General features: G+C 73.9%; 217 protein-coding genes, 4 tRNA genes and 1 pseudogene (2 of these 222 only partly in view). 64 read left to right on the top strand and 158 right to left on the bottom strand.

From position 1 onward, the window contains the following. The 3 genes in view from fusA to rpsL are tightly spaced (at most 47 nt apart) and all read right to left on the bottom strand, a layout consistent with a single transcriptional unit that may run on beyond the window. Positions 1-736 carry the beginning of an elongation factor G gene (gene fusA / locus WIS52_RS08710; RefSeq protein ID WP_349297625.1) on the bottom strand. 1,367 nt of this gene lie to the left of the window's left edge, so only the first 736 of its 2,103 coding nucleotides appear in the window; the start codon lies at positions 734-736; its stop codon lies beyond the left edge, outside the window. A gap of 47 nt (positions 737-783) precedes the next feature. Next, on the bottom strand, positions 784-1,254 hold the full coding sequence (rpsG, locus tag WIS52_RS08705; RefSeq protein ID WP_349297624.1) for a 30S ribosomal protein S7: 471 nt from the start codon (positions 1,252-1,254) through the stop codon (positions 784-786). Then, on the bottom strand, positions 1,254-1,628 hold the full coding sequence (rpsL, locus tag WIS52_RS08700; protein ID WP_010232377.1) for a 30S ribosomal protein S12: 375 nt from the start codon (positions 1,626-1,628) through the stop codon (positions 1,254-1,256). The genes rpsG and rpsL overlap by 1 nt, the downstream gene beginning before the upstream one ends. Positions 1,629-2,401: 773 nt before the next feature. Here rpsL and WIS52_RS08695 point away from each other — a divergent pair. Together WIS52_RS08695 and WIS52_RS08690 are read left to right on the top strand one after the other, a co-directional pair. Beyond that, positions 2,402-3,295: an alpha/beta hydrolase gene (locus WIS52_RS08695; RefSeq protein ID WP_349297623.1), complete on the top strand. Its 894-nt coding sequence runs from the start codon at positions 2,402-2,404 to the stop codon at positions 3,293-3,295. Positions 3,296-3,812: 517 nt separating this feature from the next. Then, positions 3,813-4,337, top strand: coding sequence for an anthrone oxygenase family protein (locus WIS52_RS08690; RefSeq protein ID WP_349297622.1), 525 nt, complete (start codon positions 3,813-3,815; stop codon positions 4,335-4,337). A 178-nt stretch (positions 4,338-4,515) separates the two neighbouring features. Here WIS52_RS08690 and WIS52_RS08685 read toward each other — a convergent pair whose 3' ends face one another. Next, a complete protein-coding gene (locus tag WIS52_RS08685; RefSeq protein WP_349297621.1) occupies positions 4,516-8,427 on the bottom strand; it encodes a DNA-directed RNA polymerase subunit beta' in 3,912 nt (1,303 codons plus the stop codon). A 49-nt stretch (positions 8,428-8,476) separates the two neighbouring features. Continuing rightward, on the bottom strand, positions 8,477-11,986 hold the full coding sequence (rpoB, locus tag WIS52_RS08680) for a DNA-directed RNA polymerase subunit beta (RefSeq protein WP_349297620.1): 3,510 nt from the start codon (positions 11,984-11,986) through the stop codon (positions 8,477-8,479). A 513-nt stretch (positions 11,987-12,499) separates the two neighbouring features. Here rpoB and WIS52_RS08675 point away from each other — a divergent pair. After that, the gene (locus tag WIS52_RS08675) at positions 12,500-14,185 is read left to right on the top strand and encodes an AMP-binding protein (RefSeq protein WP_349297619.1); all 1,686 of its coding nucleotides are present in this window, start codon (positions 12,500-12,502) and stop codon (positions 14,183-14,185) included. Positions 14,186-14,257: 72 nt separating this feature from the next. Here WIS52_RS08675 and rplL read toward each other — a convergent pair whose 3' ends face one another. The 17 genes from rplL to WIS52_RS08590 form a co-directional block, all read right to left on the bottom strand. After that, the gene (gene rplL, locus WIS52_RS08670; protein WP_349297618.1) at positions 14,258-14,644 is read right to left on the bottom strand and encodes a 50S ribosomal protein L7/L12; all 387 of its coding nucleotides are present in this window, start codon (positions 14,642-14,644) and stop codon (positions 14,258-14,260) included. 46 nt (positions 14,645-14,690) lie between these two features. After that, positions 14,691-15,245, bottom strand: coding sequence for a 50S ribosomal protein L10 (gene rplJ, locus WIS52_RS08665; protein ID WP_349297617.1), 555 nt, complete (start codon positions 15,243-15,245; stop codon positions 14,691-14,693). A 365-nt stretch (positions 15,246-15,610) separates the two neighbouring features. Beyond that, positions 15,611-16,495 carry a hypothetical protein gene (locus WIS52_RS08660; RefSeq protein ID WP_349297616.1) on the bottom strand — a complete coding sequence of 295 codons (885 nt, stop codon included), beginning with the start codon at positions 16,493-16,495 and terminating at the stop codon, positions 15,611-15,613. A gap of 54 nt (positions 16,496-16,549) precedes the next feature. Next, complete coding sequence (locus WIS52_RS08655) at positions 16,550-17,113, bottom strand: hypothetical protein (protein ID WP_349297615.1); 564 nt, start codon at positions 17,111-17,113, stop codon at positions 16,550-16,552. 68 nt (positions 17,114-17,181) lie between these two features. Further along, positions 17,182-18,429, bottom strand: a complete 1,248-nt coding sequence (locus WIS52_RS08650; protein ID WP_349297614.1) for an MCE family protein — start codon at positions 18,427-18,429, stop codon at positions 17,182-17,184. Further along, the gene (locus WIS52_RS08645; RefSeq protein ID WP_349297613.1) at positions 18,426-19,706 is read right to left on the bottom strand and encodes an MCE family protein; all 1,281 of its coding nucleotides are present in this window, start codon (positions 19,704-19,706) and stop codon (positions 18,426-18,428) included. Before WIS52_RS08645 ends, WIS52_RS08650 begins: the two co-directional genes overlap by 4 nt. Beyond that, positions 19,703-21,061, bottom strand: a complete 1,359-nt coding sequence (locus tag WIS52_RS08640; RefSeq protein WP_349297612.1) for an MCE family protein — start codon at positions 21,059-21,061, stop codon at positions 19,703-19,705. The genes WIS52_RS08645 and WIS52_RS08640 overlap by 4 nt, the downstream gene beginning before the upstream one ends. Beyond that, entirely contained in the window at positions 21,061-22,029 is a 969-nt protein-coding gene (locus tag WIS52_RS08635; protein WP_349297611.1) for an MCE family protein, read from the bottom strand. The genes WIS52_RS08640 and WIS52_RS08635 overlap by 1 nt, the downstream gene beginning before the upstream one ends. Next, positions 22,029-23,273: an MCE family protein gene (locus tag WIS52_RS08630; protein WP_349297610.1), complete on the bottom strand. Its 1,245-nt coding sequence runs from the start codon at positions 23,271-23,273 to the stop codon at positions 22,029-22,031. Before WIS52_RS08630 ends, WIS52_RS08635 begins: the two co-directional genes overlap by 1 nt. Next, the gene (locus WIS52_RS08625) at positions 23,270-24,703 is read right to left on the bottom strand and encodes an MCE family protein (protein ID WP_349297609.1); all 1,434 of its coding nucleotides are present in this window, start codon (positions 24,701-24,703) and stop codon (positions 23,270-23,272) included. The genes WIS52_RS08630 and WIS52_RS08625 overlap by 4 nt, the downstream gene beginning before the upstream one ends. Continuing rightward, positions 24,700-25,542, bottom strand: coding sequence for an MlaE family ABC transporter permease (locus tag WIS52_RS08620; protein WP_349297608.1), 843 nt, complete (start codon positions 25,540-25,542; stop codon positions 24,700-24,702). Before WIS52_RS08620 ends, WIS52_RS08625 begins: the two co-directional genes overlap by 4 nt. Position 25,543: 1 nt before the next feature. After that, positions 25,544-26,323, bottom strand: a complete 780-nt coding sequence (locus WIS52_RS08615) for an MlaE family ABC transporter permease (RefSeq protein WP_349297607.1) — start codon at positions 26,321-26,323, stop codon at positions 25,544-25,546. After that, a complete protein-coding gene (locus WIS52_RS08610) occupies positions 26,320-27,402 on the bottom strand; it encodes an ABC transporter ATP-binding protein (protein ID WP_349297606.1) in 1,083 nt (360 codons plus the stop codon). Before WIS52_RS08610 ends, WIS52_RS08615 begins: the two co-directional genes overlap by 4 nt. 347 nt (positions 27,403-27,749) lie before the next feature. After that, positions 27,750-28,664: an oxygenase MpaB family protein gene (locus WIS52_RS08605; protein WP_349297605.1), complete on the bottom strand. Its 915-nt coding sequence runs from the start codon at positions 28,662-28,664 to the stop codon at positions 27,750-27,752. After that, on the bottom strand, positions 28,661-29,641 hold the full coding sequence (locus tag WIS52_RS08600) for a R2-like ligand-binding oxidase (RefSeq protein WP_349297604.1): 981 nt from the start codon (positions 29,639-29,641) through the stop codon (positions 28,661-28,663). Before WIS52_RS08600 ends, WIS52_RS08605 begins: the two co-directional genes overlap by 4 nt. Before the next feature lie 39 nt (positions 29,642-29,680). Further along, a complete protein-coding gene (locus WIS52_RS08595) occupies positions 29,681-30,790 on the bottom strand; it encodes an NDMA-dependent alcohol dehydrogenase (RefSeq protein WP_349297603.1) in 1,110 nt (369 codons plus the stop codon). 82 nt (positions 30,791-30,872) lie between these two features. Beyond that, positions 30,873-32,165 carry a sensor histidine kinase gene (locus tag WIS52_RS08590; protein ID WP_349297602.1) on the bottom strand — a complete coding sequence of 431 codons (1,293 nt, stop codon included), beginning with the start codon at positions 32,163-32,165 and terminating at the stop codon, positions 30,873-30,875. 53 nt (positions 32,166-32,218) lie between these two features. On the opposite strand from WIS52_RS08590, the gene WIS52_RS08585 reads away from it, so the two are divergent. From WIS52_RS08585 to WIS52_RS08575, 3 genes are all read left to right on the top strand, one after another. Then, a complete protein-coding gene (locus WIS52_RS08585) occupies positions 32,219-32,926 on the top strand; it encodes a response regulator transcription factor (protein WP_349297601.1) in 708 nt (235 codons plus the stop codon). A gap of 68 nt (positions 32,927-32,994) precedes the next feature. Continuing rightward, complete coding sequence (locus tag WIS52_RS08580) at positions 32,995-33,405, top strand: sterol carrier protein (RefSeq protein WP_349297600.1); 411 nt, start codon at positions 32,995-32,997, stop codon at positions 33,403-33,405. A gap of 2 nt (positions 33,406-33,407) precedes the next feature. Continuing rightward, complete coding sequence (locus tag WIS52_RS08575; RefSeq protein ID WP_349297599.1) at positions 33,408-34,508, top strand: CaiB/BaiF CoA transferase family protein; 1,101 nt, start codon at positions 33,408-33,410, stop codon at positions 34,506-34,508. Positions 34,509-34,580: 72 nt separating this feature from the next. Here WIS52_RS08575 and rplA read toward each other — a convergent pair whose 3' ends face one another. The 14 genes from rplA to rpmG (WIS52_RS08505) all read right to left on the bottom strand — a co-directional run bounded on the left by rplA (position 34,581) and on the right by rpmG (WIS52_RS08505) (position 40,108). Next, a complete protein-coding gene (gene rplA / locus WIS52_RS08570) occupies positions 34,581-35,306 on the bottom strand; it encodes a 50S ribosomal protein L1 (RefSeq protein WP_349297598.1) in 726 nt (241 codons plus the stop codon). Positions 35,307-35,403: 97 nt separating this feature from the next. Next, complete coding sequence (gene rplK / locus WIS52_RS08565) at positions 35,404-35,838, bottom strand: 50S ribosomal protein L11 (protein ID WP_349297597.1); 435 nt, start codon at positions 35,836-35,838, stop codon at positions 35,404-35,406. Positions 35,839-35,909: 71 nt separating this feature from the next. Next, the gene (nusG, locus tag WIS52_RS08560; RefSeq protein WP_379611139.1) at positions 35,910-36,764 is read right to left on the bottom strand and encodes a transcription termination/antitermination protein NusG; all 855 of its coding nucleotides are present in this window, start codon (positions 36,762-36,764) and stop codon (positions 35,910-35,912) included. 200 nt (positions 36,765-36,964) lie between these two features. Then, positions 36,965-37,321 (bottom strand): preprotein translocase subunit SecE, encoded by a 357-nt coding sequence (gene secE, locus WIS52_RS08555; RefSeq protein WP_349297596.1) that lies wholly within the window; start codon positions 37,319-37,321, stop codon positions 36,965-36,967. A gap of 151 nt (positions 37,322-37,472) precedes the next feature. Beyond that, positions 37,473-37,548, bottom strand: a tRNA-Trp gene (locus WIS52_RS08550). A gap of 108 nt (positions 37,549-37,656) precedes the next feature. After that, positions 37,657-38,091 carry a MaoC family dehydratase gene (locus WIS52_RS08545; protein ID WP_349297595.1) on the bottom strand — a complete coding sequence of 145 codons (435 nt, stop codon included), beginning with the start codon at positions 38,089-38,091 and terminating at the stop codon, positions 37,657-37,659. Beyond that, positions 38,088-38,537: a MaoC family dehydratase N-terminal domain-containing protein gene (locus WIS52_RS08540; protein ID WP_349297594.1), complete on the bottom strand. Its 450-nt coding sequence runs from the start codon at positions 38,535-38,537 to the stop codon at positions 38,088-38,090. The genes WIS52_RS08545 and WIS52_RS08540 overlap by 4 nt, the downstream gene beginning before the upstream one ends. A 32-nt stretch (positions 38,538-38,569) precedes the next feature. After that, positions 38,570-38,737: a 50S ribosomal protein L33 gene (rpmG, locus tag WIS52_RS08535; RefSeq protein WP_029240095.1), complete on the bottom strand. Its 168-nt coding sequence runs from the start codon at positions 38,735-38,737 to the stop codon at positions 38,570-38,572. 58 nt (positions 38,738-38,795) lie between these two features. Further along, positions 38,796-38,868 (bottom strand) — tRNA-Met (locus WIS52_RS08530). 40 nt (positions 38,869-38,908) lie between these two features. Further along, positions 38,909-38,981: transfer RNA gene (locus WIS52_RS08525), tRNA-Thr, on the bottom strand. 139 nt (positions 38,982-39,120) lie between these two features. Then, positions 39,121-39,426 carry a 30S ribosomal protein S14 gene (rpsN, locus tag WIS52_RS08520; RefSeq protein ID WP_349297593.1) on the bottom strand — a complete coding sequence of 102 codons (306 nt, stop codon included), beginning with the start codon at positions 39,424-39,426 and terminating at the stop codon, positions 39,121-39,123. Beyond that, a complete protein-coding gene (rpmB, locus tag WIS52_RS08515) occupies positions 39,426-39,662 on the bottom strand; it encodes a 50S ribosomal protein L28 (RefSeq protein ID WP_349297592.1) in 237 nt (78 codons plus the stop codon). Before rpmB ends, rpsN begins: the two co-directional genes overlap by 1 nt. A 5-nt stretch (positions 39,663-39,667) precedes the next feature. Beyond that, positions 39,668-39,910 (bottom strand): 30S ribosomal protein S18, encoded by a 243-nt coding sequence (gene rpsR / locus WIS52_RS08510; RefSeq protein ID WP_349297591.1) that lies wholly within the window; start codon positions 39,908-39,910, stop codon positions 39,668-39,670. 30 nt (positions 39,911-39,940) lie between these two features. After that, a complete protein-coding gene (rpmG, locus tag WIS52_RS08505) occupies positions 39,941-40,108 on the bottom strand; it encodes a 50S ribosomal protein L33 (protein ID WP_349297590.1) in 168 nt (55 codons plus the stop codon). A gap of 69 nt (positions 40,109-40,177) precedes the next feature. Here rpmG (WIS52_RS08505) and mrf point away from each other — a divergent pair, with 69 nt between their 5' ends. The 3 genes from mrf to WIS52_RS08490 all read left to right on the top strand — a co-directional run bounded on the left by mrf (position 40,178) and on the right by WIS52_RS08490 (position 42,505). Continuing rightward, a complete protein-coding gene (mrf, locus tag WIS52_RS08500; protein WP_349297589.1) occupies positions 40,178-41,467 on the top strand; it encodes a ribosome hibernation factor-recruiting GTPase MRF in 1,290 nt (429 codons plus the stop codon). Further along, entirely contained in the window at positions 41,467-41,637 is a 171-nt protein-coding gene (gene rpmF, locus WIS52_RS08495) for a 50S ribosomal protein L32 (RefSeq protein WP_349297588.1), read from the top strand. The genes mrf and rpmF overlap by 1 nt, the downstream gene beginning before the upstream one ends. A gap of 691 nt (positions 41,638-42,328) precedes the next feature. Beyond that, entirely contained in the window at positions 42,329-42,505 is a 177-nt protein-coding gene (locus tag WIS52_RS08490) for a hypothetical protein (protein WP_349297587.1), read from the top strand. Between the two features lie 6 nt (positions 42,506-42,511). On the opposite strand, the gene WIS52_RS08485 is transcribed toward WIS52_RS08490, so the two are convergent. Next, entirely contained in the window at positions 42,512-42,739 is a 228-nt protein-coding gene (locus WIS52_RS08485) for a hypothetical protein (protein ID WP_349297586.1), read from the bottom strand. A 211-nt stretch (positions 42,740-42,950) separates the two neighbouring features. Between WIS52_RS08485 and tenA the strand changes: the two genes are divergently transcribed. Next, a complete protein-coding gene (tenA, locus tag WIS52_RS08480) occupies positions 42,951-43,619 on the top strand; it encodes a thiaminase II (RefSeq protein ID WP_349297585.1) in 669 nt (222 codons plus the stop codon). Positions 43,620-43,671: 52 nt separating this feature from the next. On the opposite strand, the gene WIS52_RS08475 is transcribed toward tenA, so the two are convergent. The 3 genes from WIS52_RS08475 to WIS52_RS08465 are packed head-to-tail and all read right to left on the bottom strand — an operon-like array spanning position 43,672 to position 46,148. Next, positions 43,672-44,076: a phage holin family protein gene (locus WIS52_RS08475; RefSeq protein ID WP_349297584.1), complete on the bottom strand. Its 405-nt coding sequence runs from the start codon at positions 44,074-44,076 to the stop codon at positions 43,672-43,674. Next, the gene (locus WIS52_RS08470; protein WP_349297583.1) at positions 44,076-45,314 is read right to left on the bottom strand and encodes a serine hydrolase domain-containing protein; all 1,239 of its coding nucleotides are present in this window, start codon (positions 45,312-45,314) and stop codon (positions 44,076-44,078) included. The genes WIS52_RS08475 and WIS52_RS08470 overlap by 1 nt, the downstream gene beginning before the upstream one ends. A 27-nt stretch (positions 45,315-45,341) precedes the next feature. Beyond that, positions 45,342-46,148, bottom strand: coding sequence for a class I SAM-dependent methyltransferase (locus WIS52_RS08465; protein WP_349297582.1), 807 nt, complete (start codon positions 46,146-46,148; stop codon positions 45,342-45,344). A gap of 167 nt (positions 46,149-46,315) precedes the next feature. Here WIS52_RS08465 and WIS52_RS08460 point away from each other — a divergent pair, with 167 nt between their 5' ends. Further along, entirely contained in the window at positions 46,316-47,296 is a 981-nt protein-coding gene (locus WIS52_RS08460; protein WP_349297581.1) for a patatin-like phospholipase family protein, read from the top strand. Positions 47,297-47,412: 116 nt separating this feature from the next. Beyond that, positions 47,413-47,676 (top strand): hypothetical protein, encoded by a 264-nt coding sequence (locus tag WIS52_RS08455; RefSeq protein ID WP_349297580.1) that lies wholly within the window; start codon positions 47,413-47,415, stop codon positions 47,674-47,676. 7 nt (positions 47,677-47,683) lie between these two features. On the opposite strand, the gene WIS52_RS08450 is transcribed toward WIS52_RS08455, so the two are convergent. Both WIS52_RS08450 and WIS52_RS08445 read right to left on the bottom strand, forming a co-directional pair. Further along, on the bottom strand, positions 47,684-47,899 hold the full coding sequence (locus WIS52_RS08450) for an FDXHR family putative zinc-binding protein (RefSeq protein WP_349297579.1): 216 nt from the start codon (positions 47,897-47,899) through the stop codon (positions 47,684-47,686). 55 nt (positions 47,900-47,954) lie between these two features. Next, a complete protein-coding gene (locus tag WIS52_RS08445; RefSeq protein WP_349297578.1) occupies positions 47,955-49,121 on the bottom strand; it encodes a GNAT family N-acetyltransferase in 1,167 nt (388 codons plus the stop codon). Between the two features lie 97 nt (positions 49,122-49,218). Here WIS52_RS08445 and WIS52_RS08440 point away from each other — a divergent pair, with 97 nt between their 5' ends. Then, positions 49,219-50,859, top strand: a complete 1,641-nt coding sequence (locus WIS52_RS08440) for a CocE/NonD family hydrolase (RefSeq protein ID WP_349297577.1) — start codon at positions 49,219-49,221, stop codon at positions 50,857-50,859. Between the two features lie 140 nt (positions 50,860-50,999). Here WIS52_RS08440 and WIS52_RS08435 read toward each other — a convergent pair whose 3' ends face one another. Then, positions 51,000-51,368: a hypothetical protein gene (locus tag WIS52_RS08435; RefSeq protein WP_349297576.1), complete on the bottom strand. Its 369-nt coding sequence runs from the start codon at positions 51,366-51,368 to the stop codon at positions 51,000-51,002. Between the two features lie 423 nt (positions 51,369-51,791). On the opposite strand from WIS52_RS08435, the gene WIS52_RS08430 reads away from it, so the two are divergent. After that, positions 51,792-53,168 carry an ethanolamine ammonia-lyase subunit EutB gene (locus WIS52_RS08430; RefSeq protein ID WP_349297575.1) on the top strand — a complete coding sequence of 459 codons (1,377 nt, stop codon included), beginning with the start codon at positions 51,792-51,794 and terminating at the stop codon, positions 53,166-53,168. Then, positions 53,165-53,887 (top strand): ethanolamine ammonia-lyase subunit EutC, encoded by a 723-nt coding sequence (gene eutC / locus WIS52_RS08425; protein ID WP_349297574.1) that lies wholly within the window; start codon positions 53,165-53,167, stop codon positions 53,885-53,887. Before WIS52_RS08430 ends, eutC begins: the two co-directional genes overlap by 4 nt. Here eutC and WIS52_RS08420 read toward each other — a convergent pair. Next, entirely contained in the window at positions 53,856-54,146 is a 291-nt protein-coding gene (locus tag WIS52_RS08420; RefSeq protein ID WP_349297573.1) for a hypothetical protein, read from the bottom strand. The genes eutC and WIS52_RS08420 overlap by 32 nt on opposite strands. 43 nt (positions 54,147-54,189) lie before the next feature. Here WIS52_RS08420 and WIS52_RS08415 point away from each other — a divergent pair, with 43 nt between their 5' ends. Further along, positions 54,190-55,119: an alpha/beta fold hydrolase gene (locus WIS52_RS08415; RefSeq protein WP_349297572.1), complete on the top strand. Its 930-nt coding sequence runs from the start codon at positions 54,190-54,192 to the stop codon at positions 55,117-55,119. On the opposite strand, the gene WIS52_RS08410 is transcribed toward WIS52_RS08415, so the two are convergent. Then, on the bottom strand, positions 55,101-55,595 hold the full coding sequence (locus WIS52_RS08410; protein WP_349297571.1) for a GNAT family N-acetyltransferase: 495 nt from the start codon (positions 55,593-55,595) through the stop codon (positions 55,101-55,103). The two genes, WIS52_RS08415 and WIS52_RS08410, sit on opposite strands and share 19 nt — an antisense overlap. 77 nt (positions 55,596-55,672) lie before the next feature. Between WIS52_RS08410 and WIS52_RS08405 the strand changes: the two genes are divergently transcribed. The 5 genes from WIS52_RS08405 to WIS52_RS08385 all read left to right on the top strand — a co-directional run bounded on the left by WIS52_RS08405 (position 55,673) and on the right by WIS52_RS08385 (position 58,432). Beyond that, positions 55,673-56,065 (top strand): nuclear transport factor 2 family protein, encoded by a 393-nt coding sequence (locus WIS52_RS08405; RefSeq protein WP_349297570.1) that lies wholly within the window; start codon positions 55,673-55,675, stop codon positions 56,063-56,065. After that, a complete protein-coding gene (locus WIS52_RS08400) occupies positions 56,062-56,586 on the top strand; it encodes a nitroreductase family protein (protein WP_349297569.1) in 525 nt (174 codons plus the stop codon). Before WIS52_RS08405 ends, WIS52_RS08400 begins: the two co-directional genes overlap by 4 nt. Positions 56,587-56,623: 37 nt before the next feature. Then, the gene (locus WIS52_RS08395) at positions 56,624-57,202 is read left to right on the top strand and encodes a DinB family protein (protein WP_349297568.1); all 579 of its coding nucleotides are present in this window, start codon (positions 56,624-56,626) and stop codon (positions 57,200-57,202) included. 216 nt (positions 57,203-57,418) lie between these two features. Further along, positions 57,419-58,009 (top strand): class I SAM-dependent methyltransferase, encoded by a 591-nt coding sequence (locus WIS52_RS08390; protein ID WP_349297567.1) that lies wholly within the window; start codon positions 57,419-57,421, stop codon positions 58,007-58,009. A 27-nt stretch (positions 58,010-58,036) separates the two neighbouring features. Beyond that, positions 58,037-58,432: an ester cyclase gene (locus WIS52_RS08385; RefSeq protein ID WP_349297566.1), complete on the top strand. Its 396-nt coding sequence runs from the start codon at positions 58,037-58,039 to the stop codon at positions 58,430-58,432. A gap of 22 nt (positions 58,433-58,454) precedes the next feature. Here the strand turns inward: WIS52_RS08385 and WIS52_RS08380 are convergent, their stop codons facing one another. The 3 genes from WIS52_RS08380 to WIS52_RS08370 all read right to left on the bottom strand — a co-directional run bounded on the left by WIS52_RS08380 (position 58,455) and on the right by WIS52_RS08370 (position 60,385). After that, positions 58,455-58,991 (bottom strand): glyoxalase superfamily protein, encoded by a 537-nt coding sequence (locus WIS52_RS08380; RefSeq protein WP_349297565.1) that lies wholly within the window; start codon positions 58,989-58,991, stop codon positions 58,455-58,457. Between the two features lie 159 nt (positions 58,992-59,150). Next, the gene (locus WIS52_RS08375; protein WP_349297564.1) at positions 59,151-60,023 is read right to left on the bottom strand and encodes an oxidoreductase; all 873 of its coding nucleotides are present in this window, start codon (positions 60,021-60,023) and stop codon (positions 59,151-59,153) included. 146 nt (positions 60,024-60,169) lie between these two features. Next, positions 60,170-60,385: a hypothetical protein gene (locus tag WIS52_RS08370; RefSeq protein ID WP_349297563.1), complete on the bottom strand. Its 216-nt coding sequence runs from the start codon at positions 60,383-60,385 to the stop codon at positions 60,170-60,172. Positions 60,386-60,548: 163 nt separating this feature from the next. Here WIS52_RS08370 and WIS52_RS08365 point away from each other — a divergent pair, with 163 nt between their 5' ends. After that, positions 60,549-61,271: an ASCH domain-containing protein gene (locus WIS52_RS08365; RefSeq protein ID WP_349297562.1), complete on the top strand. Its 723-nt coding sequence runs from the start codon at positions 60,549-60,551 to the stop codon at positions 61,269-61,271. Between the two features lie 428 nt (positions 61,272-61,699). On the opposite strand, the gene WIS52_RS08360 is transcribed toward WIS52_RS08365, so the two are convergent. Further along, positions 61,700-62,242, bottom strand: a complete 543-nt coding sequence (locus WIS52_RS08360) for an AAA family ATPase (RefSeq protein WP_349297561.1) — start codon at positions 62,240-62,242, stop codon at positions 61,700-61,702. 147 nt (positions 62,243-62,389) lie between these two features. Next, positions 62,390-62,471 (bottom strand) — tRNA-Tyr (locus tag WIS52_RS08355). A 97-nt stretch (positions 62,472-62,568) separates the two neighbouring features. Here WIS52_RS08355 and WIS52_RS08350 point away from each other — a divergent pair. Further along, a complete protein-coding gene (locus WIS52_RS08350) occupies positions 62,569-63,060 on the top strand; it encodes a YajQ family cyclic di-GMP-binding protein (protein ID WP_349297560.1) in 492 nt (163 codons plus the stop codon). A 415-nt stretch (positions 63,061-63,475) separates the two neighbouring features. Here the strand turns inward: WIS52_RS08350 and WIS52_RS08345 are convergent, their stop codons facing one another. From WIS52_RS08345 to htpX, 5 genes are all read right to left on the bottom strand, one after another. Further along, on the bottom strand, positions 63,476-65,278 hold the full coding sequence (locus WIS52_RS08345) for an acyltransferase family protein (RefSeq protein WP_349297559.1): 1,803 nt from the start codon (positions 65,276-65,278) through the stop codon (positions 63,476-63,478). A 135-nt stretch (positions 65,279-65,413) separates the two neighbouring features. After that, a complete protein-coding gene (locus WIS52_RS08340) occupies positions 65,414-65,986 on the bottom strand; it encodes a dienelactone hydrolase family protein (RefSeq protein WP_349297558.1) in 573 nt (190 codons plus the stop codon). A 163-nt stretch (positions 65,987-66,149) separates the two neighbouring features. Continuing rightward, complete coding sequence (locus tag WIS52_RS08335; RefSeq protein WP_349297557.1) at positions 66,150-67,640, bottom strand: amidase; 1,491 nt, start codon at positions 67,638-67,640, stop codon at positions 66,150-66,152. Between the two features lie 22 nt (positions 67,641-67,662). After that, the gene (locus WIS52_RS08330; protein ID WP_349297556.1) at positions 67,663-68,151 is read right to left on the bottom strand and encodes a hypothetical protein; all 489 of its coding nucleotides are present in this window, start codon (positions 68,149-68,151) and stop codon (positions 67,663-67,665) included. Positions 68,152-68,233: 82 nt separating this feature from the next. Continuing rightward, positions 68,234-69,091 (bottom strand): zinc metalloprotease HtpX, encoded by an 858-nt coding sequence (gene htpX / locus WIS52_RS08325; protein WP_349297555.1) that lies wholly within the window; start codon positions 69,089-69,091, stop codon positions 68,234-68,236. A 126-nt stretch (positions 69,092-69,217) separates the two neighbouring features. Here htpX and WIS52_RS08320 point away from each other — a divergent pair, with 126 nt between their 5' ends. From WIS52_RS08320 to WIS52_RS08310, 3 genes are all read left to right on the top strand, one after another. Next, complete coding sequence (locus tag WIS52_RS08320) at positions 69,218-69,979, top strand: enoyl-CoA hydratase (RefSeq protein ID WP_349297554.1); 762 nt, start codon at positions 69,218-69,220, stop codon at positions 69,977-69,979. A gap of 125 nt (positions 69,980-70,104) precedes the next feature. Continuing rightward, complete coding sequence (locus WIS52_RS08315; protein ID WP_349297553.1) at positions 70,105-72,036, top strand: 2-oxoacid:acceptor oxidoreductase subunit alpha; 1,932 nt, start codon at positions 70,105-70,107, stop codon at positions 72,034-72,036. Continuing rightward, complete coding sequence (locus tag WIS52_RS08310; protein ID WP_349297552.1) at positions 72,033-73,103, top strand: 2-oxoacid:ferredoxin oxidoreductase subunit beta; 1,071 nt, start codon at positions 72,033-72,035, stop codon at positions 73,101-73,103. Before WIS52_RS08315 ends, WIS52_RS08310 begins: the two co-directional genes overlap by 4 nt. A gap of 340 nt (positions 73,104-73,443) precedes the next feature. Here the strand turns inward: WIS52_RS08310 and WIS52_RS08305 are convergent, their stop codons facing one another. Beyond that, positions 73,444-74,760, bottom strand: coding sequence for a sunset domain-containing protein (locus tag WIS52_RS08305; RefSeq protein WP_349297551.1), 1,317 nt, complete (start codon positions 74,758-74,760; stop codon positions 73,444-73,446). A gap of 140 nt (positions 74,761-74,900) precedes the next feature. On the opposite strand from WIS52_RS08305, the gene rarD reads away from it, so the two are divergent. Continuing rightward, positions 74,901-75,830 (top strand): EamA family transporter RarD, encoded by a 930-nt coding sequence (gene rarD / locus WIS52_RS08300; protein WP_349297550.1) that lies wholly within the window; start codon positions 74,901-74,903, stop codon positions 75,828-75,830. 184 nt (positions 75,831-76,014) lie between these two features. Here rarD and WIS52_RS08295 read toward each other — a convergent pair whose 3' ends face one another. From WIS52_RS08295 to WIS52_RS08210, 18 genes are all read right to left on the bottom strand, one after another. After that, positions 76,015-76,992: a polyprenyl synthetase family protein gene (locus WIS52_RS08295; RefSeq protein ID WP_349297941.1), complete on the bottom strand. Its 978-nt coding sequence runs from the start codon at positions 76,990-76,992 to the stop codon at positions 76,015-76,017. 48 nt (positions 76,993-77,040) lie between these two features. Further along, a complete protein-coding gene (gene nuoN, locus WIS52_RS08290) occupies positions 77,041-78,663 on the bottom strand; it encodes an NADH-quinone oxidoreductase subunit NuoN (RefSeq protein ID WP_349297549.1) in 1,623 nt (540 codons plus the stop codon). Beyond that, a complete protein-coding gene (locus WIS52_RS08285) occupies positions 78,660-80,264 on the bottom strand; it encodes an NADH-quinone oxidoreductase subunit M (protein ID WP_349297940.1) in 1,605 nt (534 codons plus the stop codon). The genes nuoN and WIS52_RS08285 overlap by 4 nt, the downstream gene beginning before the upstream one ends. 68 nt (positions 80,265-80,332) lie before the next feature. Continuing rightward, the gene (nuoL, locus tag WIS52_RS08280; protein ID WP_349297548.1) at positions 80,333-82,306 is read right to left on the bottom strand and encodes an NADH-quinone oxidoreductase subunit L; all 1,974 of its coding nucleotides are present in this window, start codon (positions 82,304-82,306) and stop codon (positions 80,333-80,335) included. A 17-nt stretch (positions 82,307-82,323) separates the two neighbouring features. Further along, positions 82,324-82,623 carry an NADH-quinone oxidoreductase subunit NuoK gene (gene nuoK / locus WIS52_RS08275; RefSeq protein ID WP_349297547.1) on the bottom strand — a complete coding sequence of 100 codons (300 nt, stop codon included), beginning with the start codon at positions 82,621-82,623 and terminating at the stop codon, positions 82,324-82,326. Further along, the gene (locus tag WIS52_RS08270) at positions 82,620-83,483 is read right to left on the bottom strand and encodes an NADH-quinone oxidoreductase subunit J (RefSeq protein WP_349297546.1); all 864 of its coding nucleotides are present in this window, start codon (positions 83,481-83,483) and stop codon (positions 82,620-82,622) included. The genes nuoK and WIS52_RS08270 overlap by 4 nt, the downstream gene beginning before the upstream one ends. Beyond that, complete coding sequence (gene nuoI, locus WIS52_RS08265) at positions 83,480-84,019, bottom strand: NADH-quinone oxidoreductase subunit NuoI (protein WP_349297545.1); 540 nt, start codon at positions 84,017-84,019, stop codon at positions 83,480-83,482. Before nuoI ends, WIS52_RS08270 begins: the two co-directional genes overlap by 4 nt. Next, complete coding sequence (nuoH, locus tag WIS52_RS08260; RefSeq protein ID WP_349297939.1) at positions 84,020-85,267, bottom strand: NADH-quinone oxidoreductase subunit NuoH; 1,248 nt, start codon at positions 85,265-85,267, stop codon at positions 84,020-84,022. Between the two features lie 50 nt (positions 85,268-85,317). Then, positions 85,318-87,795 (bottom strand): NADH-quinone oxidoreductase subunit G, encoded by a 2,478-nt coding sequence (locus tag WIS52_RS08255; protein ID WP_349297544.1) that lies wholly within the window; start codon positions 87,793-87,795, stop codon positions 85,318-85,320. Continuing rightward, positions 87,792-89,147, bottom strand: coding sequence for an NADH-quinone oxidoreductase subunit NuoF (nuoF, locus tag WIS52_RS08250; RefSeq protein ID WP_349297543.1), 1,356 nt, complete (start codon positions 89,145-89,147; stop codon positions 87,792-87,794). Before nuoF ends, WIS52_RS08255 begins: the two co-directional genes overlap by 4 nt. Positions 89,148-89,151: 4 nt before the next feature. Further along, positions 89,152-89,982 carry an NADH-quinone oxidoreductase subunit NuoE gene (gene nuoE, locus WIS52_RS08245; RefSeq protein ID WP_349297542.1) on the bottom strand — a complete coding sequence of 277 codons (831 nt, stop codon included), beginning with the start codon at positions 89,980-89,982 and terminating at the stop codon, positions 89,152-89,154. Beyond that, positions 89,979-91,337, bottom strand: a complete 1,359-nt coding sequence (locus tag WIS52_RS08240; RefSeq protein ID WP_349297541.1) for an NADH-quinone oxidoreductase subunit D — start codon at positions 91,335-91,337, stop codon at positions 89,979-89,981. Before WIS52_RS08240 ends, nuoE begins: the two co-directional genes overlap by 4 nt. Continuing rightward, entirely contained in the window at positions 91,334-92,167 is an 834-nt protein-coding gene (locus WIS52_RS08235; RefSeq protein WP_349297540.1) for an NADH-quinone oxidoreductase subunit C, read from the bottom strand. The genes WIS52_RS08240 and WIS52_RS08235 overlap by 4 nt, the downstream gene beginning before the upstream one ends. Next, a complete protein-coding gene (locus tag WIS52_RS08230; protein ID WP_349297539.1) occupies positions 92,164-92,853 on the bottom strand; it encodes a NuoB/complex I 20 kDa subunit family protein in 690 nt (229 codons plus the stop codon). The genes WIS52_RS08235 and WIS52_RS08230 overlap by 4 nt, the downstream gene beginning before the upstream one ends. Positions 92,854-92,857: 4 nt before the next feature. Then, entirely contained in the window at positions 92,858-93,223 is a 366-nt protein-coding gene (locus tag WIS52_RS08225; protein ID WP_349297538.1) for an NADH-quinone oxidoreductase subunit A, read from the bottom strand. A gap of 363 nt (positions 93,224-93,586) precedes the next feature. Beyond that, positions 93,587-94,279: a demethylmenaquinone methyltransferase gene (locus WIS52_RS08220; RefSeq protein ID WP_349297537.1), complete on the bottom strand. Its 693-nt coding sequence runs from the start codon at positions 94,277-94,279 to the stop codon at positions 93,587-93,589. Positions 94,280-94,288: 9 nt separating this feature from the next. Continuing rightward, positions 94,289-94,876 carry a hypothetical protein gene (locus tag WIS52_RS08215; protein ID WP_349297536.1) on the bottom strand — a complete coding sequence of 196 codons (588 nt, stop codon included), beginning with the start codon at positions 94,874-94,876 and terminating at the stop codon, positions 94,289-94,291. A 276-nt stretch (positions 94,877-95,152) separates the two neighbouring features. Continuing rightward, the gene (locus WIS52_RS08210; RefSeq protein WP_349297535.1) at positions 95,153-96,331 is read right to left on the bottom strand and encodes a glycosyltransferase family 4 protein; all 1,179 of its coding nucleotides are present in this window, start codon (positions 96,329-96,331) and stop codon (positions 95,153-95,155) included. 169 nt (positions 96,332-96,500) lie between these two features. On the opposite strand from WIS52_RS08210, the gene WIS52_RS08205 reads away from it, so the two are divergent. Then, on the top strand, positions 96,501-97,334 hold the full coding sequence (locus tag WIS52_RS08205) for an inositol monophosphatase family protein (RefSeq protein ID WP_349297534.1): 834 nt from the start codon (positions 96,501-96,503) through the stop codon (positions 97,332-97,334). Here the strand turns inward: WIS52_RS08205 and WIS52_RS08200 are convergent. Continuing rightward, on the bottom strand, positions 97,331-97,813 hold the full coding sequence (locus WIS52_RS08200) for a DUF3592 domain-containing protein (RefSeq protein ID WP_349297533.1): 483 nt from the start codon (positions 97,811-97,813) through the stop codon (positions 97,331-97,333). The two genes, WIS52_RS08205 and WIS52_RS08200, sit on opposite strands and share 4 nt — an antisense overlap. 96 nt (positions 97,814-97,909) lie before the next feature. On the opposite strand from WIS52_RS08200, the gene WIS52_RS08195 reads away from it, so the two are divergent. Beyond that, a complete protein-coding gene (locus tag WIS52_RS08195; RefSeq protein WP_349297532.1) occupies positions 97,910-99,163 on the top strand; it encodes an isochorismate synthase in 1,254 nt (417 codons plus the stop codon). 18 nt (positions 99,164-99,181) lie between these two features. Here the strand turns inward: WIS52_RS08195 and menD are convergent, their stop codons facing one another. Together menD and WIS52_RS08185 are read right to left on the bottom strand one after the other, a co-directional pair. Beyond that, a complete protein-coding gene (gene menD / locus WIS52_RS08190) occupies positions 99,182-100,846 on the bottom strand; it encodes a 2-succinyl-5-enolpyruvyl-6-hydroxy-3-cyclohexene-1-carboxylic-acid synthase (RefSeq protein WP_349297531.1) in 1,665 nt (554 codons plus the stop codon). 31 nt (positions 100,847-100,877) lie between these two features. Continuing rightward, entirely contained in the window at positions 100,878-101,606 is a 729-nt protein-coding gene (locus WIS52_RS08185) for a PIG-L deacetylase family protein (protein ID WP_349297530.1), read from the bottom strand. A 253-nt stretch (positions 101,607-101,859) separates the two neighbouring features. Here WIS52_RS08185 and WIS52_RS08180 point away from each other — a divergent pair, with 253 nt between their 5' ends. The 3 genes from WIS52_RS08180 (at position 101,860) to WIS52_RS08170 (ending at position 105,626) form a co-directional block, all read left to right on the top strand. Then, positions 101,860-103,137: an MFS transporter gene (locus WIS52_RS08180; protein ID WP_349297938.1), complete on the top strand. Its 1,278-nt coding sequence runs from the start codon at positions 101,860-101,862 to the stop codon at positions 103,135-103,137. A gap of 74 nt (positions 103,138-103,211) precedes the next feature. Then, positions 103,212-103,946 (top strand): dienelactone hydrolase family protein, encoded by a 735-nt coding sequence (locus WIS52_RS08175; protein ID WP_349297529.1) that lies wholly within the window; start codon positions 103,212-103,214, stop codon positions 103,944-103,946. Positions 103,947-103,976: 30 nt separating this feature from the next. Beyond that, a complete protein-coding gene (locus tag WIS52_RS08170) occupies positions 103,977-105,626 on the top strand; it encodes an ABC-F family ATP-binding cassette domain-containing protein (RefSeq protein ID WP_349297528.1) in 1,650 nt (549 codons plus the stop codon). A gap of 77 nt (positions 105,627-105,703) precedes the next feature. On the opposite strand, the gene WIS52_RS08165 is transcribed toward WIS52_RS08170, so the two are convergent. Both WIS52_RS08165 and WIS52_RS08160 read right to left on the bottom strand, forming a co-directional pair. Then, the gene (locus WIS52_RS08165; RefSeq protein ID WP_349297527.1) at positions 105,704-106,021 is read right to left on the bottom strand and encodes an adhesin; all 318 of its coding nucleotides are present in this window, start codon (positions 106,019-106,021) and stop codon (positions 105,704-105,706) included. 107 nt (positions 106,022-106,128) lie between these two features. Next, positions 106,129-107,061, bottom strand: a complete 933-nt coding sequence (locus WIS52_RS08160) for an alpha/beta fold hydrolase (protein ID WP_349297526.1) — start codon at positions 107,059-107,061, stop codon at positions 106,129-106,131. Positions 107,062-107,147: 86 nt separating this feature from the next. Here WIS52_RS08160 and WIS52_RS08155 point away from each other — a divergent pair, with 86 nt between their 5' ends. Continuing rightward, the gene (locus tag WIS52_RS08155) at positions 107,148-107,678 is read left to right on the top strand and encodes a CGNR zinc finger domain-containing protein (RefSeq protein WP_349297525.1); all 531 of its coding nucleotides are present in this window, start codon (positions 107,148-107,150) and stop codon (positions 107,676-107,678) included. 64 nt (positions 107,679-107,742) lie between these two features. Here WIS52_RS08155 and WIS52_RS08150 read toward each other — a convergent pair whose 3' ends face one another. The 5 genes from WIS52_RS08150 to WIS52_RS08130 all read right to left on the bottom strand — a co-directional run bounded on the left by WIS52_RS08150 (position 107,743) and on the right by WIS52_RS08130 (position 114,549). Next, the gene (locus WIS52_RS08150) at positions 107,743-108,567 is read right to left on the bottom strand and encodes an aldo/keto reductase (protein ID WP_349297524.1); all 825 of its coding nucleotides are present in this window, start codon (positions 108,565-108,567) and stop codon (positions 107,743-107,745) included. A gap of 80 nt (positions 108,568-108,647) precedes the next feature. Beyond that, positions 108,648-109,493 (bottom strand): patatin-like phospholipase family protein, encoded by an 846-nt coding sequence (locus tag WIS52_RS08145; protein WP_349297523.1) that lies wholly within the window; start codon positions 109,491-109,493, stop codon positions 108,648-108,650. Positions 109,494-109,590: 97 nt separating this feature from the next. Continuing rightward, positions 109,591-110,316: a DUF998 domain-containing protein gene (locus tag WIS52_RS08140; protein ID WP_349297522.1), complete on the bottom strand. Its 726-nt coding sequence runs from the start codon at positions 110,314-110,316 to the stop codon at positions 109,591-109,593. Beyond that, positions 110,313-113,225 carry an FAD-binding and (Fe-S)-binding domain-containing protein gene (locus tag WIS52_RS08135; RefSeq protein ID WP_349297521.1) on the bottom strand — a complete coding sequence of 971 codons (2,913 nt, stop codon included), beginning with the start codon at positions 113,223-113,225 and terminating at the stop codon, positions 110,313-110,315. The genes WIS52_RS08140 and WIS52_RS08135 overlap by 4 nt, the downstream gene beginning before the upstream one ends. 28 nt (positions 113,226-113,253) lie before the next feature. Further along, positions 113,254-114,549, bottom strand: coding sequence for a hydroxyacid-oxoacid transhydrogenase (locus WIS52_RS08130; protein ID WP_349297520.1), 1,296 nt, complete (start codon positions 114,547-114,549; stop codon positions 113,254-113,256). A gap of 138 nt (positions 114,550-114,687) precedes the next feature. Between WIS52_RS08130 and WIS52_RS08125 the strand changes: the two genes are divergently transcribed. Beyond that, a complete protein-coding gene (locus WIS52_RS08125; protein ID WP_349297519.1) occupies positions 114,688-115,590 on the top strand; it encodes a 1,4-dihydroxy-2-naphthoyl-CoA synthase in 903 nt (300 codons plus the stop codon). A 12-nt stretch (positions 115,591-115,602) separates the two neighbouring features. Here the strand turns inward: WIS52_RS08125 and WIS52_RS08120 are convergent, their stop codons facing one another. Further along, on the bottom strand, positions 115,603-115,794 hold the full coding sequence (locus tag WIS52_RS08120) for a hypothetical protein (RefSeq protein ID WP_349297518.1): 192 nt from the start codon (positions 115,792-115,794) through the stop codon (positions 115,603-115,605). A gap of 201 nt (positions 115,795-115,995) precedes the next feature. Here WIS52_RS08120 and menE point away from each other — a divergent pair, with 201 nt between their 5' ends. The 3 genes from menE to WIS52_RS08105 all read left to right on the top strand — a co-directional run bounded on the left by menE (position 115,996) and on the right by WIS52_RS08105 (position 119,707). Then, a complete protein-coding gene (gene menE / locus WIS52_RS08115; protein ID WP_349297937.1) occupies positions 115,996-117,162 on the top strand; it encodes an o-succinylbenzoate--CoA ligase in 1,167 nt (388 codons plus the stop codon). A gap of 262 nt (positions 117,163-117,424) precedes the next feature. After that, positions 117,425-118,762 (top strand): hypothetical protein, encoded by a 1,338-nt coding sequence (locus tag WIS52_RS08110; RefSeq protein ID WP_349297517.1) that lies wholly within the window; start codon positions 117,425-117,427, stop codon positions 118,760-118,762. A gap of 72 nt (positions 118,763-118,834) precedes the next feature. Then, positions 118,835-119,707, top strand: coding sequence for a 1,4-dihydroxy-2-naphthoate polyprenyltransferase (locus tag WIS52_RS08105; RefSeq protein ID WP_349297516.1), 873 nt, complete (start codon positions 118,835-118,837; stop codon positions 119,705-119,707). A 115-nt stretch (positions 119,708-119,822) separates the two neighbouring features. Here WIS52_RS08105 and WIS52_RS08100 read toward each other — a convergent pair whose 3' ends face one another. Then, positions 119,823-120,284, bottom strand: coding sequence for a DUF4229 domain-containing protein (locus WIS52_RS08100; protein ID WP_349297515.1), 462 nt, complete (start codon positions 120,282-120,284; stop codon positions 119,823-119,825). A gap of 240 nt (positions 120,285-120,524) precedes the next feature. Between WIS52_RS08100 and WIS52_RS08095 the strand changes: the two genes are divergently transcribed. Next, positions 120,525-120,737 (top strand): BldC family transcriptional regulator, encoded by a 213-nt coding sequence (locus WIS52_RS08095; protein WP_224389225.1) that lies wholly within the window; start codon positions 120,525-120,527, stop codon positions 120,735-120,737. Positions 120,738-120,836: 99 nt separating this feature from the next. Then, positions 120,837-121,070, top strand: a complete 234-nt coding sequence (locus WIS52_RS08090; protein WP_349297514.1) for a hypothetical protein — start codon at positions 120,837-120,839, stop codon at positions 121,068-121,070. A 63-nt stretch (positions 121,071-121,133) separates the two neighbouring features. On the opposite strand, the gene WIS52_RS31670 is transcribed toward WIS52_RS08090, so the two are convergent. The 16 genes from WIS52_RS31670 to WIS52_RS08010 form a co-directional block, all read right to left on the bottom strand. Next, positions 121,134-123,152: a nucleotide-binding protein gene (locus WIS52_RS31670; RefSeq protein WP_379611115.1), complete on the bottom strand. Its 2,019-nt coding sequence runs from the start codon at positions 123,150-123,152 to the stop codon at positions 121,134-121,136. A 43-nt stretch (positions 123,153-123,195) separates the two neighbouring features. Next, positions 123,196-124,152, bottom strand: coding sequence for a c-type cytochrome biogenesis protein CcsB (gene ccsB / locus WIS52_RS08080; protein WP_349297513.1), 957 nt, complete (start codon positions 124,150-124,152; stop codon positions 123,196-123,198). A 1-nt stretch (position 124,153) separates the two neighbouring features. Further along, positions 124,154-125,803, bottom strand: coding sequence for a cytochrome c biogenesis protein ResB (gene resB / locus WIS52_RS08075; protein ID WP_349297512.1), 1,650 nt, complete (start codon positions 125,801-125,803; stop codon positions 124,154-124,156). Between the two features lie 52 nt (positions 125,804-125,855). Continuing rightward, entirely contained in the window at positions 125,856-126,722 is an 867-nt protein-coding gene (locus tag WIS52_RS08070) for a cytochrome c biogenesis CcdA family protein (protein ID WP_349297511.1), read from the bottom strand. A gap of 72 nt (positions 126,723-126,794) precedes the next feature. Continuing rightward, entirely contained in the window at positions 126,795-127,397 is a 603-nt protein-coding gene (locus WIS52_RS08065) for a TlpA family protein disulfide reductase (protein ID WP_349297510.1), read from the bottom strand. Further along, positions 127,394-128,053, bottom strand: coding sequence for a histidine phosphatase family protein (locus WIS52_RS08060; RefSeq protein WP_349297509.1), 660 nt, complete (start codon positions 128,051-128,053; stop codon positions 127,394-127,396). The genes WIS52_RS08065 and WIS52_RS08060 overlap by 4 nt, the downstream gene beginning before the upstream one ends. 2 nt (positions 128,054-128,055) lie before the next feature. After that, entirely contained in the window at positions 128,056-129,369 is a 1,314-nt protein-coding gene (hemL, locus tag WIS52_RS08055; protein WP_379611142.1) for a glutamate-1-semialdehyde 2,1-aminomutase, read from the bottom strand. A 78-nt stretch (positions 129,370-129,447) separates the two neighbouring features. Then, the gene (locus WIS52_RS08050; RefSeq protein WP_349297507.1) at positions 129,448-130,146 is read right to left on the bottom strand and encodes a hypothetical protein; all 699 of its coding nucleotides are present in this window, start codon (positions 130,144-130,146) and stop codon (positions 129,448-129,450) included. Positions 130,147-130,359: 213 nt separating this feature from the next. Then, positions 130,360-131,334, bottom strand: a complete 975-nt coding sequence (gene hemB / locus WIS52_RS08045; RefSeq protein WP_349297506.1) for a porphobilinogen synthase — start codon at positions 131,332-131,334, stop codon at positions 130,360-130,362. 300 nt (positions 131,335-131,634) lie between these two features. Next, on the bottom strand, positions 131,635-133,176 hold the full coding sequence (locus tag WIS52_RS08040) for a bifunctional uroporphyrinogen-III C-methyltransferase/uroporphyrinogen-III synthase (protein WP_349297505.1): 1,542 nt from the start codon (positions 133,174-133,176) through the stop codon (positions 131,635-131,637). After that, a complete protein-coding gene (gene hemC, locus WIS52_RS08035) occupies positions 133,173-134,180 on the bottom strand; it encodes a hydroxymethylbilane synthase (RefSeq protein ID WP_349297504.1) in 1,008 nt (335 codons plus the stop codon). The genes WIS52_RS08040 and hemC overlap by 4 nt, the downstream gene beginning before the upstream one ends. Further along, on the bottom strand, positions 134,177-135,601 hold the full coding sequence (locus tag WIS52_RS08030) for a glutamyl-tRNA reductase (protein ID WP_349297503.1): 1,425 nt from the start codon (positions 135,599-135,601) through the stop codon (positions 134,177-134,179). The genes hemC and WIS52_RS08030 overlap by 4 nt, the downstream gene beginning before the upstream one ends. Before the next feature lie 3 nt (positions 135,602-135,604). Further along, complete coding sequence (locus WIS52_RS08025) at positions 135,605-136,363, bottom strand: redox-sensing transcriptional repressor Rex (RefSeq protein WP_349297502.1); 759 nt, start codon at positions 136,361-136,363, stop codon at positions 135,605-135,607. 432 nt (positions 136,364-136,795) lie between these two features. Continuing rightward, positions 136,796-138,385, bottom strand: coding sequence for a molybdopterin-dependent oxidoreductase (locus tag WIS52_RS08020; protein WP_349297501.1), 1,590 nt, complete (start codon positions 138,383-138,385; stop codon positions 136,796-136,798). Continuing rightward, positions 138,382-138,624 (bottom strand): glutaredoxin family protein, encoded by a 243-nt coding sequence (locus tag WIS52_RS08015; protein ID WP_349297500.1) that lies wholly within the window; start codon positions 138,622-138,624, stop codon positions 138,382-138,384. Before WIS52_RS08015 ends, WIS52_RS08020 begins: the two co-directional genes overlap by 4 nt. Beyond that, complete coding sequence (locus WIS52_RS08010; protein ID WP_349297499.1) at positions 138,621-140,231, bottom strand: class I adenylate-forming enzyme family protein; 1,611 nt, start codon at positions 140,229-140,231, stop codon at positions 138,621-138,623. Before WIS52_RS08010 ends, WIS52_RS08015 begins: the two co-directional genes overlap by 4 nt. Positions 140,232-140,946: 715 nt before the next feature. On the opposite strand from WIS52_RS08010, the gene WIS52_RS08005 reads away from it, so the two are divergent. The 3 genes from WIS52_RS08005 to WIS52_RS07995 all read left to right on the top strand — a co-directional run bounded on the left by WIS52_RS08005 (position 140,947) and on the right by WIS52_RS07995 (position 144,330). Then, positions 140,947-141,588, top strand: a complete 642-nt coding sequence (locus tag WIS52_RS08005) for a sigma-70 family RNA polymerase sigma factor (RefSeq protein ID WP_379611121.1) — start codon at positions 140,947-140,949, stop codon at positions 141,586-141,588. A 181-nt stretch (positions 141,589-141,769) separates the two neighbouring features. Continuing rightward, entirely contained in the window at positions 141,770-143,215 is a 1,446-nt protein-coding gene (locus WIS52_RS08000; protein ID WP_349297497.1) for a DUF5667 domain-containing protein, read from the top strand. Positions 143,216-143,451: 236 nt separating this feature from the next. Continuing rightward, positions 143,452-144,330: an HAD family hydrolase gene (locus WIS52_RS07995; RefSeq protein ID WP_349297936.1), complete on the top strand. Its 879-nt coding sequence runs from the start codon at positions 143,452-143,454 to the stop codon at positions 144,328-144,330. A 1-nt stretch (position 144,331) separates the two neighbouring features. Here the strand turns inward: WIS52_RS07995 and WIS52_RS07990 are convergent, their stop codons facing one another. Continuing rightward, positions 144,332-145,090, bottom strand: a complete 759-nt coding sequence (locus WIS52_RS07990; protein ID WP_349297496.1) for an ArsR/SmtB family transcription factor — start codon at positions 145,088-145,090, stop codon at positions 144,332-144,334. Between the two features lie 103 nt (positions 145,091-145,193). On the opposite strand from WIS52_RS07990, the gene WIS52_RS07985 reads away from it, so the two are divergent. Further along, complete coding sequence (locus tag WIS52_RS07985) at positions 145,194-146,561, top strand: MFS transporter (RefSeq protein ID WP_349297495.1); 1,368 nt, start codon at positions 145,194-145,196, stop codon at positions 146,559-146,561. Here the strand turns inward: WIS52_RS07985 and WIS52_RS07980 are convergent. The 14 genes from WIS52_RS07980 to ddaH form a co-directional block, all read right to left on the bottom strand. Next, complete coding sequence (locus WIS52_RS07980) at positions 146,519-147,496, bottom strand: lysophospholipid acyltransferase family protein (protein WP_349297935.1); 978 nt, start codon at positions 147,494-147,496, stop codon at positions 146,519-146,521. The genes WIS52_RS07985 and WIS52_RS07980 overlap by 43 nt on opposite strands. 67 nt (positions 147,497-147,563) lie before the next feature. Continuing rightward, complete coding sequence (locus tag WIS52_RS07975; RefSeq protein WP_349297494.1) at positions 147,564-148,610, bottom strand: NAD-dependent epimerase/dehydratase family protein; 1,047 nt, start codon at positions 148,608-148,610, stop codon at positions 147,564-147,566. Positions 148,611-148,847: 237 nt separating this feature from the next. Further along, on the bottom strand, positions 148,848-148,949 hold the full coding sequence (locus WIS52_RS07970) for a 30S ribosomal protein bS22 (protein ID WP_010241351.1): 102 nt from the start codon (positions 148,947-148,949) through the stop codon (positions 148,848-148,850). Positions 148,950-149,114: 165 nt separating this feature from the next. Continuing rightward, positions 149,115-149,327, bottom strand: a complete 213-nt coding sequence (locus WIS52_RS07965) for a helix-turn-helix domain-containing protein (RefSeq protein ID WP_349297493.1) — start codon at positions 149,325-149,327, stop codon at positions 149,115-149,117. A 181-nt stretch (positions 149,328-149,508) separates the two neighbouring features. Continuing rightward, positions 149,509-150,315: a pyrroline-5-carboxylate reductase gene (proC, locus tag WIS52_RS07960; protein ID WP_349297492.1), complete on the bottom strand. Its 807-nt coding sequence runs from the start codon at positions 150,313-150,315 to the stop codon at positions 149,509-149,511. A 24-nt stretch (positions 150,316-150,339) separates the two neighbouring features. Continuing rightward, complete coding sequence (locus WIS52_RS07955) at positions 150,340-151,179, bottom strand: thioesterase family protein (protein ID WP_349297491.1); 840 nt, start codon at positions 151,177-151,179, stop codon at positions 150,340-150,342. 53 nt (positions 151,180-151,232) lie between these two features. Further along, the gene (locus tag WIS52_RS07950; protein WP_379611143.1) at positions 151,233-152,093 is read right to left on the bottom strand and encodes a sugar phosphate isomerase/epimerase family protein; all 861 of its coding nucleotides are present in this window, start codon (positions 152,091-152,093) and stop codon (positions 151,233-151,235) included. A 35-nt stretch (positions 152,094-152,128) separates the two neighbouring features. Beyond that, positions 152,129-153,475: a hypothetical protein gene (locus WIS52_RS07945; protein WP_349297489.1), complete on the bottom strand. Its 1,347-nt coding sequence runs from the start codon at positions 153,473-153,475 to the stop codon at positions 152,129-152,131. Next, a complete protein-coding gene (locus tag WIS52_RS07940) occupies positions 153,472-154,482 on the bottom strand; it encodes a Ppx/GppA phosphatase family protein (RefSeq protein ID WP_349297488.1) in 1,011 nt (336 codons plus the stop codon). The genes WIS52_RS07945 and WIS52_RS07940 overlap by 4 nt, the downstream gene beginning before the upstream one ends. Before the next feature lie 198 nt (positions 154,483-154,680). Continuing rightward, the gene (locus WIS52_RS07935; protein ID WP_349297487.1) at positions 154,681-155,370 is read right to left on the bottom strand and encodes a response regulator transcription factor; all 690 of its coding nucleotides are present in this window, start codon (positions 155,368-155,370) and stop codon (positions 154,681-154,683) included. Positions 155,371-155,372: 2 nt separating this feature from the next. After that, positions 155,373-156,629 (bottom strand): sensor histidine kinase, encoded by a 1,257-nt coding sequence (locus WIS52_RS07930; protein WP_349297486.1) that lies wholly within the window; start codon positions 156,627-156,629, stop codon positions 155,373-155,375. Between the two features lie 142 nt (positions 156,630-156,771). Next, the gene (locus tag WIS52_RS07925) at positions 156,772-157,506 is read right to left on the bottom strand and encodes a phosphoglyceromutase (protein ID WP_379611129.1); all 735 of its coding nucleotides are present in this window, start codon (positions 157,504-157,506) and stop codon (positions 156,772-156,774) included. Positions 157,507-157,523: 17 nt separating this feature from the next. Continuing rightward, the gene (rocD, locus tag WIS52_RS07920; protein ID WP_349297485.1) at positions 157,524-158,747 is read right to left on the bottom strand and encodes an ornithine--oxo-acid transaminase; all 1,224 of its coding nucleotides are present in this window, start codon (positions 158,745-158,747) and stop codon (positions 157,524-157,526) included. Further along, on the bottom strand, positions 158,744-159,556 hold the full coding sequence (ddaH, locus tag WIS52_RS07915) for a dimethylargininase (protein WP_349297933.1): 813 nt from the start codon (positions 159,554-159,556) through the stop codon (positions 158,744-158,746). Before ddaH ends, rocD begins: the two co-directional genes overlap by 4 nt. A gap of 193 nt (positions 159,557-159,749) precedes the next feature. Here ddaH and WIS52_RS07910 point away from each other — a divergent pair, with 193 nt between their 5' ends. Together WIS52_RS07910 and WIS52_RS07905 are read left to right on the top strand one after the other, a co-directional pair. After that, complete coding sequence (locus WIS52_RS07910) at positions 159,750-160,181, top strand: Lrp/AsnC family transcriptional regulator (RefSeq protein ID WP_349297932.1); 432 nt, start codon at positions 159,750-159,752, stop codon at positions 160,179-160,181. Positions 160,182-160,246: 65 nt separating this feature from the next. Continuing rightward, positions 160,247-160,753 (top strand): VOC family protein, encoded by a 507-nt coding sequence (locus WIS52_RS07905; RefSeq protein WP_349297484.1) that lies wholly within the window; start codon positions 160,247-160,249, stop codon positions 160,751-160,753. A 3-nt stretch (positions 160,754-160,756) separates the two neighbouring features. Here the strand turns inward: WIS52_RS07905 and WIS52_RS07900 are convergent, their stop codons facing one another. From WIS52_RS07900 to WIS52_RS07860, 9 genes are all read right to left on the bottom strand, one after another. Next, positions 160,757-161,236, bottom strand: coding sequence for a heme-degrading domain-containing protein (locus WIS52_RS07900; RefSeq protein WP_349297483.1), 480 nt, complete (start codon positions 161,234-161,236; stop codon positions 160,757-160,759). Between the two features lie 5 nt (positions 161,237-161,241). Further along, complete coding sequence (gene mgrA / locus WIS52_RS07895; protein ID WP_349297482.1) at positions 161,242-162,294, bottom strand: L-glyceraldehyde 3-phosphate reductase; 1,053 nt, start codon at positions 162,292-162,294, stop codon at positions 161,242-161,244. Positions 162,295-162,324: 30 nt separating this feature from the next. After that, entirely contained in the window at positions 162,325-162,927 is a 603-nt protein-coding gene (locus WIS52_RS07890; RefSeq protein ID WP_349297481.1) for a bifunctional 4-hydroxy-2-oxoglutarate aldolase/2-dehydro-3-deoxy-phosphogluconate aldolase, read from the bottom strand. Further along, the gene (locus WIS52_RS07885) at positions 162,915-163,658 is read right to left on the bottom strand and encodes an IclR family transcriptional regulator (RefSeq protein WP_349297480.1); all 744 of its coding nucleotides are present in this window, start codon (positions 163,656-163,658) and stop codon (positions 162,915-162,917) included. Before WIS52_RS07885 ends, WIS52_RS07890 begins: the two co-directional genes overlap by 13 nt. Before the next feature lie 11 nt (positions 163,659-163,669). Beyond that, complete coding sequence (locus WIS52_RS07880) at positions 163,670-164,671, bottom strand: sugar kinase (protein WP_349297479.1); 1,002 nt, start codon at positions 164,669-164,671, stop codon at positions 163,670-163,672. Continuing rightward, complete coding sequence (locus WIS52_RS07875; RefSeq protein ID WP_349297478.1) at positions 164,649-166,163, bottom strand: tripartite tricarboxylate transporter permease; 1,515 nt, start codon at positions 166,161-166,163, stop codon at positions 164,649-164,651. Before WIS52_RS07875 ends, WIS52_RS07880 begins: the two co-directional genes overlap by 23 nt. Beyond that, positions 166,160-166,708, bottom strand: a complete 549-nt coding sequence (locus WIS52_RS07870) for a tripartite tricarboxylate transporter TctB family protein (RefSeq protein ID WP_349297477.1) — start codon at positions 166,706-166,708, stop codon at positions 166,160-166,162. The genes WIS52_RS07875 and WIS52_RS07870 overlap by 4 nt, the downstream gene beginning before the upstream one ends. Continuing rightward, positions 166,705-167,688 carry a tripartite tricarboxylate transporter substrate binding protein gene (locus WIS52_RS07865; protein ID WP_349297476.1) on the bottom strand — a complete coding sequence of 328 codons (984 nt, stop codon included), beginning with the start codon at positions 167,686-167,688 and terminating at the stop codon, positions 166,705-166,707. Before WIS52_RS07865 ends, WIS52_RS07870 begins: the two co-directional genes overlap by 4 nt. 143 nt (positions 167,689-167,831) lie before the next feature. After that, positions 167,832-168,596, bottom strand: coding sequence for a GntR family transcriptional regulator (locus WIS52_RS07860; protein WP_349297475.1), 765 nt, complete (start codon positions 168,594-168,596; stop codon positions 167,832-167,834). Between the two features lie 73 nt (positions 168,597-168,669). On the opposite strand from WIS52_RS07860, the gene WIS52_RS07855 reads away from it, so the two are divergent. Beyond that, positions 168,670-169,302: a TenA family protein gene (locus tag WIS52_RS07855; RefSeq protein WP_349297474.1), complete on the top strand. Its 633-nt coding sequence runs from the start codon at positions 168,670-168,672 to the stop codon at positions 169,300-169,302. 52 nt (positions 169,303-169,354) lie between these two features. Here WIS52_RS07855 and WIS52_RS07850 read toward each other — a convergent pair whose 3' ends face one another. Continuing rightward, entirely contained in the window at positions 169,355-170,230 is an 876-nt protein-coding gene (locus WIS52_RS07850; protein WP_349297473.1) for an SDR family NAD(P)-dependent oxidoreductase, read from the bottom strand. A gap of 89 nt (positions 170,231-170,319) precedes the next feature. Between WIS52_RS07850 and WIS52_RS07845 the strand changes: the two genes are divergently transcribed. The 5 genes from WIS52_RS07845 to WIS52_RS07825 all read left to right on the top strand — a co-directional run bounded on the left by WIS52_RS07845 (position 170,320) and on the right by WIS52_RS07825 (position 173,662). Next, positions 170,320-170,919, top strand: coding sequence for a TetR/AcrR family transcriptional regulator (locus WIS52_RS07845; RefSeq protein ID WP_349297472.1), 600 nt, complete (start codon positions 170,320-170,322; stop codon positions 170,917-170,919). A 179-nt stretch (positions 170,920-171,098) separates the two neighbouring features. Further along, positions 171,099-172,034 carry a cold-shock protein gene (locus WIS52_RS07840; RefSeq protein ID WP_349297471.1) on the top strand — a complete coding sequence of 312 codons (936 nt, stop codon included), beginning with the start codon at positions 171,099-171,101 and terminating at the stop codon, positions 172,032-172,034. Positions 172,035-172,048: 14 nt separating this feature from the next. After that, positions 172,049-172,375, top strand: a complete 327-nt coding sequence (gene cutA / locus WIS52_RS07835) for a divalent-cation tolerance protein CutA (protein WP_349297470.1) — start codon at positions 172,049-172,051, stop codon at positions 172,373-172,375. A gap of 67 nt (positions 172,376-172,442) precedes the next feature. Further along, positions 172,443-173,210, top strand: coding sequence for a DUF899 domain-containing protein (locus tag WIS52_RS07830; protein ID WP_349297469.1), 768 nt, complete (start codon positions 172,443-172,445; stop codon positions 173,208-173,210). Next, entirely contained in the window at positions 173,207-173,662 is a 456-nt protein-coding gene (locus WIS52_RS07825; protein WP_349297468.1) for a VOC family protein, read from the top strand. Before WIS52_RS07830 ends, WIS52_RS07825 begins: the two co-directional genes overlap by 4 nt. A 132-nt stretch (positions 173,663-173,794) precedes the next feature. On the opposite strand, the gene WIS52_RS07820 is transcribed toward WIS52_RS07825, so the two are convergent. The 6 genes from WIS52_RS07820 to WIS52_RS07795 form a co-directional block, all read right to left on the bottom strand. Next, positions 173,795-175,360, bottom strand: coding sequence for an AMP-binding protein (locus WIS52_RS07820; RefSeq protein WP_349297931.1), 1,566 nt, complete (start codon positions 175,358-175,360; stop codon positions 173,795-173,797). A 129-nt stretch (positions 175,361-175,489) separates the two neighbouring features. After that, positions 175,490-177,559, bottom strand: coding sequence for an HNH endonuclease signature motif containing protein (locus WIS52_RS07815; protein ID WP_349297467.1), 2,070 nt, complete (start codon positions 177,557-177,559; stop codon positions 175,490-175,492). Between the two features lie 335 nt (positions 177,560-177,894). After that, positions 177,895-178,329, bottom strand: coding sequence for a type III secretion system chaperone family protein (locus WIS52_RS07810; protein ID WP_379612345.1), 435 nt, complete (start codon positions 178,327-178,329; stop codon positions 177,895-177,897). A gap of 38 nt (positions 178,330-178,367) precedes the next feature. Further along, a complete protein-coding gene (mshA, locus tag WIS52_RS07805) occupies positions 178,368-179,648 on the bottom strand; it encodes a D-inositol-3-phosphate glycosyltransferase (protein WP_349297465.1) in 1,281 nt (426 codons plus the stop codon). Then, the gene (locus WIS52_RS07800) at positions 179,645-182,770 is read right to left on the bottom strand and encodes a sacsin N-terminal ATP-binding-like domain-containing protein (RefSeq protein WP_349297464.1); all 3,126 of its coding nucleotides are present in this window, start codon (positions 182,768-182,770) and stop codon (positions 179,645-179,647) included. The genes mshA and WIS52_RS07800 overlap by 4 nt, the downstream gene beginning before the upstream one ends. Beyond that, entirely contained in the window at positions 182,662-183,459 is a 798-nt protein-coding gene (locus tag WIS52_RS07795) for a DUF3027 domain-containing protein (RefSeq protein ID WP_349297463.1), read from the bottom strand. Before WIS52_RS07795 ends, WIS52_RS07800 begins: the two co-directional genes overlap by 109 nt. Before the next feature lie 39 nt (positions 183,460-183,498). Here WIS52_RS07795 and WIS52_RS07790 point away from each other — a divergent pair, with 39 nt between their 5' ends. From WIS52_RS07790 to WIS52_RS07780, 3 genes are read left to right on the top strand one after another with little or no spacing between them, the layout of a single operon-like run. Then, complete coding sequence (locus WIS52_RS07790; RefSeq protein WP_349297462.1) at positions 183,499-184,308, top strand: glutaminyl-peptide cyclotransferase; 810 nt, start codon at positions 183,499-183,501, stop codon at positions 184,306-184,308. Positions 184,309-184,322: 14 nt separating this feature from the next. Beyond that, positions 184,323-185,753, top strand: a complete 1,431-nt coding sequence (locus WIS52_RS07785) for an MFS transporter (protein WP_349297461.1) — start codon at positions 184,323-184,325, stop codon at positions 185,751-185,753. Further along, positions 185,750-186,256: a DUF2771 family protein gene (locus tag WIS52_RS07780; protein ID WP_349297460.1), complete on the top strand. Its 507-nt coding sequence runs from the start codon at positions 185,750-185,752 to the stop codon at positions 186,254-186,256. The genes WIS52_RS07785 and WIS52_RS07780 overlap by 4 nt, the downstream gene beginning before the upstream one ends. Before the next feature lie 9 nt (positions 186,257-186,265). On the opposite strand, the gene WIS52_RS07775 is transcribed toward WIS52_RS07780, so the two are convergent. From WIS52_RS07775 to WIS52_RS07740, 8 genes are all read right to left on the bottom strand, one after another. Then, positions 186,266-187,222 carry an MsnO8 family LLM class oxidoreductase gene (locus WIS52_RS07775; RefSeq protein WP_349297459.1) on the bottom strand — a complete coding sequence of 319 codons (957 nt, stop codon included), beginning with the start codon at positions 187,220-187,222 and terminating at the stop codon, positions 186,266-186,268. A gap of 46 nt (positions 187,223-187,268) precedes the next feature. Continuing rightward, on the bottom strand, positions 187,269-187,655 hold the full coding sequence (locus tag WIS52_RS07770; protein ID WP_349297458.1) for a cold-shock protein: 387 nt from the start codon (positions 187,653-187,655) through the stop codon (positions 187,269-187,271). A gap of 117 nt (positions 187,656-187,772) precedes the next feature. Beyond that, positions 187,773-189,434 (bottom strand): AMP-binding protein, encoded by a 1,662-nt coding sequence (locus WIS52_RS07765; RefSeq protein WP_349297457.1) that lies wholly within the window; start codon positions 189,432-189,434, stop codon positions 187,773-187,775. A 78-nt stretch (positions 189,435-189,512) separates the two neighbouring features. Further along, positions 189,513-190,745, bottom strand: a complete 1,233-nt coding sequence (locus WIS52_RS07760) for a S8 family peptidase (protein ID WP_349297456.1) — start codon at positions 190,743-190,745, stop codon at positions 189,513-189,515. Between the two features lie 143 nt (positions 190,746-190,888). Then, positions 190,889-192,001, bottom strand: a complete 1,113-nt coding sequence (locus tag WIS52_RS07755) for a sulfate/molybdate ABC transporter ATP-binding protein (protein ID WP_379612336.1) — start codon at positions 191,999-192,001, stop codon at positions 190,889-190,891. Beyond that, positions 191,998-192,882 (bottom strand): ABC transporter permease, encoded by an 885-nt coding sequence (locus WIS52_RS07750; RefSeq protein ID WP_379612337.1) that lies wholly within the window; start codon positions 192,880-192,882, stop codon positions 191,998-192,000. The genes WIS52_RS07755 and WIS52_RS07750 overlap by 4 nt, the downstream gene beginning before the upstream one ends. 25 nt (positions 192,883-192,907) lie before the next feature. Beyond that, entirely contained in the window at positions 192,908-193,714 is an 807-nt protein-coding gene (gene modA / locus WIS52_RS07745) for a molybdate ABC transporter substrate-binding protein (protein ID WP_349297455.1), read from the bottom strand. After that, positions 193,711-194,115: a TOBE domain-containing protein gene (locus tag WIS52_RS07740; protein ID WP_349297454.1), complete on the bottom strand. Its 405-nt coding sequence runs from the start codon at positions 194,113-194,115 to the stop codon at positions 193,711-193,713. The genes modA and WIS52_RS07740 overlap by 4 nt, the downstream gene beginning before the upstream one ends. Positions 194,116-194,222: 107 nt before the next feature. On the opposite strand from WIS52_RS07740, the gene WIS52_RS07735 reads away from it, so the two are divergent. The 3 genes from WIS52_RS07735 to WIS52_RS07725 all read left to right on the top strand — a co-directional run bounded on the left by WIS52_RS07735 (position 194,223) and on the right by WIS52_RS07725 (position 196,933). Continuing rightward, positions 194,223-195,434 (top strand): acyl-CoA dehydrogenase family protein, encoded by a 1,212-nt coding sequence (locus WIS52_RS07735; RefSeq protein ID WP_349297453.1) that lies wholly within the window; start codon positions 194,223-194,225, stop codon positions 195,432-195,434. A 126-nt stretch (positions 195,435-195,560) separates the two neighbouring features. Continuing rightward, on the top strand, positions 195,561-196,652 hold the full coding sequence (gene moaA / locus WIS52_RS07730) for a GTP 3',8-cyclase MoaA (RefSeq protein ID WP_349297452.1): 1,092 nt from the start codon (positions 195,561-195,563) through the stop codon (positions 196,650-196,652). An 8-nt stretch (positions 196,653-196,660) separates the two neighbouring features. Next, positions 196,661-196,933 carry a MoaD/ThiS family protein gene (locus WIS52_RS07725; RefSeq protein WP_349297451.1) on the top strand — a complete coding sequence of 91 codons (273 nt, stop codon included), beginning with the start codon at positions 196,661-196,663 and terminating at the stop codon, positions 196,931-196,933. 135 nt (positions 196,934-197,068) lie between these two features. Here the strand turns inward: WIS52_RS07725 and WIS52_RS07720 are convergent, their stop codons facing one another. Further along, the gene (locus WIS52_RS07720) at positions 197,069-197,551 is read right to left on the bottom strand and encodes a hypothetical protein (protein WP_349297450.1); all 483 of its coding nucleotides are present in this window, start codon (positions 197,549-197,551) and stop codon (positions 197,069-197,071) included. A 105-nt stretch (positions 197,552-197,656) separates the two neighbouring features. Between WIS52_RS07720 and WIS52_RS07715 the strand changes: the two genes are divergently transcribed. The 4 genes from WIS52_RS07715 (at position 197,657) to WIS52_RS07700 (ending at position 201,495) form a co-directional block, all read left to right on the top strand. Next, on the top strand, positions 197,657-198,355 hold the full coding sequence (locus tag WIS52_RS07715; RefSeq protein WP_349297449.1) for a response regulator transcription factor: 699 nt from the start codon (positions 197,657-197,659) through the stop codon (positions 198,353-198,355). Further along, positions 198,355-199,632 carry a HAMP domain-containing sensor histidine kinase gene (locus WIS52_RS07710; RefSeq protein WP_349297448.1) on the top strand — a complete coding sequence of 426 codons (1,278 nt, stop codon included), beginning with the start codon at positions 198,355-198,357 and terminating at the stop codon, positions 199,630-199,632. Before WIS52_RS07715 ends, WIS52_RS07710 begins: the two co-directional genes overlap by 1 nt. Before the next feature lie 96 nt (positions 199,633-199,728). Further along, positions 199,729-201,015: a cytochrome P450 gene (locus WIS52_RS07705; RefSeq protein ID WP_349297447.1), complete on the top strand. Its 1,287-nt coding sequence runs from the start codon at positions 199,729-199,731 to the stop codon at positions 201,013-201,015. Positions 201,016-201,114: 99 nt separating this feature from the next. Next, positions 201,115-201,495 (top strand): PepSY domain-containing protein, encoded by a 381-nt coding sequence (locus WIS52_RS07700; protein WP_349297446.1) that lies wholly within the window; start codon positions 201,115-201,117, stop codon positions 201,493-201,495. 97 nt (positions 201,496-201,592) lie between these two features. On the opposite strand, the gene WIS52_RS07695 is transcribed toward WIS52_RS07700, so the two are convergent. From WIS52_RS07695 to WIS52_RS07680, 4 genes and pseudogenes are all read right to left on the bottom strand, one after another. Further along, positions 201,593-202,582 carry a hypothetical protein gene (locus tag WIS52_RS07695; RefSeq protein ID WP_349297445.1) on the bottom strand — a complete coding sequence of 330 codons (990 nt, stop codon included), beginning with the start codon at positions 202,580-202,582 and terminating at the stop codon, positions 201,593-201,595. Next, complete coding sequence (locus WIS52_RS07690) at positions 202,579-207,243, bottom strand: hypothetical protein (protein WP_349297444.1); 4,665 nt, start codon at positions 207,241-207,243, stop codon at positions 202,579-202,581. The genes WIS52_RS07695 and WIS52_RS07690 overlap by 4 nt, the downstream gene beginning before the upstream one ends. A gap of 306 nt (positions 207,244-207,549) precedes the next feature. Then, positions 207,550-208,245 (bottom strand): annotated as a pseudogene (locus WIS52_RS07685) (hypothetical protein); the annotation flags it as partial. A gap of 38 nt (positions 208,246-208,283) precedes the next feature. Continuing rightward, the gene (locus WIS52_RS07680; protein ID WP_349297443.1) at positions 208,284-209,849 is read right to left on the bottom strand and encodes a hypothetical protein; all 1,566 of its coding nucleotides are present in this window, start codon (positions 209,847-209,849) and stop codon (positions 208,284-208,286) included. A 136-nt stretch (positions 209,850-209,985) separates the two neighbouring features. On the opposite strand from WIS52_RS07680, the gene WIS52_RS07675 reads away from it, so the two are divergent. Then, positions 209,986-210,474 carry a PepSY domain-containing protein gene (locus tag WIS52_RS07675; protein WP_349297442.1) on the top strand — a complete coding sequence of 163 codons (489 nt, stop codon included), beginning with the start codon at positions 209,986-209,988 and terminating at the stop codon, positions 210,472-210,474. A 60-nt stretch (positions 210,475-210,534) separates the two neighbouring features. Here the strand turns inward: WIS52_RS07675 and WIS52_RS07670 are convergent, their stop codons facing one another. The 7 genes from WIS52_RS07670 to WIS52_RS07640 all read right to left on the bottom strand — a co-directional run bounded on the left by WIS52_RS07670 (position 210,535) and on the right by WIS52_RS07640 (position 218,774). Beyond that, positions 210,535-210,843, bottom strand: a complete 309-nt coding sequence (locus WIS52_RS07670) for a hypothetical protein (protein WP_349297441.1) — start codon at positions 210,841-210,843, stop codon at positions 210,535-210,537. Further along, positions 210,840-211,838, bottom strand: coding sequence for a P1 family peptidase (locus WIS52_RS07665; RefSeq protein ID WP_349297440.1), 999 nt, complete (start codon positions 211,836-211,838; stop codon positions 210,840-210,842). Before WIS52_RS07665 ends, WIS52_RS07670 begins: the two co-directional genes overlap by 4 nt. A gap of 94 nt (positions 211,839-211,932) precedes the next feature. Then, complete coding sequence (locus tag WIS52_RS07660; protein WP_349297439.1) at positions 211,933-212,676, bottom strand: SRPBCC family protein; 744 nt, start codon at positions 212,674-212,676, stop codon at positions 211,933-211,935. 101 nt (positions 212,677-212,777) lie between these two features. Then, the gene (locus WIS52_RS07655; RefSeq protein WP_349297438.1) at positions 212,778-213,629 is read right to left on the bottom strand and encodes an FAD binding domain-containing protein; all 852 of its coding nucleotides are present in this window, start codon (positions 213,627-213,629) and stop codon (positions 212,778-212,780) included. Continuing rightward, on the bottom strand, positions 213,626-216,109 hold the full coding sequence (locus tag WIS52_RS07650; protein ID WP_349297437.1) for a xanthine dehydrogenase family protein molybdopterin-binding subunit: 2,484 nt from the start codon (positions 216,107-216,109) through the stop codon (positions 213,626-213,628). Before WIS52_RS07650 ends, WIS52_RS07655 begins: the two co-directional genes overlap by 4 nt. A 1-nt stretch (position 216,110) precedes the next feature. Beyond that, entirely contained in the window at positions 216,111-216,635 is a 525-nt protein-coding gene (locus WIS52_RS07645) for a (2Fe-2S)-binding protein (RefSeq protein ID WP_349297436.1), read from the bottom strand. A gap of 396 nt (positions 216,636-217,031) precedes the next feature. Further along, entirely contained in the window at positions 217,032-218,774 is a 1,743-nt protein-coding gene (locus WIS52_RS07640) for a glycosyltransferase (RefSeq protein WP_349297435.1), read from the bottom strand. Between the two features lie 459 nt (positions 218,775-219,233). Here WIS52_RS07640 and WIS52_RS07635 point away from each other — a divergent pair, with 459 nt between their 5' ends. Next, on the top strand, positions 219,234-220,373 hold the full coding sequence (locus tag WIS52_RS07635) for an alkaline phosphatase family protein (protein WP_349297434.1): 1,140 nt from the start codon (positions 219,234-219,236) through the stop codon (positions 220,371-220,373). A 61-nt stretch (positions 220,374-220,434) separates the two neighbouring features. After that, entirely contained in the window at positions 220,435-221,709 is a 1,275-nt protein-coding gene (locus WIS52_RS07630) for an outer membrane protein assembly factor BamB family protein (protein WP_349297433.1), read from the top strand. An 8-nt stretch (positions 221,710-221,717) separates the two neighbouring features. On the opposite strand, the gene WIS52_RS07625 is transcribed toward WIS52_RS07630, so the two are convergent. The 5 genes in view from WIS52_RS07625 to WIS52_RS07605 are tightly spaced (each overlapping or abutting the next) and all read right to left on the bottom strand, a layout consistent with a single transcriptional unit that may run on beyond the window. After that, positions 221,718-223,445, bottom strand: a complete 1,728-nt coding sequence (locus WIS52_RS07625; protein WP_349297432.1) for an adenine deaminase C-terminal domain-containing protein — start codon at positions 223,443-223,445, stop codon at positions 221,718-221,720. Further along, positions 223,442-224,386 carry a nucleoside hydrolase gene (locus WIS52_RS07620; RefSeq protein WP_349297431.1) on the bottom strand — a complete coding sequence of 315 codons (945 nt, stop codon included), beginning with the start codon at positions 224,384-224,386 and terminating at the stop codon, positions 223,442-223,444. The genes WIS52_RS07625 and WIS52_RS07620 overlap by 4 nt, the downstream gene beginning before the upstream one ends. Further along, positions 224,386-225,435 carry an ABC transporter substrate-binding protein gene (locus WIS52_RS07615; protein ID WP_349297430.1) on the bottom strand — a complete coding sequence of 350 codons (1,050 nt, stop codon included), beginning with the start codon at positions 225,433-225,435 and terminating at the stop codon, positions 224,386-224,388. Before WIS52_RS07615 ends, WIS52_RS07620 begins: the two co-directional genes overlap by 1 nt. Further along, positions 225,432-226,466 carry an ABC transporter ATP-binding protein gene (locus WIS52_RS07610; protein ID WP_349297429.1) on the bottom strand — a complete coding sequence of 345 codons (1,035 nt, stop codon included), beginning with the start codon at positions 226,464-226,466 and terminating at the stop codon, positions 225,432-225,434. The genes WIS52_RS07615 and WIS52_RS07610 overlap by 4 nt, the downstream gene beginning before the upstream one ends. Continuing rightward, positions 226,463-227,101, bottom strand: partial view of an ABC transporter permease gene (locus WIS52_RS07605; RefSeq protein WP_349297428.1) — the 3' portion only. 156 nt of this gene lie beyond the right edge of the window; only the last 639 of its 795 coding nucleotides appear in the window; its start codon lies beyond the right edge, outside the window; the stop codon is at positions 226,463-226,465. The genes WIS52_RS07610 and WIS52_RS07605 overlap by 4 nt, the downstream gene beginning before the upstream one ends.

The raw sequence follows: 227,101 nt of genomic DNA, 5'->3' as shown, positions 1-227,101 counted from the left end.
TGATCTCAGCGACCGTCAGGTCCTCGCCGCCGAAGTACTTCTCCATCAGGGCGTCGTCGGTCTCGGCGACGGCCTCGATGAGGGCGGTCCGGTACTCCTGCGCCTTCTCCTGCAGGTCGGCCGGGATCTCCTCGACCGCGTAGTCCTCGCCCTTCTTGGGCTCACCACGCCAGGTCAGGGCCCGCATCTCGACCAGGTCGATGACACCGATGAAGTCGTTCTCGGCGCCGATCGGGATCTGCAGCGGCAGCGGGGTCGCGTTCAGCCGGTCCTGGATCGTCCGGACGGTGAAGTAGAAGTCCGCGCCCAGCTTGTCCATCTTGTTGACGAAGCAGATGCGGGGGACGTCGTACTTGGTGGCCTGCCGCCAGACCTGCTCGGACTGCGGCTCGACCCCCTCCTTGCCGTCGAACACCGCGACCGCGCCGTCGAGCACCCGCAGGGACCGCTCCACCTCGACGGTGAAGTCGACGTGCCCGGGGGTGTCGATGATGTTGATCTGGTGGTCGTTCCAGAAGCAGGTCGTCGCGGCCGACGTGATCGTGATGCCGCGCTTCTGCTCCTCCTCCATCCAGTCCATGGTGGCGGCGCCGTCGTGCACCTCACCGAGCTTGTAGTTGATCCCGGTGTAGTACAGGATCCGCTCGGTCGTGGTGGTCTTACCGGCGTCGATGTGGGCCATGATGCCGATGTTGCGGACCTTCGTGAGGTCCGTCAGCACGTCCTGTGCTGCCACTGCTCAGCTCTCCCTCGATCGCGAGTTGGCGCCCGACGGTCGGCCGGTCACCAGCGGTAGTGGGCGAAGGCGCGGTTCGACTCCGCCATCTTGTGCATGTCCTCGCGCCGCTTGACGCTGGCGCCGAGGCCGTTGCTCGCGTCGAGCAGCTCGTTCATGAGCCGCTCGACCATGGTCTTCTCGCGGCGCTGCGCCGAGTACGTGACGATCCAGCGCAGGCCCAGGGTGGTCTGCCGGACGGCACGGACCTCGACCGGGACCTGGTAGGTCGCGCCACCGACGCGGCGGCTGCGGACCTCGAGCGCCGGCTTCACGTTGTCGAGCGCACGCTTCAGCGTGACGACCGGGTCGGTACCGGTCTTGTCCCGGGTGCCCTCCAGCGCGGCGTAGACGATGCGCTCGGCGAGCGACCGCTTGCCGTCCTTGAGGACCTTGTTCACCAGCTGGGTGACCAGCGGGGAGCCGTAGACCGGGTCCGAGACCAGCGGCCGCTTCGGTGCGGGGCCCTTGCGGGGCATCAGCTCTTCTCCTTCTTCGCGCCGTAGCGGCTGCGGGACTGCTTACGGTTCTTGACGCCCTGGGTGTCCAGCGAACCGCGGATCACCTTGTAGCGGACGCCCGGCAGGTCCTTCACACGACCGCCGCGCACCAGCACGATCGAGTGCTCCTGCAGGTTGTGGCCCTCGCCGGGGATGTAGGCGGTGACCTCGATACCGCTGGAGAGCCGGACGCGGGCGACCTTGCGCAGCGCGGAGTTCGGCTTCTTGGGGGTCGTGGTGTACACGCGGGTGCACACCCCGCGGCGCTGGGGGCTCCCCTTGAGCGCGGCGGTCTTGGTCTTGGCGACCTTGTCCTCGCGGCCCTTACGGACCAGCTGCTGGATCGTGGGCATGAACCGTCTACTTCTTCCCTCGACGTGGCTCGACTGCGCTCGACCGGTGCTCTCGCCGCAGTCGCGGTAGTCGCTGTCTCGTGCTCTAGCTGTTCGTTCTCCGGGGGCCGCGGGCGCCGGCGGATCCGTGAACCGCACCGTCGCACCGGACCCCGGGGTCGGGCGTGTCGTCCCGCGCACGCTCGGGAGCCGGAAAGGCCCCGCGGAGGCGTTCGGGACGTCCGTCGCGCCCTTCACCGGAGCGCCGCCACGACCCGGGCGGCCGGACCGGATCCCACGACGGGGAGCCGGTGACGTCCTGCCACACGGGTCCGGGCACCACGAGGCACGCGGACCGGCCCGACCGAGGTCGAGCGCAGGACACGAGAATACTCGGCCCTCTCGGAGGCGGTCAAAGCGGGTCGGTTCTCCGACCTGCCTCGGGACCTCCGGGGGGCTTCCGGACGTCCGCGGATCCGCCGGACGACTGTCCGGAGGAGACCTGTGTGGCCCGACGATGCCGCACGAATCTGCGGCTGGCAAGCGGACTCACCCGCTCGTCGCAGATCGCCCGCCGCTCATCGCGGTACGGGCAGAGCCGGACGATGGTGATTCCGCGCCGGTCGGTGCGCGGGACGATGCGAACCGTCCCGGGCCACTGCGCGTGAACCCGTGCAGCATACGACCTTCCCCCGCCGCGCCGTCACACACCCCGGCCTGCGAGGAACCGTCGCCGGTTGCGAGAAGGCTCGCCCGATCGGACACGCGGCGGCACCGGATCGCTATCGTCCGGTATGCACCTGCCGAGCTCCGTGAACCGGTTCGTCACCAGGACGGTCATCGCACCGCTGCTGTCCCCGGCCCTGCCCGTCCGGTTGCGCCGGACCGGGCTCGACCGCGTCGGTGGCTCCGTGCCGCTCCCCCGCGGCACCCGGCGGGCCCGTGGCGACCTGGGCGGCGTCCCCACCGAGGTGGTCGCCCCGTCCGTCCCGTTCGGCCCGCTGCGGGTGCTGTACCTGCACGGCGGCGGCTACCTCGTCGGATCCGCCGCCTCGCACCGGCCGCTCACCGCCGGCCTGGCCCACGCCACGGGTTCCCCGGTCCTCGTTCCCGAGTACCGGCTCGCACCGGAACACCCGTTCCCGGCCGCCCTGGACGACGCGTCCGCCGCCTGGCGAGCCGTCCGCGAGGCACACCCCGCACAACACATCGCGGTCGTCGGTGATTCCGCCGGTGCCGGGCTGGCCATGTCCCTGCTGCACCGGCTGCGCGCGGACGGCGAAGATCTTCCCGGATCGGTCGGGCTGATCTCCCCGTGGCTGGACCTGACGCTGACCGCGGAGGCGCTCACCCGCAACGCCCCGCTCGACGCGATGCTCGACCCGGCCTGGCTCCCGGGCGCGGTGGCCGACTACGCCGGCCCGCACAGCGGCGCCGAGGAGCTCCGTCCGCTCGACGCCGACCTCTCCGACCTGCCGCCGCTGCACGTCGTCGCCGGCGCCGACGAGGTCCTCGTGGACGACGCCGACGCGCTCGTCCGCCGCGCCCGGGAGGCCGGCACCCCGGTCTCCTACGACCGGGTCGACGACATGTGGCACGACTTCCCGCTGATGGCCGGCCTGCTCGCCGAGGCCGACGAGGCCCTGGCGTCCCTCGGCAAAGCCCTGCGGTTCGACTGCGCGCCCTGACCGGACCGGCCACGTCGGGGGGGCGCCACACCCGGCCAGGCCAGGCCAGGCCCGGCCAGGTCAGGTCAGGTCAGGCCCGGGTCCGGGCCGGATCGAGGCCGGGCCGGATCGAGGCCGGGCCGGATCGAGGCCGGGCCGGATCGAGGCCGGGCCGGATCGAGGCCGGGCCGGATCGAGGCGGACGGGCAACGGTCCTGCCGCCATGATCATCGGTCCGGCACCGATCGGGGCCAGAACTGGCACTGATCGGCACCCGGGCGATGATCCGGGCCGCCGCACCCGATCCGCACGCACGGTGAGCCGCATCGGGGGCGGGGCCGGAGGGCCGATCCCCGCCGAGATACGGATGAGCGGGAGTTCTGGATCTCTGAGGCCCGCTGAGGCGTATCTCGGCGGTATTCCGGGCGGGGACGGACCCGGGGATGGACGATCGGGCACGCACACGAGCGTTCGGAGCGTGTCCCGGCACCGCCGTGTGCGCTGGACTGTCGGTGTGACGGACGCGCAGCGACACCCGATGCTCGAGCGATCCGGCCGGCTCGCCGGGCTCGTGCTCGGGGCCGGCACGGTCTGTCTCGCGATGATCGCGGGGATGTTCTTCGACTGGGCGGTCGCGATCATGCCGGCGCTCGCCGGGGTCGACGACCGGACCTACGTCGCCGTGCTGCAGCAGGCGAACGCGACGATCAACGGCAGTCCGCTGTTCCTGCTCGCGTTCCTGGGCGCGTTCGTGGTCACCGGCGTGGCGGCCGTGCTCCAGTACCGGCTCGGTGCGCGGGCGGCCGTCCGGTGGATCGTCGCCGCGCTCGTCCTCTACGTGGTCGCCGTGGGGATCACCGCCGGGGTGAGCATCCCGCTCAACGACACGCTGCAGGCCGCCGGCGCCCCGGACGCGATCGCCGACCCCGCCGGTCTCCGCACGGCCACCGAGGGCCCGTGGGTGACCGGCCACGACATCCGGACCGTCGCCACGGTCCTGGCGCTCGGCTGCCTGTGCCGGGCGATGCTGCTGGCCCCTCGCGGCGGCTCGGCCGTCCGCTGAGCCCCGGGGCACCGGCCGTGCGCCGTCGCACCGGTGATCGATCCCCGGGACGGTCGAACGCGAACGGCCCGGAACGTACGAACGGGGCCGGACACCGCCACGGGAGAGCGGTGTCCGGCCCCGTTCGAGGGACCAACTCCGGGCCGGGCCCCGCCGTCGCGGGGCCCGGCGACCACAGTTACCTGTAGTCGCGCCCGAAGTCGTAGTCGTCCAGCGGCACCGCGGCACCGGTGCCCGTGCCGAACACGTCGGGGCTGTAGTAGCCGTCGTCGTAGCTCGGCAGCGCGTAGGCGGCCGCGCGGGCCTCCTCGGTGGGCTGCACCGTGATGTTGCGGTACCGGTTGATGCCGGTGCCGGCCGGGATCAGCTTTCCGATGATCACGTTCTCCTTGAGCCCGACGAGCTTGTCGCGCTTTCCGTTGATCGCGGCATCGGTGAGGATCCGGGTGGTCTCCTGGAACGAGGCCGCGGACAGCCACGACTCCGTCGCCAGCGAGGCCTTGGTGATCCCCATCAGGACCGGCCGGCCGGACGCGGGCTCGAGGCCCTCGGCGACGACCCGGCGGTTCTCGGACTCGAACTCGCCCCGCTCGGCGAGCGCGCCGGGCAGGAACTCGGTCGCACCCGAGTCGATGATCGTCACCCGGCGCAGCATCTGCCGGACGATGACCTCGATGTGCTTGTCGTGGATGTCCACGCTCTGCGTGCGGTACACCTTCTGCACCTCACGCACCAGGTGCAGCTGCACCTCGCGCGGACCCAGGACCCGCAGCACCTCGTGCGGGTCGGCGGTGCCCTCCAGGAGCAGCTGACCGACCGTCACGTGGTCCCCGTCAGCCAGCGGCCGCTCGGTGCCGTCGACCGAGGTCATCCCGAGCCACTGCCGCTTGGACAGCTTCTCGTAGACGATCTCCTCGCCGCCGTCGTCCGGGATCAGCGTGATCTTCCAGAAGCGGTCGCCGTCCTCGATGCGGATGCGCCCGTCGACGTCGGCGATCGGCGCCTTACCGCGCGGGACCCGGGCCTCGAAGAGCTCGGTGACACGCGGCAGACCGGTCGTGATGTCGTCGCCGGCCACACCACCGATGTGGAAGGTACGCATCGTCAGCTGCGTACCCGGCTCACCGATGGACTGCGCGGCGACGATGCCGACGGCCTCGCCGACGTCCACCAGCTTGCCGGTGGCCATCGAGCGGCCGTAGCAGCGGCCGCAGATGCCGGTGGCGGACGCGCAGGTCAGCGCGGACCGCACGCGGATCGTCTTGACGCCGGCCTCGACCAGCGCGTCGAGCGCCGGGTCGCCAAGGTCGTCGCCCTTGCCGATGATCACCGTGCCGTCCGGCGCGGTGATCTCCTCGCCGGAGGTCCGGGCGTAGACCGAGGTACGCAGGTAACGGTGCGGGATGAGCCGCCCGTCGCTGGTCTCCTCGGTGACCGCCATCGGGACCGCCCGCTCGGTGCCGCAGTCGACCTCGCGGACGATCACGTCCTGCGACACGTCGACCAGACGACGGGTCAGGTAACCCGAGTCCGCGGTCCGCAGCGCGGTGTCCGCCAGACCCTTCCGGGTGCCGTGCGTGGAGATGAAGTACTCCAGCACCGACAGGCCCTCGCGGAAGTTCGACTTGATCGGCCGCGGGATGTACTCGCCCTTGGGGTTCGCCACCAGGCCCTTCATGCCCGCCAGCTGGCGGACCTGGGCCATGTTCCCGGCCGCGCCGGACTGCACGATCGTCGGGATCGGGTTGTCCTGGGGGAAGTTCTCCTCCATGGACCGCGCGACCTCTTCCGCGGCCTGCGACCAGATCTTGACCATCTCGTCGTTGCGCTCCTGGTGCGACAGGGCACCACGCTGGTAGCGCTTGTTGATCTGGTCGGCCTTCGCCTCGTACGAGTCGAGGATCTCCTGCTTGTTCGGCGGGACCACGACGTCGTCGATGGCGAGGGTGACGCCCGAGCGGGTCGCCCAGAAGAAGCCGGCGTCCTTGAGCCGGTCCAGGACCTGCGCGACCTCGGTCATCGAGTACCGCTCGGCCAGATCGTTGATGATCATGGCCTGACGCTTCTTCGGCAGCGGCTCGTTGACGAACGGGTAGTCCGCCGGGAGCAGCTCGTTGAACAGCACCCGGCCGAGCGTGGTGTCGGCGGTCCAGACACCCTCGTCGGTCACGGTCTCGGCCGCGGCCCCCGCGGTCGGCGTGACCTGCGGGAGCCGGATCTTGATCGGCGCCTGCAGGTGGAGCACCTTGCGGTCGTAGGCCATGATCGCCTCGGCCGAGGAGCCGTAGTGGTTCCCGGCGCCCTGGACCTCCTCGCGGAGCCGGGTCAGGTGGTACAGACCCGTCACCATGTCCAGACGCGGCATCGCCAGCGGGCGGCCGGACGCCGGGGACAGGATGTTGTTCGACGACAGCATCAGGACCCGGGCCTCGGACTGCGCCTCGGCCGACAGCGGCAGGTGCACCGCCATCTGGTCACCGTCGAAGTCCGCGTTGAACGCCTCGCAGACCAGCGGGTGCAGCTGGATGGCCTTGCCCTCGACCAGCTGCGGCTCGAAGGCCTGGATGCCGAGACGGTGCAGCGTCGGCGCCCGGTTGAGCAGCACCGGGTGCTCGGAGATGACCTCCTCCAGCACGTCCCACACCTGGGACCGGCCGCGCTCGACCATCCGCTTGGCCGACTTGATGTTCTGCGCGTGGTTGAGGTCCACCAGGCGCTTCATCACGAACGGCTTGAACAGCTCCAGCGCCATCTGCTTGGGCAGACCGCACTGGTGCAGCTGCAGCTGCGGGCCGACGACGATGACCGAACGGCCGGAGTAGTCGACGCGCTTGCCGAGCAGGTTCTGACGGAACCGGCCCTGCTTGCCCTTGAGGAGGTCGGACAGCGACTTGAGCGGGCGGTTGCCCGGCCCGGTCACCGGCCGGCCGCGGCGGCCGTTGTCGAACAGCGCGTCGACGGCCTCCTGCAGCATCCGCTTCTCGTTGTTGACGATGATCTCGGGCGCGCCGAGGTCGATCAGTCGCTTGAGGCGGTTGTTCCGGTTGATGACCCGGCGGTACAGGTCGTTCAGGTCCGAGGTGGCGAACCGGCCACCGTCGAGCTGCACCATCGGGCGCAGGTCCGGCGGGATGACCGGGACGCAGTCGAGCACCATGCCCATCGGCGAGTTGCCGGTGGACTGGAACGCCGCGACGACCTTCAGGCGCTTCAGCGCGCGGAGCTTCTTCTGGCCCTTGCCGGACCGGATGATCTCGCGCAGCTTCTCGGCCTCGGCCTCGATGTCGAAGTTCTTCAGAAGCGTCTGAATCGCCTCGGCACCCATGGCACCGGTGAAGTAGTCGCCGTAGCGGTCGTACAGCTCGCGGTAGATCGACTCGTCCGCGATGAGCTGCTGGACCTCGAGCTTGGTGAAGGTCGTCCAGATCTCGTCGAGCCGGTCCAGCTCGCGCTGGGCCCGGTCACGGAGCTGGCGCATCTCCCGCTCGCCGCCGTCCTTGACCTTGCGGCGGACGTCGCCCTTGGCACCCTCGGCCTCGAGCTCGGCGATGTCGGCCTCGAGCTTCTGGGCGCGGGCCTCGAGGTCGGCGTCGCGGGTCTGCTCGACCCGCCTGCGCTCCACGCTCATCTCGTTCTCGAGCGTGGACATGTCGTTGTGCCGCAGCTCGCCGTTCACCGAGGTGATCGTGTAGGCCGCGAAGTAGATGATCTTCTCGAGGTCCTTGGGAGCCAGGTCGAGCAGGTAGCCCAGCCGGCTCGGGACGCCCTTGAAGTACCAGATGTGCGTGACCGGCGCGGCCAGCTCGATGTGGCCCATCCGCTCACGACGCACCTTGGCGCGAGTGACCTCGACGCCGCAGCGCTCACAGATGATGCCCTTGAACCGGACGCGCTTGTACTTGCCGCAGTAGCACTCCCAGTCCCGGGTCGGACCGAAGATCTTCTCGCAGAAGAGCCCGTCCTTCTCCGGCTTCAGGGTGCGGTAGTTGATGGTCTCCGGCTTCTTGACCTCGCCGTGCGACCACTGGCGGATGCCCTCGGCGGTGGCCAGGCCGATGCGCAGTTCGTCGAAGAAGTTGACGTCGAGCACGTAAGTCCTCTGTTTCTTCGTTATCTCGGCTAGACGGTCTACGGGAAGGTCAGTTGACGACGTCGTCGACGGTCATCGACTCCGAGCCGGGGCGGCTGGACAGGTTGATGCCCAGGTTCGCCGCGGCGCGCTCGAGGTCCTCGTCGTCGGCGTCCCGCATCTCGATCGCCGCACCGTCGCTGGAGAGCACCTCGACGTTCAGGCAGAGCGACTGCAGCTCCTTGAGGAGCACCTTGAACGACTCGGGGATCCCCGGCTCCGGGATGTTCTCGCCCTTGACGATCGCCTCGTAGACCTTGACCCGGCCCACGACGTCGTCGGACTTGATCGTCAGCAGTTCCTGCAGGGTGTAGGCCGCGCCGTACGCCTGCATGGCCCAGCACTCCATCTCACCGAAGCGCTGGCCACCGAACTGCGCCTTACCGCCCAGCGGCTGCTGGGTGATCATCGAGTAGGGGCCGGTCGACCGGGCGTGGATCTTGTCGTCCACCAGGTGGGCCAGCTTCAGGATGTACATGTAGCCGACCGCGACCGGGAACGGGTACGGCTCACCGGAGCGGCCGTCGAGCAGCTGCGCCTTGCCGTCCGGCTGCACCATGCGCTCGCCGTCCCGGTTGGGGCGGGTCGAGCCGAGCAGACCGGTGATCTCGTTCTCGCGCGCACCGTCGAAGACCGGCGTGGCGGTCTTGGTGTCGGCTGGCACCGAGTACAGCTCCTCGGGCATCCGCGACGCCCACTCGGGCGTGCCCTCGATCTCCCAGCCGGACTTGGCGATCCACCCGAGGTGGGTCTCCAGGATCTGGCCGATGTTCATCCGTCGCGGCACACCGTGGGTGTTCAGGATGATGTCGACCGGCGTGCCGTCGGCGAGGAACGGCATGTCCTCCACCGGGAGGATCTTGCCGATGACGCCCTTGTTGCCGTGCCGGCCGGCGAGCTTGTCGCCGTCGGAGATCTTGCGCTTCTGGGCCACGTAGACGCGGACCAGCTCGTTGACGCCCGGCGCCAGCTCGTCGTCGTCGTCCCGGGAGAAGACCCGGATGCCGATGACCTTGCCGTTCTCGCCGTGCGGCACCTTCAGCGAGGTGTCGCGCACCTCGCGCGCCTTCTCACCGAAGATCGCGCGCAGCAGCCGCTCCTCCGGGGTCAGCTCGGTCTCGCCCTTCGGGGTGACCTTGCCGACCAGGATGTCGCCGGGCTGGACCTCGGCACCGATCCGGATGATGCCGCGCTCGTCGAGGTCGGCGAGCACGTCCTCGGAGACGTTCGGGATGTCCCGGGTGATCTCCTCGGCGCCCAGCTTGGTGTCCCGGGCGTCGACCTCGTGCTCCTCGATGTGGATCGAGGTGAGGACGTCGTCCTGGACGAGGCGCTGCGACAGGATGATCGCGTCCTCGTAGTTGTGGCCCTCCCACGGCATGATCGCCACGAGCAGGTTCTTGCCCAGCGCCATCTCGCCGTTCTCGGTGCACGGCCCGTCGGCGAGCACCTGGCCCACCTCGACCCGGACGCCCTCGTCGACGATCGGCTTCTGGTTGTTGCAGGTGCCCTGGTTCGAGCGGCGGAACTTGTTCAGACGGTAGGTCTGACGCTGCCCCTCGTCGTCCATGACGGTGATGTAGTCGGCGCACAGCTCCTCGACGACACCGGCGGCCTCGGCCACCACGACGTCGCCGGCGTCGACCGCGGCACGCAGCTCCATGCCGGTACCGACCAGCGGCGACTCCGAGCGCAGCAGCGGCACCGACTGGCGCTGCATGTTCGCGCCCATCAGCGCGCGGTTCGCGTCGTCGTGCTCGAGGAACGGGATCATCGCCGTCGCGACCGACACCATCTGGCGCGGCGAGACGTCGATGTACTCGACGCCCGAGGGCGAGATCAGGTCGACCTCGCCGCCCTTACGCCGGACCAGGACGCGGTCCTCGGCGAAGGAGCCGTCGTCGTTCAGCCGGGCGTTGGCCTGGGCGACGACGAAGCGGTCCTCCTCGTCGGCGGTCAGGTAGTCGATCTGGGAGGTGACGACACCTTCGGTGACCTTGCGGTACGGGGTCTCGATGAAGCCGAACGGGTTGACCCGCGCGTAGGACGCCAGCGAGCCGATCAGACCGATGTTCGGACCCTCGGGGGTCTCGATCGGGCACATCCGGCCGTAGTGCGACGGGTGGACGTCGCGGACCTCCATGCCCGCCCGCTCCCGGGACAGACCGCCCGGGCCGAGCGCCGACAGGCGGCGCTTGTGGGTCAGGCCCGCGAGCGGGTTGTGCTGGTCCATGAACTGGGACAGCTGCGAGGTGCCGAAGAACTCGCGGATCGCGGCCGTGATCGGCCGGGTGTTGATCAGCGTCTGCGGCGTGATGGCCTCGACGTCCTGCGTGGTCATCCGCTCGCGGACGACCCGCTCGGTCCGGGACAGCCCGACCCGCACCTGGTTCTGGATCAGCTCACCGACGGTACGCAGACGCCGGTTGCCGAAGTGGTCGATGTCGTCGGTCTCGACCGGGATCTCGGTCGCGGAGTCGCCCGAGCCGGACGTCATCGTGGTCTCGCCGGCGTGCAGCCGGACGAGGTACTCGATGGTGGTGGCGACGTCCTCCTCGGTCAGCGTGCCGACCGAGTTGTCGATGTCCAGACCGAGCTTCTTGTTGGCCTTGTAGCGCCCGACCTTGGCCATGTCGTAGCGCTTGTCCTTGAAGAACAGGTTCTCCAGGAGGGCCTGCGCGGACTCGCGCGTCGGCGGCTCGCCGGGGCGCAGCTTGCGGTAGATGTCGAGCAGCGCCTCGTCCTGACCCGCGGTGTTGTCCTTCTCCAGCGTGGTCATGATCGTCTCGGAGAAGCCGAAGCGCTCCCCGATCTGCTCGGCGGTCCAGCCCAGCGCCTTCAGCAGCACGGTGACCGGCTGGCGGCGCTTGCGGTCGATCCGGACACCGACGGTGTCGCGCTTGTCGACGTCGAACTCGAGCCAGGCACCCCGGCTCGGGATCAGCTTGACCGAGTAGACGTCCTTCTCGGTCGTCTTGTCGATCGCGTGGTCGAAGTACACACCGGGCGACCGCACGAGCTGCGACACGACGACGCGCTCGGTGCCGTTGATGATGAACGTGCCCTTGTCGGTCATCACGGGGAACTCGCCCATGAAGACCGTCTGGGACTTGATCTCACCGGTGGTGTTGTTGGTGAACTCCGCGGTGACGAACAGCGGGGCACCGTAGGTCATGTCCTTGTCCCGGCACTCCTCGACGGAGGCCTTGACCTCGTCGAAGCGAGGGTCGGAGAAGGACAGCGACATGGAGCCGGAGAAGTCCTCGATCGGCGAGATCTCGGTGAGGATCTCCTCCAGACCGCTGACCGGGAGGTCGTCGCCGGCCTCGATCCGGCGCTGGAACCAGGCCTCGCTGCCCACCAGCCACTCGTAGGACTGGATCTGCAGGTCGAGGAGGTCAGGGACCTCCAGCGGCTCGGCGATCTTCGCGAAGGTGACCCGGGTGGGTGCGCCGGGGTAGTTCGGGTTCGCCGAAGCGGAGAGGGTCGAGGTGGTCGCGGCGGCGCGGGAGACAGCCAAGATGCGTCCTTCCGAGAACTGCGCTTCTCGTCTGGCGTGCGCCGGTGGCGAGCGCTACCGTCGGTCCCGATCCGCGCGGGGTCCCCCCGGATCGACCTCGGCAGCACGCCTCGTTGCACGCCGTCTGTTGTCAGGCGCCCCTGCGCACCGGATCACGGCGCCCGCTCCGCCGGACCCTCTCCGGCGGCCGGTGAGCCGGCCCGGATACTTCCCGGTAGCTGGCGCTGAGAACCTGGACGCAGGCAGCGCAAAGAATGACTATAGACGCCGCGAGCGCAGCTGTCGAGACAGGTCGCCGATTCCAGCATCCAGGCAACCATCGTTGCCCAAGAGTGACCTGCCCGCCGCACCGAGTCAAGTCCCTCCGCGTCGATGAACGGTCAGATCCCCGGGACGACCGGTAGCAACCGTCCGCTCACGGCTCATCTCGGACGGTTGACACGATCTCGGCGGTCTGCGAACGATCGGCGGTGCGCCGAACGCACCAGAGCCGATGCCGCCGGGAGGCCGACGATGTCCGACACGACGCTGCCGTCCGCCGCCGATCGTCCCTGGTCGGCACGCTACGCCGCCGGGCAGCCGCGGCATCTCGATCCGGCCTACCCCGACGCACTGAGCATGTTCCGGTCCGCGGTCTCCCGGAACCCGGACGGCGACGCGCTGCGCTACTTCGACGGCCGTCTCACCTGGGCCGAGCTGGATGCGCTGTCCGACGCGCTGGCCGTCGGACTGCTCGACGTCGGGCTCACCGCGGGTGACCGCGTCGCGCTGTACCTGCAGAACGTGCCGCAGTTCGTGATCGGCCTGGTCGGGACCTGGAAGGCGGGCGGCATCGCGGTGCCGGTGAACCCGATGAACCGGGCGCGCGAGCTGGACCTGCTGCTGCGCGACTCGGGCGCCACGGTGCTGCTCTGTCTCGAGTCGCTGTACACGGGCGTCGCCCGCGAGGTGCTGCCCGGGACGGAGGTCCGGACGGTGCTCACCACCTCGGAACGCGAGTACCAGACCCGCGACGACCCGCGCGCCTTCCCGGGCGGCCGGCCCGCCGGTGTCGCGGGCACCACGGACCTGCGGGAGCTCCTCGGGACCCACCGCGGCTCCGTCCCGCCGCCGGTCTCCCTCGCCCCCGGGGACACCGCGTTCCTGACCTACACCTCGGGGACCACCGGTCCGCCGAAGGGCGCGATGAACACCCACGGGAACGTGGTGTTCACCAGCGGTGTCTACGCGACCTGGTGCGGGCTCGGGCCGGACGACGTGGTGCTCGGCGTCGCCCCGCTGTTCCACATCACCGGGCTGATCGCGCACGTCACGCTGGCCCAGTACCTGGCCGCGCCGCTGGTGCTGTTCCACCGGTTCGAGCCCGCGCTGGCGGTGGACGTGATCCGTGAGCACCGGCCGACCTTCACCGTCGGGGCGATCACCGTGTTCATCGCGCTGTCGAACGCACCGAACGCCGACCGCGCGGCGTTCGCCTCGCTGCGCACCATCTGTTCGGGCGGGGCGCCGATCCCGCCGTCGGCGGTGACCGCGTTCCACGACGTCTCCGGGCAGTGGATCCACAACGTCTACGGCCTGACCGAGACCACGTCGCCGTCGCACTGCACCCCGATCGGCGTGCGGGGGCCGGTCGATCCGGCGTCCGGAGCGCTGTCGGTCGGGGTGCCGGTCCCGGACACCGTGGTCCGGATCCTCGACGACGACGGCCGGGAGGTCCCGACCGGCGAGGTGGGCGAGATCTGCACGTCCGGCCCGCAGGTCGTGCCCGGGTACTGGAACAAGCCGGAGGAGTCGGCGGCGGCGCTGCGCTCCGATCCCGCCCACCCGGGCGAGCTGCACACCGGCGATGTCGGCTACACCGACGCCGAGGGCTGGTTCTACCTCGTCGACCGGAAGAAGGACCAGATCAACGCGGGCGGCTACAAGGTCTGGCCGCGCGAGGTGGAGGACGTGCTCCACGAGCACGAGGCGGTGCGGGAGGCGGCGGTCGTCGGGGTGCCGGACGACTACCGCGGGGAGACGGTGAAGGCGTTCGTCTCGCTGCGGCCCGGGTCGGCCGTGACGCCCGAGGAGCTGATCGCCTTCGCGAGGGAACGGATGGCGGCCTACAAGTACCCGCGGCAGGTGGAGATCCTCGACGAGGTGCCGAAGACCGCCACCGGGAAGGTGCTGCGCCGGGAGCTGCGGGACCGCTCCTGACCCGGTCCGCACACGCGAGAGGGGGCGGGACCCGGCCGGGTCCCGCCCCCTCTCGGTGCGGCTAGCGCGATCTCACTTGAGCGAGATCTTCGCGCCGGCCTCCTCGAGCTTCGTCTTGGCGGCCTCGGCGGCCTCCTTGGTGACACCCTCGAGCAGCGCCTTCGGGGCCGACTCGACGAGGTCCTTGGCCTCCTTCAGGCCCAGGCCCGAGACGACCTCGCGGACGACCTTGATGACCTGGATCTTCTTGTCGCCGGCGCCCTCGAGGACGACGTCGAACTCGTCCTTCTCCTCCTCGACCGGCGCGGCGGCACCGGCCGGGCCGGCGGCCGCGACGGCGACCGGAGCGGCGGCGGTGACCTCGAAGGTCTCCTCGAACTTCTTCACGAAGTCCGAGAGCTCGAGCAGGGTGAGCTCCTTGAACGCGTCGAGCAGCTCGTCGGTGGACAGCTTCGCCATGGTGGCGGTCCTTTCTCTACTGAAGACGGTGGGTGATGGAAGGTGATCAGCTGTCGGCGTCGGCCGGGGCCTCGGCGGCGGCGCCGCCCTCGGCCTGCTTGTCGGCCAGTGCCTGGGCGAGCCGGGCGACCTGGGAGGCCGGCTGGTTGAACAGCGACGCGGCCTGCGACAGGTTCGCCTTCATCGCGCCGGCCAGCTTGGACAGCAGGACGTCGCGGGACTCCAGGTCGGCCAGCTGGTCGACCTCGGTACCGGACAGGGCGCGCCCGTCCATGTACCCGCCCTTGATGACCAGGCCGGGGTTGTCCTTGGCGAACTTCTTGATCGCCTTGGCGGCGTCGACGACCTCGCCCTGGATGAACGTGATCGCGGTCGGACCGGCGAGCAGGTCGTCCAGACCCTGCACCCCGGCGTCCGCGGCCGCGAGCTTGACCAGGGTGTTCTTCGAGACGCGGAAGTTCGCGTCCGCACCCAGGTCCCGCCGCAGCTGGGTCAGCTTGGCGACGCTGAGCCCGCGGTACTCGGTGACCACCGACGCGGACGACTCGCGAAACCGGTTGGCGATCTCCTCGACCGCCGCGACCTTCTCGGGTTGTGCCATCGCTGCCCTCCTCTCGGGTGGTTGGTCCCAGTACTGGGGTGTGCCACCGTGGAGCGCAGATCGGCCCGGGGAACGACGAACGCCCCGTGCGCAGGGCACGGGGCGTGAGAGATCGGCGGGCGCGCGACGGCGCCCGGTCTCGCCTCGTCCTCCTGCGCGGGCCGCCCGGTGCTGCCGGGACCTTCGTACGTCCGGGACTAGCCCGGGCGCAGACCTGCGGTCTTCGGTGGATCGACGACAACGATACGCCCGCTCCCGCCGCCGCCCGCGGCGGGGTGGCCCGGGTGGCCGCGAGGGGCACGTCAGGGTTCCGATCTCATGATCGAAGAGACCTGGTGTGCCCCTCACCGCTGCGCGGTACCGGGTCAGGCCGGTGTCATCGCGGCGATCTTCCAGCGGTCGTCGACGTAGCGGGCGTCGACCCGGAGCCGGGCCGCGGCGGCGCCCTCCTGCGGGGCGCCGGCGTCGTCCTGGCGGCGGATCACCTGGTCGACGAACAGGTAGACGACGGCGGCGTCCCCGTCGATCGAGGCCACCGCGGAGCGCGGAACGGTCGCGGTGACCACGGCCTCCTGCTGCGGCGCCAGGTCCCGGACGCTGCCGAAGATCCGCTCGAACTCCGGCCGGAACTCCGGCGTGATCACCGCGAGCGAGTCGGCCTCGGCCTGCTCCAGCCGGGCGTGGTCGAACGAGTAGACGGTCATGACGGCCTGACCGACCTGCTCGCTGACCTGCGCGGTGGCCCCGACGTCGGTGAGCGCGGCGTTCGCGGCGGGCCCGGCGAACGCGGTCCGGTACGCGGAGACACCGGCGAACACGGCGACCGCGGTCAGCAGCAGGGTGACGGCGAGCAGCACCGCGATGCCGGCCGTGCTGCGCGGTGCGGACAGCAGCGTGGACCGGCGGCCCGGGCCGGACGACGCCGGCGCGCGGTCCTCGTCGGCTCCGGACTCGTGGTCCGGCACGGGGTCCGGCTCGTGGTCGGGCTCGTGGTCGGGCTCGTGGTCGGTGGTGATCGGATCGGCGGCGGCCGACCCGGCCGGGTCCGGGTCCGGGTCCGGGCCGGCGGTCTCCGATCCCGGAGCGGGCTGCCCGGCCTCTCCCGGTACGGCGTCGTGCGGGGCCGGCGGCTCACCGGCGGCCGGCTCGGCGGCCGGGTGCCGCTCGTCCTCGGTGCGGGCTCCGGGCCGGACGTGGCCGGCGACCTGGGGCCTGCGCGTGCCGCCGGGGCGGCGACGAAGTGTGGACATGCGGGGTGACCTCCTGGGGGCGCGAGGTGCTGCGGATCGGGGGCGCGGGCCGCGTCAGCCGTCTGCGCCGGGAGTGCGCAGCGGGTCGAGCCCGTCGACCTTCCAGCCGTCGTCGGTGCGGACCATGCCGACCTCGAGCCGCTGCCGGGTCACCGCGGACCCGTCGTCGGCGGCGTCGGTCACGTCGACGCCGAGCAGCACGCGGGCGGTCCCGGCCCGCGGGTCGACGGCGGTCACCGCGGCGTCGGTGACCTCGGCGGACGTGCTGCGGCCGCGCTCGGTGACGAGCTGGGCGTAGGCGTCCCGGTTGCCGACGAACTCGTCGCGCACCGACCCGGCCGACGACTGGATCCACAGGTCCAGGCCGCGCTCGGCGTCGGTGTGGTCGAGGGTGTTCAGGTTGATCACCGCCTGCCGGGCGTCGCGCAGGGCCTCGTCGCGGGCCTGCGCGACCTGTACGGAGTCGCTCTGCAGGGCGACCAGCCACAGGGCGCCGAGCGCGAGCGCCGCGACCGCGGCAACGACCGCCGCGACCGGGAGGAGCCGGGCGAACCGGCCGGGGCCGGACGGGGGCGGCTCCGGCCGGCCGGGCGGGCGCTCGTCGAGTGCGACGTTCATGGGGTGTTCCTCCTCGCCGGGGCTGCGGGGGCACAGCCGTGGGGGCGGTCGGTCGATGCGAGGCCCGCTCAGCCGAGCAGGATCTGGGCGGCGTCGGTGACCAGGTCCGGGGTGCCGACCCGCTGGGCCGGGCCGTCGGCGCTCAGCGAGCCGGCGGCCGGTGGCGGCGCGGGGCCGCCGCGCGGGGTGTGGTGGCCGCCCCCGCGCCCGTCGGGCCGGGGTGCGTTCTGCATCCCGCGCACGTTCGTGGGGCTGCCGCGCGGCTCGTCGCACCGGGCCTTGGCGTTGACCGGGATCTCGGCGACGTCGGCGCCGGGCCGGTTCACGGTGCCCTCGTAGCCGCGGGTGCAGACCGGCGGCTCGGCGATGTTGACGACCAGCCCGAGGTGCGCGGTCCCGTCGCCGGGCACCACGTTCGGCGCGACGGCGACCAGCCCGGGGTAGGTCACCAGCAGCTGGCGCAGGGCGGCCTGGCGGGGTTCGAGCACCTCGCCGACCGTGCGCAGGTTGGAGATCGACTCGCCCAGGCCGGGCCCGCTCTCCCGGAGCAGCCCGCGGATCTCCTCGCCGGTCCGGGGGCCGTCGGCGATGATCCGGCGCAGGTCGGGGTCGGACTGTGCGAGCTGCTCGGCGACCTCGCGCAGGCCGCGCGAGAACTCTCCGAACTGGGGGGCGACCTCGTTCTGGGTGGTCAGCACCGGGCGGGCGTCGGCGATCAGCGCGGTGGTCTGCGGCAGCGCGTCGGTGGCCGCGCGGGTGAACTCGCCGCCGGTGTCGAGCAGCTGCTGCAGTGGCCGGCCGGTGTTCTCGAAGCCCTGTCCGAGCTCGGAGACGACGGTGCGCAGCGAGTCCAGCGGGACGGTCGAGACGAGCCGGTCGAGGTCGGCGAGCACGGTCTCGATCTGCACCGGGGTCCGCGTCCGCGCCTCGTCGATCACCGAGCCGGCGGCGAGCGCCTCGCCGCCGGCGGCGACCGGCTGCAGGTCGACGTACTGCTCCCCGATCGGCGACAGGTTCCCGACGACGGCACGGGCGTCGGCCGGGATCTCCGGCGCGGTGTTCTCGATGTCCAGCTGGACCTCGACACCGCGGTCGGTGAGCGAGAGCGGCCCGACCCGGCCGACGCTGACGCCCCGGTAGGTGACGTCGGCGCCGGTGAAGATGCCGCCGGAGTCGGCGAGCTGCACCGTGACCGGGTAGGTCGTCGCACCGAGGAGCCGGTCCATCCCGGCGTAGGTGAACCCGGCGTAGCCGACGCCGACGACGGTGACCAGCACCAGCGCGACGAGCTGCAGCCGGACGGTCCTGGTGATCATGATCCGCCTCCGATCAGGCCGCCGAGCAGCCCGCGACGCTCGTCGGGGTCCGGTGCCGGGGTCGGGGTGGCCGACGGGGCGGGGGTCGGGGCGGGGGTCGGGGAGGCCGTGGGCTCCTCCGGGCCGACCAGCGGCAGCGGCGGCGCACCCGGCACACCCGGCACCTCGGGCAGCGGCGGGCGCTCCCCCTCCAGCAGCGGGGCGAGCAGCTGCGCGTTCGGCGGGAGACCGTCGAGCAGCTCCGGCGCGAGTGGCAACCCGAGCTGGTTGGTGTTGCGCAGGTTGTCGAGCACCGACCGGAGGTCGAGGTCGAGGGTGACGTAGAGGTTCGCGTAGTCGCCGGCGATACCGTCGGTGGCCGCGTCGGTGAACGGGATGGTGAGCAGCAGCTCGAGGGAGTCCGGCAGGTCCTGGCCGGACGCGGCCAGGTTGCGCAGGATCGGCCGGAGCGCCTCGAGGTCGGCGAGCACGTCGTCCCGGGACCGGTTCACCACGTCGGTCGCGACGCCGGAGAGCCGGTCGAGTGCCCGCAGCATGCCGACGAGCTGCTCACGCTGGGACTCCAGCTCGCGCAGGCCGGGTGAGAGGTCGGTGAGCGCCCGCTCGATCTGCGGTCGCCGCTCGGCGAGGGTGGCCGAGAGCCGGTTCAGCCCGTCCAGCGCCCGGTTGATGTCGTCCCGGGAGTCGTCCAGCGACCCGACGAGCAGGTCGAGGTCGCGCAGCAGGTCGCGGACCTGCGGCTCGCGGCCGTCGAGCGCGTTGTTCAGCTCGGTGGCGATGGTCCGGATCTGGGCGACCCCGCCTCCGTTGAGCAGCATCGACAGCGCGCCGAGCACCTCCTCCACCTCGGCGGCGCGCCCGGAGGACTGCAGCCCGATCCGGCCGGCCGCGGCCAGGTCGCCCTGCGCGGGCCCGGACGGCGAGGCCAGCTCGACGAACTTCTCGCCGAGCAGCGAGGTCGTGCGGACCCGGGCGGTGGCGTTCGCCGGGAGCGCGACGTCGCCGTTCACGACGACGGTGACCAGCGCGTTCCAGCTGTCCGGGGCGACGGCGACGGACCGGACCGCCCCGACCGGCACGTCCCCGACGCGCACGATCGACTGCGGGACGAGGTCGACGACGTCGTCGAACTCGATCTCCACGGTGTACGGGTCGTCGCCCAGGTTGGCCCCGCCGGGCAGCGGGACCCCGCGCAGCCCGCCGCCGAGCACGCCGCAGCCGCTCGCGGCGACCGCGACGACGGTCAGCAGGGCCGCAGCCCGCGCCGCGCGGATCACGACCCGCCTCCGAACAGGCGGCCGAGCAGGCCACCCTCGTCGCGCGGCTCGTCGGGCACCGGGGTGGGGGTGGCGGAGGTCCCGGGCGCGGCCGGGACGGGCGCCGGCGCGGCGGGCGCGGGCGGCATCGGGGTACCGGGGGCGCGCAGCTGCGAGCCGGGGTCGGTCAGCGACAGCGGTGAGCCGGGCAGCAGGTCGGGCATCACCGGGTCGACCGGCGGCGCACCCGCCTGGAGCCGGGTGATGACGTCCTGCGGCGTCGGCAGCGGGACCGCGCCGTCCAGGATCGGGGCCAGCCCTTCGCAGATCGGCGCGATGTCGGCGTCCGGGCCGTCCACCGGGAGTTCGGTGCGCCGGAGCAGCTCGCAGGCCAGCACCGGGAGCGGGTAGGCCAGCTCGTTGATGTTCGCCCGGGTGTCCAGGGTCTCCGACGACCCGTTGTAGATGTTGTTCAGGTTCCCGAGCGCGGCCGGTGCGGTGTCGGCGATCTCGGCGAGCGCCCGCTGGTGGTCGACGACCTCCTGGGACACCCCGGCGAGTTTGTCCACGTTGGACCGCAGGGTCTCCCGGTTGTCCGACACGAAGCCGGAGACCTCCCCGAGTGCGTAGGACAGCTCCTCCAGCGCGCCGCCGAGCTCACCGCGCTGACCGGCGAGGAAGCCGGTCACGTCGGCCAGCTTCGCGTTGAGCTCGCGCACCTCGGGGTCGTTCTCGCGCAGCGTGGCGGTGAACTTCTGCAGCTCGGTGATGGTGCCGAACAGGTCGTCGCTCGACCCGTTCAGCGTCGCGGACAGCCCACCGAGGTTGCGGATCGTGTCGTTCAGGGCGCGGCCGTTGCCGTCGAGGTTCCGCGCGCCGACGTCGAGGACGTCGTTCAGCGCTCCGGTCGAGTTGGCGCCGTCCGGGCCCAGCGCCCGGGAGAGCTCGCTCGCGGTCCGGGTGAGGTCGTCGACCCCGAGCGGGACCGCGGTCCGCTCCAGCGGGATCTCCTCCCCCGTCCACTCCGGACCACCGGTCCACACCGGACCGAGCTGCACGTAGCGGCCGGTGACCAGGCTCGGCGAGATCACGACGGCGCGGACGTCGGCGGGGAGCCGGACGTCGTCGTCGGTGATCGTCATGTCGATCCGGACCCGGTCACCCTCGGGGGTGATCTTCTCGACCGTGCCGACCGGGACGCCGAGCACCCGGACGTCGTTGTCCTCGAACAGGGCGGCGGCGCTGGTGACGTAGGCCGTGACCGGCCGCCCCCCACCGGAGGCGAGCAGCCAGATCCCGGCCGCCGCGAGCACGGCGGCGACGGAGCCCAGCGCGGTGAGCTGGATCCACCGCCGGTCCGATGACCAGGAGCCCATCAGCAGTCGCCCCCGATCGGCGTGTTCGCCGGCGGGACCAGCCCGCAGACGTAGTTGTCGAACCAGTGGCCGTTGCCCAGCGCGTTGCCGAAGACCCGGACGAAGACCGCCTCCTTGTCGAGGATCTCCCCGAGCTCGTCGCGGTGGGCCTCCAGCACGGCGAGCACGCGGTCGAGCGTCTCCAGCGCGGGCCGCAGCTGTTCGGAGTTGTCCCCGACGAGGCCGCGCAGCTGCACGGACAGCCGCTGCACCCCGTCGAGCAGGTTCGCGATGGCGTCCTTGCGCGCCTGCAGCTCACCGAGCAACAGGTTGCCGTCGTCGATCAGCCGGACGACGTCGCCGCGGCGGTCGGCGAGCGTGCCCGACAGCTGCCGGGTGTGGCCCAGCAGCTCCTTCAGCTCGGCGTCCCGGGAGGCGATCGTGGTGGACAGCCGGGACAGCCCGTCCAGCGCGCCGCGGACCTCCGGCGGGGTGTCGCGGAAGGTGTCGGCCAGGGTGGTCAGGCTCTCCGCGAGCTGGTCGGTGTCGAGCTCGTCGATGGTGCCGGACAGCCCGTTGAAGGCCTCGACGACGTCGAACGGGGAGGTGGTGCGCTCCCGCCCGATCGGCTCGGCCGGGTCCTGCTCGGCGTCGCCGCGCGGGTCCAGCGCGAGGTACTTGGAGCCGAGCAGGGTGGCGATCTCGATCGAGGCGGTGGTCCTGTTGCCGACCCAGGCGTCGTCGACGGTGAACTCGACCAGCACGTGCTCGCCGGAGAGCTCGACGCTCTGCACCCGGCCGGCCTCGACACCGGCCACGGTCACCCGGTCCTGTGCCTGCAGCCCGGCGGCCTCCGGGAAGTGCGCCGAGTAGCGGGTCGCCCCGGAGATCAGGGTCTCGACGTTGAACGCGGCCAGGGTCAGCGCGACGACCAGCACCAGCCCGGTCGTCGCGGCCAGGACCGGCCTGCGCTCCCCGAACCCGGCCATCAGCTGCCTCCCGGGGTGAGCACCGCGGACGGGTCGGCGCCGGCGTCGATGCCGACGGCCGGCAGCGGGTCCGTCAGTCCCTCGAGCGACCGGGTGGTCGGCTCGCGCAGCGCGGGGTCGGCGGCCGCCCGGTCGTCGGCGTCCGGCGAGCGGCCGTCGGTGGGGACGGTGTTGCCCGCCCCGATCCCGGACGGGTCCGGCCCGCAGCGCTCGGCATCGTTCCGTCCGAGGTCCCCGAGGCCGAGGTCCTCCAGGGACGTCGGCTCGACGATGCCGGAGAAGCCCACGTTCCCGTCCAGCCCGCAGAGGTAGAAGTTGAACCAGCTGCCGTAGGACCCGACCCGGGAGATCCGGTTCAGCTTGAACGGCGTGTACTGCAGGAACCGCTCGATCGTCGGCCGCCCGCGGTCCAGCTCGGTCGCGAGGTCCCCGAGGTGGCCGATGTCGTCGCGCAGCGCCGGCCGCGCATCCTCCAGGAACGACCCGGTGACCTGGGTCAGCGTCCCGATCGACTCGATCGACTCGCCGATCGGCTGCCGGTCCTCGGCGAGCCCGGACACCACCGCCCGCAGCGAGCTGATCAGCTCGTTCAGGCCCTCGTCGTTCTCGTCGAGCGTCCGCAGCACCAGGTTCAGGTTGTCGATCACCTGGCCGATCACCTCGTCCCGGTCCGCGACCGAGTTCGTCAGCGACGACGTCGAGGCCAGCAGGCTCTGCACCGTGCCGCCCTCCCCCTGCAGGACCTGGACGATCTCCATCGAGAGCCTGTTGATCTGGTCCGGGTCCAGGCCCTGGAACAGCGGCTGGAACCCGTTGAACAGCACGGTCAGGTTCAGCGCGGGACGGGTCCGTTCCAGCGGGATCTCGCCGCCGGGCGGAAGCACGTCGCCGGTGGGCCCGGCGCCCTGGTCCAGCGACAGGTAGCGCTGCCCGATCAGGTTGCGGTACTTCAGCGCCGCGGTCACCGACGACGGCAGCGGGGTGGCGGCGTCGACGTCGAACTCGACCTGGGCGACCCGCCGGTCGACGATCCGGACGTCGCGCACGGACCCGACGACGACCCCGGCGATCCGGACGTCGTCGCCCGGCAGCAGCCCGGCCGCGTCGGTGAACCGGGCCGTGTAGCCGGCGACGTCGCCGGCGCGGGTGTTGGCGATCGTCATCCCGAGCACGGTGGTGCCGAGCGCGACGACCAGGGCGAACACCAGGAACTTGACCAGCGGGGCGATCGGGAGGCGGCTCACGTCAGGTTCACCTCCGCCCCGCGCAGCAGCGGCCCGACCATCGTGGCGCTCCAGGCCGGCACCGTCTCGGGGGTACCGCCCTGCGACGCGGCCATCAGCTCCGCGACGACGGCCCGCTCACCGGCCGAGCCGGCGACGCCCGGGTCCAGCCCGGCCGTCGACGACGGCGCGATCCCGATCTGCCCGAGCGCCCCGGTCAGCGGGGGCAGCACGCCCGCGCCGTTCAGCGCGGTCTGATCCTGCACGAGGTCCCAGCTGTAGGTCCCGTCGAACGTCCCGTAGTCCTCGACGCCGAAGTCGGCGGGCGGGCCGACCGGCTGGCCGTCCGGCGGCGGGCCGGGCACCGAGCCGTCCCGGAACGGGCCGTCCGGCGCGTACTGGGTGCCCTCGGGGACCGGGATCGGGTAGCAGCGCGGGCCGCGGTCGTCGAGGTACTCCGGCTCGTCCTGGTCCGGCAGGTACCGGCCCCGGTTGGCGACGATCTCGAGGGTGATGTTGACGCCGACCCGGTCGGTGCCCGGCCGGAACGCGTCGTTGATCTGCGGGACCAGGTCGGCGAGCTGCCCGGTCAGGCACGGGAACTCCGGCGAGTACCGGGCCAGGGTCTCCAGCGTCGGACGGCTCGCGGCCGCCAGCCCGATCAGGTCCTCGCCGTTCGCGTCGAGGAACGCCCGCAGGTCGTCGGAGGCGCCGGTCACCGAGCCGTAGAGGTCCCGCAGCCCCTCGCGCTCCTCGACCAGCGTCCGGCTGGTCACCGCGAGGTCGTCGACGGCGTCGAGCAGGTCGGGTGCGGCGTCGGACAGGTTCTGGGAGAAGTCCGCGAGCTGGCGGACGTCCTCCTGCAGGTCCGGCACCGCCGGGTTCAGCCCGGCGGTGAGCACACCCAGCTGCTCCAGGGTCTCGCCGAGCTGGTCGCCCCGGCCCTGCAGCGCCGAGGACAGCGACCCGAGGGTGGCGGCGAGATCCTGCGGGCGCACCGCCTGCAGCAGCGGCAGCAGCTCGTCGAGGACCCGCTCGACCTCCAGGGCCTCCCGGCTCCGGTCCTCCGGGATGGTCGCGCCCGCCGCCAGGTGACCGGTGGACGCCGGCCCCATGGGCACCAGCGACACGAACTTCTCGCCGAACAGCGTCTTGGGCAGCAGCCGGGCCTCGACGTCGGCCGGGATCTGCTCGATCAGGGCCGGGTCCATCGACATCCGGATGCTGGTGGTGGCGCCGTCGGTGCTGACCTGCTCGACCTGCCCGACGATCAGCCCGCGCACCTTCACGTCCGCTCGTTCGGACATCTGGGTGCCGACCCGCGCCACGTTCAGGGTCACCGGGACGCCCGGGGAGAACACCCCGGCGTACTGGGCGACGGCCAGCCCCAGCAGGACGGTGAGCGTGGTGAGGAACGCCAGCCCCTGCAGTACCCGCGTCGACGACCTCATCCGGCCACCCGCACCGAGGTCGAGGTGCCGAACATGACCAGGGTCAGGAAGAAGTCCAGGATCGCGGTGCTGACGATCGACAACCGCACCGCCCGCCCGACGGCGACACCGACGCCGGCCGGGCCGCCCTTCGCCGAGTACCCGTAGTGGCAGTGGATCAGGATGATCACCGTCGCGAAGACGATCACCTTGAGATAGGACAGCAGGACGTCGCCGACCGGCAGGAACAGGGTGAAGTAGTGGTCGTAGGTGCCACCGGGCAACCCGTTGATCAGCGTGACGTTCAGCCGGGCGGCGGCGTAGCTGGCGAGCAGCCCGAGCGTGTAGATCGGGATGATCGCGATGATCCCGGCGATCACCCGGGTGGTGACCAGGTAGGGCACCGAGGGCACCGCCATGACCTCCAGCGCGTCGATCTCCTCGGAGATCCGCATCGCGCCGAGCTGCGCGGTGAACCCGGCGCCCAGGGTCGCGGTCAGCGCGGCGGCCGCGACCAGCGGGGCGATCGAGCGGGTGTTGAAGTAGGCGGTGATGAAGCCGGTCAGCGCCTCGACCCCGAGCGCGTCCAGCGCCCGGAAGCCCTGCAGCCCGACCAGTGACCCGACGAACAGCGACAGCGACGCCATCACGCCGGCCGTGCCGAGGATGACGATCAGCGCACCGGAGCCGAAGGACACCTCGGCCAGCAGCCGGGCGACCTCGGACCGGTACCGGGTCACCGTCTTCGGGATCCAGACGATCGCGCGGACATAGAGCGAGAGCTGCTCACCGAGCTGCTCGAGCACGGTGCGCGGCGCCTGCGCGGCGCGACGGACCCGTCCGCCGAGTCGGGTGGCCATGTCAGAAGCCCTTCGGCGGGACGAGCTCGAGGTACAGCGCGGTGAGCACCAGGTTGAGCAGGAAGACCAGGACGAACGAGATGACCACGGCCTGGTTGACGGCGTCGCCGACGCCCTTCGCGCCGGGCGGCGGGTTGAGGCCGCGGTAGGCGGCGACGATCCCGGCGGTGATACCGAACAGGAACGCCTTGAGCTCGGAGACGACGATGTCGGAGACCTGCGCGATCGCCGAGAAGCTGGCGACGTAGGCCCCCGGGGAACCGCCCTGGACGATCACGTTGAAGACGTAGCCGCCGGCCACGCCGACGCAGGTCGCCAGCCCGTTCAGCACCAGCGCGCAGACGCCCATGGCCAGTACCCGGGGGACGACGAGGCGCTGGACCGGCGAGATGCCGAGCACCTGCATCGCCGAGATCTCCTCGCGGATCGTCCGGGCGCCGAGGTCCGCGCAGACCGCGCTCCCGGCCGCTCCGGAGATCAGCAGCGCGGTGACGATCGGCGCGGCCTGCTGCACGATCGCCAGCACCGCACCCGCACCGGTCTGGGACTGCGCGCCGAACTGGCGGGTGAGCTCGCCGAGCAGCAGCGCGATCGTCGCGCCGAACGGGATCGTGAACAGCGCCGTCGGCAGCGCCGAGACCTTGGTGACGAACCAGGTCTGCTCGATGAACTCGCGCCACTGGAACGGGCGGCGGAAGGTCTGCCGCGCGATCTCCGCCCCGAGGCCGAAGAACCTCCCGACCGGGGTGAGCGCGCGGGCGACGGGGCTGGGAGCCGTCACGCGCCACCGTCGCGGAACTGGTGGCGCCCGGGCGGCGGCGGGGTGTCGTCGGTGATCCGCGGGTGGATGTCGGTGGGGCGCTCGTCGGTGTCGCCGCCCGTCCAGGCCGGACCCGGCACGTCCTGTTCGGACTCCTCGATCGCCCGGCGGGCCGGTTCGGGGAGCTCGTGGAGCATCGCCGCGACCCGTTCCCGGCGGCGGTGCACGGCCTGGCGGTCGGGCATCCCGGTCGACGGCGCCAGCTGCGGCTTGAGTGGCGGCAGGCCCTCGAGATCGCCGGCCTCGGCCATCTCCCGCTCGGCCTGGGCGGTGTCCTTCTCCTCGGACATGCCGATCGGGCCCTCGCGACGACCGTTGAGGAACTGCGCCACCACCGGCTCGTCGGAGGTCAGCAGCTGCTCGCGCGGCCCGAACATCGCCAGGTGCTTGCGGTAGAGCAGGCCGATGTTGTCCGGGACGGTCTGCGCGGTGTTGATGTCGTGGGTGACGATCAGGAACGTCGAGTCGGTCTGCGCGTTCAGGTCGATGATCAGCTGGTTCAGGTAGGCGGTCCGCACCGGGTCGAGGCCGGAGTCCGGCTCGTCGAACAGGATGATCGCCGGGTCGAGGACGAGTGCCCGGGCCAGTCCGGCACGCTTGCGCATGCCGCCGGAGATCTCGCCGGGCAGCTTCCCCTCGTCGCCTGCGAGGCCGACCATCTCCATCTTCTCCGCGACGACGTCGCGGATCTGCGACTCGGACTTGCGGGTGTGCTCCCGCAGCGGGAACGCGATGTTGTCGTAGAGGTTCATCGAGCCGAACAGCGCGCCGTCCTGGAACAGCACGCCGAACAGCTTGCGGATCTCGTAGAGCTCCGACTCGCGGCACCGGACCAGGTCGACGTCGTTGATGACGATCGATCCCCGCTCCGGCTTCAGCAGGCCGATCAGTGTCTTGAGGAAGACCGACTTCCCGGTGCCCGACGGGCCGAGCAGCACCGAGACCTCACCCGGGGGCAGCGTGAGCGTCACGTCCGACCAGATGGTGGCGGGACCGAAGGACTTGGTCAGTCCCTCGACCTTCACCTCGACACCGGTCACGTGCCGCCTCCTCGCGCAATCGACCGAGACCCTCGGCACCCGGTGGCCCTGAGCGGCGCTCGGCGGAGCGGACATCGGTCGCCGAGCGTGGGGGAGCGCGGGCCGGTCCCGGGGTGCCTGCACGGATCAACGAGGCGGGGTGATCGAAGTTACTCAGAGGTATCCACATCGCGACCGGGACGCCGCGACGTGAGTGACGGAAGTGGTGACAGCGTGTCGCCGACCGCACCCGACGGTCGCGCACGGTAGTTCCGATACGCCCGTTCGGGCAGCCGTTGCGGGGCCGGACGGCCGCACGGTGATCGCTCCGGCCGGGAGCCGGTGGGCGTGATCACCCGCTCGCATGATCACTCGTCCGGCCGCGTGCGCCCCTCCGGCCGGTGGACCGGGCAGCCCGGGAAGGTCCCCAGCCGCGCGACGTCGTAGCCGTCCGGATAGCTGCGGATGTTCGGCGAGTCCGGCAGCGAGAACGGGACGGTGCGCACCGGCATCCGCCGCACGACGGCGGCCCGGGCCCGCAGCACCGCGTCCGCCGCGGACCGCACGATCCCCGGCTGGGCCGGGTAGCCGAGCGCCGCGCGCAGTGGCTCGTCCATCAGCGCCCGGACGAACCGCCGGGACACCGCCCGCGGCGCGAGGTGGTTCGGCCGGAACGTCGCGGCGAGGTCCAGGGTCGCGTCGGCGACGGCCCGTCCACCGGGGTCGTGGGCGAAGTGCGCGGCCTCGTAGGCGTCCTGGTGCGCGGCGAACTCCCGCCAGCTTCCCGGCACGTCCCGGATGCCCATGTGCCGGCCGAGCTCACGGTAGTAGCGCGCCGTCGCGACCCGTTCGTTCTCGGTGACCTCGCGCCAGCCCCAGCGCTCCAGCCAGCGCAGCGGCACCGCGACGAAGGTGCAGAGCACGTAGCGCATGTCGTCGTCGGAGATGTCGTAGCCGCGATGCATCCCGTTGATCCGCCGGATCGCGGTGCGGCCGTCGGGATGGTCGAAGCCGTGCACCAGCACGGCGTCGAGCAGCAGGCCGGTGTCGTCGTAGCGCTTCTGGGTGCGCCCGGTGAACTCCCCGGTCCGGGCCAGCAGCCGGCCGATCGAGGGCACCGCGTAGGTCCGGAACAGCGCCATCGACAGCGCCTGCTGGACGTCCCACGGGAACTCCAGGCCGGCGTGGCGCCGGTAGATCTGCACGAACTCGGTGTCCGGGTCCATCGCTGCGATCTCGTCCCGGCGGTCGAACCGGCCGGGACGCCGGCGGGTCCCGCTCACGGGGCCGCGGCGGCCGCCAGCGCGGCCGAGTCCTCGGCGTGGAACCGCTCCTCCAGCCGCTCGGGCTCGGCGTCCGCGTCGATCGCCCGCAGGTCCGCGCCGCGGGCCGAGGCGATCGCGCCCAGCCGCCGGCCGACCTTGTCCATCGCGTACTCGGCCATCTCGTTCAGGTCGAGCCCGAACGGCACCTCGCCCTCCGGCCACCGGTCGACGGTGCCGGTCACCACGCCCATCGCCGGGACCAGCAGCTCCTGCATCCGCCCGTCGACGACGTCCCACAGCGCGTCGTCGGCGGCGATGTGCCGCCGGCAGGTGAAGGTCCCCCACGCCATGTGCCGGCGCTCGTCGGCGCCGATGTGGGCGATCACCTGCTGCATCCCGGGCAGGATCCCGCGCTCGGCGCAGATCTTGTGCCAGGCGAAGTAGCCGGTCAGCGCCAGCGTGCCCTCGACGACGTGGTTGTAGGTCACCGAGGCCCGTATCTGGTTCACCGGGGACGGGTCGGCGGCCAGCGCCTGCAGGCTCTCCGGCAGCGCGCGGGTGAAGATCTCCAGGTAGGGCTGGTTCCGCTCGATGTAGGGGTGCAGGTCGCCGGTCATCCCGACGGCGTCGAACCAGAGCCGGAAGGCCTGGGTGTGCCTGGCCTCCTCGAACACGAACTGGGTCAGGTAGATCTCGTCGCCGAACCGGCCCTCGGCGGCCATCGCCGCCACGAACGGCTGCAGGTCCTGGGTCACCGACTCCTCACCGGCCAGGAACTGGGCGGCGAGTGCGCAGGTCTGCCGGCGCTCGTCGTCGGTCATCGCGGCGAAGTCCGCCGCGTCCTGCGTGAAGTCGATCGAGGACGGGTCCCAGTGCTTCGCGTTGCCCTTGGCGAACAGCCGCATCGGGAAGGAGTCGGCCCGCAGCCGTCCCGCGGACAGGCTCGCGAACCCGTCCCGCCTGCCGTGCTCGATGGTGCGCGTCGTGCTGTTCACGTCCCCGGCCCCCTTGCCGTCGGTGGAGTCTGGCGTCGGTCAGTACCGGATCAGGCCCCGGATGGTGCGGCCCGCCCGCATGTCCTCGTACCCGGTGTTGATCTGCTCGAGCGAGTACTCCGTGGTGACCAGCTCGCGCAGCTTGAGCTGCCCGGTGTTGTGCATCTCCACCAGCCGCGGGAGCTCGTACCGGGCCGAGGCGCTGCCGAACAGCGCGCCGCGGATCTGCTTCTCGTACAGCGTCAGGTCCAGCAGGGACAGCGACGCGGTCTCGTCGGTGGCGTTCGCCAGCGCGGTCACGACGACCCGGCCACGCTTGCCGACCAGCTGCAGCGCGGGCTGCAGGTCGGCCCCCGCCGCGATCCCGGTGCACAGGATCGCCGCGTCCGCCATCCGGCCGCGGGTCAGCTCGCTGACGATCCCCCAGGCCTCGTCCACACTCGACGCGACATGGGTGGCGCCCAGCTCCCGGGCGCTGTCCCGCTTGAACTCCACCGGGTCGACGGCGACGACGTACCGGCACCCGGCGATCCGGGCCCCCTGCACCGCGTTCGCGCCGACACCGCCGACCCCGACCACGACGGCGGTGTCCCCGGCCCGCAGCTCGGCGGTGTGCACCGCGGAGCCGAACCCGGTGGTGACGCCGCAGCCGAGCAGCGCGGCCAGCTCCAGCGGGAAGCCCTCGTCGATCCGCACGACCGAGCGCACCGGGACCACGGTGTGCCGGGCGAACGTGCCGAGCAGGCACATCTGCCCGAGCTCGGTCCCGTCCGCGGCGTGGACGCGGTAGGTGCCGTCGAGCTGCGGGCCGAGGGTGGCGCCCGCGCCGTCGTCGCACAGGTTCGGGAGGCCGCGCGCGCAGCACGGGCAGCGCCCGCAGGACGGCAGGAAGGTGGTGACCACCGGGTCGCCGACGGCGAGATCGGTGACCCCCGGGCCGAGCTCGGCGACCCGTCCGGCGCCCTCGTGCCCGCCCACCATCGGCAGCACGGCGGGCAGGTCCCCGGTGACGAGGTGCTCGTCGGAATGACAGAGGCCGGACGCGGCCAGTTCGATCAGGACCTCGCCGGCCTTCGGTGGGGAGAGCTCGACGTCGGTGACCTCCCACGTCCCGCCGGGTTCCCACAGCACCGCCGCCGTCGTCCGCATGGCACCCGATCATGGTGCCCGGGCGGCCCGGGTCACACCCGCCGGGCGCGCCAGGGCTGGCCCCCGGGTGCCAGCGCCGGTGTCAGGCGGCCGGCAGCGGGACGACGAGGCGGGCGACGAGGCCGCCGCCGTCCCGCGGGGCCAGGCTGAGCTCACCGTCCATCGCGGACACGAGCGTCTCGGCGATCCAGAGCCCGAGGCCGGCCGTGCCGCGGCGCTCGCCCAGCGCGACCCCCTTGGCCGTCACCAGGCCCTCCTGCCCGGGCGGCAGGCCGGGCCCGCGGTCGCGGACCTCCGCGACCAGCGTCGCGCCGTCGTGGGTCAGCGACAGCTCGACGGGCGCGTCCCCGCTGTGCCGGGCGGCGTTCTCCGCGAGGTTGGTGAGCAGCCGGCGCAGCCGCTGCGGGTCGCAGTGCACCGCCGCCCCGGCCGGCTCGACGACCGGGCACCGCCGCGCCCCGGCGATCCCGGCGGCGTCGAGCACCGCGTCGGCCAGCTCGGCGAGCGGGATCCGGCGCGGGCGGTTGCGGCCGAGCGGGCTGCCGTCGGTGACGGCCAGATCCGCCAGGTCGTCCAGCATGTCCTGCAGGTGCGCGGCGTGGTCGGCGAGCAGCCGGACCGCGGTGGCGGCGGTGTCCCCGGTGAGCCGCCCGGCGGCCAGGTCGGCCGAGAGCGCAGTCAGCGACGCGACCGGGGTGCGGAACTCGTGCAGCACGACGCGGGCGCCGTCGAGCCGGGCCCGGCTCTGCGACGTCAGCCGGTCGCGCAATGCCCGCTCGGTCAGGTAGCGCTCGTCGGCGCTCTCCGCGCGGGCCCGGGCGATCGCGATGTCGGAGAGCTGGCGCTCCACGAGCCGGACCAGCACCCCGGCCAGCACGGCGGTGGCGAGCAGGAACCCGGTCCACCACAGGCCGGCGAGCAGCCGCTCGGTCACCGGGACGCCCGGGTCGGACCCCGCGAGCGCCGCCACCGTGTACCCGGCGCCCAGCACCACCGCGCCGGCCCGCCCGGTTCGCGGACCGCCGCGCAGGGCGGCGGCGATGACGACCAGTGGCAGCGCGGCCACCATCAAGCTGGCCACCCCGCCGGTGAGTCCACAGGCGAGCACGACCAGCACACCGTCCACGCCGGTCAGCACGGACGGCCGGACCGGTGGCCGGACCCGCCGTGCCACCGCGACGGCCAGCGCGACCGCATACCCGGCGGCGAGCACGACGAGCACCGCCGCCGCGCCGGGACCGGCTCGGGAGGTGTCCGGTGCGGTGAGGACCAACAGCCCGGCCGCCGCCACGACGCCGAGCCGGACCCCGACCGTGGTGCGTTCCTCGGCCGTCCGCTCCGGCAGCTCGTCGACGGGAGGTGGGACGGCGGGCATCGCGGTGATCCTCCTGACATGGCCGGCGGGCGCCCCACCGTAGGCTGATCTCCGTGCCGGACGAACCGCACGTCGTCGTCATCGTCGACGATCACGCCCTGTTCTCCCAGGGCCTGGCGCTGCTGCTCGAGTCCCGCGCCGGGGACACGTTCCGGGTCGCCGGCGCGACGACAGCCGGCGAGGAGGCCGTCGCGCTCGTCGGGCGGCACCGGGCCGACATCGCGATCGTCGACCTGGCGCTGCCCCCGCTCGGCGGGGTGGAGACCATCCGGCGGATCCGGGCGGCGTACCCCGCGACCCGGGTGCTGGCGCTGTCCGGTACCGAGGACCTCGACCTGGCCGCGGCCGCGCTGCGCGCCGGAGCGCACGGCTACCTCGGCAAGTCGGCGGACCCGGAGGTACTGGTCGCGCCGCTGCTCTCGATCGCCGGCGGGGTGCGGGTGCTGCGCGCCGAGCTGCTCGACGCGCTGCTGGTCGCGGCCGACCGGACCGCCGACGGCGTGCTGGACCGGCTCGACGACCGCGACCTCGAGCTGTGGACGCTGCTGGCCCGCGGCCTGGAGACCGCCGACATCGCACGTCCGCTGCTGGTCAGCGAGCGCACCGCCAAACGCATGATCGCCTCGCTGCTGCACCGGCTCGGGGTGTCGAACCGGATCGAGGCGGCCGCGCTGGCCGGCCGCTGCGGGCTGCTCGACGACCCGCACGGACCGCGCGCCGGTGCGCTGCCCGGCCCCGGCGGGCCAGACCTGGCCCGGTGATCGGCTGCGGTGATCCGCTCCGGCCGCCAGACTGCGCAGGAGTCCGCACATCTCGCGAGGAGGCGCTGATGGCCGTGTTCACCGACGAGGCCGAGGTCTACGAGTACCTGGGCGGGGTCTTCCGGATGGGGCTGGAGGACCCGGCGCTGGTCGCGAAGCTGCAGCCGTCCGGGGTGGTCCTGCGGATCACCTACACCGACCCGGCCGCGGTCATCACCGTGGACATGCGCAGCGCCGAGGTGCACACCGGCGCCGGGAACGGGCCCGTCCCGGACATCGAGCTGTTCATGAGCGCCGACACCGGCAACCGGTTCTGGCTCGGCAAGGTCGTGCTGCCGGTCGCGCTGGCCCGCGGGGAGGTGCGGGCGAAGGGGCCGGTGTCGAAGCTGCTGACCCTGCTGCCGATGGCCAAGCAGCTCTTCGGCCCGTACGAGCGCACGCTCGTCGCCGCGGGCCGCGACGACCTGCTCGCGGCCTGACCGTGGCCCGGGGCAGGGGGCCGCTGGCCGGACTCAAGGTGGTCGAGCTGGCCGGGCTCGGCCCGGGACCGCACGCCGCGATGATGCTCGGGGACCTGGGCGCCGACGTCGTCCGGATCGACCGGCCGTCGGGCGGGCTGACGATCGGCTCGGACGACGTACCGGACCCGACGTCGCGCGGGCGCCGCGCGGTCGTCGCCGATCTCAAGGACCCGGCCGGGCGGGAGACCGTGCTGCGGCTGGCCGAGCGGGCCGACGTCCTGATCGAGGGCTACCGGCCCGGGGTCGCCGAACGGCTCGGCGTCGGGCCCGACGAGTGCCAGGCGCGCAACCCGCGCCTGGTCTACGGCCGGATGACCGGCTGGGGCCAGGAGGGCCCGCTCGCCGCCCGCGCCGGGCACGACATCAACTATCTGTCGCTGACCGGGGCGCTGCACGCGATCGGCCGCTCCGGCGAACGCCCGGTGCCGCCGCTGAACCTGGTCGGCGACTTCGGCGGCGGCTCGATGCTGCTGGTCGTCGGGGTGCTGGCCGCGCTGTGGGAGGCACGCGCCTCCGGGCGTGGCCAGGTCGTCGACGCGGCCATGGTGGACGGGGTCAGCGCGCTGAACCAGATGTTCTGGTCGCTGCTCGCCCGAGGGGCGTGGACCGACGAGCGGGACGCGAACCTGCTCGACGGGCACGCGCCGTTCTACGACACCTATACCTGCGCCGACGGGCGGCACGTGGCCGTCGGCGCGCTCGAGCCGCAGTTCTACGCCGAGCTGATCAGCGGTCTCGGTCTGCGGGCCGACGAGCTCGGGCCGCAGTACGACCGCGCCGGCTGGCCGGCGATGCGGGCCCGGTTCACCGAGGTCTTCGCGACCCGGACCCGCGACGAGTGGGCCGAGACGTTCGCGGGCACCGACGCGTGCACCACACCGGTGCTGTCGTTCGCCGAGGCGGCCGAGCACCCGCACCTGGCCACGCGGGACACGATCGTCACCGCCGACGGGGTGCGCCAGGCCGCGCCCGCCCCGCGCTTCTCACGCAGCACGACCGGGACCGCGACCGCCCCGGGCGCCCCGGAGGACGTCGAGACGGTGCTGGCCGACTGGGGCTGAGAAAGCCCGGACACGACGACGCCCCCGGCTCCGCAGCGCGGAACCGGGGGCGTCGACGAGTCGGTCAGGAGATCAGGCCGTCTCCTCCGCGTCCGCAGCCAGGAGGTTGCGGGTGCGGTTCGGGTCGACCGGGATACCCGGGCCCGTGGTCGTCGAGACGGTGACCTTCTTGACGTAACGGCCCTTGGCGGCCGACGGCTTGAGCCGCAGGATCTCGTCCAGGGCGGCGCCGTAGTTCTCCACCAGCTTGTCGGTGTCGAACGAGGCCTTGCCGATCACCAGGTGCAGGTTGGCCTGCTTGTCGACCCGGAAGTTGACCTTGCCACCCTTGATCTCGTTGATCGCCTTGGTGACGTCCGGGGTGACGGTGCCGGTCTTCGGGTTCGGCATCAGGCCACGCGGGCCGAGGATGCGGGCGATCCGGCCGACCTTGGCCATCTGGTCCGGGGTGGCGATCGCGGCGTCGAAGTCGAGCCACCCACCCTGGATGCGCTCGATCAGGTCCTCGGCGCCGACGGCGTCGGCCCCGGCGGCCTCGGCCTCGGCGGCCTTGTCACCGGTGGCGAACACGATCACCCGAGCGGTCTTGCCGGTACCGTGCGGCAGGTTCACGGTCCCGCGGACCATCTGGTCCGCCTTGCGGGGGTCGACGCCCAGCCGCATCGCGACCTCGACGGTCGCGTCGGCGTTCTTGCTGGACGTGTCCTGGGCGAGCTTCGCCGCGGCGAGCGGCGAGTAGAGGCGGTCCGCGTCGATCTTCGCGGCGGCCTCGCGGTAGGCCTTGCTGCGCTGTGCCATCTGTCCTCTCCTTATGAGGTCAGGTCGTGGTCGGAGCCGCGCCGGCTCTCCCACGCATACGGTTTCGCTGCGCCGATGTTCGCTCGGCGAGCCTCGCTCAGCCTTCGACCGTGATGCCCATCGACCGGGCGGTGCCGGCGATGATCTTCGACGCCTGGTCGAGGTCGTTGGCGTTGAGGTCGGCCATCTTGGTCTGGGCGATCTCACGGACCTGGTCCATGGTCACCTTGGCGACCTTGGTCTTGTGCGGCTCGCCGGAACCCTTGTCGACGCCCGCCGCCTTGAGCAGCAGCCGGGCGGCTGGCGGGGTCTTCAGCTCGAAGCTGAACGACCGGTCCTCGAACACCGAGATCTCGACCGGCACGATGTTGCCGCGCTGGGCCTCGGTGGCCGCGTTGTAGGCCTTGCAGAACTCCATGATGTTGACGCCGTGCTGACCCAGCGCGGGGCCGACCGGCGGGGCCGGGGTCGCGGCCCCGGCCTGGATCTGGAGCTTGATGATCGCGGAGAGCTTCCGCTTCTTGGGGGGCATGTCCGTTCCTCAGTGATCGATGTGCACGCCGTGCGGCCCTGCCTCGCCGCGGGCGTCCTCTCCGGAACCGGTCAGATCTTCGAGACCTGGTTGAACCCGAGCTCGACCGGGGTCTCCCGGCCGAAGATCGAGACCAGCACCTTGAGCTTCTGGGCGTCGATGTTGACCTCGCTGATGCTCGCGGGGAGCGTGGCGAACGGCCCGTCCATGACGGTGACCGACTCGCCGACCTCGAAGTCGACCTCGACGGTCGGGGCGGACCCGCCGCCCGTGGTGGAGCCCGACCCGCCGGCGCCGGCCTTCCCGGCCTCGGCGTCCTTCTTGGGGGCCTCGGTCTTGGGGAGGAGGAACTTCAGGACCTCGTTGAGGGACAGCGGCGACGGCCGGGACGTGGCGCCGACGAAGCCGGTCACGCCCGGGGTGTTGCGCACCGCGCCCCAGGACTGGTCGTTGAGCTCCATCCGCACCAGGATGTAGCCGGGCAGCACCTTGCGCTGGACCTTCTTGCGCTGGCCGTTCTTGATCTCGGTGACCTCCTCGGTGGGCACCTCGACCTGGAAGATGTAGTCCTCGACGTCCAGGGTCTGCGCCCGGGTCTCGAGGTTCGACTTCACCTTGTTCTCGTAGCCGGCGTAGGAGTGCACGACGTACCAGTCGCCGGGGGCGCGGCGCAGCGCGGTCCGCATCTCCTCCTCCGGGTCGACCTCCTCCTCGGGGGTCTCCTCCGCGACCTCGGCCTCGGCGGCCGGCTCCTCGGAGTCGTCGCCGCCCTCGGAGTCGTCGCCGCCCTCGGAGTCGTCGCCGCCCTCGGAGTCGTCGGAGTCGTCGGCGCCCTCGGACTCCTCGGCGCCCTCGCCGTCCAGCGACTCGGCGGCCGCACCGGCGGTCGACGTGTCGTCGGCGTCGGTGTAGTCGCCGTCCACCACCTCGTCGCCGTGCGCCGCTTCGATGTCGGCGTCCTGGACGGACTGCTCGGGCAGCGTCTCGTCGGCCGCGTGCTCGGCGACGGCGTCGAGCGCGGCCTGGTCGGCCGCCTCGTCGTACGCGTTGCTGTCGGAGGTCACGTCCTACTCGCTTCCTAAATCGGTGTCGGTCGTCACCTTCTCGACCCGGTCTCCCACCCGCGTCAGCCGCCGAACAGCAGCGACACACCCTCGGCGAAGGCCGAGTCGAGCAGGAACACCAGGGTCACCATGAACGACACGAAGATCAGAACCGCGATGGTGTACTTGACCATCTGGGAGCGGTTCGGCCAGATGACCTTGCGGAGCTCGGCGACGACCTCGCGCAGGAACCGGGCGACGACGGTGAAGGGGGACGCGCGCTTCTCCTTGGTGGCCGCGGCGCCGCGGGCCGGGGTCGCGCGTCCCTTACCGGGCGTGCTGCCGGCGCCGGACGAACCCGAGGCCCGCCGGCCGCGACGGTCCGCCGCGTTGCTCGGACGCTCCCGCCCGGGCCGCTCCGACTCGTGCTCGTCGCTCAACGCCTTCGCCCTTCGCACGCGGCGGGCGTCCGCCCGCCCTCGGTCACGTCCTCCGACCCAAGGTCCCGAAGGGCCCCGCGTCCTGCTCTGCTCCGCCTCACCGTTCGTGCCGTCGGCCGCGCCACCGGTCCCCCGGTGATCTACGGCGTCGTGGCAGGGGTGACAGGACTTGAACCTGCAACCTGCGGTTTTGGAGACCGCTGCTCTGCCAATTGAGCTACACCCCTATGCCCCGGCCCGCCCTCGGGCGGCGGGACGGGCGCGACGGATCATCCGGCGCGCCCGGCTGGATCGAGTGTACGACACCGCCCACGGCGGCCCCGCACCCCGGGTCCCTACTGCGGGAGGACGACCTCGGCCCGGGCCCGGCCGAGGACGGTCTTCCCGTCGAACACCGCGCGGAGGTCGACGACGGCGATCCGCCGGTCCCCCTCGTCGAGCACGTCGGCCACGGTGCCGCTCAGCTCGACGGTGGCACCGGTGTCGTCGTCCGGGACGACGACGGGACGGGTGAACCGGGTGCCGTAGCTGCGCACGGCCGCCGGGTCTCCGGTCCAGGCGGTCAGCACCCGGCCGGCCAGCGCCATCGACAGCATCCCGTGCGCGATCACCCCGGGCAGCCCGGCGACACCGGCGACGCGGTCGCTCCAGTGGATCGGGTTGAGGTCACCGGAGGCCCCGGCGTACCGCACGAGGTCGGCGCGGGTCACCCGGACCTGCAGCGAGGGCAGCTCGTCGCCCTTGGCGACGGCGCCGACGGCGAGGCTCACGCGTCCTCCCCCGCCGGACTGACGAGCAGGCTGTGCGTCGTGGCGACCGGCTCCCCGGCCGTGTCGGCGACCTCGCAGCGCAGCGTCAGCATGTGGTTTCCCGCCCGGGTACGCAGCTCGTCGACGTGCACGACGGTCATCAGCTCGTCGCCGGCCCGGATCGGGCGGTGGAACGTGATGCGCTGGTCACCGTGCACCATGCGGGTGTAGTCCCAGCCGAGAGCGGGGTCGCGCAGGAAGCGCTCGATCACCGGCATGGTGAAGCAGGTGGGGAACGTCGGCGGGGCCACCAGGTCGGGGTGCCCGGCCGCGCGGGCCGCGTCGAGGTCGTGGAACAGCGGATCGCCGTCACCGATGGCGACGGCGAACTCGCGGATCTTCTCGCGACCGACCTGGTACGGCCCGACCGGGTCGAGGCTGTGCCCGACCCAGGACTGGTCGACCAACTCAGCGTCGATTCTCGCTACGCACGCTGCGCTCAGCGGGTCTCGCGGTGAGCCCGGTGCGTCCCGCAGTTCCGGCAGAACTTCTTGATCTCGAGCCGGTCGGGGTCGTTCCGCCGGTTCTTCTTCGTGATGTAGTTGCGGTTCTTGCACTCCTCGCAGGCCAGAGTGATCTTCGGCCGCACGTCCGTGGCCTTGGCCATCGCGGGTGCCTCCCAGCAGCAGTTCCGTGACTTGCGTCGACGCTCTGCGTCGACCCGGTGACGATGGCCGGACTTGAACCGGCGACACAGCGATTATGAGCCGCTTGCTCTACCGACTGAGCTACACCGTCATGCAAGAAGCCCCGCCGTTCACGGCGAGGCGTCTTCCAGAGCCCCCTTACGGAATCGAACCGTAGACCTTCTCCTTACCATGGAGACGCTCTGCCGACTGAGCTAAGGGGGCGGCAGCGCCGATCAGCGGATCTCGTGACGCCGTCCGCTGTCCGACTCCGGAAACTCTACACGGCGGCTCCGGGCCCCTGAACGGGGGTACCCGGAACCGCTTCCGTGCAGGTCGGAGCCGATTCGAGAGCAGAGCCGGTTCACCAGCTCGACGTGGTGACCCCCGGCAGCGCGCCGTCGTGCGCGAGCTCCCGCAGCCGTACCCGGGAGACACCGAACTTCCGGAGGTGCCCGCGCGGGCGGCCGTCGACCGAGTCCCGGTTGCGCACCCGGGTGGCACTGGCGTCCCGCGGCTGGCGACGCAGTTCGGCCGTCGCGGCGGCCCGCTCCTCCTCCGACGACGACGGCCGCGCGAGCACTCCCTTCAGCTCGGCCCGCCGCTGCGCGTACCGCGCGACGATCCGCTTACGCCGCTCGTTCTTGGCGATCTGCCCGGTCGTGGCCATCAGACCCTCCCCCCGCTCGCCCGGATCCGGGCGACGGCGGCGGCCACCCCGATCCGGTCCACCGTCCTGATCCCCTTCACCGAGAGCCGCAGCCGCAGCCATCGGCCTTCCTCGGCGAACCAGTAGCGCTTCCGCTGCACGTTCGGGTCCCACCGCCGGCTCGTCCGGTGGTGCGAGTGGGACACCGCCCTCCCGGACGACGGCTCCCGCCCGGTCAGGTCGCATCGACGTGACACGGCGCTCACCGCCCCGCGTGCGGGTAGGGCAGCAGGGCCATCTCCCGGGCGTTCCGGATCGCGACGGCGACCTGCCGCTGCTGCTGCCCGGTCAGCCCGGTGACCCGGCGCGACCGGATCTTGCCGCGGTCGGAGACGAAGGTCCGCAACAGCGCGGTGTCCTTCCAGTCCACCCGGTCGACGCCGCGGGCGTGCAGCGGGTTCGGCTTGCGACGGGCCGGCTTGATCGGCTTCCCGTGCCGAGCCATCAGTGCTGATGTTCGTTCCGCACGCTTCACTCAGCGCTCCTCCCTGAACTCCACGTGCCCACGCACCTTCGGGTCGTACTTGCGCAGCACCAGCCGGTCCGGGTCGTTGCGCCGGTTCTTGCGGGTCACGTACGTCGTGCCGGTCCCCGCGGTCGAGCGCAGCTTCACGATCGGCCGGACGTCGGTCGTCTTGGCCATCACCGCCTCCTCTCAACATGAGAATCATTTTCGTTTAGAGTACACCTCGACCGACGGCAGGAGGAAGGCATGACCGAGCTGGTGGTCCTGTGCGGGATACCGCAGGACGGCGTGGAACGGACGATCTCGCGGATGCGCGAGCTGGACCCGCAGGTCGTGGTGCTGCACCACGACCTGCACGACCTGGGCCGCGGCCGGGTGCACCGGCGGTGGCGCGACGACCGGACCGACGAGCGCACGGTGCTCGAGCTCGCGCACGGCTGCGTGAGCTGCACGATCCGCGAGGACGTCCTGCCGACACTGGTCGCGCTGGCCGGGCGGGCGCGCCGGGTCGTCCTGCACCTGGACCCGCGACTCGAGCCGGAGCCGGTGTGCTGGGCGCTCGGCACGGTGCTGTGCGAACCGGGCAGCTCCGCGCCGCGTGCCCCAGGGGACGGCCGGGATCCCTGCCCGGTCACCGACCTCGTCGACCTGCGCGCGGTGGTGACCGTCGTGGACCCGGACCGCTGGCTCGACGACGCGTCCGGCGACGCGACGCTGCCCGAGCGCGGGCTGAGCACGTTGCCCGACGACGAGCGCACGGTCGCCCAGCTCGCCGTCGGGCAGGCCGAGTTCGCCGACGTGCTCGTGACCACCCGCCCCACCCGGCGCGGCGACGACCGGATCACCGCCGTGCTGGATCGGCTGTCCCCCACCGCGCCCCGGCTGGAGACCGGACACGGCGACCACCGGCTGTTCGGCGACGGCCTGCCGGCCGGGGCACGCCGTGGCGTACCGGGCGGGGTGCACGAGCCGCTGCTGCGGGGCGAGCCGCCGCTGGAGGGCGTCGGCGGCGTCCGCACCCTGGTGTTCTCCGCCCGCCGCCCGTTCCACCCGGATCGGCTGCACGAGGCGCTCGACCACCTGCTCGACGGCGTCGTCCGGACCCGCGGGCGGGTGTGGCTCGCCACCCGGCCGGGCGCCGTGCTGTGGCTGGAGAGCGCCGGCGGCGGCCTGCGGATCGGCCACGCCGGTGACTGGCTCGCCGGGGCCGATGAGCAGGCCTGGGCGGCGGCCGGTGACGAGCGCCGCGCGCTGGCGGCACTGGCCTGGCACCCGCGCTGGGGCGACCGGGCCCAGGACCTGGTGGTGCTGTGCGACGGGGCGGACCCGGACCGGATCGACGGCGCACTACACGGGGCGCTGCTCTCCGACGCCGAGCTCGCCGCGGGCGAGACGGCCTGGGCGGGGCTGCCCGACCCGTTCGGCTGGACCCACGACGAGCCCTGCGACACCCCGGAACGCGACACCCCGGAACCGACCGGCTCGTCGCCGCGTCGGGCCCCGGCACCCCGCCGGGACGAGGAGGGAGACATCTGATGGCCGTACCGAAGCGACGGACGTCCCGGGCGAACACCCGGCACCGCCGGGCCCGGTGGACGGCGGACCGGCCGGACCTCGTACCGCTGCTCCTGGCGGGACGCGAGCACCTCGTGCCACGACGCCTGGTGCCGGCCTACCGGCGCGGACTGCTGCCGCCGCCGAGCTGACCGACGGCGCCGAATGATCGCAACAGGGTGACGACTCGTCACTCCTGGTCACAGAGACAGGGTGTGGACGGGTACATCGCTCAGCCTGTCGAGTGGATCCCTCACTCCGACGATTGGCGGAGGCCGGGTTGGGATAACAGGGTGAGCATCAGGCACGACAAGCTGGGTGGAAGCAGGAACCGGAGGCGCACCGGATCTGCGGAGACCCCGTATCGACTCCCCCGAGATCGTGGTGATCGTCATGTCCGCGCACGTCGTCCGTATCCCCAGCCCCCGCCGCCCGATCGGTGCAGCGCCGGTCGTCACCGCCCCGCGCACCGCCGACGAGCCGGCCGGGCGCGCTGCACGTCCGGGGCGGCACGACGACGCTCCGGTCACCGGCATCCCGTCGCCGCGCCGGGCCGTGCCGGACAGCGACCGGGGGACGAGGACGGCCGGCGCGCCGGCCGCACCACGGAAGGACGGGATCCCGCGGCCGCGCCGGACCCCGCGCCCGGGCGAGATCCCGCAGCAGGAGAGCGGGGCCCCGCGGCAGAGCGGGGCTCCACGGCGGGGCCAGGTCCCGATGCAGGGTGGCGTTCCGCCGCGTCGGATCCCGCTGCCGGGCCCGGTCCGGTCTCAGGATCGAGCCGGAGCCGGCACCGGGGACCGTCCGGCGGGCGGGCGACCGGTCGACGGGGAGCGCCGCTACGTGCGGGCTCGCACGTACGTCCCCCGGCGCAGGCGGGCGTTCCTGCTGGCCGCGCGGGCCGGGAGCCTGACCACGCTGGCCGCGATGCTGGTACTGGCCGCGGCCGTCGCCGGTCTGGCCGACGGGAACCCGCCGGCCGGTGATGCCGCCGAGGTGGCCGTCACCTCGCCGTGGTGAGCGAGCTCAGGCGGCGTCGGACGTCGCCTGCGCCGCCGGCTGGGTCTTCATGATGTGGTCGACCAGCTCCATGACGAGCCGGTTGCCGCCGAGCCGGTAGCCGAAGTCCTCCCAGGACAGCAGCTCGCGGGAGACGAGCTCGCCGACCGGGCCGGGGTAGACTCGGGTGGCTCGGAACGCGGCGGCTCTCATCCGCATCTTCTCGTGGTGCTCCATCGGGGCGGGAGCGCTCATGGCCTTGTCCTCCGTGATCGGTGGTCACGTCGCCGGCGCGTACTCCGCGCTGAGCGACCGACGAGCCCCATGGTGACGGAGTCACGCCGGATCGCCGCCGGACGTGGTCAGCATTACAGCGTTTCGTCACCACACGGTTGACGACGTGTTGACCCGGTGTTTCCGTGCCGATCATCGAGTCCGCTACGGCGAGGCGATTACGGTGGCGGACATGGCTGACCGCATCCGAGACGTGCTCTGGTCGGACGTGGAGGGCATCCACGCGCAGATCCTCGACCACCCCTTCGTCACCGGCCTGACCGACGGCACCCTCCCGCACGGGACGTTCCGGCACTACATCGTGCAGGACGCGCACTACCTGCGGGGCTACGCGAAGGCGCTGGCCGTCTGTGCGGCGAAGGCATCCGGTGAGGACGAGACCCTGATGTTCGCCGAGCACGCCGGCGGCGCCATCGCCGCGGAACGCGAGCTGCACGCGGACCTGCTCGGCGCTCTCGACCTGACCTCGGAGCAGGCGCGCGCCCTCCCGGTCGAGCCGGCCACCCTGGCGTACGTCAGCTACCTGCTCGCCGCGGTGCACGGCGGGTCCTACGCCGAAGGCGTCGCCGCCGTCCTGCCCTGCTACTGGATCTACGCCAAGGTCGGCGCGCACCTGGTCGACACCGGCTCGGCCGACCCGCTCTACCAGCGCTGGATCGACATGTACGCCGGCGACGAGTACCAGGCCGTCGTCGACGCGGTGCTGGACGCGACCGACCGCGTCGGAGCGACGGTCTCGGACACCGAGCTCACCCTGATGCGCGAGCACTTCACGACGACCTCGCGCTACGAGTGGATGTTCTGGGACGCCGCCCACCGCCGCGAGACCTGGCCCGTCTGACCTTGCGCCCCGCGCCACCCCCCCAGTGCCCGGAGGGCGGGCGCTGCGCGGCTCAGCGGGCGTCGTAGCGGTCCGGGATCACCAGGTGCAGGAAGAACGACACGATCGCCACGATGATCGCGCCCCAGAACGCCGACCAGAAGCCGTCGACGACGAACGGCAGGTTCAGCAGCCCGGACAGCCAGCCCGTCAACATGAACATCAGCGCGTTCACGACCAGCCCGAACAGGCCGAGCGTGAGGACGTAGAGCGGGCACCCGATCAGGGCGACGAACGGCTTCACCACGGCGTTCACCACGCCGAAGATCAGCGCGACGCCGACCAGCGTCGCGACCCTGGTCCCGGTGGTGCCCCCGGTGAGATCGAGACCGCTGACGAGCACGGTCGCCACCCACAGGGACGCCGCGACGACGAGCGTCCGGACGACGAACGCGAGTGCGGGCGAGGCCGTGCGCATCAGTCGATCACCGCCTGCTGGACCAGCGTCTGGAGCTGGGAACGGATGGGGTAGGTGCTCGAGGGGACGAGCTGGGTGAGGAACAGGGCCACGATCTCGTCGAGGGGGTCGACCCAGAACGCGGTGGAGGCGAGCCCGCCCCAGGCGAACGTCCCCTCGTTGGTGAGCTGCTTGGCCTTCGTGCCGTCGACCACCACGGAGAAGCCGAGGCCGAAACCGACCCCGGCGTAGGCGGACTCGGCGAAGATCGGGCGCCCGACCGTGTCGAGGTCGGCGCCGCCGGGCAGGTGGTTGCGGGTCGCGCGGGCCAGGGTGCGCGGCCCGAGCAGCCGGACGCCGTCCAGCTCGCCGCCGCGGGCGAGCATCCGGGCGAACCGCAGGTAGTCCCCGGCCGTCGAGAGCAGCCCGCCGCCACCGGACAGGAACGTCGGCTCGCCGGTCGCCGCCCGCGCGAGCACCTTGTTGACGACCAGGCCGCCACCCGGGCGGGCGTTGTAGAGGGTGGCCAGCCGCGCAGCCTCCGGCGAGTCGGGCGCGACCCGGAACGTCGTGTCGACCATCCCGAGCGGGCCGGTGATCTCGTCGCGGAAGAACTCGTCGAGCCGCTTCCCGGACGCGACCTCGACGACCCGCCCGAGGACGTCGGTGGCCACCGAGTAGTTCCACTCGGTGCCGGGCTGGAACAGCAGCGGGAACCGGGCGAACTGCTCGGCCGCCGTCGCGAGGTCGACCCCGGCGGGAGCGCCGAACTCGTAGCCCTTGGACCGGTACATCTCGTCGACCGGGTGGGCGTGGTGGAAGCCGTAGGTCAGCCCCGCGGTGTGCGTGAGCAGGTGGTGGATCCGCACCGGTTCGACGGCGGCGTCGGTGCCCGGGTTCAGCGCCGACCCGCCGCGGTAGACCCGCTGGTCGGCGAAGGCCGGGATGTAGCGCGAGACCGGGTCGGTCAGCTCGAGCGCCCCCCGCTCCCACAGCATCAGCGCGGCGATCGAGGTGACCGGCTTGGTCATCGAGTAGATGCGCCAGATCGTGTCGTCGGTGACCGGCAGCTGCTCGTCGACGTCACGGTGCCCGTGGTGCGACAGGTGGACCAGCCGGTCCCGGCGGGCGACGGCGATCGTCCAGCCTGGGAGCCTGCCGTCGTCGACGTAGCGGCGGAAGTGCGTGTCGATCCGGGCGAGCCGGGCCGGGTCGAGCCCGACCTCCGCCGGATCCGCCTCGATCTTCGGAGCGGTCACGGCCCCGACCCTACCGGCGGTAGGAGCTCACGCCGGGAGGATCTCGTAGCGGGCCAGCCGGTGCCCGTTCAGCGCGGGGGCGGCGCGGAGCGCCGCGGTGAGGGCCCGGGCCGTGCGCGACAACCGGGTGGCGACGGCGGCGGGCGGCGCACCCGCACCGTGGGCGTCGCGCAGCCGCAGGCCCCACGGCTCGAGCTCGCGGGGGTCCTCGCAGGTCCAGTCGACGTCGAGGCCGCGCAGCGGACCGCCGGCCAGCCGCCCGGCGGCCGCGCGGGAGAGCACGTCGGTGATCAGCGTCGCGCCCGGGAGCATCCGCGCCGCGGTGAACACGATCCGCTGCACCCCCTGCTCCGGCAGCAGTGTCAGGACGTGGTCGGACACCAGCAGGTACGGCCCCGGCAGGTCGCGCGCGAGCTCCAGCCAGTCCTCGTCGAGCGCCGATCCGGACACCAGGTGGGCCGGGCCGCCGGGCAGCAGCTCCCGGCGCAGCTCCGCGATCTCGGGCAGCTCGACGTCCACCCAGTGCCCTGGCCCGTCCGCGCCGAGCCGGCCGGCGCGGGAGTCCAGGCCGGGCCCGAGCTCGACGACCGTCCCGCCGGGGTGCGCGGACGCGAACTCCCGTACCCAGTGGTCGAGCACGGCGCCGCGCAGCACCGTGCACAGCGCCTCGGTGCGGCCGGGCCCCTCGCCGAGGTCGAGGGCCTCGGCGAGCGCCGCGGCCGCCGGATCGCCGACCACCGGACGGCGGCGCCGGGCGTCGCGGGCGCGGGCGTACGCGGCCGGGAGCGACGTCGCCTCCATCGCCCCCAGCCGCACCTGCCGTCGTTCGGTCACGGTGACACCCCCTGGGCGCGCGAACCTACTAGCGACCGCCCGATGATCTCGCGGCGGGCGGGTGAGCGGTGGGTACACGTCGACCGGTGGCGGGCCGACGATCCTGGTACGTGCGTTGCGCCACGGTCGGTCCGGTTCGCCGGGCCCCACCCGTGATGATGGTGGTCATGCGTGCGACCACCCCCGGAGCCCACGGCGACGCCGAGGTGCTGCGGCTGCTGGAGCGCCGGCTCGACACGGGACGCGGCGCCGGCCGGCACGATGACGGCCACCGGCTGGCCCTCGTCGTCGGCGGCGGCGGGATGCGCGGCGCCTACGCCGGCGGGATGGTGCACGCCCTGTCCGACGCCGGCCTGGCCGGCGCGTTCGACGAGGTGTGGGGCAGCTCGGCCGGCGCGTTCGTCGGCACCGCGCTGGTGCTGGGACACGGCGCGGACGCCGCCCGCATCTTCGCCGACGACATGACGTGCCGGGAGTTCATCGACCCGCGCCGGTTCGGCACCCGCCGCCCGATGGTGTCGCTGGACCACCTGCTCGACCACATCCTGGTCCACTCGCGCCCCACCGAGTGGTCGTCGCTGGTGACCAGCCCGGCGGAGCTGCGGGTGCTGGTCACCCGGGCCTCGGACCTGACCCCGCACGTGCTGTCCGGCCTGCCCGACGGACCGACCTGGAAGGCCGCGATGCGGGCGACCGCGTCGATCCCGCTGCTGGCCGGCCCACCCGTCCGGATCGGCGACGACGAGTGGATCGACGGCTCGGTCGGCGACCCGCTGCCGGTGGCCCGGGCCCTGCGCGGCGGGGCGACCCACGTGCTGGCCCTGATGACCCGCACCGTCGACGAGCTCGCCGCCCCGCCGCCGGGCACCGACGGCCGCGCCCCGCTGTGGGCACGCTCGCTGGACCGGCTGGCCCCGGGCCTGGGCCGGATGGCCCAGGACACCGCGCGGCACGGCGAGTGCCTGTCGCTGCTGACCGACGCGGCACATCCGGACCGGGAGCGCGCGCACCTGCTGACCCTGGCCCCGCACACCTCGGCCGGGGTCCGCGGGCTGACCACCGACCGCGCCCGGGTGCGGCGCGCCACGGCGATCGGCTACGAGACCGCCCTCGACGCGCTCGGCACCGTCGCGCTCCGCGCAGCCTGATCCCGCCGGTCACGCACGTCGACCGATGACTTCCGCGCAGCCGGTCGGTCACCTCTCGTAGTCACCGCTCGTGCACGCGGGCGTGGACGCCGCCGACCGAGCCGAGGGGGTGCGCCGTGACCCGTGCTCCGGCGTTCCGCAGCCGGACCGTGACCCTGCCGCCGGGCACGGCGCGCCCGCACGACGAGGACGAGTGGCGGGGCGCCCTGATCGTCGTCGACGCCGGCGAGATCGAGCTGTGCTGCGCGGCCGGCGGCGCACGGACCTTCGGCGCCGGGTCGGTGCTGTGGTTCACCGGGCTGAACCTGGTGCGGGTGCGCAACCCGGGCGGGACCGACGCGGTGTTCCGCGGGATCACCCGGGCGCCACCGGACGGTTGAGCTGTCGCTAGCCCGCCTCGTCGAGGGCCCGCAGCCAGATGCCGTTGCGGGTGGCCACCAGTCCCAGCTCCGCCGGGTCGGTGCACCGGCCCCGGGGGCGGTGGCTGTCCCAGAGCGCGGCGTCGTCGAACACGGCGCCGCATCCGGCGAAGCGCGCACAGCAGTGCGCCCGGTCCGCCCCGACCCACTCGCGCTCGCAGCACGACATCCGCAGCACCTGCACGGTGGGCAGGCTACGGGGTACCCCCGACAGTGATCACTGTGATCACTGTCGGGGGTCACGTCGTGGACGGACCGGGTCTCGGGTCGGTGTCGAGCAGGTCGTACCAGACGCCGTCGTCGACGTGCTCGTTGTCGAGCCCGTGCACGCCGTCGGCGCGGAACTCGCCGACCAGCTGGAACCCGGTGCGCTCGGCGACCCGGCGGCTGGCCGCGTTGTCGCGGGCCGCACCGAGCGCGAGCCGGGTCCGGCCCAGCCCGCCGTCGTCGACCGGGGTGAAGGCGTGCGCGATCACCAGCCGCAGCGCCTCGGTGACGATCCCGCGGCCGCGCGCGTCGGGGTGCGCCCGGTAGCCGACGTCGCCGCCGGTGGGGGTGTAGGGCAGGTCCATCTCGTGCACCGAGATCGTGCCGAGCAGCCGGTCGTCGCCCGGGTCGGCGATCACCCACTCCACGGCCCGGCCCAGCGAGGCGTCGAGCCGGCGGTCGCAGATCCAGCGCCGGGCGTCGTCGGCGGTGTAGGGCCGCGGCAGGGTGGCGTTCCACCACTGCGCGTCCGGGTCGTTGCAGGCCTCCACCTGTCGGTGCACATCGGACTCGACCGGCGGGCGCAGCCGGCCCCGCTCGCCGTCGAGCACCGGGACCGTCCACCAGGTGGTGCGCGGTTCCCGGGTCGCGACCGGGTCGCCGGGCAGCAGCACGGCGGTCCAGGCGTCGACGAGCTCGCCGCCGGCGGGAATCGCGGCGGTGCGGACGCCCTCGAAGCGGAACCCGCAGGCATGCGCCACCCGCCAGGAGGCGACGTGCCCGGCCCGGGCGTCCCAGTGCAGGGCCCGCAGGCCGGCCCGGTCGAAGCCCCAGTCCGCGGCGAGGCGCAGTGCCCGGCTCATCCGCCCGGCGCCGCGGGCCCACGGCGCGAGGCCGTAACCGACCGACGGCGGCGGCCCGGTGCGCAGGTCGATCTGGCCGGCGAAGCGGGGGCGCCCGTCCGGCCCGGCGGCCTCGATCGCCCAGACGAACCCGGTGCCCTCCCGCCATCCGGTCGCGACCCTTTCCAGCCATTCACGTGCGTCGTGCTCGCCGTGGTCCGGCCCGAGCGAGGTCCACCGGTGCATCTCGGGATCCCGGTAGACCGCGACGATGTCGTCCACATCGGAGTCCCGGAGCCCGCGCAGCGTGACGACGCCGTCGGTGAGCTCCGGCGGGACGGTCGGGAGATCGGCCACCGGCCATGGCTACCCGCCCACGACCCGGCCCGGCAAGCGGGTTCTCCTACGATCGACCCCTGCCCGCGGCGCGCGGGGACGAGGGGGGGAGGTGGCGATGGCCGTGCTCGCGGATCGACTGGTCGACCGGCTGCTCGGGCTGCCCGGCCCGCCGGCGCCCTACCTGCGGGAACGCGATCTCCGGGTCCCGGTGTCCGACGGTGTCGTGCTGCTCGCCGATCTCTACCGCCGCCCCGGTCCGGTGCAGCCGCGGCCGACCGTGCTGATGCGCACCCCGTACGGCCGCGAGGGCCTCGGCACGATCATCGGTTCATTGCTGGCCCGCCGCGGGTTCCAGGTGCTGGTGCAGAGCACCCGCGGCACGTTCGGCTCGGGCGGGCAGTTCCGCCCGTTCCTGCACGAGAGCCCGGACGGTCTGGACACACTGGACTGGCTGCGCGCGCAGGACTGGAGCGACGGCCGGGTCTCGACCGTCGGGCCGAGCTACGTCGGGCACACCCAGTGGGCGCTCGCGCCGTACGCCGACCCCGGGCTCTGCTCGATGAACGCCGACATCACCGCGTCCGAGTTCACCAGCACCTTCTACCCCGGCGGCGCGCCGGGACTGCTGAACCTGGCGAGCTGGGTGAACCAGATCGGCCGTCAGGAACGGCTCGGCGCGGTCACCGGCTACCTGGCGACACCGGTGTTCAGCCGGCGCAAGCGCCGCGCGGTCGCCGGGCTGCCGCTGCAGGCCGCCGACGTCGCGCTCACCGGCGCACCCGTGATGTTCTGGCGGGACTTCGTCGAGAACGCCGAGCAGCCGCGCGAGTTCTGGGCGCCCGCCGAGCACGACGGGTTCGACGCGGCCGCGATGCCGCCGGTCTGCATGGTGACCGGCTGGTGGGACCTGTTCCTGCAGCGTCAGCTGATGGACTTCACCGCGCTGCAGCGCGGTGGTGCGACGGCGCGGATCACGATCGGCCCGTGGACGCACGGCGACCGCGGTTCGCTGACGACCACCGCCCGCGAGATGCTGCACTGGCTCGGCGTGCACCTGCACGGCGAGCCCGGCGACGACCGCGCCCCGGTCCGGGTCTTCGTCCAGCACGCCGACCGCTGGACCGACCTGCCCTGCTGGCCGCCGCCGCTCGCACAGCCGACCGAGTGGTACCTGGCCCCCGGCGGCGAGCTCCGGGCGGAGGCCCCCGGGCCGGCCGGGCCGCCGGACACGTTCGTCTACGACCCCGCGGACCCGACCCCGTCGGTCGGCGGGCCGATGCTGCAACCGCCGTCCAAGCAGCACGACAACCGCGCCGTGGAGGCCCGCGACGACGTGCTCGTCTACACCGGACCGCCGCTGGAGTCCGACCTGGACCTGCTCGGACCGGTGTCGGCGGTGGTGTACGTGCGGACCGGGTCGCAGGAGGGCGACGTCTTCGTCCGGGTCTGCGACGTCGCCCCGGACGGCACGTCGCTCAACGTCACCGATGCGATGCACCGGCTCGTGCCGAGCCGCGAGGCGACCGCCCCGGACGGCACCGCGGTCGTCCGGATGGGCCTGAGCCCGACCGGGTACCGGGTACGGGCCGGGCACCGCCTGCGGGTCCAGATCGCCGCCGCGGCGTTCCCCCGGTTCGCGCGCAACCACGGAACCGGCGAACGGATGGCGACAGCGGTGGACGGCCGCCGGATCTCCTACGAGGTCCTGCACGGCCCCGAGCATCCTTCGCACGTGGTCCTGCCGCATCATCCGTGACGATTTCTCCGGTTCCCCGGAAATAGCCACGGCCCCCCTCTCCGACGGAGAAGGGGGCCATGGGCGAATTCGGGGGTCACGATTCTTCCGGAGAGACGGCTCCGATGAATCGTCACCTCACCCGAGGGTGTGGCGTCGGATCAGTTGTCGAAGACCCCGAGGTTGCCCTGCGTGGTCGAACCGGGCGAGCACTCGCCGGCGGCGAAGTCGTCACCGCTGTTGCCGGCCTGGCCGCCGAGGACACCCAGCACGCTGGCCGCCACGTCGAGGTTGTTCAGCGAGCAGGACAGCACGTTGGCGTTGTTCAGTGCGTTCACGTCGCCCACGTTGACCAGGCCGTTCTGCGAGCTGACGCGGTTCTCGTCGGCGGTGTTGATCTGGTTCTGCCCGGCGGAGCCGTGGTGCGAGCCGGACTGCTCCTTGCCGTAGTCACCCGCGAAGGCCAGCGGGGAGACGGCGAGCAGACCAGCGGTGACGCCGGCGGTGACGAAAGCAGCCTTCTTCAGCACAGTGTTTCTCCATTGCGACGGGGTCCGTGTCGGACCGACGTTGTTCGGCGTGGTTTCGGGAGCCCCGCCGATGCACAGAACGCTATCCGGTCGAACCCCGATCCAACGAATTCCTTACCACTATCGGACCAGAGCAATCACTTTCGGCGAGGATACTGCTCTCTTCCGGCATCCGGATCTTGCGTCGGGCGTCGCTCCCGGCCGTATTGCACGACCGTGTGTCACCACTGTGGACCCGATCGGACGCGCACCCTTCTTCGTCGACACGCTCCGTGACTCACCCTCGACCCGGCCGTGTCGGCGAACCACTCCGCCGGGTTGACCCGCGGTCCGCGGCGGCGACACAGAACGCTCATCTCGACGTGACCCGCACGCGTGGGGGACGCTCCTACGATCTGCGCACCTCGACGAGCGGAGACCGGCATGACATCCAGGCGTGCCTCGCTGGGCGGGCACACCTACGAGTTCGCGGATCTGCGCGCGCTGCTGGCGGCCGCCACCCCGGAGCGGTCCGGGGACGTGCTGGCCGGCATCGCGGCCTCGTCGGAGCGGGAGCGGGTGGCCGCCCAAGGGGTGCTCGCCGACCTGCCGCTGACGGTGTTCCTCGACGAGCAGGTGGTGCCCTACGAGAACGACGAGGTCACCCGGCTGATCGTCGACTCGCACTCGACCGACGCGTTCGCCCCGGTCGCGTCGATGACCGTCGGCGAGCTGCGCGAACACCTGCTGCGCCCGTCCACCGACACCACCTCGCTCGCCGCCGGGCTGACCCCGGAGATGGTGGCCGCGACGGCGAAGCTGATGCGGGTGCAGGACCTCATCGCCGTCGCCCGGCGGACCCCGGTCGTCACCGGTTTCCGGTCGACGGTCGGCCTGCCGGGGACGATGGCGACCCGGCTGCAGCCCAACCACCCGACCGACGACCCGGCCGGCGTGACGGCGTCCATCGTGGACGGCCTGCTGCTCGGCTGCGGGGACGCCGTGATCGGGATCAACCCGGCCACCGACTCCCCCGCGCGCACGACCGAGCTGCTGCACCTGATCGACGAGGTGCGGATGCGGTACGCGATCCCGACCCAGTCCTGCGTGCTCGCCCACGTCACGACCTCGATCGAGATCATGGAGCGTGGCGCCCCGGTGGACCTGGTGTTCCAGTCGATCGCCGGGACCGAGGCGGCCAACTCCGGCTTCGGCGTCACCCTGGCGATGCTGCGCGAGGCGCACGACGCGGCCCGGTCGCTGGACCGCGGCACCGTCGGCACGCACTGCATGTACTTCGAGACCGGCCAGGGCAGCGCGCTGTCCGCGGACGCGCACCACGGCGTCGACCAGCAGACCCTCGAGACCCGGGCGTACGCCGTGGCCCGGGCGTTCGACCCGCTGCTGGTCAACACCGTCGTCGGGTTCATCGGCCCGGAGTACCTCCACGACGGCAAGCAGATCACCCGGGCCGGGCTGGAGGACCACGTCTGCGGCAAGCTGCTCGGCCTCCCGATGGGCGTCGACGTCTGCTACACCAACCACGCCGAGGCCGACGCCGACGACACCGACGTGCTGCTCACCCTGCTGGGCGCGGCCGGGTGCTCGTTCGTCATCTGCGTGCCCGGCGGCGACGACGTGATGCTGCACTACCAGTCGCTGTCGTTCCACGACGCGCTCTACGCCCGCCAGGTGCTGGGCCTGCGCCCGGCGCCGGAGTTCGAGCAGTGGCTGACCCGGATGGACCTGCTCTCCGACGACGGCCGGGTGCGCGAGCTCGCCGGGCGCGCCGTCCGCGAGCTGACCGCGGGCGTCCGGTGAGTACCGACCCGCTCGAGGTTCTGCGGGCCTCCACCCGGGCCCGGGTCGCGCTCGGCCGGGCCGGGGACGCGCTGCCGACCGGCCGGCTGCTGGAGCTCCGGGCCGCGCACGCCGCCGCCCGGGACGCCGTGCACACCCCGCTCGACGCCGACGCCCTGGCGGCACGGATCGCGGACCTCGGGGTCGAGGTGCTGCGCGCCGCCGGGGCGCCCCGGGACCGTGGCGAGTACCTGACCCGGCCCGACCTCGGCCGCCGGCTCGCCGACGGGACCCAGCTGCCGCACGGCGAGCACGACGTCGCCCTCGTCGTCGCCGACGGGCTGTCCCCGCTCGCCGTCGCCGAGCACGCGGCCGGGATGCTCGCCGAGATCCTGGAGCGGCTCGAGGGCCGGCGGGTCGCGCCGGTCGTCGTCGCCACCCAGGCGCGGGTGGCGCTGGGCGACGAGATCGCCGTCGCGCTGGGGGCCCGCGACGTCGTCGTGCTGATCGGTGAGCGTCCCGGGATGAGCTCGGTGGACTCGCTGGGGATCTACTTCACCTACGACGCCCGCCGGGGCCGCCGCGACTCCGAACGCAACTGCCTGTCCAACATCCGGCCGCCGCACGGCACCGGGTACGCGGCCGCGGCGACGACCCTGGCCCTGCTCATGGCCGAGGCGCAGCGGCTCAAGCTGTCCGGGGTGGGACTCAAGGCCGATCCCGCTCTCCCCGGGGCCTGACGGTCCCACGCAGCCGTTCGACGGCGGCCGCCGCGGCGTCGAGCTGGCGGGTGTCCTGCGCGACGGCCCACTCCCGGGTCAGGCGGTCGACGGCCAGGCAGGTCCAGCCCGGGCCGTCCTCCCCGCTCAGATGGACGAGCAGGGTGGTCCCGTCGTGCTCGACCCGCACCCGGTGGTCCGGGTTGCCGTCCTCGTGCAGGGTCCGCACCGGCGGGTCGGTGCCCGGGGCGACGAACGAGGTCCACCGGCTGCGTGGCATGGGCCCTCCCTGGCTCGGGTGTCCCCCGACCGTGCCACCTGCGATGAGTTCCCGCGCCGTGCCCGGTCGACCGGGGATGACGACCACGGCCGAGACGCTCGTCGCCCGGCTCGACGGCGACTTCACCTCACACACCGTCGACGCGGACGGTACCGCGATCCACTGCGTGAGCGGCGGGACCGGACCGCCGGTGCTGCTGGTGCACGGCTTCCCGCAGGACTGGTACGAGTGGCGCCACGTGATGCCCCGGCTGGCCCGGGGTCACACCGTGCACGCCGTCGACCTGCGCGGGGTCGGTGGCTCCGACGCCCCCGCCGACGGCTACGACGCCGTCCGGCTGGGCGGCGACCTCGCCGAGCTGGTCGAGACTCTCGGGATCGGGCCGGTGCACGTCGTCGGGCACGACATCGGCGGGTGGGCCGCCTACGCGCTGACCCGGCTGCGGCCCGACCTGGTCTCCTCGGCGCTGATCCTGGAGGTCTTGTTCCCCGGCCTCGACGTGCCGGACTCCCCGGTCCCGGGCGTGCCGTTGTGGCACGGTGAGTTCCACCAGGTCCCGCACCTGCCCGAGACACTGGTCGCCGGGCGGGAGGAGGCCTACTTCCGCTACTTCCTCGACATCGGGACCGCGGTGCCCGGCGTCGTCACCGACGACGAGATCGCGCACTACGCGAGCGCCTACGGCGAACCGGCCCGGCTGCACGCCGCGTTCGAGATGTACCGCGCGATCCCGAAGAACGCCCGCTTCTTCCGGGACGGCTGCGATCCGGTCGACGTGCCGCTGCTGCTGGCCGGCGGCGAGCAGTGCTTCGGCCCGCTGATGCCGGCGCTGGCCCGGCACCTCACCGCCGCGCACGGGTGGAGCTCCGTGACCGACGTCGTGGTCCCGGGTGGGCGGCACTACCTGCCCGAGGAGCTGCCGGACGCGGTCGCAGAACTGATCGAGCGCCACGCTCAGAGCGTCCGGAAGTAGCGGGCCACCGGCAGCAGGTGGAAGCCCGCCGCCGCGTAGGCCGCGCGGGCCGGGGCGTGGCCGGGGTCGCCGCCGGTCTCCACCATCGCGACGGTCATGCCCTGCGCGCGCATCCAGTCCAGCGCCGTGCGGGTCAGCGCGGCACCGAGTCCGCGGCGCTGGGCCGCCGGGTCCACCGCGAGCATCACGATCTCGCCACACCCCTCCTCCGCGGCCTGCTGGACGGCGACGAAGCCGGCGACGGTGCCGGCCGGCTCGACGACCCAGACCCTGGCCGTCCCCGACTCGCACACCCCGGTCACCGCCGCCCGCTGCGCCGGCTCCCAGCCGTCGGGGAACTGCAGCTCGTAGACACCGGAGCCGTGCAGTGCGGCTTCGATCGAGTCGAAGACCGGCGCCCAGGCACGCAGCGACAGGGCGACGACGTCGTCGCGGTCGGTGGGGTCGTACGGGCGGATCACCGGTAGCTCCTTCACACCGCCCTCCTACCAGCTCGCTACGCCGTCGGCGAACGAGATCCGACGGGGCGGCCGGCCGGTCTACGGTCGCCCTCATGCCCGACCCCGACCGTGCCGGTCTCCGTGCCGCCGAGCGGCGGCTGCAGGCCGCGCAGCTCGCCTCCGACGTCCCCGCCCTCGACGCCCTGCTCGTCGACGACGCGCTGTTCGCCGGACCCGACGGCGTCCTGCTGGGCAAGGAGGACGACCTCGGCGCGCACCGCGGCGGCCACCAGGTCCTGCACCGGATCGACGAGCACGACCTGCAGGTCCGGATCGTCGGGACGACCGGGGTGACCACCCTGCTGGCGACGCTCGAGGGCGCGATCGGCGGCGAGCCGTTCACCGCCCGGGTGCGCTACACCCGCACCTGGACCCACGACGAGCAGCACGGCTGGCGGGTCGTGGCGGCCCAGGCGACGATCGCCGCCGACGGCCCACCGGCGTGAGTGACCCCGACCTCGCGGTGCTGCGCCGTCTCGCGGGCGCACCGGCCGTCCGCACCTTCGACGACCGGCCGGTGCCCCCGGAGACCGTCCGCGCCCTGGTCGACGTCGTGCGCCGCACCGGGTCGGCCCGCAACCGGCAGCCGTGGCGGTTCGTGGCGGTGACCGATCCGCAGGTCCGGCACGCGCTCGGCCGGCTCGGGGCCTACGCCCAGCACCTCGCGGACGCCCCGTGCGTGGTCGCACTGCTGGCCGCCGACGACGGCCGGCGCGACACCGCGTTCGACGTCGGCCGGGCCGGGCAGACGTTCACCCTCGCCGCCACCGCCGCGGGCCTCGGGTGCTGCCCGGCCACCCTCTACCCGGAGGACAACGTCGACCGGGCCCGCGGGCTGCTCCGGGCGCCGCCGGGCTGGACCCCGACCCACTGCTTCTCGCTCGGCCACCCCGCCCCGCCGCCTCCGGGCCGGTCGGCGGTCCCGCGGGGACGCCTGCCCGTCGACGACCTGCTGACCTGGATCTGAGTGACGGCCGGTGCCGCGTCTGGCACCGTGATCAGCCGTGCCCGACGACAAGGACGCGCTGCTCCGGTACCTCGGCGAGGGCCGCGAGGCGATGCTGTGGAAGCTCGACGGCCTCGACGAGTACGGCGCGCGCCGGCCGATGACCCCGACCGGGACGAACCTGCTCGGGCTGGTGAAGCACCTGACGGCGAACGAGCTGACCTACTTCGCCCGGGTCTTCGACCGGCCGACCGCCGACCTGTCCTACCTGGACACCTTCGACCCGTGGAACAACGAGGACATGTGGGCCCGCGCGGACGAGCCGCGCCAGGAGATCGTCGGCCGCTACCGCCGGGTCGCCGCGCACACCGACGCGATCATCGCCGAGCTGCCGCTGGACACCCTCGGGCGCGTGCCGCACTGGCCGGCGGAACGGGCGGAGACGACGCTGCAGCACCTCGTCGTCCGGATGATCGCCGAGACGCACCGGCACGCCGGGCAGGCGGACATCGTCCGGGAGCACCTCGACGGCCGGGCCGGGCACCGGGCCGCCGACCCCTCACTGCCGTCCGACGAGGCGACCTGGTGGGCGGCCCACGTCGCCGAGGTCGAGGCCGCCGCCCGGGAGGCCCGCTGACCGACGTCGCCCCGGGGAGGGACCGGGTGGCCGGACCCGACCGTGCAGCCGTGCCGAGGCACGTGAGGCAGCCGCCGACCCCTCATGATCATCGGCTGGGTTCCGGTCGGTGCCGTCCGCGGCACCGACGACCGGAACCGGCTCGACGATCACCGGAAGGCGTGGGCCGACGCGCACGACGTGCGCCCGCGCCGGCACCGCTGCGAGACTCGCGGCATGCGTCTCGGCGAACGGATCGTGTCGGACGGCTTCCAGCTCCCCGCCGGCTGGACCGGCCGGCTCGGTGGCCTGCTGATGGCGAGCGGCAACGCCGCCACCGAACGGCACGTCGTCGACCTCGTCCCCGACCGTGGCACGCAGGACGTGCTGGTGCTCGGTCCCGGCCCGGGGATCGGCGTGCACCGCCTCCTGTCCCGGGGCGCCTCGGTGGTCGCCGTCGACCCGTCGCCGGTCATGCTGGCGGCGACGCTGCGACGGTGCCGGCGTCTCTGCGAGCGTGGTGCGACGCTGACGCTCCGCACCGGGACCGCGACCTCGCACGGGCTCGGGCCGGGCACGGTCGGAACCGCGATCTCGGTGAACAACGTGATGATCTGGCCGGACCGGATGGCCGGGCTGGTCAGCGTCCGGACCGCGCTGTGCCCGGGAGGGGAGCTGTGGGTGTCCGCGCACGAGAAGTGGCTGGCGCCCGGGCTCACGGCGGACTGTCGCGAGGCCGGTTTCGACGACGTCGAGCAGTGGCGCTGGGAGCCTCCGGGCCGCGGGGCCTCGACGGCGGTCCAGCTCCGCGCCCGTGTTGAAACCTGATCCGGACCGGAGGAGGAGATCGAGCAGATGGACCGGAACGACGTCGTCGCGCGGTATCGCGGCTACCTCGCCTGCCTGAACGAGAAGCGGTTCGACGACCTCGCCGGGTTCGTGCACGACCCCGTCGTGCACAACGACCGCCGGCTGACCGTCGCCGAGTTCCGGGACCTGCTGCGCCGGGACGCCGCCGAGATCCCCGACCTGCACTACGCGATCGAGACACTGCTCGTCGACGGTGACCGGGTCGCGTGCCGCATCCGCTTCGACTGCACCCCGACCGGGTTCCGCGGCCTGCCCGCCGCGGAGAAGCCGATCTCGTTCGTCGAGCACGTCTTCTACCGGTACGCCGACGGGCGGATCGCACAGATCTGGTCGCTGATCGACATGGACGCGATCCGCGATCAGCTCGGGACCGGCAGGTGACCCCGGGTCACTCGATCCCGGATCACTCCGCCTCGCAGAAGCGCAGCATGTTGCCGGAGGGGTCGATGACGGCGAGCGTGGGCCCGCCCGGTGCGTCCCGGTCGATGCCCGGACGCACCGACGGGTGGTCCTTCCGCCGCAGCTCGCGGTGCAGCGCGCCGACGTCGGCCACCGGGATCCACACCGCCGAACCCGGCGTGCCGTCTCCGTGGTGCTCGGACAGGTCCAGCCGGGTCGCCCCGCGGGCCAGGCGGGCGTACAGCGGCATGCCCGGCTCGAACCGGTGCTCCCACTCGACGGCGAAGCCGAGGTAGTCCACATAGAACGGTCGGACATCCGCGAAGCGGTGCAGACGGAGGATCGGCACGGGCGCCCCGAGACCGGCGGTGTCGTCGTCGCGACGTCCCAGCACCGCACTGGCGGTGTTCCAGTCCCGGAGCCCGAGCTGGTGCGCGACCAGCTCGAGGGCGGCGCCGTGGCTGATCGCGATGCCCTGCTCGGCGAGATCGGCGCGCAGCGAGCGTGCGGCGGCCTTGGCGTCGTCGCTGGTGAGATCCATCGTCAGCCCGTCCCGGTGCCGGTCGCCCAGTGCCCGCGTTGCTGGACGGACACCGTGCGAGGCAGACGGTGGCGACCGTGGTCGGTGCATTCACCACGCCTGTCGGCGAGCGGGCGGCAGGCCGCACCGGGCCCGGGCCCCAGGATACCGGGACACGGTTCAGCGCCCGATCCCCTCCAGTTCCGCCACGTCCGCGGGCGAGAGCTCGAGTCCCGCGCCGGCGATGTTCTCCCGCAGGTGCTCCGGCGACGAGGTACCGGGGATGAGCAGCATGTTCGGCGAGCGCTGCAGGAGCCACGCCAGCGCGACCGACATCGGCGTCGCCCCCAGCCGGGCCGCCACCGTCGAGAGTTCCGAGGACTGGAGCGGCGTGAACCCGCCGAGCGGGAAGAAGGGCACGTACGCGACGCCGCCGGCGGCGAGCCGGTCGACGACCTCGTCGTCGTCGCGGTGGGCGAGGTTGTACATGTTCTGCACGCAGACGACCGGCGCGATGCCCTGCGCCTCGGCGAGCTGTCCGGCGGTGACGTTGCTGACCCCGAGGTGCCGGATCAGGCCCTCCTCCTGGAGGTCACGGAGGGCCCCGAACGCCTCGGCGAGCGATCCCTCCTGGCGCCCTCCGGAGTCGCCCATCCGCATGTTGACCAGGTCGAGCCGCTCCAGGTCCAGGGACTGGAGGTTCTCCTGGACCTGCTTGCGCAGCTCCTCGGGCCGCCGCGCCGTGGGCCAGCTGCCGTCCGGGTCGCGGTTCGCGCCGACCTTGGTCGCGATGAACAACGACTCCGGGTAGGGGTGCAGCGCCTCGCGGATCAGCTCGTTGGTGACCCGTGGCCCGTAGGCGTCGCTGGTGTCGATGTGGGTGATGCCGGCCTCGACCGCGTCGCGCAGCACGGTCAGGGCGGCCCGGTGGTCGGCGGGCGGGCCCATGACCCCGGGGCCGGCGAGCTGCATGGCGCCGTAGCCGAAGCGGGTGACGATCGCGTCGCCCATCGTCCACGTCCCGCCGGGCAGCGACGGTGCGGGTGTGTTCATCGTGTCCCCTTCGTCCGCAATGGGGGTGATGCGTGCCGCCTACCTGCGCCGACGCGGTGGACGGGCCTCCCGTCGGAAGGCACGAGTGCGGTACCCGCCCGGGGGCGAGGTCATCCCCGATGACGACGAACGCGGTCGGCTGCCGGCTACAGCAGCTTCCGGGAGTGCGCCGCGCTCTCGTCGTGGCCGAGGGCGAGGTACATGGGCGATCCGGACGTCCCGGCGCAGGAGGCCGACAAGCTCGCGCGTTCCCCGGTATCAGCCGGGTCGACGACATCGCCCCACCGGTGCTGCTGATCCGCGGCGCCGACGACGTCCGGGTCCACGGCAGCGATCGACCCGCGGCTCTCCGAGGGCTTCACCCGGCTGATCCCCTCGATCCTGGTGGTGGTCGGCTACCTCGGCGGCATCGCGCCGGCCTTCGCCGGGGTGCTCGTTCTGGAGATCGGAGCCGCGCACTGACCGGAGCGGCCCCGCAGCGTCCCGGGGTGAGCGGTACGAGGCCCGGCGCTAGGGTCCCCGCGCGTGTTGAGCACTGCAGAACGACGACTCGTCGAGGCGGCCACGGCCACGCTGGTCAACGCCCACCGCAGCGATGATCACTCCGTCGCCGCCGCGGCGATGGACTCCGCCGGCAACGTCTTCACCGGCGTGAACGTCTTCCACTTCACCGGCGGTCCGTGCGCGGAGCCCGTTGCGGTCGGGCAGGCGGTCGCCGCTGCGGAGGCCGTCCTCCCGTTGACGTGCATCGCCGCAGTGCACGACCGAGGGGTGATCGCACCCTGCGGGCGGTGCCGTCAGATCCTCTTCGACCTCTACCCGGGGATCCGGGCCGTGATCCGCACGAAGATCGGGCACGAAGCGGTGCCCGTACGCGAACTCCTCCCGTTCGTGTTCGACTGGCGCGAGCTCGAACCCGGTGTCCCGCAGACGCTCTACGTCTGGGAGGGCTACCTCGACGCCATCCGGGCGGGAACCAAGACGAGCACCGTCCGCGTCGACGACCCGGCCACGGTCGGACCGTGCCGGTTGGTCTTCGACCACGACTCCGAGGGCACCACGACGACCCAGCTCGTGGAGATCACCGACGTCGTCGAGGGCACCGCCGGCGAGCTCACCGACGACGACGCCCGGCGCGACGGCTTCGCCGACCTGACGGGACTCACGACAGCGCTGGCAACCCACTACCCCGGGATCGAGGATCGGACGAAGGTCGACGTGGTCCACTTCCGGTTGCCCGCCTCGTGAGCCGCCACCGGTTGAGGCGGCCTCCGACGATCGACGATGCTGGTCGCCCCGGCGAGAGGCGTCGTACGGCTGAATCGCCGTCCGACGGCGTCTCGTTCCCGGCCGTGCTCCGGTCGGGGAAGTCCTTCCGTCTCGTCGGCCGATCATCGTGCGGCGAGCCGGGGCGGTAGCCGGTCCTCCTCGGTCTTGCGATCGGGATGGCACGCGGTCCCACGCCGCGGGCTGTCCGGAGTACGTCGCGGCTACGCCGCCGATCGCTCGAACCCGAAGACCTGCCGCCGGCCCGCTTCCGGTCCGCCGGCGACCATCTGGATCCTGTCGGGGATCGGCCGGCTCGCGACGGTCCTGCACACGCTCTCCGCCGACCGGGCGCTGCGCCTCGCAGAGCGAGGCCGTGGAGCGGAGGGCGGGACCGTGTGATCGCGCGTCTACTCAGACCCTCGACCCAGCGATCTGTCGACCTCTCTGCTGATCAACTCCGCGCACTGTCCGACGGAATGCAGCGCCGTGTCCACTGTCATCGGAGTGCGGTCCCAGTCCTGGTACACCCGGCTCTGCACCTCCCGCCAGGTGGGGAGGCGCAGTCCCGCAATGTCGGTGGACCGGCTCTCCACTCGACGCTGGTGCTCGACGGGGTCCGAGCAGACGACCTCGATCTCGACGACGACCGACCCGCTCGCCGAGCCGACCGCTCGCCACCTCTCGCGCGTCACAAGCAGCGGATTGACGCTGTCCACGAGCACTCGGCGGGTGCCGGCCCGCAACTGCTCGGCTGCGAGCGCGTATCCGACCTCGTAACCCACCGGCCCGAGCGGCTGCCGGACCTCGGTGCTGTTGATCAGAGTCTGTTCGATGGTGTCGATTCGCAGGTAGGCGGCTCCAGTGGCGGCGACGTACGCCCGTGCGATGCTCGACTTCCCCGTGCCCGGCAGGCCGCCGACGACGATCAGCGCGCCTGGTGAGCTGTCCATGGCCGCGATGGTGCCAGCGATTCCGGACGTCTCGCGCGGGCCCGGCCGCCGGGTCGGGCAGGCGCCCCGCAGCCGGGCACACCCGGACGACGAAAGAGACCCCCGGTCCCAGCGTTTCCGCTGGTTGGGGGTCTCTTTCACCTGCTGTGGCTGGTCCAGGATTCGAACCTGGGAAGGCTACGCCGACGGATTTACAGTCCGCTCCCTTTGGCCGCTCGGGCAACCAGCCGGGGTGCACGTCGATCTCGCTCAGTGCGTGGACGAGGATACGACACGACCCGCCGGGCCCCGACGAGGGGGGCCCATCCCAGGAGGAGGACGCAAGCATGGCCGACCCGTCGTTCGACGTCGTGAGCAAGGTCGACCGCCAGGAGGTCGACAACGCGCTCAACCAGGCCGCCAAGGAGCTGTCGCAGCGGTTCGACTTCCGCGGCACGAACACCACGGTCGCGTGGTCCGGCGAGGAGGCGGTGACCTTCGAGTCGGACACCGAGGAGCGGCTGCGCGCCGGGATCGACGTCTTCAAGGAGAAGCTGATCAAGCGGCAGATCTCCCTCAAGGCGTTCGAGGCCGACGAGCCCGCGATCTCCGGCAAGACCTACCGCGCGAACGGCAAGATCCTGCAGGGCATCGCGCAGGACAAGGCCAAGGAGATCAGCAAGGCGATCCGGGACGAGAAGCTCAAGGGCGTGCAGGCCCAGATCCAGGGCGACCAGCTCCGGGTCTCCGGGAAGAAGAAGGACGACCTGCAGGCGGTCATCGCGCTGCTGAAGGAGAAGGACTTCGGCATCGCCCTGCAGTTCACCAACTACCGCTAGCCGAGCGGGCCGTGGCGTTGCGCGATGACGATCATCTGCGGGTGGCGCGGGGACTTCGCGAACGCGGCGATCAACGCAGCAGTCGTCCGGGGAGGCATCGGCGTTCGGGTATCGGGACCGGGTTCGGCGCAGAGGCTGTTCGCGGTACCCGGGCTGCCGGTCTCCCGCTGCCGTCGGTGACGCGACCACGTTCCGCGGAACGCGACGGCCGGATGCTCCGCCCACTGCCGCACCCCGTCGTCGGCCGCGGCACCCGCTGCGGAGGTCGCCCCGGCCGGTGACGGGGTGCGGCAGCGTCGAGGCGCGAGCGCGTTCCGCGGAACGCGGAACGCGGAACGCGGAACGCGGAACACGACGACGTGCCCCGCGGCGACGACCAGGGAATGTGCGCACCAGCGCGCGAGCGAGCTCCGCCCTACCGCCGGTCGAGCGAGCCGGAGATCGCCTCGACCAGCAGCTCCGCACCCCGCGGCCCCGGATGCACACCGTCCGGCCCGAGCAGCCCCGGCTCCGACCCGACGATCCCCGGCCAGTCCACATAGGCCACCCGATCGCTCCGGGCGGCGGTCGCGCGCAGCAGCTCGTCGTTCGGCTCCGACCACCGCCGTGGCACCTCGACACCCACGAACACCACGTGACGGCTCCCGGTCACCTCCAGGACGGCGTCGACATCGGACGGTTCCACCGTTCCGTTCGCCCCCAGCACGACGACGACCGGGCCGGGTTCGACCGCGGCCCAGCTCCCGACGACCGAGGGCGCGGCGGCGAACTGCCGCCCGACCTTGCCGTCCACGCTGGACCCCGGCGGGAGGACCGCGAGGAGCGCGTCGGCGTTGCCCAGGACGATGGAGTCCCCGACGACCAGGACCGGGTCGCCGGTCCGGGACGGGAGAGACGACGACGTGCCCGGCCCCGGCGAAGCCGAGGGCGAAGAAGGCGAGGGCGAAGACGAAGCCGAGGGCGGGGGCGAAGCGACGGGCGCCGGCGGGGCGGGTGCCGCCCCGGCTACGGCCGGCGCCGTCCCCGCGACGACGACCGCCGCCACCACCGCGATGCCGGCGGCCGAGACCACCACCATCTCCGGGCGCCCGTACCCCAGCCGCGCGGCCAGCGACCGGATCCCGCCACGGCGCACCGGTAGCTCGAGGCACCGGTAGGACAGCTCGGTGACCAGCACCGTCACCCCGAGCGCCGCCAGGTCGCGCGGCAGGGGCGCCCAGCCGACGTCGCGGAACAGCACGAACACCGGCCAGTGGTAGAGGTACAGCCCGTAGGACCGCGTCCCGACCGCGGTCAGGACGCGGTTGCCGAGCAGCCCGGCGATCGGGCCCCCGGTCCGGGTCGCCGCGGCGATCACCACCGCGGTCAGCAGGCCGGTGCGCAGGAACCCGCCGCTCCCGTAGAGGCCGGCGTCGAACTCGGATGCGACGACCAGCTCACCCAGCAGCACCACCAGCGCGGCGGCGCCGTAGGCGTCGACGGCGTTGCGGGCGAGCGGGCTCCGCCGGTGACTCCACGCCTCGGGCCGCCAGACCAGCGCGAGCGCGGCGCCGACCAGGAAGCCCGACGCCCGCCCGTCCGTCGCGTAGTAGGCGAGCCCACCGCCGTCCGGATCGAAACGCGCCGCGAGGACGACCGCGGACAGCACCCCCGCCGCGAGCGTCACCACCGCTGCGGTCCGGGGGCGCAGGAATGCGAGCAGCCCGACGAACACGACCGGCCACACCAGGTAGAGCTGCGCCTCGACCGACAGCGACCACAGGTGCAACAACGGGGACGGCTCGCCGTACGGGACCCCGGCGAGCAGCAGGTGCCAGTTCTGCAGGTAGAGCAGCGAGAAGACGGCGTGCTCCCGCAGGTCCGGCCCCGACTCCGGGGCGACGACCCGGAAGGCGACCAGGATCCCCACCACCGCGACGACGAGCGCCGGCAGCAGCCGCCGGGCCCGTGCCCGGACGAACGTGGCGACGTCGACCCGGCCACGCCGGTACAGCTCGGCGACCAGCAGCTGGGTGATCAGGAATCCGCTGAGGGTGAAGAACACCTCGACGCCGAGGAATCCACCAGCGGCCCACCCGAGGTCGAGGTGGTAGGCGAGGACCGCCAGCACCGCGATCGCGCGGACGCCGTCGAGCCCCGGCGAGTAGGGCACGACCGGGTGCGACGGGCGGGCCGCGTGCCGGGCTGTACGGGAGCCACCGGGCACGGTCTGTGACATCGACTCCCCCGGATGCGTCGCTCGGCGAGGTCGACACGATGGACTCCCGGGGCGATCGAGACCATCGCGGCTCGCGAGGGGGCAACGCAATCACCCGGACGGGAGCGCCGCGACCCCCGATCGCGGTCCCGGGGGTCAGGCCCGCGCGAGGAAGGCGAGTACCCGCTCCGTCATCAGCGCCGCCGCGCGCTCATCGTGGGCGGGCTGCCCGGGTTCGGCGAACAGGTGCCCGTCGCCGGGGTACGGGAAGTACGCCACGCCCGGGTTCGCCCCGGCGAGCGCGATCGCCGCGTCCCGGTCGCCGTCGTCGGCGAACAGCGGGTCGTCCTCCATCGCGTGCACCTGCGCCGGGAGCCCGTCGGGCCAGCCGCCGAACTCAGCCGCGGGCAGGCAGGAGTACAGGAGGACCGCTCCGCGCGCTCCGGGGCGGGTCTGGGCGAGCCGCTGTGCGGGCAGCACGCCGAGCGACATTCCGATGTAGACCTGATCCTCAGGCATGTCGGAGGCCGCTCGCACGCCGCCCTCGGTGATCTCGCCGAAGCCGACCTGCCGGGCGTGTGCCACGCCGGACTCGACGTCGGCGAAGGTGCGGCCCTCGAACAGGTCGGGGACGACGACGTCGTGCCCCGCCTTCCGGAGCGTCGTCGCGAAGGCCTGCACCCCCGGCGTGAGCCCGAGCGCGTGATGGAAGACGACGACGGCGGCCATGCGGGTCCTCCTGGAGGCTCTACGGTCCGGCGGCCGGCACCAGGATCACGGTCCCGTGGCGACCGGCACCCCGTGCCGCCACCGTATCCACGCGCACAAGAGCGTGACGGCGGCACCGTCCGCACAGGACCGAAGCCGAGCGAGCCGGGGAGCGGGCCCGGACTCAGGGCAGGTCCGGCTCCAGGTGCGCCCACGGCCGCGCCCGCTCCAGCTGCCCGCCCAGCGCGAGCAGCTCCGGCTCGGCCCCCGGCCGCCCGACGAACTGGACCCCGAGCGGCAGCCCGCCGGGCGTCCGGTAGAGCGGCACCGACATCGCCGGGCGCCCGGTCACGTTGGCCAGCTGGGTGAAGGGCACCGGCGCGAAGTTGGCGTCGATCAGCCCGTCGATCAGCCCCGGCCGCCCGAGGAGCCCACCGGCACCGACCGCGAGCAACGCCCGCGCCGCGATCCGGGCCGGGGTGGGCAGGTCCAGCGCACCGATCGGCCACGGCGGCCGGGCGAGGGTGGGTGTGAGCAGCAGGTCGTAGCGGGTGTGGAAGTCCGCGAGCGCCCGGGTGTGGCGCTGCCAGCGGGCCTGCGCCGCCAGGTACACCGGCGCCGGGGTCGCCGCGCCGATCGCGGCCATCACCCGGGTCTCGGTCTCGAAGGCGTCGTCGCCGCAGCCGGTGAGCGCCCGCGCCCCCGCGACCTGGGTCGCGATCATCCCGAACCAGCAGGTGAGGAAGTCGCCGGCCAACCCCCGCCCGTCGACGGCCGGGGCGGACTCCTCCACGACGTGCCCGAGCGAGGTGAGCAGCTCCGCGGCGTCCCGGACGGCCGCGACCGCCTCCGGATCCACCTCCCCGCCCAGTGGCGACGCGGCCGTCATCCCGATCCGCAGCCGTTCCGGGTCGTCGCGGACGGCGTCGGCACAGGGACGTCCGGGCGGCTGCACCCGGTAGGGCCCGGCCGGGTCGGGCCCGGCCAGCACGTCGAGCATCGCCGCGGAGTCGCGGACGGTCCGGGACAGCACGCCCTGGACGGCGGCGCCGTGGAAGCTTTCGGCGACGTCCGGCCCGGACGGGACGACGCCGCGGCCCGGCTTGAGCCCGAACAGCCCGCAGGCCGCGGCCGGGATCCGGATCGAGCCGCCGCCGTCGCTCGCGCCGGCGACCGGGACGATGCCGGCGGCGACCGCCGCGGCCGAGCCGCCCGAGCTGCCCCCCGGCGTCCGGCCGGGGTCCCAGGGGTTGCGGGTCGGGCCGCCCAGCGCGGGTTCGGTGACCGCGCGGGCGCCGAACTCGGGCGTCGCGGAGCGGCCGAGGATCACCAGGCCGGCGTCGGTCCAGCGCCGGACCACGGTGGAGGTCTCCGGCCGGCGGAACCCGGCGAGCGCCCGGGACCCGCTCCCGGTGGGGACGCCGGCGATGTGCTGCCCGAGGTCCTTCACCAGGAACGGCACTCCGCCGAAGGGACCGGTCGGGCCGCCTCGGGCACGGGCGCGGGCGGAGCCGGTCATCCGGTACCGGATGGCGTTGATCGTCGGCTCGACCCGGTCGGCGCGCTCGAGTGCCGCGTCGAGCAGGTCCTCCGCGCTCACCGCACCGGAGGCGACCAGCTCCGCGAGCCCGACGGCGTCGTGCCGCCGGTAGTCCTCCCACCCGATCCCGCCCACGACGGTGATCGAAGCAGAACGATCAGGGGGTCGCCGGGCCCGGGGCCGGCGGGGCGGGCGGCGCCGGGGCGGGGTCCGACGACGCCCCGTTCACCCCGGCGACGACCCCGAGCGCCAGGACCAGCGCGGTCGCCGCGCCGAGTACCGCGGGCAGCACCGGACGGACCGTCGGGGGCAGGTCGGGCAGCCGGAGACCGGTTCGGGGCGGCTCGACCTGCCCCGGGGCCGAGCGGAACGGCTCGGGCAGCCGGGCCACGGCCGGTGCCGGACCGGCGGGGCCCGGGCCGGTCGATGCCGGACCGGCAGGCCCGCCCGCGGGCGTCCGGGGTCGCGGGATCGCCGGCAGGGCCTCGGTGGGTGCGTCGTCGACGGCCGGCGCGGTGGGCACGTCCGCGGGTGCGCGACCGCGGGGGGCGCCGGACGACGCGGGCGGTTCGGGGCGGGCGCCGGCTCCGGTCCCCGGATCCTCGACGGCGGCGTGCCGGGGCTCACGGGACGGGGTCTGGCTCATGGGGTCCTCTTCCGCAGGGAGCGATGCCACCCCGTTCATCGCCCGTCCGCCACCGAACCGTTACGAATCCGCGATGTCGGCCTCAGCGCGCCATCCGCTCCAGCCGCGCGATCCGGTCCTCGATCGGCGGGTGGGTGGAGAACCACCGCGCCGCCTTCTCACCGGGCCGGAACGGGTTCGCGATCATCAGGTGCGACTGCGAGGTCAGCTTCGGGTCCGGTGGCAGCGGCTTGGCGGCGGTGCCGTACTGCAGCTTGTGCAGCGCCGAGGCCAGGCCGAGCGGGTCCCCGGTCAGCTCCGCGCCGGAGGCGTCGGCCTGGTACTCCCGGGACCGGCTCACCGCCATCTGCACGACGCCGGCCGCGATCGGGCCGAGCAGCGCGACCAGGATCAGCGCGATCGGGTTCGGCCGATCCTGGTCACCCCCGCCGAAGATCGACGCGAACATCGCCATGTTGGCGATGAACGACACCGCCGAGGCCATCGCCCCGGCCACCGAGGAGATCAGGATGTCGCGGTTGTAGACGTGGCTGAGCTCGTGTCCGATCACCGCGCGCAGCTCGCGCTCGTCGAGCAGCTGCATCAGCCCGGTCGTCACGCACACCGCCGCGTTGCGCGGGTTGCGCCCGGTCGCGAACGCGTTCGGCGCGTCGGTGGGGCTGATGTAGAGCGCCGGCATCGGCTGGCGCGCCCGCTGGCTGAGGTCACGGACCATCCGGAACAGCTGCGGGTACTCGGCCTCGGTGATCGGCTGCGCGTGCATCGAGCGCAGCGCCAGCTTCGCCGAGTTGAAGTACGCCCACCCGTTCATCGCCAGCGCGAGGAACAGCGCGATGACCAGCCCCGTCCGCCCCGCGACCAGCCCGCCGATCGCGAGGACCAGGGCGCTCATCGCGCCGAGCAGGACGGCCGTCTTCAGACCGTTCATGTGGCTGTGCACGCCGCTCTCACCTTCCGTGCGTTGCTGCGGATCTCCTCCGGTGAACGGCCGGACCGGGCCACGCGTTCCCGGGTGTGACCTCCGGCGGTCGCGCCGGGCCGTGCCGAGGGTGGATGATCCGGGGCCATGAGCGACATCGAGGTCCGGACCGAGATCACCGACGGCGTCGCGGTGCTCACCGTGTCGAACCCCGCCCGGCGCAACGCGCTGAACCTGGAGCTCTCCGCGCGGCTGGTCGAGGCGGTCGAGGCCGCCGCCGCGGACACCCGCGTCGGCGCGGTCCTGCTGACCGGCGAGCCCCCCGCGTTCTGCGCGGGCGGCGACCTCGGCGAGCTGGCCGACGCCGACCCCGCCACCTTGAAGCGTGTCTACTCCGGCTTCCTCGCCGTCGCGTCCTGCCCGCTGCCCACCCTCGCCGCGGTGAACGGCGCGGCCGTCGGCGCCGGGATCAACCTCGCGCTGGCCTGCGACGTCCGGCTGGCGGGCCCGACGGCCCGGTTCGACGTCCGGTTCATGCAGCTCGGGCTGCACCCCGGTGGGGGCTACACGTGGATGGCGCACCGGGCGCTGGGGGCCCAGGGCACCGCGGCGATGACCCTGTTCGGCGACGTGCTCGACGCCCGGGAGGCCGAGCGGGTCGGCCTGGTCTGGCGCGCCTACGACAGCGACGACGCGCTGCTGGCCGGTGCCCGCGAGCTCGCCGGCCGGGCCGCGGCGGCACCGCGGGACCTCGTCACCACGACCAAGGAGACGATGCGGATCACCTCCCGGCTCGACGCGCACGCCGACGCGACCGCCGTCGAGGTCCGGGCCCAGGCCGAGTCGGTCCGCTCCGAGGCCTTCGCGGCACGCGTCGCCGAGTTGAAGAAGTCGATCAGCAGCAAGTGATCGACACCACGTGTGCGGCCCGGAACCGCCTGTGACGTGGACCGAGGCGAGGGGACGACGGTGCGCGATGACGGTTAACCTGGGCGTTGCAACCGACTTCGACCGATCCGGGGGCCGATCTGCCCATGACCACCAGCGACACTCCTGTCGAGGCTCGTGACTCCGAGGTGGTCCAGCGCGACCGCGTGGTCATCCGGTTCGCGGGTGACTCCGGCGACGGTATGCAGCTCACCGGTGACCGGTTCACCTCGGAGACCGCCAACTTCGGCAACGACCTGTCGACCCTGCCGAACTTCCCCGCCGAGATCCGGGCACCTGCCGGGACCCTGCCGGGCGTGTCGTCGTTCCAGCTGCACTTCGCGAACTACGACATCCTCACCCCGGGCGACCGCCCCGACGTGCTGGTCGCGATGAACCCGGCGGCGCTGAAGGCCAACATCGGCGACCTGCCCCAGGGCGGGGTGCTGATCGTCAACACCGACGAGTTCACCAAGCGGAACCTGACCAAGGTCGGCTACGAGTCGAACCCGCTCGAGGACGAGTCGCTGGAGCAGTACGCCGTGCACGGCGTCGCCATGGCCACCCTCACCCGGGGCGCCCTGGCCGAGACCGGGCTGTCCAAGAAGGACGCCGAGCGGGCGAAGAACATGTTCGCGCTCGGGCTGCTCTCCTGGATGTACCACCGGCCGAGCGAGTCGACCGAGCGGTTCCTGCGGGAGAAGTTCGCCAAGCGTCCCGAGATCGCCGAGGCCAACATCCTGGCCTTCCGCGCCGGGCACGCCTACGGCGAGACGACCGAGGCGTTCGCCGTCACCTACGAGGTCGCCCCGGCCAAGCTGGACGCGGGCACCTACCGGCAGATCACCGGCAACGTGGCGCTGGCCTACGGCGTCGTCGCGGCCGGGCGGACCACCGGGCTGCCGGTGTTCCTGGGCACCTACCCGATCACGCCGGCGTCGGACATCCTGCACGAGCTGTCCAAGCACAAGGCGTTCGGCGTGACCACCTTCCAGGCCGAGGACGAGATCTCCGGTGTCGGCGCGGCGCTGGGCGCGAGCTTCGGCGGCGCGCTGGGCGTGACCACAACGTCCGGGCCGGGTATCTCGCTGAAGTCCGAGACCATCGGCCTGGCCGTGGCGCTGGAGCTGCCGCTGCTGGTGATCGACGTCCAGCGCGGCGGGCCCTCGACCGGGCTGCCGACCAAGACCGAGCAGGCCGACCTGCTCCAAGCCATGTTCGGCCGCAACGGTGAGGCGCCGCTGCCGGTGATCGCCCCGTGCACGCCCGGGGACTGCTTCTCCGCCGCCGTCGAGGCCGCCGCGATCGCGGTCCGCTACCGGACGCCGGTCATGCTGCTCTCCGACGGCGCACTGGCCAACGGCTCCGAGCCCTGGCGGATCCCCGACGTGGAGTCGCTGGCGTCGGTCGACCCGGGGTTCGCGACCGAGCCGAACGCCCCGGACGGGTCCGGTGAGTTCTGGCCCTACCTGCGCGACGACGCCACCCTCGCCCGGCCGTGGGCGATCCCGGGCACCCCCGGGCTCGAGCACCGGGTCGGCGGCCTGGAGAAGGCCGACGGCCGCGGCTCGATCTCCTACGACCCCGACAACCACGACCGGATGGTGCGGCTGCGCCAGGCCAAGATCGACGGCATCGAGGTGCCGGACCTGGGCGTCGACGACCCCGACGGCGACGCCGACGTGCTCGTGATCGGCTGGGGCTCGACCTACGGCCCGATCAACGCCGCCGCCCGCCGGGTCCGCAACCTCGGTCACTCGGTCGCCACCGCGCACCTGCGCCACCTCAACCCGATGCCGGCCAACCTCGGCGAGGTCCTCGGGTCCTACCGCACCGTGCTCTGCCCCGAGATGAACCTCGGCCAGCTCGCGATGCTGCTGCGCGCCCGGCACCTGGTCGACGTCAAGAGCTACACCAAGGTGGCCGGGCTGCCCTTCGGCGCCGAGGAGCTCCAGGACGTGTTCCTGACCTACCTCACCGGCACCCACCCCGACTCCGCGACCGACATCACCGCAGCGACCACGGGAGCGCAGGCATGACCGCCACCGACCTGGGCCTGCCATCGATCGGGGGCCTCGACGGGGTCCCGACGACCGACGCGAAGCAGACCGCCAAGGACTACACCTCCGACCAGGAGGTCCGCTGGTGCCCCGGCTGCGGCGACTACGCCGTGCTCGCCGCGGTCCGCCAGTTCCTGCCCACACTGGGGATCAAGCGGGAGAACACCGTCTTCGTCTCCGGGATCGGCTGCAGCTCCCGGTTCCCGTACTACCTCAACACCTACGGGATGCACTCGATCCACGGCCGCGCGCCGACGATCGCCACCGGCCTGGCCACCACCCGTCCCGACCTGTCGGTCTGGGTCGTCACCGGCGACGGCGACGCGCTCTCGATCGGCGGCAACCACCTGATCCACGCGCTGCGCCGCAACGTCAACCTCAAGATCCTGCTGTTCAACAACCGGATCTACGGGCTGACCAAGGGGCAGTACTCGCCGACCTCCGAGGTCGGCAAGGTCACCAAGTCGACGCCGATGGGGTCACTCGACCACCCGTTCAACCCGATCTCACTGGCACTGGGCGCCGAGGCCAGCTTCGTCGGGCGCGCGCTGGACTCCGACCGCAACAACCTCAAGGCGGTGCTGCAGGCCGCCGCCGAGCACCGCGGCTCCGCGCTGGTCGAGATCTTCCAGGACTGCCCGATCTTCAACGACGGCAGCTTCGACGTGCTCCGCAAGGGCGACACCGAGAACCGGCTCATCCCCGTCACCCACGGCGAACCGATCCGCTTCGGCACCCCCGGCCCGGACGGGCACGGCTCGCACGCCGTCGTCCAGAAGGGCTTCGGGCTCGCCGTCGTCGAGGCCTCCTCGGTCGACGAGTCGAAGATCGTCACCCACGACGAGACCGACCACGAGCTCGCCTTCGCGCTGTCCCGGCTCTCGGACCAGGACCTCAACCACACCGTCACCGGGATCTTCCGCAACGCGCCGCGCACGACCTACGACGACGCGGCCCGCGCCCAGGTCCAGGTGGCGACCGACGCCCGCCCGGACGCGGACCTGCAGGCCCTGCTCAACGGCCGCGACACCTGGACCATCCTCTAGGTCCTCCGCGCCCGCGACGACGGCCCCGGCCCCTCCGACAGAGGCGCCGGGGCCGTCGTCGTTCGTGCCGCGCCGGGTCGTGCCGGCCACGCCGTGTCGTCCCGTACCGCGCCTTCCGCGCCGCGTCCCGCCCGCCGGCCGAGAGCCCGAGACGCGCGCCCCGTCGGCGGACGCGCGGGATCCGGGAGGACGCGCGCGTCGTGCCGCGCGCGTACGCCCCACCGGCGCGCGGCGACCGGACGCTCCCCGCCGACCTCGCAGGGCGCGTGTGGACCTCGCAGCCTCGGTGGCTGCTGCGACGTCGGGAAATCGGTCTGCGAGGTCGGTGCCCGGGACCGGGTCAGCGAGCTCCGGGGCGCTCGTGCCAGGCGATGAACCCGGCGCCGCGCGCCGAGGCCTCGCTGCTGAAGTACAGGTCGGCGCGGGTCCGCACGTAGTACGGCGATTCCGTCGAGTGGAAGCGCCGCGAGCCGCTGTGCACCTTGATCCGGTGGCTCTCCGGCGGGTCGGCGCCGTCGGCCGGTGCGAGTATCGAGCCGGAGTACGGCCCGGGGCGGGACCCCTCCGGGACCGGCGTGGCCGTCGCCGTCGGGCCGATCAGGCGCGAGTCCAGCGCGGCCAGTGCCGATCCTCCCGACGCCTGCGCGGCGGTCCGGGACGGCACCGCCAGCGGCTCGGGCGGCCCCGCCTGCGCGGGCAGGTCGACCTCCGGCAGCGGCTGCGCCTCCGTGCCCTCGCGCAACGCGTGGCGGCCGGTGGAGGCCGTCCCGTCGTCCTCGGCCTCGTCCGCCGGCCGGTCGCCCTCCGGCGGGTCGTCACCGTTGCGCGGCTCCGGGACGTCCGCGTCCTCGCCCGCGGGATCCTCCTCGGACCGGATGGACGAGGCGCCCGTGGTCGCGACGGCTTCGGTCGTCGTGGCCCCGGACGCGGCGCTCCCGGACGCGGCGCCTTCAGACGCCGTGCCGTCAGACGCGGTGCCGTCAGACGCGGTGCCGTCAGACGCGGTGATCTCGTGGGGCGTCCGGGCCGCGGTGGCACCCTCCGCCGTCGCGCCCACCGCCGTCGTGCCCGTGGCCGCCGCCGTCTCGCCCACCGCCGGCGTGCCCGTACCCACCGCCGTCGTGCCCGCTGCCGGGGCGGCAGCGGCGCCGGGCACCGACGTTCCCGGTGACTCGGGCGGCGCAGGTGCCTCCGAGGGCGTCCCGGCCTCGTGGTCCGCCGCTTCGGGGCCGGCGTCCGGCTCGGCCCCGAGCGCGGTCACACCGCCCGGCCCCGCCGAGCCGTCCGGCCGCTCCGCTCCGGCGTCGTCGTCCTCGGGGGGCGCGGGCGGGGGCTCCTCGTCGCCACCGGGGGTCGAGGCCTCCGTGCGCGCCCGCTCGTCCCCGGCCGGACCGACAGCACCCGCCGGCTCGAACAGGTCGGCTCCACCGGCGGCCGGGCCGCCGGCCACGCCCGGTGCGGATCGCGGGGCGCCCCGGTTCTCGGGCGCCGACACGGGGTCCGGCGGGTCGGCTGCCGCCGCGGTGCCGGGCGCGACCGGGGACGCTGCCACAGCCTCCCGGTCCCCGGATCCCGGACGTCGGCGGGCGCGGCCCACCAGGAGCCCCACCACCACCAGCACGACCACGATCGCCAGCAGTACCCACATCCAGTCCATGACCGGACCTCCGTCCGCCCGGAACCGACCCGGGCGCAGTGCTTGATATCACGGATCGCGCACGCCGGTCGGGCGCGCGCACGACCGTGCCGCCGTCAGGGGATCATGGTGCCTGTGCGGCGACGGGGTTCGGGACCACGATGAGCAATCATTCCACCGAACGGACCACCCCCGTTCGGAGTGAGCTGAACCGTCCGGGTCTGTTCCTCGGGCTCGGCGCGTACACGCTCTGGGGGCTGTTCCCCGCGTTCTGGGTGCTGCTCGCGTCCGCGGCACCGTTCGAGGTGCTCGCCCACCGCATCCTGTGGACCGCGGTGCTCATGTCCGTGGTGCTGCTCGCGATGCGCGGGTTCCGGCACCTGCGCGGGCTCGGCGCCCGCGGCTGGGCGGCCGTCACCGCCGCGTCGGTGCTCATCGCCGTCAACTGGGGCCTGTACATCTGGGGCGTCTCGATCGGTCTGGTCGTCGAGGCCGCACTCGGCTACTACGTCAGCCCGCTGGTGAGCGTGCTGCTCGGGGTGCTGATCCTGCGGGAGCGCCTGCGACCCGCCCAGTGGGTCGCGCTGGGCGTCGCGACGGTGGCGGTCGTCGTCATCGCGGTCGGCGGCGGGGCGTGGCCCTGGCTCTCGCTGGTGCTGGCGTTCTCGTTCGGGTTCTACGGGCTGATCAAGGCGACCGTGCCGCTGCCGCCGGCGGCCGGGCTGGCCGCGGAGGGCGTCGTCCTCGTCGTACCCGCGGCGGGTGTCGTCCTGGCACTGGAGCTCGCCGGCGCCGGGACCTTCACCGCCCTCGGCCCCGGTCACCTGCTGCTGCTCGTCGCCACCGCGCCGGTCACGGCGCTTCCGCTGCTGCTCTACGGCGCGTCCGCGCGGCGGATCCCGCTCTCCACGCTCGGGGTCCTGATGTACGTCAACCCGACGCTGCAGTTCCTCTGGGGCGTGCTCGTCGTGGGCCAGCAGATGCCGCCGTCGCGCTGGGCGGGTTTCGTGCTGGTCTGGCTGGCCCTGGTGATCTTCACCGTGGACCTCGTCCGCACCGCCCGCCGGCCCGCCCCGGTCCCGGCGGCCTGACCGGCGCCGGAATCACCGCCGAGATACGTCCCAGCGGGAGTTGTCGATCTCCACGGCCCGCTGGGACGTATCTCGGCGGGGATCGGGCTCAGCGCCCGGAGTGTCGCGCCCGCCGGCCCGCGCGGCTCCGATGCGCGCGTCGGCAGGCTCCGCTCGGCACCGGGGACCGCCCCGCACGCTCCGCTCAGCCGGTGCGCTCGACGGTGTAGTCGGTCAGGGTGCGCAGCGCCTCGATCGCCGGGCAGGCGGGCAGCACGTCCAGCTCGGCGCGGGCCCGGTCTGCGTACCCGGCGACGGTCTCCCGGGCCTCGGCCAGCCCGCGACCGGCCCGCAGCAGCCCCAGGGCCTCGGCGACCTCGTCGTCGTCGGTGATCGGGCGGGCGAGCAGGTCGCGCAGCCGCCGGGCGTCCGGCGAGTCGTCGGCGTCGCGCAGCGCGTAGAGCATCGGCAGGGTGTGCACGCCCTCGCGCAGGTCGGTGCCCGGCGTCTTGCCGGAGTCCCCGGACGGGCTTGCGATGTCGATGATGTCGTCGGAGATCTGGAACGCGGTCCCGATGACGTCGCCGAACCGGTGCAGCGCCTCGACGTGCTCGACGGGCGCGCCGGAGAACATCCCGCCGTACCGGCCGGAGGTGGCGATCAGCGACCCGGTCTTCTCCGCGACCACCCGCAGGTAGTGCTCGACCGGGTCGTCGCCCGTCTTGGGCCCGCGGGTCTCGCGCATCTGCCCGGTCACCAGCTGGGCGAACGTCTCGGCGATGATCCGGACGGCGTCCGGGCCGAGGTCGGCGACCAGCCGCGACGCGTGCGCGAACAGGAAGTCGCCGGTCAGGATCGCCACCGAGTTGTCCCAGCGGGAGTTCGCCGACTCCGCGCCGCGACGCATCGCGGCCTCGTCCATCACGTCGTCGTGGTAGAGCGTGGCCAGGTGGATGAGCTCCACGACGGCCGCGGCGGTGATCACGCCGTCCCGCTCCGGGTGCGGGCCGATCTGGGCGGCGAGCAGCGTGAACAGCGGCCGGAAGCGCTTGCCGCCGGCCTCGATCAGGTGCAGAGACGTCTCCGTGACGAACTCGTAGTCGCTGTGCACCTCACGGTGCAGCAGGTCCTCCACCCGCTTCAGGCCGTCCGCGGTGGCCTCCGCCAGGTCCGGATCGGCCATCCGGATCCCGGCCACACTCTGCGTCTCCACCCCCACAGCCTACGAACGTCAGCCCGCGAACGCGCCGCTGGCAGCCCAATCGAGCACCGGTGTGGGAATAATCCCCAGCAGCAGGGTCGCCAGCGTCCCCAGGGTGATCGCCACCGTGGTGAACGCCCCCGGCACGACGACCGCCGGGCCGTCCGCCGCCGGCTCGCTGAAGTACATCAGCACGACGATCCGCAGGTAGAAGAACGCCGCCACCGCGCTCGCGATCAGTGCGATCACCACCAGCGGGGCCAGACCGTCCGCCGAGGCCGCCGAGAACACCGCGAACTTGGCGGTGAAACCGCTGGTCAGCGGGATCCCAGCCAGTGCCAGCAGGAGGAACGTCATGACCCCGGCGACCAGCGGCGACCGCTTCGCCAGCCCGGCCCACGCCGAGAGGTGCGAGGCCTCGCCGTCCGGTCCGCGGACCAGCGAGACGATCCCGAACACCGCGATCGTGGTGAAGCCGTAGGCCACCAGGTAGAACACCAGGCCGGCAGTCCCCGCCGGGGTGATCGTCATGGCGCCCAGCATCAGGAACCCGGCGTGCGCGATCGACGAGTAGGCGATCATGCGCTTCACGTCGGTCTGGGTCAGGCCGAGCACCGCGCCGACGACCATCGAGACGATCGCGACCGCCCAGAGCACGCCACGCCACTCCCAGACGGTGCTGCCGAACCCGACGTAGAGCACGCGGGCGATGGCGCCGAAGGCGGCGACCTTGGTGCAGGCCGCCATGAAGGCGGTGACCGGGGTCGGGGCGCCCTGGTAGACGTCCGGTGTCCAGGTGTGGAACGGCGCCACCGAGCCCTTGAACAGCAGCCCGACCAGCAGCAGCGCCAGGCCGGCGAACAGCAGCGTGTCCGAGGCCAGCGAGCCGGCCGTCGCCTCCGAGATCGCGGTGAGCCGCACCGAGCCGGCGTAGCCGTAGAGCAGCGCGATGCCGTAGAGGAAGAACGCCGACCCGAACGCGCCCAGCAGGAAGTACTTGACCGCGGCCTCCTGCGAGAGCAGCCGGCGTCGCCGGGCCAGCCCGCACAGCAGGTACAGCGGCAGCGAGAGCACCTCGAGCGCGATGAACATCGTCAGCAGGTCGTTCGCGGCGACGAAGGCCATCATGCCGCCGACCGCGAACAGCACGAACGGGAACGGCTCGGTCTGCATCGTCGGCGCCTGGCCGGGCAGCCCGTAGGACCGGTCGACGTGCTCTCCCGCGGCGCCGTCGCCACCGCCGGACCCTCCGCCACCGCGGGCCGCGGCCCGGTCGGCCGCCGACGCGACGAACACCCCACCGGGCTCGACCGAGCGGTCGGCCAGCAGCAGCACGCTCGGGATCGCCAGCACCAGCAGCGAACCCCAGAGGAACAACGACGGCGTGTCGACCGACAGCGCGGAGCCGAAGGTGAGCACGGCGCCCGGCCCGGTCAGGGCGTAGCCGCCCAGCGCGATCAACGCGACGACCAGCGTCAGCACGGTCCACAGCACCTGCACCGGCCAGCGCTGGTGCCGGGGCAGGAACGCCTCCAGCAGCACCGACACGCACGCGCCGACGAACACGATCCACAGTGGCCCCGAGGCCGCCCAGTCGATCGGCGGCATCTGGATCTGCGTGGGTGCCTGGGCGAGCACACTCAACCCACTCATCGGACGATCCCTCCAGCGGGCACCGGGTCGGGCAGGCCGAGCTCGGCCATGGTCGCCGTCACCGACGGGTTGATCAGGTCGAGGACCGGCGCCGGGTAGAAGCCGAGCACGACGATGACGACGATCAGCGGCGCGAGCACGCCGATCTCACGCCCGGTCAGGTCGGGGAAGCCGCTCCCCTTGCGCTGCGCCGCGACGGCCGGGTCGATCATCGACCCCGGGCCGCCGGCACCACCGCGCTCCAGGGCCGCGATCACCGCGCTGCCGCGGACCGGGCCCTGCATGGTGCGCTGGTAGAACCAGAGCACGTAGAGCGCGGCGACGATGATCCCGATCGTGCCGATGATCGTGAACACCGGCCGGTTCGGGAACGCGCCCAGCAGCACCAGGAACTCGGAGACGAACGAGTTCGTGCCCGGCAGTGCCAGCGACGACATCCCGGCCACCAGCAGGCAGCCGGCCATCACCGGCGCGATCTTCGCGACGCCGCCGTAGTCGCTGATCAGGCGCGAGCCGCCGCGGCTGATCAGCACGCCGACCATCACGAACAGCATCCCGGTCGAGAGGCCGTGGTTGACCATGTACAGGCTCGCCCCGGCGAACGCCTGGCTGGAGAACGCGAAGATCCCCAGCGCGATGAACCCGAAGTGCGCCACCGAGGTGTAGGCGACGAACCGGCCCATGTCGGTCTGGCCGACCGCGAGCAGCGCGGCGTAGATGATGCCCGCGACGGCGAGCACCAGCACCAGCGGCGCGAGGACCTGGCTGGCCTGCGGGAAGAGCGGGAGCAGGTAGCGCAGGAACCCGTAGGTGCCGACCTTGTCCAGCACGCCGACCAGCAGCACCGCGCCGACGATCGGGGCCTCGGCGCCGGCGTCGGGCAGCCAGGTGTGGAACGGCACCAGCGGGGCCTTGATCGCGAAGGCGATGAAGAAGCCCAGGAACAGCCAGATCTGGGTGGTCGTCGGGGTGTCGGCGGCGATCGCCTGCAGCTCGGCCCAGGTGAAGGTGCCCTGCCCGAGCTGCTCGGCGCTGGTCACGAACAGGCCGATCAGCGACGCCAGCATGATCAGGCCGCCGAGCAGCGAGTACAGGAAGAACTTCACCGCCGCGTACTGGCGCCTCGGGCCGCCGAAGCGTCCGATGAGGAAGTACATCGGGACCAGCATGGCCTCGAAGAACACGTAGAACAGGAAGACGTCGGTGGCGGCGAAGACACCGACCAGGGTCGCCTCGGTGGCCAGCAGCAGCGCGAAGTAGCCCGCCGCGGTGCGGCCCTCGGGCAGCTTCTCGGCCCAGGCGAACAGCATCAGCCCGGGCACCAGGAACGCGGTCAGCGCGATCATCGCCAGGGCGATGCCGTCGACGCCGAACGCGATGTGCGTGCCGAACGCCGGGATCCAGGACATCGAGAACTCGAACTGGAACCGGGTGCCGGCCTGCGCGGACGGGATCGAGTAGAGCGACCACGCGACGACGACGAGCACGAACTCGAGCAGCGCCGTCGCCATGGCGACGGCCTTGGCCACCGGTGTGTTGTGCCGCAGCGGGTACATCGCCAGCGCACCCAGCACCGGCACGAGCAGCAGGATGATGAGCATCGGGCTGCCCCCGGAGTCCGGGGTGATCGGCGGGACGGGTGCCGCAGCGAGAGTCAGGAGAGCGGACATCAGGCGAACCTCACCGCCAGCATCGCGGCGACGATGAGGACACCGCCGCCGAGCATCGACAGAGCGTAGGACCGGACGAACCCGGTCTGGAGCCGGCGCAGGCGCCCGGAGCCGCCCCCGAACGCGGCGGCCGTGCCGGTGACCAGGCCGTCGATCCCGCGGTTGTCGAAGAAGACCAGCACCCGGGTGAGCCAGATGCCGGGCCGCTCGATGACCGCCTCGTTGATCGCGTTCGCGTAGAGGTCACGACGGGCCGCGGTGACCACCGCGGACACCCGCTCGGGACGCTCGACCGGGACCGGGCTTCGCCCGACGAACAGGTAGGCCAGCAGCACACCGAGCAGTGAGACGCCGACGACCAGGAACGGCACCAGGCCCTCCAGGCCGGCCGCGAGGGCACCGCCCTCGGCCGGGGCCCGCTCGCCCACCGACGGGGCCAGCCAGCCCGGCAGGATCGGGTAGAGCAGCATGCCGGCGAACACCGAGCCGAACGCCAGGACGATCATCGGGGTGGTCATCGTCGCCGGGGACTCGTGCGGGTGGTAGTCCCGCCCGTCGGTCGACTTCACCGACTCCCAGCGCCGCGCGCCGAAGAACGTCATGATCATCAGCCGGGTCATGTAGAAGGCGGTGAGCCCGGCGGCCAGCGTCGCGATGCCGCCGAAGACCCAGCCCTGCCAGCCCTCCTGGGCGAACGCGGCCTCGATGATCGCGTCCTTGGAGTAGTAGCCGGCCAGGAACGGGAAGCCGATGAGTGCCAGGTAGCCGAGGCCGAAGGTCACGAAGGTGACCGGCATCGCGCGCCACAGCCCGCCGAAGCGGCGCATGTCGACGTCGTCGTTCATCGCGTGCATCACCGAGCCGGCCCCGAGGAACAGCCCGGCCTTGAAGAAGCCGTGCGTGAGCAGGTGCAGGATTCCCAGCGCGTAGCCGGCCGGGCCGAGCCCGACCGCGAGGATCATGTAGCCGATCTGGCTGACCGTGGAGTAGGCCAGGACCTTCTTGATGTCGTCGTAGGCGCAGCCGATGATCGCGCCGATCAGCAGCGTCACGACGCCGATCAGGCAGACCACCAGCCGGCCGGTCTCCGACAGGTTGTAGATCGGCGATGCGCGGGCGATCAGGTAGACGCCCGCGGTGACCATGGTGGCCGCGTGGATCAGGGCCGAGACGGGGGTCGGGCCCTCCATCGCGTCCGGGAGCCAGGCCTGCAGCGGGAACTGGCCGGACTTGCCGCAGGCGCCGAGCAGGAGCAGCAGCGTGATGGCCAGGACGGTGCCGCCGGGCACCTCGCCGATCCGGGCGAAGACCTCGGTGTACTGCAGGGTCCCGAGCTCCAGCCAGAGCAGGAAGATCGCGATGGCCAGGCCGACGTCGCCGACCCGGTTCATCAGGAACGCCTTCTTCGCCGCGGTCGCCGCGGCCGGGCGGTCCTGGTAGAAGCCGATCAGCAGGTAGGACGCCAGGCCGACGCCCTCCCAGCCCAGGTAGAGCAGCACGAAGTTGTTGCCGAGGACCAGCACCAGCATCGCCGCGACGAACAGGTTCAGCTGGGCGAAGAACCGCCGCCGGTTCGGATCGTGGCTCATGTACCCGACCGAGTACAGGTGGATGAGCGTACCGACACCGGTGATGAGCAGGACGAAGGTCAGCGAGAGCGGGTCGAGCCGGAGTCCGAAGTCGACCGACAGCGGACCGGACGACATCCACTCGTAGAGCGAGAGCTCGCGGGTGCGTGCCGCGGGGTCGAGCCCGAGGGTCTCGACGAAGATGGCCAGGCCGACGGCGAAGGCACCGGTGATGGTGGCGACGCCGAGCCAGTGGCCCCAGGCGTCGGCCCGGCGGCCGGACAGGAAGAGCACCAGGGCGCCGGCCGCGGGGAGCGCGATCAGCAGCCACGCCAGCGACGCGGTGCCGGTCGCGGGCTCGGCGGCCTGCGCGAGGGTGAGGGGGAGCTGGGTCACGGTATTCATCGGAGGGCGGACGCTCCCTAGTACTTCAGCAGGTTCGCGTCATCCACGGAGGACGACTGACGGGTGCGGAAGATCGCCGTGATGATCGCCAGGCCGACGACCACCTCGCAGGCGGCGACCACCATCACGAACAGCGCCATCACCTGGCCGTCCAGGTTCCCGTGGATCCGGGAGAACGTGACCAGCGTCAGGTTCACCGCGTTCAGCATCAGCTCGATGCACATGAACACGACGACGGCGTTGCGGCGCACCAGCACGCCGACGGCGCCGATCGAGAACAGCAGCGCGGAGAGCAGCAGGTAGTACTCGGGGGTCATCGCTGCTCCCCCTCCCGGTGGTCGTCGGTGTCGCTCGCCTCGCCCGCGGAGATCGTGCGGTCGGGCGCGCGGCGGCCGGTCAGCGAGTGCGCGTCGGGGGTGGTGGTGTCCGGGACGTCGACCTGGACCGACTCGATGATGTCGGCCATCGACTCCGGCGCGACCGAGCCGTCCGGCAGCAGCGCGGGGACGGCCACCGAGTTCGCGGTGGCGTAGACGCCCGGGCCCGGCAGCGGCGAGACGCGGGCGTGCTCGCCGCGCAGCCGGCGGAGCACCGTCTCCCGCTGGCCGACCTTGGTGTGCTGCGAGCTCTGCGAGCCGGTCAGCACCATCGCGCCGAGCGCGGCGACCATCAGCAGCGCCGCGGTCAGCTCGAACGCCAGCAGGTAGTCGGTGAAGATCAGCCGGCCCAGGCCGGGGACGTTACCGTTCCAGCCGAGCCCGCCGGCCGCGAGACCGGCCGGGGTGACGTCGACGAGGCCGCGGGACAGGCCGCCGACCAGCAGCGCGGCCAGCCCGACACCGAACAGCAGGGCCGCGGCCCGCTGCCCGCGCAGAACCTCGATGACCGAGTCCTTCGAGTCCCGCCCGACCAGCATCAGGACGAACAGGAACAGCATCATCACCGCGCCGGTGTAGACGATGATCTGCACGAACCCGAGGAACGGCGCGGTCTGCACCAGGTACAGCACGGCGATCGAGAACATCGTCATCACCAGCAGCAGCGCGGCGTGCACCGCGTGCCGGGCGAACACCAGGCCCAGAGCGCCGGCCAGGGCGACCGGCCCGAGGATCCAGAACGCGATCGCCTCGCCGGTGCTCACCTCCCCGGCGGCCTGGGCCAGTACGGCCGTACTCATCGCTGCTGCTCCCCCGTCTGGTCCTGGGTGGACACCTTGGCGAGGGTCGGGCCGGACACGTAGTAGTCCTGCTCGTCCTCGCCGAGCCGCATCGGGTGGGGCGGCTGCTCCATGCCGGGCAGCAGCGGAGCCATCAGCTGCTCCTTGGTGTAGATGAGGTCCTGCCGGTTGTCGTCGGCCAGCTCGTAGAAGTTGGTCATCGTCAGCGAGCGGGTCGGGCAGGCCTCGATGCACAGGCCGCAGCCGATGCACCGCAGGTAGTTGATCTGGTAGATCGCGCCGTAGCGCTCACCCGGCGAGTACCGGGCCTCCTCGGTGTTGTCGCCGCCCTCGACGTAGATCGCATCCGCCGGGCAGGCCCAGGCGCACAGCTCGCAGCCGACGCACTTCTCCAGCCCGTCCGGGTGCCGGTTGAGCTGGTGCCGGCCGTGGTAGCGCGGCGCGGCGGGCGGGAAGTCCTCCGGGTACTCCTCGGTGACGACCTTCTTGAACATCGTCGAGAAGGTGACGCCGAATCCCTTGAAGAAGTCGAACATCTACTCGGTCTCCCTTCCGGCTCGCACGGCCTTGCGGCGCTTCGGCGGTGACGCCGGGACCTCGAGGTCCAGCGGCGGCACCGGGTAGTCCGACGCCGGCTCCACCGGTGCCCGCTCGTCGACCGGCCGGTCCGGCAGCAGCAGCGCGATCGTGAGCACCACGGCCAGCCCGAACCCGATCAGCGACAGCAGCAGCACCACGTTGTCGCCACCGGTGCTGCGCCAGGTGTTGATGCCGAAGATCGCCACGATCCACACCAGCATCACCGGGACCAGGATCTTCCAGCCCAGCTTCATGAACTGGTCGTAGCGGAACCGCGGCAGTGTCCCGCGCAGCCAGATGAACACGAACAGGAACAGCATCGTCTTCACGATGAAGGCCAGGAACATCAACCAGCCGTTGTCGTTGAACGACGTGAACGGCCACGGCCACATCCCGCCGCCCAGGAACAGCGTCACCGCCATCGCCGAGACGGTCACCATGTTCACGTACTCGGCCAGGAAGAACAGCGCGAACTTCAGCGACGAGTACTCGGTGTGGAACCCGCCCACCAGCTCCGACTCCGCTTCGGGGAGGTCGAACGGGGCACGGTTGGTCTCGCCGACCATCGCGATCACGAAGACCACGAAGCTCGGGACCAGCAGCCAGAAGTACCAGCCCGACATCTGCGACGCGACGATCTCCGAGGTCGACAGCGACCCGGCGTAGAGCACCACCCCGACCACCGCCAGACCCAGCGCGATCTCGTACGAGATCACCTGCGCCGCCGAGCGCAGCGACCCCAGCAGCGCGTAGGGCGAACCGGACGCCCAGCCGCCGAGCACCATCCCGTAGACACCGATCGACGAGCAGGCCAGCACCACCAGGACGCCGACCGGCACGTCGACCAGCTGCAGCACGGTCTGGTGGCCGAACATCGTGACCTCGCCACCGAACGGGATGACCGAGAAGGCCACGAACGCCGGGATGGTGGCGATGATCGGGGCGACGAAGAAGACCTTCTTGTCCGCGTTCGCGGGCATGATGTCTTCCTTGAACGCCAGCTTCAGGCCGTCGGCGAGGCTCTGCAGCCAGCCGCCGGGACCGGTCCGGTTCGGGCCCGGGCGCTGCTGCATCCGGCCGACGACCTTGCGCTCCCAGTTGATCATGAACAGGGTCAGCACGACGCCGAGCGCGAACAGGCCGACGACCTTGATGATGATCAGCCAGATCGGGTCGGAGGCGAGCAGCTCCTGGGTCCGGTTCATCCCCTCGATCGGGGGCGGCGGGACCTGCGCGGGGAGCATCAGGAGCGCGTTCACGATCCGTTTCCGTTCTCTGTGCTGTTCCCGACGGCTCCGTCGTCCCCGACCGCCGGCACGACGCCGACCAGGTCACCGTGGCCGGCGCCGAGCGTGGGCCGCACGTGCGAGCCCGGCGAGCAGGTGGGCAGCCACACCACGCCGTCCGGGAGGTCGGCCAGCGACACCGGGAGCGTGATCGCGCCGCGGTCGGTGCGGACCGTCGCGCCGTCGCCCTCGACCAGTCCGAGCCGGTCCGCGGTGGCGGTGTTGACCCGGACGTAGGGCCGCCGGGCGGTGCCGGCCAGGGCCGGCTCGTCGATCTCCAGGCTGCCGTCGTCGATCAGCTGCCGGGACGTCGCGAGCACCGCCTGGCCGTAGCCGGGCACCCGCACGTCGCCGGGCCGGCCGGTCGGGGCGGTGCTGCCCGGGCGGACGGACCCGAGCCGGGCGATCTCCCCGGCCGCGGCGGCTGGGGTCTGGGTGAACAGGTCGGCGTCCATCTCGACGCCGAGGGTGTCCAGCACGCGGCAGTCCGGCAGCACGCCGGTGGCGTCCAGCGCCACCCCGAACTCCCGACGCCGGCCCTCCCAGTTCAGGTACGACCCGGCCCGCTGGGCGTCCGGCGCGACCGGCAGGACGACGTCGGCGAGCTCGGTGACCGCGGAGGTGTGCATCTCCAGGCTGACCAGGAACCCGACCTCGCGCAGCGCGGTGATCGCGGCCTGCGGGTCGGCCATGTCGTTCGGGTCGACCCCGCCGACGACCAGGCCGGCGAGCTCGCCGGACGCGGCCGCGGCCAGGATCCCGGCGGCGTCGCGGCCCGGCTCGGCCGGCAGCTCGCCGGGACCGAGGCCCCAGGCGCGCTCGACCTCGGTGCGGCCCTTCGGGTCGGTGACCGGGCGCCCGCCGGGCAGCAGGGTCGGCAGCGCGCCGGTCTCCACCGCGCCGCGGTCCCCGGCCCGGCGCGGCAGCCAGCCGATCGCTGCACCGGTGCGCGCGGCCAGCGCGGACACCGCGGAGTACAGCCCGGGCGTCTCGGCGGCCCGGTCCCCCACCAGGATCACGGCGCCGGCCTGGCCGAGCGCCGTGACGACGTCCGCCCCCGGGTCGGCGACGACCGCGGCCTCGCCGCCCGGCACCGCGTGCAGCACGGTGGCGCCGGTCTTCTCCGCACCCGTCGTGGTGAAGGGGGCGATCTGGAAGTGCCGCAGCCCCTTCTTCCGCCACGCCTTGCGCAGCCGGAGGAAGACGATGCCCGACTCCTCCTCGGGGTCGGTGCCCACGGTGAGCACCGCCGGGGCGTTCTCGATCGCCGTGAAGGTCACCGAGTCCTCGGGAGTCCCGCCCACCACGTGCGCGGCGAGGAACTCCAGCTCCTCGTCGGAGTGCGGCCGGGCCCGGAAGTCGACGTCGTTGCTGCGGGCGACCACCCGGGCGAACTTGGCGTAGGCGTAGGCGTCCTCGACGGTCAGCCGGCCACCGGGCAGCACACCGATCCCGCCACCCGCGCGGGCGGCGAGCAGGCCCTCGGCGGCCACCCGCAGCGCCTCGGTCCAGGAGGCCTCGGCCAGCTCACCGTCGGCGCCGCGCACCATCGGCCGGGTGATCCGGCCGGCGCTGCTCAGGTAGCGGAAGGCGAAGCGGCCCTTGTCGCAGAGCCACTCCTCGTTGACCTCCGGGTCGTTGCCCGCGAGCCGGCGCAGCACCGTCCCGCGCCGGGAGTCGGTCCGCATGTCGCAGCCCGACGCGCAGTGCTCGCACGTGCTCTTCGTCGAGCGCAGGTCGAACGGCCGGGACCGGAACCGGTAGGCGGCGCTGGTCAGCGCGCCGACCGGGCAGATCTGGATGGTGTTGCCGGAGAAGTAGGACTGGAACGGCTGGTCCTCGGCGATGCCGATCTGCTGGTTCGCGCCGCGCTCCAGCAGGTCGATGAAGGGGTCGCCGGCGATCTCCTCGGAGAACCGGGTGCAGCGCTGGCAGAGCACGCAGCGCTCACGGTCGAGCAGCACCTGGCTCGAGATCGGCAGCGGCTTGGGGAAGGTCCGCTTCTTCTCGACGAAGCGGGAGTCGGCCCGGCCGTGCGCCATCGCCTGGTTCTGCAGCGGGCACTCGCCGCCCTTGTCGCAGATCGGGCAGTCCAGCGGGTGGTTGATGAGCAGAAGCTCCATCACACCCTGCTGCGCCTTGTCCGCCCGCTCGGAGGTCTCCTGGGTCTTGACGACCATGCCGTCGGCGACCGTCATCGTGCAGCTGGCCTGCGGCTTCGGCATCGGCCGGCCGCCCATCTCGACCTCGACCAGGCACTGCCGGCAGGCGCCGGCCGGGTCGAGCAGCGGGTGGTCGCAGAACCGCGGGATCACGATGCCGAGCCGCTCGCAGGTGCGGATCAGCAGCTCGCCCTTGGGGGCGTCGACGACGCGGCCGTCGATGGTGAGCCGGACGTGCCCCTCGGGCACCGGGGTCTCGGTCGACTTCTCGGGTGAGAGCGTCATGTGGTGGCTCCGGTGAGCTGGGCCAGCTGCTCCGGACGGTCCACATCGGGCTGTGCCGCGATGAGGTCCAGGAACTCCTGGCGGAAGTACTGGATCGCGCTGGTGATCGGGCTCGTCGCACCGTCACCGAGGGCGCAGAAGGAGCGGCCGAGGATGTTGTCGCAGACGTCGAGCATCATGTCGATGTCCTGGGTCGTCCCCTCGCCGCGCACCATCCGCTGCAGCACCTGCACCAGCCAGTACGTGCCCTCCCGGCACGGGGTGCACTTGCCGCAGCTCTCGTGCTTGTAGAACTCGGTCCACTTCATGACCGCCCACGGCACCGAGACGGTCTCGTTGAAGACCTGAACCGCCGTCGTCCCGAGCATCGAGCCGGCCTCGGCGGCGCCCTCGAAGTCCAGCGGGACGTCGAGGTGCTCGGCGGTGAACAGCGGCGTCGAGGACCCGCCGGGCGTCCAGAACTTGAGCGGGATCCCGTCCTTCATCCCGCCGGCCAGCTCCAGCAGCTCGCGCAGCGTGGTGCCGAGCGGCGCCTCGTACTGGCCGGGGCGCTCGACGTGCCCGGAGAGCGAGTAGATCTTCGGGCCGGGCGACTTCTCCCGGCCCATCGAGCGGAACCAGCCGGAGCCGCCGGTGACGATGGCCGGCACGCTGGCGATCGTCTCGACGTTGTTGACCACGGTCGGGCTGGCGTAGAGCCCCGAGGTCGCGGGGAACGGCGGCTTGAGCCGCGGCTGCCCGCGCCGGCCCTCCAGCGAGTCGAGCAGCGCCGTCTCCTCGCCGCAGATGTAGGCACCGGCCCCGGCGTGCACCACGATCTCCAGGTCGAACCCGGAGCCGAGGATGTCGGTGCCCAGGTAGCCCTTCGCCTTGGCCTCGCGGACCGCCGCGCGCAGCCGGCGGATGCAGTGCACCGCCTCGCCGCGGACGTAGATCGCGCAGAAGTGCGCGCGGATCGCGTAGCTGGTGACGATGCAGCCTTCGATCAGCGCGTGCGGGTCGGCCATCATCGTCGGGATGTCCTTGCAGGTACCCGGCTCGCCCTCGTCGGCGTTGATGACCAGGTACTTCGGCTTCGCGCCGGGGCCCTTGCCGGACCCGTCGTCCTGCGGGATGAAGCCCCACTTCATGCCCGTCGGGAAGCCGGCACCGCCGCGTCCGCGCAGCCCGGAGTCCTTGATCAGCTGGATGAGCTGGTCGGGGTGGGCGGCGAACGCGGTGCGCAGCGAGGTGTAGCCCTCGAGCTGCTCGTAGGTGTCGATCGACCAGGACCGCGGCGAGAGCCAGCGCCGGGTCAGGACCGGCGTGATGGGGTCCGGCTTGCGCACGGCGTCGTTCTCGGGAGAGGTCATGGGATCACTTCTTCTCCGGTAGCGCGGGCATCGCCGGGTGCTCGTCGGGCATCGCCGGGGCGGTCCAGCCGTTCTCCTCGGCCATCCGCGCCCCGCGCACCGACTCGATCGCGCCGGACGGGCCCTCGACGCGCGCCGTGGTGTCCACATCGGACGCGTCGTCGGTGAAGCCGGCCAGCTCCAGCTCGATCGTGCGCAGGTCGGTCAGCGGGGCACCGCGGGTCGGCTGCGGCCTCTCCCCGGCCCGCAGCGCGTCCACCAGCTCGACCGCGGAGTGAGGCGTCTGGTTGTCGAAGTACTCGTAGTTGACCTGCAGCACCGGCGCGAGGTCGCAGGCGGCCAGGCACTCCGCGTGCTCCAGGGTGATCGACCCGGGGCTGCCGGGCTCGCCGGCCGTCTCCTCCTGGCCGAGCGGCCGGTCCTCCGAGCCCAGGTGGGTGCGCAGGCGGGAGAAGATGTCGTCGCCACCGAGCGCCGCGCACAGCGTGTTGGTGCACACGCTGACCAGGTGCTCGCCGCACGGGCTGCGCTTGTACATGGTGTAGAAGGTCGCCACCGCGGAGACCTCGGCCGTGGTCAGCTCCAGGGCCTCGGCGCAGTACCGGATCCCGTCCTGGCTCACGTAGCCCTCGACCGACTGCACCAGGTGCAGCAGCGGGAGCAGCGCGGAGCGGGACTCCGGGTAGCGGGCGATGACCTCCGTGGTCCGCGCCCGCGTGAGCTCGTCGAAGACCGGCGACACCGGCGACGGCTCCGGCGGGGCCGGGAACTCGCGCTCGGTCGGCGTGACCGGGGCCGGAGAGTTGGACTCCGGGTTTCCTCCCGGGAGCGTCATCGGTCGCACCCTCCCATCACCGGGTCGATCGAGGCGACGGCCGCGATGACGTCGGCGACCAGGCCGCCCTCACTCATCGCCGGCATCGCCTGCAGGTTCACGAAGCTGGGGTCGCGCAGGTGCACGCGCACCGGGCGGGTGCCGCCGTCCGAGACCAGGTGCGCGCCGATCTCCCCGCGCGGGGACTCGACGGCGGCGTAGGCCTGGCCCGGCGGGACGTGGAAGCCTTCGGTGACCAGCTTGAAGTGGTGGATCAGCGACTCCATCGACTGACCCATGATCTTGCGGACGTGCTCGAGGGTGTTGCCCATCCCGTCGCTTCCGACCGACAGCTGCGCCGGCCAGGCGACCTTCGGGTCGTCGACCATGACCCGGCCCGGCCCGAGCTCGTCGATCTTCGCCACCGCCTGCTCCATGAGCTTGAGCGACTCGTGGATCTCGGCGACGCGGAGCTTGTAGCGGGCGTAGCAGTCGGCCTCGGTGGCCGTCGGGACCTCGAAGTCGTACTGGTCGTAGACCGAGTACGGCATGTGCTTGCGCAGGTCCCAGGCCAGCCCGGCCGAGCGCAGGATCGGCCCGGACACGCCGAGGGCCAGGCAGCCGTCGACGGGCAGGTAGCCGATGCCCTCCAGGCGCTGCTTCCAGATCGGCTGGCCGGTGAGCAGCTTGTCGTAGTCGGGCAGCCGCTTGTTCATCACGGCCAGGAACTCGCGCACCCGCTCCTGCCAGCCGTCGGGCAGGTCCTGGGCGAGGCCGCCCGGGCGGATGAAGGCGTGGTTCATCCGCAGGCCGGTGAGGAACTCCAGCAGGTGGAGGACCTCCTCGCGCTCCCGGAACCCGGACGTCATGCCGGTCAGCGCGCCGAGCTCCATACCGCCGGTGGCCAGCGCGACCAGGTGCGAGCCGATCCGGTTCAGCTCCTGGAGCAGTACCCGGATGTGCTCGGCCCGGGCCGGCACCTCGACGCCGAGCAGCTTCTCGACGCCCATGCAGTACGCGGCCTCGTTGAACAGCGGGGACAGGTAGTCCGCGCGGGTCACGAAGGTGACCCCCTGGGTCCAGGTCCGGTACTCGCAGTTCTTCTCGATGCCGGTGTGCAGGTAGCCGATCACCGAGCGGGCCTGGGTGACGGTCTCGCCCTCGAGTTCGAGCACCAGGCGCAGCACCCCGTGCGTGGACGGGTGCTGCGGACCCATGTTGATGACGATGCGGTCGTCGTGCTCGGAGTCGACCAGGGTGTCCCAGTCGCCGCCGGTGACCGTGTAGACGGTGCCCTCGGTGGTCTCCCGTTCCGGGGCGGCGTACGGGTCCTGCGGCGTGGTGGGTGTGGTGGCGTCGGTCCGGGTGTCGGTCACGAGTACGCCCTCCGCTCGTCGGGCGGGGGGATCTCCGCGCCCTTGTACTCGACGGGGATGCCACCCAGCGGGTAGCTCTTGCGCTGGGGATGTCCGTCCCAGTCGTCCGGCATGAGGATCCGGGTCAGTGCCGGGTGGCCGTCGAAGACGACGCCGAACATGTCCCAGGTCTCGCGCTCGTGCCAGTCCGCGGTCGGGTAGACGTCCACGACGCTGTCGACGTGCAGGTCGTCCAGCTCGAGGGCGACCTCCAGCCGGATCCGGCGCCGGTAGGTCATCGACAGCAGGTGGTAGGTGACGTGCACCGGCCGGTCCACCGGCGCGCCGTCCGGCGCCGAGTAGTCCACACCGGACACCGAGGAACAGAACTCGAAGCGCAGGCCCGGGTCGTCGCGCAGCGTCTTCGCGACCGCGTGCAGCCGGTCCGGCTGCACGTAGAGGGTCAGCTCGTCGCGGTCGATCGTGACCTGCTCGATCGACGTGCGCGGGACGGCACGCTCGTCGAGGGCGGCGCCGAGCTCGTCGGCGAACTCGTCGAACCAGCCGCCGAACGGCCGCTCGGCGGGTGCCGGGGCGTAGCCGGGCAGCCGCAGGCCGCCGTAGCCGGAGGTGTCGCCGGTGCCGCGGACGCCGAACATGCCGCTGCGGGTGCGGCTCGCGGGCAGCCCCGCGGGCTCCGCGGAGGTCCCGGCCGGACGGACACCCGCCAGCGCGTCACCCCCGCCGCCGGCCTGCTGCTCCTCCAGCGCGGCGCCGCTCTCCTGCGAGCTGGAGTGCGCCCCGCCGGTGGGCTCGGCGTCATCCTTGGAGGTCCCGGTCGGCTCGGTCACTTCGACTCACCTCCCGTGAGGCGCGCGGCGTCGGCCAGCGACGGCAGTTCCTTGTAGGTGTCCTTCGGCTGCGCACCGGGCTCGAGGATGTTCGGGATGTCCGGGGTGGACACACCCTTGAGCGCGCCGAGCTGCTTGCTCTTCGGCGCGTACTTGACCGACGACGGGACCATCGGCGTGCGGTGCCCGGACTCGGCCAGCTCCGCGGCGCGCTTCGCGCCGAGCGGCTCGTCCTGGATCTTGGCGTGCAGCTTGAGGATCGCGTCGATCAGCATCTCCGGGCGCGGCGGGCAGCCCGGCAGGTACATGTCCACCGGCACGACGTGGTCGACGCCCTGGACGATCGCGTAGTTGTTGAACATGCCGCCGGAGCTGGCGCAGACGCCCATCGCGAGCACCCAGCGCGGCTCGGGCATCTGGTCGTAGATCTGGCGCAGGACCGGGGCCATCTTGTTGCTCACCCGGCCGGCGACGATCATCAGGTCGGCCTGGCGGGGCGAGGGCCGGAAGACCTCCATGCCGAACCGGGCCAGGTCGTACCGGGACGCCCCGGTGGTCATCATCTCGATCGCGCAGCAGGCCAGGCCGAAGGTGGCCGGCCAGAGCGACGACTTCCGGGTCCAGTTGACCAGCTTCTCGACGTTGGTCAGCAGGACACCGCTGGGCAGGTTCTCCTCGAGTCCCATGACGTCAGCTCCACTCGAGTCCGCCGCGCCGCCATTCATAGGCGTACGCGAAGCCGATCGTGGCGATGTAGAGCGTGATGGCCACGAACCCGAACAGGCCGACCGCATCGGCGATGACGGCGTACGGGTACATGAACACCAGCTCGATGTCGAACAGGATGAACAACATCGCCGTGAGGTAGTAGGCGACCGGGACGCGTCCGCCGCCGACCACCGGCTGCGGAGAGGGCTCGATCCCACACTCGTAGGAGTCGAGCTTGGCCCGGTTGTAGCGGCGAGGACCGATCAGCGGAGCCGCCGCGACGGAGAAGACCGCGAACCCCGCCGCCAACACGAACAGCAGGACGAGCGGGAGATAGGGATCGAGCATCCGTACACCTTCGTAGTCGCGCGGCCACCGCCGTTGGTGGTGATCGACAAGCCGCTCGGGCTGACCCTAGGTCGGACACCTTGTGACGAACGACCCAGGCGAGCCTTACCTGCCGTGGGTCGGGGGTCACCTGTGATCCGCATCCGCGCTGGTCGGACGGATCCTGTCGGCGTGTCGGCCACCACGCTTGTGAAAATCTTCACGAACCTCGTGCGCAGTGTAGGACGTACCGGACGGTTTGGCGCCCCCGGATCGGTGAATGGCGGCGAACATGTTGCGGCGCAAGAAGTCCGAGCGGCGTCAGGGTGTCGCCGCTGCGCGCGGTCGGGGGACGGCGCCGTCCCGGGGCGCGGCCGGATCCGGTCAGGCGGGCTTGACGGCGCGGTGCAGGGCGACGGCGCCGAAGGTGAGGTTGCGCCAGGCGACCTGATCCCAGCCGGCGGCACCGATGCGTTCGGCCAGCTCCGGCTGCGCGGGCCAGTCCCGGATGGACTCGGCGAGGTAGAGGTAGGCCTCGGGGTTCGACGCCACCGTCCGGGCCACCGCCGGCAGCACGTGCCGGAGCACGACGCCCTGGTAGAGCGCCCGGAAGGACGGGACCGTGGGCGTCGAGAACTCGCAGACGACCAGCCGACCGCCGGGACGGGTGACCCGGGCCATCTCCCGCAGCCCGAGGTCCGGGTCGGCGACGTTGCGCAGTCCGAAGGAGATCGTGACGGCGTCGAACGCGCCGTCGGCGAAGGGCAGGTGCATCGCGTCCGCGGCGGCCCGGGGCACGTCCCGGTGCAGGCCGGCGCGCAGCATCCCGAGCGAGAAGTCCCCGGCGACGCACCAGGCGCCGTCGCGGGCCAGCTCGACGGTGGACACCGCCGTCCCCGCCGCGAGATCGAGGACCTTGTCACCCGGCCGCAGGGCCAGGGCGCGTCGGGTCTGCGCCCGCCAGTGCCGGTCCAGCCCGCCGGACAGGGCGGTGTTGGTCAGGTCGTAGCGCCGGGCGACGCCGTCGAACATGCGGGCGACGGCGTGCGGGTCCTTGTCGAGGTCGGCGCGGGACACGCCACGAGATTACGCACCGGTGCCGAACTGCTCGCGCAGCACCGCACGCAGCCCGGTGAGGTACTCGGCGCGGACCCGGGCGGCCGTGGCGGGCCACTCCTCGGGCGGGGTGCTGACGCCGTCGCCCGGGCCGGTGAAGGCGCCCATGCCGTGCAGGGCGATCCAGCGGTGGTCGTAGTCGTGCGGGGCCGCGCGGTCCCAGGCCACGGCCCGGACCGCGGCACGACGGACGCGGCGCGGGTCGGCGAAGGCCCACCGGTTCACCGGCTCGCCGAACCGGTCGCGCAGGACCGCCAGCGCCGAGGCCGCGGTCGTGTCGGTGCAGCGGGTGGCATCGAACCGGGCCCGGACCTGCGCGGCGTAGAACCACATCGCGGCGTCGGCCATCTCGCCGGCGGCGACCAGGTTCTCCGACAGCGCGAACAGCACCGGCGGCATCACCCGCTCCGGCGCGGCGAGCACCTGGTCCCGGGCGATCGCGCGCACTCCCGGCGAGCGGTCGAGCAGGCGGTGCATCAGCTCGCTCGCGGCCGAGGTGTCCACCCGGCCGAGCTCACCCTGCGGTTCGACGACGATCGTGCGGCCCACGTGAGTCATGCCGCCCACCCTGCGCTGCCGCCCCCCGCCGCCGGATCCGCACGACTACGCACGCCGCGGCCTGCGGCACCCCGTGGCGTCCGGCGGGAGGTCGCCGCACACCCCGACGGGACGCCGACCGAGCAGCGCCGGGCGCTCGGGCACGCCGCAGCCTGCCGCCGCACTCCGTGACCTGCCGTGGCACCCCGTGGGAGGGGTGCCACGCAGTGCGGCGGGTCGCCACGCGGGCGACGAGGCGCCGCGGCGCGCGGCCCGACGGCGGAGGGCGGCGTGCGGTCAGGCGGCGCGGTCCGTGGGAACAGCGGCGGTGGTGCCGCCGGCGGCGAGCACCTGGGCGTAGTGCGCCAGCAGCTCGTCGCCGACCGAGGTCCAGGTCCGGCGCAGCACCGACTGCCGGGCCGCGGCCGCGAAGGACCGGTGCCGCACCGGGTCGTCGCAGAGCGTCCGCACCGCGTCGGCCAGCTCGTGGTCGGCGGCGTCGGTGGCCGGGTCCCCGGGCTCTCCGGTCTCCGGACGGGGCGCGACGAGGTACCCCGTGCGCCCGGGCAGGACCAGGTCCCGCGGCCCGCCGGCGTCCGGGGCGACCACCGGCACCCCGGAGGCCAGCGCCTCCTGCACGGCCTGGCAGAACGTCTCAGCCTGTCCGGTGTGGACGAACACGTCGAGCGACGCGTAGATCTCGGCGAGCTCGTCCCCGCCGCGGTGGCCGAGGAACGCGGCCGACGGCAGCCGTCGTCGCAGGTCCTCGGTGCTCGGGCCGTCACCGACCACCACCAGCCGCGTCCCGGGCAGCTCGCCCAGCACCGCGAGCCGCTGCACCTGCTTCTCCGGGGCGAGCCGGCCGACGAACCCGATCAGCTTCTCGCCGTGCGGGGCGAGACCGGCCCGCCGGGCGGCGCTGCGCTTCGACGGGGTGAACCGGCGGGTGTCGACACCGCGGGCCCACTGGTGCACCCGCGGCACGCCGCGCTCGCGCAGCGCGCCGGTCGCCCAGCTGCTCGGAGCCAGGGTGCGGTCGGCCAGCGAGTGCAGCCGGCAGGTCCAGCGCCACGCGGCGCGGGCGGTCAGCCCGAGCCCGTAGGAGGCGGCGAACCCGGCGACGTCGGTCTGGTAGACCGCGACCGTCGGCACCCCGAGCCGGCGCGCGGCGGCGAGCCCGCGTGCGCCGACCACGAACGGCGCGGCGAGGTGCACGACGTCCGGCCGGAACGCCCGCAGCGCCCGCAGGATCCGCCGGCTGGGCACACCGACCGGCATCGAGTTGACCACCGGCAGGTCGACGGCCGGGATCCGGACGACCGGGACCCCGTCGTACCCGGCCGGCTCACCCACGCCGGGCGCGATCACGACGACGTCGTGCCCGTTCCGGCGCAGGTGCTCGCAGACCCGCAGCACCGAGTTGGTGACGCCGTTGACCACCGGCAGGAAGCATTCCGAGACGATTGCGACGCGCACGTCGCCGAGCCTGGTCGGCGCGGGACGCCGCACCGGGTCGGCGGCGTGATCAGTGGCGGAACGCCTCGCGAACAACGGGTTCGCCCGCCCGGTGAATTGGTGTGACCGGCGCGGAGCCGTCACCTGCGCGTCGCGGCCGGGACACCGCGGACGCGCAGACTCGGCGCGCATGACGGCCGTCCCGCACACCGCCCGACCCGCTCCCCCGGTCGACCCGGCGCTGCTCTCCCGCGCGCTGGAGACGGCGGGCCGGCTCGCCAACGACGCCGCCGAGGTGATCACCGCGACCCTCGGGCGCGAGCGCGGCGGCACCCTCGACGCCCGGGCCAAGGCGAACCCGTTCGACTGGGTCACCGACACCGACCGCACCCTGGAACGGCACACCCGGCGGGTGCTGGCCGCCGAGTTCCCCGGCTACCCGGTGGTCGGCGAGGAGTACGGCTGGGGCGAGGGCCCCGCGCACCCCACCGCGGCCGGCATGCGCTGGGTGGTCGATCCGGTCGACGGCACGGCCAACTACGTCGCGGGGCTGCCGTGGTGCGCCTACAGCCTGGCCCTGGTCGACCCGGACGGACCGGCCGTCGGCGTCGTCGCCGACCCCGGACGCGGCCAGATCTACGCCGCCGCCCGCGGCCGCGGGTTCCGCGCGAACGGCGTCCCGGTGCCGGGCAGGAGGGCCTGCCGGGTGGCCGGGTCGCTGATCTGCGCCGAGGATCCCGACGCCGGGTTCGCCGCGCGCTGCCGGGCCGCGCACGCCGGGGTGCGGGTGCTCGGCTCGTCGGCGCTGGCGATCACCCAGGTGGCGCTGGGGCACGCGGTGGCCGCGGTGCTCGAGGGCTGTCACGAGTGGGACGTCGCCGGCGCGCTCTGCCTGGCCGCCGAGTCCGGGGCCGTGGTGCTCGACCGGGACGGCCGGGCCGCCGCCCTGCCGGAGGGCGGGATGCTGGTCGCCGCGCCGGACGTGGCGTCCGAGATGTACGCGCTCTGGCGGGGTTCGGTCTAGGCCTGCTCGCGGCGGGCGCGGCGGCGGCGCAGCGCCACCGTGGCCGGGCCGAACACCACCCAGACCGCGGCGATCCCGCCGGCGATCGGCAGGATGCCGTCCACCGCGGTGCGTCCGGCGACCCGGACGCGGGTGGGGTCGGTGGTGTCGTACTCGACGTAGATGTTCTCGCCCGGGGTGAGACCGACCGGGTAGTAGACGCCCCCGCCCGGGGTCTGCAGGCGGCCGCGGTCGTCGACGAACCGGACGAGGGTGCGCCAGTAGTCCGACCCGTCCAGCACCGTCGCCGCGGTGGTGGCGCGGTTGTCGTCGATGCGGGCGTCGTTGGCGAACGCACCGCCCAGCGACAGCAGCAGGAGCATGGTGAGCGTGAGCCCGACACCGGCGACGATCTCCGGCACGCGGTAACGCACCCGCCCCAGGAGGCGGAGCGCGGCGGCCCGGGTCTCGGTCAGCACGTCCTCGGTCGGACTCGTCACGGCCGCCGATTCTAGGGACGCCCGGACGCCGGGGTGTGGCCGGTGCCTCGCCCCGCCGACCCGACACCGCCACCGGCCGTTGCCTACGCTCGGGGTGTGACAGTCGCACCGGCCACCACCGCGCTGCGCGTCCGTACCCGCCCGCTCCGGATCGACGGGCCGTTGCTGGACGTGCTGCCCGAGGGCAGCGGTGCGCTGTCCTGGGTGCGCGGCGGTGAGGGCGTCGTCGGCTGGGGCGAGGCGGCCCGGTTCACCACGTCGGGCCCCGAGCGGTTCGCCGAGGCCGACCGCTGGTGGCGCTCGGTGGTCGACGCCTGCTCCACCCGGGACGAGATCCGGCTGCCGGGCACCGGGCCGGTCGCCTTCGCCTCCTTCACCTTCGACGACGCCTCCCCCGGCTCGGTGCTGGTGGTGCCGCGGGTCGTCGTCGGACGTCGGGGCCACCGCGCGTGGATCACCGAGATATCCCCCGCGTCGGAACCGGAGACGGCGCCGGAGCTGCCCGTGCCGTCCCCGGTCCGTCCCGACGGGCGGTTGCGCTACGCCGACGGCCAGGTCTCGTCGCACCGCTACCGCGCCGCCGTGACCGAGGCCGTCGGGCGGCTGCGCGCCGGGACGCTCGACAAGGTGGTCCTGGCGCACGACCTGCTGGTGCACGCCGAGGACCCGCTGGACGCCCGGTTCCTGCTGCACGGCCTGGCCGCGCGGTACCCGACGTGCTGGAGCTTCGCCGTCGACGGCCTGGTGGGGGCGACGCCGGAACTGCTGCTGCGGCTCGACGGGCGCACCGTCGAGTCCCGGGTGCTGGCCGGGACGATGTGGCCGGACTCCGAGGGCCTCACCGCCGCCGAGATCGGCGGCACGCTGTTCGCCTCGGCGAAGGACCGGCGCGAGCACGCCTACGCCGTCGACTCGCTGGCCGCCTCGCTGGCCCCGCTGGTGTGCGACCTGCAGGTGCCCGAGGCGCCGCAGGTCCTGACCCTGCCGAACGTGTCGCACCTGGCCAGCGACGTCCGCGCCCGCCTCGACCCGGCCCGGCCGGCGTCGCTGCTGACGCTGACCGGCGCGGTGCACCCGACCGCGGCCGTCGGCGGCACCCCGACCCCGGACGCGACCGCGCTGATCACCGAGATCGAGGGGCTCGACCGCGGCCGCTACGCCGGCCCGGTCGGCTGGGTCGACGCCGGCGGCGGCGGGGAGATGGGCCTGGCGCTGCGCTGCGCGGAGCTCGACGGTCGCACGGCGCGGCTGTTCGCCGGGTGCGGGATCGTCGCCGACTCGGACCCGGACTCCGAGGTGCGTGAGGCCGCGGCGAAGATGCGCGCCGTCCGTGAGGCTCTGGAGGGCTGACCCGGGGGCGGGACGCGCTCAGCCGAGGGCGTCCCGGATCTCGCGCCGCAGCGCCTCGTGCGTCCCGCGCAGGCCGGTGCGGGTCGCGGCCACCCGGAGCAGCCGGCGTCCGGAACCGGGGCGTGCGGCGAGCTCGGCCGGGTCGCCGGACCAGTTCCGCGCGTCCCAGCCGGCGGCGCGGGCCATGCCGAGCACGTCGACGCCGGTCGGGGTACCGAAGACCCGCTCGAACGCGTGCGCGTGCGCGTCGCCGCCCTGCTCGAGCAGGTGGAAGATGCCGCCGCCGTCGTCGTCGAGCACGACGACGGTGAGATCCGGCGACGGCTCGGACGGCCCCAGCACCAGGCCGGTCGTGTCGTGCAGCAGGGTGAGGTCGCCGAGCAGCAGCGCGGTCGGGCCGTCGTGGGCGAGCGCGGCGCCGACGGCGGTGGACACGGTCCCGTCGATGCCGGAGACGCCGCGGTTGGCGCGGATGACGAGACCGGGACGCGGCGCCGCGGCCAGCGCGACGTCGCGCACCGGGTTGGACGAGCCCAGCACCAGCTGCCCGCCGCCGGGCTGGGCCTCGACCAGCTCCCGGGCCAGCCGCAGGCCCGGCGCACCGGACCCGGGCTCGCGGTCCAGCGCAATGTCCAGTGTGGACGTAGCGCGACGGTCCGCATCGGCCCAGGCCCGGACGAAGTCCTGCGGCGGGTCGAGCGCGGGCAGCGCGCCGACGGCGCGCACGGTGCCCGGGACGTCGGTCCAGGGCGCCCCGTCCTGCCCGGGGTCGGCGTACACGGCGACGCCGGGGTCGGCGAGCAGCCGGGCCACCGACCGGTGCAGCGTCGGCCGGCCCAGGACCACGACCTGCTCGGGCCGCAGCGCGGGCAGGTCCAGCAGCCAGGGCGCGGTCCGCAGCGCGTGCGGCCACCACGGCGACGCCGGCTCCGCGACCAGCGGCGCACCGCCGAGCAGCCCGGGGCCGGCTCCCGGCCCACCCGTCCCGGCGACGACCACGGTGCGGGCCCGGGGGTCCAGCGGCAGCGGGGGCAGCGTCCGGACGGCGCGGGGTACGGCGGTCCAGGGACCGCCGCCGTCGCGCCCCGACGGAACGTCAGCCCCCGGGAGGGCCGGATCCCCATCGTCGTCGGGTACCAGCGGCTCGGCGTAGGGCAGGTTCAGGTGCACCGGGCCCGGCGCGCCGCCGGCCGCGCCGGTCGCCGCGGCCACCGCCCGGACCACCGCGGACCGCCACAGCCGGGCCTCGCCGTCGGCGGCGGTGGTCGGGACGGGCAGCGCTCCGGTCCAGCGCACCGCCGGACCGAACATCCCCGGCTGCACGACCGTCTGGCTCGCGCCGGTCCCGACCAGCTCCGGCGGCCGGTCGGCGGTCAGCGCGAGCAGCGGCACGCCGGAGTAGGCGGCCTCCAGCACGGCGGGGTGCAGGTTCGCGGCCGCCGTCCCGGACGTCACCACGACCGGCACCGGCCGTCCGGACGCCGCCGCGAGCCCGAGGGCGAGGAACCCGGCGGTGCGTTCGTCGATCCGGACGTGCAGGCGCAGCAGCCCGGCCGCGTCGGCGCGGGCCAGCGCGAACGCGGGTGGGGCGTTGCGCGAGCCCGGGCAGAGGACCGCGTCGGTGACCCCCGCGCGGACGAGCTCGTCGACGAGCACGCGGGCCTGGGCGGTGGAGCGGTTCACCCCTCGACCCTAGGAGAGAGGCGGCGATGACCTACGGCTGCAGGTACTCGAACGTCGTCGCGGCGGACGCGCCGGGCAGTCGCTCGGCCGCCTTCCGGGCCTCGTCCCGCAGGAACGTGTCCGGATCGGACATCGGTCCGGACAGCGCCTCCAGGTAGCGGGCGTGCGCGGCCAGGGACGCGACGGCGGCGTCCAGGTGGTCGGAGATGTCGACCGCGTGCCGGGCGTACGGCGACGCGGCCGCGGCGATCCCGCGCACGCCGTCCCAGCGCTCCCCGCCGGCGCCGGGGAAGATCCACCGGTTCGCCGCATCCCGGACCGCGTCGATCACCGCCCGGCCGACGGCGACGTGGTCCGCCTGGTCGGGGTACTCGCCGAGAACGTCCCAGTACCCGCGGTGGTTGCCGGTGACGACCAGCTGCGGCCGGTGCCGCCGGATCGCCGCGGCGATGTCGCGGCGCAGCGCGAGCGAGTACTCGACCAGGCCGTCGGGGTGGTCGAGGAACTCGCACCGGGTCACCCCGACCGCCGCGCAGGCCGCGCGCTGCTCGTCCTCGCGGACCCGGGCGCACTCGTCGGGACGGAGGGTGTCGATCCCCGCCTCACCGCGGGTGACCAGCAGGTAGGAGACCTCGCGGCCCTGCGCGGTCCAGCGGGCGACGGCTCCGGCGCCGCCGTACTCCATGTCGTCGGGGTGCGCGACCACGACCAGGGCACGATCGAAGTCCTCGGGCAACGGCAGGTAGTCGGCGTCGGCCATGCGGTCCAGTGTGGCCGTCCACGCCGCCGGGTGTGGCCCGGGCACGTCACGGTCGGCTCACGGATGTGGTCGCAGACGGTGAAATCGTGACACTTCCGACTTACTGTGACGCGACCGACAGCCAGTCTCACGATGGGGAGAGACCGTGTCCGACACGCAATCCGGGGCGCCCGCGCCGGACCAGGGAGGGTCCGGGGGATCGACCGCCACGGACCAGCCGCACACACCGATCGTGCGGGTCGTCTCCGCGAGCATGCTCGGGACCACGGTCGAGTGGTACGACTACTTCCTCTACGGCGTCGCCGCGGCGCTGGTCTTCCCGCAGGTGTTCTTCCCGGACACCGAGGGCGCCACCGGACTGCTGCTCTCGCTCGGCACCTTCGCGGTCGGCTTCATCGCCCGCCCGGTCGGCGGTCTGGTCTTCGGCCACTACGGCGACAAGATCGGCCGCAAGAAGCTGCTCGTGCTGTCGCTGATGATGATGGGCTTCGCGACGTTCGCGATCGGCCTGCTGCCCACGTACGGGCAGGTCGGGTTCCTCGCCCCGCTGCTGCTCGTGCTGCTCCGCCTGATCCAGGGCTTCGCGCTGGGCGGTGAGTGGGGCGGCGCGGTCCTGATCGTCTCCGAGCACGGCAAGCCGGAACACCGTGGCTTCTGGGCCAGCTGGCCACAGGCCGGCGCCCCGGCCGGCCAGCTGCTCGCCCAGGCGATGCTCGCGATCATGGCGTTCGCCCAGCCCGAGGAGCAGTTCCTGTCCTGGGGCTGGCGGATCCCGTTCCTGCTCTCCGCGGTCCTGGTGATCATCGGGCTCTGGGTGCGGCTCGCCGTCGAGGAGTCGCCGGTGTTCAAGGAGGCGCAGGCCAAGGCGGCCGAGCGCGCCGCTGCCGGTGAGAAGGAGACGATGCCGATCCTGGACGTCCTCAAGCAGTACCCGCGCGAGGTGCTGACCGCGATGGGCGCCCGCTTCGCCGAGAACGTCTCCTACTACATCTTCACCATCGTCATCGCGACCTACATGCAGGAGCAGTACGGCCTGCCGTCGTCGTTCGTGCTGGGTGCGGTGCTGATCGGCGCCGCGATCCACCTGGTGACGATCCCGCTGTGGGGTGCGCTGTCCGACCGGGTCGGCCGCAAGCCGGTGTACCTGTTCGGCGCGGCGGGCGTCGGCGTCTGGGCGTTCGTGTTCTTCTTCCTGCTCGACACCCAGAGCTTCGCGCTGACCGCGCTGGCCGTCAGCGTCGGGCTGGTGCTGCACGGTGCGATGTACGGCCCGCAGGCGGCGTTCCTGTCCGAGCTGTTCGGGACCAAGGTGCGCTACTCCGGCATCTCGATCGGCTATCAGCTGGCCTCGGTGTTCGCCGGTGGTCTCGCGCCGCTGATCGCGGCGTCGCTGCTGGTCGCGACCGGGTCCGGTTACGCGATCGCCGCCTACATCGCGGCCAGCTCGGTGGTGACGATCATCGCGGTCGCGCTCTACTCCGAGACCCGCACCCGCCGGCTCGACGCCGACGACGCGCTCGCCCGCAACTGAGCGCACCCTGCACCCGGCTCCCGGGAGGCGTAGAACGGGCTCGTCCGAGTTTCTCGTCTCCCGGGAGCCGCCGCATGCCCCGCACCGACCTGACGATCCCCACCCCGGACGGTGACGCCCCGGCGTCGCTGCACACCCCGGACGGCGCCGGTCCGTGGCCGGGGGTGCTCTTCTACTCCGACGCCGGCGGGCCCCGGCCCGCCATCCACGACATGGCCGAGCACCTGGCCTCGCTCGGGTACGCGGTGCTGCTGCCCGACGTCTACCACCGGCACGGCGACTGGGCCCCGTTCGACTTCGCCACCGCGTTCTCCGACGACGACGAGCGGGCGCGGCTGATGGGGATGGTCGGCTCGCTGGAACCCGGCCTGGTCGCGATCGACGCCGAGGCCTGGGTGAGCGCCCTGCTCGACCGGCCCGAGGTCACCGGGCCCCGGATCGGGGTCACCGGGTACTGCATGGGCGGGGTGATGAGCCTGCGCACCGCCGGCACCCAGCCGGAACGGGTGGCCGCGGCCGCGGCGTTCCACCCGGGCAACCCGGCCACCGAGGACACGACGAGCGTGCACCGGCTCGCCGACCGGATGCGGGCCACCGTCTACGTCGCGGGCGCGGAGGACGACCGGTCCTTCCCCGACGAGCAGAAGAAACGGCTGGACGAGGCACTGCACGACGCCGGGGTCGGCTACACGCTGGAGACCTACCCGGCGGCGCACGGATTCGCCGTCCCGGACGCCCCCTCGTACGACGACGCCGCCGCGCAGCGGCACTGGGCCGCGCTGCAGAACCTGTTCGCCGGCGCCCTGTAGATCACGCCACCGGGTAGCGTTCCGCGGGACATGAGCGCGACCCTGCATGCCTCCGGCCTGGCCGCCGGGCACGGCGACCGTCCCCTGTTCTCCGGCCTCGACCTCGTCGTCGCTCCCGGCGACGTGATCGGGCTGGTCGGCGCCAACGGCGCCGGCAAGTCCACCCTGCTGTCGATCCTGGCCGGCACCCGCCCGCCCGACGCGGGGACGCTGACCCTCGCCCCGCCGGACGCGACGATCGGGCACCTGCCGCAGGAGCCGGACCGCCGGCCCGGGGAGACCGTCGCGGAGTTCCTGGCCCGGCGCACCGGCGTCACCGCGGCCCAGTCCGCGATGGACGCCGAGGCGGAGGCGCTCGGCGCGGGCGTCACGGGGGCCGACGACCGGTACGCCGTCGCTCTGGACCGCTGGCTCGCGCTCGGCGGCGCCGACGTCGACGAGCGGGCCGGCGACGTCCTGCGGCAGGTCGGGCTGGACGCCGCCCCCGGCGCGCCGATGACCGGGCTCTCCGGCGGGCAGGCCGCGCGGGCGAACCTCGCCGCGCTGCTGCTGTCCCGCTACGACCTGCTGCTGCTCGACGAGCCGACCAACGACCTCGACCTGGACGGCCTGGAACGGCTCGAGGCGTTCGTCGGGGCGCTCGGACGCCGTGGCGGGACGCCGACCGTGCTGGTCAGCCACGACCGCGAGTTCCTGTCCCGCACCGTGAACCGGATCGTCGAGCTGGACCTCGCCCAGCAGCGGGTCGGTGTCTACGACGGCGGCTACGAGGCCTACCTGGCCGAACGGGAGCTCGCCCGCCGGCACGCCCGCGAGGACTACGAGTCCTACGCGGACAAGCTCTCCGGGCTCCAGCAGCGCGCCGTCATGCAGCGCAACTGGATGGCCCAGGGCGTGCGGAACGCGCGGCGCAAGACCAAGGACCCGGACAAGAACGTGCGGGCGCTGCGCGCCGAGTCCAGCGAGAAGCAGGCCGCGAAGGCCCGGCAGACCGAGCGTGCGATCGAGCGGCTCGAGGTCGTCGAGGAACCGCGCAAGGAGTGGGAGCTGCGGATGACGATCGCGTCCGCACCCCGGTCGGGCGCGGTCGTCGCGCGGGCCGACGGCGCGCTCGTGCGGCGCGGGGACTTCGTGCTCGGGCCGGTCACGGCGCAGGTCGAGTGGGCCGACCGGGTGGTGGTCACCGGCGGGAACGGCGCCGGCAAGTCGACCCTGCTCGGGCTGCTGCTCGGCCGGGTGACACCGGACTCGGGCTCCGCGGGACCCGGATCCGGGGTGGAGGTCGGCGAGGTCGCCCAGGCCCGTGACGCGTTCCTCGGCGAGCAGACGGTGCTGCGGGCCTTCGGCGAGCAGGTGCCGGACTGGCCCGAGTCCGAGGTCCGGACGCTGCTGGCCAAGTTCTCGCTCACGTCCGGCCAGGTGCTGCGGACGGCCGGGTCGCTGTCGCCGGGCGAGCGGACCCGGGCCGCGCTGGCGCTGCTGCAGGCCCGCGGGGTGAACCTGCTGGTGCTCGACGAGCCGACCAACCACCTCGACCTGCCCGCGATCGAGCAGCTGGAACAGGCGGTCGACGCCTTCGAGGGGACCCTGCTGCTGGTCACCCACGACCGGCGGATGCTCGACACCGTCCGCGCCACCCGCCGGTGGGAGATCCGCGACGGTCGTCTGCACGAGCGCTGACGGACACGAGCACCGACAGGGCTGAGCCCCACCCGCCTGTCAGGCGGATGGGGCTCGGCCGGTCTCGGGAGGCCGGGTCAGGCGTTCTCGGGCTCGACGGCCTCGGACTGCTCGACGACGGCGAAGCGCAGCTCCTCCTCACCGGCCTCGGTCGTGACCGGCTGCACGTCGAGCACCTTGTCGTCCAGGATCTGGGCCGCGGCGGGCTCCAGGAACACCGAGATGCCCTCCCCGCGCAGGACGGTGTCCTGCTCGTCGGCCGCCTGGGCCAGCGCCAGCTCCAGGCCCTCGGCCGGGTCCGGCGCGGTGATGCGCAGGCCGCCCGCGTCGGGCAGCTCGGCGTCGGTGCTCAGGGTCTTGATCGCCTCGGCGGCGTTCTCCGTGATCGCCAACATTGGCCCCACCGTACGGACGACGTGGCACACGTCCACCGCGGTACCCCGCCGGCCACCACGTTCGGGGGGCGGATGGCGCCGTGCCCTCCGGGAACGTGGACCGTGAGCTAGGTCACGACGCCCGCCGGGGCGCGTGCCCCGGCCACGTCATCACCGCCCCGATCCGCCCCGGTCCCGAGACGCCGCTCCAGGAAGCCCTCCAGGTGCCCCAGCACGGTCCCCGGGTGGCTCTCGATGAGGAAGTGACCACCTCCGGGAACCAGGTGGATCTCGGCGTCCGGTAGGTCCCGGGCGAACGCCCGGGCCCCGGCCGGACCGAAGATCTCGTCGTTCTCCCCCCACACGGCGAGCAGCGGGACCTGGGTCTCCCGGAACCAGGCGTGCAGGCGCGGGTAGAGCGGCACGTTCGTCGCGTAGTCGCGGAACAGGCTCAGCTGCGCGGCCTCCGACCCGTGACGCGCCATGGACGCCGCGTCGATCGTCCAGGTGTCCGGGTCGACGAGCTCGGGCCGGTCCACACCGTGCAGGTACTGCCACCGGATCGCCGGCTCGCCGAGCGCACCACGCACCGCGGGCTCGGTGTCCGGTCCGGGCGCGCGGGAGTAGGCCCACACCGGCGCCCAGAACTCCTCGACGAACCCGTCGTCGTAGGCGTTGCCGTTCTGGCTGATCACCGCGGTGATCGCCGACGGCCGGCGCAGCGCGAGCCGCCACGCGATCGGTGCGCCGTAGTCCTGCACGACGACCGCGAAGCGCTCGACGCCCAGCTCGTCGAGCAGCGCCTCGGTGACGTCGGTCAGCGCGTCGAAGGTGTAGTCGAACTCGTCGGCCGCGGGCGCGTCGGAGTGGCCGAACCCGATGTGGTCGGGCGCGATCACGCGGTAGCGCTCGCCAAGTGCCGGGATGAGCGCCCGGTACATCCGCGAGCTGGTCGGGAACCCGTGCAGCAGCAGGACGACGGGGCCGTCGGGCGGTCCCGACTCCCGGACGAACACCCGGCGCCCGGCCACCGCGTGGTGCCGGTAGGAGACCTCGGCCATTACAACCTCCTAAAGACGTTTTGATGGTTAGAGACCAGCACACGTCGTCGCCCGGGTCAAGCCGTGCGGACGGTTACGCTGTCGGCATGGTCGATCCGCGTCCGCTGACGGGTGAGCCGTTGCCGCTGGATCTGCTGAACACCCGGTGGATCTCGCACGGCGACGAGCACGACCTGCTGGCGAGCCCGGACGGCGTCGCCACCTGGCTCGCCGCGCACGGCCTCGGCGAGCACGACGGGGAACGGACCGGTGCGGCGCTCCGGCAGGCCCGCACGGTCATGGCCGACCTCCTGCGCGAGCCGACGGCCGCGCACGGGGTCGCGTTCGACGAGCTCCTCGCCCGCGGCCGGCTGCGTCGCGGGTACGACCCGGACGGCGACGCCGTGACCCGCCCCGAGACCGACGACCCCGCCTGGCTACCGGCGTGGACCGCCGCCGAGGCGTTGCTCCGGCTGCTGGAGACCACGCCCGGCCGGATCCGGCGGTGCGACCACGACGCCTGCGTCCTGCACTTCCTCGACACGAGCCGTAACGGGACCCGGCGCTGGTGCTCGATGGCGTCCTGCGGCAACCGCGCGAAGTCGAACCGGCACTACGCCCGCACTCGCGAGGCCTAGACGCACGACGGCCCGGTCGCTCCTCGGGAGCGACCGGGCCGTGCTCGCGGGATCGTGCGGACGGTCAGCCGTTGTCGTCGGGGTTCGGACCGATCCGCTTGCCGGTGTGCAGCTTCTCGATCGCGGCGACGTCGTCGTCGGACAGCGAGAAGTCGAAGATCTCGGAGTTCTCCTTGATCCGCTCCGGGTTGTTCGACTTCGGGAACACGATGTTCCCGAGCTGGACGTGCCAGCGCAGGACCACCTGGGCGCCGCTCTTGCCGTACTTCTCCGCCAGCTCGGCCAGCTCCGGCGCGTCGAGCAGGCCCTTGCCCTGGCCGATCGGGCTCCACGCCTCGGTCGCGATGCCGTGCTTCCGGTGGTATTCGCGGAGGTCGTGCTGGACCAGGTGCGGGTGGAACTCGATCTGGTTGATCGCCGGCACGGTCGAGGTCTCCTGCGCGAGGCGCTCGAGGTGCGGGATCTGGAAGTTCGAGACGCCGATGGAGCGGGCCTTCCCGGCCTGCCGGGCGTCCTCGAAGCCCTGCCAGGTCTCGACGTAGCGGTCCTGGGTCGGCTGCGGCCAGTGGATCAGGTAGAGGTCCACGTAGGAGAGGCCGAGCTTGTCCAGGCTGGTGTCGAGGCGCTCCACGGCCTCCTCGCGGCCGTGGCCGTCGTTGTTCAGCTTGGTGGTGATCCACAGCTCGTCGCGCGGGATCCCGGAGTCGGCGATCGCCTGTCCGACGCCCTCCTCGTTGCCGTACATCTGCGCGGTGTCGATGTGCCGGTAGCCCACGTCCAGGGCCGCCGTGACCTTCTCCGCGGTGGTGCCCTGCTCGATCTGGAAGACACCGAAGCCCAGCTGCGGGATCTCGCGGCCGTCGTTCAGCGTGATGGTGGGAATGGCCATGGCCGGTGTCTACCCGCGGGGCGCGGGGTGCATGCCCGGTCGTGGGATGGGCCTCGACCGGGAATACGTCCGGGAATGTCTCAGACCCAGACCCGGGCGACGGCGGCCGCGGCGTCGGCGGCCTGGGCCCGCCCGGCCCGGGCGGCGGGTGCCCGGCGGGCCGGGTCGAGCGTGTTGCGCCCGAAGGCCTGCCGGGCCCGCCGGTCCGGTTCGACGAACGCGACCTCGGAAGCGGCGGCCAGCGCCTCGGCCTGCACGCCGGGTGGGGTCGCGGCGCCGAAGCCGCCGGTCAGCGGCGCGAGGACGACCACCCGCCCGTAGCCGGCGGCGAGGTCGGCGTTGGCCATCGAGCGGGCGCCGCCGTCGATCCAGCGGGTCCCGGCCGCGGTGACCGGGGGCCAGATGCCGGGCACGGCGCAGCTCGCGGCGACCACGGTGACGAGCGGGACGCCGTCGTCCCGGCCGAATGCGCGGAAGGCGCCCGTGTGCGCGTCGACGGCGGTGATCCGCAGGTCGCGACCGGTGGGCCAGTCGGCGTCGCCGAGCCGGGAGCGCATGACCGCGATCCGTTCCGTCTCGGGCACGGTGTCGGCGGCGAGGGCGAGCCGGCCGATCCGGGCCCGGACGAGCTGCGCCTGCCGGGGGCCGGCCAGCGCGGCGATCCCGATCCGGGCCGCCTGCCAGACGCCCAGGTTCGCGGCGACCTCCCCGGACGGCGGGGCGAGCTGGGTCTCCAGCAACGCCTGCGGGTCGCGTCCGGCGGCCAGGTTCGCGCCGACTACCGACCCGGCCGACGTCCCGACGACGAGGTCGGCCCGGCTCAGGTCGACGCCGTGCGCGGCGAGGCCGGCGACCAGCCCGTACATCCAGGCGATCCCGGTGATCCCGCCGCCGCCCAGCACCAGCGCCCGTCGCTCGTCGCCCATCGGTCCTCCGCTCCGCCGGGTGATCACCATCGCTCCGCCGCTCCCACCGTGCCAGAGCCGGTGACCCGACGTCCGCACGCCGGTGTTCCGCACGTGCTCAGGCGGAGCGCGCGTTCTCGGCGCGGACCCACAGGGCGATCACGACCACCGCCACGACCTCGGTCAGCGCGAGACCACGCTGGACCAGTCCGATCGGGACGAACCGCCACCAGGGGACCCCGGTGTACGGGGCGCTGAACACGCCGATCACGAACGGGGACAGCCAGAGCACCGAGGCGACCGCCGCGAGGACCGCCGCGACCGCCCAGCCCCGGCCGGCGGCACGCCGGGCCGGCACGGCACCGGCCACGGCTTCCGGCCCGGCGTCCGCCGCTGCGTGTCCGGCCGACACCCGGGCGGCGGTCGCGCCGCGCCGGACCCCGGGGACGGCGAGCGCCAGGACCGCGACCGGCAGGACGGTGAAGGCGACCAGGCCGGCGTAGAGGTGCACCAGCCCGGACGGCGTCGCGCCCACCGACCAGTCGACCTTCTCGAACGCGACCACCAGCACCAGCGCGACGATCCACGTCGCGAACCCCGCCGCGGCGACCGAGCGGGCCGCGATCAACCCCGAGCGGATCCCGCCGGCCAGCACGCAGGCCGAGCCCGCGGCGAGGGCGAGGACGCCGCCGTCGAACAGCGGGGTGAACCCGCCCAGGCCGTAGGCGCTGATCGTGCTGCGCACCGGGTCCACGTCGGGGGAGACCAGGTGCTGGGCGCCGATCAGCAGCACCGCCAGCGCCGCGCCCGCCACCCCGAGCGTGCCGAGGAGGCGTGGCGTCACCCGCGCAGCGCCCGGACGGCGATCTGGGCCAGGTGCACCGGCTCGCGTTCCCCGGCCTGGCGGACCTGGGTGCGGCAGGAGTAGCCGTCCGCGAGCAGGGCGACCGACGGATCGGCGGCCCGGACCGCGGGCAGCAGGGCCCGCTCGGCGCAGGCCATCGAGACGTCGTAGTGGCCGTCCTCGAAGCCGAAGTTGCCGGCCAGGCCGCAGCAGCCGGAGTCGAGCACGGTCGCGTCCACCCCGAGGGCGGCCAGCACCGCGCGGTCCGGTGTGGAGCCGAGCTCGGCGTGCTGGTGGCAGTGGATCTGCACCAGGGCGGCGCCGTTGCCCTCACCGGCGGCGGCCGAGAGCTCGTCGGTGTGCCGGGCGAGCAGCTCGGCGAACGTCGACACCTGCTGTTCCAGCAGCGTCACCCGGGGCTCGTCGGGCAGCAGCTCCGCGGCGTCCGACCGCAGCGCGGCGGTGCAGGACGGCTCCAGCCCGACCACCGGGATGCCGGCGTCGAGTGCCGGGCCGATCGCGCGCAGGCTGCGGGCCAGCACCCGTCGCGCCGCGGTGACCTGGCCGGTGGAGGTCCAGGTCAGTCCACAGCAGACGTTGCTCGGCGGCAGCTCGACCCGGTAGCCGAGCGCGGTGAGCACCGCGACGGCGTCGGCGGCGATGTCCGGGTCGAAGTGGTCGGTGAAGGTGTCGGTCCACAGCAGCAGCGGACCGCGGCTGCCGGGTTCGACCCCGAGGTCGGGGACACCGGTCGACGCGGCCCCGCGGGCGGCGCGGGCGGTGTAGGTCTCGCGGGCGATCGGCGGGATGGCCCGGCGGGCGTCGATCCCGCCGGCCTTCTTCGCGACCTTCGCCAGGAACGGGACCCGGGCGAGCCGGTTGAGCCCGTCGACGGCGGCGGCGGGCAGCGTCCCGACGATCCGCATCCAGCGCGGCAGCGCGCCCATCGAGTAGTGCGCGCGGGGCCGCAGCTTGCGGTGGTAGCGGTTCGCCAGGAACTCGGTCTTGTACGCGGCCATGTCGACGCCGACCGGGCAGTCGGACTTGCATCCCTTGCAGGACAGGCAGAGGTCGAGGGACTCGGCGACCTCGTCGGACTGCCAGCCGTCGGAGATGATCTCGCCGTTCGCCATTTCGAAGAGAAGCCTCGCGCGGCCGCGGGTGGAGTGCTTCTCCTCCTTGGTGACATTCCAGCTCGGGCACATCACCCCGGAGCCGGTGTCGACGGCGCACTTGCCGACGCCCAGGCAGCGGCGGGTCGCGCGGTGGAAGGAGCCGCGGTCGTGGGTGAAGGCGAGCTTCGGCTCGTCGGGCATGGTCGGCATGCCGAGCTGGACGCGCAGGTTCTCGTCCATCGTGGCCGGCCGGACGACGCGGGCCGGGTTCATCCGGTCGTCCGGGTCCCAGATCGCCTTGAACTCCTCGAACGCGGTGATGATCTGCGGCGGGTACATCCGGGGCAGCAGCTCGGCGCGGGCCTGGCCGTCGCCGTGCTCGCCGGACAGCGACCCCCCGTGCGCGACGACGAGGTCGGCGGCGTCGGTCATGAACGCCCGGAAGTTCGCGATGCCGGACTGGGTCAGCAGGTCGAAGTCGATCCGGACGTGCAGGCAGCCGTCGCCGAAGTGGCCGTAGTAGATGCCCTTGCGCCCGTGGGACTCGAGGACCTTGTCGAACTCGCGCAGGTAGGCGCCGAAGCGCTCCGGCGGGACCGCGGCGTCCTCCCAGCCCGGGTAGGCCTCGCCGCCGTCGGTGGAGCGGGTGACCAGCCCGGCGCCCTCCTCGCGGATCTTCCACAGCGCGGCCATCTGCCTCGGCTCGGACACCACGACCGACCCGGTCGTGTACGCGCCCATCGCGGTGACGACGGCGTGCGCGGCCGCCTCGGCCTCCGCGCGGTCGGCGCCGCCGGTCTCGACGTAGAGCCAGCCCTTACCTGAAGGCAGCATCCGCGAGGCCGTCTCGTTCGGGCGCAGCGCGCGCAGCGAGGCGATCAGCCCGGCGTCCATCCCCTCGATGGTCAGTGGCCGCTGTTCGCGGACGATCATCACGTTGTCCGCGGCGTGGTAGGCGTCCGGGAAACCGAGCACGGCCAGTGCCCGTGCCGGGGGCGAGGGCACCAGGTCGACCGTGGCCGAGAGGATCGTGGCGCAGGTGCCCTCGGTCCCGACCAGCGCCTTGGCCAGGTTCACGTTCCCCGGCACGAGCTGGTCGAGGTTGTAGCCCGACACCCGGCGGGTGAGCTCCGGGACGTGCGCCGCGACGTCGTCGGCGGTCCGGGCACCCAGCGCCCGCAGCGCGTCCGGGATGGCGCCGGTCTCGGTGCCGTCGCCGCCCAGGGTGATCCGCTCGCCGCGGTAGGTGAGCACGTCGAGGGACCGGACGTTGTCCACGGTCTTGCCCCACGCCACCGAGTGCGACCCGCAGGCGTTGTTGCCGATCATCCCGCCGATCGAGCAGCGGTTGTGCGTCGACGGGTCCGGGCCGAAGGTCAGCCCGTGCGGCTTCCCGGCGTCGCGGACGGCGTCGCACACCGCGCCGGGCTGGACCGTGGCGGTCCGCGCGTCCGGGTCGACGGAGGTGATCGCGTCCATGTGCGCGCGGAAGTCGAGCGCCACCGCGGTGTTCACCGCGTTGCCGGCGATCGAGGTGCGCGAGCCCACCGGGTACACCGGCACGTCGTGGCTGCGGCACACCGCCATCGCGGCCTCGACGTCGGCGGCGTCGCGCGGCTGGATCACGCCGATCGGGACGCCCCGGTAGTTCGACGCGTCCGCGGACCACATGGCGCGGCTGGACGCGTCGAACCGGACCTCGCCGCCGATGGCGGAGCGCAGGTCGTGCTCCAGGGCGCGGTACGCGCTGCTCGCACGGGTGGTGGTGGGGCGCGGGACGCTCTCCGTACTCACACGTCCGACGCTACCCCCGCGCGTCGGGTCACCAGTTCTCGACCGAGTTGGTGAGGATGGCGGCGATGTCGTCCTCGGTCGGCGTCCTCGGGCAGGTGGCCAGCAGCCGCTGCTGCTTCATCGTCCCCGGCACGAGGTCCGGCACGTCGGACTCGGTGTAGCCGACGCCGCCGATCCCGTTCGGGATGCCGATGTCGCGCATCAGGTCCACCAGCACCGACGGCAGTTGCTCGCGCTGGTCGTTGCGCTTCTCCGCCCGCGGGGCCATCAGCTCGGCCGCCTTGAGGTGCCGGTCGGGCGCGGACTCGAAGGAGAACCGGAACGCCTCCGGTGCGGTCAGCGACACCGACATCCCGTGCGGGACCATCGCCTCGTCCTGCGGGTAGCCCGACGGCCGGAAGTCGCGCACCATTCCGGCGATCGGGTAGGCGTTGGCGTGCGGGATGTGTACCCCGGAGTTGCCGAAGCCCATACCGGCGAAGGTGGCGGCCATCATCATGTTCGACCGGGCCTCGACGTCGTCGGCACCGCGGTGCACCGCGTCCCGGAACGACTGCGCGAGCAGCGTCATCGCCTTCTCGCACCACAGGTCCGACACCGGGTTCGAGCCGCAGTAGGTGACCCGCTCCTCAGGCTTCTTCCGGTCGAACGTCGCGTACCAGCGGGCGGTGTAGGACTCCAGGGCGTGACAGACGATGTCCATTCCGGACGCCGCGGTGACCTCGGGCGGCAGCGACATCGTGAGCAGCGGGTCGACCACGGCCAGGGTCGGGCGCAGCCGCCAGTGGCTGATCCCGGTCTTGACCTTCATCGAGAGGATGTCCAGCACGCACATCGCGGTGGACTCCGAGCCGGTGCCCGCCGTCGTCGGGACGGCGATCAGCGGCTTGAGCGGCCCCTCCGGGATCTTCGCGTTCCCGATCGGCTTGTTGATGAAGTCCATCAGCTCGCCCGGCCCGCTGGTCAGCAGGTTGATGGCCTTGGCGGTGTCGATCGCCGACCCGCCGCCGACGGCGACGAAGCCGTCCCAGGGGCCCTGTGCCCGGGCGTACTCGGTGGCCTTGGTCATCGAGTCGTCGGTCGGCTCGACGTGCACCCCGTCGAAGATCTCCGTCTCGATCTTGTGGGCGGCCAGCGAGTCGGCGATCCGCTCGGGCGCGCCCAGCGCCCGCACCCCCGGGTCGGTGACGATCAGGACGCGGCCCACCCCGTAGGCCGACATCTCGAAGCCGATCTCGTCGATCGCCCCGGCGCCGAACTTCAGCGGCGGCGCACCCCACGTGAAGATCGTTTCCTCGGTCGGGACGGCCTGCGGCGTCGTCATGGGACGGTCCTCCTGGCTCCGGCACGGCATCGGGCGGGTCTCGGGGGCGAGTCTGCCGTCTGGGTCCGCGCCGCGCACCCGGCGAGACCGGCCCGGAGTGATCCGACCCGGCCGTGCCGAGCACATAGGGTGCGCCGCATGCCCGTCTCCGAGATCTTCGACGCCGACGCCTGGACCGAGGTCGAGGGGTTCGACTTCACCGACATCACCTACCACCGCGCCCGCAGCACCGGCGCGGTCCGGATCGCGTTCGACCGCCCCGAGGTCCTCAACGCCTTCCGACCCGGCACCGTCGACGAGCTCGCCACCGCCCTGGAACACGCCCGCACCAGCGCCGACGTCGGCGCTGTTCTGCTCACCGGCAACGGCCCCTCACCCAAGGACGGCAAGCGCGCCTTCTGCTCCGGCGGGGACCAGCGGATCCGCGGCCGTACCGGCTACCAGTACGCCGACGGCGACACCGCCGAGACCGTCCAGCAGGGCCGGGCCGGGCGGCTGCACATCCTCGAGTGCCAGCGCCTGATCCGGTTCATGCCCAAGGTCGTCATCGCCGTGGTCAACGGCTGGGCCGCCGGCGGCGGGCACTCGCTGCACGCCGTCGCCGACCTGACCCTGGCCTCGGCCGAGCACGCCCGGTTCAAGCAGACCGACGCCGACGTCGGGTCGTTCGACGGCGGCTACGGCTCGGCCTACCTGGCGAAGCAGGTCGGCCAGAAGTTCGCCCGGGAGATCTTCTTCCTCGGCCGGACCTACACCGCCGAGCAGATGCACCACATGGGCGCGGTGAACGAGGTCGTCCCGCACGCCGAGCTGGAGTCCACCGCACTGCAGTGGGCCACCGAGATCAACGGAAAGTCCCCGCAGGCCCAGCGGATGCTCAAGTACGCCTTCAACCTCGCCGACGACGGCCTGGTCGGCCAGCAGCTCTTCGCCGGCGAGGCCACCCGGCTGGCGTACATGACCGACGAGGCGGTCGAGGGGCGGGACTCGTTCCTGCAGAAGCGGGAACCGGACTGGTCGCCGTTCCCCTGGCACTACTGAGGTAGCGGAGGGTCAGCCGGTCGCCGGGCGCGGACGCGGGACCGGCGACGGCCGGACCTGCGCGGGCACACCGGTGATCGGCTCGAACGCCAGCGCGGCGAGCTCCCGGGCGACGACGCGGTGGTCGGTACCCGGCCGCGGCCGGCACCGCAGCGAGCGGGGGGCACCGGTCGGGGACGAGATCGGGGATCGGGTCTGCAGCATCGGGAAGCTCCTTGTCGAGCCGGGGAGGCGGGTCGCGCGGGGCGGGCCGCCGGGGGTGCGCGACCGCTCTCGATGCGTTCGTCGTCGCCCGCACACGCGGTGTTGCAGGTTCGCGCGACGGTTAACCACAACTGATGAAAGGGCCGGATGGAGGTCACCGGCAGTGATGATCATCACTCGTGGCACGCTCGTCCGGTGGACGTGCGTGCGGTCGGGGTCGACGGGTCACCGGAATCGGTTGCCCGGCTGGGTGTCGCGCTCCGCGCCGCGGTCGACGGCGACGGGCCCGCGGTGCTGCCCGTCCGGGCCCGCCCGGGCGACGAACCGCCGCTGCCGGAGCCGGTCGCCCGGGCGGTCGCCGAGGAGGCGGTGCCGGACGGGCTCGCCGTCGTCGTCGCCACCTCGGGGTCGACCGGGAGGCCCAAGCACGTCGCGCTGACCGGGGCCGCGCTGCGCGCGTCCGCGGCGGCCACCGAGGCCCGCCTGGGTGGGCCGGGGACCTGGTTGCTCGCGCTGCCCGCCGAGCACGTCGCGGGCGTACAGGTGCTGCTGCGGGCGCTGCTGGCCGGGAGTCCGGCGGTGGTGCAGGACGTCCGCGAGGGGTTCCGCCCGGACGGGCTGACCCGGGCGACCGGCCGGATGCGGCACGGCGCGCGCCGCTACACCAGCCTCGTCCCCACCCAGCTCGCGCGGGTGCTCGAGCACGGTTCGGCCCCGCTGCACGCCCTCGCCGGGTACGACGCCGTCCTGATCGGCGGAGCGGCACTGGACCCCGGCCTGCGGGCGCGGGCCGAGGAGGCCGGGGTCCGGGTCGTCGCCACCTACGGGATGAGCGAGACCTGCGGCGGCTGTGTCTACGACGCCGTGCCGCTGGACGGCGTCACCGTCACGATCGAGCCCGGCTCGGGACGGGTGGTCCTCGGCGGGCCGATGCTCGGCGCGGGCTACCTCGGGGCGCCGGCGGCCACCGCCGACGCGTTCGGGCCCGACGGGTTCCGGACCAGCGACCTCGGCCGGCTGGACGCCGACGGGTCGCTGACCGTTCTGGGCCGGGCGGACGACGTCGTCACCACCGGCGGCGAGAAGGTCGCCCCGGCTGCGGTGGAGCGAGCCCTGCTGCGCGTGCCCGGCGTGCGGGCCGCCTGCGTCGTCGGGTTGCCGGACGACGAGTGGGGCCAGGTCGTGGCCGCGCTGGTCGTCACCGACGCCGCGGGCCCGGCCGACGACGCGCTGCGCGACGCGGTGCGCGAGGCGTGCGGTCGCGCCGCGGTGCCCCGGGTGCTGCACCGGGCCGCCGCGGTGCCCGAACGCGGGATCGGCAAACCCGACCGCGTCGCGGTCGCCGCGCTGTTGTCGGGAACGGGCTGACGAACCGGCCGGGTCACCCACCGGTCGCACAGAGCGAGCGGACCGGCCACACCACCCCCGACGGGCGCCACCCGACCCGGTGAGATCGAGGTACACACCTTGGGGTCGGTTCACGCTGCGTGCGTTGCGGGCGCTCCCGACATCGAGTGTGCTTCATCCACTGGCGACACAGGGGCCACACCGATTCACAGGAGTCACAGGCTTCACGAGCCTCGCCGCCGCCGTCCGTACGACGCACACCGATCCACCGGGGGTTGTCCCTATGCGCACCACCACGCGAGCCGGGCTGCGGGGCCTGGGCCTGCTCACCGCGACCACCGCGCTCTGCGCGGTCGCCGTGGTGCCGGCCGCGGCCTCCGAACCGGGCACGACGTGGCAGCCGGACCTGTCCGGCGGCAGCGGCACCGGGATCGTCGTGGGCGGCGGTGCGGCGCGGTTCGACCCGGCCGGCGCCGTCGGGGCGCCTCTCGAGGAGGGCGGCGCCGAGGCGGCCGGCGGCACCGGGGCCGACCCGGACGGCGGCCTCGACATCGTCCCGACCGGGCTGCTCACCCTCGAGTCGCGCGAGCTCGACGTCGCCACCCGGGAGGTCGGCGCCACCCTCGTCTCCGACACCCCGCCGGGCTCGACCGCCTCGATCGACGTCCGCGGCCGGCGCGACGGCGGCGGCTGGACCGAGTGGATCCCGGCCGAGGCCGTCGGGTCCGGCGAACGGGCTCGGGTCGAGCTGCCCGAGGCCGTCGGCGAGGTGCAGGGCCGGGTGGTGCTCACCGCGACCGGCGACGCCCCGTCGGTGCGGGAGGTCACCCTGTCCGCGGTCTCCGCGCCCGCGGTGGAGAGCGAGGTGGACACCGAGACGGCGGCCCGCAGCTACTCGGTCTTCGCGACCCGCGAGGGCCTGGTCGGGGGCATCACCGCGAACGGCCACCAGATCGTCGAGCGGGACCGGTTCGTCGCGCTGCCGTCGCGGCGCGCGCTGTCCCCCAAGGGCACCGACGACTACTCGGTCAAGATCTGCGTCCCCGGCGGGCGGTGCGCGTTCGCGCCGGTCTGGGACGTCGGCCCGTGGAACATCAAGGACGACTACTGGAACCCCTCGCACGAGCGCGAGATGTGGAAGGACCTGCCGCAGGGCGTCCCGCAGGCGGCCGCCGCCCGTGAGGGACACAACGGCGGGAAGGACGGCTACGGCCGCGAGGTGCTCAACCCCGCCGGGATCGATCTCGGCGACGGGCTCTTCTGGGACGTGCTCGGGCTGGTCGACAACGCCCAGGTCCAGGTGGACTACCTGTGGACCGGCTCGCAGCGGCTGTCCACGATCCTGCCGGACATCGACGAGGTCGACGTCCTCGCGCTGCCGGAGGAGGGCGCCGATGTCGTCGGGGCCGCGATGGAGTCGTCCGGTGTCCCGGTGGAGTGCGTCGCGGGCCGTGCGGGTGACGGAGCCGAGGCGACCGGCTTCGTGCGGGTCGGGGACGGCCAGTACGTCCCGGCCTCCGCGCTGACCGAGGTGCCCGCCGACCTGCCGGCCTGCGCGGCCTCCGCGCCGGCACCGGCCGGCGACGCACCCGCAGGCGACGCACCCGCCGCCGAGCAGTAGTCGGCGCACCGACCGCGCCGGCGCAGGACGGCCTCGGCGCGGCACACGTTCGGGCGGGATAGGTTCGACGCTGTGGCCAGCACGGCAGAGTGGATCGAGGGAGCGCGACCGCGCACCCTGCCCACCGCGATCTCCCCCGTCCTCGTCGGCACCGGCGCGGCGGTCGGCCTCGGCGCCGTCGCGCCCGGTGCGGCGCTGCTCGCGCTGGTCGTCGCGGTCGCGCTGGTCATCGGGGTGAACTTCGCCAACGACTACTCCGACGGCGTCCGCGGCACCGACGACGACCGGGTCGGCCCGCCACGGCTGGTCGGCTCCGGCGCCGCCGCACCGGCCACGGTCCGGTCGGCCGCGTTCGCCTGCTTCGGCGTCGCGGCGGTCGCGGGCCTGCTCCTCACCGCGGTGTCCGGCCAGTGGTGGCTGATCGCGGTCGGCGCGGTCTGCATCGTGGGCGCCTGGTTCTACACCGGGGGCCGGAGCCCCTACGGCTACGCCGGGCTCGGCGAGGTGGCGGTCCTGGTGTTCTTCGGGCCGGTCGCCGTGCTCGGTACGACGCTCACCCAGGCCTCCACCGTGGACGCGGCGGCCGTCGGGCTCTCGCTCGCGACCGGTCTGCTGACGTGTGCCGTGCTGGTCGCGAACAACCTGCGCGACATCCCGGGCGACACGGTCGCCGGCAAGCACACGCTGGCCGTGCGGCTCGGGGACCGGGGAACCCGGACGCTCTACCTGGCGACGGTCGGCATCCCGTTCGTGATCGCGATCGCGGCGGCGTTCGACCGGCCCGGCCTGCTGCTCGTGGTGGTCGCCGCGCCGGCGGCGGTCCGGCCGCTGCGCACGGTGCTCGGCGGGGCCCGGGGCGCCGAGCTGATCCCGGTGCTGCGCGACACCGGCCTGCTGCTGCTCGCGTGGGCGCTCGCGGTGACGATCGGGCTCGCGTTCGGCTGAGCCGGCGATGCGGCGCGCCCGGCGCCCGCCCGGTGAAAGGCACAGGAGAGTCGTCGCGGGCCTCGCCCACGACTCCCCTGTACCCCTCGACGTCGGTCCGGGTGCCGACCGGCGGTCAGGCGCCGGGGCGGTCCTCGGCGGCGCGGTCCTCGGCGGCGCGGTCCTCGGCGGCGCCCTGGGCTGCGGCAGAGCGTTCGGCCCCGCCCGCGCCGATTGGAGCGGCCCCGTCGGCGGTCCCGCTCCGGTCACCGGTCGGCGTCGGGGGCGGCCCGACATCGCCGCGCAGCTGCGCCCGCAGCGACTCACGGTCGGCGGAGCGCCGGGCGGACGCGGTCGCGAGGGCGCGGTCCATCCGGGCCCGCAGGCCACGGAACAGCACCATCGACAGCGGCAGCGCGACGATCAGGGCGACCAGCAGGGCGACGAGCAGCGGCGCGCCCGCGATCGAGAGCACCAGCGCGATGACGGCGACCAGTCCGAGGCGGGCGAGCGTGTACAGGGCGACCGTGGCGGCCAGTCCGGGCTCGCCCGCGCGAGCCCGCGCCTGTGCCTGGGGCGTCGGAGTCGGAGACGTCATGGGGCCAGGGTACGGTCCGCCGCGGAGGGTGTTCCGCCTGCTCGCGGCGGAGCTGTGGTGCCGACCGTCCCGCCTGTCCGGTTCGCCGCGTTCACCGGCTTTGCCCTTTAAGAACCCTTTACCTCCGGACAACCGTTCGAGTACCCGGGGTCTGAGGTGTCACGATGGCCCGGAAGCCAGAACGGGACTCGGCGACACGAGCCTCGAATCAGCACCACGCTGCACTTCCTGGAGGATTCCATGGCAGCACCGACACAGGCCCCGGAGCGACTGCTGACCCCGGGCGAGGTGGCCACGCTGTTCCGCGTCGACCCCAAGACCGTGACCCGGTGGGCGTCCGCCGGACGCATCGGGTCGATCCGTACCCCCGGCGGTCACCGCCGGTTCCGCGAGTCCGAGGTGCGGGGGCTCCTCGCCGACCTGACCAGTGAGGCCAACGCAGGCCTGCGCTGACGAATCGCTGCGCCGAGGGGGCGCAGGGGGACGACCCACCTCACTACTTCACCCGTACGTCAGGCCACCTTCGCTACGCTGGACAGCGGAGGTGGCCTGATGTTGTTTGTGATCCTTCTGCTCGGCGCGGCGGTCGTGGCCGTTCTGCTCGTGCGCACCCTCCGGTCCGAGCAGATGGTCTCGGACCGGATCCCACGCCCCGAACTGCCGTGGACGACCGGCCAGCGGGCCGAGAAGCCCCGGGCGACCGGCCCGGACGACGACCCCGATTTCCTACGTGAGCTCGACAAGAAGGTCCGCAACGACGAGGAACCCCCGCCGGAACGGACCTGACCACTCCCGGCCGCGGCGCCCTGACGGCGTCGCGGTCTCTACTTTCCACACCGGCTTTGCCTTCTACACCGGGAAGCCGTCCGCCACGGCGGCTGCGAGTTCCAGCAGAGCGGTGCGGGTCGGTTCCTCGAGCCGGTCGAGGTCGATCTCGGCACCCTCTTCCAGGTGCGGATCGAACGGCAGCCGGACGACCGCACGGCAGCGGCCCGCGAAGTGCTCGGCCACCCGGTCCAGGTCCACCCCGCCACCGGTCCGCCGGTACACCGTGTTGATCACGACGACGGCGTTGCGCACGAGGCTGCCGTAGCCGTGCGCGTCGAGCCAGTCCAGCGTCGCCGACGCGCTGCGCGCCCCGTCGATCGAGCCGGAGGACACCACCACGAGCTGGTCGGCCATGCCGAGCACGCCGTACATCGCCGAGTGCATGAGCCCGGTACCGCAGTCGGTCAGCACCAGGTTGTAGAAGTGCTCCAGCAGGTCCACCGCGCGCCGGTAGTCGTCCTCGCTGAACGCCTCGGACACCGCCGGGTCCTGCTCGCTCGCGAGGACCTCCAGCCGGGAGACGCCCTGCGAGGTGTAGGCGCGGACGTCGCTGTAGCGGCGGACCCGGCCGGCGTCGCGCAGCAGGTGCCGCACGGTCGCCGTCGTCTCCAGCGGGATCTTCTGGCTGAGCGTGCCCCGGTCCGGGTTGGCGTCCACCGCGACGACCCGGTCGCCCCGGTGGGAGGCGAAGGTCGCCCCCAGGGTCGCGGTCACCGTGGTCTTCCCGACCCCGCCCTTGAGGCTCAGCATCGCGATCTTGTGCGCGCTGATCAACGGCCGGTTCAGCCGGGAGACGAGCTCGCGCCGGTGTAGCTCCGCGGGACTCTCCCCGGCGTTGACCAGGCCACCGGTGAGCAGGTAGAGCAGCCGTCGCCAGCCGCTCGCCGGAGGCCGCCGCTCGTGCCGCGAGCGGGACGGCGCCAGCTCGAGCCCGCCGTGCGCCCCGTCCGCGCGCCGGTGCTGACCGCTGCGGGCCTCGACGGCCTCCGGTGCCGTCCAGCGTGGGCGCCGGGTGCCGGAGTCGGGGCCCGGCCGGGTCCGCACCGGGTCGGACTCGCGGGTGGTCTTCTCGGCGGCGTCGCGGTCCCAGGACGTCCGCCACGGGCGATCGGCGCTCCCCCGGGCACCGCGCGCCGCGCGGCCCGCCTCGGTGCGGGCCGCGATCCCGGCCGGCTCGCCGGTGCCCGCGGACTCGCGGCCACCGGTCGGGGGCTCCCCGTCCGCCCCGCGCGCGGGCGGACCCACTCCACGATCGCGGCCGGACGCCGTCGCGGTTCCGGTGTCAGGGGCGAAGGCCACCGCCGGAGCACCGGTGTCGTTGCCGGACCCGGCCGGCGGGGTCCCCGCGTCGTGGACCGGGGCGTCCGGGCCCCGGTCCGACCCGCGCTCACCGGCGTCCACCTCGGCACCCGTCGACGGATCGTCGTCCGGCGCGTCGGTGTCCGGGCGGCGCCAGAGCACCTCGCCGTCCGGGTCGTCGGTACCGCCGGCCGGACCCGGCCACCAGGACTCCGGTGCGCTCCCACCGGACCGGTAGAGGCCGGTGTCGTCCGGCCCGACGTCGTAGGCGCGGTCGTCGCGCCGGCCGGCGTCGGTGTGGTGCCGCCCGTCGGGACGGGCCTCGTCGCCGGCCGGCGGTGCCGCCGGCGGGGACGAGGTGTCGTCGCGGGTCCGCAGCGCGGACAGGTCGAGCCCGTGCGGGGGTGTGGAGGGGTCGATCTCGTCGACGAGGTCGTCGTCGATCTCGGGCACCTCGCTGCCCCAGGCCGACCCGGTGGGCTGGGTCCGGGTACCGACGGCCGCGCGACCCGGCGCAGGCGCGGACGCCGCCCGTTCGGCCGCCGACGGGACCCGCGCGGGTGCCTCGCCGCCGTCGTCGTCACGATCGGTGGTCGTCGCGGCCGGCCGCGCAGCGTCATCGTCGGAGCCGCGACGACGCCGTCCGAAGGACCGTCCGGCGGGCTCCGCTGTCCCCCAGCGCTCCCGCACGTAGCGGCCCACCGACCCGTCGGGCTGCTCACCGGACCCGTTCTCGCTCACGGGAACCGACCGTAGCCGGGCGACTCCCGGTGGTCGAGGTGCCTCACACCCCCGCGTAGGAGTGCAGGCCCGCGACCACCATGTTGATGAAGAACAGGTTGAACACGATCGTGGCGAAGCCGGCCGTGTTGATCCACGCCGCGCGCGAGGTCCGCCACCCGGCCGTGGCCCGCGCGTGCAGGTAGGCCGCATAGAGCACCCAGGCGACGAACGCGACCGTCTCCTTGGGGTCCCAGCCCCAGAACCGGCCCCAGGCGGCCTCGGCCCACACCGCGCCGGTGATGATCCCGAAGGTGTAGAGCGGGAAGGCCAGCACGGTGACCCGGTAGGCCAGCCGGTCCAGCGCCTCGGCACCGGGCAGCTTCGCCGCCAGCGCGGCCGGGCGCTCGTTGCGCTTCATCAGGAACAGCAGGCTCGCGACACCCGGGACCAGCAGCATGCCGGAGCCGATGGTGATCGTCGTCACGTGGATGATGATCCAGTAGGACTGCAGCGCCGGGACGACGGGCGCGGCCTCGGCGTAGAGCACGGTGCCGGTGACGAACATCAGCAGCACGATCGGCGTCAGCACGAACACCCCGGCCGGGCGCAGGACCGGGTGCCGGTAGACGAGCACCAGCCACGCGCCGACCGCCATCAGGCACAGCGCCGAGGTGAACTCGTACATGTTGCCCAGCGGCCAGCGGTAGGTCGCCATCCCGCGGAGCACGATCGACCCGGCGTGCAGCAGCAGCGCCAGGAGCATGAGGGACACGCCGACCCGGCCGTAGCGGTCCGCCCGGGTCCGGGCCGGGCGGGCGTCGCCGTCCGCCTCGACGGTCTCCGCCGTGGCTCCGTCCCCAGCGGCGGCACCGACCGCGGCCGGCTCCTTGCGGGCCGCCTTCGAGACCCGCCGCGAGGCGTACTCCAGCGAGGTGAAGACCATCGCCAGCAGCAGGACGACGAGCGTCGCCTGGAACAGCCGGTCGCTCCACATCGAGGTGATCGGATCGACGAGCATGTCAACCGTCCTTCTTGTCCGTCGGGCGGGGCGCGAGCAGCTCGGTGAGCCGGTCGAACTCCTCCCCGTAGCCGGCCCGGTCCGTCCGGGCCAGGCCGCCGAGCTCGACGCGGCTGCCGCCGGAGGTGCCGCTCGGGCCGTCGCCGTCGGCCGGGGTGACACGCACCCAGAACCGGCGACGCGTGATGGTCAGCGACAGGGCGAGCCCGGCCACCATGATGATCGAGAAGGCCAGCACCCAGACCTGGCCGGGGTCGTGGCCCACCTGCAGGTTGACCCAGGGCGTCACGCCGTCGAACCGGACGACCGTGCCGTCGTCGAGGGTCACGGTGTCGCCGATGCCGAGCCGGGACTCGGCGGCCGCGCGCAGCTCGCCGTCGTCGATCTTCTGCTGGTCCACGGTGAAGATCGACTGGCCGCGGCCGTCGTCGATGCCCAGGTCGCCGCGCATGACGACGACGTCGGCCACCGGGGAGCGCAGGTCGGGGTGGGTGGAGACGAGGTTGCCCTCCGGGTCGACCGCCCCGGTCGGGGCGAAGGTCCCGGTCACCGCGAGCTGGGAGGTGCGCCGCGCCTCGGGGTCGGTGACGCCGGGGCGCTCGAACTTCGTCGCGCCCTCGGACAGCTGGGTGCCGTCCTGGTCCACCGGCCGCCACTGGATGTCGCCGGTGCGGCTCTGCCCGTCCGGCCAGGTGACGGTGAACTCCGGGGCGTAGCCGTAGCCGGTGAGGTAGACGCGGTCGCCGTCGGTGCGCAGCGGGTGGTTGACCTCGATCTCGTCCGGGCGCCAGGTCTCCTCGCCCGCGGCGAGGTCCTCGCCGGACTGGTAGCCGATCTGCGCGCCGAACGTCGCGGGCTGGCCGTTGGGCAGCCACGAGCCGTCGAACCGGTCGACGCGCACGCAGAAGTCGTGCAGGTCGGTGCCGTCCACCCGCAGGCCGGCCCGGAAGGTGTCGTAGCCCAGGATCGAGCTGTTGCAGAACTCGGTGCCGTCGGCGCGGACGATGACGTCGCCCTCGTAGCCGTACATCTTGCCGCCGGCCAGACCGAGCAGGATCCCGATCAGGCTGAGGTGGAAGACCAGGTTGCCGGTCTCGCGCAGGTAGCCGCGCTCGGCCGAGACCGTCGTCGCCCCGCCGGGCTCGGTGCGCTCGACCCGCCGCCAGCCGCGCAGCGCGCCACGGACCCGGGCGAGCACGGCGTCCGGATCGTCGGTGGAGCCGCCGGCCGCGTGGTGCGGCAGCCGGGACAGGTTCCGCGGCGTCGCGACCGGGGCGGCCCGCATGCTGTGCCAGTACTCCAGCGAGCGGGGCAGCACGCACCCGACCAGGGAGATCATCAGCAGCAGGTAGATCGCGGCGAACCACGGGCTGGCGAACACCTCGAACCCGCCGAGCGCCTCGACGATCGGGGCCGCGGTCGGGTGGTCGGCGTAGAAGTCGTCGACCAGGAACTCGTTGAGCGAGCGCTGCGGGAGCAGGGCGCCGGGCATCGCGGCCAGCGCCAGCAGGAAGAGCAGGACGAGCGCGGTGCGCATGCTGGTCAGGCCGCGCCAGGTGTTGCGCAGGAAGGCCAGCACGGTGCGCACGGGGCCGGGCCGGGAGCCGCCGGACGGGGTGTCCGGCGGAGCGGGGGGCGCTGAGGTCGTCATCAGGCTGCGTTCGTCATCAGATCGGCGGTCGTCATCGGATCGGCGGTCGTCATCAGATCGGCGGGGTGAACCCGGCGATCGAGACCTGCAGGGTGACCAGCCACCGCGCCCACAGCCCGGACACGAGCAGGGCACCGACGGCGACCAGCAGCATCCCGCCGGCGATCTGGATCGTCCGGGTGTGCCGGCGCAGCCGGCCCAGCGCGGCGACCGCGCGGGTGGCACCGAGCGCGATGAGCACGAACGGGATCCCGAGCCCGGCGCAGTAGGCGAGGATCAGGACGACGCCGCGGAACGAGCCGCCGCCGGTCCCGGCCGCGACGGCGACGACGCCGGCCAGCGTCGGGCCGATGCACGGCACCCAGCCGAGCCCGAACACCGCGCCGAGCAGCGGCGCGCCGGCCAGCCCGGCCCGCGGCGTCCAGTGCGCGCGGTACTCGCGCTGCAGCGCCGGGATGAGCCCGGCGAACGCCAGCCCCATCACGATCATCACGACGCCGCCGATCCGCTGCAGGACCTGCTCGTTCGCGATCAGCGCGTCGGACAGCCAGACGACGCCGACCATGATGGCGCCGAAGACCACGGTGAACCCGGCGACGAACAGCAGCGCGGCGCCGGCGACCCGCCAGCGGGCGTCCGGGAGCCGCTCGGCGACGACCGTGCCGTCCGCGGCGCCGCCGGCCCCGGCCTCGCGGGGCGCCGGGACGGAGCCCGTCCGCCGGGCGGCCGCCCGCTCCTGCGCCTCGGCCGGGGTCACCGGCGGGGACTGCGCCCCGACCAGCCCGGCCAGGTAGGCGAGGTAGCCGGGAACCAGCGGGACCACGCACGGCGACGCGAAGCTGACCAGCCCGGCGAGCACCGAGACGAGCGCTGCGAGCAGCAGCGGTCCCGATATCGCGAGGGTCGTCGTCGCGTCCATCGATCCCCAGGGTAGAGGGGCGTCGGGCGAGGTCGCGCGCCGGGTTCTACAACGTGTAGTGCGACGGGCCGGCTACCCGGCCGGGGCGGTCTCCGGTTCCGCGGCCAGCTTCGAGACCAGCGGCAGCAGGTCCGAGCTCCCGACCGGGACCAGGAACACCGCCGCGACCCGCTGCTCGCGGTCCAGCACGATCGTCGACGGCACGACGTTGCGCGGGTAGCCGCCGAGCCGGGCCAGCGTGCGGCCCGGGAAGTCGTAGATCGAGTCGTAGGTCAGCCCGCGGTCGGTGACGAAGTCCAGCGCCGCCTGCCGGTCGTCGCGGACGTCGATGCCCAGCACCACGGCGTCGTCCCCGGCCGCGTCCTGCACGGCCTGCAGCTCCGGTGCCTCGGTCCGGCACGGTCCGCACCACGAGCCCCAGATGTTGAGGATCCGGACCTTGCCGGCGAAGTCGCCGATGCCGACCTCGGTGCCCGGGCGGAGCAGGCTCTCGCCACGCAGGTCGGTGATCGCGCCGCGGCTCTCCGGCGGGTCGTAGGTGATCCGGGTCTGGCCGCCGGGGGCGACGAACTGGAACTCCTGACCGGGCCCGCCACCACCGCCCGCGTCCGTCCCGACGCCGCAGCCGGCCAGCAGCAGGAGCGCCCCCAGCAGCAGGGCCACCAGACGCCTCATGCGCCGGTCACCATCGCGCCGCTGGACCCGGCCGGCTCGGCGTAGCGCAGCCCGGTCATCGCCGCGCCGGTGAACTCGACGCTGGTCAGCGAGGCGAGCGCGCACTGGCGACGACGCGGGTCGTGCCAGAGCCGCTGCCCGAGCAGGTAGCGGCGCAGCGTCCAGATCGGCAGCTGGTGCGACACGCAGACCACCTCGCGCCCGGGAGCCAGCAGCCGGGCCGCGTGCACCGCGCCGAGCATCCGGTGCGCGATCCTCAGGTACGGCTCGCCCCAGGACGGGGTGAGCGGGTCACGCAGCAGCCGCCACACGTGCGGGTGCTTCAGCGCGCCGTCGCCGACGCCGAACCGCTCGCCCTCGAACAGGTTGCCCGACTCGATCAGACCGTCGTCGGTGCCGATGTCCACGCCGTGCGCGTCCGCGATCGGCGCCGCGGTCTGCTGGGCCCGCAGCAGCGGGGAGGCGACGACGGCGGCCACGTCCGCGTCGCCGAGGTGGGCGGCGACGGTCTTGGCCTGCGCCTGACCGTGGTCGGAGAGCCGGTAGCCGTCGAGCCGGCCGTAGAGGATCTTCTCCGGGTTGTGCACCTCGCCGTGGCGCAGCAGGTGCACCACGGTGACGGGGCCGCCGGGTGCGGGGCTGGTGCGGTCCCCCACGCTCAGGCCCCGTCCGGCCGGGTGGCGGCGGCCGCGGCCTTGGCGGCGGCGGCGAGCGCGGTCTCGATCGCGGCGAACGCGTCGTCGTCGAGCGCGGTGGAGACGAACCACCCCTCGAACGCCGACGGCGGCGGGTAGACCCCGTGGTCGAGCATCGCGTGGAAGAACGCCGGGTAGCGCCAGGTCTCGGCGGCCTTCGCGGTCGCGTAGTCGGTGACCGGGGCGTCGGAGAAGAACGGCGAGAGCATCGTGCCCGCGTACTGCACGGTGTGCGGCACGCCCTCGGACGCCAGCGCGGCGGTGATCAGCGCACCGAGCCGGTCGGCGTTGGCCTGCAGGGTCGCGTACGCGGAGTCGTCGGCGTTGCGCAGCGTCGTGAGGCCCGCGGCGACGGCCACCGGGTTCCCGGACAGCGTGCCCGCCTGGTAGACCGGCCCGGCCGGGGCCAGGAACGACATGTGCTCGACCGAGCCACCGAACGCGGCGGCCGGCAGCCCGCCGGACATGACCTTGCCGAAGGTGTAGAGGTCGCCCGCGACGCCGTCGCAGCCGAACCAGCCCTGCTTCGAGGCGCGGAAGCCGGTCATCACCTCGTCGACGACCAGCAGCGCACCGTGGGCGTGGCACAGCTCGCGCAGCCCGGCGTTGAAGCCCTCGACCGGCGGGACGACACCGATGTTGCCCGCGGCCGCCTCGGTGATCACGCAGGCGATCTCGGAGCCGCGCTCGGCGAACACCCGCCGCACGGCGTCGAGGTCGTTGTAGGGCAGCACCACGGTGTCCGCGGCCTGCGCGCCGGTGACGCCCGGGCTGGTCGGCAGGCCCAGGGTGGCGATGCCGGAGCCGGCGTCGGCCAGCAGCGCGTCGACGTGACCGTGGTAGCAGCCGGAGAACTTGACGATCACCGTGCGCCCGGTGATGCCGCGCGCGAGCCGGATCGCGCTCATCGTGGCCTCGGTGCCCGAGTTGACCAGGCGGACCTGCTCGACCGGGGTGCGGTCGACGATCTCCGCGGCGAGGTCGATCTCGCCGGGGGTCGGGGTGCCGAACGACAGCCCCTGCGACGCCGCGGACCGCACCGCCTCGACGACGGCCGGGTGCGCGTGCCCGAGGATCATCGGCCCCCAGGACGACACCAGGTCGACATAGGTCGCGCCGTCGGCGTCGGTGAGCCGGTAGCCCTGCGCGGAGACCATGAAGCGCGGGGTGCCGCCGACCGAGTTGAACGCCCGGACCGGCGAGTTCACCCCGCCGGGGGTCAGTTCGGCCGCCCGCTCGAAGAGGCGGGCCGACTCCTTCGGTTCCGGGTTGTTCACCGTGCTCCCACTGCTCACCGTCACGTCATCAGTCTCGCAGCCCGCGTGCCGGTCGGCCGCCCGCCCTCGGCGCCCGGGTCACACGCGGCCGGCGACCTTGCGGGCGGCGTACCACTCCCGGGCGGGCTGGGAGTACAGCAGCCAGACCCCGACCCCGGCGAGGGCGAGGACCGCGACGGCGAACAGCGCCAGCGGCGAGGCGGCCATCAGCAGCAGCAACGGCAGCCCGTAGACGGCGGTCAGGATCGCGAGCACCAGGCGTGCGGCGGGACGGCCGCGGAACGCGACCACGGCGACGACGGCGTAGACCAGGGCGAGCACCACGAAGACACCACCCATCACGCGGAACAGCTGGGTGAGCTGGTCCATCGTGATCCCGGCCGCCTCGACCTGCGCCAGCTGGGACCGCGGGATGCCGGCGTCGTTGAGCAGGGCCTGGTTGATCGTCATGAACATCGCCTGGATGCCCATGAAGACGAACGGCACCGTCGAGGTCAGCAGCAGGATCAGCGACGTGACGACCTGCCGCGGGCGCGGCACCGGTGCGGTGCCGGTCTGCCCCAGCCCGGCCGGCGCGCCGCCCGCCGGCGGCGCCCAGCCCTGCTGCCACTGCCCCACCTGCTGCTGCGGGTCGGGTCCGAAGCCCGCCGGCCGACCGGCGCCCGGCGTGGGGCCGCCGCCCGTCGGGTAGGGGTTCTGCGGGTACTGCGGGTAGTGCCCGCTCGACGGGCCGGGCCGGTAGTACTGCGGGCCGTGGTGGCCCGACTCGCTGCTCACTCCCCCACGGTAGCCCGGCCCGTGTCCGGTTTGCCACGTTCGGCGGTACCGATCGCGGCGCGCCGTGGTGGGGCGACTGACCCGCTTCACCGCCGAGATACGCGTCAGCGGGCCGCAGAGATCGACAATTCCCGCTCAGCCGTATCTCGGCGGGGATCCCGCGCGGACGGTGCGGCTCGGTGCCGCTGCCTCGCCGCCCGACCGGCCGCTCCCTCAGTCCAGCCAGGCCGCGGCCTCGGTGGCCCAGTAGGTGAGGATCACGTCGGCGCCCGCCCGGCGGATCGACGTGAGCGTCTCCAGCACCGTGCGCTCCCGCTCCAGCCAGCCCTTCTCCACGGCGGCCTCGACCATCGCGTACTCACCGGAGATCTGGTACGCCGCGACCGGCACGTCGGCGACCTCGGCGACCCGGGCCAGGACGTCCAGGTAGGCCCCGGCGGGCTTGACCATCACCAGGTCCGCGCCCTCGTCGAGGTCCAGGGCGAGCTCGCGCAGCGCCTCGCGGGCGTTGCCGCCGTCCTGCTGGTAGGTCCTGCGGTCCCCGCGCAGCTGGGAGTTCACCGCCTCGCGGAACGGGCCGTAGAACGCCGAGGCGTACTTCACGCTGTAGGCGAGGATCCCGGTGTCGGTGAACCCGGCCTCGTCGAGCGCGTCCCGGATGACGCCGACCTGGCCGTCCATCATCCCGCTGGGTCCGACCAGGTGTGCTCCCGCGCGGGCCTGCTCGACACCCATCCGGGCGTAGACCTCGAGCGTGGCGTCGTTGTCCACGGTGCCGTCGGCGTCGAGCACGCCGCAGTGGCCGTGGTCGGTGAACTCGTCGAGGCACAGGTCGGACATGACGACCAGGTCGTCACCGACCTCGGCGCGGACGTCGCGCAGCGCCGCGTTGAGGATCCCGTCCGGGTCGACGGCGCCCGAGCCGGTCGCGTCGTGGTGTTCCGGGACGCCGAACAGCATCACCCCGCCGACGCCCGCGGCGGCGGCCTCGGCGACCGCCTTGCGCAGCGTGTCCCGGGTGTGCTGGACGACACCGGGCATCGAGCCGATCGGCACCGGCGCGGTCGCGCCCTCGCGGACGAACATCGGCAGCACCAGCTGCCGCGGACGGACCTCGGTCTCGGAGACCAGCCGCCGCATCGCGGGCGTGGTCCGCAGACGGCGGGGACGCTGCTCCGGGAAACCCATGCGCCCAGGCTACGACCCCAGCGGGTCGGACCAGCGGAGACCCGGGAACCGGCGGACGTCGTCGTCCCGGGAGCAGGGCGCCGCACCGTGCTCGATCGCGGGCGCGGCGAGATGTGCGTCGGAGGTTCGGTTCCCGCCGACCCCCACCCGGCTGACGCTCCCCGGGTTCGTCCGGCCGACGACGCGCGAGGCGGCGATGAGGCTTGCCCTGCCCCGGAACGACTCATGACGCTGTGGCTCGGTATAGCCGAACCACAGCGTCATGAGTGGGGGAACGGGGTGGGCCGCCGGCCGACACGCTCAGCGGCGGCGGGCCTTGACCTTCTTCGGCGGCGGCAGGTTGCCCTCGGCGCGCAGCTTCGCGGTGTGGCTGGCCAGCGCGTCGACCAGGGTCGGCACGCGGGACTCCTCCGGCTGCACGTCCACCCGCAGGCCGAACTCGCGGGCGGTCTCGGCGGTGGCCGGGCCGATGCACGCGACGAGCGTGCGGGCGTGCGGCTTGCCGGCGATGCCGACCAGGTTCCGGACCGTCGACGACGAGGTGAAGCAGACCGCGTCGAACCCGCCGGTCTTGATCGCCTCGCGGATCGGCGCGGGCGGCGGGGCCGCACGCACGGTCCGGTAGGCGGTCACGTCGTCGATCTCCCAGCCGCGCTCCTGCAGCCCGGCGGCGAGGGTCTCGGTGGCGATGTCGGCGCGCGGCAGCAGCACCCGGTCGACCGGGTCGAGGACGTCGTCGTACGGCGGGAAGATCTCCAGCAGGCCCTCGGACGTGGAGGTCTGGGCCTCGTCGACGTCCGGGACCAGCTCCGGCTCGATGCCGAACTCGCGGACCTTCTCCGCGGTCGCCCGGCCCACGCAGGCGATCTTGACGCCGGAGAACGCCCGGGCGTCCAGGCCGAACTCGGCGAACTTCTCCCAGACCGCCTTGACGGCGTTGGTCGAGGTGAACACGACCCACTGGTAACGGCCGTCGACCAGGCCCTTGACCGAGCGCTCCATCTGCGCGGGCGACCGGGGCGGCTCGACGGCGATCGTCGGCACCTCCTCCGGGATCGCGCCGTGCATCCGCAGCCGCTCGCTCATCACGCCGGCCTGGTCCTTGGTCCGCGGGACCAGCACCCGCCAGCCGTAGAGGGCCCGGGACTCCCACCAGGACAGCTCGCCCCGGCGGCCCGCGGCCTCGCCCACGGTCAGCACGAGCGCGCCCTCGAGGTCACCGCCGTCGGCGGCGATCGACCCGATCGAGGAGGAGATCGTCTTCTGGGTGGAGGTGGTGCCGCCGGAGGTGATCGCGACCGGGGTCTCGGCCGGCACGCCCTGTGCGGCGAGCCCGGCGGCGACGTCGGCGAGCAGCGCGCCGGTGGCGTGCAGCACGACCGGGCCCGGGCTGGCGGCCAGCGCCGCCCAGTCCACACCGGCCCGGACGTCGGCCTCGACGTGCGCCGACCCGAGCGCGACACCGGCGTAGGCCGGGACCGCGGTGGAGGCCGGGACGCCCGGGACGACGTCGAACGGGACGCCGGAGGCCGAGACCGACATCGCCTCGGCGACGACCGCGTCGTTGGTCAGCGGGTCGCCGGAGACCAGCCGGGCCACCGAGCGGCCCTGGCCGGCCTCGCCGAGCAGGTCGCTCGCGATGTCGGCGGGCTGCCCGACGGCCGGGCGTACCTCCGCACCGTCGGCGGCGAGGGCGAGGATCGACTCCGGCACGTCCGGGTCGGTGATCACCAGCGGCGAGCCGGCGAGCACGTCCCGGGCGCGCACGGTGAGCAGCGCCGGGTCCCCCGGTCCGCTCCCGACGAAGGCGATCCGCCCCGTGGTGTTGGCAGGTCCTGTCATTCCGTACTCCCGATCCAGCGGTTCACGGAGCCGAGACCTGCGGGGGGCAGGTCCTCGGCACCAAGGTCGAGCAGCTCGTGCGCGAGCGCGGCTCCGAGCTTCTCGGCGGCGTCCATCTCTCCGGTGACGGAGGCGCGCAGCACGTCGCCTCCCGTGATCTCCCCGACTCCCAGCGCGGCGCGCAGGGAGAGCCGGTCCACCGCGCGTCCGTCGTCGTCCAGGTCGGACACGACGTCGGCCAGTGCACCGACCGGGGCGGTGCAGCCGGCTTCCAGGGTGGCCAGGACGGCGCGCTCGGCGGCGACGGCGGCACGCACTCCCGGGTCGTCGAGCACGGCCTGCAGCGTCGCGGCCAGGTCCGTGTCCGTCCCGCGGCACTCGATCGCCAGCGCGCCCTGGGCGGGGGCCGGCAGCATCTGCAGCGGGTCGATCAGCTCGGCCGCCTCGTCGACGCGGCCCAGCCGGCGCAGCCCGGCCGCGGCGACGACCACCGCGTCCAGCTCGCCGGAGCGGACCTTCCCGATCCGGGTGTCGACGTTGCCGCGGATCGGCACCACCTCGAGCCCCTGCCCGAGGGCGTAGAGCTGGGCGGCCCGGCGCGGTGAGCCGGTCCCCACCCGCGCGCCGCGGCCGAGCTCGCCGAGCACGCGCCCGTTCGTGACGAGCGCGTCCCGGGCGTCCTCCCGGCCGGGGACCGCGGCGATCCGCAGGCCGCCGGGCTGGGCGGTGGGCAGGTCCTTGAACGAGTGCACCGCGACGTCGATCTCGCCGGCGGTCAGCGCGTCCCGCAGCGCCGACACGAACACCCCGACCCCGAGCGTGGTCACCGGCGCCATCGAGCGGTCGCCACTGGTCGAGATGGTGACGAGCTCGCACGGGTGGCCGGCGGCGGTGAGCCGGTCGGCGATCGTGGTCGACTGCGCTACGGCCAGCGTCGACGGGCGCGTCCCGATCCGCAGCGTCGCCGGAACCCCGGGCGTCGCCGGAACGGCCGGCCCGCTCACGAGGTCTGCTCCGGCGGACGGGACCCGATCGCCGGGCCGGGGGCGTCCGGGCCGGACCAGCGCAGCGCGGCACCGACGTCGGTGCCGTCGACGGTGGCGTCGGATCCCCGGACCGGCGCGGCGACCGCGGCGGCGGCCTGCGGGTCGAGCTCGAACAGGGTGCGCAGCGCGGCGGCGTAGCTGTCCCCGTCCGGACCCTCGGCCAGGCGCTTGACCTGCACCGTCGGCGTGTGGAGGAGCTTGTCGACGACCCGGCGGACGGTGCGCGAGAGCTCGTCGCGGACCCGCTCGTCGATCTCGGGCAGCCGCGAGTCGAGCCGCAGCAGCTCGGCGTCGACGACCTCGGAGGCGCGCCGGCGCAGCGCGGTCACCGTCGGGGTCACCTCGGCCGAACGCTGCCCGGCCAGGTACTGCTGGGCCTCCTCGGCGACCATCCGCTCGGCGGCGGCGACGGCCCCGCCGTCGGCCGCGTCGAGCAGCCGGCGCTGCAGGCTGATCAGGTCGATGACCCGGACGCCGGGCAGATCGGCCACGGCCGGGTCGACGTCGCGGGGCAGGCCCAGGTCGCAGACCACCAGCGGACGGGTGCGGGAGCCCGCGGCGGTCGCCTCGGCGACCGGCCCGGACTCGACCACGTGCCCGATCGCGCCGGTGCAGGCCAGCAGCAGGTCGGCGTCGCGCAGCTCGTCGGCCAGCGCCTCCATACCGGCGGCCCGGGCCGGGGTGCCCTGCTCACGGACCTTCTCGGCCAGCCGCTCCCCCCGCTCGGACGAGCGGTTCAGCACCACGATCTCGGACGCGCCGGCCCGGCGCAGGTGGGCGGCGGCCAGCGCGCCCATCGCCCCGGCCCCGACGACGACCGCGCGGGCGCCGTCCAGTCCGGCGCCGGTCAGCTCGCGGTCGGCGTCGCGCAGCGCCTCGGAGACCACCGAGGCACCGGCCTCGTCGATCCCGGTGCCGGCGTGCACCCGCTTGCCGACCCGCAGCGCCTGCTGCACCAGCTCGTGCAGCACCTTGCCGACCGCGCCGGCCCCGTCGGCCGTCGCGTAGGCGGAACGCAGCTGGCCCAGGATCTGCGACTCGCCGACGACCATCGAGTCGAGGCCCGCGGCCAGCGAGAACAGGTGCTGCACGGCCGAGCCGGCGTAGTGCACGAAGAGGTGGTCGGACAGCTCCCCGATCGGGAAGCCGGCGTAGGTCCCGAGGACGTCGGTGACGTCACCCAGGCCGCCGTGGAACGCGTCCACGACCGCGCAGACCTCGATCCGGTTGCACGTCGAGAGGATCACGGCCTCCTCGACGTGCGCGCGGTCGAGCATCTCCTCGAGCAGCTTGGGCACGTCACCAGGCGCGACGGCGAGGCGCTCCAGCACCTCGACCGGCGCGCTGCGGTGCGACAGGCCCACCACGAGGACGCTCATCGCTCAGGACACCACCGATCCGTTGGTCTCACCGGGGAGGGCGACGCCGGCAGCGGTGTGCCGGCGCGCCACGTGGAACGCGAGGACCTGCAGCTCGACCGAGAGGTCGACCTTGCGGACCTCGACGTCGTCCGGCACCTGCAGCAGCACCGGAGCGAAGTTGAGGATGGACTGCACGCCGCCGCGCACCAGCAGGTCGCACACGCCCTGCGCGGCGGGGCCAGGCGTCGCGATCATGCCGATGGTCACGTCGTGCGCGGCGCAGACCTCGGGGATCTCGCCGACGTGCCGGACGACGATGCCGTCGATCTCGGTGCCGACCAGTGCGGGGTCGACGTCGAACAGTGCGCTCACCGGGAACCCGCGGCCCGCGAACCCGGCGTACCCGGCCAGCGCGTGACCGAGGTTGCCGACGCCGACCAGTGCCACCGACTGCCGGTGGTCCAGCCCGAGCTCGGCCTGCAGCCGCTCCTGCAGCGAGGAGACGTCGTAGCCGACGCCGCGGACGCCGTAGGAACCCAGGTAGGACAGGTCCTTGCGCAGCTTCGCCGAGTTCACCCCGGACGCCCCGGCCAGTTCCTCGGAGGAGACCGTCTCCACGCCCTGCTCGCGCAGCTCGCCGAGCACCCGCAGGTAGACGGCGAGGCGGGACACGGTCGCCTCGGGTACCGGACGGGAGGGACGCTCCCCGTCGGCCGGCGGCGCGGCGACGGCCGACGCGTCGCCGGGCCCCGTGGCGGGGGTGCCGGGGGGCAGGCTCACGGGCCTTCCTCCTCCGGCATCGGCCACGGAACGTGGGGACGCGGTGCCGTTCCGGCGCTCGGCCGGCTCGCGGGGGGTTGTCCGCGGGCGGTCGCTCATCGAAACTGTGCTCCGGTCGGGGCGTGCTGTCCGCGCACTCGGCGCGGTCGCCGGATGGCCCGCGCGCGGACCGGCGGTGAGTACACCGGACGGTCGACGCGTCGTGCGCGGGAGGGCCCGGAGACGCAGTGCCACCGGGCCCGGCGACGAGAAGCCACGGTAGCCGCTTGTGAAGGCCCGCACAAAGTTGCGATCTTGGTCCTCGACGTGCTGGGCGCGGGCACTGACCAGGAGCTACCGGTGATCGACGCGCACGAACCGCTCACCGTGCGACGAAGGCCACGTCAGGACACGGTCGGCCCACCGGCCGCGTGACACACCTCTCTCGGGACGTCATCCGACGACGGTGACGGACCGGGAGTCCCATCCGGTGGCCGCGCCCGGCAGCGGGGAGCGCACCTGCCCGGTCTGCACGGCGCCGTCGCCGTCGGTGGCGCGGCACCACAGGGTGTACCCGCCGGGCGGCAGGTCCAGCACGCACCGCCACATCCGCCACGTCACCCCGCCGGCCGGGACCGGGGCGAGCTCGGCGTCGGTCCAGACCACGTTCCCGTCGTCCCCGTCCACCCCGACCTCGACCCGGGAGATCCCCCGCGGCACCGCGAACGCGGTCCCCGTGACGGTGACCGGGCCGGCCGGGACGCGCGCGTAGGGCCCGGGCGCGTCGATCCGGCTCGCGGTCTCCATCGGCCCGGGCGGGGCCCAGCCACGCACCCGCCAGTAGTCCTGCCGCTGCGCGAACGTCGTGAGCTCGATGCCGGTGACCCACTTGGTGGCCGAGACGTAGCCGTAGAGCCCGGGGACGACGAGCCGCGCCGGGAACCCGTGCTCGACCGGCAGGGCGGCGCCGTCCATGCCGACCGCGAGCAGCGCGCCCCGGGCCGGGTCGAGCACGATCTGCGACGGGCTGCCCGCGGTCCAGCCGTCGGCCGAGGTGGACAGCACCTGGTCGGCCGCGGGGTCCGGGCCGGCGGCGGCGAGCAGCGGGGCCAGCTCGATTCCGGTGAACCGGGTGGTCGACACCAGGTCCCCGCCGACCTCGTTCGACACGCAGGCCAGCGTCACCCAGCGCTCGACGAGCGGGCGCCTCAGCACGTCGTCGAGGGTCAGCTCGAGCTCGCGCTCGACCATCCCGTGCACCCGCAGCCGCCAGCCGTCCGGGTCCACGGCGGGCAGCCGCAGCGCGGTGTCGATCCGGTAGAAGTCCGCGACCGGGGTGGTGAAGGCGGTGCCGCCCGGGAAGCCCGCCCCGGCCGGGACCGTGGCGGCACGGGCGATCCGGCCCTCCCCGGCCAGAGCGTCGAGCCGCGCGGTGAGCGCGGTACGGGCCTCGCCGATCCGGCCGGACGGCAGCCGCGGCGCGCCCCACGCCGCACCGGTTCCCGCCACGATCCCACCGGCCCCGGCCAGCGCGGAGCTGCGCAGGAACCGGCGGCGGGTCAGCGACTCCCGCATCGGGCGCCCGTCCGGGAGCGTGCCCTGCGCGGTCGGCGCCGGGATCCGGCGGGCCAGCCGGTGCAGCCGACGGAACATCGTCACGGCGACGAGAAGGGCGACGGCCGAGGGCAACGGGTCCAGCTGTCCCGCACCGGGGGCGGTGAGCGCGCCGAGCACGGCCAGGACCCCGGTCCCGGCGAGCAGCCACATGCCGGGGCGCTCGGAGCGTCCGGACACCGCCCCGGCGAGCGCGGCGACCAGGGCGAGCACCACCAGCACCCCGGCGACGACGGTCGTCCGGCTGCCCAGCCCGGCCCCGACCGTCGCGAGCTCGGCGACCGCGGGCGGGGTGAGTGCGACGACCCGCTCGGCGACGACGTCCACCGGCCCGGTCCCCGGATCCAGTGCCAGCCCGGCGAGCTGCCCGGCCCCGGCGCCGAGCGCGGTCGCGGCCAGCGCGGCGAGCACCGCACGGCGCCGGCTCATCCCGATGTCAGGTCCGCCCGCAGCCGCGCCTCGTCGACCCGGAAGGAGTCGTGCTCCGCGCCGTCGAGCAGCACCACCGGCACCTGGTCGCCGTACTCGGCGCGCAGCTCGGGGTCGGCGTCGACGTCCACCGGCTCCCACCCGGTCCCGGTCTCCGCGCACACCCGGGCCACCACCTCGGCCGCGTCGGAGCAGAGATGGCACCCGGTCCGGGTCAGCAGCTGTACGCGCACGGTCACATCCTCGCCAGCGTCCGTCGGGCGATCTTGCCGGTCGGGGTGCGGGGCAGCTCGTCGGCGAAGTGCACGACCGCCGGTCGCTTGAACCGGGCGAGCCGGGCCGCGCAGTGCTCCTCGACCTGCTCGCCGGTCAGCTCGGAGCCCGGCGCGCGCACCACGACGGCCTTCACCGCGGCGCCGGTGCGGTCGTCGGGCACCCCGACGACGGCCACCTCGGCGACCTCGTCCAGCTCGGCGATCACCTGCTCGACCTCGCGCGGGTACACGTTGAACCCGTTCACGATCACCAGGTCCGACGAGCGGTCGACCAGGTGCAGGTCCCCGTCCGCGTCCAGGTAGCCGACGTCGGCGGTGGTGTACCAGCCGTCGTCGTCCGGGCCGCCGGAGCCGTCCGGCCAGTACCCGGAGAACAGGTTCGGCCCGCGCAGCGCGATCAGGCCGGTGTCGTCGGTCGGCTCGGAGCCGTCGTCGAGGTCCACCTCGTCCTCGTCGTCCGGCTCGGGCCGGGCCTCGGCGAGCGGGCGGCCCGCGGCGTCGACCAGCCGCAGCTCGACGCCCGGCAGCGGCCGGCCGACCGAGCCGGGCTTGGGCGGGCGGCCCAGGGCGTTGGAGGTGATCACCGGACCGCCCTCGGACAGGCCGTAGCCCTCGTGCAGGTCGAGCCCGGCGGCCGCGCGGAACTCGGCCAGCCAGGCGGCGGGCAGCGGGGCCCCGCCGGAGGTGCACAGCCGCACGCCTGCCAGGGCGGTCCGCAGCCGGCCGGCGTCGCCCTCCGGGCCGCCCAGGTGCGCGAGCAGCATGTGGAACATCGACGGCACGCCCGAGACCACGCTGACCCGCTCGTCGACGATCACCGAGAGCATCCGCTCGGGGTCGAAACGGCCGGGCAGCACCACGGTGCTCGCGGCCCAGCACACCTGCAGCAGCCCGGCCGCCAGGCCGTAGACGTGGTGCAGCGGCAGCGCCAGGAGCACCCGGTCGACGGCGTTCACCGGCGCCGGGCGCAACGCCGCGGCCTGTTCCCGGTTGGCCAGCAGCGCCCGGTGCGACAGCTGCACCCCGCGCGGGCGGCCGGTGGTCCCCGAGGTGAAGACGATCAGCGCGATGCGCTTCGGGTCGGTGGGGACAGCGGTGGGGGCTGCGTCCGGGACCGGCGCGGAGACCTCCGGCGGGCCGAGCAGCCGCGCACCGCACTCCCGCGCGGTCCCGGCGGCCGCCTCGTCGTCCGGACCCGCGACGACCACGGCCGGCCCGGCCTGGCCGAACACGCTGTCCAGCTCGCGGGCGACAGACCCGGCGGCGAACGGCACGCCGACGGCGTCGGCCCGCAGGGCGCCGAACAGCGCCACGCAGTAGGCCGCCCCGTCCGGCAGGCCGACCGCGACCCGGTCCCCGGGCCGCACCCCGGCCGCCCGCAGCCGCGCGGCCTCGGCGCTCACCGCGGCGTCGAAGGCCGACCAGCTCAGCGTCAGCGGGGCCTCGCCGGCCAGGTCCCGGACGGCGTCGTGCCCCGGCCGTTCGGCGGCGTTGCGGGAGATCAGGTCGGCGAGGTGGAGAATCGACGCGCCGGTATCGAGCGCGGCGGGTCCGGGGTGGGGAATCGGCACGATCGTCTCCTCCTCGACACGGCCTCGACACGGCGCCGGACGTGATGGTCCACAGTCTGGCAAAGAGGACGCCGGCCGACGGCACCGCTCGTCGTTGCACACTGTGCGTGTCGACACGGACACGCTTCGCTCACGGTTCACTGACCGCGCGTAACGAGCCGCTCGACGGACCGAGGGCGCGACGAGAGGCGGCGCGTGCCCTTCGACACGGGATCACCGTTTATGCTCCGCCGCTACACGAGGTCCAACGCGCGAACATCAAGTTCGTCGCGAGACTCACCCGAGGGAGTGGCATGAAGCTCGTCGCCGGTGCACCGCGGCGCCTGCCGCACCGTGCCGGCAGTGCCGACCGCGGCGTGCCCCCACACGCCACCGGCCGCGCACGGTGCCCGACCCGGCTACCCACCCCACGGGATCCATGACCCGACCGATGCGACCGCAGCGGTTCCCCCGACCGCCCCGATCCGAGACCGTTGATCCAGCCGTCCGTCCCGACCGGGCCCCCGAACCCGGACCGGACAGACCCGACGCCGTCCGCCCTCGGCCGGACGGGGAGGTGTCCGTGACCTCAGCGACCTCAGCCCCGACACCGACGGGGCCGATCGCGTCCGCTCCCCTCGTCGACGCTCCCCCCGCATACCCCGCCCGACCCGCTCCCCACACCCCGCGCGGCGGAACCACCCGAACCGGTGGTCCCGGCCCGTCCGAGCAGGAGATGCCGATGCCGCGACAGGCACCGCAGATCTCGCAGGGGCTCCCGCGCCCGGACCGTGACCCGGCCGACGAGGCCGCCGCCGCGGTCGAGGACGCGAACAGCTCGTGGGCGCTCGTCGAGGCCTGCCAGGCCGGCGACGCCGCAGCGTTCGGCGAGCTCTACGAGCGCTACCACGACGTCGTCTTCCGGTACGTGCTGTTCCGGATGGGCGACCGCGCGTTCGCCGAGGACATCACCCAGGAGACCTTCGTCCGCGCGCTGCGGCGGATCAGCTCGGTCAGCTACCAGGGCCGCGACATCGGGGCCTGGTTCGTGACCATCGCCCGGAACCTGATCTTCGACTACGTGAAGTCGAGCCGGTACCGCCTGGAGCAGACGACGTCGGAGATCGCCGACCACTCGCCGCCCAGCCCCGGCGGGCCGGAGCAGCAGGTCCTCGACATGGCGACCAACGACGAGCTGCTCGCCTCGATCGCCAAGCTCAACGCCGACCAGCGCGAGTGCATCCAGTACCGGTTCCTGCGCGGGCTGTCGGTCGCCGAGACGGCCGAGCTGATGGACCGCAACGAGGGCGCGGTCAAGGCACTGCAGCACCGGGCCGTGCGCCGGCTGGCGCAGCTGCTCCCGGACGGCCTGCGATGAGCGGGCTCGCGGCCACGGCCGCCGCACCTGGAGCGGCACGGTGGACCACTGCGGTGAGCGCGCGACTCGATGCGGTGAACGGTGGAGCGGCCGTAACTCCCCGGCCTGCCGGTCGTTGTGCAGACGAGCGCGCCAGGTACGCGCCGACGAGCAGCGCGAGACTGCAGTGAGGACGGACGGCATGCCCAGGGCATGGGACGACGGCTACCGGGGCGACGACCTCGGTCGGGCCCCCGCGGGTGCACCCGCGTCGGAGGAGCTGGCGCACGAGATCGCGCTCTCCGCCGCGCTGGACCGCTCGCGTCGCGACCTCTCGCCGGACCCGCACGCGTCCGCACGGATGCGGCAGCGGTTGTTCGACGTGCTCGCGCAGGAGGGCGTCGGACGCACCGACGGGCCGGGAACGGGGTCGCCCTTCGGCGGCCGCCCGCGTCCGCAGCTCGACCGGGCCGACCTCACCGCGCCGATCGGCCCGCCGATCGCCGACGATCTCGACCACGAGGCCGCGTCCGCGACCCGGCGCACCGCCGGCGAGCGCACCCCCTCCTCCGACGATCCGGGCGCCCGCTCGGGGCGGTCCCGGCGCGGCCGGCACGTGCTGCCGACCGACCACCCGGACCACCCGGAGCAGGTCGCCGGTGCCGCCGCCCCGACCCGGGAGGCCGCCTCCGGCCCCGGCCGTGACGGCGAGGCCCGGCCCACCGGACCGCGACCGCTGGACCGCCGCCGGCCCAGCGTCCGGAAGCGCTTCGGCGTGATCGTCGGCGGGTTCGCCGCGCTCGCGGTGATCGCCGGGGTCACGTCCACCATCAGCCGCGACGCGCTGCCCGGTGACGCCATGTACGGCGTGAAGCGGGCGAGCGAGAGCGTCGGCGGGGTCTTCACCTACGGCGAGCAGGCCGAGGCCGCCCGCCAGCTCGACCTCGCCCGGTCCCGGGTGGACGAGCTCGAGAACCTGATGGCGCGCCCGACCACGCCGACCCCGGCCTCGGTCGCCGCGGCGATGCAGGACTTCGACCGGGCGACCAGCACCGGCAGCCGGCTGATGCTGGCCGGCACCGACACCGGTGGCGCCGACGCCGCGCGGCTCGCCGAGCTGCGGACCTGGGCGGCCGCCCAGTCCGGGCGCATCTCCCAGCTGCACGACGAGCTCCCGGCCGAGAGCCGGCCGGAGACCGCCGAGGCCATGGCGCTGCTCGACCGGGTGCTCGACCGGGCCGAGGCGCTCCGGGCCAGCGCCGGGTGCGGCGCCGAGGGCGGCGGTTCGGTCGACGACCTGGGGCCGCTGCCGGGCGAGTGCCGCACCGTCGAGACGGGCACCCCGCCGCCGGAGGCCTCGCGGCAGTCCGCGACGGTCACCCCCGAGGGCACGACCTCGCCGTCCGGCACGCCGACCTCGGAGAGCGCCTCGCCGGAGTCCTCGACCTCGGAGAGCCCGACGAGCACCGAGAGCTCCGAGGGCCGCGGCGGCCTGCCGCTGCTCGGCGACTCCCCGACGACCAGCAGCTCGCCGAGCAGCTCGTCGTCGAAGCCGGAGTCGGGATCGTCCTCGGACGACGGCGGCCTGCTCCCGCCCGTCACCATCCCGCCGCTGCTGCCGGGTGTCGGCCCGGTCACCATCGGCTGAGGTATCGCTCCGCCTCCGTGCGGGCCCTCCGGCGACGCCCGCGTCGGTGGAGGGCCCGCACGGCTGTTGCGCCAGTAGTCTGGGGCGGCGCCGCGCCGGCCACCCGGCCGCGGAGACATGTCGCCGTCGTAGGTAGGAAGGCCAGCGTGGTGAGTGATCCCGGGTCCGCTCCCGACGAGGTTCGCGTCGACGCGACCGGCTCCGAGGGCGAGACCGGGTTGGCCGAGGATCCCGCGGTGCTCGCGCGCGCGACCGCGCTGGACCCGGCGCAACGGGCCGGTCAGGCGTCGGCCGCGGCCGCGATCGCCGCCGAGGCCGGGCAACCCGACCTCCCCGACACGACCGCGCCGGACCTGACGGCGGCCGCGTTCTTCGACGTCGACAACACCATGATGGTCGGCGCGTCGATCTTCCACTTCGCCCGCGGTCTGGCCGCCCGGAAGTTCTTCACGACCTCCGACATGATGGGTTTCGCCTGGCAGCAGGTGAAGTTCCGGGTCGGTGGGCGCGAGGACAAGGGCGGCATCGCCGGGCACCGCGACACCGCGCTGTCGTTCGTCGCGGGCCGCCCGGTGGAGGAGGTCGTCTCGCTCGGCGAGGAGATCTACGACGAGCTGATGGCCGACCGGATCTGGGCCGGCACCCGGGCGCTCGCCCAGATGCATCTCGACGCCGGCCAGCGGGTCTGGCTGGTCACCGCGACGCCGGTCGAGCTGGCCCGGATCATCGCCCGCCGCCTGGGGCTGACCGGCGCGCTGGGCACCGTCGCGGAGAGCGTCGACGGCCTCTACACCGGCCGGCTGGTCGGCGAGATCCTGCACGGACCGGCGAAGGCGCACGCGGTGCGCGCGCTGGCCGCCTCGGAGGGCCTCGACCTGCGCCGCTGCACCGCCTACTCGGACTCGGTCAACGACGTGCCGATGCTGTCCGCGGTCGGCACCGCGGTGGCGGTGAACCCGGACTCGGAGCTGCGCGACGTCGCGAAGGCCCGCAGCTGGCAGATCCGCGACTTCCGCACCGGCCGCAAGGCCGCCCGGATCGGGGTGCCGTCGGTGCTGGGCGCGGGTGCGGTGGCCGGGGCCGTGGCGGCCGGGATGGCCTACCGCAAGCGCTAGATCAGATCTCCACGCCGAGCGCCCGGCTGCCCTCGGCGGTGAGCTCCACCACCCGGCGACGGCGGGTGGGCAGCACCCATCCCCGCTCGGTGGCGGCGCTCAGCAGCGCGGCCCCCAGGCGTCCACCGAGGTGGTGGCGCTGCTCGCTCCAGTCCAGGCAGAACCGCAGCAGCGGCCGCCGCGACGGCGCGTCCCGCAGAGCCGCGAGGTCGACGCCCAGTCCGTTCAGGACGGCCGCGGCGTCCGGCCCGAGCCGGTACGGGTGGGTCGGCAGCGGGGCCGAGATCGGGTCGTGCGGCCGTCGCCGGGTGTCGGGCACCCCGTCCACCGGTTCGAGCGCCCCGCGCTCGACCAGCGCCGCGGTGACGGCGACGCCGAGCCGTCCGGCGAGGTGGTCGTAGCAGGTCCGGGCGGTCCGCAGCGCCGCCGCGCGCTGGTGCTCGCGCAGCGAGCGGACCGGGCGCTGCGGGGCGATCGCGAGCAGCGCCTCGATCGCGACGGCCACCTGCCGGTCGGCCAGGCGGTGGTAGCGGTGCCGCCCGGACCGTTCGACGGTCAGCAGGCCCGCATCGCACAGCTGCGCGAGGTGCTCGCTGGCCGACGACGGCGACACCCCGGCCTCCGCCGCGAGCACCGACGCGGCCAGCGACCGCCCGTCGGCCAGCGCCGCGAGGATCCGGGCCCGGCCGGGGTCGGCGAACATCCGGGCGACGGCGGCGAGGTCGCGCTCGCCGCTGCCGGCGGCGACGGGTGGCGTCATGACCGCGAGTGTGCTCCCGCGACGTTTCGGCATGCACCGAAACGTCCGCGCCGGACCATGTCGGCATGCAACCTCGGTCGCGGCCGGGCACGGTGCTGGCGTCGTGTGCGCCGGCATGTTCCTGGTCCTGCTCGACGTCACCGTCGTCAACGTCGCGCTGCCGTCGATCGGGACCGGTCTCGGAGCCGGCGCCGCGGCCGTCCAGTGGGTGGTCGACGCCTACGCGGTGTCGATCGCGGGACTGCTGCTGGCCGGCGGCACGCTCGGCGACCGGGCCGGGCACCGGCGGGTCGTGCTCGCCGGGCTCGCGGTGTTCGGCGCCGCGTCGGCGGCGTGCGGGCTCGCCCCCTCGGCCGGGGTGCTGATCGGGGCCCGGGCCGCGCAGGGGCTCGGCGCGGCCCTGCTGCTGCCGGGCACCCTCGCGGTGATCACCGACGCCTTTCCCGAGGGCCCGCCGCGGGCCCGGGCACTGGGGATCTGGGCCGGCGTGTCCTCGCTGGCGCTGCCGGCCGGCCCACTGCTCGGCGGCCTGCTGGTCGACTCCGCCGGGTGGCGCTGGGTCTTCCTGGTCGACGTCCCGGTCGTCGTGCTCGCGCTGGTCGCGGTGCCCCTGCTCGTCCGGCCCGGATCCCGCGCCGTGGGCCGTCGCGGTGATCTCCCGGGCACCGTGCTCGCCGCACTCACCCTGGCGTCGACGGTGTTCGCCGTGATCGACGCCGGGCACCACGGCCTGCGGGCCGTCTCGTGGGCGGCCATCGCCCTGGCGCTCGCGGGCGGCGCGGCGTTCCTGCTGCGCGAGCACCGCGCGGACGCCCCGGTCGTGCCCCTCGACCTGCTGCGCCGGCCCGCCTTCGCCGGGCCGAACGTCGCCGCCGGGTCGATGAACCTGGTGCTCAACGGGTCGCTGTTCGTCGTCACCCTCTACCTGCAGGACGTCCGGCGGTACTCCCCGCTCGAGGCCGGGCTCGCGCTCCTGCCGCTGTTCCTGCCGCTGGCGCTGCTCTCCCCGGTCGCGGGCCGGTGGACCGCCCGGTCCGGGCCCCGCGCCCCCCTGGTCACCGGGGCGCTGGTCGCCATGGCCGGGGCGGCCGGGTTCGCGCTGCTCGGACCGGGCAGCGGGTACCCGGTGCTGCTGCCGGTCCTGGTCGGGCTGGGGGTCGGCGCCGGGCTGTTCACCGCACCCGTCGTCACCGCGGCAGTCTCGGCCGCACCGCCCGACCGGTCCGGCCTGGCGAGCGGGGTCGTCAACACCGCCCGTCAGGCGGGGACCGCGCTGGGCGTGGCCGTGTCCGGTGCGGTGGCCCCGGCGACCGCCCCGCCCGCGGAGTTCGTGCGGGGGCTGCACGCGCTCGCCGTCGTCGGGGTGGTGGTCTGGCTCGGGGCCGCCGCGGTCGTCGCCGTCACGACCGGGGCGGCGCCCGGTCGCTCTCAGCCCAGGAACACGTTCCGGCGCTGCGAGAGCAGCCGGTAGAGCGTGTGCTGGATCGTCTCCCGCACCTGGTCGGTCAGGTTGAACACCAGCATCGGGTCCTCGGCGTCGGCCGCGGTGTGCTTGTCGGTGTGGATCGGCTCGCCGAACTCGATGTACCACTTGGACGGCAGCGGGACCAGCCCGGCCGGTCCGAGCAGCGGGAACGTCGGCGTGATCGGGAAGTAGGGGGCGCCGAACAGCCGGGCGAGCGCCGGGATGTCCCCGATCTTGGGGTAGATCTCCTCGGCCCCCACGATCGAGCACGGGATGATCGGCACGCCGGTCCGCAACGCCGCCGAGACGAACCCGCCCCGGCCGAAACGCTGCAGCTTGTAGCGGTCCCGGAACGGCTTGCCGATGCCCTTGAACCCCTCCGGGTAGACCGCGACGATCTCGCCGGAGGTCATGAGCCGCTCGGCGTCCGGGTTGCAGGCCAGGGTGGCGCCGGCCTTGCGGGCCAGCGAGCCGGACACCGGCAGCTGGAACATCAGGTCCGCGCCGAGCAGGCGCAGGTGCCGGTGGGCCGGGTGGTCGTCGTGCACCGCGACGGTGGTCATCGCCGCGTCCAGCGGCAGCGTGCCGGAGTGGTTGGCCACCAGCAGCGCGCCACCGGTCTCCGGGATGTGGTGGGTGCCGATCGTCTCCACCCGGAACCAGTTCCGGTAGAGCGGACGCAGGGCGGGCAGCACCATCGCCTCGGTCAGCTCGGGGTCGAACCCGAACTCGTCGACGGGGTAGTCCCCGGCGAGCCGGCGACGCAGGAAGTCCAGCACCTGCTCCAGGGTGGCCTCCCAGGCCGGGCCGTCCTCGGGGAGGTCCGGTTCCGCGGCTCCGGCCGGGACCGCCGTCGGGCGTGGTGTCCCGGAGTCCTCACCCCGCGCGGGGCGGGCAGGTCCCCGGTTTCCCCGGATCGGGATCACCCGCGCCTCGGCCATGCCCTCGCCCTTCGTCTCGCCGCCCCGCTCGTCGCGGGTCTCTTCGTCCGAGTGTGCCCTCATGACGTCACCGCAGGGACCGGGCGAGACCGAGCACTCCGCGCTCGACCGCCGCGATCCGCTCCGCACCGAGCACCGGGCTCAGCGCCTTGCCGCGCACGAAGTCGTCGAACGCCTGGGTGGTCGTCCACCGTGGCTGGAACCCGAAGTCGTCGATCAGCCTGCGGAGGTCGACGACGCGGCCGAAGTTGAGGAACCGCATCTGCTCCGGGGAGAAGTCCACCACCCGGGCGCCGCGCAGCACCCGGCTGACCGGGCTCACCGCGCTGCTCGGCACCGGGAGCGCGATCTTGCCCGCCCGGCGGATGGCCTGGGAGAGCATCAGCACGCCGTGCGCGGCGACGTTGAACACGCCGGGCAGCTCGTGGGTCGTCGCGCGCTCCAGGACGGCCAGGCCGTCCTCCTCGTGCAGCAGCTGCATCCGGGCGTCGTACCCGAGCACGGTCGGCACGACCGGCAGGGCGAAGTAGCGGGTCAGCACGGTGTCGATGCGGGGGCCGATGAAGTTGGCGAACCGCAGCACCGTCGTCGTGACGTCCGGGCGGCGCCGGCTGAACCCGCGCAGGTAGCCCTCGATCTCGGCCGCGTCCTTGGCGTAGCCGCCGGAGGGCAGGTCTTTGGGCCCGGTCGCCTCGTCGAACACCGCCGGGTCGCGCGGGCTGGCCCCGTAGACCGCGGTGGTCGACTTCAGCACCACACGCCGCACCGACGGCGCCTTCTGGCACGCCGCGAGGAGCTGCATCGTGCCGATGACGTTCATCTCCTTCATCGTCGCCCGCCCGCCGGACGTGGCGGGGCTGGCCGACAACGACGCGTGCACGACGGTGTCGACCTGGGCCGAGGAGATGACCTTGGCGATCAGCGGGTTGCGGATGTCGGCACGCACGAACTCGGCGCGGCCCATCCGTTTGAGCAGGTCCCGGGGTGGCGGGACGGTGTCGACGCCGAGCACCCGGTCGATGCCCGGGTCGGCCGCCAGCCGGGCCGCGAGGTGGCCGCCGAGGAATCCGCTCACGCCGGTGACCAGCACGACGTTCGGGGTCGACTGCGGCATGGGACCTCACAAGGCAGGCCTGCGGAGTTACAGGAGAGCACCACACGGAAATGGGTGGCGACGGCGACGACTGTATCGGCGCTGGTCACGCAGCGCACTGACACAATCACGTGAAGTGCGTGACCCTCTCGTGAACGGCAGCGTCCACGTGAACGGTGGTGTCCGCATGGACGGCGACGTCCCTACGAACGACACCGGCCGCGCGCCGCCGGAGCGGACGCGCGGCCGGTGCGCGAGTCACTTGCCGAGCTTGCGGCGCTGCACCCGGGTCTTGCGCAGCAGCTTGCGGTGCTTCTTCTTCGACATCCGCTTGCGGCGCTTCTTGATGACCGAGCCCATAGGGTGCTCCTCCTGTATCCGACGCAGATCGCCTGCGACCGCACCACCGGATGACCTCGAGGCGGGCCGGGCCGCGCCCACGGTGGGGCGAGCCGCGCGACCGGTGGGAGTCGGCAGCCGAGGGACCACTCTACCGGGGTGATCCCGGGAGCACGGGACGGGGGATCAGCCGGCGTCGAAGTAGGCGTTGCGCAGGTAGTCCTCGACGGCACGCTGCGGCACCCGGAACGAGCGACCGACCCGCGCGGCGGGCAGCTCACCGGAGTGGACCAGCCGGTAGACCGTCATCTTGGAGACCCGCATCATCGACGCGACCTCGGCCACCGTCAGGAACTGCACCTGGGCCGGCCGCAGGGGCTCGGGACGTTCCGTCGCCATCGGGCACCGCCTTCCTCCCCCGAGACTCCGGCCCCGGGCGCCCGGTGGTGGGGGATGCGGATGAAGTCTACCGGGACGGGTGTGACAATCGGTCCCCGAGAGGGTGCCCGATCGTGGCATCGTACGGCGCGCCAGGGTGACACCAGGTCACTCGATGGGCTGAACGGGCGACGCACGCCGGTCAGCTCCTCCCGAGCTCGACGGAACGGTCGTGGGCGGCGGTGACCGCGTCCGCGAACGCCGAGCGCAGGCCGTGCCGCTCCAGCTCGCGCAGCGCCGCGGCCGTCGTCCCGGCCGGGGAGGTCACGTTCTCCCGGAGCACCGCCGGGTGCTCACCGGTCTCGCGCAGCATCCGCGCGGCGCCCAGGACGGTCTGCACGGTCAGCTCGGTCGCGGCCGGACGGGTCAGCCCGAGCGCGACAGCCGCCTCGATCATCGCCTCGGCGACCAGGAAGAAGTAGGCCGGCCCGGAGCCGGAGACCGCGGTCGCGGCGTCCTGCTTGGACTCGTCGATCCGCAGCACCGAGCCGACGGTCTCCAGCAGCGTCTCGGTCTCGGCGAGGTGGTCGGGCGTCGCGGCCGCGCCCGGGGAGATCGCGCACATCGCCGCGCCCAGCAGCATCGGGGTGTTCGGCATGACCCGCACGACCGGCGTGCCGTCGGGCAGCGCGCCCTCGAACAGCGACGTCGGCACCCCCGCGCAGAGCGAGATCACCAGCGCGCCGTCGGCCAGCACGGGCGCGATCTCCCCGAGCAGGGCCACGACGTCCTGCGGCTTCACGGCGACGACGACCGTCCCGGCGCCGCGCACCGCGTCGGCGGGCGCCGCGGCCGCGATGCCCAGCCGTCCGGACAGCTCCTCGGCGCGGGTCGCGACCTTCTCGGCGACGACGAGGTCGCCCGCGTCCCGCCCGGCCGCCAGCAGCCCGCCCAGCAGCGCCTCGCCGATCCGTCCGCCGCCCAGTACCGCGATCCGTGTGCCCGTCATGGGGCCGAGCCTAGAAGGCGCCCCTCACGCGTCGCGGACCTGCGGGGCCAGGGCGAGCTGCCGGGCCTGACAGACGGTCCGGCCGGTCGAGTCGACGACGGTGACGTCCTCGTCGAACTGGGAGTCGACGATCGTCCGGGCCCGGGACTCGACCCGCAGCCAGCCCGGTGCCGGACGGCCGCGCAGCAGCGCGGTGAGCTGGACGGTGGGTGCCCAGCCGAACTGCCCGCCGAGGTTGAACACCGTCGGCGGCAGGATGTCGCCGGCCAGCAGCGCGAACAGCACGTCCGGCTCCTCCCCCCGGGGCCGGACCCAGCCGGACATCTCGGGCGGTCCGGTCTCGCCGCGGATGAACGGCACCGCCCCCGGCGGGAAGCGCATGTCGCAGGCGTCGGCGACGCCGCGGGGACCGGGCTGGTCGGCCGGGTCCAGCGCGTCGGCACCCGGCTCGGGGTCCAGTGTGGACGCGGTGTCCCAGCGCGGCTCGCTCGCGGGCAGCGCGCCGCCGGTGACGGTGGCGTGCAGCATCGGCCGTCCGTCCTGCACCAGCCGCACCGCGCAGGACGAGATGGTCCGCCCGGTCTTCAGCGGCTCGGCCGTCAGCTCGACCGGGCGCAGGTCGGGCGCGCGCAGGAAGTCCGCCGACACCGCCAGCGGCTCCAGCGGTGCCCGGCCGGGCGCCGAGGCGCCGGCCGCGGCGAGCCGGGCCAGCCCGGCCTTCGCGGCGAGCACCATGAGCAGCCCGCCGAAGGCCTTCGACCCGATCGCCCAGACGTCGTCGAGATCGGCGCGGAAACGGCCGCCGCCCAGATCCTTGAGAACGTGCGCGTCGGCGAAGGGGCGGCGGACCGCGGCGTTGCTCATGGGGATGTACCTACCACCCTCCCGCCGCGCGGTCGCGCCCCGAGTGGCCCGGTTCACCGCCGGTGCGCGACCGGTTCCCGGACCGGGACGGTCGGGGCGAGGTGCAGCCGCGCGAACAGCAGCGACTCGGCCAGCAGGCCGGTGCGTTCGTCGCGGGTCCGGCAGCGGCGCGTCGACACCTCCAGCACCGCGACGCCGCCGGCGCGGGCGAACCCGCCGCCGGCCAGCGTCTCGCACACCTCGGCGCACGGCTGGTTCCCGCGGCCGGGGACGAGGTGCTCGTCACGCGGGGCCCCGGTGCCGTCGGTCAGGTGCAGGTGACGCAGCGCCGGCCCCATCCGCGCCATCAGCTCGAGCGCGTCGACGCCGGCCGCGGCGGTGTGCGAGAGGTCGAGCGTGTAGGCGTCGAACCCGACGCCGGTCGGGTCGTGACCGGGGGCGTAGGGCACGGTGCTGATCCCGCCGCGGGACACCGGGAACATGTTCTCGACCGGCAGCGCGACGCCGTGCTGCTCGCCGGCGCGGGCGACCTCGTCGGCGAACACGTCGGCGTAGCGGCGCTGCCAGCGGAACGGCGGATGGACGACGACCGTGCGCGCACCCAGCCGGGCGGCGGTCTCCACGGTGCGGCGCAGCCGGGCGACCGGGTCGGCGCCCCACACCCGCTGGGTGACGGCGAGACAGGGCGCGTGCACCGCGAGGACCGGGACGCCGTGCCGGTGCGCGAGCCGTTCCACCGTTCGCGGGTCCTGGCTGACCGGGTCGGTCCAGATCATGAGCTCGACGCCGTCGTAGCCGAGCTCGGCGGCGATCTCGAAACCGGCGGCGACGCCCTCGGGGTAGACCGAGGCGGTGGACAGCGCGACCGGCACCCGCGCGCCGTCGCCGGACGAGGGCAGGCGGGACCGGGGTATCACGTGACGTGGAGTCGACCGGTCGTCGCCCATCGTTACCTGTCCAGGAGTACCAGTATCGCCGGGGACACCGTCAGCAGCAGCCCGACGAGCACCGCGTACAGCGTCGTCCTCAGGTCCTCGTGGCGCAGCAGGGCGCGCACGCCGAGCACCAGCCCGAGGGTGACCGCCACCGAGAGCGCGATCGCGACGAGCGGGAACGAGAACCACAGGAACCGGAAGCCGACCCAGATGGCCGCCCCGGCGACCGCGCCGCCGATCCACTGCGCGATGACCATGGCCCACGCCTGGCCGGTGCCGGCGGCCCCGGCGTCGTGGTCGAGCCCGGCCGGCGGCGGGCCGTCGGCCGCGTCATCGGCCCCGTCGTCGTCCTCGGGCCCGTCCCGGTAGTCGTCGCGGTGGTCGTCCCGGTACTCGCCGTCGTAGCCGTTCCTGTCGTAGCCGTCCCCGTCGTACCCGTCACCGTCGTAGCCGCCCCGGTCGTAGCCGGTCTCCCGCTCCGGTGCCAGCACCCCGGTGCGGGCGCCGCCGCGCGGATCGTCGTCCCAGCCGCCGTGACCGTCGAACGGGTCGTAGGCCCCGGTCGGGGGACCGTCGTCGGCCGGCGCGGGACGGGACGGCGTGCGGGACGTGGGCGACTCGTACCCCTCGTCGAACCCGGGGCCGCCGAACCGGGCGGGCTCGCCACCGGGCCGGCCGGCCGGGGCGGCCGTCGGGCGCGCGCCGAACCGGCCGGTCGGGACCTCGTCCGGGTCGCCGCGGTGCGGGCCCTGCGACGGCTCCGGCGGCCGTCCCGGACCAGGCTGCCCGTGCGGCGGCGCACCGGCAGCGGGGCCGCGGTCGCCGTCCTGCGGCGGGGGCGGGGGGAACCCGGGCGGCGGCCCGCCGTTCCCGTTGCGCCCCGGGTACCCGCCGCCGTCGCGGTCCGGGGGGAAGCCCTGCGGTGCCGGACGACCCGGGCCGTCCGGAGCGAACGCCTGCGGCTCGGGGCCGCCGAACCCGCCTCGCGCACCGCCGTAGGGGCTACGGGGAGCAGCGCCACGCGGTGCATTGCCGTTGGGAACGAACGGGGCATCCCCGCCGGGGCCGACCGGGCCGTTCGGGTTCCGGCCGTTCGGGAAGGACGGGTGCTCGGTGCCGGGCGGCGGACCGGCCGGCGGGCGGGCCCGGTCGGCCGGGGCGGGACGGCGCGGGGGCGCCGGAGCCTCGGTCGCCACCCGCCCGGGCCCCGACGGCGGCGGACCGGCGGAGCCGGCACCGCCGTCCGCGACGTCGTCCTCGGAGGCACGCCGGCGCCGCCGCCGGCCGGGCTGCTCGCCGCCGTTCGCGGCCAGCAGTTCGGCGACGGTCCGCTGGCGAGGTCCTCCGCTGTCGACACTCATCCCGACCACCGTGCCCTGTTGGTTGTCAAGGGTCCAAGTCCGTCACCCGAAACGTGCGCCGAGCGGTCGTCCCCGTTCGCTCCGTCGAGCATGTCGAAGCGGCGCAGGATGACTCCTTCGCGCAACGCCCAGGGGCAGATGTCGAGCTCGTCGACCTCGAGGGCCTCCATCGCGGCCTGCGCGACGACGAGCCCGGCGACGAGCTGGTGCGCCCGGCTGGGACTCACCCCGTCGAGCTCGGCCAGGTCCGGGGCCGACATCCGGGTGACGAACGCGGACAGCTGCCGCAGCCCCTGCACGGACAGCGTCCGGTGCGTGCGCGGGCCCGCGCTGCTGGGCGCGGCGCCGGTGAGGCGGGCCAGGGTCCGGAAGGTCTTGGAGGTCCCGACCACCCGGTCCGGGCGGCCGGCCGCGCGCAACCGCGCGGCGACCGGCGCGAGGTCGGCGCGGACCCGCTCGGCGAGCTCGGCGACCTCGGCCCGGGACGGCGGGTCGGAGGAGAACCACTCGCGGGTCAGCCGCCCGGCGCCCAGTGGGAGCGACTCGGCGACGTCCGGTGTCTCGTCCCGGCCCACCGCGAGTTCCAGCGAGCCTCCGCCGATGTCGAGCACGAGCAGCCGCCCGGCGGACCAGCCGCACCAGCGGCGCACCGCGAGGAAGGTCCAGCGGGCCTCGTCCGGGCCCGGCAGCACCTCCAGCGCGACGCCGGTCTCCCGCTGCACGAGCGCCAGCACCTCGCTGGAGTTGGTGGCGTCACGCAGCGCCGAGGTGGCGAACGCGATCAGGTCGTCGCACCCCTTCGACCGGGCGGTGTCCCGGGCCCGGTGCACGCTGTCCAGGAGGGCCTTGATCCCCTGCTCGGTGAGCGCGCCGTCGTGGTCCAGGTGCTCGGCCAGCCGCAGCTGGTCCTTGTCCGAGGACATCGGTGTCGGGTGCGCACCGCGATGCGCGTCCACCACCAGCAGGTGGACGGTGTTCGAGCCCACATCGAGAACGGCGAGACGCACGCGGATCAGGTTACCGACCTGTTATGAACGCCCGGGCAACCGCCCGCCCCGACGGGGCTCAGTGCCGCTGCTTCGCCTCTCGACCGCCGAGGCTCAGTGCCGCTGCTTCGCCTCTCGACCGCCGAGGCTCAGTGCCGCTGCTTCGCCTCTCGACCGCCGAGGCTCAGTGCCGCTGCTTCGCCTCTCGACCGCCGAGGCTCAGTCGTCGAACTTGTACCCCAGCCCCCGCACCGTGACCAGGTGCTTCGGCGACGACGGGTCGACCTCCACCTTGGACCGGAGCCGCTTCACGTGGACGTCGAGGGTCTTGGTGTCCCCCACGTAGTCCGCCCCCCACACCCGGTCGATCAGCTGGGCCCGGGTGAGCACCCGGCCGACGTTGCGGAGCAGGTACTCCAGCAGGTCGAACTCCTTCAGCGGGAGGGCGACCTCGCCACCGTTCACCGACACGATGTGCCGTTCGACGTCCATCCGGACCGGACCGGCCTCCAGCACGCCGGCCCCGCCCTCGGTCTCGGCCACCCCGTCGCCACCCCGGCGCAGCACGGCGCGGACCCGGGCGATCAGCTCACGCGCGGAGTAGGGCTTGGTGATGTAGTCGTCGGCGCCGAGCTCCAGCCCGACCACCTTGTCGATCTCGCTGTCCCGCGCCGTCACCATGATCACCGGCACCGCGGAGCGCGAGCGCAGCGACTTGCAGACGTCCGTGCCGCTCATGCCGGGGAGCATCAGGTCGAGCAGCACGATGTCGGCGCCGTTGCGGTCGAACTCGGACAGCGCGTCGTTGCCGTTGACCGCGACGGCGGTGGTGAACCCCTCCTTGCGCAGCATGAACGCGAGCGGGTCGGCGAACGACTCCTCGTCCTCGACGATCAGCACCCTGGTCATCTTCATCCTCCGGTCGTCGCGGCGGTCTGGTCTCGGTCCTCGGTGGGGACGCTGCCGCCGGGTGCGCCGCCGGCGCCCCCGCCGAGCAGGCTCAGCCGGGCCGGCAGCCGCATGGTGAACGTCGAGCCCGTGCCGGTACGGCTCCACAGCCGCACCTCGCCGCCGTGGTTGGCGCACACGTGCTTGACGATGGCCAGGCCGAGCCCCGTCCCGCCGGTGGCGCGGGACCGGGCGGGATCGACCCGGAAGAACCGTTCGAACACCCGCTGCTGGTGCTCGGGGGCGATGCCGAGGCCCCGGTCGGTGACCGCGATCTCGACCGAGCCGCCCGACTCGCGGCGGCTCACCGACACCGACGAGTCGGCCGGCGAGTAGGCGATCGCGTTCTCCAGCAGGTTGGTCAGCGCGGTGACCAGGAGTGTCCGGTCGCCGTCCACCACGAGTCCGGACGCCGCGTCGGCGGTGATCTCGACGCCGTGCGACTCGGCGGAGTTGCGGCTGCGGGCCAGCGCCTCGGCGACGACGTCGTCGACCTCCACGGCGGCCAGCTCGGGCAGCCGCTCGGCACCGGTCAGCCGGGACAGCGCGATCAGCTCGGAGACCAGGTTGCCCATCCGGGTCGACTCGCGGAGCATCTTCTCGCCGAACCGGCGGGTCTCCCGGAACGCGGCCGCGTCGTCGCCGGTCGTGTCGGCGGGCTCCAGGGCGTCGAGGGTGTCCAGCAGCGCCTCGGCGAGCAGCGCGACCGCGCCGACCGGGGTCTTCAGCTCGTGCGAGACGTTCGCGACGAAGTCCCGACGGGTGGCCTCCAGCCGCGCGACCTCGGAGACGTCGACGGCCTCGACCAGGGCGAACCCGTCACCCAGCGGGTGGATGACGGCCTGGACCGCGACCGGGCCCCGCGGGGTCCGGGTGAGCGGGGACAGGTCGACCTCCAGCCGGGACTCGCCGGCCTGGACGCGCTGGCAGGCCGCCCAGGCGCGCGGGTCGAGTCGCTCGTCGGTCACCGCGCCGAGCGCGGCGGCCCGGGTGTTGTGCAGCAGCACCTCACCGCCGGCGCCGACCACCGCGAGCCCGGCCGCGGACTGCCGGAACGTGCGGTGCAGCAGGTCGCCGAGCGTCGGTGCGTCGGACCGCGGCTCCTCGTCCCGGGCCGGGCGGCCGGGACGGCCGGACGACGACCGTCGTCCGAGCGCGACCCCGGCCACCAGGCCGAGGCCGAGCGCGGCGGCCGTGATCAGCCACGCGAGCGTCGTCACGGCTGCATGGTAGGCAAGCCGGGGGGTACCGGCGCCAGCGCCGACCCCCCGAAGGTGACGCCCGCGACGTCGTGGCGAAACAGTGTTCCGCCCCCGTTCACCAGCGGTTCACGAGCCGCGCCTCGCGAGGGGAGGTGGCTGCTCAGCGACCCTGGTTGGCCACCCCGGCGATGGCCTCCTCGGCCGCGGCCGGGTCCAGGTAGCGCCCGCCCGGGTCGGTCGGCGTCAGGTCGTCGGCGAGGTCGTAGACCAGCGGGATGCCGGTGGGGATGTTCAGCCCGGCGATGTCGGCGTCGGAGATCCCGTCGAGGTACTTCACCAGGGCCCGCAGGGAGTTGCCGTGCGCGGCGAGCAGCACGGTCTTCCCGTCCCGCAGGTCCGGCACGACGGCCTCGGTCCAGTACGGCAGGAACCGCTCGACGACGTCGGCGAGGCACTCGGTCAGCGGCGCGTCGACGCCGGCGTAGCGCGGGTCGGCGTCCTGGGAGAACTCGCTGCCCTTCTCGATCGGCGGCGGAGGGACGTCGTAGGACCGGCGCCAGAGCATGAACTGCTCCTCGCCATAGGCCTCGAGGGTCTGCTTCTTGTCCTTGCCCTGCAGGGCGCCGTAGTGCCGCTCGTTGAGCCGCCAGTCCCGCTTCACCGGGATCCAGTGCCGGTCGGCGGCGTCCAGCGCGATGTTCGCGGTGGAGATGGCGCGGCGCAGCAGCGAGGTGTGCACGACGTCGGGTGCGATCCCCGACGACGCGAGCAGCTCGCCGCCGCGCCGGGCCTCGGCCTCGCCCTGCTCGGACAGCGGGACGTCCACCCACCCGGTGAACAGGTTCTTGGCGTTCCAGTCGCTCTGGCCGTGGCGCAGCAGTACGAGGGTCGGCATGCGCCACAGCCTGCCATTCACCCCCGGGCGAGGTCTTCCAGCACCTGCCCGAGAGTGTCGACGAGCACGTCGATCTCCTCCCGGGTGACCACCAGCGGCGGGGAGAGCCGGACGGTCACGCCGTGGGTCTCCTTCGCCAGCACGCCGCGGCGGGCCAGCTCCACACAGACCGCGCGCCCGTCGCCGAGCGCCGGGTCGACGTCGCAGCCGAACCACAGCCCGGCCCCGCGCACCGCGGTGAACCCGGGCAGCTCCCGCAGCCGCTCGCCCAGGTACCCGCCGAGCTCCAGCGCCGCGGCCTGGTACTCCCCCGTCCCGAGCAGCCCGCACACCGCCGACCCGACGGCGGCGGCGAACGGGTTCCCGCCGAAGGTCGAGCCGTGCTCGCCGGGGCGCAGCACCCCGAGCACGTCGCGGCGGCCGGCGACGGCGCTGACCGGCACGATCCCGCCACCGAGCGCCTTGCCCAGGGTGTAGAGGTCGGCCCGGACCCCCTCGGTGTCGCTCCGCAGCGTGGCGCCGGTGCGCCCCAGCCCGGACTGGATCTCGTCGCAGATCAGCAGCACGTCGCGCTCGACGGTGACCCGCCGGACCTCGGCGAGGTAGCCGGGCGGCGGCACGATCACGCCGGCCTCGCCCTGGATCGGCTCGATCAGCACGGCGGCGGTGTCGTCGGTGAGCGCCGCCGCGAGCGCCCCGGAGTCGCCGTACGGGACGCGGTCGAAGCCGTCCGCGTACGGGCCGAACCCGTCGCGGGCCGACGGGTCGTCGGAGAACCCGACGATCGTCGTCGTCCGGCCGTGGAAGTTCCCCCCGGCGACGACGATCCGGGCCCGGCCCTCGGGAATCCCGCGCACCCGGTGTCCCCAGGCGCGGGCGACCTTGATCGCGGACTCGACGGCCTCCGCGCCGGTGTTCATCGGCAGCACGGCCTCGGTGCCGGTGAGCTCGGCGACATCGCGCTGGAAGGCGGGCAGCCGGTCGTTGTGGAACGCCCGCGCGGTGAGGGTGAGCGCGTCGAGCTGGCGGTGCGCGGCCTCGGTGAGCACCGGGTGGCGGTGCCCGAAGTTGAGCGCGGAGTAGCCGGCCAGGGCGTCGAGGTAGCGGTTGCCGTCGACGTCGGTGACCCAGGCACCCTCGCCGTGGGACAGCACGACGGGCAGCGGCGCGTAGTTGGTGACGCCGTGCCGGTCGGCGAGCGCGACCTGGTCCGCGGTGCGGGTGGGCACTACTGCGGTCATCGGGTGGCCTCCTCGCCGGTTCGCACGCCCCGCAGCTCGAGGGTGCAGCACTTGATCCCGCCACCACCGCGGCGGAGCTCGGACAGGTCGACGGGCACGGTCTCGAAGCCGCGCTCGCGCAGGTCGGCGGCGAACGCCCGGGCCTGCGCGGCGTGCACGACGTGCCGCCCGTCGGAGAAACAGTTCAGGCCCAGGACGGCGGCGTCGGCCTCGCCGACCAGCACGGCGTCCGGGAAGCGGTCGGCGAGCACGGCCCGCGACGGCGCGTCGAACGCCGACGGCAGGTAGGCCACCGAGCCGGGCCCGCCGTCCGGGTCGAGCACGGCGAACGCGGTGTCGAGGTGGTAGTAGCGCGGGTCGACCAGGCGCAGGCTCACGACCTCGCGCCCGAAGGTCGCGGCGACCTCGTCGTGCGCGGCCGGATCGGTGCGGAACCCGGTACCGGCGTAGATCGTCTTCCCGACCAGCAGCAGGTCGCCCTCGCCCTCGTTGACCTCGCGGGCCTCCCGGACGTCGAACCCGTGCGCGCGGAACCAGCCGGCGTACGCGGGACCCTCCGCGGCGCGCTCGGCGTGCCGGAACCGGGCGGTCAGCGCGACGCCGTCGACGACCTGGCCGCCGTTGGCGGCGTAGACCATGTCCGGCAGGCCGGGCAACGGGTCGATGAGCGACACGTCGAAGCCGAGGTCGCGGTAGGTGTCGTACAGCCGCGTCCACTGGTCGAGCGCGAGCGCGGTGTCGGTGGCGTGCTCGGGCCGCATCCACGGGTTGATCCGGTAGCTGACGGTGAAGTGCTCCGGCCGGCACATCAGCACCGACGGCGCCGGGCGGGACGGTTCCGCCGCAAGGAGCGGGCGGGGGAGCTCGACGACGGTCATGGCATCAGCCTGCCGCGCCCGGCCCGTGCGTTTCCCCGCTTTCTGCGCACGATCCGCGCGCATTCTGGCGATCTTGCGCCCGGATCCACCGCGCAACGCCGTATCCTGCAGCACTGTGACCGAGATCGACACGACCGACCGGCGACTGCTGGACCTGCTGCGCATCGACGGCCGTGCCGGCTGGTCCGAGCTCGGCGACCGGGTGGGGCTCTCCGCGTCGGCGGTACGCCGGCGGGTGGACCGGCTGACCGCCCGCGGGGTGATCACCGGGTTCACCGTGCAGGTCGACCCGGAGGCCGAGCAGGGGCCGGGGGTGGAGGCCTACGTGGAGCTGTTCTGCCGCGGCACGGTCGCGCCCGGCGAGCTCCAGCGGATGCTGTCGGCGGTCCCCGAGGTGGTGACCGCCGGGACGATCACCGGTGAGGCCGACGCCATCGTGCACCTGCGCTCGCGGGACGTCCGGTCCCTGGAGGACGCCCTGGAGCGGCTGCGGATGGCGCCGAACGTCGACCACACCCGCTCGGCCGTCGTGCTGTCCCGGCTCGTGACCCGTTGATGCCGGGCGGCCCCCCGGCGTAGCGTTGAGAGTTCAACTTCTTCGGCAGACCGGGAGACACACCGATGCCCGTCCAGCGCTTGAACCACGCCGTCCTCTACGTCCGCGACGTGGCCCGCAGCGTCGCCTTCTACGCCGACACCCTGGGGTTCCGCACGGTCGTCGAGATCCCCGGCGGCCGCGGCGCGTTCCTTCAGTCCCCGGGCTCGTCGAACGACCACGACCTCGCGCTGTTCGGGATCGGCGACGCCGCCGGGGCCTCCCGGGCCGGGCGGGAGACCGTCGGGCTCTACCACCTGGCCTGGGAGGTCGACACGCTCGGCGAGCTCGGCCGGATCCGGGGCGTGCTGGAGGCGGCCGGGGCGCTCGTCGGCGCCTCCGACCACGGCACCACGAAGGCGCTCTACGCACACGACCCGGACGGCCTGGAGTTCGAGGTCTGCTGGCTGGTCCCCGCCGCGCTGCTGGACGAGACGCACGAGATGAAGACCGACCGGCTCGACCTGGACGCCGAGATCGCCCGCTACGGCGCCGACACCCCCGGCGGGATCGGCGTCTCGGTCCCGGCCTAGCTGTTACGAGACCTCAGCGAGGAACGCCCGCAGCTGCTCGACCACGAACGCGTGGTCCTCGACGTGCGGCAGCCCCGACACACCCAGCGCTCCGACGACCCCGGTCCCGCGCACCCGCACCGGGAAGGCGCCACCGCGGGCGGCGTAGTCGTCGGCCGGGAGCCGGGACTCGGCCTCGAAGCTCCACCCGCGCGCGGCGAACTGCTCGGCGACGGCGAGCGAGCTGCGCTGGTAGTGCAGGACCACCGCGATCTTGCGCTCCAGCCAGGCGTCGTTGTCGGGGGTGGCCCCGTCGAGCGCGCAGTGGAAGACCCGCTGCCTCCCGAGCACGACGCCGATCGACAGGCCGAACCCGCGGGTCACGGCCGCGGCGCGCAGCCGTGACCCGAGGGCCCAGGCGTCGTCCCGGGTGAAGCCGTCCAGGACGAGCTCGTCCTCCTCGGCGCGGAGCCGGTCGAGCGCGGTCGCGGTGCTGCTGCTCACGGCGCTCACGCCTCCGAGGAGGCCGCCCACATGTTCAGCCCCCCGTCCTGTGCGTGCTCGTCGATCGCCGACAGCTCGTCGGGCGTGAACTCCGGTCCGGTGAGCGCGCCGGCCGAGTCGTCGAGCTGCTCGGGCCGCGAGGCCCCGACCAGCACCGAGGTGACCCGCTCGTCGCGGAGCACCCAGGCCAGCGCCATCTGGGCGAGGGTCTGGCCGCGGCCCCGGGCGATCTCGTCGAGCGCCTTGACCCGCTGCAGGTTCTCCTCGCTGAGCATGCCCTCGCGCAGCGTCTTGCCCTGCGTCGCGCGCGAGCCCTCCGGGACGCCGTGCAGGTACTTGGCGGTCAGCAGGCCCTGGGCGAGCGCGGAGAAGGCGATGCAGCCCACGCCCTCGGCGTCGAGCACGTCGAGCAGGGACGCCTCGCCCTGCTCGACCCACCGGTTGAGCAGTGAGTACGACGGCTGGTGCAGCACCAGCGGGGTGCCCAGGCCGCGCAGGATGCCGACCATCTCCCGGGTGCGGGCCGCCGAGTACGAGGAGATCCCGACGTAGCGGGCCCGGCCCGAGCGCACCGCGGCGTCCAGTGCTCCGGCGGTCTCCTCCATCGGCACCTCCGGGTCGAACCGGTGGCTGTAGAAGATGTCGACGTGATCGAGGCGCAGGCTGGTCAGCGAGTGGTCCAGGCTGGTCAGCAGGTGGTTCCGGCCGCCGCCGGAGCCGTGCGGGCCGCCGAAGAACGGGTAGCCGGCCTTGGTCGAGACGATCAGCTCGTGCCGCATCCCGGCGAAGTCCTCGGCGAGGATCCGGCCGACGTTCTTCTCCGCCGACCCGAACGGCGGGCCGTAGCCGTTCGCCAGGTCGATGTGGGTGATGCCGAGGTCGACGGCGCGGTGCAGGATCGCCCGCTGCCGCATGATCGGGGTGTCGTCGCCGAAGTTGTGCCAGGTGCCGAGCGAGATCGCGGGCAGCTTCAGGCCGCTCCGGCCGGAGCGGCGGTGCGGCATGCGGTCGTGCCGGTCGGGGTCCGGGACGTGCGCCGGGGTGACGTGGACGGTCATGAGGGAGTTCTCCTGAAGGGGGGCGGGGGTTCAGACGAGGGCGGCGAGCCGGTCGACCGCGGCGAGGTCCTCCAGCGCGGACCCGACGGCGACCGCGGACGCGCCGGCGGCGAGGTAGTCGGCGGCGTTGGCGGAGTCGATCCCGCCGGTCGCGACGAAGCGGACCCGCGGGAACGGCCCGCGCATCGCGCGGAACCAGTCGGGCCCGAGCACCGAGGCCGGGAACGCCTTCACCCAGGTCAGGCCGAGCGAGACCGCCTGCTGGACGTCGGAGGCGGTGGCCACGCCGGGCAGGTGCGCGAGACCTGCGGCGGCGCTCGCGGCCGCTACCCGCGGGTCGGTGCCCGGGGCGACGGTGAACTCCGCCCCGGCCGCGGCGACCTGCCGGACGAGGTCGGCGGTCACCACGGTGCCCGCCCCGACCGGGCGTCCGCGCCGCCGGCCCGCCTCGACGGTCCGGTGCAGCGACTCCAGCCCCTCGGCGTCCTGCACGGGGACCTCGACGGCGCCGAGGCCGGAGTCCCAGGCCCGCTCGGCGAGCTCCACGGTCCGCGCCGGCGGGAGGCCGCGCAGGATCGCCATCACGGGCGCCCCGCCCAGCGTCCGGTCGAAGTAGTCGGTCAGGTCCGCCATCCGAGCTCCTCGGAGATGTGGGTGGTGACCTCGGCCAGCCGCGGTCGCAGCAGGTCGAGGTCGGTGAGCGTGGCCCGGGCCTTCAGCGCGGTGATCGACACCGCCGCCATCACCCGGCCGGCGTGGTCGCGCACCGGCATCGCGACGCAGTTGACGTAGTCCTCGTACTCGCCGTCGTCGACCGCCCAGCCGCGTTCGAGGACCTGCGCGAGCTCGGCCCGGTAGCGCTCGCGGGTGGTGATCGTGGTGTCGGTGTGCCGGACGAAGTCCGCGGTGTCCAGCATGGACTCGACCCGGCCGGCGGGCAGATGGGCCAGGATCGCCTTCGCGACGCCGGCGGTGTGCAGGCAGACCTTCTGGCCGACCTGCGAGTACAGCCGGACCATGCCCGGCTGCTCGATCTTGTCCACGTAGACGATCGCGCTGTCCTCCAGCGCGGCCAGGTGCACCGTGTGCGAGCACTCCTCGCCCAGCTCGACCAGGTACGGGCGGGCCACCGCGCTGAGGTCGAACTGCTCGACGGCGATCTGGGCCAGCCCGGCGAGCCGGTAGCCGACGCCGTACCGGCCGTCGGCGTGCCGCCGGGCGAGCCCGCAGTCGGTCAGCGTGTGCAGCATCCGCAGCGCGGTCGACCGGTGCACGCCGAGGTGGTCGGCCACCTCGATCTGGGTGCGCGGCCGGACGCTGACGAACTCCAGGACCTCCGCGGCGCGCTGGATGCTCTGCGACATGTGAACCTCGATCAGACGGGAAGGAAGTCGTGGGTGCTGCTCAGGGCGCGGGCGGCCAGGTCGTGCCCGGCCCGCAGCCTGCGCTCCACATCGTCCCCGCGCAGCAGCCCCGACAGGTAGCCGGCCGCGAACGCGTCACCGGCCCCGACGACCTCGACGACGTCGACCTGGCGCGCCGGGACGAACGTCGTCCCGGTGTCGGGGGCCACCTCGGTCGCGCCCACCGCGCCGTCCTTCACGATCAGCCGCCCGGCCGGGCCCAGCAGCTCCGCCAGCGCGGCCGGCTCGCCGGTCCCCCACAGCGTCTCGGCCTCGTCGCGGCCGACGAAGACCAGGTCGGCCCGCCGGGCGAACCCGGCCAGCACCGGCGCGGCGGTCTCGGCGGACCAGAGCCCGGGCCGGTGGTTGACGTCGAACGACACCGGCACGCCGTGCCGGCCGGCGAGGGTGAACGCCACGTCCAGCAGGTCCCGGCAGCCCGGCGACAGCGCCGCGGTGATCCCGGAGACGTGCACCAGCCGGAGCCGTTCCCAGTCGACGTCGTCCAGGTCGGTGGGGTCCATCCCGGACGCGGCGGAGCCGGCGCGGTAGTAGAGGACGCCGGTGCCGGTCGGGCCGGGGTCCTTGAAGTAGACCCCGGTCGGGGCGCTACCGACGATCCGGACGCCGGAGGTGTCCACGCCCTGGCCTCCCACCGAGGCGACCATCCGGCGGCCGAGCGCGTCGTCACCGACCCGGCTCAGCCAGGCCGTCCGGTGCCCGCGCTCGGCGAGGTAGAGCGCGACGGTCGACTCGGCGCCGCCGACCTGCAGCGAGAACTCCCCGGCGTGCTCCAGCGGCTCGGGACGGACCGGCGCGACGAGGATCATGCTCTCGCCGATGCAGAGCGCGTCGATCGGCGCCGTGTCGATCCGGGCCGTGTCGATCCGGGCCGTGTCGATCCGGGCCGTGTCGATCCGGGACGTGTCGATCCGGGCTGTATCCGTCGGGTCACCGGATCTGGGCGGGGTCACGTTCGGCCTTCCTGTTCGAGCGGAGGAGCGCGCGGAGCCGCGGCCCCACGACGGCGAGCACGGCGAGCGCGATCAGGGTGACCGCGACCGGGCTGGTGTAGATCGCGGCCGGACCGTCGATCAGCAGCGCACGGCGCAGGCTGCTCTCGGCGAGCGGCCCGAGGATGAGCCCGAGGACCATCGGCCCGGCGGGGAAGCCGCACTGCCGCATGAACAGCCCGAGCAGGCCGAAGACCAGCATCAGGCCGACGTCGAACACGCTGTTCTGCACGGCGAACGTGCCGACCATGCAGAAGGTGAGGATGACCGCCCACAGGTGGTGCTGCGGCAGCGCCAGCAGCTTCACCACGCCGCGCATCCGCACCAGCGCCAGCGCCAGCGCGCCGGCCGTGGCCAGCAGCATGATCGTGCCGATACTGAAGACCAGGTCGGGCTGCTGCACGAACAGCGACGGCCCGGGCTGCAGTCCCCAGATGATCATCGAGCCGAGCATCACGGCCATCACCGAGTCGCCGGGCACGCCGATCGCCAGGGTGGTGGTGACCGAGCCGCCCATCGTCGCGGTGCTCGCGGTGTCCGAGGCGGCCAGGCCCTCCAGGGAGCCCTTCCCGAACCGCTCCGGGTGCCGCGAGGCGCGGCGGGCCCGGTCCCAGGCGACGACGCCGGCGATGTCGCCGCCCGCGCCGGGGACGACCCCGACGACCGCCCCGACCCCGGCGCCGATGGCCGTCGGCTTCCGGACCGTGCGCCGGTCCTCGCGGCTCGGCCACCACTCGCCGAGCTGGGTGATCGGGCGCGGCCGCTCGCCCCGGCGGGAGCAGAGGATCTGGTGCAGCACCTCGGCGACGCCGAACAGCCCGACGATCGCCGCGATGAACGGGATCCCGCTGCTCAGCTCGGCGAAGCCGAAGGTGAACCGGCCGTCACCGGTGATCGGGTCCCGGCCGATCGTGCCGAGCAGCAGCCCGCCGATCCCCGCGGCGAGACCCTTCGTCACCTTCCCGGCGGAGACGCCGATCATCATCGTGAGCCCGAAGACCACCAGCGCGAACATCTCCGGCGGACCGAACCCGATCGCGAACGAGGCCAGCGGCTGCGCCGCGAACAGCAGGATCAGGATGCCGGCGACGGCGCCGACCGCCGAGACCAGCGCGGACGCGGTCAGCGCGACGCCGGCCCGGCCCTGCTTCGCGAGCGGGTAGCCGTCGAAGGTCGTGGCGATCGACGCCGGCGTACCCGGGGTGTTGATCAGGATCGCCGGCACCCGGTCCCCGAACTGCGCCGCGACGTAGATCGAGAGCAGCACGGCCAGGCCCTGCAGCGGTTCCAGTGTGAGGGTGAACCCGGCGGCCAGCGCGACCGCCATCGTCGCGGTCACCCCGGGCACCGCGCCGACCAGGGTGCCGAGCAGGATCCCGATCACCAGGCAGAGCCCGATCGTCGGGTCCAGCAGCGCGCCGAGACCCTCGATCAGGGCCGTCCCGCCGCTCACAGCGGGACCCGCAGGAGCAGGCCGAACACGGCGTAGAGGACCGCCGTCGTCAGCAGCGGGACGAGCACCAGGTCACGCAGGCCGCGACCGCCGCCCACCGCGACCAGCCCGGCCAGCAGCGGCGGCATGACCAGCAGGAAGTGCAGCTGGTACCAGGCGGCCCCGAAGCCGACGACCAGGCCGAGCACCGCGAGGAGCCGGACCAGGCCGCCGGCGGTCGGGTGGTCCTCCACGGCCGGCGGCCGCACCGCGCCCACCACACCGACGGCGACGCCGCCGGCGACCAGCAGCCCGCCGAGGACGGTCGGCCACCAGGTGGGGCCGAAACCCCGGGCGACGACCTCGGAGGTGATCCGGGAGGCGGCGACGACCACCAGGACGCCCGTCCCGACCAGCGCCGCGGCCAGGCCGATCTCCCGGGTGCGCGAACCCGCGGCCGGGAGCTCCTCGTCGTCCGCCCGGGCCGTGCGCTCCGGCTGGGGATCGACCGGCTCGGGCGTGCCGGCGCCGGCGTCCGGACCGGAGGTCCCGACCGCGGGGGTCACTGCGCGCCGCCCTGCGCGAGCTCGCCGAAGCGCTCGAACTCGGACCGGACGAACTCGGTCGTGTCGGCCGCCGAGCGGTACTCGACCAGGTTCCCGCCCGAGGTGATCATGTTCTGGTACTCCTCGGCGTCGACCGCGGTCTTCACGGCCGCCTCGAGCCGGTCCCGGACCTCGTCGGGCAGGCCCGCCGGTGCGGCGATCACGGCCCAGCTGCCGGTGACGACGTCCTGCCCCAGCTCGGTCGCGGTCGGCACGTCGGGCAGGGCCGGCGCGCGCTCGGGGGTGAACACGGCCAGCACCCGGAGCCGGCCGTCGTCGTGCGCCGGGGCGGTCTCACCGATGCCGGCGACGACCGCGTCCACCTGGCCGCCGACGGCCGCGGCCACGGCCGGGGCGCCGCCGTCGAACGGCACGCCCTGGAACTCGACGCCCGCGGTCCGGGCCAGGTCCTGGGCCGCCGCCTCCCAGCTGGAACCGGGGCCGGCGTCGGAGACGGTGATGCCGCCCGGCTCGGCCCGCGCCGCCTCGAGCAGCTCGTCGAGCGTCGTGTACGGGCTCGACGCGGGCACCGCGACGGTGCCCGGCTGGGTGTTCGCCTGGCCGAGGAAGTCGTAGGCGGCCGGGTCGATGTCGTAGCCCTGGTGGCCGAGCATGCTGACCTCGACCGGGAGGACCGCGATGCTGTAGCCGTCCGGCGCGAGCCCGGCGAGGTGGGCCATGCCCACCGATCCGGCACCACCCGGACGGTTGTCCACCACGATCGACGTGCCGAGGTCGGCCTCCATCTCGGTGGCCAGCGTGCGGGCGGTGAGGTCGGTGGCACCGCCGGCCGCGGTCGGCGTGAACATCGTGATCGTGCCCTCGGGGAACGGGCCGTCGGCCGCGGCGCCACCCGACCGGTCCGCGCAGCCGGCCAGGAGCAGGGTCCCCGCGGCGGCCAGCGCGACCAGCAGGCGGGACCTCGTCGTACGTGCGGACATCGTCGTCCTTCCGGGTGATGCGTGTGCAACATGTGCAACACGCGTGCTCAATGTGCACGTACTTAAGCAGTCGAGTGCCCGGCACGACAAGACGTCGGGAACGAGACGGGGCGAAGTACCCCGAACAGCCGAGCGGGGTGTGGTCAGGACGGGTCGACGAGATCCACCCGGTAGCCCGCGCGGGCCGAGAACCGGGCGGTCACCGAGAACCGGTCGCCGCGCACCAGGGTGTGCCGCCACTCGACGGGACGGTCCCCGGACAGGCCGAGCCGCTCGATGGACAGCACCGCCGTCTCCGCACCGATCCCGAGCAGGTCGCGCTCCCCCGGCCCGGGAACGACGGCGCGGATGTTCTCGTCGCCGCCGTCGACCCGGATGCCGCAGCGGCGGCGGTACTCGGGGTAGAGCCCGGTGTGGGTGAAGTCGACGTCGAGCAGCGGGGCCGCCAGCTCCTCGGGGAGCCAGACGCGGTCGACCGCGAGCGGCTCGGAGTCGGCGAGCCGGAGCCGCTCCAGGTGCACCAGCGGGGTGGACTCCTCCAGACCCATCCGGGCGGCGACCACCCCGTCCCGGCGGACGTCGAACGAGTGGACCACGCTGCGCTGCGTCCGGCCGGTCGCCTCGACCGCGACGTAGAGCGAGTACGGCTCGTCGAGCGGTTGCTCGATCGGCTCGGCGACGGCGGGCCGGGCGACGCGGCCACGGCTGGCGACGACGGCGCCGTCGTCGCGCATCCGGCGCAGCGCCTCGCGGACGGTGTGCCGGCTCACCGCGTACTCCGAGGCCAGCGTGAGCTCGGCGGGCAGCGCGGTCGAGAACTCGCCGTCCTCCAGCCGGCGGCGGAGGTCGGCCAGCAGCTGCTGCCAGAGCGGTGTGCCGCCCGCCCGGACCAGCGTCCGCCCGCCCATCGCCGTGCCCCCTTTCGTCGCGTGTCCCGGTCACCGTAGGCGAGCGGTCGTACACCGCCCCTAGCCTGGGCCCATGTCGTTCAGCGCCCGGTTGCGGGAATCGAACTCGACGGTGTGGGACGCGGCGGTCGGGCACCGGTTCGTCCAGGAGCTGTGGGACGGCTCGGTCGACCGGGCCGTGCTGCGGCACTACCTGGAACAGGATCACCAGTTCGTCGACGCGTTCCTGGCCCTGATGGGCGCCGCCGTCGCGCACTCCGACCGGCCGCCGGCGCGGGTGCGGCTGGCCCGCCAGCTCGGACTGGTCGCCGGGCCCGAGAACACCTACTTCGAGCGGTCGCTGAGCGAGCTGGACGCACGGCCCGACCCGGAGCGCGCCGCACCGACGGTCGGCTTCGTGGACCTGATGCTCGAGGCCCGCGACGCGGGTTACGCCGAGGCGCTGGCGGTGCTCGTCGTCGCCGAGTGGCTGTACCTGGACTGGGCCACCCGGCCGGGCGCGCGGCTGCCGGACGACCGGATCTGCCGGGAGTGGATCGACCTGCACCGGGGCGTCGAGTTCGAGGAGTGGGTCGCCTTCCTGCGGTCCGAACTGGACCGGGTGGCCGAGGACCTGACCCCGGAGCACGTGGACCGGGTCGCGGCGCTGTTCATCCGCGCGGTCGACCTGGAGAAGGCGTTCTTCGACGCGGCCTACGAGGTCTGACCCTGGGGATGCGCGGACGACGTCGCCGACCTCGCGGAGCGGTGACCGGCACTCAGCTGCCCGTCGACCGCCCGCTCCGCACGGCCGGCGCGGCGAGCAGCTCGCGGGCCGCGGCGAGCAGCCCGTCCTGATACACCGGGTCCGCCGCACGGACCGACCGGTCCCCGAACCCCCGGTGGTACGCCACGACCGCGCCGGACGGACCGGTCGGGTTGAGCACGAGGCTCGCCAGCGCCGACCCCGACGTCTCCGAGGTGACCGCGTACGGCCTCAGCGCGGTGAGCGCGCGGCCCAGGGTCCGGTAGATCGGCTGCTGCCACCTCGGATGGCTCCGGGTGAGCCCGGTGTCGGTCATGAGACCCGGGTCGTAGCAGGTCCAGTGGGTCGCCGGGTACTCCCGCGCGTAGGCCCCGGCGAGCGCCGTCGTGTGCAGCTTCGAGGTGCTGTAGCGCAGCATCCCGCTGTCCGCCGCCCGCTCACCCCGGGCGAGCGCGCCGAGGTCGAGGTCCTCGACCGGCGCGGGGATCAGCGGCCATTCGCCGGGGATGTGCGTGCCCGAGCCGAGCAGCACCGCGTGCCCCACCGGGTCCGGCCGCGCCAGCAGCGCGTCGAGCAGGACGACGTGCCCGAGGACGTTCACCGCGAGGGTCTCCTCCACGCCGTCCGCGGTGAAGGTCGGCGGGCCGGTGAACTGCAGTCCGGCGTTGGCGACGACCGCTTCGAGTGGCGCCAGCCCGGCCGCCACCTCCCGGACGTGCTGCGGGCGGGCGAGGTCGAGCACCAGCGGGGTGCCGCCGATCTCCTCGGCGACCCGGGTGACGGCGGCGGGATCACGCCCGCTGACGACGACGTCGGCGCCGCGGCGGGCGAGGGACCGCGCGGTGGCCAGTCCGAGACCGCGGGTGGAGCCGGTGATGAGTACGCGCATACCGCAACGCTAGCGGCATGTGATGCCACATGGCAAACCGTGCCATTTGACTGTTCGTGCCACGTGGCGAGGGGTGCCATAATCGACCGATGACCGATCCCGCCGCGCCGAACCTGCGCGAGATCAAGAAGCGGCGCACCCGCGCGGCGATCGTGGCGGCGGCGATGAACCTGTTCGACGAGCACGGCTACGACGCCGTCACCGTCGCGGCGGTCGCCGAGGCGGCCGAGGTGGGCCAGCGGACCCTCTACCGGCACTTCGCCGACAAGGAGGACTTCCTCTTCGCACCGGACGACGAGCTGCACCACGCCATGACCCGGGCCGCGGCCGCGGCACCCGACGACGGGACCGGCCTCGCCGTGTTCGTCCACGCCGTGCGCGCCGCCGCCGAGATCCTGGAACCCCAGCGCGAGATGCTCGTCCGGCGCGCCCGGGTCATCGCGCGGACCCCCGCGCTGCAGGCGCGCGAGGGCCTCAAGCAGGCCGCCCTGCAGCAGCTGTTCACCGACGAGCTGGTCCGCCGCGGACACCCTCCGGAACGCGCGCGGCTCGTCGCCGGCATCGGGATGACCTGCGCCGGGGAGGCGCTCGCGCGGTGGCTCGAGGACCCGGACCACGGCTCGCTCGACGAGATCATCGCCGGCGTCGAGGCCGATGCCGGCACGCTCGGCACACCCATCCACAAGTGATCCACATGTGGAGAACCGGCCACCGTTGAGGCCTGGTCACGGAACTCGGCGTGTCGCCGGGTGGACCGACGGCCCGCCCCTGGCTCCGCACCGCCCGCCCGTAGGCCCGGCCCGACGGACCGCGAGGTCGGTCAGAGAGACTGGGGGCCAGTGCCCGCCCGCTCGACCTGGAGTATTCGATGCCGCAGGGAACCGTCCGTTGGTTCGACGCCGACCGGGGGTTCGGCTTCCTCGCGCCCGAGGACGGCTCGCCGGACGTGTTCGTGCACGCCTCCGAGATCGTCGGGGGCGGCGGCGCGGCCGTGCTCCGCGAGGGCCAGGTCGTCGAGTTCGAGGTCGGCGAGAACGACCGCGGGCCCCAGGCGCTGCGGGTGCGCGTCACGGCCGAGGCGGCCGACAGCGCCGTGGGTCTGCTCGGCACCGTCAACTGGTACGAGCCGGGCAAGGGGTACGGCTTCGCGTCGCCGGACGACGGCGGCGCCGACATCTTCGTGCACAGCTCCGCCATCGTGACCGGCGGCGTGGTCACCGAGGGGCAGCGGGTGGCCTTCCTGATCGTCGACGGCGAGCGCGGCCCGCAGGCCGGGCACGTGATCCCGCTGGGAGCGGGCGCCGGCGCACCCGCTGCGGACGGCCCGGACGGCGCCGACGGCACGGTGGCCTGGTACGACGAGGACAAGGGCTTCGGCTTCATCACCCCCGACTCCGGCGACGAGGACGTCTTCGTCCACGCCCGGGCCCTGGCCGAGGGGCTGACGTGGCTCGCGGAGGGCGACCGCGTCGCCTACGAGGTGGCCAGTGCGCTCAAGGGCCCGCAGGCCCGCGACGTGCACCTGGTCCGAGGGCCCCGGACGGCGCCGCAGCGGTCGGCACCTGCCGCGGCCGCGGGGCCGGCGGCGCGGGACGTTCCCGTACGGGGAGGCGAGGGCGTCGTCGCGCGCTACGACGGCGACCGCGGCTTCGGCTTCATCACCCCGGACGCGGGCGGCGAGGACCTCTTCGCCCACGTGTCCGTGATCGTGGGGTCGGCGCCGCTGCAGAAGGGTGACCGGGTCCGGTTCGCGGTGCGTCAGAGCGACCGGGGCCCGCAGGCCGACCGCGTCGAACGCCTCTGACGAGGCGGCGAGACATGAGCGAGCGCGTTCCGGCCGTCGTCGTCCTGACCACCACCGACAGCGAGACCGCGGCGAAGGAGCTCGCCGCGGGCGCGGTCGAGGCCCGGCTCGGCGCCTGCGCCCAGGTCCTCGGTCCGATCACCAGCGTCTTCCGCTGGGAGGGCGCGGTGCAGACCGAGCCGGAGTGGCGGGTGGAGATCAAGACCGCGGCCGACCGCGTCGAACCGCTGACCGCGCACCTGCGCGAGCGGCACTCCTACGACGTCCCCGAGATCGTCGCGACCCCGCTGACCGGCGGGAGCGCCGAGTACCTGTCGTGGGTGGTCGACGAGACGCGATGAGTTCCGGTCCCCGGCCGAGTCGTTCTTTCACCCTGAAACGACTGGCCGATCGAGCCGGGAGGTACCGATGGCGACCCCGTTGATGAAGACACTGCCGCGCGTCGTGGACGAGGCCGAGTGGCGCGCCGCGCGTCGCCGGCTGCTGGACGAGGAGAAGGAGCTGACCCACCGGCGCGACGCCGTCAACGCCGCCCGGCGGGACCTCCCGATGCTGGAGATCACCACCGGCTACGCGTTCACCGCGCCGGACGGGAGCCGCCGCACGCTGCTCGACCTCTTCGAGGGCCGTCGCCAGCTGATCGTCTACCACTTCATGTTCGACCCGGACTGGGACGAGGGCTGCCCGTCCTGCTCCTACACCGTCGACAACATCGGGCACCTGAGCCACCTGCACGCCCGCAACACCACTCTGGCGCTGGTGTCCCGCGCGCCGGTCGGGAAGCTCGCCGCGTACCGGGAACGGATGGGCTGGGACGTGCCCTGGTACTCGTCGCAGGGCAGCACGTTCAACTACGACATGCACGTCACCCTGGATCCGGCCGTGGCCCCGGTGGAGTACAACTTCCGCGATCTCGACGACCTGGTCCGGACCGAGGGGCACGCGTGGAGCGACTGGGCGGGCGAGATGCCGGGCATCAGCACGTACCTGCGCGACGACGACCGTGTCTTCCTCACCTACGTCAGCTACGCCCGCGGGATCGACCTGGTCGTCGGCACGAACAACTGGCTCGACCTGACCGTGCTGGGCCGCCAGGAGAACTGGGAGCAGCCGGCCGGGCGCGCGGACGGCCCGTTCATGCACTGGCTCCGCCGGCACGACCAGTACGACCGGTGACCACCGCGGACGGCGGCCGGCGCAACCGGGCCGTCCCGCCGCCGACCGTCGTCCCGGTGCTCGTGTACCCCGACGTCCCGGCCGCGGTGGCGTGGCTGACCGCGACGTTCGGCTTCGTCGAGCGGACCCGGATCGGCGACGACCACCGCGCCCAGCTCGGCGTCGGCGACGACGGGGCGGTGATCGTCGCCGACGTGCGGCACGAGCAGGTCCCGCCCGTGCCGGGCGCCGTGACGCACGTGATCCGGGTCCGGGTCGAGGACGTCGACGCGCTGCACGAGCGGGCCCGGTCCCGGGGTGCGCGGGTGCTGGAGGAGCCGGTCGACCGGGAGTACGGGGAGCGGGAATGCTCCGTCGAGGACCTCGCCGGTCACCGGTGGCAGTTCAGCGAGACCGTCTCCGACGTCGCGCCCGAGGACTTCGGGTGCACGCCCGTCTCGCCCTGGCCGTAGCTCGGGCATCCTCGACGGCGTGGCGGGATCACGGGAACCTGCTACGGGCGAGGTCGGGCGCGAACACGGCCGGCACCGCGGCGACGGCGTTCCCGCTGTTCAGCACGGTCCGGCCGGTTCGCGCCCGATACGTCAGGCGTTCTCCCGGGCCCGCAGGTCCTTGCGCAGGATCTTGCCCGAGGCGGACTTCGGGATCTGCTCGAGGAACTCGACAACCCGCACCTTCTTGTGCGGCGCGACCCGCTCGGCGACGAACGACATGACCGCCTCGTCGGTGAGCCCGTCCCCGCCCGGCTGGACCACCACGAACGCCTTCGGCACCTCCTCGCCCTCGGCGTCCTTGACGCCGATGACCGCGGCGTCGGCGATCCACTCGTGGGTCAGCAGCAGCGCCTCCAGCTCGGCCGGCGGCACCTGGTAGCCCTTGTACTTGATCAGCTCCTTGACCCGGTCGACGATCGAGTAGACCCCCTCGTCGTCGACGACGGCGATGTCACCGGTGTGCAGGTAGCCCTCGGCGTCCTTCGTCGCGTCGGTGGCGTCGGTGTTGTTGAGGTACCCGACCATCACGTTCGGGCCCTTCACCCACAGCTCGCCGCGCTCGCCGGGGCCGACCTCCTCGCCGGTCGCGGGGTCGACGAGCTTGCACTCGATGTTCGGCAGCGCGAAGCCGGACGAGTTGAGGTCGAGGTCGCCGCGGTCGTCGGGCATGCAGTGGCTGACCGGGGACAGCTCGGTCATGCCGTAGCCCTGCAGCACGGTGCAGTCGAGCCGACGTGCGACGACCCGGCCGAGCTCGCCGTCGAGCGGGGCGGCGCCGGAGAAGACCGTCTTCACGCACGACAGGTCGTAGGAGTCGACGATCGGGTGCTTGGCCAGCGCGACCGCGACCGGCGGGGCGATGTAGAGCCGGTCGACCTCGTAGCGCTGGGTGATCGACAGGAACTGCTCGAGGTCGAACCGGGGCATCGTGACGACCGTGGCCCGCCGGTGCAGCCCCTGGTTCATCATCACGGTCATGCCGTAGATGTGGAAGAACGGCAGGAACGCCATGATCTTCGTCTGCGGGGACACGTCACCCATCGCGGCGACCTGGCAGAGGTTCGCGACCAGGTTGCGGTGGGTGAGGATCACGCCCTTGGCCAGGCCGGTGGTGCCCGACGAGTACGGCAGCACCGCGGTGTCGTCGGCGGTCGTGGCGATCTCGGGGACGGGCGCGCCGGAGGAGACCAGGTCGGCGAGCGAGTCGTGCCCCTCGGTCGCGTCGATCGTCAGCACGACGTCCTCGGAGAGCCCGGCCTCCTTGGCGCCGGGCACGGCGCGCTCCAGGAACGACGAGACGGTGATCAGCATCTTGGCACCGGAGTCGGACAGCTGGTGCGCCAGCTCGCCTGCGGTGTACATCGAGTTCGCGCTGGTCACGATGCCGCCGGCACGCAGGATGCCGTGGAACAGCGCCGCCCACTGGGGCAGGTTCGGCGCGAACAACGCGACGACGTCGCCCTTGCCGATGCCGCGCGCGGCCAGCCCCGCCGCGATCTTCTCGGTCATCGCGTGGAAGTCGGCGAACGTCAGCCGGTCGTCGGTCGTCCCGTCCACGAACGCCGTCGCGTCGGCCCGATCGCCGAACCCGTCGGCGAACAGGAACTCGGTCAGCGAGACGTCGGGAATCTCGACGTCGGGGTACGGGCTGCGCATCGACACGGGCGTCGCTCCTTCGCGAGGTCCTTCGGCTCCCGGTCCGCGGCAACGCGGCCCGGCGTCGGCACATCGTAGGGGCCCGAGCCCGACGGCGCGGGACGAAAGTTACCGACCGGTCAATCTGGTTCAGAAGGGCGGCTCCGCGGTCTTCTCGGCGAGTAGTTCCGCGGCCCGCTGGGGGTCGCGCATCAGGTCGAACACCGACGGTCCGCGCTTGGCGACCGTGTTGGTCGCCCGCACCGGACCCACCGGCGACGGGTCGGTCCGGTAGACGTGCCCCGACGGGGTGGTCCACTCCACCGTCCCGTCGGCGTGCAGGGCGGTGCTCCAGCCGCGGCAGTGCTTGAGCAGGTGATCACCGCGGCAGTGCGGGCACAGGTTCTCCGCCACCGTCAGCCCGCCGCTGCCGTCGGCCCGGTGCGGGACGACGTGGTCGAGGTCGCAGCGGTGTGAGGGGACCCGGCAGCCCGGCGTGGCGCAGGTGGGGAACCGGGCCCGGACGAACGCATCGGTCTTCGCGTCCGGCCGGTACTTCGTCGGGTCGCGGTACTGGACCTGTCCGGTGATCGGGTCGGTGAACAGCCGGGTCCAGATGCTGGCCGGGTCGAACGCCAGCGCCCGGGCATCCGAGGCCGGGATCGGGCCGAACCCGGCCAGATCGGCGGGCTCGTCGTCGGCGCCGATCAGGGTGTCGGCCGAGATCGTGACGTTGATGCGGATCTGGACGGAGTTGCGGGCGGCGGGGGTGCCGCCGGGTGGGGCGGGGGCGATCCCGGGGATCGGGACCGGCGCGACCGGCTCGGCGCCGGGGCCGGATGGGGTCGCGGCCGGATCGCCGCCGCTCGCGCCGGATCCAGGGGCACTGCGCTCGGCGGCGCGGCCGCCGGACTCGCCGCCGGAGGCGGCGCGGCTGGAGCCGCTTCGCCCACCGTCGCCGCTTCCGGAGGCGGCGCGGCCGGAGGCGGCGCTGCCGACCCCTGGGCCGGCGGACTTGCTGTCCGCGGAAGAGGTGCCGTCCGAGTTGGTGGCGGTCTCGCCGGTGCGGGGTCGGGGGATCCCGAACGGGTTCACCGCCACCAGGCCCGCCTCCGCGGCCGGACCGGTGGACGCGGCAGGCGCGGCAGGCGCGGCAGGCGCGGCGGACACCGGAGCACCCTCGCCTGCGGCCCGCGCCTCGGCCGCCGCAGCAGCGACCACGGCCGCGACGGCGGCACTGCCCTCGCTGGCATAGCCGGTGCCGTGCAGCACCAGGTCGACCAACGCATCGGTGCGCCGCTCGTCCATCGACCGCGGATCCGCAGATCCACAACCGCGGGCGTGCTGATCGAGCACCGCATAGACCCCGGTGGCGGCCGCGGCGGGCAGGAACACCCGCAGCACCGCCATCCCATCCGGCTCGGGCTGCACGACCACCGCCCGGGTCCGGGCCTTGCGCTCCCGGCGCGTGCGCGGCACCTCATCACCCAGACGCAGCAGGAACCGGGCGATCGCCGCACCCAACTGCCCCGTCGTCTGCGTCGGAGCCTTCGGCAACACCGCGGCCTGCAACCGGGCGGTCTGCTTCTCGGTGAGATTGTCGGCGCCGTCGAGCACCTTCATGATCTTCGGCCAGGTCAGCCGGCCGGCGCGAGCCAGCTCCGCGGTCGGGGCCATCCGCGGGTCGAACAGCCGCCGCGCATGGAACACCCGGATACCGGCACCGGTGCGGGTCAGGTGCAACGCGAACCGGATCTCCGCGGTGGCCGAGTCCACCGCACCCTCCAGGGTGTCCATCGGCCCCAACCCACCGTCGCGGGCCGGGTCGTAGTTCGCCAGGAACTCGGCCACCTCCCGCTCGGCCTCACCGGCGAACCCGTCGATCTCCTCGGACTGCATCACCTGCAACCGCGCGATCACCATCTCGAAGGCCTTGATCCGCTCCACCCGCTCGAACGACGACGTCCCCGCATCCGGCGGGCACTCCAGGATCGCGAGCAGTGCGGCATCGGGCGGATGTTCCGACCACCGTGGTGGGTCGGGATCGGGTGGGGGCACCGAGTCCCGGCCAAGGCCTTCCGTGGCCGAGGTGGACGCGGCGGAGCCAGCGCCGAGCGAGGCGGTGCCGGGCGAGGCGGTGCCGGGCGAGGCGGTGCCGGGCGAGGCGGTGCCGGCCGGATCAGTGTCGGCCGGATCAGCCGAGGACGTGACGTCGAACATGCGTGTGAGTCTCGCGAAGGGGTCTGACAGTTTCGGCTGGTCAGCGAGCCCATCACGGAAAGGTCACCCGGAAAGAGCAACCGCCTCGGACTCGGTCGCGAACGAGTCGATGGCGTGCGAGCCAGGACGCGCCGACGGCGATCCCGCCGCCAACGCCGCCGTGACCATCAGACGACCCGCACGGCGTCGAAGACCGGCTCGCCAGGGACACCCGCGTCGGCGACACGGCGACACGGCGACACGGCGACACGGCGACACGGCGACACGGCGACACGGCGACGATCAGCACCGGGCCCCGGCCACAGATCAGAGGCCCACAGTCCAGAGGCCACGGATCAGAACAGGTGCTCGAACGCCTTCAGGTTCGCCGTCGACTCGCCCCGATCGGACCGCCACGCGTACTCCCGCCGGATCGACGAGGCGAACCCGAGTTCCAGGAACGTGTTGAAGTCCCCGTCCGCGGCCTCCAGCACCTGCCCGAGGACCCGGTCGATCTCGTCCCCGGTGACCGCGTGCCGGGCCACCCGGCCGACCAGGTGGATGTCGCCGACCCGGTCCAGGCAGTAGTGCACGCCGTAGAGCTTGGCGTTGCGCAGGAGCATGAACCGGTAGACGCCCTCGTGGTTCTCGTCCGGACGACGGCAGACGAACGCCTGCACCGCGAGGGTCTGCTCACGCACGATCAGCCAGGTCTGGGTCTGCAGCCGGGCCTCCCCGGGCAGCGTCACCAGCCACTGTCCCGGGCCACGGTGGACGTGCTCGACGTCCATATCGGACAGCGCTGTGCCGATGGTCGCGTCGAGGTCGGTCACCGGGAACCACCCGCACGGTGCCGGAAGGCGGCGCGGGCCTCGTCGTAGGCACCGAGCAGCGCCTCGGTGGTGCGGTCCCAGGAGAACCGGTGCGCGTGCGCGGCCGCGACGCCGGACATCCGCTCCCGGCGGGCCGGGTCGAACACCAGCTCCCCCAGCGCGTCGGCCCAGTCGGAGATGTCGTGCCCGGTCACGAGCAGCCCGGACCGCCCCTCGGCGACGGCCACCGGCAGCCCACCCACCCGGGTCGCGACCACGGGCGTCCCGCAGGCCTGCGCCTCCAGCGCGACGAGCCCGAAGGACTCGTTGTGGCTGGGCACGGCGACGACGTCCGCGGCCCGATAGACCGAAACCAGCTCGTCGCCGCCGCGCGGCGGCAGGAACCGGACGGAGTCGGTGATCCCCAGCTCGGCGGCCAGCTCGTGCAGCGACGTCGGTTCCGCCAGCCCGGACCCGGACGGCCCGCCGGCGACGACCACGACCAGCCGGCCGCGCAGCGACGGCGTGCGCGCGAGCAGCTCGGCGGCGGCGCGCAGCAGCACGTCGGGAGCCTTGAGCCGCTGGATCCGCCCGACGAACGCCAGCACCAGCGCGTCGGCGTCGATCTCCAGCTCCGCCCGGGCGGCGGCGCGGTCACCGGGCCGGAACCGGTCGGTGTCGACACCCGGCGGGATGGTGACGGTGCGGTTGGGGTCGGCGTCGTAGAGCTCGAGGAGCTGTTTGGACTCGATCTCGGTGTTCGCGACCAGCCGGTCGGCCTCGGCGACGACCTGGTCCTCACCGATCAGCCGGACCCGCGGCTCCGGGGTGTCCCCCTCGGCCAGCGCGGCGTTCTTGACCTTGGCCAGGGTGTGCGCGGAGTGGACGAGCGGCACGCCCCAGCGGTCCCGGGCCAGCCAGCCGACCTGCCCGGACAGCCAGTAGTGCGAGTGGACGACGTCGTACCAGCCCGGCTCGTGCCGCGCCTCGGCCCGCAGCACGCCGGCGGTGAAGGCGCACAGCTGGCTCGGGAGATCGTCCTTGCCGAGCCCCTCGAACGGGCCGGCGGCGACGAACCGGACGGTCGCGCCCGGGGCGAGCTCGACGGTCGCCGGCTGCTCGGACGACGTCGCCCGGGTGAAGATCTCGACCTCGATGCCCCGGCGGGCCATCCGGACGGCCGTCTGGGCGACGTAGACGTTCATCCCGCCCGCGTCCCCGGTCCCGGGCTGCTCGGTCGGCGAGGTGTGCACCGAGAGCACCGCGACCCGGCGCGGCAGAGCACGCTCGACGGTCACGGGATCATCCTGACACGCCGCTGCGCACCCAGCGCGGCCACCAGCGCCCGCACCGGGTCGGTCGCGTGCCAGCGCCCGTCGTCCCCGGGCCAGACGGGAACGGCGACCCGGCCGCCCCGGTCGAGATCGACGACGAGCTCGTCGTGCAGCACCGGGCCGTCGGACGGGAGGTCGGCACCGACCGCGCGGGCGGCCAGTACGGCCTCCGGGATCGACGCCCACTCCACCGGCCGCCCGGTGCCGCGCACCGTGCCGGTGACCCGATCCGACGCCAGCGGCAGGTCGAGCAGCTCGGCGAGGGTCTCCGGGTCGTCACCACCCGGGACCGCGGGGATGTCGTCCAGCGCGGGCAGCACCCAGGGGGCGTCCAGGACGACCGCCTCCTCGGCCGGGGCGACCGCGCCGTCGACCGTGCGGACCTGCTCGGGCGGGTCGAGGTCGTCGAGATCCACCACCCCGTCGGCGACGGCGGCGGCGAGCGCGCTGTGCGCGGCCGCGGCGACCGCACCGGACACCGGCCGGTCCGCCTCGGCGAGCCGGTCGAGCAGCGCGGCCGCGTCGTCGGCGCAGGTCACCGACGGTCCGGTCCGGACCCCGATCGCGGCGAGCACGGCCTCGTCGACCCCGGTCTCCGGGACGGCGTCGTAGAGCCCGGCCAGGTCGGTCGCCGAACCCAGCCGCCAGGTCGACGGCAGCCGGCCGCCGAGCCGGACGTGCCGGGCGAGCCACCAGGCGGTGTGCCCGGTGAGCATCGCCGCCCGGGTGTCGCGGTCGCCGGCGAGCAGCGCCAGCGCCGCCGGCCAGGCGTCGTCGGCGACGAGGTCGAGGTCACGCACCGCGGGCAGCGCGTCCGCGAGGTCGTCCACGTCCGGGGACGAGGAGGAGAGGTAGGCCTCGGCCTCGTGCAGCACCTCGGGGTCGAACGCGACGACGGCGAACCGGTCCAGCACCCCCGCCGCGACCAGCGCGTCCCGCCCGGCGGACAGCCACTCCTCGGCGAGGACGCCGACCGGGACGTCCGGGTCGAGCAGGTCACGCACCGCGGCGTCGGGCAGCACCAGCTCGTCGGCGCGGGCGGGCGCGCCGTCGGCGTCGGTGAGGGCGAGCGCGCCGAACCGGTCGTCGCGCTCCGCGGACGGGGTGTCGAGCAACTTCAGCACCGCGTGGGCCAGCGGTGCGGTGTCCAGCCCGGCCTCGGCGTCGTCCAGCGAGCGGGCGACGGCCTCGTGCAGGGCGGGTGCGGCGAGCAGCGTCTCCCGGTCGGCGTCGGCGGCGCCGAGCCGGTGCAGCAGCGGGTGCGCGGCGTCCGGGTGCACGATCCGCAGCTCGGGGATCGCCGGGGCCGTTCCACCGGAGGCCACGAGGACCGAGGCCGGGCCGGGGACGAGCCGGCCGTCGGCGAGCGGGACGGGCAGGGCGCCGAGTTCGGCGGCCAGGCCGGGGACGGTGCCGACGGCCGGGGCGAGTGCGGCGTAGAGCCGTCCCCACCAGGCCGGATCGGTGTCGACGCCGGTGAGCCGCTCCGCGAGCCCGGCCGGTCCGAGCCGGTCGACGTCCAGCCCGGGCGGAGGGGTGACGCCGGAGGCGATCAGCCGCTCGAACGCCGGGTCGGCGGCGGCCAGGAGCTCCGGCAGGCCGGGAGTGTCGACGCCGAGGTCGAGCCACTCGGCCCGGTCGGGAGCGAGCACGGCGTCGGCGTCGCTCGGGCCGGGCCCACCAGCCGGCACCTCCCACGAACGGACCCCTCGTGAAGAGAACTCCGACGAAGGGTCCGTTCGTGGCACGGCAGCGTCGTCGCCAGGGCCGGGCCCACCAGCCGGCACCTCCCACGAACCGCCCGCTGGTGAAGAGGATTCCGACGAAGGGTCCGTTCGTGGCACGGCGGGCGGCCGGCCGGCGCGGGCGGCCGGCAGCCAGGGAGTGCGGGCGAGTTCCGCGGCGATCGCCTCACGGAGGCGCGCGTCCAACGGGGAGCGCGGGAACGCCGGTGCGGGGACCAGCGATGTCCGGTGCTCCGGCGCGAGCGAGCGGACCAGGTCGGCGTAGGCCACGGCGGCATCGGCGACCAGCCCGTCGGCGGCCGGGTCCTCGGCGCGGATCCGCCGGCGGTCCGGGTCCAGCGGGAACGGCGCGAACAGCCGGGCGGGCAACGACAGCGCCTCCAGGCTCGGGGTCGGCGCGTGCAGCACCTCCCCGGCGTCCGGACCGAGCGGGGCGGGCTCCCCGGAGGCGAGCGGCAGCACCCACCGGACCTCGCCGCGGATGCCGGTGCGGAACTCGCGCGGGCCGGTCGGGCCGCTCACCCGGACCCGGCCGGGGGCGGGCTCGTCCCGGGTCAGGACGGCGTCGCCGGCCTCCACCCGCTCCAGTGCCGGCAGGGCGAGCAGCAGGTCGGCGGCGGTCCGGGCGAACTCGTCGAGCAGTACCGCCGGATCCCCGGCGTCCGGCGGGAGCCGGACCTCGGTCGCGTAGCCCTCGGGCGGCCCGTCGGGGTCCTCGGCCGGCCAGACCAGCCGCAGCGCGGGCACCCGCGCGTCCCGGGCCAGCTCCGCGGCGGCGGCCCCGTCGAGTGCGGCCACCTCGGACGCGGTCCGGGACGCCGAGAACGCGACCCCACCGGCCGCGCTGACCAGCCGGGGCGCCGAGCAGACGGCGAGCACGGCGGCGAACCCGACGCCGAACCGGCCGGTCGCGCCGTGCACGTCGCGCTTCGCCGACGCCCGCAGCGCCGCCAGCGCCGCGACCCCGGCCGCGGTCAGCGGGACGCCGGTGTTGGCGATCCGGAGCTCACCGTCGTGCACGGAAGCCCGGACCCGGCCGGGGACGCCGGCCTCGACCGCGGCGTCGGCGGCGTTCTGCAGGAGTTCGGCGACCCAGGTGTCGGCGTAGCCACCGCGGCGCAGGTCGTCCTCGGTGTTGACGTCCTCGCGGAACCGGGTCGGCGACGCGGCCCACGCGGCGAGGACGCCGTCCCGGAGCGCGGCGGTGCCGAACAGGTCGCCGGAGGGATCGCTCAGGACGACGAACCGACCGGCTCGAGGTCCACGCCGTCGTCGTAGACCAGCGCCGAGACGTACACCGGGGATCCGCCCACCTCGGTCACCGACGAATGCGCACCGCACCCGAACCCGACGGCGACGACCTCGGCGTCGGCCGGGGACGAGGCGTTGGCGCACACGCCGAACGCGCCACGCAGCGCCCCGGCCAGCGGCACGAGGAACCCGCACGTCCCGCAGGACCCCGGCGCGGAGCGGGCCAGCTCGGCCGCCGGGCCGCGGTCGCCGTCCTGCCAGCGTTCGGCGGCGGCGTCCCGGCCCTCGGGGGACAGCACGCGCTCGCGGCCGAGCCCGGCCTCGCGGGCCAGCTCGTCGACGGCCGGGTCCCCGGAGTCGACGTATCCGGGCACCAGGCGCGGGTCGTCGGCCGGCGCCGGCAGCAGGTCGCCGGGCCTGAGATCGTCGGGCCGGACCCGCTGGTCCCACGGCACCCAGCCGGGCGCGACGAGCGCGGTGGCACCGGGCAGCAGCACCGTCTCCGAGACGGTGACCGGCTCGCCCTCGCCCGCACTCGCGAGCGTGACCGCCCAGCGCCAGCCCCGGTAGCCGGGCAGCGCGGCGACGAAGGAGTGGGTGAGCGACCCGTCGTCCTCCGGCTCGTACCCGAGATGGTCGCCGACGGCGGCGACCGCCCCGGCCGCGCCGAGATCGAACGACGCCTCCTCGACGGCCGCGGCGCGGGCGGTCTCCACCGCCGCGCTCAGCTGGGACGGCGATCCCCCGGACGCGGGGACACTCTCCTCACCGGCACTCACCTCACCAGTGTGCCACCCCGCCCCGGGCATCCTGGGCGGGTGCCCGCCCCCCGGCTGCTGCTGCTCCCCGCCGTCCTCGCACTCGTCGCGTCCTGTGCCGCGGCGGCGCCCTCGAGCCCGGCGGACGAGCCGGGCGACGTACCGGAGATCCGCCCGGAGGTGCTGGCCGAGCTGCCGCACGACCCGGCGGCCTTCACCCAGGGCTTCGAGCTCCGCGACGGCACGCTCTACGAGGGCACCGGCCGGGTCGGTGAGTCGGAGATCCGGGCGACCGACCCCGAGACCGGTCAGGTCCGGGGCGCGACGCCGCTGCCGCCGTCCTACTTCGGGGAGGGCATCACCGTCGTCGGCGACCGCATCTGGCAGCTGACCTGGACCGACGGTGTGGCGCTGGAGTGGGACCGGGCGTCGCTGCGACTGCTGCGGGAGGTCCCGATCGACGGCGAGGGCTGGGGGCTGTGCGCCGACACCGGCCCGGACGGCGGCCCGCGCGTCGTCCGGTCCGACGGCACCGACCGGTTGCGCTTCCACGACCCGGCCGACCTGCGCGAGACCGGCTCGGTGCCGGTCACCCTCGACGGCCGGCCGCTGCCGGAGCTCAACGAGCTGGAGTGCGTCGGCGACCGGGTGTGGGCGAACGTGTGGCGCACCGACCGGATCGTGCGGATCGACCCGGCCACCGGCGTCGTCGACGCGGTGGTGGACGCGTCCGGGCTGCTCGACCCCGACCGGCGACGCGGCACCGACGTCCTCAACGGCATCGCGCACGTCTCCGGCGACGAGTTCCTGCTCACCGGGAAGCTGTGGCCGTCGACCTTCCGGGTCCGGCTCGCGGTCCCCGGGAACTGAGCCCGACCGGCACAATGACTCCCGTGGCGTCCTCACCCGAGCCGCCCCGGGCGGGGCCGCGGAAGCTGACCGTCACCCGCGTCGCGGCGCACCGGGTCCGGGAGCTCTGCGGCCGCGCGGTCGCGCTGTTCCGGCGGGCCGCCACCGCCGACGGCGCGGACCGCTCCGGGCTCACCGCGCTGACCTACGCCACGATGCTCACCTACGCGCTCGACGCGGCGGTGGCCGTCGCGCTGGCCAACACGCTGTTCTTCGCCGCCGCGACGGCCGAGTCGACCGCCAACGTCGCGCTCTACCTGGCGATCACGGTCGCGCCGTTCGCGCTGATCGCGCCGGTGATCGGCCCGATGCTGGACCGGCTGCAGCGCGGCCGGCGGATCGCGATGGCGGCGTCGTGCATCGGGCGGGCGGTGCTCGCGGTGGTGCTGGTGTTCGGGCTGGACAGCTGGGTGCTCTACCCGGCCGCGCTCGGGATCATGGTGCTGAGCAAGTCGTTCCTGGTCCTCAAGGCCGCGGTGACGCCGCGGGTGCTGCCGTCGACGATCACGCTGGCGACCACGAACTCCCGGCTGACGACGTTCGGGATGGCGGCCGGCGGTGTGGCCGGGGCGGTCGCGGCCGCCGCGGCCTGGCCGTTCGGCTCGCCCGGCGCGCTGTGGTGGACCGCGGTCCTGGGGGTCGTCGGCGCGGTGCTGTGCCTGCGGATCCCGCGGCGGGTGGAGTCGACCCGCGGCGAGGTCCCGGCGGCCCTGCCGGAGCGCCCCGGGTCGCGGCGCCGGAAGGTCCCGGCGACGCGCGCGGTGCTGGTCGCGCTGTGGGGCACCGGTGCGGTCCGGGTGCTCACCGGGTTCCTGATGCTGTTCGTCGCGTTCGTGGTGAAGGCCGGCGCCGAACAGGTCCCGGGCGGGGATCCGGCCGGTCAGGTCGTCGTGCTCGGGACGGTCGGGGCGGCCGCCGGGGCCGGGCTGTTCCTGGGCAACGCGGTCGGCGCGCGCAGCCGGTTCGCCCGGGTCGAGCCGGTGGTGCTGGGCGCGGCCGGTGCCGCGCTGCTCGCCGCGACCGGGGCGGCGCTGCTGCCGGGCGTCGCGGCGGCGGTGGTCGCGGCGCTGGTGGCGTCGACGGCGAGCGCGCTGGCCAAGGTCTGCCTGGACGCGGTGATCCAGCGCGACCTGCCCGAGCACGCCCGGGCGTCGGCGTTCGGCCGGTCGGAGACGGTGCTGCAGCTGGCCTGGGTGCTCGGCGGCGCGATCGGCGTGCTCGCCCCGCACGACACGTTCCGGATCGGGTTCGGAATCGTCGCGGGGGTGGTGGCGTTGTTCGCGCTGCAGGCCGAGACGGTGCGCCGCGGCGGCACGCTGGTGCCCCGGCTGGGCCCGCGCCCGGCCCCCGAGGGTTCCGCCGGCTCCGAGAACTCCGACACCGGGCCCGTACGCTCGACCCCGTGACCCCCCGCTCCCGCCGGTCGGCCCGCGCGTCGGCCGGGCTGCTGCTCGCCGTGTCCGCCGCGCTGCTCACCGGGTGCGGTGGCGGCAGCAGCCCGAACGTCACCTTCGACGTCGCCGGCAACGCGCTCACCGCCGCGCCGACCCAGATGTGCGACACGTCGATGGAGAACTGCACGGACGAGCCGAACTCGCGGGTCACCGCCGACGTCCCGCCCGGCACGCCGGTCCGGATCGAGGTGCCGCAGGAGGTCTCCTCGGCGCCCTGGCAGGTCGCCTACGCCTTCACCCGCGGCGACGACCCCACCCCCATCGAGCAGCGCAGCGACATCGCCGCGCCGGACTCGCGCACCGAGTTCACCCTGAACCTGCCCTCGGCCGAGGACCGGCTGGTCACCGCGCAGGTGCAGCTGTTCGGGGCCGCCCCGGCGATCGACGAGGAGACCGAGGAGCTGCAGTTCCCGGTCCGGGCGACCTGGGTGCTGGTCGGGGAGCAGCCCTCGTAGTCGCGCGGCTCAACCCGCCCGGCGCACCCGCGCGACGGGCTCGGCCCCGGTGACCAGCCGGGCCACGGCGGCGTCCGAGCGGGCCAGCGCGTCCCGGTCGTAGGTCGACGAGCTGACCAGCAGCTCGTCGGCGCCGGTGCGCTCGACCAGGTCGTCGAGCTGCTCGGCGACGGTGTCCTCGTCGCCGGTGATCGTGCGGGCCAGCGCGTCGGAGACCACCTCCCGCTGACGCCGGGTGGTCGTGCGCCCGGGGTCGGCCGGCTCCAGCGGCGGGAACTCGCCGGTCGTGCGGGCCGCGGCCAGCGCCCACGCCTCGGGCAGCGCCAGGTCCGGGTCGCCGACCAGCACGTCGGCGCTCACCACCAGATGTGCCGCGTCGCCGGCGCGCTCGCGGTAGCCGTCCAGCGCGGCACGGTCGGACAGCACCGGTCCGCCGACGACCACCGGCAGCCCCAGCTCGCCGGCCAGGGCCAGCCCGGCGCCGGTGGCCAGCAGGAACAGCGGCACCCCGGCGTCGAGGCGGGGGCGCGCGGTGACCGGGCCGGTGCCGTCGAGGTACCCGCGGAGCTCGTCGAGATCGGCCCGGAACCCTCCGGTGCCGGAGACCCGCAGCGCGCGCCGGACCGGCTCGGTGAAGCCGGGCGAGCGCCCGATCCCGAGGTCGATCCGGCCCGGGTGCAGCGCGGCGAGCATCGCGATCTGCTCGGCGACGACCAGCGGCTGGTGGTTGGGCAGCATGATCCCGCCGGAACCGACCCGGATCCGGTCGGTCGCGGCGGCGACCGCGGCCATCAGGACCGGCGGGCTGCCGGAGGCGATGCCGGGCACGGCGTGGTGCTCGGCCACCCAGAACCGGTGGTAGCCGAGCTCCTCGGCGCGGCGGGCCCGCTCGACGGTGTGCCGCAGCGCCGCCGAGTCGGGCTCGCCGGCGCGGGTCCGGGAACGGTCGAGCAGGGACAGGCGCACGTGGTGGGCAACGCCGCCACCCGGCCCGGCATTTCCCGGGCCGGCCTCAGCCGTCCAGGTCGCGGGCCACCGCGCGGACCACGTCCGCGGCGAGCTTGCAGGTCTTGCGGTCCGGGTAGCGACCGTGCCGCAGCGCGGGCTGGATCTTGTTCTCCATCAGCGCGACCATGTCCTCGATCAGGCCGTGCAGCTCCTCGGCCGGACGCCGGGTGTTCTCGACCGCGGAGGCCTGCTTCTCGACCAGGCGCACGGACAGCGCCTGCGGGCCGCGCCGGCCCTCGGCCATGCCGAACTCGACGCGCTGACCGGCCTTGAGGCCCTCCACGCCGGACGGCAGTGCCGCCTTGCGGACGTAGACGTCCTCCCCGCCGTCCTGGGAGAGGAAGCCGAAGCCCTTCTCCGCGTCGTACCACTTGACCCTGCCGCTGGGCACCGTGCTCCTCGATTCCTGCGTTGCTGCACGACAAACGCGCCCGGTGAACCGTCACATTCGAAAGCGTGAGAGCACCCGGACGCGCCCCGTCATGGTACCGCCCGGTAGGCCGTCCGGTCAGGTATCACGGGCCGCCGGATCCAGCCCCAGCATCCCGACCGACTTCTCCCGCATCTCCACCTTCCGCACCTTCCCGGTGACCGTCATCGGGAACTCGTCGACGACGAGCACGTGCCGCGGGATCTTGTAGTGCGACAGCCTGCCGCCGGCGTACTCGCGCAACGACTCCGCGGTCATCGCGGTCGCCCCCTCCCGCAGGATCACCCAGGCGCACAGCTCCTCGCCGTAGCGCTCGTCCGGGACCCCGACGACCTGCGCGTCGAGGACGTCGGGGTGGGTGTAGAGGAACTCCTCGATCTCCCGGGGGTAGACGTTCTCGCCCCCGCGGATGACCAGGTCCTTGATCCGGCCGGTGATGGTCACGTAGGCCTCGTCGTCCATCACCGCGAGGTCGCCGGTGTGCATCCACCGCGCACGGTCGATCACCTCGGCGGTCTTCTCCGGCTGCTCCCAGTAGCCGAGCATCACCGAGTAGCCCCGGGTGCACAGCTCGCCCGGCTCGCCGCGGGGCAGCGTCCGCCCGCTCTCCGGGTCGACGACCTTCACCTCCAGGTGCGGGTGCACCCGGCCCACCGTGGACACCCGGCGGTCCAGCGAGTCGTCGGCGCGGGTCTGGGTGGACACCGGCGAGGTCTCGGTCATGCCGTAGCAGATCGTCACCTCGGTCATCCCCATCCGTTCGACGACCTGTTTCATCACCTCCACCGGGCACGGCGAGCCGGCCATGATCCCGGTGCGGAGACTCGTGAGGTCGAACGCGTCGAAGTCCGGGTCGTTGAGCTCGGCGATGAACATCGTCGGGACGCCGTAGAGCGAGGTGCAGCGCTCCTGCTCGACCGCGCGCAGTGTCGCCTTCGGGTCGAAGCCCTGGGCCGGGATCACCATCGTCGCGCCGTGCGTGGTGCAGCCGAGGTTGCCCATCACCATGCCGAAGCAGTGGTAGAAGGGCACCGGGATGGCGACCCGGTCGGCCTCGGTGTAGCCGCAGAGCCGGCCGACGTAGAAGCCGTTGTTGAGGATGTTGTGGTGCGACAGCGTCGCGCCCTTCGGGAACCCGGTCGTCCCCGAGGTGTACTGGATGTTGATCGGGTCGTCCGCGGTCAGCGAGGCCTGGATCTCGGCCAGCCGGATCCGGTCGGATGCGGAACCCCCGTCCGCCAGCGCCGTCCAGTCCTCGGACCCGATGATCACCACCCGCTGCAGGTCCGGGCAGTTCCCGCGCACCTCGGAGATCATCTTCTCGTAGTCCGACGTCTTGAAGGCGCTCGCCGCGACCAGCGTCGAGATCCCGGCCTGGCGCAGCACGAACTCCAGCTCGTGCGTCCGGTAGGCGGGGTTGATGTTGACCAGGACGACGCCGAGCTTGGCCGTGGCGTACTGGACCAGCGTCCACTCGGCCATGTTGGGGGCCCAGATCCCGAGCCGGTCCCCGGTCTGCACGCCGGCGGCGAGCAGGCCGCAGGCGAGCGTGTCGACGTCCTCGCGCAGCTGGGTGTAGGTCCAGCGCCGGCCGGTCGCGACCTCGACCAGGGCGTCGTTGTCCGGGACGCGGGCGACGGTGCGGTCGAGGTCGTCGCCGATGGTGTCGCCGAGCAACGGGGTGTCGGAGGTCCCCGAGGCGTAGGACGGGACGGTCGGGGTGCCGGGTGCGGAGGTCACGTCGTCGTTCTCCTCGGGGCGCGGACTGCGATCGCCGTCACATCCTGTCCCGTTACGGTCACCCCTGCCAACCGCGGGCTACAACCCGCCGGTCTGCAGCAGCAGGTTCGGCGTCCCGCCGGTGCCGCCCCCGGAGATCCGGTCCGGCGCCGCGTTGTCCAGGATCCACTGCTTCACCTCGGTGCTGGGCCGGTCGCCGTTCGTCTCCTTGTAGAGCGCGCCGACGCCCGCGGCGAACGGGGCCGCCATCGAGGTCCCGCTGTAGGAGGCGGTACGCCCGCCCGGGACCGGCGCGACGATCCGGCTCCCCGGCGCGTACAACGACACGCACCGCCCGGTCGACGAGTTCGACGCCCGCCGGTCCTCGATCGTGGAGTTCGCGACGACCAGCACGTCACCGACCGCCCGTGGCAGGGCGCGGCAGTCGTCGCCGCCGGTGTTGCCCGCCGACGACGCGGCGAAGACACCGGCGCCGATCATCCGCTCGACGGCCTGCTGCAGGATCGGCGAGTCGCCGTAGCTCCACGACATCACCGCGACCGAGGGGCGCTCCCGGTTCTGCACCACCCAGTCGATCCCGGCCAGCAACGACGACAGCGTCCCGGTGCCGTTGCAGTCGAGCACCTTGACCCCGCGGATCCGCGCCTCCGGGGCGACCCCGAAGTTCTGCGACGCCGCGATCCCGGCGACGACGGTGCCGTGCCCGTCGCAGTCCTCGTCGCGCCGGTCGACCGTGTTGGTCTCCAGCGCCGCCCGGTCGCCGAACTCGGGGTGGCTCGCGTCCACTCCGGTGTCGAGGACGAACACGTCCACACCGGACCCGCTCGCGGTGCGCCGGAACTGCCCGTCGAGCGGCAGGTCCGGCTGGTCGATCCGGTCCAGGCCCCAGTTGCCCGGCTCCTGCTCGGCCCGGGCACCGGAGTCGATCGCGTCCTGGTGCACGCCCATCGGGCCCAGCGGGGTGACCGTGCGGTCCTTCTCGATCCCGACGACGCCGGGCCGGTCGCGCAGGGCGGCCGCCTGGGCGGGGTCGAGGGTGGCGGCGAAGCCGTGCACGGCGGTGGCGAAGGTGGCCGAGGGCGTGGCGCCGACGGCCTCGGCGGCGGCGCGGGTCTGCTCCGACGACGCCGTCTGCACCAGATACCCGCCGGTCGCGGATCCGATCGTGAAGGCGCCCCCGGAACCGCTCGTGGGACGTGCGGCGTCGGGGGCCTCACCGGCGGCCGCCGCAGGCGCGGTGAGAACACCGAGCGCGACCGCGAGGACACCAGCTGTGACCGACAGGGCGGTACGGCGACGCGAGGAGCTCACGGACAGCGACGCTATGCGGCCGTGGCGCATGGTGCGAGAGACACGATCGGGGCCCGGGTGACGTCTGTGACCGATGGGGTGACAGGGGTTTCGGAGATCGACTCGATGATCGTGCCGGACCGGGCAGCGCCGTGACGGCGGGCTCAGGGCTGCCGGCCGTGCACGGCGACCTCGGTCGCCTTCACCGCGAACCACACGTCCTGACCGGGTTCGACGCCCAGCTCCGCGACCGCGGCCGGGGTCACGTCGGCCGCCAGGCCGTCGGTCCAGGCCGGGCCGGCCCCGGCGACGCCCGCGCGCAGCCGGACCGTGTCCCCGCGCGGTTCCAGGGCGGCGATCCGGACCGGGAAGACGTTGCGCGGGCTGCCCTCGGGCCGGACGGTGTGCACGGACACCGCCGACGGCGGGAACACCGCCACGGCCGGCTCGCCGTCGGTCACCTCGACGGCCTTCCCCTGCAGCTCGACGCCGTCCGCGGTGCGCACCCCGGCCCCGTCGGCGACGCCGGGGACCAGGTCGAGCCCGGCGATCCGGGCCGAGAACGCGCTGCGCGGGCGGGCGAGCACGTCGCGGGCGGGGCCCTGCTCGACGATCCGGCCCCGATCCAGCACGACGACGCGGTCGGCGAGCACCAGCGCGTCCAGCGCGTCGTGGGTGACCAGCAGCGCGGTCTGCTTGGAGTCGGCGATCACCCGGCGCAGCAGGGTCCGCATCGCCGGGGTGGCGTCGACGTCCAGCGCGGCGAGCGGCTCGTCCAGCAGCAGCAGGCCGGGGCGCGGGGACAGGGCGCGGGCCAGCGCGACCCGTTGCTGCTGGCCGCCGGACAGCTGGGACGGCCGGCGGGCGGCGAGCGCGCCCACGCCGACGTCGTCGAGCAGCCGGCGGGCGCGCTCCTGCGCCTCCCGGCGCGGCGTCCCCTGGGCGCGGGGCCCGAACTCGACGTTCGCCTGCGCGGACAGGTGCGGGAACAGCAGCGGCTCCTGCGCGAGCAGGCCGACCCCGCGCCGGTGCGCCGGCACGAACGCGCCGGTCGCGGTGTCCAGCAGGGTGCGCCCGCCGACGGTCAGCGAGCCGCGGTCCGGCCGGAGCAGGCCGGAGAGAATGCCGAGCAGCGTCGACTTGCCGGCCCCGTTCGGCCCGAGGACGGCGACGACCTCGCCCCCGCCGACCGACAGCTCCAGGTCGAGGGCGAACCCGTCCCGGTCCAGCCGCGCGGTGAGCTCGACCCCTCCGGCCCCGGCCTCCCCCGGGCTCACCGCTGACCGTCCGTACCGCGCGGCCGCCCGACCACGATCACGATCAGCGACACCACGACCAGCAGCAGCGACAGCGCGACCGCCCCGGCGATGTCGGTCTCACCCTGCAGGTAGACCAGCAGCGGGAGGGTCCGGGTGGTGCCCTCCAGGCTGCCGGCGAAGGCGATCGTCGCGCCGAACTCGCCCATGCAGCGGGCGAACGCCAGTACGAGCCCGGACGCCAGCCCGGGCAGCACCAGCGGGACCGTCACCCGGCGGAAGGCCAGCGCCGGGGAGGCGCCGAGCGTCGCGGCGGTCGCCTCGTAGCGCTCGCCCGCGGTCCGCAGGGCGCCCTCCAGCGCGACGATCAGGAACGGCATCGCGACGAAGGTCTGGGCCAGGATCACCGCGATCGTCGTGAACGGGATGAAGATGCCGAACGCGGTGTTCAGGCCCTGCCCGACCAGGCCCCGCGCGCCCAGCAGGAACAGCAGCGCGAGCCCGCCGACGACCGGGGGCAGCACCAGCGGCAGCAGCACGATCGAGCGGATCGCCCGCATGAGCCCGGGGAACCGGTTGATCCGGCCGCGGGCGAGCACGACGGCCAGCGGGCCGCCGAACAGCAGGCACAGCGTCGTCGACACGGCGGCGGTGAGCAGCGACAGCCGCAGCGCCGACAGCGCCGCCGGGCTGGTCAGCAGCGACGGCATCTCCGCCCAGTCGGCCTCCCACAGCAGACCGAACACCGGCAGCGCGATCAGCAGGAAGCCGAGCGCGGCCGGGAACCACATCCAGGCGGGCAGACCGACCCCGGTGCCGTGCCGGTCGGCGGCCCGCTCGCGCCGCCGTCCCGGTCCGGGTGCCTCCTCGAGGTCGCCGAGGCCGGTCCGTGCCGCCGTCATGGTGCTGCCGTCACCGGAGCCGCCGTCACGGCGAGCCGAAGCCCGCCGCCTCGAGGACCCGCTTGCCCTCGTCACCGGTCACGAACTCGACCCAGCGCTGCGCGAGCTCGGCGTTCCGGGTGCTCTTCAGCACGGCGATCGGGTAGTCGTTGACCGCCTCGGAAGCCTGCGGGAAGTCGACGCCCTCGACCTGCCCGCCGGACGCGGCGACGTCGGTCTTGTAGACGAGCCCGGCGTCGGCGTTGCCGGTCTGCACCTTCTGCAGCACCGCCTTGACGTCCTGCTCCTCGGACACCGCCGGGATGTCGACGCCGGCCGCCTGCTCGACGCGCTCGGTGGCCGCACCGCACGGCACCTGCGGGGCACAGATCACGGTCCGCAGGTCCGGCTGGGTCAGCGTCTCCAGCGAGGTGACGTCCTTCGGGTTCTGCGGGGCGACGGCGATCTGCAGCGTGTTCGTCGCGAACAGCGTCGGCTCGCCCTCGGTCAGCTCCGGCTCGGTGACCTTGTCCATGTTGGACTGGTCGGCCGAGGCGAACACGTCGGCCGGGGCGCCCTGGGTGATCTGCTGGGCGAGCGTGGAGGACCCGGCGAAGTTGAACGTGACGTCGGTGCCCGGGTTGGCGGCCTCGAACTCCCGCTCGAGCTCCTCGAACGTGCCGGTCAGCGAGGCCGCGGCGAAGACGGTCAGCGGGCCGCCCGCCTGGGCCTGGTCGCCCTGCCCGGCCTCGCCGCCGGCGTCGCCGCCCCCTCCGCCGCAGGCGGCGAGCAGCCCGAGGGCCGCCGCCGAGACCACGGCGCCTGCGGCGCGGTACGCGGATCGGGTGTTCACAGGTGACCTCCGGGGGTCTCGACCACGACGTTCGTCGACTTGATCACGGCTACCGCCAGCGACCCCGGCTCCAGGCCCAGGTCGCGCACCGCCTCGCTGCTCATCAGCGAGACCACCCGGTGCGGCCCGCACTGCATCTCCACCTGGGCCATCACCTTGTCGGTGATGACCGAGGTCACCAGCCCGACCAGCCGGTTGCGGGCTGAGCGCTGGACGACCGACGGGTCCGGCACCGCGGTGGCGTGCTCGCGGGCGAACTCGGCCAGCGCCACGCCGTCGATCACCTTGCGGTTGGACGCGTCGGGCTGCACCGGCAGCGTCCCCGCGTCCACCCACCGGCGGACCGTGTCGTCGCTGACACCGAGGAGGCGGGCGGCCTCCGAAATCCTGAAGTGCGGCACGCGGGGGATCCTATGATCGCGACTGCGGAGATGTCACGGCGGATGCCCCGCAGATCGGTTCGCTCGCGATCCACCGTCGCGAACACCGGTGTGGTCTGATCGGAGACGTGGACTTCGCACCCAGTGCCGTGGCGACGGACTACACGACCCGCATGCGCGCCTTCCTCGACGAGCGGGTCCTGCCCGCCGAGGCGGAGTACGACGCCTTCCGGGCGGCGCGCCGTGGCACCCCGCAGGAGTGGGACCTGCCGCCGGTGGTGGAGAGACTCAAGGCCGAGGCCCGTGAGCGGGGTCTGTGGAACCTGTTCCTCCCCGCGGTCTCGGGCCTGACGAACGTCGACTACGCCGCCGTCGCCGAGGTGTCCGGGTGGTCGCCGGTCATCGCCCCGGAGGCGATCAACTGCCAGGCACCGGACACCGGGAACATGGAGACCCTGCACCTGTTCGGCACGCCCGAGCAGAAGCAGCAGTGGCTCGACCCGCTGCTCGACGGTGAGATCCGGTCCGCGTTCGCGATGACCGAGCCGGCCGTGGCGTCGTCGGACGCGACCAACATCGAGACCCGGATCCGCCGGGACGGCGACGACTACGTGATCGACGGCCGCAAGTGGTGGATCTCCGGGACCGCCGACGAGCGCTGCCGGGTCTTCATCGTGATGGGCAAGACCGATCCCGACGCCCCCTCCCACCGGCAGCAGTCGATGATCCTCGTCCCGCGGGACGCCCCCGGGATGAAGGTCGTCCGGCACCTCCCGACGTTCGGCTACCAGGACCAGCACGGACACTCCGAGATCGCGTTCGACGGCGTGCGGGTCCCGGCGACCAACCTGCTGGGCGAGGAGGGCGGCGGGTTCGCCATCGCCCAGGCGCGGCTGGGCCCGGGCCGGATCCACCACTGCATGCGGCTGATCGGCATGGCCGAGCGGGCGCTGTCGATGATGGTGGAGCGGGCGCAGTCCCGGGTGGCGTTCGGCGGGCCGCTGGCCGACCAGGGCGTCGTGCGCGAGCAGATCGCGCTGTCCCGGATGGAGATCGAGCAGGCCCGGCTGCTGACCCTGAAGACGGCGTGGCTGATCGACACGCACGGCTCGCGCGGGGCCGCGTCCGAGATCGCCGCGATCAAGGTCGTGGTGCCCCGGATGGCCTGCGCGGTGATCGACCGCGCGATGCAGGTGCACGGCGGGGCCGCGATGAGCGACGACACCCCGCTGGCCTACTTCTACGCCTGGGCCCGCGCGCTGCGGTTCGCCGACGGTCCGGACGAGGTGCACATCCGCTCGGTGGCCCGCCAGGAGCTGAAGGCTCACCGTTCGGACTAGTTGCACTGTGACTAGTTCCGCATCTGCGCCACGGTGACCCACACCTCTCCGCGGGTGCGGATCATGCCACTGAGCTGCGGAGATCCGCCTGGGCGGGCGGTCGCCGGTGCGGTTAGCCTCGGGTCCATGACGACCGAGCTCGGCCTGCCGACCCTGCGCGGCGGCCCGTCGCGGGACCCGGCGCGCCCCGACGACCCGCGCCTGGTCGACGGGTTCGGGCGCGTCGCCACCGACCTGCGGATCTCGCTCACCGACCGCTGCAACCTGCGCTGCACCTACTGCATGCCGGCCGAGGGCCTGGACTGGATGCCGCGCGACGAGCAGCTCACCGACGACGAGCTGAACCGGCTCATCGCGGTCGCCGTGCGCGAGCTCGGCATCGACGAGCTCCGGTTCACCGGCGGCGAGCCGCTGCTGCGCAAGGGCCTGGAGGGCGTCCTGTCGACCGCCGCCGCCCTGCGCCCGCGCCCGGACATGTCGCTGACCACCAACGGCATCGGGCTGGCCCGCCGGGCCGAGGCGCTCGCCGCGGCCGGGGTGAACCGGCTCAACGTCTCGCTGGACACCCTGCGGCCCGAGCGGTTCGCCGAGATCACCCGCCGGGACCGCCTGTCGGACGTCCTCGACGGCCTGGCCGCCGCCCGGGACGCGGGGCTGTCGCCGGTGAAGATCAACACGGTGCTGCTGCGCGGGGTGAACGACGACGAGGCCGCCGACCTGCTCGACTTCGCCCTGGCGCACGGCTACGAGCTGCGGTTCATCGAGCAGATGCCGCTGGACGCCCAGCACGGCTGGCGACGCTCCGAGATGATCACCGCCGACGAGATCCTGGCCCGGCTCGAGGAGCGGTTCGTGCTCACCGCGTCCGACGAGGACCGGGGCGGGGCGCCGGCCGAGAAGTTCGTGGTCGAGAGAAGGCTTGCCGGAACGAGCATCGGCGCTGCCGGCGGGCCGGCCACCGTCGGGGTGATCGGGTCGGTGACCCGGCCGTTCTGCGGTGCCTGCGACCGCACCCGGCTCACCGCCGACGGCCAGGTCCGCACCTGCCTGTTCGCCACCGGCGAGACCGACCTGCGGGCCCTGGTCCGCGGCGGCGCCACCGACACCGAGATCGCCGACGTGTGGCGCGACGCCATGTGGGGCAAGAAGGCCGGCCACGGCATCGACGATCCCGGTTTCCTGCAGCCCGCGCGCCCGATGAGCGCGATCGGAGGATGAGCCACCCCATGACCAGCTCGCTGGCGACCCGGACGCTGACCGTCCGCTACTTCGCCGCCGCCAAGGCGGCCGCCGGAACCGGGGAGGAGGCCGTCGAGCTGGCCGGGGACGCCACCGTCGCCGACGCCGTCGATGCGCTCCGGACCGCGCACGGCCCGGAGCTGGGACGAGTGCTCGACCGCTGCAGCTTCCTGCTCGACGAGGTCGCGGTACGCGACCGCTCCGCCACGCTCGACGGCGCGTCCACCCTGGACGTCCTCCCCCCCTTCGCCGGCGGCTGAACCCTTCGCCGGCGGCTGAACCCCTCGCCGGCGCCGAGACCCGAGCGAGAACGCGATCGTCTTCGGAGAACGCGCGTCCGATCGGGCGCGCGTTCTCCGATCTCGATCGCGGACCGGGCCGGCGGCGGGTGGCGGTCAGTCGTCGATCTTGGTGTGGACCTCACCGGAGGGAACGCCGTTCGCGCAGTTCAGCGTGACCAGGATGTCGATGTCGTCCCCGTCGAACTCGATCTGGTTCGGGCCGAGGTCGTCGTCGTCCTCCCGCTCGAAGCCCTGCGCCGGGTTCACCGACACCACCCTCGGGGTGTCCCCCTCGCAGCGGGCGAGGATGCTCCCGGCCTGCCCCGCCGGGACGACGGTCGGCGGCGCCTCCTGCGGCGCGGCGGGCGCCGCGGGCGCGGGCGGGGGCGGCGGGGCCTCGGTCACCGGGCCACCGCGCTGGGCGAGCTGGGCCTCGACCTGCTCGGCGGCCAGCGGCTGGACCGGGTCGCCCCCGGACAGGCCCGAGCCGATCGAGCCGACCGCGGTCAGTCCGAGTAGCAGCGCCCCGACGGCGGCGGCCAGCCACAGCCCGGCGACGAGCCCGATCCGGGTGGTACGCGTGGTCGGTCGGTTCACGCCGCACAGCATGCCCGCCACCCGGGTTAACGCGGCCCTAAAGGTCGCTCAAGCCACCCTTGGGCCCGCACGAGCCGGCGTCTCCGGCGGCTAGGTTCTCCTCTCGTGGCCCAGATCCTGATCATCGAGGACGACCCCGCCATCCGCGGCGCGCTGATCCGCGGACTCGGCGAGCGCGGGCACGCCGTCGACTCCGCACCGACCGCGATGGCCGGGCTGGAGGCCGCCGTCGGCAACCGCCCGGACCTGGTCGTGCTCGACCTCGGCCTGCCGGACATGGACGGCACCACGATGCTGCGGATGCTCCGCGGTGCGAGCACGGTCCCGGTGATCGTCGCGACCGCCCGGGACGACGAGAACGAGATCGTGGCCGTGCTCGACGCGGGTGCGGACGACTACCTGGTCAAGCCGTTCGCCGCGGCCCAGCTCGACGCCCGGATCCGGGCCGTGCTGCGCCGCAGCTCGGACGACGAGCCGGACCCGACGGTCGTCGTCGGCGGGCTGTCGGTCGACCCGCGCGGCCGCCGCGCCGTGCTGGACGGGGCGACCCTGGAGCTGACCCCGCGCGAGTTCGACCTGCTGCACTACCTGGCCGCCCGCGCGGACCAGGTCGTCAGCAAGCGGGAGCTGGTCACCGAGGTCTGGCAGCAGCCCTACGGCGGGGCGGACAAGACCGTCGACGTGCACCTGTCGTGGCTGCGCCGCAAGCTCGGCGAGACCGCGCAGAACGCCCGGTACCTGCACTCGGTGCGCGGGGTCGGGGTCCGGCTCTCGCCGCCCGAGAACGCTCCCGGCGGCGCCTGATGAGGCGTCGGATCCTCGCGCTGGTCGCGGCGACGGTGCTGCTGGTGCTCGTGGCGTTCGCGATCCCGCTGGCCGTGCTCATCCGGACGGTCGCGGTGGACACCGCGCTGTCCACCGCCACCGCGCAGGCGCAGTCGCTGACCCCGCTGGTCGCCACGGCCGACCGGTCCACGATGCAGCCGACCGTCGAGCTGGCGGACGACCGCAACTCCGGCGACGTCTCGGTGGTCCTGGCCGACGGGACGGTGCTCGGCGCCCCCGCACCGCGCAGCAGCCTGGTCGAACTGGGGCTGCGGGGGGTGAGCGCCTCCACCGAGGCGCCCGGGGGCCGCGAGATGGTGTTCTCGGTGCAGGGCGCGGCGGCGGGCAACAGCGTCATCCGGGTCTTCGTCCCGGACGCCGAGCTGACCCGTGGCGTCACCCGGTCCTGGCTGCTGCTGGGCGGGCTGTCGATCGTGCTGCTCGCCGGCGGCCTGCTGCTCGCCGACCGGCTGGCCCGGTCGCTGGTCGACGCGACCACGGATCTCTCCGGGGTCTCCGAGCAGCTGGCCCGCGGCGACCTCGCCGCCCGCGCCGACGCGTCCGCGCCGGCCGAGCTCGGGGTCGTCGCCCGCGCGCTGAACGGGCTCGCCGGCCGGATCTCGGAACTGCTGCGCGAGGAGCGGGAGAACGTCGCCGACCTCGCCCACCGGGTCCGCACCCCGCTGACCGCGCTGCGGCTCGACGCCGAGGCCCTGCGCGACCCCGACGAGTCGGCCCGCATCTCGTCCGGTGTGGACGGCGTGCAGCGGGCGGTGACGGGTGCGATCGAGCAGGCGCGACGTCGCGGCGGGGAGGGTCGCGCGGCCGACGCCGCCGCCGTCGTCCGGGAACGGGTGGAGTTCTGGGCGGTCCTCGCCGAGGACACCGACCGGTCGGTGACCCTGGAACTCGCGCCGGGGCCGCTGCCGGTGGCCTGCTCTCCCGGCGACCTGGAGGCCTGTGTGGACGCGTTGCTGGGCAACGTGTTCGCGCACACCCCGGACGGCACCCCGTTCGGCGTCTGGCTGGCGCCCCGGTCCGCCGGCGGCGCACGGCTGGTCGTCGCCGACCGGGGGCCCGGCCTGCCGCCGGGTGCCGACCCCACCTCGCGCGGGGTGTCGGGCGGCGGCTCGACCGGGCTCGGCCTGGACATCGCGCGACGCACGGCGGACTCCGCCGGCGGGACGCTGACCCTGGGCTCGCCGCCCGGGGGCGGCCTGCAGGTCGAGCTCGAGCTCGCCGCCCCGCCGCCCTGACGATCACGGTTCCGTCCGCGTACGGTGCGCGGTTACCCTCGCGACGTGGGACAGCTTCCCGGACCACGAGGCCCCGTCGACACGCTCCGCCACACCGTGGGTTTCACCGCCCGTCCACACCGGACACTGCTGGCGCTGCGGGAGGCGTACGGCCCCGTCGTGGAGTTCGGGATGGGGCCGGGGCGGATCGTCGCGGTGTTCGGGCCGGAGGCGAACGCGTTCCTGTTCGGCCACGACGAGCTGTTCAGCAACTGGGAGGTCTTCGAGACCGTCGCCCCGCTCAGCGGCGAGACGGCACTGCTGCTCAGCGACGGCGAGGCGCACCGGCGTCGCCGTCGGGTCGCCGCGTCCGGGTTCACCCGTCGCGGGATCGAGGGCTACGTCCCCGCCTTCACCCGCAACGCCGACCGTGTCATCGACGGCTGGCGGCCCGGCGAGCGGGTCGACCTGCACCAGGAGTTCCGCAGGACGATCCGCCGGGCCACCATCGAGGTCCTGTTCGGACCGGACCTGGCCGGTGACGCCGACCGGATCGGCGACATGCTGGCCCCGCTGCTGAGCTTCGTCGACTGCGACGCGGTCACCCAGCAATTCCAGCGCGCCGTGGGCGGCCGCCGGCTGCGCGCCGCGCTGGCCGGGCGGGCGCAGGTCGACGACCTGGTCCGCGCCGAGCTCGCCCGCCGGTCCTCGGAGGTGGGAGGCCCGCCGCGGGACGACCTGCTGTCGCGGTTCGCCGCCCCGGTCGACGGTGCGGAGCTCACCGAGGCCGAGGTCTTCGACCAGGTCGTCAGCCTGGTCGTCGCCGCCTACGAGACGACGGCCGCCGCGATGGCCTGGGCCTGCATGACGCTGCTGCGCGCGCCGGCGATCACCGAGCGGATCCGTGCCGAGGTCACCGGGGTGTGCGGGGACGCCCCGCCCACCGCCGAGGACCTGCCCCGGCTGGCGTTCCTGGACCGTGTCGTGCAGGAGACGCTGCGGCTCTACCCGCCGGCGTCGATCAGCGGACGCTACGTGCAGCACGGTTTCCGCCTGCACGGCCACGACATCGACCCGGGCACGACGCTGCTGTTCAGCCCGCTCGTCACGCACCGCGACCCGGCGGTGTGGGACCGGGCGACGACGTTCCTGCCCGACCGCTGGGACCCCGACGGCCCGCTGTACCGCCGGCCCGAGCCGGGCGCCTTCATCCCGTTCGGCGGCGGCCCGCACCGCTGCCTGGGCGCGCAGCTCGCCGTCGCCGAGCTGACGGTGCTGCTGGCCCGGCTGGTCGTCCGCACCGAGCTCGACCCGGTCCCGGCGCCGGTGCGCCTGACGGGCTTCCTGGCGATGCAGCCGAAGGACGGCGTCCCGGCGGTCGTCCGATCCCTAAGGTCGCTTTAGGGATCATGCAGCGCGCCCTTGGTGTGCGCAGCGGCATCGTTCTCCTCGTCACCGGGACAACCCCCCGGACAGCGAGAACGACCCGGAGGAAGATCCACAATGCGTACCCCGCTCACCATCGCCGCCGTCGCCGCCACCGGCCTGCTGCTCGTCGGTGGGGGCACCGCCGTCGCCCTCGGCGCGGGCGAGCCGGAGACCGTGTCCGTGGTCCCCACCACCGCCGCCGCGGACGCACAGCCGGTGCCCGAGCCGCCGGCCGTCGACCGCGCCGGTGCCGAGCGGATCGCGCTCGAGCTCGTGGGCGCCGGCCGGGTCACCGACGCCGAGTTCGACGAGGCCGACCGCGACGACGACGACGACCGCTACGACCGCGACCACTGGGAGATCGAGATCCACGACGGGCCGGTCGAGCACGACGTCGACGTCGACGCCGCCACCGGCGAGATCCTCGACCACGACATCGACCGCGACGACGACTGATCCGGCTGGTGCGACCCCTACCGTGGAGATCCTTCTCCTCGGAACCTGCGCGCCGGTCCGGTGCGACCGACGTTCCGGGGAGAAGGATCTCCGCCGGTCAGGCGGGCCCGAGACCCTCGCGCCACGCGTTCCCGGCGCCGAGCACCCGCCGCCCGACCGCCTCCTGCGCCATCCGCTGCCCGTCGGCGAACAGCTCGCGCACCGGCCCGCGCAGCCCGGGGTCGAGCCAGTCCAGTTCGGCGGGGACACCCCCGGTGCCGGCGGACGCGGGGTGGCCGTGCTCCAGCAGCGACCGGTACAGCCCGGTCGCCGGATGCACCGGCGGTAGGCCCGCCTGCTCGGCCAGGGCCGAGGTGCGGGCCGGGATCCGCAGCCCGGCGGCGTCGAGATCCCCGAAGTAGCGGATCGCCGCGGGCGGGTCCTCGCGCAGCGACAGCACCGACGAGGTGAACCCGTTTCCGGCGCCCCACGCCACCGACCCGACCGGGCCGGGCTCGCGGCGGAGGAACGTCCGCACGGAGGCGAACGTGTCGGCGTTCTCCACCACCAGCAGCACCGGGCCACCGCCGGGCAGGTGCTCGCGGTGCAGCGGCAGCGTCACCCGCTCGGCCCGCAGGATCTCCAGGGTGAGCGGGACAGGCAGGCCGGCGTCGAACGCCTTCTCGTCGCCGGTGATCTCCAGCGCGCGCTCTCTCAGCGGCACGGCCTCCGCGCGGGTCCCGCCCGTGAACAGCCACCGGTTGACCAGGCGCACGACGGCCGACGGGGCGCGCATCGCGTCCGCGGCCGCCAGCTCCGGATGCCAGGGTTCACCGGTGCGGGGTGTGGGCTCCGGAGCGGCCCGGACGAGCTTCACCGAGCGCGGGAGCGGCGGGCGTCCCTCGTCGGTCGCGCGGGACGGCGTGAGCACGCCCGCGCCGGCCAGCTCGCCGATCGCGTCGGCGAGCATCCGCCGGGCGTCGACCGATCCGGCCGCGGACGGCACGGCCTCGGCGAAGGCCCGCCACAGCCCGGCCCGGTCGATGCGGGTCCGGCCGGTGGCGCGCAGCCGCTCGGCGAGCTCCTCGGTCCCCGAAGCGGCGTTCACGCGCCGCGCTCCGGCCCACCACCATCCGCAGTGGACGCCTCGGGGCTTCCCCCGGCATCCGCGGTCTCCCGGGGACCGGCACCGTCGGTGGGGCCCCCCGTGGAGGCGCCGGGTTCGGCAACCACGCCGCCGACCGGGGCACCGGGATCCGGTAGCGGCGCCGTCGCAGCGACGGAGAGATCGGGATCGGCCGCGGGGCCGGCCGTCGTCCCGGCACCCGTATCCGCTCCGGCGGTGTCCGGCAGAACGGCGGCGTCCGGTCCCGCCGGGGCGGGTCCACCGGCATCTGCCGTCGGCATCCCGGCACCCGCCACGGGAGCGTCCGGTGCGCCGGCATCTGCCGGAGCCGTCCCGGCCTCCGGACGCCGGTAGACCCGCGTCGCGCTGATCCGCCCACCCGCCGCGTCGGCGTCCGGGACGGAGTTCGTCACCCGCTCGTCGACCGAGAGGTACTTCCGCCCGGCCCGCAGGTCGGCGTCGTTGCGCAGCCGCACGAGCAGCGGGAACCCGGACAGCGCGCCGGCGTCGAACAGGCCGGTGGTGTAGACGAGCTGCACCCCGAGCGCCTGCGCCACCCCGAACTGCAGCTCCAGCAGGTACCCGGCCGACGCGCGGCCGATCGGGTTGTCCAGGAACAGCACGCCGGCGTGCGCCCGGCGGCCGTGCCCGCGCTGGTGCGCGCGCAGCGCCGCCATCGTGCAGTACAGGACGATCGCCGCGGTCAGCTGCTGGCCGCCGGAGAACACGTCCTTGATCGCGGAGACCCGGAGCCGCTCGGTGCGCAGCACCGCGTCCGGCTTGAGCATCTCGACCTTGACGCCCTTCGGCATCGCCACCCGCACCCCACGCAGCAGCATCGACATGCCGTCGCGGCGGTCCCGGGCCCGGCCGGACGCGGCGAGCTCGGCGGTCCGGTCGACGACCGTGCCCAGCTCGTGGCGCAGCGCGGCGTCGTCGAGCTCCTCGAACCGGATCCGGAGGAACTGCTGGCCGGACCAGTCGCCGAGGCCGTCCGGGAGCTGGGAGAGCTTCTGCGCCAGCCGCACCGTGCGCAGCGCCTCGCCGACCATCCCGGCCAGCCGGGTGACGATGCCCGAGCGGTGCCGCTCGATGTTGCCCAGGTCGTCGTCCAGCGAGCGCAGGCGCGGCCGCAGCGCCGTGATCCACTCACGCGCGAGGCCGGGCATGTCGGCGCGGTCGACCCCGCCGATGTGCCGGTGCACCGGCGAGGACAGCGACGCGAAGCGCGGGTCCTGGGCGAACCGGGCGACGGCGTCGACGGTGGTCTGCACCTTCCGCTCGGCGCGCCCGCGCTCGCCGGCGGCCTCCCGCACGCCGGCCTGGTGCCGCTTCAGTGCGGCGACGGCGGCGTCGACGTCCCCGTCGAACGGCAGGCCTCCCGGCTCGGGAGTCTCCTCCAGGCCGTCGACGACGTGTCCGAAGCCGCGCGCCAGCTCGGCGGCCTCGCGGTAGGTCTCCTCGGCCGTGTTCCGCGTCTTCCGGGCCCGCTCCAGCGCGGCACCGGCGGCGTCCAGGTCCGCGGACGCCCGGGCGACGAGCTCGCGGCCGTGCTCGGCGTCGCGGGGCTCGTCGTACGGCTCCACGCCGTGCTCCCCGGCCGGGAGCGCGGCCAGCTCGCGGCGCAGCACCTCGACCTCGGTGTTGGCCTTCTGCCGTCGTTCCTCGGCCTGGTCGTAGGCCTCGCGGGCCTGCTCGGCGGCGGCCCGGCGGCTCGCGGCGTCCGCGCCGTCGGGGGTGTGCAGGAACGCGGTCGCCGCCTCGACGACCGAGCGGGGCAGCCCGTCGACCGAGACCCGCTTCTCCTTGGCGTCGGCCTCCGCGCGGTCCAGGGCGGCGCGCAGATCGGTGTCGGCGGCGGCCGAGGCGTAGGCGTCGCGGGCGCGCTGGAACTCCTCGCGCAGCTCGGCCAGCGGGGTGTCCGGCGCCTCCGACGCGTCCGGCTCGGACTCGAGCGGCAGCGCGGCGGCCTCGTCGCGGACGGTCACGGCGATGTTCCGCTGCCGGTCGCGGGTCTGCTGCGCGGCCCCGGCCTCCCGGGCGGCCTGCTCGGCCGTGGCCCCGGCGGCGTCGGCCTCGGATCGCAGCCGGACGGCGTCGGCGGTGCCGGTCCGCTCCCGCTCCTCCAGGCCGGGGCGCCGGGCGAGCTCCTCGCGGAGCGCCTCGAGCGCCTCGGCACGGCGACGGGTGTCGGCGGCGGTCCGCTCCAGGCCGGGCCGGTCGGTGGTGAGCCGGTCGGCGCGCTCGTCGAGCCCGGCGACCTCGGCGACGGCGGCCTCGTACCCGCGCACCGCCTCGTCGCGCTCCCGGACCGCGGCCGTGGCCGCCTCGGTGAGCTCGTCCAGGGTGGGACGGCGGTCGCGCAGCGCCGCGAACCGGTCGCGCAGCCGCCGGTCGGTGTCGGCCCCCGCCTCCAGCGCCGCGATCCGGGCGGCCCGCTCGGCGGTCTCGGCGACCAGCCGGACCCGGACCTGCTCGGCGGCGTCCTCGTCGTGCAGCGCCGGGTTCGGCGGCACGACGAGCTCGATCCCCGGCGCGGCGGGCGCGGCCGCATCCAGTGCCGCGGTCGACCCGACGGCGACCAGGCAGGCCGGCAGCAAGCGGGCCTCGTCGAGCTCGGTGCGCGCGCGCGGCGCGTCGGACGGGTCGTTGAGCAGCACCCCACCCGCCAGGTGCGGCAGCCGCTCCAGCACCGCCGGTCGGTCGGCGGCCGGGAGCATCGCCAGGTAGCGGCGCCCGGACCAGGCGGTGATCCCCGCCTTCTCCAGCACCGCCAGCACGTCCTCGATCTCGGACGGGTCGGGGAGCAGGCCGCCGTCGCCGAGGGCGTGCAGCGCGCGCTCGTCGCGGCGCTGGTCGCCGAGCAGCCCGGTCCGTTCCCGCTCGGCCGCCCGGATCGCGGCGGTGAGCGTGTCGACGATCAGCGCGGCGTCGGCGTCCGGCCGGACGGTCTCGACGCCGAGCAGCTCCGCGGGCCGGGCTTCGGCGGCCAGCTCCTCGCCCTCGGCGGTGGCCGCGGCGCGGGCCGTCTCGGCGGTCGTCGCGGCCGCGCGGGCTCCGGCCGCCGCGTCCTGGGCCGCGGTCCGGCGGGTCTCGGCGGCGCGGCGCTCGTCCCGGATCCCGGCGGCGGCGGTGTCCGCGTCGGCCAGCGCGGTCGCGGTCGCCTCGGCGGCCTGCCGGGCGGCGGGGGCCTCGTGCTCGACGTCGGACGCCCCGGAGCCCTCCTTCAGGTGGCCGGCGGTGACCGCGGCCTCGACCCGCCGGTCGAGATCCGCCAGAGCGTCGCGCGCCTGGGACACCGCGCTCTCGGCGCGGGCGGCGTCCGCGGCGTGGTCGAGCTGCGCGCGGCGGGCGTCGGCGGCGCGCTCCTCGGCCCCGGCGCGGGTCTCCTCCGCGGCGGCCGCCGCCTCGTCGGCCTCGGCGGCGGTCCGCTGCAGGGCCGCGGACAGCGCGCGGGCCGCGTCCTGCCGGGCCTGCAGCGCCGGACGTGCCTTCTGCTCGGTCTCGTCGACCCGGCCGCGCAGCCGGGCCGCCTCGGCGGCGGCGACGCGGTGGGCGAGCACCGGCTCGACCGCGTCCCGCGCGGCCGAGGTGACCGCGGCCTCGTCGCGCTCCCGGGTGGCGGTGTCGGCGACGGCCGTCGCCGACTCGACGGCGAGCCCCGCGGTGCGCCGGCGCAGCTCGCCGACGGTGCCCTGCAACCGTTCCGCGACGCGGGCCACCTCCTGCTCGGCGGTGACGGCGTCGGTGACCGCGGATCGCGTCGTCTCCGACCGGGTGCTCTCGGCGCTGCGGCGGGCCGCGATCGCGGCCGCCGTGGTGCGCAGCGCGTCCCGCGCTCCGGTCTCCGCGGCGCGGGCGGTGGTGGCGGTCTGCTCGGCGGTGACCATCGGTTCCAGCAGCCCGAGCGTCCCGTCGACGAACTCGCGCTCGGACTCCAGCTCCTCGCGCTGGGCGAGCCGGTCCGCGTAGCCGGCGACGAGCTCGGCGACGTTCTGCGGCTCGCCCGGGTCGAGCACCGCACGCAACAGGAAGTCGACGAACGCCTCGTCGCTGGCGAACGAGAACGCCTCCGCCGCCTCGCCCTCACCGGCGTTCATCGCCCGCTGGTAGCGGAACAGCTCCGGGTCCAGCCCGACGTCGACGAGGTGCCGGGTCCAGTCCCGGTGCCCGGTCTCCCAGGCCAGCTCGGCGTCCGGGTGGTCGCGGTGCGCGGTGTGCAGCCGCTCCTTGAACGACGACAGCGTCACCCGGCGCCGGTCGTGGGTGAAGGGCAGGTCGTCCATCCCGAGCCCGGGCACCGGCCGGAACGCGTACCAGGCGTCGGCCAGCTTCTCCGGGTCGGAGGAGGCGACGTGCCCGCGCCACTCGGAGACCTTCCCGGTCACCAGCAGCCGCCCGGTGCCGACGTGCATCCACTCGCAGACGACGTGCGCGACGTCCTCGGCCAGCACGAAGTTCTCCAGGACCGTCGTGCTGGTGGTGCCGACGACCTGGCGGCGGCCGGGCAGCAGCACCGAGAAGATCAGCTTGAGCAGGACGGACTTGCCGCCGCCGTTCTCCAGGAACAGCACCGACGCCGGCGACGGCCGCCGCGGCGTGGAGCGGTCGGTCGCGTCCGCGGCGAACAGGTCCTCCTGCACCGCACCTTGATCGGGCGGCCGATGCCGCGCAGGTCGAGCGTGACGTCCTGGTAGCGCGCGGCGGTCGGGCCGACCGAGAACAGCCGGGCACGGGTCAGCTCATACATCGTGGTCCTCCGGACCCGTCACGTCCGAGGCCCCCTGCTCCGGGACATCACTCACCGGGTGAGCGGTGTCCGGCGGAACGTCGTCGGGCAGCTCGCGTTCCGCGGAACCGCTCGCCTGGTGAGCGATCCCGTCGGACACGCCCTCGACGATCCCGGCGTCGGCGGGGGCACCGTCGAACGACTCGCCCGGCTCGGTCACCAGGGTCCCGCTCGCCGTCGCGGCCGGGAGCACGTTCAGCGACAGCAGCTCGTCGAAGGCCCGTTGCGCGGCCAGCTCGCGGACCTGGACCTGGTACCGCGGCGTCGTCCGGTAGGCGCCCTCGGCGCCCACCGGGACCAGGAAGCCCTGGTCGGCGAGGAACCGCAGTGCCTTCCCGACGATGCCGCGGGTGGTGGACTCACCCGCCCGGCCGTCCTTGGTCGCGGTCGCCTCCGGCCGGCGCAGCCAGACCCGCCAGACCTCCTCGAGCTGTGGGGCGTCGGACTCCGGGTCGGCGGGGCCCTCGGCCCGCTCGTTCAGCACCCGGCACGCCTCGCGGACCGCGCCGTCGACGAGCTCGACCGAGACGCGGCCGACGTAGGAGTCGTCACCCAGGTCGTCGGGCCGCGGGAAGGCCAGCGCGGCGACCGCGAGGTGCGCGATGCCGTGCAGCACCTTGTCCGCGCCCCGGTTGGTCAGCGCGGTCCGCCGGGCGTAGGAGTCCATCCGGATCTCGAAGACCGAGCCCTCGGTCGCGGCCAGCACGATGCCGGGCGCGGCGTCCACGGCCAGCACGACCACACCCAGCCCGGACGCGACGCGCTGCACGGTGTCGGCGAACTCGTCGTCCTCCCGGTAGCGCCGGACCAGCTCGGCGTAGTCGGGGTCGCGTCCCGGCAGGGCCTTGGGGCGCATCCCGAACGAGACCAGCCGGGCGGCGGCTTCGACCTGGCTCACCGCGGTTCCCCCTCCACGTCGGCGACGGCGAGCAGCAGGTCCGCCCCGCCGAACTCGGGATCGTGCAACACGGTGCCGTCGTCGACCGCGACGAGCACCGACGGGTCCCCCTGGGTCCGCGCGGTCCCGATCGCCGTCCCGACCGAGTGGACCGCACGCAGGGCGACCAGCTGCGCAGCGCGCAGTGCGACCGGGTCCGCGGCGCGCGGGGCGTCCGGCCGCACCGCGCAGTGCTCGTCGTGGCGCGCACCAGGGTCCCCGGCGGCCTCCCGGACCCGCGCCAGCGCCTCGGACAGCCGGATCGGCGCGCGGGCCTGGGCCGTCACGTTCGGCAGCGCTGCGTCCGCGACGGCCCAGGCCCGCTCGTCGAACCGCTCCCGCGGCTGCGGCGCGAGCTCCGGCTCGGGTACCTCGGTCCCGAACGGGTCCCGGTCCGTGGGCGGGGTCAGCAGGGTCTCGACGAGCCCGCCCAGGCCGGGGACCAGCGGGTTCCCCACCCCGGTCCCGGCCGCGAACCAGGCGGTCACCGGGTCGCCGGCGGTCTCCACCGACAGCGCGAGCGCGGGCCGCAGCAGCTGCCCGAACACGTCGACCGACGCCCGCTTCGGCCGCCCGGAGAACTGCTGGCGGTCCTGCTCGGCGCGGAACGCCGCTCCGGCCTCCTGCAGCCGGGTCTGCAGCTGGGTGTGCCGCTGGATGCAGTCGTCGACCACCTCGACCAGTTCCGCGGCCTGGCGGCGGCGCTCGGGCTCGGTGGCCTCGTCGCGGGCGTCGGCGATGTTCGCCTTGATCACGGTCTCGGCGCGGTAGCGGGCCTCGATGTGGGTCAGCGCCTCGTTCAGCAGCTGCGGGACGGACTCCAGCCAGTCCACCGAGCGGACGTCGCGCCGGGTGGCCTCCAGCTTGTGGCGCAGCGACTCGGCGTACTGCACGGTGCGGTAGCGGGCCTGCTCGGCGGCGAGCCGGGCATCCCCGAGCCGGCCGCGGACGATCAGGTTCTCCAGCTTGGTCTCGGCCGCCTCCTGGGCCGACTCGACGTCGGTGTCCAGCGCCCCGACCAGCACGTTGATCGCCTCGTCGGAGGCCCGCAGGTACACCCGGCCGTCGTGCGCGGCCACCTCGACCAGCAGCTTGAAGTCGAACCGGCGCCGGATGTAGCGGCCCCCGGCGTCGTAGGCGCCGTACTCGACGGCGAACCCGCGGTCGATGCTGCCCACGTTGATCAGGTTGTCGATCACCCAGTGGGCGACGCGGGCGTGCTCGTCGCGGCCGGCGCCGGGCACCTGGGCCGCGACGAAGGGCAACAGCCTGCGGACGACCTCGTCGTGGTCGGCGCCGTGGTCGAAGTCCATGGCCAGTGTGACCTGGTCGATCGCCTGCAGCCCGATCTCGGCCATCTGGTAGGCGGCGGCGTCCCACTCCAGCCGGCCCTTGCGGGCGTCGAGGTCGTGCAGCGGGGCGGTGCAGGCCAGCGCCTTGAGCCGGCGCGCCACCCCCTCGTCCTGCCGGTGGGACGGCGCGCGCACGCCGGCTCCGGCAGCGATCACCGGGGTCGTCGACACCCGGACGACTGTACGGCGGCCGCCGCGACTCCTAACGCGGCCTTAGGGATCACGCAGCGCGGCCTTGGGGCACGCCGGGCGAGGGTTCCTCCCGACACCGGGCGGCAGCGCCCGCCCGCACCCGGAGGAGACTCACATGATCCGCACCCCGCTCACCGTCGCCGCCGTCGCCGCGACCGGCCTGCTGCTCGTCGGCGGGGGCACCGCACTGGCGGTCGGGGCGGGTGGCCCCGGATCGCCGGAGGTCCCGCACGGCCCGGTCACGGTCGCGTCCGCCCAGGCCGGCCCGAGCGCCGGCGACGACCCGGCGCAGCTGGTCCCGCCGGAGCTGCCGGCGGTCACCGACGCCGGTTCCGACGACACCGGGTCCGACCACACCGGGGCCGCTGCCGCGCCGGCCCCCGCCGCCCCGGCGGGACCCACGGTCGACCGGGCCCGCGCCGAGCGGATCGCCCTGGACGCGGCCGGCGGCGGCCGGGTCACCGAGATCGAGTTCGAGCGTGCGGACGACGACGACCGCGACCACTGGGAGATCGAGGTCCGGAACGGCCCGGTCGAGCACGACCTCGAGATCGACGCCGCCACCGGCGCGATCCTCGACCACGACACCGAGCACGACGACTGAGCAGGACCGGGACCGAGCACGACGCCCCGACGGGCCGGGCGCGGGGCTACGGGTGCGGGGCTACGGGCGCCGCGCCGGATCGTCGGCGGCCGCGAGCACCGTCGCCCGCAGCAGCGCCCGGTCCTCCGGGGCCGCGACGGCGTCGAGCAGCTCGTCGACGCCGTGGCACAGCGTGATGTAGCCGCTGACGAACGAGACCGTCCAGCCGTGGTCGAAGGCCCGCACGTCCACCCCGCGCACGGCGGCGTTCAACGCCCGCGCCACCGCCGTCCGGCGGCCCAGCCCGATCACCCGCAGCGCGTCCGGGTCCGGGACGGGTTCCGGGCGCGGCGGGCGCGGCCGGCCCAGCCACGGGTTCGGGGCGCTCATCGCGCCGCCGGCCGGGCGTAGGACGGCACGTCCGGGGCCGGCTGCGCGGCGAGCAGCGCGTGCGCGACCGCCCGGGCCGTGACGTCGGCCGCGGCCGCCTGCAGCAGATACGTCCCGGCGGCGTCCGGGACCGGCCCGGTACCGGTGGCCAGGGCGAACGCGCAGTCGCCGTCCCGGATCGTGTGCACGGGCGAGATCGCGCGGGCCAGACCGTCGTGCGCCATGGTGGCCAGCCGGGAGCAGCCCACCTTGTCCAGCGCGGCGTCGGTGCCGACGACCACCAGCGTGGTCGCCGTCCCCAGTGGACTCACATGTCGGGCGTAGGCCTCGGCGGCCGCCTCCCGCACCGCGTCGGACGGCGGGCCGCCGGGAAACTCGCCGGGCAGACCGGAGCGGGCCCCGAGGACCTCACCGGTGCGGAGGTCGACGGCGGACCCGGCCGAGTTGAGCACGACGAGGGCCGCGACCGTCGCCCCGGTCTCCAGCACGACCGAGGCGGACCCGATCCCGCCGCGCAGGCCGCCGGACACCGCACCGGTGCCGGCGCCGACCGAGCCCTGCTCGACCGGCCCGCCGGTCGCCGCGTCGTAGGCGGCCGCCCCGGTCGTCGCGTCCGGGCGCGCGGTCACGTCGCCGCCCCGGCCCAGGTCGAACACGACCGCGGCGGGCACGATCGGGACGACGGCGCCGGGCACGGCGAACCCCTCGCCGTCGCGCTCGAGGCGGGCCATCACCCCGGACGCGGCGTCGAGGCCGAACGCGCTCCCGCCGGACAGCGTCACGGCGTGCACCCGCTGGACGGTCGCGGTGGGCGCGAGCAGGTCGGTCTCCCGGGTACCGGGCGCGGCCCCGCGGACGTCGACCCCGGCCACCGCTCCGCCGGGCGGCGCCAGGACGACGGTGGTCCCGCTGCGCGCGCCGGCGCCGGTGAGCGTGGCGTGCCCGACGCGGAGTCCGGCCACATCGGTCAGGTCGTTGCGCTCACCGGGGTGCACCGGTCCATCCTCGCCCGTGCCGGCCGTCCCGGCAGCCCCGGGGACGACGACGCGGGCCGGCCCGATCGGGCCGGCCCGCGCGTCGCGATCCGGGTCAGGACTTCTTCTTCGCGTCCTTCCCGCCGCCACGGGCCCGCCGCACGACCAGGAAGATCAGGGCCAGCAGGCCGAGCCCACCCAGCACGGGGGCGAGCCGCTTGAGCACGGGAGCGCCCGCGGAGTCGAGCAGGTCGATCGCCTCGACCGGGCTGCTCTGCTGCCGGCCCGGTGCGGCCGCCGGGGCCGGGGCGGTGGTCGCGGCGCGCTCGCCGGGTGCCGGCGGCACGGCCGGGATCGGCGTCGTCTCGTCGAGCGCGTGCTTCGGGCCGGACCCGTTGCTGGCCGCAGCCCCCGGGCCGGTCAGCTTCTCCGCCACGCAGCCCGAGAACTGGCCGATGATCTTGTCGGCGACGTCGGAGATGACCCCGCGGCCGAACTGCGCCGGACGCCCGGTGACGGTCATGTCGGTGAGCATCGTGACCGAGGTCTTGTCCGGGCCGTCGGCGACCATCGAACCGGTGACCTTCGCCTTCGCGGTGCCGTTGCCGCGGGCGTCGCGGCCGGACGCGTCGATGACGACCGTGTGGTTCGCGTCGTCGCGCTCGACGTAGGTGCCCTTGCCCTTGTAGGTCAGTGAGATCGGACCGAGCTTGACCTTCACGGTCCCCTCGAACGAGTCACCCTCGTACTCGGTGAGCGTCGCCCCCGGGAAGCACGGCGCGATCAGCTCCGGATCGTTGAGCGCCTTCCAGGCGTCCTCGATCGGCGCCGCGATCGTGAACTTGTTCTCCAGCTGCATCTGTCCTCGAGCCTCCTCGTCAGGCGCGGGAAACGCCGAGGGCGCGGTGCCGGCGCATGTCCGCCGGCACCGCGCCCCTTCCCGCGTGGTGCGGGTCGGTGTCAGCCCGCCGCGGCCAGCACCGCACGACCGGTGAGCACCTTCGCCAGGTGCTCACGGTAGTCGGATGCGGCGTCTGCGTCACTCGGAGCCGAGGTCCCTTCCAGGGCGTGTTCGGCCGCCGCCTTCGCGACGTCCGGCCCGGCCTGCTGCCCGACGAGCGCCCGCTCGACCCCGGTCGCCCGGATCGGCACGTTGCCCATGTTGGTCAGGCCGACGCGCGCCTCCGAGATCGTCCCGCCGTCCACCTTGAGCGCGACGGCGACGGCGACCATCGACCACGCCTGGGCGACCCGGTTGAACTTCTCGTAGTGGGTCTTCCAGCCGGAGCGCTTCGGGAACCGCACCATGGTGAGGATCTCGCCCTCGCCGATCGCGGTGGTGAAGTAGTCCTGGAAGAACTCCGCCGCGGGCACCAGCCGGGTGCCACCGGAACCCAGGATCACGAACTCGGCGTCCAGGGCCAGGGCCGCGGCCCCGAGGTCCCCGGCCGGGTCCGCGTGCGCGAGCGCGCCGCCGAGGGTGCCGCGGTGCCGGACCTGCGGGTCCGCGACCGTCTCGGTGGCCTGGGCGATCAGCTCGACGTGGGCCTTGACCAGGTCGTTGCGCATGACCTCGTGGTGGGTGGCCATCGCCCCGACCATCACGTACTGGTCGTCCTCGCCGATCCGGCGCAGCTCCGGGATGCCGCCGAGGTCGATCACGACCGACGGGGCGGCCATGCGCAGCCGCAGCACCGGCAGGAGGCTCTGCCCGCCGGCGAGGATCTTGGCGTCCTCGCCGCCCTGCTGCAGCGCCTGCACGGCCTCGTCGACGGAACCGGGCCGGACGTAGTCGAACTTGGCCGGGATCACTGGACCTCTCCCTGGGGGTTGTTCGGGTCGATCGAGCCGAGACCGGCGCCGGGCGAGTGGGTGTCGCTCGGCGTCTCCTGGGCCTTGTGCCCCCTGGCCTCCTGCAGGGCCTTCCAGACCCGCTGCGAGGTGGTGGGCATCTCGATCTCGGTCACGCCGAGGTGCCGGATCGCGTCCAGCACGCCGTTGACGATGGCCGGGGTCGACGCGATCGTCCCGGCCTCGCCGACACCCTTGACGCCCAGCGCGTTCGTCGTCGCCGGGGTGGCGACGGTCTCGGTGGTGAAGCTGGGCAGGTCGGCCGCCGAGGGGATCGTGTAGTCGACGAACGTGGCGTTCACCAGGGTGCCCTGGTCGTCGTAGTTCGCCTCCTCGTACAGCGCCTGCGCGATGCCCTGGGCGAGACCGCCGTGCACCTGCCCCTCGACGATCAGCGGGTTGATCACGTTTCCGATGTCGTCGACGCAGACGTACTTGCGCAGGTTCACCCGGCCGGTCTCGGCGTCCACCTCCATCGCGCACAGGTGCGTGCCGTGCGGGAAGGAGAAGTTCTCCGGGTCGAACACGGCGTCGGAGTCCAGCGAGGGCTCCATGCCCTCCGGGTAGTCGTGCGCCATGAACGTGGCGAAGGCGATCTCCTGGATGGCCTTGCCCTTGTCGGTGCCCTTGACCGAGAACTGGCCGTTCGCGAACTCCAGGTCGTCCTCGGAGGCCTCCAGCAGGTGCGCGGCGATCTTCTTCGCCTTCTCGATCACCTTGTCGGCCGCGTTGACGATCGCGATGCCGCCGACGACCAGCGAGCGGGAGCCGTAGGTGTCGAGCCCCTTGGGCGAGACCTGGGTGTCGCCGTGCAGGATCTCGACGTCCTCGAACGGCACGCCCAGCTTGTCCGCGACGATCTGGGAGAACGCCGTCTCGTGGCCCTGGCCGTGTGCGGAGGCGCCTGTGGTGACCTCGACCTTGCCGGTGGCGAGCATCCGGATGCTCGCGGCCTCCCAGCCGCCGGCGCCGTAGTCCAGCGAGCCGAGCACCCGCGACGGCGCGAGCCCGCACATCTCGGTGAAGGTCGAGATGCCGATGCCCAGCTGGACCGGGTCGCCGGAGCGCCGGCGCTCCTCCTGCTCACGTCGCAGGCCGGCGTAGTCGATCAGCTCCATCGCGCGCTGCGTGGCCTGCTCGTAGTTGCCGGAGTCGTAGGTCAGCGTCGCGACCGTGGTGAACGGGAACTCGTCGTGCGCGATCCAGTTCTGCTCGCGCAGCTCCATCGGGTCGCGGCCGAGCTCGACGGCGAGCTCGTCCATCATCCGCTCGATGCCGAAGGTGGCCTCCGGCCGCCCGGCGCCGCGGTAGGCGTCGGTGAGCGTCTTGTTGGTGAAGACGTTGGAGCAGGTGAACTTGTACGCCGGGATCTTGTAGATCGCGTTGAACATGAAGGCGCCGAGGATCGGCACGCCGGGCCCGACGAGCCCGAGGTAGGACCCCATGTCCGCCAGGAGGTGGACGTCCAGCCCGGTGATCGTCCCGTCCTTCTTGGCGGAGATGGTCAGGTCCTGGATCTGGTCCCGGCCGTGGTGCGCGGTGAGCATGCACTCGCTGCGGGTCTCGGTCCACTTCACCGGCCGGTTCAGCTTCTGCGCGAGCAGCACGCAGAGCATCTCCTCGGGCAGCACGCCGATCTTGCCCCCGAAGCCGCCGCCGACGTCCGGGGCGATCACTCGCAGCTTGGACTCCGGGACCCCGAGGGTCACCGTGGTCATGGTGCGCAGGATGTGCGGCACCTGGGTGGCGGCCCAGATGGTCAACTGCTCACCGGTCGGGTCGACCACGCAGGAGCGCGGCTCCATGAAGCCCGGGATCAGCCGCTGCTGGCGGAACCGGCGGCGGACGACGATCTGGTCGTCGTCGGCCTCCGCGGCCTTGATCGCGTCGGCGACGCTCCCGCCGGAGCCGGCCTCGCCGGAGTCGAAGACCCAGGTCGCCGACACGTTGGTGCCCAGGTCCGGGTGGACGAGCTCGGCGCCCTCCTTCGAGGCGGCCTCCATGTCCAGCACCGGGTCCAGCGGCTCGTAGTCGACCTCGACGAGCTCGGCGGCGTCCCGGGCCGCGGCGGCGGAACGCGCGACGACGACGGCGACGCCCTCGCCGGAGAAGTTGACCCGGCCGACGGCCAGGACCGGCCGCTGCGGCGCCTTCTGGTCCGGGGTGACCGGCCAGGCGCAGGGCAGCCCGATCTCCTCGGCGCCCAGGTCTGCGGCCGTGAAGACGCCGTGCACGCCGGGGGCCTTCTCGGCCTCCGACTTGTCGATCGAGCTGATCGTCGCCCTGGCCAATGTGGACCGGACGACGGCGATGTGCAGGGTGCCCGACGGGGTGATCGAGTCGGTGTAGCGGGAGCGGCCGGTGATGAGGCGCTGGTCCTCCTTGCGGACCCGGGCCTTGCCGATCTCGCTCGTCGTGGTGGGTTCGGCGGTCGTCGTCAACTCAGTTCCCTCCCCCTGCGACCGGGGCGGCCTGCTGCTCGGTCGTCTGCTGCTGCGCCCCCGGCTTCATGTTCTTCGCCGCGCTCTGCACGGCGCGCACGATGTTCTGGTAGCCCGTGCAGCGGCAGAGGTTGCCCTCGATGCCCTCCCGGACCTCCTGCTCCGACGGGTCGGGGTTGTCCCCGAGCAGGTCGACCGCGGCCATGATCATCCCCGGGGTGCAGTAGCCGCACTGCAGGCCGTGGCACTCGCGGAACGCCTCCTGCACCGGGTGCAGTTGCCCGTCCCGGGCCAGGCCCTCGATGGTGGTGACCTCGCCGCCGTCGGCCTGGACGGCGAGGACCGAACAGGACTTCACGCTCTGCCCGTTCAGGCTCACGGTGCAGGCACCGCAGTTGCTGGTGTCGCAACCGATCAGCGTCCCCGTCTTGCCGAGGGTCTCCCTCAGGTACTGCGCGAGCAACAAGCGGGGTTCGACGTCGTCGGCGTAGTTCACGCCGTCGACAGTGACCCGGACCTCTGTCATGAACTCTCACTCCTCGTCCGCGACCGCTGATCGTTCGCGACCGCGCTGCGCGGGGGCTACCGGGGACGTCGTCACGGGCGGCACCGAAGGAGTTCGCGACCACCGCGGCGCGCCCTGACCAGCCACCACCGTCGGTGTGGCGGCGCCCACATCACACTCCCGATCACCCGGGGCAGCAACACGAACAGCACCCGGCCAGGAACGGAGAGGGAGCCGGGCCGGGGACGTGACCAGGGGCCCCGTCCGGACGCGTCCGCAGTCGCGGAGCGAGAGGGGGTGTCGCACCGCAGAAACGGATCCGCCACACAAGACGAATCACCCGTTCGAACCAGTCCGGTTGGACTGGTCGACGTCCCTGCAGGTCAGGGCAGCCTCACCTGGGTTCCGGGCCCCGAGTCACCGGCGCGCGCCGGGCCCTCCCGGACGCAGCGGCGCGGTGGTCCGGCGCCGCCACGCGCCCCACCACAGGCCGGCGCCGTAGGCCAGGTCGTCGAGCCGGTGCAGCACCAGGTGGGTCACCGGCCCGACCCGCACCCGCGGATCCCGTCCGCGGTGCAGCCACCAGTCGGCGACACCCTCGACGACCGCCGCGACGGCGACGGCCCGCCGGGCGCGGGCCGAGAACGGCAGCAGCACGGCTGCGACCGGCCAGAAGTGCCGAGTCAGCGCGGACGCCGTCTGCCAGAGCGCCCCGGACAGCCCGAGCGCGGTGAGCCGGGCGGCGGTGCGCCGCGGGTGCTCGAGCCGGGTCAGCTTCCGGGACAGCCGCTCGGCCGCGACGGCGGTGACGACGGCCGCGACAGCCGTCGCACCACGACGCCCGGCGAGCAGCAGCAGGCAGACCGCCGCCGTCCACGGCGACAGCACGACCGGCGGGACCGCGCCCGGGTGCCGCTGCGCCAGCGGCGCGGCCCCGGTGCCGTAGAACGCCTTGCGGCGCAGCCACTCCCCCGGCCGGGTGCGGTGGTCGTGCGCGACCCGCGACGCGGGTTCGAAACGCATCGCCCAGCCGGCGGCGTGCAGCCGCAGGACCAGGTCGACGTCCTCGGCGACGTGCATGTCCGGGTCGAACGCCTGCCCTGCGCCGCTCGCGGCGGAGTCGCCGGCGCCGCTCGCGGCAGAGTCACCCGCGCCGCTCGCGGCAGAGTCACCCGCGCCGCTCGCGGCAGAGTCGCCCGCGCCGCTCGCGGCGGTGACCGCGTCGACCCGGACCAGCATCGCCGCGCTGGGCACGTAGGCCACCCGGGACCGGGGCACGACCAGCGCCGGGTCGGTGCCGAGGTCCAGCGACGAGCGCACGGCCTCGTACCGGCCGATCGCGCCCCGCACCCCGCCGCCGCGCTCGGGGTCGAGCGCGACGATCCGGGGTGCGACGAGCGCGACCGCCGGATCGGCCAGGTGCGCGAGCAGCGGCGCGAGCCAGCCCGGCTCGGGGACGACGTCGGAGTCGAGGAACACCACGAACGGTGTGCGGGCGGCGGCGAGCCCGGCGTTGCGGGCCGCGGCCGGTCCCCGCGCGGTGTCGTGCCGGAGCACCGTGCCCCCCGCGGTCGAGACGGCCCGGCGCAACGGCTCCGGGTCCCGCGACCCGTCGTCGACCACGACGAGACCGCCGATCGCGTCCGGGCCCCACCCGACCGGCCCCAGTGCGTCGAGCAGCCGGTCCAGCGGCCGGTCCTTCACCGGGACGACGACGGTGGCCTCGGCCGGCCGAGCGGCCACCGGCGCGGCGGGGCCGGGCGGGACTCCGGGGTCCGCCGGGCCGCCGGGTGTGGCCGGGTTTCCGGGGGTGGCCGGGGCTCCGCGGGTGTCCGACGGGCCGGCGCCGGCGATCGCGAGGGCGTCGGGGTGCGCCAGGCCGGCGTCGAGCAGGGTGCGGGCCAGCGCCCGGCGCGTCGGCGTCGTGACGACGAGCGGGGCCCCGGGACCGGGCAGCAGCCGTCGCGCGGTGGACGACAGGTGGACCAGCCGTGGCGGCGCCCCGCCCAGCAGAGCCGCGCCGCCGTCGATCCTGCGGGTGCGACGGTCGAGCCGCACGGCGAAGCCGTCGGGCAGCCGGCGGTCGTGCGGGCCGGACCCCGGAGGAGCCGCCGGCGCAGCGGCCGGCGACGTCGACGTGCGGGCACCGGGAGCGGTCACCCGCCGAGCCTGGCACCCGGCCGGCGACAGGTCGACACCGGAGCGACGGGCACGCCGAGCACCGCCACCCCATGACCTGGCCGTCCGGTGAGCCCCGGCCCGGGGCTCCGGAAACCGGGAGTACCCGGCCGGTGCGATCCCGCGCCGGCGACCACCGTCGAGATACGCCTGAGCGGGCTCTGGAGATCCACAACTCCCGCTGAGACGTATCTCGGCGGTGCCACGGTCCCGGGGCGCCGCATGCGCCGGCACCCGGCCACCCCGCCCGGTCGCCGGGAGCACCGTGCCAGGACAGGGTCGGGACGGACGGTGGTGGGACCGCCGGGCCGAGGCGCCCGGCCCGGTGCCCCGCCGGATCCGGGCGCACCGCCGCCTGCCCGGCGCGGTCGCCGGGCGACATTCCGGCCGACGAGGCATCGAGGGTCGGCGTACGGCTCCCCGCCCCGCACACTGGCTCCCATGCCCGAGGTCCTCCCCCGCTACGGCACGACGACGCTGGCCGACGTCCTTCCCTCGCTGCTGCACGCGATCGGCGCCCCGCTCGACGAGAACCCGCCCGCGTTCGCGCTGCCCCCGGCCCGCGCCGCGGCGCTGCTCATGATCGACGGGCTCGGCCACGGGCTGCTCCGGGCGCACGCCGCCGACGCCCCGGTCCTCGCCGGCCTCGCCGACTCCGGACCGCTGGCCGTCGGGTTCCCGTCCACGACCCCGATCAGCCTCACCTCGCTCGGCACCGGGCTCCCGCCGGGCACGCACGGCACGCTGGGCCTGCGGTTCCGGGTGAACGGCCACCTGCTCGACGCGCTCTCCTGGTCCGAGGGCCGCCGCGACCTTCGGGAGACGGTCGTCCCGGAGCGGGTGCAGCCCGCACCGACGGTGCTGGAGCGCGCCACGGCCGCCGGGGTCGACGTGCGTGTCGTGTCGCACCGCGAGTTCGCGACGTCCGGGCTGACCCGGTCCGGGCTCCGTGGCGGCACCTACCGCGGTGTCGCGGCACTCGGCGACCTCGCCGTCGAGCTGCTGTCCGGTGTGGACGACCGCGACGGGTCGGGACCGCGGCTGGTGTACGGCTACCACGCCGACCTCGACCACCTCGGCCACCTGTACGGGCCCGGCAGCCCGGCCTGGCGCTGGCAGCTCCGGCAGGTCGACGCCCTGGTCGGGATGCTGGCCGAGGCGCTGCCCGCCGGGGCGCTGCTCGCGGTGACCGGCGACCACGGCATGGTCACCGTCGACCGGGTGACCGATGTCGACGACAGCCCGGCACTCCGCGACGGGCTGGTCCTGATCGGTGGCGACCCGCGGGCCCGGCACCTCTACACCCGGACCGGCGCGTCGGCCGACGTCCTCGCGACCTGGCGCGACACCCTCGGCGACGACGCCTGGGTCGTCCCCGGCGAGCAGGCGGTCGCCGACGGCTGGTTCGGACCGGTCACCGACGCGGTGCGCGACCGGATCGGCGACGTCGTCGTCGCGCTGCGGGGGACGGCCGCGGTGGTGCGCAGCGAGGCCGAGCCCTACCTGTCGTCGTTCCCCGGTCAGCACGGGTCGTTCACCCCGGCCGAACAGCTGGTGCCGCTCCTCGTCCACCCGGGGTGAGCGCCCGGCTCGGTGGAACCACGGATGGCCCCGCCGGACGTGCGCCGGAGAAGATCACCCGGTGCGGACGCGGACGTGGGCGGCGGGGACCGTCGCGGTGCTGGTCGTGGCGAGCGTGGTGGGCATCGCCACGGCGGCGGCCGGCCGGTGCGCCGTCGGCGGTGACCCCGGCCCGGGGGCCGCGGTGTGGACGCCGTCCGGCGGGCCGGAGGAGCGCGCCGCCGCGGACGAGGCGCAAAGGCGGACCGCCGCGGTGACGGCGGCCGCGGGGCTGCCGGCGACGGTCGTCTGGGGGCTGCGGTCCCGCGAGGGGAACGGCGAGCAGCTGCCGGAGGTGGTCGGCGCGACGGTCACCGACGACGGCGTCCTCGTGACGGTGCAGGTGCGCGGCGACGACGCGCTGCTGGCCGCCCACGCCGCGGCCGACGGACGGCCGCTCTGGTCGGCGGCGCTCCCGGACCGCCGCGGCGGGGTCGTCCTGGACCCGGTGCCGGGCGGGCCGCTGCTGGTCACGACGAACCAGGCGCTCGCGGCGCTGGACCCGTCCACCGGTGAGCTCCGCTGGTGCACCGGCGTCGACCCGGACGCCACGAGCACGGCGACCCCCACCGGCGACGGCGTGCTGGTCGCCGAGCAGGACGCCCGCCGGTCCCGGATGCGGATGCTGTCGACCGGGACCGGGGACGAGCAGTGGTCGGAGCGCTACGAGTCGCACGACGGGGGGATCGCGCCGGTCGTCGCCGGGGACACGGTCGCCGTGTTCGCCGCCGACGCCGGTGACGACGGGCGCACCTCCGGCGTGCGGGCGTTCCGCACCGCCACCGGGGAGCCCGCCTGGTCGAGCACGGTGGACTTCCCGAAGCCGATGGGCGCGAGCGACGGCGTGCTGCTGCTGCGGACGGACGCGGGCCTGCAGGGCGTCGATCCCGGCACCGGCCGGGTGTACTGGACCTCCCGGGAGCCGGTGGGTGGTGGGACGCGGGGCGGCGGAACCGTCGTCGCACCGCCGGTCGCCGGCGCCCCGGCGCTCCTGCTGCGCGCGGTCGGCCAGGACGATTCCCGCGGCGGGCTCACCGGCTTCGACCCGGCCACCGGGGTCGTGCGGTGGGAGCGCACCGGCGAGGAGCTCGGCGGACGGCCGGGCCGGCCGGTGGAGTCACCCGGTGCCCTGGGCGACCGGGTGCTGCTCACCGATCACGATCTGCTGGCGGTCGTCGACGCCCGGGACGGCCGGGTCCTCGGCCGCGGGACGGTACGCGGGGTCGACGTCGTCTCCGGCGACCTGGGCGTCGCCTTCGGCGGGCCGCTGACGACCGTGCTGCGGTTCGCGCCCTGACCGGCGGATCAGGCCCGGTCGCGTTCCGTGGAACCGGCGAGGGCCGGTTCCCAGGCCCGCTCGACCACCCGGACCAGCCCCCGATCGGTGATCTTCACGGCCGGCGAGACCGGCAGCGTCAGCGTGGTCAGGCTCATGAACGGGTTCGCGTGGTCCCAGCCCCACGCACGGACCGCGGACCGGATCTCCCGCGCCGCGTCGGCGACCTCGGCGGCCGGGCGGTCGGACATCACCCCGCCGACCGGCAGCGGCAGCTCGACCGCCGGGTGCCCGTCGCGGACCAGGGCGATCCCGCCGCCGGCCGCGGCGACCCGGCCCGCGGCCTCGGTCAGCGCCGCGCCGGAGGTGGCGACGACCGTGAGGTTGTGGCTGTCGTGGGCGTAGGTGGTCGCGAACGCGCCGGGACCGGGCGCGAAGCCGAGGACCGGGGCGGTCCGCCGGCTCGCGGCGCCGGTGTGCCGCTCGACGACCGTCACCACCGCGCAGCGGCCCTCCCAGCCGACCAACCCGTCGCGGACCGGGAGCACGACCTCGTCGGGCTCGGTGTAGGTGTCGACCGGGTTGACCCGCAGCGCGCGGAAGACGTGCTCGCCGTCGGGCAGGTCGGTCCGCCACCCGGCGTCGGTGGTGCCGGTGGGCAGCCGGACCGTCCCGGCGAACGGGTTGTCCGCCGGAGGCGCCGCATCGCCGGGACGACCGGAGCCGGGCCCGTCGACCAGTCCGCCCCGGCACACGACAGCCTCGGGGACGAAGGAGCCGAGGTCGCGCAGCACCACGAGATCCGCGCGACGCCCGGGCGCGACGACACCCCGGTCGTCCAGCCCGAGCCGGCGCGCCGGGTGCAGGGTGAGCGCCCGCAGCGCGACCAGCGGCGGCAGCCCGCACGCCAGCGCGACGCCCGCGAGATGGTCCAGGTGGCCGTGGTCGAGCGCCGCGTCCGGCGCGACGTCGTCGCTGACCAGGCAGAAGTCCGGCAGCACCGGCAGCGCCAGCAGCGCCTCGACGAGCTCGGGGCGCAGGCACTTCTCCTGCAGCATCATCACCATGCCCAGCCGGGCCTTCTCCACGGTGACGGCGGGCGAGTTCTTCGTGTGGTCGGAGTCGATCCCGGCCCACAGGTACTCGTTGAGGTCGGCGCCGCTGATGTGCGGGCAGTGCCCGTCCAGCCGGACACCGGCCCGTCGGGCCGCGTCGATGATCGCCAGGGTGCGCGGGTCGCCGCCGATCACCGCCCGGTAGTCCATGACCTCGCCGAGCGTGGTGACGCCGTCCCAGGTGAGCATCTCGGCGATGTCGCCGGCGTCCAGGTCGGCACCGGCCGTCTCGAACCCGTGCAACGACGGCACGCAGGACGGCACCGCCCAGCGGATGTCCTGGCGGAGGTCACGGGCCTGGTCGATCATCCAGGCCATGCCGTCCCGGCCGGTCACGTTGACGATCTCGTGCGGGTCCGCCAGCACCGTGGTGGTGCCGCGGTGCAGGGTCAGCGCCTCGAACTCGGCCGGGGGCACCAGCGAGCTCTCGACGTGCATGTGCGCGTCGACGTAGCCGGGGACGACCAGCCGTCCGGTCACGTCGAGCTCCTCGGGCGCGACCAGCTCCGCGGCGCCGGGGGCGAGGACGGCGCGGATGCGCTCGCCGTCGAGGAGCACGTCCGCGCGGAACGTCTCTCCGGTGTGGATGGACACGACCGAGCCGCCGCGCAGCAGCAGCGTGCCGGAGATGCGCGGGGTCATCGCGGGCCCTCCAGGGCGTCGAGCAGGCAGGACACGGCCGCGTCGGGATCCACGTCGAGGGCGAGCTCGACCGTGGCGGGGCGCCCGGTCCGGCGGTACACATCGGTCACCAGGGCGCCGCGGGTGAGCTCCCCGGTGCACTCGACGTCGACCGGGTGCCGCTGCCAGCCGAATCCCTCGGGCTCGAGCAGGGCGACGACGGCGGTCGCGTCGTGCACCCGGCACTCGCGTACCCCGTGCCGGCGCTCGTGGCCGTCGGTCAGCCCGCGCAGCATGGTGCCGGCGGCGGCGGTGACCGGGTCGTCCGAGGCGGCGAGCAGGTCGGAGTCGGCGCCGTGCAGCACGGCCCGGCGGGTCACGTCCAGCGGGACCAGCCGCACCGGGAGGCCGCTGCCCAGCACGATCCGGGCGGCCTCCGGGTCGCAGTAGGTGTTGAACTCGGCCGCCGGGGTGACGTTGCCCGGCACGAACGCCGCGCCTCCCATGTGGACGATCCCGGCGAGCATCCCGGCGGCCTCCGGGTCGCGCTCGACGAGCCGGGCCACGTTGGTGAGCGGGCCGAGCGCGAGCAGGACCAGCTCCCCCGGCTGCGCGCGGGCGAGACGGGTGAGCAGGCCGACGGCGTCGTCGGACACCGGGCGGCTGCTCGGCGGCAGCACCGCGCCACCGAGCGCGCCCGGACCGTGCACCGGCTCGTCCGGGACGCGCTCGCCTCCGGCGATCGGGCCCGCCGCGCCGGCCGCGACCGGCAGGTCCGCCGGCGCGCCGGCGAGGTCGAGCACCGCCGTCGCGTTCGCGGTGACCTGCTCCAGCCCGGCGTTGCCGGCCACCGTCGTCACCCCGGCCACCCGCATCTGCGGGGACCGGAAGGCCAGGAGCAGGGCGACGGCGTCGTCCACCCCGGGGTCGCAGTCGATCGCGACGCTGAGCGGGGTGTCCACTATCCGGAGACCTCGCGGGCGAACCGGTCGATCCACTCGGAGCGGTGGTCGGCGACGAACTCCAGGTCCAGCGGCCGGAAACCGGCACCGCCCGGGTCGGTCACCGCCTCGCCGGACACCATCTCGACGATCGGCGGGACCGCCGCCTCCCGGTTCACCGGCTTGTCCGAGAACGCCTCCGCGGTGCGCGACTGCACCTCGGGGGACAGCAGGTAGTCGATGAACCGCTGCGCGGCCTCGGTGTTCTCGCTGCCGGCGACGATCTCGGCCTTGTTGTAGGACAGCACCTTCCCCTGGTCCAGCGGGGCCCACGAGAGCGGGCGCCCGGCCTCGACGGCGTCGTAGGCGAACAGGTCCAGACCCGGCGCCGCGACGACCTCACCGCGCTCGAGCAGGCTGAGCAGCTCGGTGGTGCTCGAGTAGAACTGCAGCACGTTCGGCTTGAGCTCGGCGAGCTTGGCGAACGCGGTGTCGACGTCCTGCGGCCCGCTGCCGTAGGTCTCGGCGACCGCGGTCAGGAACGGGATCCCGGCCGTCGCGGAGATGTCGGGGACGGCGATCCGCCCCGCGTACTGCGGGTCCCAGAACGTCTCGACGGTGGGCGGGCCGTCCCGGAACGCCTCGGTGCTGTAGAGCACCCCGGGCAGCGTGAAGGTGTAGGGCACGCCCTGGCCGGGTGCGTCGCGGACGAACTCGACGGTGCTGTCCCGGTTCGGCACCGCGGCCGGGTCGATGTCGGCGAACAGCCCCTCCCGCTCGCCGTCGGTGGCGAACAGGTCGGAGATCAGCATGACGTCGACGTCCGGCCGGGCCCGGTTGACCAGCAACTGGTTGTAGCGGTCGGAGTTGGAGCCGGAGTCGAACGTGACGTCGATGCCGGTCTCCTGCTCGAACGGCGCGACGACGGTCTGCTCGAACTCCTCGGCGCCGAAGCTGAACCCGGACACCACGAGCTCGTCCCCTCCGGACGCCCCGCCGCCTCCGCCGCACCCGGCGGCGAGGAGCGCGACCGTCAGGACACCGCCCACCCACATCGCTGGCCTGTTCATCGGGGGTCCTCCTGGTCGGGGTGGAGCGGCACGATCGCCGCGGCGGGGAGCTCGACGCGCACCGGATCGCCCGGTGCCGGTTCGGGGCCGGCGGTGACGCCGTGCAGTTCGACCTGGCCGCCGCCGAGTGCGACGAGCGCGGTCGCGGTGCTGAAGGTGCCGCGGTAGGTGGCCGAGCGCATGGTCCCGGTGAGCACCTCGGCGGACGTGTCGCTCGCGCTCTCCGGGCAGGTCGCGGCGTGCACCCGGACGTGTTCCGGGCGGATCGCGACCTCGCCGCGACCGGGCAGCTCCAGCACGTTGCGGTAGCCCAGGAACTCGGCGACGAACCGGGTGCGGGGCCGCTCGAAGACCTCGCGCGGGGTGCCCTCCTGGGCGATCCGTCCACCGTGCAGCAGCACGATCCGGTCGGCGACGGCCAGCGCCTCCTCCTGGTCGTGCGTGACCAGCACCGTGGTCAGCCCGGTCTCGCGCTGCACCCGGGCCAGCTCGTCGCGCAGCTGGACCCGCAGCTGGGCGTCCAGGTTGGACAGCGGCTCGTCGAGCAGCAGGACGTCCGGACGCAGCACGACGGCGCGGGCGAGCGCCACCCGCTGCTGCTGGCCGCCGGAGAGCTGGGCCGGGCGCCGGTCGGCGAGGTGGCCCAGGCCGACCAGCTCCAGGGCCTCGCGGACCCGGCGCTCGCGCTCGCCGCGGCCGACCTTGCGCATCGTCAGCCCGAACCCGACGTTCCCGGCCACCGTCATGTGCGGGAACAGCGCGTAGGACTGGAAGACCATGCCGATGTTGCGGCGCCGGACCGGCGTGCGGGAGGCGTCGACGCCGTTGATACGCAGCTCACCGGCCGTCGGCTCCAGGTAGCCGGCGATCATCCGCAGCAGGGTGGTCTTGCCGCAGCCGCTCGGCCCGAGCAGCGCGAGGAACTCCCCGCGCCGGACGTCCAGGTCCAGGTCGCGCACGACCGGGCCGGAGCCGAAGTCGCGGGTGACCCCCGACAGGGCCACGACGGGGTCGACGGTGGTGGTGGTCATGAACCGCTCTTTCCGAAGACCTTCTGGAAGCCGACCAGCCGCTCGGTGACCAGGGCGACGGCCACGGCGAGCACCAGCAGCAGCGTGCTGACGGCGGCGACCATCGGGGTGAAGGAGGTCTGGACGTAGGACAGCATCGACACGGGCAGCGTCTCCACCCGCCGCGAGGTGAGCATCAGCGACAACGGGACGTTGTTGAACGAGGTGAGCAGCGAGAGGATCGACGCCGCCACCACACCGGGAGCGATCACCGGCAGCGTGACCCGGAAGAACGTCGTCAGCGGGCCGGCACCGAGCCCGGCCGCGGCATCCTCCAGCGCCGGGTCGGCGGCCATCAGCGACGCCCCGGTCACCCGCACCGTGTAGGGCAGCAGCAGCACCGCGTGCCCGACGACGAGCGCGGACAGCGTGTCGATCCCGGCCTGCACCAGGAAGAACTGGAACAGCGCGAAGCTCAGCACCAGCTCGGGGACGATCAGCGGGGACAGGAACAGCGTCTGCAGCAGGTTCCGCCCGCGCGGCGACCGGCGATGGATCGCGTACGTCGCCGGCACGCCGACGGCCAGTGCCAGCGCGGTCGCGAGTCCCGCGACCAGCAGGCTCGTGACCAGCGCCTCGCGGAACGGCTCGTAGGC

The organism is Pseudonocardia nematodicida (assembly GCF_040105385.1).
Lineage (GTDB): Bacteria > Actinomycetota > Actinomycetes > Mycobacteriales > Pseudonocardiaceae > Pseudonocardia > Pseudonocardia nematodicida.
The sequence above is the reverse complement of the archived record's forward strand: the minus strand, read 5'-3'. Positions and strand labels throughout refer to the sequence as shown.

Excerpts from the sequence above, each read along its gene's own strand:
- rpsG (WP_349297624.1), bottom strand. The coding sequence starts at position 1,254 with ATGCCCCGCAAGGGCCCCGCACCGAAGCGGCCGCTGGTCTCGGACCCG.
- rpsL (WP_010232377.1), bottom strand. The coding sequence starts at position 1,628 with ATGCCCACGATCCAGCAGCTGGTCCGTAAGGGCCGCGAGGACAAGGTC.
- WIS52_RS08695 (WP_349297623.1), top strand. The coding sequence starts at position 2,402 with ATGCACCTGCCGAGCTCCGTGAACCGGTTCGTCACCAGGACGGTCATC.
- WIS52_RS08690 (WP_349297622.1), top strand. The coding sequence starts at position 3,813 with ATGCTCGAGCGATCCGGCCGGCTCGCCGGGCTCGTGCTCGGGGCCGGC.
- WIS52_RS08675 (WP_349297619.1), top strand. The coding sequence starts at position 12,500 with ATGTCCGACACGACGCTGCCGTCCGCCGCCGATCGTCCCTGGTCGGCA.
- rplL (WP_349297618.1), bottom strand. The coding sequence starts at position 14,644 with ATGGCGAAGCTGTCCACCGACGAGCTGCTCGACGCGTTCAAGGAGCTC.
- rplJ (WP_349297617.1), bottom strand. The coding sequence starts at position 15,245 with ATGGCACAACCCGAGAAGGTCGCGGCGGTCGAGGAGATCGCCAACCGG.
- WIS52_RS08660 (WP_349297616.1), bottom strand. The coding sequence starts at position 16,495 with ATGTCCACACTTCGTCGCCGCCCCGGCGGCACGCGCAGGCCCCAGGTC.
- WIS52_RS08655 (WP_349297615.1), bottom strand. The coding sequence starts at position 17,113 with ATGAACGTCGCACTCGACGAGCGCCCGCCCGGCCGGCCGGAGCCGCCC.
- WIS52_RS08650 (WP_349297614.1), bottom strand. The coding sequence starts at position 18,429 with ATGATCACCAGGACCGTCCGGCTGCAGCTCGTCGCGCTGGTGCTGGTC.
- WIS52_RS08640 (WP_349297612.1), bottom strand. The coding sequence starts at position 21,061 with ATGGGCTCCTGGTCATCGGACCGGCGGTGGATCCAGCTCACCGCGCTG.
- WIS52_RS08635 (WP_349297611.1), bottom strand. The coding sequence starts at position 22,029 with ATGGCCGGGTTCGGGGAGCGCAGGCCGGTCCTGGCCGCGACGACCGGG.
- WIS52_RS08625 (WP_349297609.1), bottom strand. The coding sequence starts at position 24,703 with ATGAGGTCGTCGACGCGGGTACTGCAGGGGCTGGCGTTCCTCACCACG.
- WIS52_RS08620 (WP_349297608.1), bottom strand. The coding sequence starts at position 25,542 with ATGGCCACCCGACTCGGCGGACGGGTCCGTCGCGCCGCGCAGGCGCCG.
- WIS52_RS08595 (WP_349297603.1), bottom strand. The coding sequence starts at position 30,790 with ATGCGGACGACGGCGGCGGTGCTGTGGGAACCCGGCGGGACGTGGGAG.
- WIS52_RS08590 (WP_349297602.1), bottom strand. The coding sequence starts at position 32,165 with ATGCCCGCCGTCCCACCTCCCGTCGACGAGCTGCCGGAGCGGACGGCC.
- WIS52_RS08580 (WP_349297600.1), top strand. The coding sequence starts at position 32,995 with ATGGCCGTGTTCACCGACGAGGCCGAGGTCTACGAGTACCTGGGCGGG.
- rplA (WP_349297598.1), bottom strand. The coding sequence starts at position 35,306 with ATGGCACAGCGCAGCAAGGCCTACCGCGAGGCCGCCGCGAAGATCGAC.
- rplK (WP_349297597.1), bottom strand. The coding sequence starts at position 35,838 with ATGCCCCCCAAGAAGCGGAAGCTCTCCGCGATCATCAAGCTCCAGATC.
- rpmG (WP_029240095.1), bottom strand. The coding sequence starts at position 38,737 with ATGGCCAAGGCCACGGACGTGCGGCCGAAGATCACTCTGGCCTGCGAG.
- rpsN (WP_349297593.1), bottom strand. The coding sequence starts at position 39,426 with ATGGCCACGACCGGGCAGATCGCCAAGAACGAGCGGCGTAAGCGGATC.
- rpsR (WP_349297591.1), bottom strand. The coding sequence starts at position 39,910 with ATGGCTCGGCACGGGAAGCCGATCAAGCCGGCCCGTCGCAAGCCGAAC.
- rpmG (WP_349297590.1), bottom strand. The coding sequence starts at position 40,108 with ATGGCCAAGACGACCGACGTCCGGCCGATCGTGAAGCTGCGCTCGACC.
- mrf (WP_349297589.1), top strand. The coding sequence starts at position 40,178 with ATGACCGAGCTGGTGGTCCTGTGCGGGATACCGCAGGACGGCGTGGAA.
- rpmF (WP_349297588.1), top strand. The coding sequence starts at position 41,467 with ATGGCCGTACCGAAGCGACGGACGTCCCGGGCGAACACCCGGCACCGC.
- WIS52_RS08485 (WP_349297586.1), bottom strand. The coding sequence starts at position 42,739 with ATGAGCGCTCCCGCCCCGATGGAGCACCACGAGAAGATGCGGATGAGA.
- tenA (WP_349297585.1), top strand. The coding sequence starts at position 42,951 with ATGGCTGACCGCATCCGAGACGTGCTCTGGTCGGACGTGGAGGGCATC.
- WIS52_RS08475 (WP_349297584.1), bottom strand. The coding sequence starts at position 44,076 with ATGCGCACGGCCTCGCCCGCACTCGCGTTCGTCGTCCGGACGCTCGTC.
- WIS52_RS08460 (WP_349297581.1), top strand. The coding sequence starts at position 46,316 with ATGCGTGCGACCACCCCCGGAGCCCACGGCGACGCCGAGGTGCTGCGG.
- WIS52_RS08440 (WP_349297577.1), top strand. The coding sequence starts at position 49,219 with ATGGCCGTGCTCGCGGATCGACTGGTCGACCGGCTGCTCGGGCTGCCC.
- WIS52_RS08430 (WP_349297575.1), top strand. The coding sequence starts at position 51,792 with ATGACATCCAGGCGTGCCTCGCTGGGCGGGCACACCTACGAGTTCGCG.
- WIS52_RS08420 (WP_349297573.1), bottom strand. The coding sequence starts at position 54,146 with ATGCCACGCAGCCGGTGGACCTCGTTCGTCGCCCCGGGCACCGACCCG.
- WIS52_RS08415 (WP_349297572.1), top strand. The coding sequence starts at position 54,190 with ATGAGTTCCCGCGCCGTGCCCGGTCGACCGGGGATGACGACCACGGCC.
- WIS52_RS08405 (WP_349297570.1), top strand. The coding sequence starts at position 55,673 with ATGCCCGACCCCGACCGTGCCGGTCTCCGTGCCGCCGAGCGGCGGCTG.
- WIS52_RS08390 (WP_349297567.1), top strand. The coding sequence starts at position 57,419 with ATGCGTCTCGGCGAACGGATCGTGTCGGACGGCTTCCAGCTCCCCGCC.
- WIS52_RS08385 (WP_349297566.1), top strand. The coding sequence starts at position 58,037 with ATGGACCGGAACGACGTCGTCGCGCGGTATCGCGGCTACCTCGCCTGC.
- WIS52_RS08380 (WP_349297565.1), bottom strand. The coding sequence starts at position 58,991 with ATGGATCTCACCAGCGACGACGCCAAGGCCGCCGCACGCTCGCTGCGC.
- WIS52_RS08375 (WP_349297564.1), bottom strand. The coding sequence starts at position 60,023 with ATGAACACACCCGCACCGTCGCTGCCCGGCGGGACGTGGACGATGGGC.
- WIS52_RS08360 (WP_349297561.1), bottom strand. The coding sequence starts at position 62,242 with ATGGACAGCTCACCAGGCGCGCTGATCGTCGTCGGCGGCCTGCCGGGC.
- WIS52_RS08350 (WP_349297560.1), top strand. The coding sequence starts at position 62,569 with ATGGCCGACCCGTCGTTCGACGTCGTGAGCAAGGTCGACCGCCAGGAG.
- WIS52_RS08345 (WP_349297559.1), bottom strand. The coding sequence starts at position 65,278 with ATGTCACAGACCGTGCCCGGTGGCTCCCGTACAGCCCGGCACGCGGCC.
- WIS52_RS08340 (WP_349297558.1), bottom strand. The coding sequence starts at position 65,986 with ATGGCCGCCGTCGTCGTCTTCCATCACGCGCTCGGGCTCACGCCGGGG.
- WIS52_RS08330 (WP_349297556.1), bottom strand. The coding sequence starts at position 68,151 with ATGAGCCAGACCCCGTCCCGTGAGCCCCGGCACGCCGCCGTCGAGGAT.
- WIS52_RS08320 (WP_349297554.1), top strand. The coding sequence starts at position 69,218 with ATGAGCGACATCGAGGTCCGGACCGAGATCACCGACGGCGTCGCGGTG.
- WIS52_RS08315 (WP_349297553.1), top strand. The coding sequence starts at position 70,105 with ATGACCACCAGCGACACTCCTGTCGAGGCTCGTGACTCCGAGGTGGTC.
- WIS52_RS08310 (WP_349297552.1), top strand. The coding sequence starts at position 72,033 with ATGACCGCCACCGACCTGGGCCTGCCATCGATCGGGGGCCTCGACGGG.
- WIS52_RS08305 (WP_349297551.1), bottom strand. The coding sequence starts at position 74,760 with ATGGACTGGATGTGGGTACTGCTGGCGATCGTGGTCGTGCTGGTGGTG.
- rarD (WP_349297550.1), top strand. The coding sequence starts at position 74,901 with ATGAGCAATCATTCCACCGAACGGACCACCCCCGTTCGGAGTGAGCTG.
- WIS52_RS08295 (WP_349297941.1), bottom strand. The coding sequence starts at position 76,992 with ATGGCCGATCCGGACCTGGCGGAGGCCACCGCGGACGGCCTGAAGCGG.
- nuoN (WP_349297549.1), bottom strand. The coding sequence starts at position 78,663 with ATGAGTGGGTTGAGTGTGCTCGCCCAGGCACCCACGCAGATCCAGATG.
- WIS52_RS08285 (WP_349297940.1), bottom strand. The coding sequence starts at position 80,264 with ATGCTCATCATCCTGCTGCTCGTGCCGGTGCTGGGTGCGCTGGCGATG.
- nuoL (WP_349297548.1), bottom strand. The coding sequence starts at position 82,306 with ATGAATACCGTGACCCAGCTCCCCCTCACCCTCGCGCAGGCCGCCGAG.
- nuoK (WP_349297547.1), bottom strand. The coding sequence starts at position 82,623 with ATGACCCCCGAGTACTACCTGCTGCTCTCCGCGCTGCTGTTCTCGATC.
- WIS52_RS08270 (WP_349297546.1), bottom strand. The coding sequence starts at position 83,483 with ATGAGTACGGCCGTACTGGCCCAGGCCGCCGGGGAGGTGAGCACCGGC.
- nuoI (WP_349297545.1), bottom strand. The coding sequence starts at position 84,019 with ATGTTCGACTTCTTCAAGGGATTCGGCGTCACCTTCTCGACGATGTTC.
- nuoH (WP_349297939.1), bottom strand. The coding sequence starts at position 85,267 with ATGAACCGGACCCAGGAGCTGCTCGCCTCCGACCCGATCTGGCTGATC.
- WIS52_RS08255 (WP_349297544.1), bottom strand. The coding sequence starts at position 87,795 with ATGACGCTCTCACCCGAGAAGTCGACCGAGACCCCGGTGCCCGAGGGG.
- nuoF (WP_349297543.1), bottom strand. The coding sequence starts at position 89,147 with ATGACCTCTCCCGAGAACGACGCCGTGCGCAAGCCGGACCCCATCACG.
- nuoE (WP_349297542.1), bottom strand. The coding sequence starts at position 89,982 with ATGACGCTCCCGGGAGGAAACCCGGAGTCCAACTCTCCGGCCCCGGTC.
- WIS52_RS08230 (WP_349297539.1), bottom strand. The coding sequence starts at position 92,853 with ATGGGACTCGAGGAGAACCTGCCCAGCGGTGTCCTGCTGACCAACGTC.
- WIS52_RS08225 (WP_349297538.1), bottom strand. The coding sequence starts at position 93,223 with ATGCTCGATCCCTATCTCCCGCTCGTCCTGCTGTTCGTGTTGGCGGCG.
- WIS52_RS08215 (WP_349297536.1), bottom strand. The coding sequence starts at position 94,876 with ATGACTCACGTGGGCCGCACGATCGTCGTCGAACCGCAGGGTGAGCTC.
- WIS52_RS08205 (WP_349297534.1), top strand. The coding sequence starts at position 96,501 with ATGACGGCCGTCCCGCACACCGCCCGACCCGCTCCCCCGGTCGACCCG.
- WIS52_RS08185 (WP_349297530.1), bottom strand. The coding sequence starts at position 101,606 with ATGGCCGACGCCGACTACCTGCCGTTGCCCGAGGACTTCGATCGTGCC.
- WIS52_RS08180 (WP_349297938.1), top strand. The coding sequence starts at position 101,860 with ATGCTCGGGACCACGGTCGAGTGGTACGACTACTTCCTCTACGGCGTC.
- WIS52_RS08175 (WP_349297529.1), top strand. The coding sequence starts at position 103,212 with ATGCCCCGCACCGACCTGACGATCCCCACCCCGGACGGTGACGCCCCG.
- WIS52_RS08170 (WP_349297528.1), top strand. The coding sequence starts at position 103,977 with ATGAGCGCGACCCTGCATGCCTCCGGCCTGGCCGCCGGGCACGGCGAC.
- WIS52_RS08165 (WP_349297527.1), bottom strand. The coding sequence starts at position 106,021 with ATGTTGGCGATCACGGAGAACGCCGCCGAGGCGATCAAGACCCTGAGC.
- WIS52_RS08160 (WP_349297526.1), bottom strand. The coding sequence starts at position 107,061 with ATGGCCGAGGTCTCCTACCGGCACCACGCGGTGGCCGGGCGCCGGGTG.
- WIS52_RS08155 (WP_349297525.1), top strand. The coding sequence starts at position 107,148 with ATGGTCGATCCGCGTCCGCTGACGGGTGAGCCGTTGCCGCTGGATCTG.
- WIS52_RS08150 (WP_349297524.1), bottom strand. The coding sequence starts at position 108,567 with ATGGCCATTCCCACCATCACGCTGAACGACGGCCGCGAGATCCCGCAG.
- WIS52_RS08145 (WP_349297523.1), bottom strand. The coding sequence starts at position 109,493 with ATGGGCGACGAGCGACGGGCGCTGGTGCTGGGCGGCGGCGGGATCACC.
- WIS52_RS08130 (WP_349297520.1), bottom strand. The coding sequence starts at position 114,549 with ATGACGACGCCGCAGGCCGTCCCGACCGAGGAAACGATCTTCACGTGG.
- WIS52_RS08125 (WP_349297519.1), top strand. The coding sequence starts at position 114,688 with ATGCCCGTCTCCGAGATCTTCGACGCCGACGCCTGGACCGAGGTCGAG.
- WIS52_RS08120 (WP_349297518.1), bottom strand. The coding sequence starts at position 115,794 with ATGCTGCAGACCCGATCCCCGATCTCGTCCCCGACCGGTGCCCCCCGC.
- WIS52_RS08110 (WP_349297517.1), top strand. The coding sequence starts at position 117,425 with ATGCGCACCACCACGCGAGCCGGGCTGCGGGGCCTGGGCCTGCTCACC.
- WIS52_RS08100 (WP_349297515.1), bottom strand. The coding sequence starts at position 120,284 with ATGACGTCTCCGACTCCGACGCCCCAGGCACAGGCGCGGGCTCGCGCG.
- WIS52_RS08095 (WP_224389225.1), top strand. The coding sequence starts at position 120,525 with ATGGCAGCACCGACACAGGCCCCGGAGCGACTGCTGACCCCGGGCGAG.
- WIS52_RS08090 (WP_349297514.1), top strand. The coding sequence starts at position 120,837 with ATGTTGTTTGTGATCCTTCTGCTCGGCGCGGCGGTCGTGGCCGTTCTG.
- ccsB (WP_349297513.1), bottom strand. The coding sequence starts at position 124,152 with ATGCTCGTCGATCCGATCACCTCGATGTGGAGCGACCGGCTGTTCCAG.
- resB (WP_349297512.1), bottom strand. The coding sequence starts at position 125,803 with ATGACGACCTCAGCGCCCCCCGCTCCGCCGGACACCCCGTCCGGCGGC.
- WIS52_RS08070 (WP_349297511.1), bottom strand. The coding sequence starts at position 126,722 with ATGGACGCGACGACGACCCTCGCGATATCGGGACCGCTGCTGCTCGCA.
- WIS52_RS08065 (WP_349297510.1), bottom strand. The coding sequence starts at position 127,397 with ATGAGGCGTCTGGTGGCCCTGCTGCTGGGGGCGCTCCTGCTGCTGGCC.
- hemB (WP_349297506.1), bottom strand. The coding sequence starts at position 131,334 with ATGGGTTTCCCGGAGCAGCGTCCCCGCCGTCTGCGGACCACGCCCGCG.
- WIS52_RS08040 (WP_349297505.1), bottom strand. The coding sequence starts at position 133,176 with ATGACAGGACCTGCCAACACCACGGGGCGGATCGCCTTCGTCGGGAGC.
- WIS52_RS08030 (WP_349297503.1), bottom strand. The coding sequence starts at position 135,601 with ATGAGCGTCCTCGTGGTGGGCCTGTCGCACCGCAGCGCGCCGGTCGAG.
- WIS52_RS08020 (WP_349297501.1), bottom strand. The coding sequence starts at position 138,385 with ATGAGCCGGCGCCGTGCGGTGCTCGCCGCGCTGGCCGCGACCGCGCTC.
- WIS52_RS08005 (WP_379611121.1), top strand. The coding sequence starts at position 140,947 with ATGCCGATGCCGCGACAGGCACCGCAGATCTCGCAGGGGCTCCCGCGC.
- WIS52_RS08000 (WP_349297497.1), top strand. The coding sequence starts at position 141,770 with ATGCCCAGGGCATGGGACGACGGCTACCGGGGCGACGACCTCGGTCGG.
- WIS52_RS07990 (WP_349297496.1), bottom strand. The coding sequence starts at position 145,090 with ATGACGCCACCCGTCGCCGCCGGCAGCGGCGAGCGCGACCTCGCCGCC.
- WIS52_RS07980 (WP_349297935.1), bottom strand. The coding sequence starts at position 147,496 with ATGGCCGAGGCGCGGGTGATCCCGATCCGGGGAAACCGGGGACCTGCC.
- WIS52_RS07975 (WP_349297494.1), bottom strand. The coding sequence starts at position 148,610 with ATGCCGCAGTCGACCCCGAACGTCGTGCTGGTCACCGGCGTGAGCGGA.
- WIS52_RS07970 (WP_010241351.1), bottom strand. The coding sequence starts at position 148,949 with ATGGGCTCGGTCATCAAGAAGCGCCGCAAGCGGATGTCGAAGAAGAAG.
- WIS52_RS07965 (WP_349297493.1), bottom strand. The coding sequence starts at position 149,327 with ATGGCGACGGAACGTCCCGAGCCCCTGCGGCCGGCCCAGGTGCAGTTC.
- proC (WP_349297492.1), bottom strand. The coding sequence starts at position 150,315 with ATGACGGGCACACGGATCGCGGTACTGGGCGGCGGACGGATCGGCGAG.
- WIS52_RS07955 (WP_349297491.1), bottom strand. The coding sequence starts at position 151,179 with ATGAGCAACGCCGCGGTCCGCCGCCCCTTCGCCGACGCGCACGTTCTC.
- WIS52_RS07945 (WP_349297489.1), bottom strand. The coding sequence starts at position 153,475 with ATGAGTGTCGACAGCGGAGGACCTCGCCAGCGGACCGTCGCCGAACTG.
- WIS52_RS07935 (WP_349297487.1), bottom strand. The coding sequence starts at position 155,370 with ATGACCAGGGTGCTGATCGTCGAGGACGAGGAGTCGTTCGCCGACCCG.
- WIS52_RS07925 (WP_379611129.1), bottom strand. The coding sequence starts at position 157,506 with ATGCCGACCCTCGTACTGCTGCGCCACGGCCAGAGCGACTGGAACGCC.
- rocD (WP_349297485.1), bottom strand. The coding sequence starts at position 158,747 with ATGACCGCAGTAGTGCCCACCCGCACCGCGGACCAGGTCGCGCTCGCC.
- ddaH (WP_349297933.1), bottom strand. The coding sequence starts at position 159,556 with ATGTGCCGGCCGGAGCACTTCACCGTCAGCTACCGGATCAACCCGTGG.
- WIS52_RS07905 (WP_349297484.1), top strand. The coding sequence starts at position 160,247 with ATGCCCGTCCAGCGCTTGAACCACGCCGTCCTCTACGTCCGCGACGTG.
- mgrA (WP_349297482.1), bottom strand. The coding sequence starts at position 162,294 with ATGACCGTCCACGTCACCCCGGCGCACGTCCCGGACCCCGACCGGCAC.
- WIS52_RS07890 (WP_349297481.1), bottom strand. The coding sequence starts at position 162,927 with ATGGCGGACCTGACCGACTACTTCGACCGGACGCTGGGCGGGGCGCCC.
- WIS52_RS07885 (WP_349297480.1), bottom strand. The coding sequence starts at position 163,658 with ATGTCGCAGAGCATCCAGCGCGCCGCGGAGGTCCTGGAGTTCGTCAGC.
- WIS52_RS07865 (WP_349297476.1), bottom strand. The coding sequence starts at position 167,688 with ATGTCCGCACGTACGACGAGGTCCCGCCTGCTGGTCGCGCTGGCCGCC.
- WIS52_RS07860 (WP_349297475.1), bottom strand. The coding sequence starts at position 168,596 with ATGGGCGGGCGGACGCTGGTCCGGGCGGGCGGCACACCGCTCTGGCAG.
- WIS52_RS07855 (WP_349297474.1), top strand. The coding sequence starts at position 168,670 with ATGTCGTTCAGCGCCCGGTTGCGGGAATCGAACTCGACGGTGTGGGAC.
- WIS52_RS07850 (WP_349297473.1), bottom strand. The coding sequence starts at position 170,230 with ATGCGCGTACTCATCACCGGCTCCACCCGCGGTCTCGGACTGGCCACC.
- WIS52_RS07845 (WP_349297472.1), top strand. The coding sequence starts at position 170,320 with ATGACCGATCCCGCCGCGCCGAACCTGCGCGAGATCAAGAAGCGGCGC.
- WIS52_RS07840 (WP_349297471.1), top strand. The coding sequence starts at position 171,099 with ATGCCGCAGGGAACCGTCCGTTGGTTCGACGCCGACCGGGGGTTCGGC.
- cutA (WP_349297470.1), top strand. The coding sequence starts at position 172,049 with ATGAGCGAGCGCGTTCCGGCCGTCGTCGTCCTGACCACCACCGACAGC.
- WIS52_RS07830 (WP_349297469.1), top strand. The coding sequence starts at position 172,443 with ATGGCGACCCCGTTGATGAAGACACTGCCGCGCGTCGTGGACGAGGCC.
- WIS52_RS07820 (WP_349297931.1), bottom strand. The coding sequence starts at position 175,360 with ATGCGCAGCCCGTACCCCGACGTCGAGATTCCCGACGTCTCGCTGACC.
- WIS52_RS07815 (WP_349297467.1), bottom strand. The coding sequence starts at position 177,559 with ATGTTCGACGTCACGTCCTCGGCTGATCCGGCCGACACTGATCCGGCC.
- WIS52_RS07810 (WP_379612345.1), bottom strand. The coding sequence starts at position 178,329 with ATGGACGTCGAGCACGTCCACCGTGGCCCGGGACAGTGGCTGGTGACG.
- WIS52_RS07785 (WP_349297461.1), top strand. The coding sequence starts at position 184,323 with ATGACTCCCGTGGCGTCCTCACCCGAGCCGCCCCGGGCGGGGCCGCGG.
- WIS52_RS07750 (WP_379612337.1), bottom strand. The coding sequence starts at position 192,882 with ATGACGGCGGCACGGACCGGCCTCGGCGACCTCGAGGAGGCACCCGGA.
- moaA (WP_349297452.1), top strand. The coding sequence starts at position 195,561 with ATGACGACCGAGCTCGGCCTGCCGACCCTGCGCGGCGGCCCGTCGCGG.
- WIS52_RS07725 (WP_349297451.1), top strand. The coding sequence starts at position 196,661 with ATGACCAGCTCGCTGGCGACCCGGACGCTGACCGTCCGCTACTTCGCC.
- WIS52_RS07710 (WP_349297448.1), top strand. The coding sequence starts at position 198,355 with ATGAGGCGTCGGATCCTCGCGCTGGTCGCGGCGACGGTGCTGCTGGTG.
- WIS52_RS07700 (WP_349297446.1), top strand. The coding sequence starts at position 201,115 with ATGCGTACCCCGCTCACCATCGCCGCCGTCGCCGCCACCGGCCTGCTG.
- WIS52_RS07675 (WP_349297442.1), top strand. The coding sequence starts at position 209,986 with ATGATCCGCACCCCGCTCACCGTCGCCGCCGTCGCCGCGACCGGCCTG.
- WIS52_RS07670 (WP_349297441.1), bottom strand. The coding sequence starts at position 210,843 with ATGAGCGCCCCGAACCCGTGGCTGGGCCGGCCGCGCCCGCCGCGCCCG.
- WIS52_RS07660 (WP_349297439.1), bottom strand. The coding sequence starts at position 212,676 with ATGCAGCTGGAGAACAAGTTCACGATCGCGGCGCCGATCGAGGACGCC.
- WIS52_RS07645 (WP_349297436.1), bottom strand. The coding sequence starts at position 216,635 with ATGACAGAGGTCCGGGTCACTGTCGACGGCGTGAACTACGCCGACGAC.
- WIS52_RS07635 (WP_349297434.1), top strand. The coding sequence starts at position 219,234 with ATGCCCGAGGTCCTCCCCCGCTACGGCACGACGACGCTGGCCGACGTC.
- WIS52_RS07625 (WP_349297432.1), bottom strand. The coding sequence starts at position 223,445 with ATGACCCCGCGCATCTCCGGCACGCTGCTGCTGCGCGGCGGCTCGGTC.
- WIS52_RS07615 (WP_349297430.1), bottom strand. The coding sequence starts at position 225,435 with ATGAACAGGCCAGCGATGTGGGTGGGCGGTGTCCTGACGGTCGCGCTC.
- WIS52_RS07610 (WP_349297429.1), bottom strand. The coding sequence starts at position 226,466 with ATGACCACCACCACCGTCGACCCCGTCGTGGCCCTGTCGGGGGTCACC.